The 206,359-nt window shown below is 67.6% G+C and carries 201 protein-coding genes and 4 tRNA genes (1 of these 205 only partly in view); 100 read left to right on the top strand and 105 right to left on the bottom strand.

Annotated elements, in window-relative coordinates:
• A partial coding sequence (locus RIE31_01535) for a recombinase family protein (GenBank protein ID MEQ8639285.1) occupies positions 1 to 1,594 on the top strand: 1,594 nt, incomplete at its 5' end.
• Positions 1,595 to 1,865: 271 nt separating this feature from the next.
• The gene (locus RIE31_01530; GenBank protein ID MEQ8639284.1) at positions 1,866 to 2,657 is read left to right on the top strand and encodes a hypothetical protein; all 792 of its coding nucleotides are present in this window, start codon (positions 1,866 to 1,868) and stop codon (positions 2,655 to 2,657) included.
• A gap of 336 nt (positions 2,658 to 2,993) precedes the next feature.
• Here the strand turns inward: RIE31_01530 and RIE31_01525 are convergent.
• Positions 2,994 to 3,082 (bottom strand) — tRNA-Ser (locus tag RIE31_01525).
• A 338-nt stretch (positions 3,083 to 3,420) separates the two neighbouring features.
• Here RIE31_01525 and rplU point away from each other — a divergent pair.
• From rplU to RIE31_01470, 11 genes are all read left to right on the top strand, one after another.
• Entirely contained in the window at positions 3,421 to 3,750 is a 330-nt protein-coding gene (rplU, locus tag RIE31_01520; protein ID MEQ8639283.1) for a 50S ribosomal protein L21, read from the top strand.
• A 13-nt stretch (positions 3,751 to 3,763) separates the two neighbouring features.
• Positions 3,764 to 4,018 carry a 50S ribosomal protein L27 gene (rpmA, locus tag RIE31_01515; protein MEQ8639282.1) on the top strand — a complete coding sequence of 85 codons (255 nt, stop codon included), beginning with the start codon at positions 3,764 to 3,766 and terminating at the stop codon, positions 4,016 to 4,018.
• Positions 4,019 to 4,220: 202 nt separating this feature from the next.
• On the top strand, positions 4,221 to 5,402 hold the full coding sequence (gene obgE / locus RIE31_01510) for a GTPase ObgE (GenBank protein ID MEQ8639281.1): 1,182 nt from the start codon (positions 4,221 to 4,223) through the stop codon (positions 5,400 to 5,402).
• On the top strand, positions 5,399 to 6,553 hold the full coding sequence (gene proB / locus RIE31_01505) for a glutamate 5-kinase (protein ID MEQ8639280.1): 1,155 nt from the start codon (positions 5,399 to 5,401) through the stop codon (positions 6,551 to 6,553). The genes obgE and proB overlap by 4 nt, the downstream gene beginning before the upstream one ends.
• Before the next feature lie 59 nt (positions 6,554 to 6,612).
• Complete coding sequence (locus RIE31_01500) at positions 6,613 to 7,854, top strand: glutamate-5-semialdehyde dehydrogenase (protein ID MEQ8639279.1); 1,242 nt, start codon at positions 6,613 to 6,615, stop codon at positions 7,852 to 7,854.
• Between the two features lie 47 nt (positions 7,855 to 7,901).
• Positions 7,902 to 8,513 (top strand): nicotinate-nucleotide adenylyltransferase, encoded by a 612-nt coding sequence (locus RIE31_01495; GenBank protein ID MEQ8639278.1) that lies wholly within the window; start codon positions 7,902 to 7,904, stop codon positions 8,511 to 8,513.
• A 208-nt stretch (positions 8,514 to 8,721) separates the two neighbouring features.
• The gene (gene rsfS, locus RIE31_01490) at positions 8,722 to 9,129 is read left to right on the top strand and encodes a ribosome silencing factor (protein ID MEQ8639277.1); all 408 of its coding nucleotides are present in this window, start codon (positions 8,722 to 8,724) and stop codon (positions 9,127 to 9,129) included.
• 78 nt (positions 9,130 to 9,207) lie between these two features.
• Entirely contained in the window at positions 9,208 to 10,437 is a 1,230-nt protein-coding gene (locus tag RIE31_01485) for a peptidoglycan DD-metalloendopeptidase family protein (protein MEQ8639276.1), read from the top strand.
• Positions 10,437 to 11,714: a S41 family peptidase gene (locus RIE31_01480; protein ID MEQ8639275.1), complete on the top strand. Its 1,278-nt coding sequence runs from the start codon at positions 10,437 to 10,439 to the stop codon at positions 11,712 to 11,714. The genes RIE31_01485 and RIE31_01480 overlap by 1 nt, the downstream gene beginning before the upstream one ends.
• Before the next feature lie 42 nt (positions 11,715 to 11,756).
• The gene (locus tag RIE31_01475) at positions 11,757 to 13,118 is read left to right on the top strand and encodes a divergent polysaccharide deacetylase family protein (GenBank protein MEQ8639274.1); all 1,362 of its coding nucleotides are present in this window, start codon (positions 11,757 to 11,759) and stop codon (positions 13,116 to 13,118) included.
• Between the two features lie 10 nt (positions 13,119 to 13,128).
• Positions 13,129 to 13,635 carry an RNA pyrophosphohydrolase gene (locus tag RIE31_01470; GenBank protein ID MEQ8639273.1) on the top strand — a complete coding sequence of 169 codons (507 nt, stop codon included), beginning with the start codon at positions 13,129 to 13,131 and terminating at the stop codon, positions 13,633 to 13,635.
• Between the two features lie 42 nt (positions 13,636 to 13,677).
• Here RIE31_01470 and RIE31_01465 read toward each other — a convergent pair whose 3' ends face one another.
• The 7 genes from RIE31_01465 to RIE31_01435 all read right to left on the bottom strand — a co-directional run bounded on the left by RIE31_01465 (position 13,678) and on the right by RIE31_01435 (position 22,262).
• Positions 13,678 to 14,523: a ferritin-like domain-containing protein gene (locus RIE31_01465; protein ID MEQ8639272.1), complete on the bottom strand. Its 846-nt coding sequence runs from the start codon at positions 14,521 to 14,523 to the stop codon at positions 13,678 to 13,680.
• Positions 14,524 to 14,688: 165 nt separating this feature from the next.
• Positions 14,689 to 15,099 (bottom strand): F0F1 ATP synthase subunit epsilon, encoded by a 411-nt coding sequence (locus RIE31_01460; GenBank protein MEQ8639271.1) that lies wholly within the window; start codon positions 15,097 to 15,099, stop codon positions 14,689 to 14,691.
• A 53-nt stretch (positions 15,100 to 15,152) separates the two neighbouring features.
• Positions 15,153 to 16,577 (bottom strand): F0F1 ATP synthase subunit beta, encoded by a 1,425-nt coding sequence (atpD, locus tag RIE31_01455; protein MEQ8639270.1) that lies wholly within the window; start codon positions 16,575 to 16,577, stop codon positions 15,153 to 15,155.
• A 30-nt stretch (positions 16,578 to 16,607) separates the two neighbouring features.
• Complete coding sequence (locus tag RIE31_01450; protein MEQ8639269.1) at positions 16,608 to 17,522, bottom strand: F0F1 ATP synthase subunit gamma; 915 nt, start codon at positions 17,520 to 17,522, stop codon at positions 16,608 to 16,610.
• Between the two features lie 56 nt (positions 17,523 to 17,578).
• Positions 17,579 to 19,108: a F0F1 ATP synthase subunit alpha gene (gene atpA / locus RIE31_01445; GenBank protein MEQ8639268.1), complete on the bottom strand. Its 1,530-nt coding sequence runs from the start codon at positions 19,106 to 19,108 to the stop codon at positions 17,579 to 17,581.
• Positions 19,109 to 19,195: 87 nt separating this feature from the next.
• Positions 19,196 to 19,765, bottom strand: a complete 570-nt coding sequence (locus RIE31_01440; protein ID MEQ8639267.1) for a F0F1 ATP synthase subunit delta — start codon at positions 19,763 to 19,765, stop codon at positions 19,196 to 19,198.
• Between the two features lie 259 nt (positions 19,766 to 20,024).
• Positions 20,025 to 22,262, bottom strand: coding sequence for a primosomal protein N' (locus tag RIE31_01435; protein MEQ8639266.1), 2,238 nt, complete (start codon positions 22,260 to 22,262; stop codon positions 20,025 to 20,027).
• Between the two features lie 125 nt (positions 22,263 to 22,387).
• Here RIE31_01435 and RIE31_01430 point away from each other — a divergent pair, with 125 nt between their 5' ends.
• Genes RIE31_01430 through RIE31_01420 form a run of 3 tightly spaced genes read left to right on the top strand, consistent with a single transcriptional unit; the run spans position 22,388 to position 24,239 of the window.
• Positions 22,388 to 22,510, top strand: coding sequence for a hypothetical protein (locus RIE31_01430; GenBank protein ID MEQ8639265.1), 123 nt, complete (start codon positions 22,388 to 22,390; stop codon positions 22,508 to 22,510).
• A gap of 5 nt (positions 22,511 to 22,515) precedes the next feature.
• A complete protein-coding gene (locus tag RIE31_01425) occupies positions 22,516 to 23,283 on the top strand; it encodes a DUF484 family protein (GenBank protein ID MEQ8639264.1) in 768 nt (255 codons plus the stop codon).
• Positions 23,262 to 24,239, top strand: coding sequence for a tyrosine recombinase XerC (locus RIE31_01420; protein MEQ8639263.1), 978 nt, complete (start codon positions 23,262 to 23,264; stop codon positions 24,237 to 24,239). Before RIE31_01425 ends, RIE31_01420 begins: the two co-directional genes overlap by 22 nt.
• A gap of 31 nt (positions 24,240 to 24,270) precedes the next feature.
• Here the strand turns inward: RIE31_01420 and RIE31_01415 are convergent, their stop codons facing one another.
• The 10 genes from RIE31_01415 to RIE31_01370 form a co-directional block, all read right to left on the bottom strand.
• Positions 24,271 to 25,044, bottom strand: coding sequence for an FkbM family methyltransferase (locus RIE31_01415; protein ID MEQ8639262.1), 774 nt, complete (start codon positions 25,042 to 25,044; stop codon positions 24,271 to 24,273).
• A 32-nt stretch (positions 25,045 to 25,076) separates the two neighbouring features.
• A complete protein-coding gene (locus RIE31_01410) occupies positions 25,077 to 25,445 on the bottom strand; it encodes a hypothetical protein (protein ID MEQ8639261.1) in 369 nt (122 codons plus the stop codon).
• A gap of 11 nt (positions 25,446 to 25,456) precedes the next feature.
• Positions 25,457 to 26,869, bottom strand: coding sequence for a dihydrolipoyl dehydrogenase (lpdA, locus tag RIE31_01405; GenBank protein ID MEQ8639260.1), 1,413 nt, complete (start codon positions 26,867 to 26,869; stop codon positions 25,457 to 25,459).
• A gap of 76 nt (positions 26,870 to 26,945) precedes the next feature.
• Complete coding sequence (odhB, locus tag RIE31_01400) at positions 26,946 to 28,304, bottom strand: 2-oxoglutarate dehydrogenase complex dihydrolipoyllysine-residue succinyltransferase (protein MEQ8639259.1); 1,359 nt, start codon at positions 28,302 to 28,304, stop codon at positions 26,946 to 26,948.
• Positions 28,305 to 28,379: 75 nt separating this feature from the next.
• A complete protein-coding gene (locus RIE31_01395) occupies positions 28,380 to 31,295 on the bottom strand; it encodes a 2-oxoglutarate dehydrogenase E1 component (GenBank protein ID MEQ8639258.1) in 2,916 nt (971 codons plus the stop codon).
• Between the two features lie 20 nt (positions 31,296 to 31,315).
• Positions 31,316 to 32,209 carry a succinate--CoA ligase subunit alpha gene (sucD, locus tag RIE31_01390; GenBank protein ID MEQ8639257.1) on the bottom strand — a complete coding sequence of 298 codons (894 nt, stop codon included), beginning with the start codon at positions 32,207 to 32,209 and terminating at the stop codon, positions 31,316 to 31,318.
• Positions 32,209 to 33,381, bottom strand: a complete 1,173-nt coding sequence (sucC, locus tag RIE31_01385; protein ID MEQ8639256.1) for an ADP-forming succinate--CoA ligase subunit beta — start codon at positions 33,379 to 33,381, stop codon at positions 32,209 to 32,211. The genes sucD and sucC overlap by 1 nt, the downstream gene beginning before the upstream one ends.
• 294 nt (positions 33,382 to 33,675) lie before the next feature.
• On the bottom strand, positions 33,676 to 34,653 hold the full coding sequence (gene mdh, locus RIE31_01380; GenBank protein MEQ8639255.1) for a malate dehydrogenase: 978 nt from the start codon (positions 34,651 to 34,653) through the stop codon (positions 33,676 to 33,678).
• A gap of 117 nt (positions 34,654 to 34,770) precedes the next feature.
• Positions 34,771 to 36,096, bottom strand: coding sequence for an MFS transporter (locus RIE31_01375; protein ID MEQ8639254.1), 1,326 nt, complete (start codon positions 36,094 to 36,096; stop codon positions 34,771 to 34,773).
• A gap of 87 nt (positions 36,097 to 36,183) precedes the next feature.
• A complete protein-coding gene (locus tag RIE31_01370) occupies positions 36,184 to 37,461 on the bottom strand; it encodes an MFS transporter (GenBank protein MEQ8639253.1) in 1,278 nt (425 codons plus the stop codon).
• A 171-nt stretch (positions 37,462 to 37,632) separates the two neighbouring features.
• On the opposite strand from RIE31_01370, the gene RIE31_01365 reads away from it, so the two are divergent.
• Positions 37,633 to 37,839 carry a DUF6494 family protein gene (locus RIE31_01365; protein MEQ8639252.1) on the top strand — a complete coding sequence of 69 codons (207 nt, stop codon included), beginning with the start codon at positions 37,633 to 37,635 and terminating at the stop codon, positions 37,837 to 37,839.
• Positions 37,840 to 37,882: 43 nt separating this feature from the next.
• Here the strand turns inward: RIE31_01365 and RIE31_01360 are convergent, their stop codons facing one another.
• The 13 genes from RIE31_01360 to ffh all read right to left on the bottom strand — a co-directional run bounded on the left by RIE31_01360 (position 37,883) and on the right by ffh (position 49,534).
• On the bottom strand, positions 37,883 to 38,662 hold the full coding sequence (locus RIE31_01360) for a succinate dehydrogenase iron-sulfur subunit (GenBank protein MEQ8639251.1): 780 nt from the start codon (positions 38,660 to 38,662) through the stop codon (positions 37,883 to 37,885).
• A 16-nt stretch (positions 38,663 to 38,678) separates the two neighbouring features.
• A complete protein-coding gene (sdhA, locus tag RIE31_01355; protein MEQ8639250.1) occupies positions 38,679 to 40,484 on the bottom strand; it encodes a succinate dehydrogenase flavoprotein subunit in 1,806 nt (601 codons plus the stop codon).
• Positions 40,485 to 40,883, bottom strand: a complete 399-nt coding sequence (sdhD, locus tag RIE31_01350; GenBank protein MEQ8639249.1) for a succinate dehydrogenase, hydrophobic membrane anchor protein — start codon at positions 40,881 to 40,883, stop codon at positions 40,485 to 40,487.
• Positions 40,880 to 41,311: a succinate dehydrogenase, cytochrome b556 subunit gene (gene sdhC / locus RIE31_01345; protein MEQ8639248.1), complete on the bottom strand. Its 432-nt coding sequence runs from the start codon at positions 41,309 to 41,311 to the stop codon at positions 40,880 to 40,882. Before sdhC ends, sdhD begins: the two co-directional genes overlap by 4 nt.
• Positions 41,312 to 41,425: 114 nt before the next feature.
• Entirely contained in the window at positions 41,426 to 42,451 is a 1,026-nt protein-coding gene (locus RIE31_01340; protein MEQ8639247.1) for an aspartate-semialdehyde dehydrogenase, read from the bottom strand.
• Between the two features lie 62 nt (positions 42,452 to 42,513).
• Positions 42,514 to 43,623 (bottom strand): 3-isopropylmalate dehydrogenase, encoded by a 1,110-nt coding sequence (leuB, locus tag RIE31_01335; protein MEQ8639246.1) that lies wholly within the window; start codon positions 43,621 to 43,623, stop codon positions 42,514 to 42,516.
• Between the two features lie 4 nt (positions 43,624 to 43,627).
• A complete protein-coding gene (leuD, locus tag RIE31_01330; protein MEQ8639245.1) occupies positions 43,628 to 44,245 on the bottom strand; it encodes a 3-isopropylmalate dehydratase small subunit in 618 nt (205 codons plus the stop codon).
• Positions 44,246 to 44,272: 27 nt separating this feature from the next.
• On the bottom strand, positions 44,273 to 45,679 hold the full coding sequence (gene leuC / locus RIE31_01325; protein ID MEQ8639244.1) for a 3-isopropylmalate dehydratase large subunit: 1,407 nt from the start codon (positions 45,677 to 45,679) through the stop codon (positions 44,273 to 44,275).
• A gap of 8 nt (positions 45,680 to 45,687) precedes the next feature.
• Entirely contained in the window at positions 45,688 to 46,101 is a 414-nt protein-coding gene (gene rplS, locus RIE31_01320; protein MEQ8639243.1) for a 50S ribosomal protein L19, read from the bottom strand.
• The gene (gene trmD / locus RIE31_01315; GenBank protein ID MEQ8639242.1) at positions 46,098 to 46,829 is read right to left on the bottom strand and encodes a tRNA (guanosine(37)-N1)-methyltransferase TrmD; all 732 of its coding nucleotides are present in this window, start codon (positions 46,827 to 46,829) and stop codon (positions 46,098 to 46,100) included. The genes rplS and trmD overlap by 4 nt, the downstream gene beginning before the upstream one ends.
• 22 nt (positions 46,830 to 46,851) lie before the next feature.
• Entirely contained in the window at positions 46,852 to 47,535 is a 684-nt protein-coding gene (rimM, locus tag RIE31_01310; protein ID MEQ8639241.1) for a ribosome maturation factor RimM, read from the bottom strand.
• Between the two features lie 13 nt (positions 47,536 to 47,548).
• Positions 47,549 to 48,082 carry a 30S ribosomal protein S16 gene (rpsP, locus tag RIE31_01305; GenBank protein MEQ8639240.1) on the bottom strand — a complete coding sequence of 178 codons (534 nt, stop codon included), beginning with the start codon at positions 48,080 to 48,082 and terminating at the stop codon, positions 47,549 to 47,551.
• A 93-nt stretch (positions 48,083 to 48,175) separates the two neighbouring features.
• Positions 48,176 to 49,534, bottom strand: a complete 1,359-nt coding sequence (gene ffh / locus RIE31_01300; protein ID MEQ8639239.1) for a signal recognition particle protein — start codon at positions 49,532 to 49,534, stop codon at positions 48,176 to 48,178.
• A gap of 279 nt (positions 49,535 to 49,813) precedes the next feature.
• Here ffh and dapF point away from each other — a divergent pair, with 279 nt between their 5' ends.
• The 5 genes from dapF to RIE31_01275 are packed head-to-tail and all read left to right on the top strand — an operon-like array spanning position 49,814 to position 54,641.
• A complete protein-coding gene (gene dapF, locus RIE31_01295) occupies positions 49,814 to 50,728 on the top strand; it encodes a diaminopimelate epimerase (GenBank protein ID MEQ8639238.1) in 915 nt (304 codons plus the stop codon).
• The gene (gene mtaB, locus RIE31_01290) at positions 50,725 to 52,104 is read left to right on the top strand and encodes a tRNA (N(6)-L-threonylcarbamoyladenosine(37)-C(2))-methylthiotransferase MtaB (GenBank protein ID MEQ8639237.1); all 1,380 of its coding nucleotides are present in this window, start codon (positions 50,725 to 50,727) and stop codon (positions 52,102 to 52,104) included. The genes dapF and mtaB overlap by 4 nt, the downstream gene beginning before the upstream one ends.
• The gene (gene ftsY, locus RIE31_01285; GenBank protein MEQ8639236.1) at positions 52,101 to 53,120 is read left to right on the top strand and encodes a signal recognition particle-docking protein FtsY; all 1,020 of its coding nucleotides are present in this window, start codon (positions 52,101 to 52,103) and stop codon (positions 53,118 to 53,120) included. The genes mtaB and ftsY overlap by 4 nt, the downstream gene beginning before the upstream one ends.
• Positions 53,121 to 53,169: 49 nt before the next feature.
• Positions 53,170 to 54,024, top strand: coding sequence for a DMT family transporter (locus RIE31_01280; GenBank protein ID MEQ8639235.1), 855 nt, complete (start codon positions 53,170 to 53,172; stop codon positions 54,022 to 54,024).
• Positions 54,021 to 54,641 carry a septation protein A gene (locus tag RIE31_01275; GenBank protein ID MEQ8639234.1) on the top strand — a complete coding sequence of 207 codons (621 nt, stop codon included), beginning with the start codon at positions 54,021 to 54,023 and terminating at the stop codon, positions 54,639 to 54,641. Before RIE31_01280 ends, RIE31_01275 begins: the two co-directional genes overlap by 4 nt.
• Before the next feature lie 13 nt (positions 54,642 to 54,654).
• Here the strand turns inward: RIE31_01275 and RIE31_01270 are convergent, their stop codons facing one another.
• Entirely contained in the window at positions 54,655 to 54,942 is a 288-nt protein-coding gene (locus tag RIE31_01270) for a hypothetical protein (GenBank protein MEQ8639233.1), read from the bottom strand.
• A 64-nt stretch (positions 54,943 to 55,006) separates the two neighbouring features.
• Positions 55,007 to 56,344 (bottom strand): PQQ-dependent sugar dehydrogenase, encoded by a 1,338-nt coding sequence (locus tag RIE31_01265; GenBank protein ID MEQ8639232.1) that lies wholly within the window; start codon positions 56,342 to 56,344, stop codon positions 55,007 to 55,009.
• 228 nt (positions 56,345 to 56,572) lie between these two features.
• Between RIE31_01265 and RIE31_01260 the strand changes: the two genes are divergently transcribed.
• Complete coding sequence (locus RIE31_01260) at positions 56,573 to 57,841, top strand: DUF2336 domain-containing protein (GenBank protein ID MEQ8639231.1); 1,269 nt, start codon at positions 56,573 to 56,575, stop codon at positions 57,839 to 57,841.
• A 105-nt stretch (positions 57,842 to 57,946) separates the two neighbouring features.
• Complete coding sequence (locus RIE31_01255; GenBank protein MEQ8639230.1) at positions 57,947 to 59,941, top strand: ATP-binding protein; 1,995 nt, start codon at positions 57,947 to 57,949, stop codon at positions 59,939 to 59,941.
• Here the strand turns inward: RIE31_01255 and RIE31_01250 are convergent.
• Entirely contained in the window at positions 59,938 to 61,152 is a 1,215-nt protein-coding gene (locus RIE31_01250) for a phosphoglycerate kinase (GenBank protein MEQ8639229.1), read from the bottom strand. The two genes, RIE31_01255 and RIE31_01250, sit on opposite strands and share 4 nt — an antisense overlap.
• A gap of 315 nt (positions 61,153 to 61,467) precedes the next feature.
• On the opposite strand from RIE31_01250, the gene hutU (RIE31_01245) reads away from it, so the two are divergent.
• The 3 genes from hutU (RIE31_01245) to hutG are packed head-to-tail and all read left to right on the top strand — an operon-like array spanning position 61,468 to position 65,552.
• Positions 61,468 to 63,144, top strand: coding sequence for a urocanate hydratase (gene hutU / locus RIE31_01245; protein MEQ8639228.1), 1,677 nt, complete (start codon positions 61,468 to 61,470; stop codon positions 63,142 to 63,144).
• A gap of 21 nt (positions 63,145 to 63,165) precedes the next feature.
• On the top strand, positions 63,166 to 64,719 hold the full coding sequence (gene hutH / locus RIE31_01240; protein MEQ8639227.1) for a histidine ammonia-lyase: 1,554 nt from the start codon (positions 63,166 to 63,168) through the stop codon (positions 64,717 to 64,719).
• Positions 64,720 to 64,751: 32 nt separating this feature from the next.
• Positions 64,752 to 65,552, top strand: a complete 801-nt coding sequence (hutG, locus tag RIE31_01235; protein MEQ8639226.1) for an N-formylglutamate deformylase — start codon at positions 64,752 to 64,754, stop codon at positions 65,550 to 65,552.
• A gap of 40 nt (positions 65,553 to 65,592) precedes the next feature.
• Here hutG and RIE31_01230 read toward each other — a convergent pair whose 3' ends face one another.
• The 3 genes from RIE31_01230 to hutI are packed head-to-tail and all read right to left on the bottom strand — an operon-like array spanning position 65,593 to position 67,984.
• Positions 65,593 to 66,060, bottom strand: coding sequence for a GFA family protein (locus tag RIE31_01230; GenBank protein MEQ8639225.1), 468 nt, complete (start codon positions 66,058 to 66,060; stop codon positions 65,593 to 65,595).
• A 28-nt stretch (positions 66,061 to 66,088) separates the two neighbouring features.
• Complete coding sequence (locus tag RIE31_01225; GenBank protein MEQ8639224.1) at positions 66,089 to 66,733, bottom strand: DM13 domain-containing protein; 645 nt, start codon at positions 66,731 to 66,733, stop codon at positions 66,089 to 66,091.
• A 3-nt stretch (positions 66,734 to 66,736) separates the two neighbouring features.
• Positions 66,737 to 67,984 carry an imidazolonepropionase gene (gene hutI, locus RIE31_01220; protein ID MEQ8639223.1) on the bottom strand — a complete coding sequence of 416 codons (1,248 nt, stop codon included), beginning with the start codon at positions 67,982 to 67,984 and terminating at the stop codon, positions 66,737 to 66,739.
• Between the two features lie 266 nt (positions 67,985 to 68,250).
• Between hutI and RIE31_01215 the strand changes: the two genes are divergently transcribed.
• From RIE31_01215 to RIE31_01205, 3 genes are read left to right on the top strand one after another with little or no spacing between them, the layout of a single operon-like run.
• Positions 68,251 to 69,630 (top strand): formimidoylglutamate deiminase, encoded by a 1,380-nt coding sequence (locus tag RIE31_01215; GenBank protein MEQ8639222.1) that lies wholly within the window; start codon positions 68,251 to 68,253, stop codon positions 69,628 to 69,630.
• A gap of 17 nt (positions 69,631 to 69,647) precedes the next feature.
• Complete coding sequence (locus RIE31_01210; protein ID MEQ8639221.1) at positions 69,648 to 70,181, top strand: GNAT family N-acetyltransferase; 534 nt, start codon at positions 69,648 to 69,650, stop codon at positions 70,179 to 70,181.
• On the top strand, positions 70,178 to 70,729 hold the full coding sequence (locus RIE31_01205) for a GNAT family N-acetyltransferase (protein ID MEQ8639220.1): 552 nt from the start codon (positions 70,178 to 70,180) through the stop codon (positions 70,727 to 70,729). Before RIE31_01210 ends, RIE31_01205 begins: the two co-directional genes overlap by 4 nt.
• Here RIE31_01205 and RIE31_01200 read toward each other — a convergent pair.
• From RIE31_01200 to RIE31_01190, 3 genes are all read right to left on the bottom strand, one after another.
• Positions 70,704 to 71,645, bottom strand: a complete 942-nt coding sequence (locus RIE31_01200) for a fatty acid desaturase (protein MEQ8639219.1) — start codon at positions 71,643 to 71,645, stop codon at positions 70,704 to 70,706. The genes RIE31_01205 and RIE31_01200 overlap by 26 nt on opposite strands.
• 61 nt (positions 71,646 to 71,706) lie before the next feature.
• A complete protein-coding gene (locus RIE31_01195) occupies positions 71,707 to 72,726 on the bottom strand; it encodes a DUF427 domain-containing protein (GenBank protein ID MEQ8639218.1) in 1,020 nt (339 codons plus the stop codon).
• Between the two features lie 5 nt (positions 72,727 to 72,731).
• Complete coding sequence (locus RIE31_01190) at positions 72,732 to 73,652, bottom strand: fatty acid desaturase (GenBank protein MEQ8639217.1); 921 nt, start codon at positions 73,650 to 73,652, stop codon at positions 72,732 to 72,734.
• A gap of 140 nt (positions 73,653 to 73,792) precedes the next feature.
• Between RIE31_01190 and RIE31_01185 the strand changes: the two genes are divergently transcribed.
• Positions 73,793 to 74,002, top strand: coding sequence for a nucleotidyltransferase family protein (locus RIE31_01185; GenBank protein ID MEQ8639216.1), 210 nt, complete (start codon positions 73,793 to 73,795; stop codon positions 74,000 to 74,002).
• Here the strand turns inward: RIE31_01185 and RIE31_01180 are convergent.
• From RIE31_01180 to RIE31_01135, 10 genes are all read right to left on the bottom strand, one after another.
• The gene (locus RIE31_01180) at positions 73,999 to 75,204 is read right to left on the bottom strand and encodes a CaiB/BaiF CoA-transferase family protein (GenBank protein ID MEQ8639215.1); all 1,206 of its coding nucleotides are present in this window, start codon (positions 75,202 to 75,204) and stop codon (positions 73,999 to 74,001) included. The two genes, RIE31_01185 and RIE31_01180, sit on opposite strands and share 4 nt — an antisense overlap.
• A 199-nt stretch (positions 75,205 to 75,403) precedes the next feature.
• A complete protein-coding gene (locus RIE31_01175; protein MEQ8639214.1) occupies positions 75,404 to 76,768 on the bottom strand; it encodes an MATE family efflux transporter in 1,365 nt (454 codons plus the stop codon).
• Between the two features lie 162 nt (positions 76,769 to 76,930).
• Positions 76,931 to 77,278, bottom strand: a complete 348-nt coding sequence (locus RIE31_01170) for an iron-sulfur cluster assembly accessory protein (GenBank protein ID MEQ8639213.1) — start codon at positions 77,276 to 77,278, stop codon at positions 76,931 to 76,933.
• A gap of 66 nt (positions 77,279 to 77,344) precedes the next feature.
• Positions 77,345 to 77,641 carry an SUF system Fe-S cluster assembly protein gene (locus RIE31_01165; protein MEQ8639212.1) on the bottom strand — a complete coding sequence of 99 codons (297 nt, stop codon included), beginning with the start codon at positions 77,639 to 77,641 and terminating at the stop codon, positions 77,345 to 77,347.
• Between the two features lie 154 nt (positions 77,642 to 77,795).
• Entirely contained in the window at positions 77,796 to 78,251 is a 456-nt protein-coding gene (locus tag RIE31_01160) for an SUF system NifU family Fe-S cluster assembly protein (GenBank protein ID MEQ8639211.1), read from the bottom strand.
• A complete protein-coding gene (locus tag RIE31_01155) occupies positions 78,248 to 79,501 on the bottom strand; it encodes a cysteine desulfurase (GenBank protein MEQ8639210.1) in 1,254 nt (417 codons plus the stop codon). Before RIE31_01155 ends, RIE31_01160 begins: the two co-directional genes overlap by 4 nt.
• Positions 79,498 to 80,841: a Fe-S cluster assembly protein SufD gene (gene sufD, locus RIE31_01150; protein ID MEQ8639209.1), complete on the bottom strand. Its 1,344-nt coding sequence runs from the start codon at positions 80,839 to 80,841 to the stop codon at positions 79,498 to 79,500. The genes RIE31_01155 and sufD overlap by 4 nt, the downstream gene beginning before the upstream one ends.
• Before the next feature lie 13 nt (positions 80,842 to 80,854).
• Complete coding sequence (gene sufC, locus RIE31_01145; GenBank protein MEQ8639208.1) at positions 80,855 to 81,616, bottom strand: Fe-S cluster assembly ATPase SufC; 762 nt, start codon at positions 81,614 to 81,616, stop codon at positions 80,855 to 80,857.
• A gap of 50 nt (positions 81,617 to 81,666) precedes the next feature.
• Complete coding sequence (gene sufB / locus RIE31_01140; protein ID MEQ8639207.1) at positions 81,667 to 83,178, bottom strand: Fe-S cluster assembly protein SufB; 1,512 nt, start codon at positions 83,176 to 83,178, stop codon at positions 81,667 to 81,669.
• 35 nt (positions 83,179 to 83,213) lie between these two features.
• Positions 83,214 to 83,723, bottom strand: coding sequence for an Rrf2 family transcriptional regulator (locus RIE31_01135; protein ID MEQ8639206.1), 510 nt, complete (start codon positions 83,721 to 83,723; stop codon positions 83,214 to 83,216).
• A gap of 186 nt (positions 83,724 to 83,909) precedes the next feature.
• Between RIE31_01135 and RIE31_01130 the strand changes: the two genes are divergently transcribed.
• Complete coding sequence (locus RIE31_01130) at positions 83,910 to 84,533, top strand: HutD family protein (protein MEQ8639205.1); 624 nt, start codon at positions 83,910 to 83,912, stop codon at positions 84,531 to 84,533.
• A 100-nt stretch (positions 84,534 to 84,633) separates the two neighbouring features.
• Here RIE31_01130 and RIE31_01125 read toward each other — a convergent pair whose 3' ends face one another.
• From RIE31_01125 to RIE31_01115, 3 genes are all read right to left on the bottom strand, one after another.
• The gene (locus RIE31_01125) at positions 84,634 to 86,043 is read right to left on the bottom strand and encodes a calcium-binding protein (protein MEQ8639204.1); all 1,410 of its coding nucleotides are present in this window, start codon (positions 86,041 to 86,043) and stop codon (positions 84,634 to 84,636) included.
• Positions 86,044 to 86,168: 125 nt separating this feature from the next.
• Entirely contained in the window at positions 86,169 to 86,762 is a 594-nt protein-coding gene (locus RIE31_01120; GenBank protein ID MEQ8639203.1) for a glutathione S-transferase N-terminal domain-containing protein, read from the bottom strand.
• Positions 86,763 to 86,820: 58 nt separating this feature from the next.
• Positions 86,821 to 87,429, bottom strand: a complete 609-nt coding sequence (locus RIE31_01115) for a glutathione S-transferase (GenBank protein ID MEQ8639202.1) — start codon at positions 87,427 to 87,429, stop codon at positions 86,821 to 86,823.
• Positions 87,430 to 87,600: 171 nt separating this feature from the next.
• On the opposite strand from RIE31_01115, the gene RIE31_01110 reads away from it, so the two are divergent.
• The 4 genes from RIE31_01110 to RIE31_01095 all read left to right on the top strand — a co-directional run bounded on the left by RIE31_01110 (position 87,601) and on the right by RIE31_01095 (position 93,439).
• Positions 87,601 to 89,667: a PhoX family phosphatase gene (locus tag RIE31_01110; protein ID MEQ8639201.1), complete on the top strand. Its 2,067-nt coding sequence runs from the start codon at positions 87,601 to 87,603 to the stop codon at positions 89,665 to 89,667.
• Positions 89,668 to 89,832: 165 nt separating this feature from the next.
• Positions 89,833 to 91,512, top strand: coding sequence for a urocanate hydratase (hutU, locus tag RIE31_01105; protein MEQ8639200.1), 1,680 nt, complete (start codon positions 89,833 to 89,835; stop codon positions 91,510 to 91,512).
• Positions 91,513 to 91,669: 157 nt separating this feature from the next.
• A complete protein-coding gene (locus tag RIE31_01100; protein MEQ8639199.1) occupies positions 91,670 to 92,695 on the top strand; it encodes an ornithine cyclodeaminase family protein in 1,026 nt (341 codons plus the stop codon).
• Positions 92,696 to 92,830: 135 nt separating this feature from the next.
• Positions 92,831 to 93,439: an NADPH-dependent FMN reductase gene (locus RIE31_01095; protein MEQ8639198.1), complete on the top strand. Its 609-nt coding sequence runs from the start codon at positions 92,831 to 92,833 to the stop codon at positions 93,437 to 93,439.
• 30 nt (positions 93,440 to 93,469) lie between these two features.
• Here RIE31_01095 and RIE31_01090 read toward each other — a convergent pair whose 3' ends face one another.
• From RIE31_01090 to pip, 4 genes are all read right to left on the bottom strand, one after another.
• Positions 93,470 to 93,988: a GreA/GreB family elongation factor gene (locus tag RIE31_01090; GenBank protein ID MEQ8639197.1), complete on the bottom strand. Its 519-nt coding sequence runs from the start codon at positions 93,986 to 93,988 to the stop codon at positions 93,470 to 93,472.
• 206 nt (positions 93,989 to 94,194) lie between these two features.
• Positions 94,195 to 94,271, bottom strand: a tRNA-Arg gene (locus RIE31_01085).
• Between the two features lie 108 nt (positions 94,272 to 94,379).
• The gene (locus RIE31_01080; protein MEQ8639196.1) at positions 94,380 to 94,934 is read right to left on the bottom strand and encodes an acyloxyacyl hydrolase; all 555 of its coding nucleotides are present in this window, start codon (positions 94,932 to 94,934) and stop codon (positions 94,380 to 94,382) included.
• 144 nt (positions 94,935 to 95,078) lie between these two features.
• Positions 95,079 to 96,047 carry a prolyl aminopeptidase gene (pip, locus tag RIE31_01075; GenBank protein MEQ8639195.1) on the bottom strand — a complete coding sequence of 323 codons (969 nt, stop codon included), beginning with the start codon at positions 96,045 to 96,047 and terminating at the stop codon, positions 95,079 to 95,081.
• Positions 96,048 to 96,127: 80 nt separating this feature from the next.
• On the opposite strand from pip, the gene RIE31_01070 reads away from it, so the two are divergent.
• The 3 genes from RIE31_01070 (at position 96,128) to RIE31_01060 (ending at position 100,541) form a co-directional block, all read left to right on the top strand.
• A complete protein-coding gene (locus RIE31_01070; protein ID MEQ8639194.1) occupies positions 96,128 to 96,967 on the top strand; it encodes a thermonuclease family protein in 840 nt (279 codons plus the stop codon).
• Positions 96,968 to 97,059: 92 nt separating this feature from the next.
• On the top strand, positions 97,060 to 98,544 hold the full coding sequence (locus tag RIE31_01065; GenBank protein MEQ8639193.1) for a M48 family metalloprotease: 1,485 nt from the start codon (positions 97,060 to 97,062) through the stop codon (positions 98,542 to 98,544).
• Entirely contained in the window at positions 98,541 to 100,541 is a 2,001-nt protein-coding gene (locus RIE31_01060) for an adenylate/guanylate cyclase domain-containing protein (GenBank protein ID MEQ8639192.1), read from the top strand. Before RIE31_01065 ends, RIE31_01060 begins: the two co-directional genes overlap by 4 nt.
• A gap of 68 nt (positions 100,542 to 100,609) precedes the next feature.
• On the opposite strand, the gene RIE31_01055 is transcribed toward RIE31_01060, so the two are convergent.
• Positions 100,610 to 101,215 carry a CarD family transcriptional regulator gene (locus RIE31_01055; GenBank protein ID MEQ8639191.1) on the bottom strand — a complete coding sequence of 202 codons (606 nt, stop codon included), beginning with the start codon at positions 101,213 to 101,215 and terminating at the stop codon, positions 100,610 to 100,612.
• Between the two features lie 178 nt (positions 101,216 to 101,393).
• On the opposite strand from RIE31_01055, the gene RIE31_01050 reads away from it, so the two are divergent.
• Positions 101,394 to 101,858 (top strand): hypothetical protein, encoded by a 465-nt coding sequence (locus RIE31_01050; protein ID MEQ8639190.1) that lies wholly within the window; start codon positions 101,394 to 101,396, stop codon positions 101,856 to 101,858.
• A gap of 109 nt (positions 101,859 to 101,967) precedes the next feature.
• On the opposite strand, the gene RIE31_01045 is transcribed toward RIE31_01050, so the two are convergent.
• The 6 genes from RIE31_01045 to acnA all read right to left on the bottom strand — a co-directional run bounded on the left by RIE31_01045 (position 101,968) and on the right by acnA (position 109,471).
• Complete coding sequence (locus tag RIE31_01045) at positions 101,968 to 102,309, bottom strand: ferredoxin family protein (GenBank protein ID MEQ8639189.1); 342 nt, start codon at positions 102,307 to 102,309, stop codon at positions 101,968 to 101,970.
• Positions 102,310 to 102,361: 52 nt separating this feature from the next.
• Positions 102,362 to 102,850: a TerB family tellurite resistance protein gene (locus RIE31_01040; protein ID MEQ8639188.1), complete on the bottom strand. Its 489-nt coding sequence runs from the start codon at positions 102,848 to 102,850 to the stop codon at positions 102,362 to 102,364.
• Positions 102,847 to 103,245, bottom strand: a complete 399-nt coding sequence (locus RIE31_01035) for an RNA-binding S4 domain-containing protein (protein MEQ8639187.1) — start codon at positions 103,243 to 103,245, stop codon at positions 102,847 to 102,849. The genes RIE31_01040 and RIE31_01035 overlap by 4 nt, the downstream gene beginning before the upstream one ends.
• Before the next feature lie 20 nt (positions 103,246 to 103,265).
• Positions 103,266 to 105,782 (bottom strand): helicase-related protein, encoded by a 2,517-nt coding sequence (locus RIE31_01030; protein MEQ8639186.1) that lies wholly within the window; start codon positions 105,780 to 105,782, stop codon positions 103,266 to 103,268.
• A 67-nt stretch (positions 105,783 to 105,849) separates the two neighbouring features.
• On the bottom strand, positions 105,850 to 106,608 hold the full coding sequence (locus RIE31_01025) for a DUF1223 domain-containing protein (GenBank protein MEQ8639185.1): 759 nt from the start codon (positions 106,606 to 106,608) through the stop codon (positions 105,850 to 105,852).
• 73 nt (positions 106,609 to 106,681) lie between these two features.
• The gene (gene acnA / locus RIE31_01020; GenBank protein MEQ8639184.1) at positions 106,682 to 109,471 is read right to left on the bottom strand and encodes an aconitate hydratase AcnA; all 2,790 of its coding nucleotides are present in this window, start codon (positions 109,469 to 109,471) and stop codon (positions 106,682 to 106,684) included.
• Positions 109,472 to 109,666: 195 nt separating this feature from the next.
• Between acnA and RIE31_01015 the strand changes: the two genes are divergently transcribed.
• The 14 genes from RIE31_01015 (at position 109,667) to RIE31_00950 (ending at position 121,609) form a co-directional block, all read left to right on the top strand.
• A complete protein-coding gene (locus RIE31_01015; protein ID MEQ8639183.1) occupies positions 109,667 to 110,911 on the top strand; it encodes a Xaa-Pro peptidase family protein in 1,245 nt (414 codons plus the stop codon).
• Between the two features lie 103 nt (positions 110,912 to 111,014).
• A complete protein-coding gene (locus RIE31_01010) occupies positions 111,015 to 111,476 on the top strand; it encodes a GNAT family N-acetyltransferase (protein ID MEQ8639182.1) in 462 nt (153 codons plus the stop codon).
• A 14-nt stretch (positions 111,477 to 111,490) separates the two neighbouring features.
• The gene (locus tag RIE31_01005) at positions 111,491 to 112,267 is read left to right on the top strand and encodes a 2OG-Fe(II) oxygenase (protein MEQ8639181.1); all 777 of its coding nucleotides are present in this window, start codon (positions 111,491 to 111,493) and stop codon (positions 112,265 to 112,267) included.
• A 326-nt stretch (positions 112,268 to 112,593) separates the two neighbouring features.
• Positions 112,594 to 113,343, top strand: a complete 750-nt coding sequence (gene ccmA / locus RIE31_01000; protein ID MEQ8639180.1) for a heme ABC exporter ATP-binding protein CcmA — start codon at positions 112,594 to 112,596, stop codon at positions 113,341 to 113,343.
• Positions 113,340 to 114,044, top strand: coding sequence for a heme exporter protein CcmB (ccmB, locus tag RIE31_00995; protein MEQ8639179.1), 705 nt, complete (start codon positions 113,340 to 113,342; stop codon positions 114,042 to 114,044). The genes ccmA and ccmB overlap by 4 nt, the downstream gene beginning before the upstream one ends.
• 210 nt (positions 114,045 to 114,254) lie before the next feature.
• Positions 114,255 to 114,986, top strand: a complete 732-nt coding sequence (locus RIE31_00990) for a heme ABC transporter permease (GenBank protein MEQ8639178.1) — start codon at positions 114,255 to 114,257, stop codon at positions 114,984 to 114,986.
• Between the two features lie 9 nt (positions 114,987 to 114,995).
• Positions 114,996 to 115,181 (top strand): heme exporter protein CcmD, encoded by a 186-nt coding sequence (ccmD, locus tag RIE31_00985; protein MEQ8639177.1) that lies wholly within the window; start codon positions 114,996 to 114,998, stop codon positions 115,179 to 115,181.
• Positions 115,178 to 115,651 carry a cytochrome c maturation protein CcmE gene (gene ccmE / locus RIE31_00980; protein ID MEQ8639176.1) on the top strand — a complete coding sequence of 158 codons (474 nt, stop codon included), beginning with the start codon at positions 115,178 to 115,180 and terminating at the stop codon, positions 115,649 to 115,651. The genes ccmD and ccmE overlap by 4 nt, the downstream gene beginning before the upstream one ends.
• Before the next feature lie 16 nt (positions 115,652 to 115,667).
• Positions 115,668 to 117,677 carry a heme lyase CcmF/NrfE family subunit gene (locus RIE31_00975; protein ID MEQ8639175.1) on the top strand — a complete coding sequence of 670 codons (2,010 nt, stop codon included), beginning with the start codon at positions 115,668 to 115,670 and terminating at the stop codon, positions 117,675 to 117,677.
• A gap of 3 nt (positions 117,678 to 117,680) precedes the next feature.
• Positions 117,681 to 118,280: a DsbE family thiol:disulfide interchange protein gene (locus RIE31_00970; protein ID MEQ8639174.1), complete on the top strand. Its 600-nt coding sequence runs from the start codon at positions 117,681 to 117,683 to the stop codon at positions 118,278 to 118,280.
• A complete protein-coding gene (locus RIE31_00965; protein MEQ8639173.1) occupies positions 118,277 to 118,780 on the top strand; it encodes a cytochrome c-type biogenesis protein CcmH in 504 nt (167 codons plus the stop codon). The genes RIE31_00970 and RIE31_00965 overlap by 4 nt, the downstream gene beginning before the upstream one ends.
• Positions 118,777 to 119,697 (top strand): c-type cytochrome biogenesis protein CcmI, encoded by a 921-nt coding sequence (gene ccmI, locus RIE31_00960; protein MEQ8639172.1) that lies wholly within the window; start codon positions 118,777 to 118,779, stop codon positions 119,695 to 119,697. Before RIE31_00965 ends, ccmI begins: the two co-directional genes overlap by 4 nt.
• A gap of 88 nt (positions 119,698 to 119,785) precedes the next feature.
• Positions 119,786 to 120,946: a TauD/TfdA family dioxygenase gene (locus RIE31_00955; GenBank protein MEQ8639171.1), complete on the top strand. Its 1,161-nt coding sequence runs from the start codon at positions 119,786 to 119,788 to the stop codon at positions 120,944 to 120,946.
• A gap of 315 nt (positions 120,947 to 121,261) precedes the next feature.
• Entirely contained in the window at positions 121,262 to 121,609 is a 348-nt protein-coding gene (locus RIE31_00950; GenBank protein ID MEQ8639170.1) for a hypothetical protein, read from the top strand.
• 40 nt (positions 121,610 to 121,649) lie between these two features.
• Here the strand turns inward: RIE31_00950 and RIE31_00945 are convergent, their stop codons facing one another.
• Positions 121,650 to 121,967, bottom strand: coding sequence for an NIPSNAP family protein (locus RIE31_00945; protein ID MEQ8639169.1), 318 nt, complete (start codon positions 121,965 to 121,967; stop codon positions 121,650 to 121,652).
• 83 nt (positions 121,968 to 122,050) lie between these two features.
• Positions 122,051 to 122,818, bottom strand: coding sequence for an SDR family oxidoreductase (locus RIE31_00940; GenBank protein MEQ8639168.1), 768 nt, complete (start codon positions 122,816 to 122,818; stop codon positions 122,051 to 122,053).
• A 516-nt stretch (positions 122,819 to 123,334) separates the two neighbouring features.
• Between RIE31_00940 and RIE31_00935 the strand changes: the two genes are divergently transcribed.
• From RIE31_00935 to RIE31_00900, 8 genes are all read left to right on the top strand, one after another.
• The gene (locus tag RIE31_00935; protein MEQ8639167.1) at positions 123,335 to 123,832 is read left to right on the top strand and encodes a pseudoazurin; all 498 of its coding nucleotides are present in this window, start codon (positions 123,335 to 123,337) and stop codon (positions 123,830 to 123,832) included.
• Positions 123,833 to 124,113: 281 nt separating this feature from the next.
• The gene (locus RIE31_00930) at positions 124,114 to 124,773 is read left to right on the top strand and encodes a peroxiredoxin (protein MEQ8639166.1); all 660 of its coding nucleotides are present in this window, start codon (positions 124,114 to 124,116) and stop codon (positions 124,771 to 124,773) included.
• Between the two features lie 203 nt (positions 124,774 to 124,976).
• A complete protein-coding gene (locus tag RIE31_00925; protein ID MEQ8639165.1) occupies positions 124,977 to 126,176 on the top strand; it encodes a cation:proton antiporter in 1,200 nt (399 codons plus the stop codon).
• Positions 126,177 to 126,290: 114 nt separating this feature from the next.
• Entirely contained in the window at positions 126,291 to 126,830 is a 540-nt protein-coding gene (locus RIE31_00920; protein MEQ8639164.1) for a polymer-forming cytoskeletal protein, read from the top strand.
• A 109-nt stretch (positions 126,831 to 126,939) separates the two neighbouring features.
• Positions 126,940 to 127,770, top strand: coding sequence for a 2OG-Fe(II) oxygenase (locus RIE31_00915; GenBank protein ID MEQ8639163.1), 831 nt, complete (start codon positions 126,940 to 126,942; stop codon positions 127,768 to 127,770).
• 184 nt (positions 127,771 to 127,954) lie between these two features.
• Positions 127,955 to 129,199: a pentapeptide repeat-containing protein gene (locus RIE31_00910; protein MEQ8639162.1), complete on the top strand. Its 1,245-nt coding sequence runs from the start codon at positions 127,955 to 127,957 to the stop codon at positions 129,197 to 129,199.
• Between the two features lie 162 nt (positions 129,200 to 129,361).
• Positions 129,362 to 129,952: a LemA family protein gene (locus RIE31_00905; protein MEQ8639161.1), complete on the top strand. Its 591-nt coding sequence runs from the start codon at positions 129,362 to 129,364 to the stop codon at positions 129,950 to 129,952.
• Between the two features lie 31 nt (positions 129,953 to 129,983).
• Positions 129,984 to 131,081 carry a M48 family metallopeptidase gene (locus RIE31_00900; protein MEQ8639160.1) on the top strand — a complete coding sequence of 366 codons (1,098 nt, stop codon included), beginning with the start codon at positions 129,984 to 129,986 and terminating at the stop codon, positions 131,079 to 131,081.
• A 59-nt stretch (positions 131,082 to 131,140) separates the two neighbouring features.
• Here RIE31_00900 and RIE31_00895 read toward each other — a convergent pair.
• A tRNA-Ala gene (locus RIE31_00895) sits at positions 131,141 to 131,216 on the bottom strand.
• 195 nt (positions 131,217 to 131,411) lie between these two features.
• Here RIE31_00895 and RIE31_00890 point away from each other — a divergent pair.
• Together RIE31_00890 and RIE31_00885 are read left to right on the top strand one after the other, a co-directional pair.
• Positions 131,412 to 131,690: a YggT family protein gene (locus RIE31_00890; GenBank protein ID MEQ8639159.1), complete on the top strand. Its 279-nt coding sequence runs from the start codon at positions 131,412 to 131,414 to the stop codon at positions 131,688 to 131,690.
• Between the two features lie 36 nt (positions 131,691 to 131,726).
• A complete protein-coding gene (locus RIE31_00885) occupies positions 131,727 to 132,425 on the top strand; it encodes an NnrU family protein (protein ID MEQ8639158.1) in 699 nt (232 codons plus the stop codon).
• On the opposite strand, the gene RIE31_00880 is transcribed toward RIE31_00885, so the two are convergent.
• Positions 132,422 to 132,949 carry an EamA family transporter gene (locus RIE31_00880; GenBank protein MEQ8639157.1) on the bottom strand — a complete coding sequence of 176 codons (528 nt, stop codon included), beginning with the start codon at positions 132,947 to 132,949 and terminating at the stop codon, positions 132,422 to 132,424. The genes RIE31_00885 and RIE31_00880 overlap by 4 nt on opposite strands.
• A 21-nt stretch (positions 132,950 to 132,970) precedes the next feature.
• Positions 132,971 to 134,182 carry an argininosuccinate synthase gene (locus tag RIE31_00875; GenBank protein MEQ8639156.1) on the bottom strand — a complete coding sequence of 404 codons (1,212 nt, stop codon included), beginning with the start codon at positions 134,180 to 134,182 and terminating at the stop codon, positions 132,971 to 132,973.
• Between the two features lie 244 nt (positions 134,183 to 134,426).
• Here RIE31_00875 and RIE31_00870 point away from each other — a divergent pair, with 244 nt between their 5' ends.
• Together RIE31_00870 and RIE31_00865 are read left to right on the top strand one after the other, a co-directional pair.
• Positions 134,427 to 135,401, top strand: coding sequence for an SPFH domain-containing protein (locus RIE31_00870; protein ID MEQ8639155.1), 975 nt, complete (start codon positions 134,427 to 134,429; stop codon positions 135,399 to 135,401).
• Between the two features lie 12 nt (positions 135,402 to 135,413).
• On the top strand, positions 135,414 to 135,878 hold the full coding sequence (locus tag RIE31_00865; protein ID MEQ8639154.1) for an NfeD family protein: 465 nt from the start codon (positions 135,414 to 135,416) through the stop codon (positions 135,876 to 135,878).
• A 657-nt stretch (positions 135,879 to 136,535) separates the two neighbouring features.
• Here RIE31_00865 and RIE31_00860 read toward each other — a convergent pair.
• The 7 genes from RIE31_00860 to RIE31_00830 all read right to left on the bottom strand — a co-directional run bounded on the left by RIE31_00860 (position 136,536) and on the right by RIE31_00830 (position 144,023).
• Entirely contained in the window at positions 136,536 to 139,298 is a 2,763-nt protein-coding gene (locus tag RIE31_00860; protein ID MEQ8639153.1) for a CHASE2 domain-containing protein, read from the bottom strand.
• A 151-nt stretch (positions 139,299 to 139,449) separates the two neighbouring features.
• Complete coding sequence (locus tag RIE31_00855) at positions 139,450 to 140,463, bottom strand: FecR domain-containing protein (protein ID MEQ8639152.1); 1,014 nt, start codon at positions 140,461 to 140,463, stop codon at positions 139,450 to 139,452.
• Between the two features lie 585 nt (positions 140,464 to 141,048).
• Entirely contained in the window at positions 141,049 to 141,330 is a 282-nt protein-coding gene (locus RIE31_00850; GenBank protein ID MEQ8639151.1) for a hypothetical protein, read from the bottom strand.
• Positions 141,327 to 141,521, bottom strand: coding sequence for a hypothetical protein (locus tag RIE31_00845; protein MEQ8639150.1), 195 nt, complete (start codon positions 141,519 to 141,521; stop codon positions 141,327 to 141,329). Before RIE31_00845 ends, RIE31_00850 begins: the two co-directional genes overlap by 4 nt.
• A 22-nt stretch (positions 141,522 to 141,543) precedes the next feature.
• Complete coding sequence (gene rlmN / locus RIE31_00840) at positions 141,544 to 142,698, bottom strand: 23S rRNA (adenine(2503)-C(2))-methyltransferase RlmN (protein ID MEQ8639149.1); 1,155 nt, start codon at positions 142,696 to 142,698, stop codon at positions 141,544 to 141,546.
• 61 nt (positions 142,699 to 142,759) lie between these two features.
• The gene (locus tag RIE31_00835) at positions 142,760 to 143,302 is read right to left on the bottom strand and encodes an invasion associated locus B family protein (protein MEQ8639148.1); all 543 of its coding nucleotides are present in this window, start codon (positions 143,300 to 143,302) and stop codon (positions 142,760 to 142,762) included.
• A gap of 73 nt (positions 143,303 to 143,375) precedes the next feature.
• Positions 143,376 to 144,023: a TrmH family RNA methyltransferase gene (locus tag RIE31_00830; GenBank protein ID MEQ8639147.1), complete on the bottom strand. Its 648-nt coding sequence runs from the start codon at positions 144,021 to 144,023 to the stop codon at positions 143,376 to 143,378.
• Here RIE31_00830 and RIE31_00825 point away from each other — a divergent pair.
• Positions 144,022 to 145,083, top strand: coding sequence for an asparaginase (locus RIE31_00825; protein ID MEQ8639146.1), 1,062 nt, complete (start codon positions 144,022 to 144,024; stop codon positions 145,081 to 145,083). The two genes, RIE31_00830 and RIE31_00825, sit on opposite strands and share 2 nt — an antisense overlap.
• Positions 145,084 to 145,123: 40 nt before the next feature.
• On the opposite strand, the gene RIE31_00820 is transcribed toward RIE31_00825, so the two are convergent.
• Positions 145,124 to 145,873 (bottom strand): DUF1684 domain-containing protein, encoded by a 750-nt coding sequence (locus RIE31_00820; GenBank protein MEQ8639145.1) that lies wholly within the window; start codon positions 145,871 to 145,873, stop codon positions 145,124 to 145,126.
• Positions 145,874 to 146,009: 136 nt separating this feature from the next.
• Between RIE31_00820 and RIE31_00815 the strand changes: the two genes are divergently transcribed.
• Entirely contained in the window at positions 146,010 to 146,945 is a 936-nt protein-coding gene (locus RIE31_00815) for a transcriptional regulator GcvA (protein MEQ8639144.1), read from the top strand.
• Positions 146,946 to 147,028: 83 nt separating this feature from the next.
• On the opposite strand, the gene RIE31_00810 is transcribed toward RIE31_00815, so the two are convergent.
• A complete protein-coding gene (locus RIE31_00810; protein ID MEQ8639143.1) occupies positions 147,029 to 148,237 on the bottom strand; it encodes a pyridoxal phosphate-dependent aminotransferase in 1,209 nt (402 codons plus the stop codon).
• 241 nt (positions 148,238 to 148,478) lie between these two features.
• On the opposite strand from RIE31_00810, the gene RIE31_00805 reads away from it, so the two are divergent.
• From RIE31_00805 to RIE31_00795, 3 genes are all read left to right on the top strand, one after another.
• Positions 148,479 to 149,405 (top strand): DMT family transporter, encoded by a 927-nt coding sequence (locus tag RIE31_00805; GenBank protein MEQ8639142.1) that lies wholly within the window; start codon positions 148,479 to 148,481, stop codon positions 149,403 to 149,405.
• 156 nt (positions 149,406 to 149,561) lie between these two features.
• Entirely contained in the window at positions 149,562 to 150,593 is a 1,032-nt protein-coding gene (locus RIE31_00800) for a DMT family transporter (GenBank protein MEQ8639141.1), read from the top strand.
• Positions 150,590 to 151,534, top strand: a complete 945-nt coding sequence (locus RIE31_00795; protein MEQ8639140.1) for a DMT family transporter — start codon at positions 150,590 to 150,592, stop codon at positions 151,532 to 151,534. Before RIE31_00800 ends, RIE31_00795 begins: the two co-directional genes overlap by 4 nt.
• Positions 151,535 to 151,568: 34 nt before the next feature.
• Here RIE31_00795 and RIE31_00790 read toward each other — a convergent pair whose 3' ends face one another.
• Complete coding sequence (locus RIE31_00790) at positions 151,569 to 151,853, bottom strand: chorismate mutase (GenBank protein ID MEQ8639139.1); 285 nt, start codon at positions 151,851 to 151,853, stop codon at positions 151,569 to 151,571.
• A gap of 171 nt (positions 151,854 to 152,024) precedes the next feature.
• Here RIE31_00790 and RIE31_00785 point away from each other — a divergent pair, with 171 nt between their 5' ends.
• From RIE31_00785 to RIE31_00765, 5 genes are read left to right on the top strand one after another with little or no spacing between them, the layout of a single operon-like run.
• Positions 152,025 to 152,993 (top strand): DMT family transporter, encoded by a 969-nt coding sequence (locus tag RIE31_00785; GenBank protein ID MEQ8639138.1) that lies wholly within the window; start codon positions 152,025 to 152,027, stop codon positions 152,991 to 152,993.
• A complete protein-coding gene (locus RIE31_00780; GenBank protein MEQ8639137.1) occupies positions 152,990 to 154,048 on the top strand; it encodes a DMT family transporter in 1,059 nt (352 codons plus the stop codon). The genes RIE31_00785 and RIE31_00780 overlap by 4 nt, the downstream gene beginning before the upstream one ends.
• A gap of 41 nt (positions 154,049 to 154,089) precedes the next feature.
• The gene (locus RIE31_00775; GenBank protein MEQ8639136.1) at positions 154,090 to 155,082 is read left to right on the top strand and encodes a DMT family transporter; all 993 of its coding nucleotides are present in this window, start codon (positions 154,090 to 154,092) and stop codon (positions 155,080 to 155,082) included.
• The gene (locus tag RIE31_00770; protein ID MEQ8639135.1) at positions 155,079 to 156,041 is read left to right on the top strand and encodes a DMT family transporter; all 963 of its coding nucleotides are present in this window, start codon (positions 155,079 to 155,081) and stop codon (positions 156,039 to 156,041) included. Before RIE31_00775 ends, RIE31_00770 begins: the two co-directional genes overlap by 4 nt.
• A gap of 12 nt (positions 156,042 to 156,053) precedes the next feature.
• Positions 156,054 to 156,953 (top strand): DMT family transporter, encoded by a 900-nt coding sequence (locus RIE31_00765; GenBank protein ID MEQ8639134.1) that lies wholly within the window; start codon positions 156,054 to 156,056, stop codon positions 156,951 to 156,953.
• Here RIE31_00765 and RIE31_00760 read toward each other — a convergent pair.
• Positions 156,950 to 157,246, bottom strand: coding sequence for a YciI family protein (locus RIE31_00760; GenBank protein MEQ8639133.1), 297 nt, complete (start codon positions 157,244 to 157,246; stop codon positions 156,950 to 156,952). The genes RIE31_00765 and RIE31_00760 overlap by 4 nt on opposite strands.
• Before the next feature lie 35 nt (positions 157,247 to 157,281).
• Positions 157,282 to 157,611, bottom strand: a complete 330-nt coding sequence (locus RIE31_00755; protein ID MEQ8639132.1) for a 4a-hydroxytetrahydrobiopterin dehydratase — start codon at positions 157,609 to 157,611, stop codon at positions 157,282 to 157,284.
• Positions 157,612 to 157,791: 180 nt separating this feature from the next.
• Here RIE31_00755 and RIE31_00750 point away from each other — a divergent pair, with 180 nt between their 5' ends.
• Positions 157,792 to 158,205: a metallopeptidase family protein gene (locus RIE31_00750; GenBank protein ID MEQ8639131.1), complete on the top strand. Its 414-nt coding sequence runs from the start codon at positions 157,792 to 157,794 to the stop codon at positions 158,203 to 158,205.
• Between the two features lie 14 nt (positions 158,206 to 158,219).
• Here the strand turns inward: RIE31_00750 and RIE31_00745 are convergent, their stop codons facing one another.
• Entirely contained in the window at positions 158,220 to 159,098 is an 879-nt protein-coding gene (locus tag RIE31_00745) for a phytanoyl-CoA dioxygenase family protein (GenBank protein MEQ8639130.1), read from the bottom strand.
• Between the two features lie 22 nt (positions 159,099 to 159,120).
• Positions 159,121 to 159,957 carry a 2OG-Fe(II) oxygenase gene (locus RIE31_00740; GenBank protein ID MEQ8639129.1) on the bottom strand — a complete coding sequence of 279 codons (837 nt, stop codon included), beginning with the start codon at positions 159,955 to 159,957 and terminating at the stop codon, positions 159,121 to 159,123.
• 149 nt (positions 159,958 to 160,106) lie between these two features.
• Between RIE31_00740 and RIE31_00735 the strand changes: the two genes are divergently transcribed.
• Complete coding sequence (locus RIE31_00735) at positions 160,107 to 161,336, top strand: MFS transporter (GenBank protein MEQ8639128.1); 1,230 nt, start codon at positions 160,107 to 160,109, stop codon at positions 161,334 to 161,336.
• Here the strand turns inward: RIE31_00735 and RIE31_00730 are convergent.
• Positions 161,333 to 161,968, bottom strand: a complete 636-nt coding sequence (locus tag RIE31_00730) for a uracil-DNA glycosylase family protein (protein MEQ8639127.1) — start codon at positions 161,966 to 161,968, stop codon at positions 161,333 to 161,335. The genes RIE31_00735 and RIE31_00730 overlap by 4 nt on opposite strands.
• Before the next feature lie 94 nt (positions 161,969 to 162,062).
• Between RIE31_00730 and RIE31_00725 the strand changes: the two genes are divergently transcribed.
• The 3 genes from RIE31_00725 to RIE31_00715 are packed head-to-tail and all read left to right on the top strand — an operon-like array spanning position 162,063 to position 164,950.
• The gene (locus tag RIE31_00725) at positions 162,063 to 163,055 is read left to right on the top strand and encodes a DMT family transporter (protein MEQ8639126.1); all 993 of its coding nucleotides are present in this window, start codon (positions 162,063 to 162,065) and stop codon (positions 163,053 to 163,055) included.
• Positions 163,056 to 163,080: 25 nt separating this feature from the next.
• Positions 163,081 to 164,049: a DMT family transporter gene (locus tag RIE31_00720; protein ID MEQ8639125.1), complete on the top strand. Its 969-nt coding sequence runs from the start codon at positions 163,081 to 163,083 to the stop codon at positions 164,047 to 164,049.
• A 10-nt stretch (positions 164,050 to 164,059) separates the two neighbouring features.
• Positions 164,060 to 164,950, top strand: a complete 891-nt coding sequence (locus RIE31_00715) for a DMT family transporter (GenBank protein MEQ8639124.1) — start codon at positions 164,060 to 164,062, stop codon at positions 164,948 to 164,950.
• Positions 164,951 to 164,971: 21 nt separating this feature from the next.
• Here RIE31_00715 and RIE31_00710 read toward each other — a convergent pair whose 3' ends face one another.
• The 3 genes from RIE31_00710 to RIE31_00700 form a co-directional block, all read right to left on the bottom strand.
• Positions 164,972 to 165,955, bottom strand: coding sequence for a threonine/serine dehydratase (locus tag RIE31_00710; protein ID MEQ8639123.1), 984 nt, complete (start codon positions 165,953 to 165,955; stop codon positions 164,972 to 164,974).
• 28 nt (positions 165,956 to 165,983) lie between these two features.
• Positions 165,984 to 166,517 carry an RNA 2',3'-cyclic phosphodiesterase gene (gene thpR / locus RIE31_00705; protein ID MEQ8639122.1) on the bottom strand — a complete coding sequence of 178 codons (534 nt, stop codon included), beginning with the start codon at positions 166,515 to 166,517 and terminating at the stop codon, positions 165,984 to 165,986.
• 77 nt (positions 166,518 to 166,594) lie between these two features.
• The gene (locus tag RIE31_00700; GenBank protein ID MEQ8639121.1) at positions 166,595 to 167,449 is read right to left on the bottom strand and encodes an arylesterase; all 855 of its coding nucleotides are present in this window, start codon (positions 167,447 to 167,449) and stop codon (positions 166,595 to 166,597) included.
• A 209-nt stretch (positions 167,450 to 167,658) separates the two neighbouring features.
• Here RIE31_00700 and RIE31_00695 point away from each other — a divergent pair, with 209 nt between their 5' ends.
• The 5 genes from RIE31_00695 (at position 167,659) to RIE31_00675 (ending at position 173,831) form a co-directional block, all read left to right on the top strand.
• Entirely contained in the window at positions 167,659 to 168,336 is a 678-nt protein-coding gene (locus RIE31_00695) for an ABC transporter ATP-binding protein (protein MEQ8639120.1), read from the top strand.
• Positions 168,299 to 171,001, top strand: coding sequence for an FtsX-like permease family protein (locus RIE31_00690; GenBank protein MEQ8639119.1), 2,703 nt, complete (start codon positions 168,299 to 168,301; stop codon positions 170,999 to 171,001). The genes RIE31_00695 and RIE31_00690 overlap by 38 nt, the downstream gene beginning before the upstream one ends.
• A 150-nt stretch (positions 171,002 to 171,151) precedes the next feature.
• Positions 171,152 to 171,916, top strand: coding sequence for a Bax inhibitor-1/YccA family protein (locus RIE31_00685; GenBank protein ID MEQ8639118.1), 765 nt, complete (start codon positions 171,152 to 171,154; stop codon positions 171,914 to 171,916).
• 186 nt (positions 171,917 to 172,102) lie between these two features.
• Entirely contained in the window at positions 172,103 to 172,885 is a 783-nt protein-coding gene (locus tag RIE31_00680) for a hypothetical protein (protein ID MEQ8639117.1), read from the top strand.
• Between the two features lie 10 nt (positions 172,886 to 172,895).
• A complete protein-coding gene (locus RIE31_00675) occupies positions 172,896 to 173,831 on the top strand; it encodes a cytochrome c (GenBank protein ID MEQ8639116.1) in 936 nt (311 codons plus the stop codon).
• 23 nt (positions 173,832 to 173,854) lie between these two features.
• Here RIE31_00675 and RIE31_00670 read toward each other — a convergent pair whose 3' ends face one another.
• Together RIE31_00670 and RIE31_00665 are read right to left on the bottom strand one after the other, a co-directional pair.
• Complete coding sequence (locus tag RIE31_00670; GenBank protein ID MEQ8639115.1) at positions 173,855 to 174,352, bottom strand: copper chaperone PCu(A)C; 498 nt, start codon at positions 174,350 to 174,352, stop codon at positions 173,855 to 173,857.
• A gap of 90 nt (positions 174,353 to 174,442) precedes the next feature.
• Positions 174,443 to 175,618 (bottom strand): pyridoxal phosphate-dependent aminotransferase, encoded by a 1,176-nt coding sequence (locus tag RIE31_00665; GenBank protein MEQ8639114.1) that lies wholly within the window; start codon positions 175,616 to 175,618, stop codon positions 174,443 to 174,445.
• A gap of 113 nt (positions 175,619 to 175,731) precedes the next feature.
• Here RIE31_00665 and RIE31_00660 point away from each other — a divergent pair, with 113 nt between their 5' ends.
• Together RIE31_00660 and RIE31_00655 are read left to right on the top strand one after the other, a co-directional pair.
• The gene (locus tag RIE31_00660; protein MEQ8639113.1) at positions 175,732 to 176,979 is read left to right on the top strand and encodes a glycine C-acetyltransferase; all 1,248 of its coding nucleotides are present in this window, start codon (positions 175,732 to 175,734) and stop codon (positions 176,977 to 176,979) included.
• Positions 176,980 to 176,982: 3 nt separating this feature from the next.
• Complete coding sequence (locus RIE31_00655) at positions 176,983 to 177,522, top strand: isoprenylcysteine carboxylmethyltransferase family protein (GenBank protein MEQ8639112.1); 540 nt, start codon at positions 176,983 to 176,985, stop codon at positions 177,520 to 177,522.
• Positions 177,523 to 177,538: 16 nt separating this feature from the next.
• Here RIE31_00655 and RIE31_00650 read toward each other — a convergent pair whose 3' ends face one another.
• From RIE31_00650 to RIE31_00640, 3 genes are all read right to left on the bottom strand, one after another.
• Complete coding sequence (locus RIE31_00650; GenBank protein ID MEQ8639111.1) at positions 177,539 to 178,219, bottom strand: SDR family oxidoreductase; 681 nt, start codon at positions 178,217 to 178,219, stop codon at positions 177,539 to 177,541.
• 61 nt (positions 178,220 to 178,280) lie between these two features.
• Positions 178,281 to 179,621 carry an MFS transporter gene (locus RIE31_00645; GenBank protein MEQ8639110.1) on the bottom strand — a complete coding sequence of 447 codons (1,341 nt, stop codon included), beginning with the start codon at positions 179,619 to 179,621 and terminating at the stop codon, positions 178,281 to 178,283.
• A 13-nt stretch (positions 179,622 to 179,634) separates the two neighbouring features.
• A complete protein-coding gene (locus tag RIE31_00640) occupies positions 179,635 to 180,909 on the bottom strand; it encodes an MFS transporter (protein MEQ8639109.1) in 1,275 nt (424 codons plus the stop codon).
• A gap of 209 nt (positions 180,910 to 181,118) precedes the next feature.
• Here RIE31_00640 and RIE31_00635 point away from each other — a divergent pair, with 209 nt between their 5' ends.
• From RIE31_00635 to bmt, 3 genes are all read left to right on the top strand, one after another.
• Positions 181,119 to 181,853, top strand: a complete 735-nt coding sequence (locus RIE31_00635; GenBank protein ID MEQ8639108.1) for a tetratricopeptide repeat protein — start codon at positions 181,119 to 181,121, stop codon at positions 181,851 to 181,853.
• 127 nt (positions 181,854 to 181,980) lie between these two features.
• Positions 181,981 to 183,441 (top strand): hypothetical protein, encoded by a 1,461-nt coding sequence (locus RIE31_00630; protein MEQ8639107.1) that lies wholly within the window; start codon positions 181,981 to 181,983, stop codon positions 183,439 to 183,441.
• A gap of 86 nt (positions 183,442 to 183,527) precedes the next feature.
• Positions 183,528 to 184,613 (top strand): betaine--homocysteine S-methyltransferase, encoded by a 1,086-nt coding sequence (gene bmt / locus RIE31_00625; protein MEQ8639106.1) that lies wholly within the window; start codon positions 183,528 to 183,530, stop codon positions 184,611 to 184,613.
• A 24-nt stretch (positions 184,614 to 184,637) separates the two neighbouring features.
• On the opposite strand, the gene RIE31_00620 is transcribed toward bmt, so the two are convergent.
• Complete coding sequence (locus RIE31_00620) at positions 184,638 to 185,204, bottom strand: cytochrome b/b6 domain-containing protein (GenBank protein MEQ8639105.1); 567 nt, start codon at positions 185,202 to 185,204, stop codon at positions 184,638 to 184,640.
• 146 nt (positions 185,205 to 185,350) lie between these two features.
• Positions 185,351 to 186,247 carry an alpha/beta hydrolase gene (locus tag RIE31_00615; GenBank protein ID MEQ8639104.1) on the bottom strand — a complete coding sequence of 299 codons (897 nt, stop codon included), beginning with the start codon at positions 186,245 to 186,247 and terminating at the stop codon, positions 185,351 to 185,353.
• Between the two features lie 71 nt (positions 186,248 to 186,318).
• Between RIE31_00615 and RIE31_00610 the strand changes: the two genes are divergently transcribed.
• Together RIE31_00610 and RIE31_00605 are read left to right on the top strand one after the other, a co-directional pair.
• Positions 186,319 to 187,755 carry an FAD-dependent oxidoreductase gene (locus RIE31_00610; GenBank protein ID MEQ8639103.1) on the top strand — a complete coding sequence of 479 codons (1,437 nt, stop codon included), beginning with the start codon at positions 186,319 to 186,321 and terminating at the stop codon, positions 187,753 to 187,755.
• Positions 187,756 to 187,914: 159 nt separating this feature from the next.
• Entirely contained in the window at positions 187,915 to 188,166 is a 252-nt protein-coding gene (locus tag RIE31_00605) for a hypothetical protein (GenBank protein ID MEQ8639102.1), read from the top strand.
• A 15-nt stretch (positions 188,167 to 188,181) separates the two neighbouring features.
• On the opposite strand, the gene RIE31_00600 is transcribed toward RIE31_00605, so the two are convergent.
• From RIE31_00600 to hemC, 6 genes are all read right to left on the bottom strand, one after another.
• The gene (locus RIE31_00600) at positions 188,182 to 189,126 is read right to left on the bottom strand and encodes a DUF427 domain-containing protein (GenBank protein ID MEQ8639101.1); all 945 of its coding nucleotides are present in this window, start codon (positions 189,124 to 189,126) and stop codon (positions 188,182 to 188,184) included.
• A 365-nt stretch (positions 189,127 to 189,491) separates the two neighbouring features.
• Positions 189,492 to 189,564 (bottom strand) — tRNA-Thr (locus tag RIE31_00595).
• Positions 189,565 to 189,631: 67 nt separating this feature from the next.
• Positions 189,632 to 191,269, bottom strand: coding sequence for a heme biosynthesis HemY N-terminal domain-containing protein (locus RIE31_00590; GenBank protein MEQ8639100.1), 1,638 nt, complete (start codon positions 191,267 to 191,269; stop codon positions 189,632 to 189,634).
• Positions 191,269 to 192,633, bottom strand: coding sequence for a hypothetical protein (locus RIE31_00585; GenBank protein MEQ8639099.1), 1,365 nt, complete (start codon positions 192,631 to 192,633; stop codon positions 191,269 to 191,271). The genes RIE31_00590 and RIE31_00585 overlap by 1 nt, the downstream gene beginning before the upstream one ends.
• Positions 192,630 to 193,391, bottom strand: a complete 762-nt coding sequence (locus tag RIE31_00580; GenBank protein ID MEQ8639098.1) for a uroporphyrinogen-III synthase — start codon at positions 193,389 to 193,391, stop codon at positions 192,630 to 192,632. The genes RIE31_00585 and RIE31_00580 overlap by 4 nt, the downstream gene beginning before the upstream one ends.
• 8 nt (positions 193,392 to 193,399) lie before the next feature.
• Positions 193,400 to 194,338, bottom strand: a complete 939-nt coding sequence (gene hemC / locus RIE31_00575; GenBank protein MEQ8639097.1) for a hydroxymethylbilane synthase — start codon at positions 194,336 to 194,338, stop codon at positions 193,400 to 193,402.
• A 94-nt stretch (positions 194,339 to 194,432) separates the two neighbouring features.
• Here hemC and RIE31_00570 point away from each other — a divergent pair, with 94 nt between their 5' ends.
• A complete protein-coding gene (locus tag RIE31_00570; GenBank protein ID MEQ8639096.1) occupies positions 194,433 to 194,864 on the top strand; it encodes a TfoX/Sxy family protein in 432 nt (143 codons plus the stop codon).
• Positions 194,865 to 194,904: 40 nt separating this feature from the next.
• Entirely contained in the window at positions 194,905 to 196,023 is a 1,119-nt protein-coding gene (tsaD, locus tag RIE31_00565) for a tRNA (adenosine(37)-N6)-threonylcarbamoyltransferase complex transferase subunit TsaD (protein ID MEQ8639095.1), read from the top strand.
• Between the two features lie 51 nt (positions 196,024 to 196,074).
• On the opposite strand, the gene RIE31_00560 is transcribed toward tsaD, so the two are convergent.
• The gene (locus RIE31_00560) at positions 196,075 to 196,821 is read right to left on the bottom strand and encodes a creatininase family protein (protein ID MEQ8639094.1); all 747 of its coding nucleotides are present in this window, start codon (positions 196,819 to 196,821) and stop codon (positions 196,075 to 196,077) included.
• A gap of 139 nt (positions 196,822 to 196,960) precedes the next feature.
• On the opposite strand from RIE31_00560, the gene acs reads away from it, so the two are divergent.
• Positions 196,961 to 198,913, top strand: coding sequence for an acetate--CoA ligase (acs, locus tag RIE31_00555; GenBank protein ID MEQ8639093.1), 1,953 nt, complete (start codon positions 196,961 to 196,963; stop codon positions 198,911 to 198,913).
• Between the two features lie 5 nt (positions 198,914 to 198,918).
• Positions 198,919 to 199,464 (top strand): NUDIX domain-containing protein, encoded by a 546-nt coding sequence (locus RIE31_00550; protein MEQ8639092.1) that lies wholly within the window; start codon positions 198,919 to 198,921, stop codon positions 199,462 to 199,464.
• Between the two features lie 9 nt (positions 199,465 to 199,473).
• Here the strand turns inward: RIE31_00550 and RIE31_00545 are convergent, their stop codons facing one another.
• Both RIE31_00545 and RIE31_00540 read right to left on the bottom strand, forming a co-directional pair.
• Entirely contained in the window at positions 199,474 to 200,031 is a 558-nt protein-coding gene (locus tag RIE31_00545) for a thermonuclease family protein (GenBank protein ID MEQ8639091.1), read from the bottom strand.
• A gap of 114 nt (positions 200,032 to 200,145) precedes the next feature.
• Positions 200,146 to 200,331 carry a DUF1674 domain-containing protein gene (locus tag RIE31_00540; protein MEQ8639090.1) on the bottom strand — a complete coding sequence of 62 codons (186 nt, stop codon included), beginning with the start codon at positions 200,329 to 200,331 and terminating at the stop codon, positions 200,146 to 200,148.
• 167 nt (positions 200,332 to 200,498) lie between these two features.
• Here RIE31_00540 and RIE31_00535 point away from each other — a divergent pair, with 167 nt between their 5' ends.
• Genes RIE31_00535 through RIE31_00525 form a run of 3 tightly spaced genes read left to right on the top strand, consistent with a single transcriptional unit; the run spans position 200,499 to position 204,502 of the window.
• Complete coding sequence (locus RIE31_00535) at positions 200,499 to 201,848, top strand: transcription antitermination factor NusB (GenBank protein MEQ8639089.1); 1,350 nt, start codon at positions 200,499 to 200,501, stop codon at positions 201,846 to 201,848.
• Positions 201,849 to 201,905: 57 nt separating this feature from the next.
• On the top strand, positions 201,906 to 202,598 hold the full coding sequence (rpe, locus tag RIE31_00530; GenBank protein ID MEQ8639088.1) for a ribulose-phosphate 3-epimerase: 693 nt from the start codon (positions 201,906 to 201,908) through the stop codon (positions 202,596 to 202,598).
• Complete coding sequence (locus tag RIE31_00525) at positions 202,595 to 204,502, top strand: heparinase II/III family protein (protein MEQ8639087.1); 1,908 nt, start codon at positions 202,595 to 202,597, stop codon at positions 204,500 to 204,502. The genes rpe and RIE31_00525 overlap by 4 nt, the downstream gene beginning before the upstream one ends.
• Positions 204,503 to 204,511: 9 nt before the next feature.
• On the opposite strand, the gene RIE31_00520 is transcribed toward RIE31_00525, so the two are convergent.
• Complete coding sequence (locus tag RIE31_00520; protein ID MEQ8639086.1) at positions 204,512 to 205,018, bottom strand: GNAT family N-acetyltransferase; 507 nt, start codon at positions 205,016 to 205,018, stop codon at positions 204,512 to 204,514.
• On the bottom strand, positions 205,006 to 206,359 hold the 3' portion of the coding sequence (locus RIE31_00515) for a nucleotide sugar dehydrogenase (protein ID MEQ8639085.1). Its footprint extends 89 nt past the window's final position; the window shows 1,354 of its 1,443 coding nt (coding positions 90-1,443); the start codon falls outside the window, past its right edge; its stop codon occupies positions 205,006 to 205,008. Before RIE31_00515 ends, RIE31_00520 begins: the two co-directional genes overlap by 13 nt.

Below are 206,359 nucleotides of genomic sequence, written 5' to 3'. Positions count from 1 at the left end.
GTCCTCCGAAGAGGGGCTGGAGCAGGACTTCAACTCCCTGGACGCCCAGCGCGAGGCCTGCGCGGCCTATATCAGGAGCCAGGCGGGCGAAGGCTGGAAACCCGTTCCCACAGGTTACGACGATGGCGGGGTCTCCGGCGGTACCATGGAGCGACCTGGTCTGCAGCAGCTGCTCACTGACATCCGGGCCCGCAGGATCGATACCGTGGTCGTCTACAAGGTGGACCGCCTGACCCGATCTCTCTCTGATTTCGCCCGAATCGTCGATGTGTTCGACGCCCACAGCGTCTCATTCGTCTCGGTCACCCAACAGTTCAATACCACCACCTCCATGGGCCGACTGACCCTCAACATGCTGCTGTCATTCGCCCAGTTCGAGCGCGAGGTGACGGGCGAGCGCATCCGCGACAAGATCGCCGCCTCAAAGGCCAAGGGCATGTGGATGGGCGGCTTCGTGCCCCTCGGCTACGAGCCCGACGGGCGCACGCTCACCATCAACGAGACGGAGGCCGAGACGGTGCGCACCGTGTTCCGGCTCTATCTCGAGCATGGCAACGTGCGGCGTGTGAAGGAAGAGGCCGACCGGCTGGGCCTGACCACCAAGCGCCGCGGCGGCACGGGCGGACGGATGTGCGGTGGCCGGCCACTCAGCCGCGGCCACATCTACAAGATGCTGGGCAACCCACTCTACGCCGGCCGTATCGCCCACAAGGGGAAGGTCTATGACGGCCAGCATCAGCCAATCATCGACACTGAGACCTGGGAGGCGGTGCAGGCGATGCTGGCCGGCAACACCCGTACAACATCATCGACTGCCCGCTCCACCGATTCCAGCCCGCTCATGGGAAAGTTGTTCGACGAAACAGGCACGCCGCTGACGCCGAGCCATGCCATCAAATCGGGCAGACGCTATCGCTATTACGTGTCCAAGCGGCTGATTGACGGGACGGTCGCCGAGAGCAGGGACCAAAGCAGTTGGCGACTGCCCGCCCGCGAGATCGAGCGGATCGTGGCGGAATCCGTCCGGGGTCTGCTCGCCGATCAGGCAGCCCTGACGCGGGCCGCACGGGACAGCGGAATGGCGGCGAACCGGATCTCGGGGCTGCTCGATGCGACCGCGCGATGGAAGGGTAACCACCTAGACTTGGTCGAACGTGTCGACCTCGCGCCCGACCGGCTGGCCTTCAGCCTGAATCTTTCCCCGATCTCGAACGAACGAGACATGGTCGTTCGCCATGCAGTGCCAACGCGGATCAGGCGTCGCGGCGTGGAGATGAAGCTTGTTCTTGAAGGCAATAGCGATGCCGCTACAACACCTGACCCGGCATTGATCAAGGCAATCGCCCGGGCTCACAGGTGGTTCGACGATCTCGTGTCTGGTCGCGCCCGGTCCCTCGGTGAGATTTCCGAAAAAGACGGCGTCAGCGACCGCTATGTCATGCGGATGATACCACTGGCGTTCCTCGCGCCGAGGATCGTCGAAGCGATCCTCACCGGCATCCAGCCCACGCACCTCACTGTCGAGATACTGACCAAGCGTACCGATCTGCCGCTGAGTTGGCCGGCACAGACAGCATTACTTCAATTCGATTGATGCTTTCTAAAGTGCAGGAAATGCATTGGTCCGGAACACAACAACCGTTAGCAATATGCAATAATAATGATGGTTGCACCATCAGACAAAGAAGTAAATTTGCAGATCACGCTAGTCCAGTATGATCCCATTGCCCGCGTTTGACCCTGAGCGGGCACTCTATAGAACTGAATTCAAGGCTAGCGCCCAGTGTTCATAGGTGTAGGCGGCAGTCCTCACAGCTCTTGGTTCGAGTCCACGTCGATCACACTCCATATGCTAGGATATTGATATGCCGTCTGGGACCACGCTACCTACTGACCACCCCATTGATGAAGATGGCGCACGGGAACTAATAGCCGGCGCCTATGGTGACACGTGTCGCCAATTCATCCAGGGCTGCTGCGTGCCGCTCTATTGGTGGCGAGTGGACACGGCGGAGCAAAAAATAGTCTCCAATGGAACGGTGACCTTTGTCGAGACGCCTCAGATGCTGCTAGGTATCACTGCCGCGCACGTCATACGAGGATACGAAACAGCGGCGGCCGATGGAGCGATCCGGTTGCAGCTTGGCGACGCGATAATCGATGATCTCACGGAACGGCTCATCCAAATCAACGACGCTCTAGATCTCGCCACCTTTGCACTCGATCAGAGCGTCACGACTCGAATTGGTCACGCGGTGGCTCCGATCTCGTTGTGGCCTCCCATGCGCCCGCAGGAAGGCTGCGGCATCATGCTGGGTGGCTTCCCCGGCCAAGAGCGCAACGTATGTCAGCCCTTGAACGTGAACTTTGGCCTCTTCACCGCCCTAGGCATCGCAAGAACGGTCTCTGCTGACCAAATTACTTGGAGAGTTGAAAGGGATTTCGAGGTGGACGGAGCGAGCGTCCCTTCAATGCCAACGCACTACGATCTCGGTGGCATTAGCGGAGGTCCACTAATCACGGCAATTGAGAATCCGACAAATTTCGTGACATTTCGGCTAGGCGGCATCATCAGCCAAGCTAGTGCCGAGTTCGAGTATGTGGTCGCCAAATGCGGCGACTTGATTGAGTCTGATGGAGGGATTTCTCGGCCGTAGAGTCGTGGTCTCTGCCAGCAACACCGGTCAAGCGGCAACGTCCACTCCTGACACATGTCAGACGTCCAATGATCGTCTCGTAGAATTTCATAATCGTCCTAATCAAAGTGTCAACAACGCACAAGCAGTCCAAATCTGTGACAATCTCAGATATAGGAACCCGAACCGACTGAACCGCCTGTAGAGAGAATCGGCGATCAGAGAACGAAAATACCCGAATGCCGGATGTCTCCGGTTCGGTTCGTCGCAGGCGCGGGCTTGAAGCCCCGCAGAATGTGGGCAACCGTCCCGCCGGTTCGACTCTCTTTTGTAGAATGAACGAAGAAAAGGACTTAATGGCGGAGGGGGTGGGATTCGAACCCACGGTGCCCATAGGGCACAACGGTTTTCGAGACCGCCCCATTCGACCACTCTGGCACCCCTCCGCCGGGGTGCCGCCGCCCGGGCGGGGGCCGGAGCCCTGGGCCGGATCGGCGGTGCGGCGGCACTTAATCAGCGCACGCCCCCACTGGCAAGGCCGTTGGTCCGCCATCTGGCCGACGGCCGCGCCTGGCCTCACCTTTCCTCTGCCTGGCCCCCGCCCGGGCCCGCCATCCGCCCCGGCCGCTGCCGCGCCCGGTTGCGGCCCCACCGGGCAATTGACAGGGCCGGCCGGGCGGCTATAGTCCGCCCCTCTCCCGCCGGCCTCGGCCGGGCGGGTTTTTGGCCTGTTTTCGTGACCCCCGTGTTCGTCAAAGGGGCCACCGCTCATCAGAGGTTCAGGATGTACGCAGTCATCCGCACCGGCGGCAAACAGTACCGCATCGCCCCCGGCGACGTTATCCGGGTGGAGCGCCTGGCCGGAGAGGCCGGAGCAACGCTCACCCTGGACGATGTGCTGATGGTTGGCGGCGACGGCGCCGCACCCCGGCTCGGCGCACCGGTCCTTGCCGGGGCGTCGGTCAAGGCGACGGTGCTGGAGCAGGACCGCAACGACAAGATCATCGTCTTCAAGAAGCAGCGGCGGCAGAACCATCGCCGCAAACGCGGCCACCGTCAGCAGGTGACGGTCCTGCGCATTACTGACATCGTCGCCAAGGGCGGCGCCGCCTAGGGAGCCCACAGCCATGGCCCACAAGAAATCCGCCGGTAGCTCACGCAACGGTCGCGACAGCGCCGGTCGTCGTCTCGGCGTCAAGAAGTTCGGCGGCGAGGCCGTCATCGCCGGCAACATCATCATCCGCCAGCGCGGCACCAAAGTGCATCCCGGCGTCAATGTGGGCATGGGCCGCGATCACACCCTGTTCGCCAAGGCCGACGGCGCGGTTGCCTTCCGCCGCTCCGGCAGCCGCATGTTCGTTTCCGTGGTGCCGCCCGCATAGGCCACCCTCCATTGCGCCAGCCGCAAAAGGGGGGATGGTCAGCCATTCCCCCTTTTTTCGTTATGGCGCCCGGATCGCGCGGCCTTGCTTCGTCCCGCCATCGCCTCATTGCTGAACCCACCGCCCGCTACCTCGACCACCCCGTCCCCACCCGCGTCCTTCCCGGGGTTCCCCCGGGGCCCCTTCCGCCGGACATGAGCGCATGAAGTTCCTCGACGAAGCCAAAATCTTTCTGCGCAGCGGTGGCGGCGGCAATGGCTGTGTCGGCTTCCGACGTGAGAAGTATGTGGAGTTCGGCGGCCCCGACGGCGGCGACGGCGGCCGTGGCGGCTCCGTCATCCTGCAGGCGGTTGGCGGCCTCAATACCCTGATCGACTATCGCTATCGTCAACACTTCCGGGCGGAACGTGGCGAGGACGGCAAGGGCAGCCAGCGCAGCGGCCGCAGCGGCCAGGACCTGGTGCTGCAGGTGCCGGTCGGCACCCAGATTCTGGATGAAGAGCGCGAGCGGATCCTGGCCGACCTCACCCACGTCGGCCAGACCGTGCGGCTGCTGGCCGGCGGCAAGGGCGGGCTTGGCAACCAGCATTTCAAATCGTCAACCAACCAGGCGCCGCGTCGCGCCACCCCCGGCGGCGACTCGCAGGAGCTGTGGGTCTGGCTGCGCCTCAAGCTGATCGCCGATGCCGGCCTTATCGGCCTGCCCAATGCCGGCAAGTCCACCTTCCTGGCCACCGTCACCCACGCCCATCCGAAGATCGCCAACTACCCCTTTACCACCCTCCATCCCCATCTGGGCGTGGCGGCGGTGGGCGAAATGACCATGGTGCTGGCCGATCTGCCGGGTCTCATCGAAGGGGCGGCGGAGGGTCGCGGCCTCGGCACGCGCTTCCTCGGCCATGTGGAGCGTTGCGGCGCTCTGCTCCACCTGGTGGATGCAGCGGCTGACGATTGCGTCGCCGCCTGGCGCACCGTGCGCGGCGAGCTGGAACACTATGGCGCGGGTCTTGCCGACAAGCCGGAGGTGCTGGCTCTGTCGCGCTGCGATGTGGTGGAAGAGTCCCACATCCGGGAAAAGCAGGCGGCGCTCGCCGCCGCCGCCGGCCGGCCTGTCCATCTCCTGTCGTCGGCCGCGCGACGCGGCCTCGACGATGTGCTGCGCGCCATTGCCGAACCGGTCGCCGCCGCGCGCGCCGCAGCCGCTGCCGCTGCCCGTGACGACACCTATGGTGACATCGGCGACAGCGCCGTCGCGGCAGACCCGGACGTGCTGGACCCGGACGTGCTGGACCAGAACACCGCCGCCGCCTCTGATATGACTGACGAGACCGCTGCCGTCGCCTGGTCACCACTGCCGGTCGACAAACGCCGGCGGCGGCCATGACCGGGCCCGCCGCGAAAAAGGCCCGCGCCACCGCGCGCACCGATCTGGCCAGTGCCCGTCGCCTGGTCATCAAGATCGGCTCCGCCCTGCTGACCGACGAGGCGAGCGGGGCGGTGCGCAGCGCCTGGCTGGAGGCACTGGCTGAAGACATCGCCGCCGCCCGCGGTCGCGGCCAGGAGGTTCTGATTGTCTCGTCCGGCGCCATCGCCATCGGCCGCCGCCACCTCAAGCTGGACCTGGACCGCCGGCTCAAGCTGGAGGAGAAGCAAGCCGCCGCTGCCACCGGTCAGATCCGCCTTGCCCATGCCTGGCAGGCAGCGCTGGCCAAGCACGACCTGACCGTCGCCCAGGTTCTCCTGACGCTGGATGACAGCGAGAACCGGCGGCGCTATCTCAACGCCCGCTCGACCATCGCCACCCTGTTGCGGCTTGGCGCCATACCGGTGATCAACGAAAACGACACCGTGGCCACGGAGGAAATCCGCTTCGGTGACAATGACCGGCTGGCCGCGCGCGTTGCCGAGATGATGGCCGCCGACACCTGTATCCTGCTGTCGGACATAGACGGGCTCTACACCGCCGATCCGCGCCGCGACGCCGCCGCCAGCCATGTGCCGGTGGTCAGCGCCCTGACGCCGGAGCTGGAGGCGATGGCCGCACCCGCGCCCGCCGGCTATAGCTCCGGCGGCATGGTGACCAAGCTCGCCGCCGCTGGCATCGCCATGGCGGCGGGCTGCCGCATGGTCATTGCCGATGGCCGCGCACGTCATCCCCTGGCGGCGCTCACCGCCGGCGGTCGCGCCACCTGGTTCCTGCCGTCACAGACTCCGCGCTCGGCCCGCAAGAGCTGGATCGCCGGCTCCCTCAAGCCCACCGGGTCGCTGCAGGTGGATGCCGGCGCGCTCAAGGCGCTGTTGGCTGGCCGCAGCCTGCTACCGGCCGGCGTCACCGCGGTCAGCGGCCGCTTTGAGCGGGGCGACGCCGTACGCGTTCTGGGCCCCGACGGCAGCGAGACGGCGCGCGGCCTCATTGCCTATGGGCGAGCCGATGCCGCCGCCATTGCCGGTCATAAAAGCCATGAGATCGCGGCCATCCTGGGCTATCATGGCCGTGACGAAATGATTCATCGCGACGATCTGGTGCTGTTGTGAGCGACGTTCTGGCCCGGTCCGGCCACGCCCGGCCGGCGGACACTAGCGATATACCGTCCATGATGACGGCCATGGGGGCGGCCGCGCGCGCCGCCGCGCAGGTCCTTGCCGGCACACCCGGCACCACCCGTGACCAGGCCCTGCGTCAGGCGGCGGCGGCCGTACGCCGGCAGGCCAGCGACATCCTCGCCGCCAATCACAAGGACATGGCGGCGGCTCGTGACTCCGGCCTGTCCGCCGCCTTGCTCGATCGGCTGGAACTCAATCCCGCCAGGGTTGAGGCCATCGCCGTCGCGCTGGAGGGCATAGCCGAACAGGCCGATCCCGTAGGCCGCGAACTGGCCCGCTGGACCCGCCCCAATGGTCTCGACATCGCCCGTGTTTCGGTGCCGCTCGGCGTTATTGCGGTGATTTATGAGTCGCGGCCCAACGTCACCGCCGATGCCGGCGGCCTGTGTCTCAAATCCGGCAACGCAGTGATCCTGCGCGGCGGCAGCGAAAGCCGTCTGTCGTCCGCCGCCATCCACGCCTGCCTCGCCGAGGGTCTGCGCCAGGTGGGCCTGCCCGAGGCGGCCATCCAGTTGGTGGCCACCGCCGACCGCGCCGCCGTCGGTGCGCTGCTGGCCATGGCCGGCGTCATCGATGTGGTGATCCCCCGCGGCGGCCGTGGCCTGATCGAACGCATCGTCGCCGAGAGTCGCGTTCCGGTCATCAAGCATCTGGATGGCAATTGCCATGTCTATGTGGACGGCGCCGCCGATCTGGCGAAGGCGCGGGCCATCGTCGTCAATTCCAAGATGCGCCGCACCGGCATCTGCGGTGCGGCCGAAACCCTGCTGGTGGACCGGCGCGGTGTCGACACCCATTTGACTCCCATTCTCGACGACTTGATCGCCGCCGGCTGTGCCATTCGCGGCGACGAGACCGTGCAGCGCATGGACAGCCGCGTCACACCGGCGAGCGAGACGGACTGGCAGACGGAATATCTCGACGCCATTCTGGCGGTGCGGGTGGTTGACGGCGTTGCCGGCGCCATCGCCCATATCAATCGCTGGTCATCACACCACACCGAATCCATCGTCACCGAAGATCCGGCCGCCGCCGAGGCCTTCGTCACTGGCATCGACAGCGGTATCCTTCTGGTCAACGCCTCGACTCAGTTTGCCGACGGCGGCGAATTCGGCATGGGGGCGGAAATAGGCATTTCGACGGACAAGCTGCACGCACGCGGGCCGGTGGGGGCTGAACAGCTCACCAGCTATAAGTATGTGGTGCGCGGCAGCGGCCAGGTGCGCCCCTGACCCGGATCCCTGGCCGCCGCTCCCGCCCGGCCGCCGCGGGACCCTGCCTGCCGCGTACCGGACGAACCCGTGGCCGCCGCCGCATCGGCCTCCTGGGCGGCAGCTTCAATCCAGCCCATGACGGCCATCGCCATATCAGCGTCGAGGCACTGCGCCGTCTCGCCCTCGACGAGGTGTGGTGGCTGGTGTCGCCGCAGAACCCGCTAAAGCCCATGGCCGGCATGGCCCCCTTCAACCAGCGGCTGGCCGCGGCGCAACAGATGGCTGGTGATCGTCGTATCCGGGTCAGCGACCTGGAAATGACTTTCCGTACGCGCTTTACCGTGGATACGCTCGCCGCGCTCAGGCGGCGCTATCCCGATTGCCGCTTTGTCTGGCTCATGGGGGCTGACAATCTGACTCAATTGCCGCGCTGGCGCCGCTGGCGCCATCTGGTGCGGACCACCGCTATCGCCGTCTTCGCCCGACCGGGCCACACCCTGCCTGCGCTGTGCGGTCCCGTGGCGCGGCGGCTGGCGCCGTGGCGCCTGGCGGGCGGCCAGGCGGCCAGCCTTGCCGGCCGCCGGCCGCCGGCGTGGATCTTTCTTGCGGTCCGCCCCAACCCGGCCTCGGCCAGCGCCATACGGGCCGCCGCCGCGCCCGGCGCGGTGGCCGAATAATGCGAGCTGCCGCCATTCGGCTGTTGCCTTCACCGTTGCCCTGTGGCGCTGTCCGTTCAACACCGCCCCTGCGCCTTGCCATCCATCACCCCACCCATCACCCCCCATCCATTACTGGAGGACACGCCTGGATGATCGCCTCATGACCGCTACCGCCAGACCCGCCAGAAGGCCGTCGCGCAAAGCCGTTCCTCCCGCACCGGAGGCTGTGCGTGACCTGGTTCTGGCCATCCTCGACGACGATCAGGCTATCGATGTCAGGCTGGTCGACATGCGTAGCCGCAGTGGTTTCGCTGACTACATGATTATCGCCAGTGGCCGCGCCCTGCGCCATGTGGCGGCCATGGCCGATCATCTAAGCCAGAAGCTGAAGGCGGCCGGGTTGCGCGGGCTGGCGGTGGAGGGGCTGCGCCAGGGCGACTGGGTTCTGATCGACGCCGGTGACGTGGTCATTCATCTCTTTCGTCCGGAGGTGCGTGCCTATTACGATCTGGAGCGATTGTGGGAATCGGACCCACCCGCCGACAGCGCTCAGCACACCACACCAGCGGCGCCGTCCTCGGCCGCGGTCAATGCCGACGACGACCCCCGCCTGGCCGACGGCTCCGACGATTGAGTCCTGCGTTGTGACCCTATCCGTGCTGACCCGATGAAACAGTCCTGCGCCACAATCTTACTGCGCGCGGGGGCGGCCATGGTCCTGGTCCTGGCGCTGATGACGCTTGCCGCCGGCGACGGCCGCGCCCAGTCCGGCCAGACGCAATTAGAGGATGTGGAGAGGGCCATCGAGCAGGAGCAGGCGGAAGCGGATGCGCTGGCTGACGAAGCGGCGCGGCAGGCCGCGGCGATTGAAGACCTGCGCGCGCAGATGATCGTCGCCGCCCGTGCCATCCAGCAGCACGAGACCAGGGTCGCCAGCCTGAGCGCCGAAATCGAGGTCCTTGATCAGGCGCGGCAGGAGACCGCCGCCGGTCTGCTCAGCCGTCGCGGGGAACTGGCGGCGACACTCGCCGCGCTGCAGCGTGTGGCCCTGGTGCCGCCAGCCGCACTACTGGCCCAGCCACTGACGGTTGCCGGCAAAACGCCCGGCGGCGGCGATGGGGGAATCCACAGGGATGCAGGTGCCCGCCAGATGGTGCGCGGTGCCATCGTTCTTGCTGCCCTGCTCCGCCAGGTGGATGCCCGCGCCGATGCGTTGCGCCGGGATCTTGACCGGATGGCCACCCTGCGCCAGGACCTGGCCGCCAGCCGCGCCAGCCTGGCCGTGGCCGGCGCCGCCCTGCAAACCGAACGCAACACCCTGCAAGGGCTGGTGAGTGAGCGCCGCGCCGCCCTCAACCAGACCGAGGCGGAGCGCCGCGACACCTCCCGCCGTCTGGCCGAACTGGCCGAGCAGGCCACCAGCCTGCGGCAGTTGCTGGACGCCGCCACAGCCCTCACCCCGCCGGCGATTGTCACCCGGCCCGATACGGCGGCGGCAGGGCTCACCTCCGCGCCTGTTTTCCCGCCGATTGCCGGAGCGCGCGGCCGTCTTTTCGTGCCGGTGACCGGTACCATTCATACACGTTTCGGTGACAGCGACATCAATGGCGGCGTTTCACGCGGCCTAACACTCGCCGCCTCGCCGGCGGCGACCGTGGTTTCGCCCTATTCCGGCACCATAGTCTTTGCCGGGCCTTTTCGTAGTTACGGGCAATTATTGATCATCGAGCACGGCGACGGATACCATAGTCTGCTTGCCGGCCTGTCCCGGATTGATGGCGCCGTGGGGCAATGGGTCGCCGCCGGCGAACCGGTGGGCGCCATGGCCCCGCTATCGGTGGGCGGGCCAAGCCTGTATGTAGAACTGCGCCATAATGGCGAGCCGGTGGACCCCTTGCCCTGGCTGGCCGCGACCGTCACACCGCAAGAAGGACAGGGCTGATGCGCTACGCCATTTCCGCTGCTTTCGTCGCCATTCTATTGCTGGTCGGCACCGGCGGCCCCCGCGCCCAAAGTCAGGATAATCCCGACACTTACCAGCTTCTCAGCCTGTTCGGCGACGTGTTCGAGCGCATCCGCACACAGTATGTGGAAGACATCAGCGACGAGGAACTTATCGAAGCGGCCATCAGCGGCATGCTCACCTCGCTCGACCCGCATTCGGGCTATATGGACCCCGAGACGTTCCGCGATATGCAGGTAGATACCCGCGGCGAGTTCGGCGGCCTCGGCATCCAGGTGCAGATGGAAGACGGTCTGGTACGGGTAGTCTCTCCCATGCGCGGCACGCCGGCGGAAGCGGTCGGCATAGAGCCCAACGATTTGATCACCCACATCGACGGCGCGCCGGTGCGCGGCCTCACCCTTGAAGATGCCGTCGACCTGATGCGCGGACCGGTCGGCTCCGACATCGTGCTGACAGTCGTCCGCGAGGGCACGGAGCCGTTTGACGTGACCATTACCCGCGCCATCATTACCGTGCCGTCCACCAGCCACCGCCTCTTTGGCGATGTCGGCTACATTGCGATCAACAGCTTCACCGATCAGACCGTACCGGGCGTTGAGGCCGCCATGCGCCAGTTCCAGCGCGAGGCCGGCGACGAGCTTGCCGGTATTGTCCTTGACCTGCGGCGCAATCCGGGCGGACTGCTGGATCAGGCGGTCGGCGTCAGTGACGCCTTTCTGGAGCAGGGTGAAATCGTCTCCACTCGGCAACGCGATCCGGCCGACGGAGTACGGTTCAACGCCAGCCCCGGCGACCTGTCCGGTGGCCTGCCCCTGGTCGTACTGATTGATGGCGGGTCCGCCTCCGCCTCAGAGATCGTCGCCGGCGCCCTGCAGGACCACCGCCGGGCGGTGATCATGGGCACCACATCGTTTGGCAAGGGATCGGTCCAGTCGATCATGCCGCTTAGCAATGACGGGGCCATGCGGCTGACCACGGCCAAATACTACACGCCGTCGGGCCGGTCGATTCAGCAGACCGGCATCGTGCCCGACATCTTCGTCCCGCGCGGCACCTTCGAGGCAAGCGAGTCGCCACGTCGCCTGACTCGCGAATCCGACCTGCACGGATCGCTCAACAATGACGGCTTAAGCGATGGCGAGGACGGGTCCGGTGCGGCGGCGGATGCCCCGCCCGACGACAATCAGTTGGTGCGCGCGGTAGAGCTGGTCCGTGGCATCTCGCTCTACAGTGCCCGCGTCCAGGCCGACTGACCGCCGGCACGGCCGGCACCCGTCAGGCGCCTGAAGCCACCCATGGCCCGCGCCGGCACACCGCAGGCGACCGCACCCCGGCGTCCGGGGCTGGGTCTGGCTCTGGCGACGCTGGCCGTCATTGTCGGGTTGGGCGGCCTGCTGGCCTGGCTGAGCCTGGCCTCGGCGCCCGGCACCGGCGGACCGGCCGTCGTGTCGCCGGCTGACTACACCGCCCCTGCGATCAGCCTGACCCTGCCACCACCGGTGCCACAGGTTCCGGCTGGCCCGTCCGAATCGCCGGGCACCGCACAGCCAACATCGACTCAAGCGGACCAGACCGACGGGCTTGCCGCCGCCGCACCGGCCGCCACCGCCACCACCGCCGCCGGCACAGCGGAAGGTGGCGACGCGGCGGGTCAATCGACGAGCCAGGACCCGGCCCCGTCCGCTTCGTCCACAATAACAGAGGCCACAGCGGCGGCGGCCGGCGCAGACCCCGAAAAGACGACAGACCCGGCCACGGTGGAGGTCGCCTCCGCCGCGCCGGCGGTTGAGCCCGCTCCGACCGCCCCCACGGCGGCGCCGGCGGTCGGGGCGGATCGGCCGGCGCCGCCGGACCCGGCCCTGACGGAGCCCGGCCCGACCGGCCCGCTGCCCCGAATCGGCGATGACGGGCGCACCCCATGGCGCGCCTATGCCAGACCCTTCGACCCCAGCGAGCGACGACCGCGCATTGCGGTCATCGTCAGTTGGCTTGGCCTGTCCCGCGCCGCTACCGAAACGGCTATCCAGAACCTGCCGGCCGGGGTGACTCTGGCTTTCTCACCCTATGCCGATGATCTGGACACCTGGCTGGCCCGGGCCCGTGCGGCAGGCCACGAGACCCTGCTCAACCTGCCCATGGAACCCGTCGGCTATCCGGTGCAGGACCCCGGCCCCAACACCCTGCTGACCGGTCTTCCCGCCGACGAGAACCGGGCGCGCCTGCAATGGCTTCTGAGCCGGGTATCGGGCTATGTGGGCGTGATCAACCATATGGGATCACGCTTTACGACGACGCCGGATTCCCTGCGTCCGGTCCTGGACGAGGTGCGCGTTCGCGGTCTTCTGTTTGTTGACAGCCGTGCCGCCGCCGACAGCGCCGTCGGCCAGGTCTCTCGCGTCATCGGTCTGCCCTATGTGGTCAACGACCGTAACATTGACCATCAGGCGACCCGCGACGCTATCGACGCTCAACTGGCGGAGATCGAACAGATCGCCGCGCGCACCGGCCAGGCGGTTGCGGTTGGGCTGCACTTCCCGGTCACTCTGGAGCGGCTGGCTCTGTGGCTGCCAACACTGGAAGCCAAGGGCTTTGTCCTGGCGCCGGTCAGCACCATGCTGGAGAACCCCGAGGTGGCCAGCGCGGCGCCCGCACCATGACTGACACACCATGACCGACGCGCCGAAGCGACGCCTGGACGTGGCGCGGCCCTATCGTCGCGGCGTCGGTATCCTGCTGTTCAACCGGGCCGGCCTGGTCTTCGTCGGCCAGCGCCACGACATGACCGGCAGCGCATGGCAGATGCCGCAGGGTGGCATTGACGACGGCGAGGAAGCGGCGGCAGCGGCCTGTCGGGAACTCAATGAAGAAACGGGCGTACCGCCTGATCTGGCGGAAATCGTCGGTCAGACTGGGTGGATTCGTTATGACCTGCCGGAAGGTCTGTCGCAAACCGCCTGGCAGGGGCGCTTTCGTGGTCAGGAGCAGATCTGGTTCGCCATGCGCTTTCTTGGCGAAGACAAGGACGTGGACCTTGATGCCGATGGCCATGCGGCGGAGTTCCGTACCTGGCGCTGGGTAGCGCCGGCCCGCCTGCCGGGACTGGTGGTTTCCTTCAAGCGAGGCGCCTATCGCCGCGTCCTGGCCGAACTCGGACGACTCGTCCGACCGGCCTGACACAACCATACGCCAGCCAGATCCGGGTGACGCCCGGCCGGTTCAGGCGACTCGCATACCCATGATGTAGTCATCGCCCGCGGCGCCCGGCCCATGTCGCGCCTTGCGCCGCATCATCCAATAGGCCATCCGGGCCAGGGGCCGGTTGAGCCGACCCCAGGGCTGGAACCCTGCCGCTTTGAGCGCCATGGCGACGCCGCGCTCCACATGGCGCGGCCGATACAGACGCGCCGCCCGGTTGAGATAGGCCTTGCTCCAGCGCCGGCGGGAATAGGGCGCGTCGCCGCCATTGGCGGCATAGTAGGCATAGGCCAGTTCGTCATCCTCGGTTTCGGTGATGCGCCGCGCCGCCACCATAAAGCGCCGCAGACGGCTGATCTTCTCCTGCTTCAGATAGCGCCGCAGATGGCTGTAGAACAGCTTGTAGTGGCGCAGTTCGTCAGCCGCGATATTCTGGCATATCTCCCTCAAGACCGGCTCATCGCTGGCTTCAGCCAGCGCGGAGTAGTACGAGCTGGTCCCCACCTCAACGATGCAGCGTGACAGCAGCTCCGCCGCGCGCGAGCCGCGAATGGACTCGGTTGCGTCAAGCGTCAGGCTGAAGCCGTCGCGGAAGCGCTGAAAACAGGTATCGAAATCAAAATCGGGGTCGGCCAGCCCGGCCCAGCGAGCAAGCGCCCGGCCGTGCTGCACCTCTTCATGGGCCCAGGTCAGCGCCGCCTGCTGAAACGCAGGATCATCGTGAAACACATTGCACAGATAGCGGCCATAGTCGGCGCCGTTGTGCTCCACATTGGCGGCCGCCTTGACGATGCGCAGGACTTCCGGATTCACCCGCAGAGGGTCGAACCGGTCCCAGCGAATGTCCTCCAGACTCCAGCCCTTCATCGCCACACCCCGTCGCTTTGACCCCCGGCCTGTGTTCGCCAGGATAAACAGGGAACGCCCGAAGTATAGGCCGGGTGGCCGCAGATTTGGAGTCCGCTCCGGCACAACGGCTGAACGGGGCCGCGACCCCAGAGGGCTATCGGGAAGACATTCCCGGAACGCCGCCTAGGTGGCGGAATCGAGCACCGCCAGGCGGGCCTCAGCGGCGGCGATGGCGGCGGTGGCGGCGCGCATCTCGCGCTCGTCCGTGCTGTCCGCCAGATCCTCGCGCAACTCTTTCAGGCGCTGCTCGATAACGCCGCGATCCAGGTCTTCCAGTGAATCGGCTTCCTGGGCCAGAACCGTCAACCGATTGTCCGACACCTCGGCGAATCCGCCGGAGACAAACAGCCGACGGCTGACCTGGCCGCCGTCATAGACCGCGATCAGGCCCGGACGCATGGCGGAAATCACCGGCGCATGGCCCGGCAGGACGCCAAAATCCCCCTCCTCGCCGGGCACCACCACCATCTCCACCTGTTCCGACAACAACAACCGGTCAGGCGACACCAGTTCGAAGGTGAATGTATCGGCCATTATCTCTGTCCTGCTCTCGCCTGCGCCAGGCAGGCGTTCCGCGTCATCCGGCTCTAGGCCGCGTCAGCCGCCATCTGGCGCGCCTTGTCGACGGCCTCTTCGATGGTGCCCACCATGTAAAAGGCGCCCTCCGGCATATCGTCATACTCGCCGGCCACCAGGCCCTTGAAGCCGCGGATCGTATCCTCCAGCGCCACCAGCTTGCCCGGCGATCCGGTAAACACCTCGGCAACGAAGAAGGGCTGCGACAGGAAGCGCTGTATCTTGCGCGCCCGCGCTACCGTCAGCCGGTCTTCTTCCGAAAGCTCGTCCATACCGAGAATGGCGATGATGTCCTGCAGATTCTTATAGGTCTGCAGAACGCGCTGCACCTCTCTGGCCACCTGATAATGCTCCTCACCCACCACCCGCGGGTCGAGAATACGCGAGGTGGAGTCCAGCGGGTCCACCGCCGGGTAAATGCCAAGCTCTGCGATCTGGCGGCTGAGCACCGTGGTGGCATCCAGGTGAGAGAATGACGTGGCCGGCGCCGGGTCGGTCAGATCGTCGGCCGGCACATAGATCGCCTGCACCGAGGTGATGGACCCCTTGTTGGTGGTGGTGATCCGTTCCTGCAGCGCACCCATGTCGGTACCCAGTGTCGGCTGATAACCAACAGCCGACGGGATGCGCCCCAGCAGAGCCGAAACCTCGGAGCCCGCCTGGGTGAAGCGGAAGATATTGTCGACGAAGAACAGGACATCCTGCCCCTCCTCGTCACGGAAATACTCGGCCAGCGTCAGGCCGGTCAGACCGACCCGCGCACGCGCGCCCGGCGGCTCATTCATCTGGCCATAGACCAGGGCCGCCTTGGACTCGTCGCTGTCCAGCTTGATGACGCCCGATTCGATCATCTCATGGTAGAGATCATTGCCCTCGCGGGTCCGCTCGCCGACCCCGGCGAAGACGGAATAGCCGCCATGGGCGCGGGCTACATTGTTGATAAGCTCCTGGATCAGCACGGTCTTGCCGACACCGGCGCCACCAAACAGGCCGACCTTGCCGCCGCGGGCATAGGGCGCCAGCAGATCAACAACCTTGATGCCGGTCACCAGGATTTCGACCTCCGTGGACTGATCCACCAGCGGCGGCGCCTCACGGTGAATCGGCATGCGGGTCTTGGTCTCAATGGCCCCTCGTTCATCGATCGGCTGGCCAATGACGTTGACGATGCGGCCCAGCATCTCCGGCCCGACCGGCACGGTGATGGCGTCGCCCGTATCCACCACTTCCTGACCGCGCACCAGGCCTTCGGTGGCGTCCATGGCGATGGTCCGCACGGTCTTTTCACCCAGATGCTGCGCCACCTCAAGAACCAGGGTCTGGCCCTGGTTCTGCACTTGAAGGGCGTTCAGAATCGCCGGCAAGTCGCCTTCGAACTGGACGTCAACCACCGCGCCTGTCACCTGGCTCACGCGGCCAACGAGGTTCCGTGCCATGTCAGTCTTCCTCCGTGTCTCGCCGCGGGCCTAGATGGCTTCCGCGCCGGAAATGATCTCGATAAGTTCGGTTGTAATGGCGGCCTGCCGGGTCCGGTTATAGACCAGCGCCAGCCGGTCGATCATCTCGCCGGCATTGCGAGTCGCATTGTCCATTGCCGTCATGCGTGCGCCGTGTTCGCTGGCGGCGCTTTCCAGCAGTCCGCGATAGACCTGAACCGCCATATTGTCGGGCAGAAGGGCGGCCAGGATATCTTCCTCCGCCGGCTCAAACTCATACACCGCACCGGACGCGGTCTGCGCGCCACCCTCGCTGCCGTCCGCGGTGTCGTCGCTCTCTTCCGCCTCCGGTGGGGTGAACGGAATCAACTGCTGGTGGGTGACGATCTGGCTGATGGCGGAGCGGAACCGGTTATAGACCACGCTCGCCACGTCAAAGGCGCCTTCTTCGAACAGTTCCATGATGCGCTGCGCCACGCCATCGGCCTTCGCGAAATCGAGCGCCGGACGCTGCAGGTCCTGAAAGGTCTCAACGATCTTGTCGCCATGGTCGCGGCGCAGGGCGTCGCGCGCCTTGCGACCGACACACAGCAGCTTGACCGTCTTGCCCTCGGCTTCCAGGCGGCGAATATCACGCTGGGTGGCGCGGATAATGGCGCTGTTGAAGCTGCCGCACAGGCCGCGATCGGCGGTGATCGGGATCAGCAGATGAACCTGGTCCCGCCCGGTGCCGGACAGCAGCGGCGATACCCCTTCGCGACCGCGCGTGCTGGCGGCCAGCGCCCCGACCATGCGTTCCATGCGTTCGGCATAGGGACGCGCCGCTTCCGCCTGTTCCTGGGCACGCCGCAGCTTGCTCGCCGCCACCATCTTCATGGCGGAGGTGATTTTCTGAGTCGAACGCACACTCTGGATGCGTCGGCGCAGTATCTTGAGATTGGCCATGGGCGGTCTGGCGTTCGGTCAGAGGATAGGCGGGTTCAGCGCTGGTTCTGCGGCGATCAGGCGAATGACCGGGCGAAGGCACCGGCCATCTCGGCCAGCGACTTCTCCGTTTCATCCGTCAGTTCACCGGACGACCGTATGGACGTAAGGATATCCTTGCCCTTGTCGCGCACCTGATCGAGAAAGGCCTGTTCGAAACGGCTCACATCGTCCACCGGCACATTATCCAGGTGGCCACGCACACCGAGGAAGATGGATACCACCTGCTCCTCCACCGGCATGGGCGAATACTGCGCCTGTTTCAGCAATTCCGTCAGACGGGCGCCACGGTCGAGCTGTCGACGGGTAGCGGCATCCAGGTCGGAGGCAAACTGGGCGAAGGACGCCATTTCGCGATACTGCGCCAGCTCCAGCTTGATGCGCCCGGCCACTTGCTTCATGGCCTTGATCTGCGCCGCGGAGCCCACCCGGCTGACTGAAATGCCAACATTAATGGCCGGCCGGATGCCCTGATAGAACAGCTCCGTCTCCAGGAAAATCTGACCATCGGTGATGGAGATGACGTTGGTGGGAATATAGGCCGACACGTCACCCGCCTGGGTTTCGATGATCGGCAGCGCGGTCAGCGAGCCGCCGCCATTCTCGTCGTTCATCTTCGCCGCCCGCTCCAGCAGCCGCGAGTGCAGATAGAACACGTCACCCGGATAGGCTTCGCGTCCCGGTGGCCGACGCAGCAACAGGCTCATCTGGCGATAGGCCGTGGCCTGCTTTGACAGATCGTCATAGATGATCAGGGCGTGCATCCCGTTGTCGCGGAAGTACTCACCCATGGCCGTCGCCGTATAGGGCGCCAGGAACTGCATGGGCGCCGGGTCGGACGCGGTGGCGGCCACCACGATGGTGTAGTCGAAGGCGCCGAAGTCCTGCAGCGTCTTGACCGTCTGCGCCACGGTGGAACGCTTCTGACCGACCGAGCAGTAGATGCAATAGAGCTTCTTCGATTCGTCTCCGCCGGCGTTGGCGGTGCGTTGGTTGATGATGGCGTCAATGGCCACCGCTGTCTTGCCGGTCTGGCGGTCGCCGATGATCAGTTCCCGCTGGCCGCGGCCGACCGGCACCAGGCTGTCGATGGCCTTGAGGCCCGTTTGCACCGGCTCGTGCACACTGCGTCGGGGGATGATGCCCGGGGCCTTGACGTCCACCCGGCGGCGTTCGCTGAACGCCACATCACCCTTGCCGTCGATGGGGTTGCCCAAACCGTCAACCACCCGGCCCAGCAAAGCCTTGCCAACGCCCGTATCCACAATGGCGCCGGTCCGCTTGACCGTGTCGCCTTCCTTGATGCCCCGGTCGATGCCGAAAATAACGACGCCCACATTGTCCACTTCCAGGTTCAGCGCCATACCGCGAATGCCACCCGGAAACTCCACCAGCTCGCCGGCCTGCACCTGATCCAGACCATAGACGCGGGCAACGCCGTCACCGACGCTGAGCACCGTGCCGACCTCGGAAACATCGGCTCCGGTGTCAAAACTGGCGATCTCCTGGCGCAGGATGGCCGAAATTTCTGCGGCACGAATATCCATGGCTCTGCCCTCTACCCTTTCTCTGGCGACGCCCGTTTTCGGGCGACGTCTCTTGAATCACAACGGTGCGCGCCTGGCGGCGCGGTCTCAGGCGGTCTGGCGACTGCTGCGCAGGCGATGGCGCAGACGCTCCAGCTTCGATTTCAGTGAACTGTCGATCATGCGTGAGCCGATGCGAATGACGAGGCCGCCGAGAATCTCCGGCTCCACCCGTCGCGTCATACCAATTCGTTCGCCCAGAGCGCGACGCAACGCTGCATCCAGCGCCCGAACTTCGTCATCGTCCAGATCGCGGGCGCTGACCACTTCGGCCTGCACCTCACCGCGGCGGCGGGCCAGCTCGGCGAGAAAGGCGGCAATGATGTCGCCCAGGGCGAACAGCCGGCGATGGCGGGCCACAACGGCGGCAAAGCGGCGGGTCAGGGGATCGGCCCCGGCATCCGCCAGCACCCGGTCCAGCGCCCGTTCCTGCTCGGCCCGGCCGAACAGCGGACTGCGCACCAGATGGCGCAGGTCGTCATGACTGCGCAGGGCCTGGGCCAGCGCCGACAGATCGGCGGCGACAGTGTCCAGCGCCCCTCCGTCCTCGGCCAGGCCATACAGGGCCGCCGCATAGCGACGGGCCAGTCCGCTCGTCCCGCTGCTTCCCGCTGCCAAGGGTGGGCCTCCGCCGCCTCCCCACGGGAGGCCTCAAACTATTGATATCACGAGGAAAAACTTATCCCCGCCGGAGCCGGAACAGGGTCCCGGCCGGCATTCGGCTGTCTAGCACGAGGTTGCCCGGGCCGCAACCAAGCCCGGCCTCCGATCCTCGCTGCCGACGCCTTACCGGGCGCCGCCCGGGGTTCGCCACAGTCCGCGCCCGGGCCCGATCAAACCGGCTCCCACGCGCCGGCCTCGCATGGTGCCGGGCCGGTCAGACAAAGCTGTAGGGATCCATATCTATCTGCAGGCGCACCGCTGCCGGCAGACGCACTGCCCCCGTCCAGCGGGCGAGCACGGCGGAAAGGTCCGTGCTGCGGGACGCCCGCACCAGCAGACGGTGACGATGACGGCCACGCAGCAGAGCCAGCGGCGCCGGCGCCGGTCCCATCACCGTCAGCCCGTCAGGCGCGCGGCGGGCCAGCGTCGCCGCCACCGCGGTCACCTGCTGCAAATCGCGACCGGAGATGATCAGGGCCGCCAGGCGGCTGAACGGCGGCCAGCCCTGCTCACGACGAATGGCCGCCTCCGCCGCCAGGAAGCGGTCGCGATCGCCGGCCGCCAGCGCCGCCATCACCGGATGCTCCGGCATATAGGTCTGCAGGAAGACGCGTCCTGGCCGTTCGGCCCGGCCGGCCCGGCCGGCCACCTGATGCAGCAACTGCCACGACCGTTCCGCCGCCCGGAGGTCACCGCCGGCCAGGCCCAGGTCGGCATCGACGACACCGACCAGGGTGAGCAAAGGGAAGTGATGACCCTTGGCCACAAGCTGGGTGCCGATCAGCAGATCCACCTCATGGGCCGCCACCTGGGCAATGAGACTTTCGGCGGCGGCCGGTCCCGACAATGTGTCGCTGGCCATCACCGCGATACGGGCGGTGGGCGCCAGACGCGCTGCCTCCTCCGCCAGCCGTTCGACGCCGGGGCCGCAGGCGGCGAAATTATCCTCTGCACCACACGCCGGGCAGACCGTCGGCCGATCAGCCGTATGGCCGCAATGGTGGCATTGCAGGATGCCGGCCAGGCGATGCTCCACCAGCCAGGCCGAGCAGTGCGGGCAGGCCAGCCGGTGGCCACAGCCGCGGCACAGGGTCAGTGGCGCATAGCCGCGACGATTGAGGAACAGCAGGACCTGCTCGCCCTGCGCCAGTGTCGCCGTCAGCGCCGCCTCCATCGGCGGCGCGATCCAGCGACCGCGCGGCGGCGGCGTTCGCCGCAGATCAATCACCTCAACGGCCGGTACGGCCGCCCCGCCGTGGCGATCCGGCAGGACCAGATGGCCATAGCGACCGCGCTGCACGTTTGTCAGGCTCTCCAGTGACGGGGTGGCGCTGGCCAGGATGACCGGAATGCCTTCGATATGGCCGCGCACCACGGCCATGTCCCGGGCGTGATAGGCAACGCCGTCGCCCTGTTTGAAGGCAGCATCATGTTCCTCGTCGACGACGATCAGACCCAGCTCCGCCAGCGGCAGGAACAGGGCGGACCTGGCGCCGGCGACAACCCGTGCCTCGCCCATGGCCACCGCGCGCCAGGCGTGACGCCGGCCGGCCTGACCAAGATCAGAGTGCCAGGCTACGGCGGCGCCGCCGAATCGCGCCTCGAAACGGGCGAACCACTGGGCCGTCAACGCAATCTCCGGCAACAGCACCAGCACCTGGCGACCGCGGCGCAACGCCTCAGCCACCGCCTCGAAATAGACTTCCGTCTTGCCGCTGCCGGTAACCCCGTCAAGCAGCGTGACCGAATAGCCGGCGTCCGTCTGACACGCGGCCACCAATGCGGCGGCGGCGGCGGCCTGATCGGCGCTGAGGTCGGGACCGGCACTGTCCGGGTCCGGCGGTGGCAAAGACCGGCGGGCCGGCAGCGCCACCTCGTGCAGGATACCGGCCGTGGCCAGACCCTTGACCACGCCGGCACTGACGCCGGCCTCGCGGGCGATGTCGCTGGCGGTGCGCGGCGGCCCGTCGGCCAGCAGGTCCAGCACCCGCTGGCGGGCGGGCGTCAAACGCACATTGGCCGCCTTGCGGCTGCGACCATAGGCCCGCACCGGCAGCGCCGGTGTCAAGGCGGCCGGCACGCTCATGGCCATCCGTAGCACCGCGCCGGGAGCTTGTACGGTGTAGGCCGCTACCCACTCAACGAAACGCCGCATGGCCACGGGCATGGCCGGTGCATCCAGCACAGCCGCAACATCGCGCAACCGTGACTCGGCGATGGCCGCATCTCCGGAATCGCCGCACGGCCCATCCCAGACGACACCGACCACCTGGCGTCGGCCAAGCGGCACCAGAACGAAAGCGCCGGCTGTCACCTCCTGCTCGGCGCGATAGACGTATGTCCCACCCAGCGGCAACGGTAACAACACATGAACGCGCTGCGTCGCAACGATCGGCGGCGCATCGGTCACCGGCGGATCATCCGCTGCTGTGCTGGCGCGTTTGGCGGGCATGGCCTACACTCTATCGGCGTTGCGCGGCAGGTCCAGATTGCTCCGCCGGCGCATTGCTGCAAGAGAAGCCGGTCGCAGGCCTTTGGCCGGCCCAAATGTTTGCGGCGCTGTTTTCGGAGCTGTGGATGAAGGTCTTTATGGACAGTATGTCGATTGATGAAGTCAGGGCTGTGCGTTCCGTCGCCTGCAACACGGCCGGTCAGATCATCCTGCCGGATGCGGCGAATACGCCGCGCCGGCACGCCTGACCGTCATGGCCATCAAGCCTGACCCCCATGCCAGCCTGCCGGCCAGCGCGACGGCGGAAGAGGAAGAGGCCTGGGTTGTCACCTGGCTGGCGGCGCACCCGGAGGCGCTGGCCCGTCATGGTGATCGCCTGGCCGACCTGCTGCGGCAGGTGTTGCCGCTCGACCGCTGGCCTGATGACGGCAATGTGGCCGACCTGCAGACCATGCGTCTCGCCCGCCAGAGTGATGAGATCCAGCGACTACGCAGCCAGCGCAGCCGCCTGCTGGCCACCAGCCGGGCCAACCTGAAGGCGCAGGCCCGCGTGCAGGCTGCCGCCCGCAGCCTGATTGGCGCCGCCAGCCTGCATCAGTTTCTCGACATGATCGCCACTGATCTGCCCCATCACCTGGGTCTCGATACGGCGACACTGTGCATAGAAGGAGACGCCCGCCGTCTTGCCAGCGCCATCGGCGCCAATAGCAGCGGTCCGGACGGCGGCGCCCTGCGTCTGCTGGCCCCCGGATCGGTTGACCGGATTCTCGGGCCCGGTCAGGACATTCAACTCCTGGCCGACAAAGCCGGCGATGAAGCGCTGTTCGGTGAACTGGCCGGCCTGGTCCGTTCGCGGGCCGTGCTCCGTCTTACGCTTGGCCCCACAACGCCGGCCGGTGTTCTTGCCCTGGGGTCGCGACGGGCCGGCCTGTTTGCTCCCGATCAGGGCTCTGACCTCCTGCGTTTTCTCGCCGGTCTGATCGAACGCGGTCTCATGGCATGGCTGCGCGGGATCGTCTGAACCGCGCCGCGCCCGACCCGGAGCTGAGCCAGGCGCTTGGCGGCTGGTGTGACTGGCTGACCCACGAGCGCCGCATGAGTCCCGCCACCCTCGACGCCTATCAGCGGGATGTGGCGCAGTGTCTGGAGTTTCTCACCGACCATCATGGCGAGACGCCAACCCTCGACCGGTTGAGCGGCCTCACCCCCGGCGATATCCGTGCCTGGCTGGCCTGGCGCGTCGGCCGCAACACCAGCCACGCCGCCAATGGCCGGGCCCTGTCCAGCCTCAAGAGCCTGGCTCGCTGGCTCAGCCGCAATAGCCGTGCGCGGCTGGACGCGCTGGCCGCCATCCGCACCCCCAGGCGCCGTGAAAGCCTGCCGCGCGCCCTGTCACCCACGGAAGCGGTGCGGGTCACGGCCCTGGCCGGCAATCCAGGGACAGCGGCCAGCCAGGGCGACACGCCACCATGGGTCGATGCCCGGGATCAGGCGGTGTTGCTTCTGCTCTATGGCTGTGGCCTGCGCATTGGCGAAGCACTGGGCCTGGCGCGACGGATCGCGCCGCTTGGCGACAGTCTTGCGGTCACCGGCAAGGGCGGCAAGGATCGCCTGGTGCCGGTCCTGCCGGTGGTGGCCGAGGCGGTGGCGCACTATCTGCGGCAGTGTCCGTGGCCGCTGCCGCCCGATGGACCGCTCTTTGTGGGCCTGCGTGGCCACCGGCTGCAGGCCGCCGTTATTCAAAAACTCATGCGGTCCCTGCGCTCGGACCTGGGCCTACCCGGCAACGCCACTCCTCACGCCCTGCGCCACAGCTTCGCCACTCACCTGCTGGCATCGGGCGGCGACCTGCGCACTATTCAGGAGCTGCTGGGCCACGCTTCGCTCTCCACCACCCAGCGCTACACCGCGCTCGACACCGGCAAGCTTCTGGAAATCTACCGCAAGACGCATCCGTCGGCCCGCGCCGGGTCGTGAAAACCGCGGCGGCGGTGGCCATCCCGGCCCACTAGGTGGCGGCGCCATCCATGGCCGTGCCAGCCGTGTGGGCACCGCCTGCATCACTGGCCGTCCTGAAGAAGACGCCGTCGAACTGCACCATGCGGCCCAGACGACGATCATAATAGCCGGGGATCACCTGGCACAGGCGAAAGCCGGCCGCCGCCAGATGGTCGGCGATCTGACGCCACGGCGCCTCACCCTCATAAAGCGGCGTTAGGGATAACTCTATCTGCCAGCCGGCGATCCGCTCCATGACGGCCGCCGCCCCGTCCAGCGCCGCCGCCTCGCCGCCCTGCACGTCCAGCTTGACGAATACCCGTTCGCCGGGCCTGACCCAGCGCTCCCACTCATGGGCCAGGGTGGTCACCGCCACACGCTCCTGCCGCTCTACGGCGCTGCTCGGCGAACGGCGGGCGAAATCCGACCGCTGCGCCAGCAATGAGCTCATGTCCGATTCCGCCGACACATACAACGTGCTGTCGCCAGCGCCAGACCCCAGCGCCAGCGGCGGCGCCACGTCCCATAGCCGGTCACCGGCGGCGCGACGGCACAGCACCGCATGGGCTGTCGGCAACGGCTCGACCGAGAGAATCCGGCCATCATAGCCAGCGCGCCGCAACGTCGCCGCATACTGGCCGGTGTTGGCCCCGCCATCGATCACCAGTGTCACACGCGCCCGCCGCAACTGGTCCACCAGTTCGGCCCACCCGGCGGCCCCCACCGGCCATCCCCGGATGTCGAAGCCAAGTCCGTGCGACAGCAGGCGTAGGCGGCGTGCCATCCGACGCCACCGACGACCGGCCGCGTACAGACTCACGATCCGTCGCCCGCTTTGCGGTCGACAGCACCCCGCTCGGTCAGGCCGTTGAAGCGCCGCCCAATGCGCCGGGCCGTATGGGTGGCCTGGTCGATCGCCTTGTCCATACGCCCGGACAGGCTGGGATAGCGGTGCCGCAGGCGTTCCTGCCAGCGGGCGGCGCGTGGCGACACTGTGGCCAGCAGGGCCAGCCCCACCAGCAGGAAGAACACCCCTTGCAGGATCGGCAGCACCAGCCCGGCCACGCCCAGCAACAGAAAGCCCCAGGCCGCCGCCACTGTCGACACATAGCGCAACTGCGACATGCGTCGGATGCGCAGGCGTGTCGCCCGCTCCCGTGCGCCGTTGCGTCGCTGGCGGGCCACGGCCCGGCGGCTCAGATGTGAATGGCCCGCCCGGCCACGGCGAGAGCGGCTTCCTTCACCGACTCGTTCAGCGTCGGGTGGGCGTGGAAGGCACGCGCCACGTCCTCGGCGCTACCGTCGAACTCCATGGCCATGACCGCCTCGTGTATCAGGGTGCCGGCATCGGGACCGACGATGTGACAGCCGAGGATGCGATCACTCTTCGCATCGGCCAGAATCTTGACCAGCCCCTCGCTCTCGCCGACCGCACGGGCACGACTCGATGCGGTGAAGGGAAACTTCCCTACAGTATAGGCGATGCCTGCCTCTTTCAGGGCCTCTTCGCTGCGACCGACGGTGGCCGCCTCGGGGTGGGTGTAAACCACGCCCGGCACGGTGGCGTAGTTCACATGGCCGGGCAGACCGGCCAGCCGTTCGGCCAGTGCCACCCCTTCCTCCTCGGCCTTGTGCGCCAGCATGGGTCCACCGATAACGTCGCCAATGGCATAGACATCGTCGGCTGACGTGCGAAAGCCGTCACTGACCGTAATGAAACCGCGCCCATCGGTTTCCACGCCAGCCGCCTCCAGCCCAAGGCCATCGCTGACCGGCTTGCGGCCCACGGCCACCAGTACGCCATCCACTGCCAGCGTGTCCGGCCCGTCCGCCTTCGCCCCTGTGCCGCCGTCACCGGCCGCCGCCAGCGACAGGCGCAGGCCGCCGCGCCCCGCCTTCGCCTCACTCACGCGGGTCGCCAGCCGGAAGGTCACACCCTGCTTTTCGAGAGCCCGGCGCATGACCCTCGCCACCTCACGGTCCATACCCGGTAGAATCCCATCCAGCATTTCGATGACCGTCACCTGGGCGCCAAGCCGGCGCCATACGGATCCCATCTCCAGACCGATATAACCGCCGCCGATCACCGCCAGATGCTTCGGCACTTTTTCCAGGGAAAGCGCGCCGGTGGACGACAGGATGCGTTTCTCGTCGAACGCCAGACCGGGCAGCGCCACCGGCGTCGAGCCCGTGGCGATAGCGATGCTGTCCGCCTGCAGGGTCGGCCCGCCCTCGATGGCCACCCGACCCTTGCCGGCCAGATGGGCGACCCCGTCATAGCGCGTCACCTTGTTCTTCTTGAACAGGCCCTCGACACCGCGCGCCAGGCTGTCCACCACCCGCTCCTTGCGCGCCATCATGGCAGCGAGGTCCAGCTTCGCCGTGGCGGTGATACCGTGCTCGGACAAGCCGTCACGGATCTCCGCATAGAGGCGCGAGGAATGAAGCAAGGCCTTGGACGGGATGCAGCCTACATTGAGGCAAACGCCGCCAAGGTTCGGCGTCTTCTCAACACAGGCGACGTCCAGCCCCAGCTGGGCGGCACGAATGGCACAGACATAGCCGCCCGGCCCGCCGCCGATAATGACCAGATCGTGGGACTGCGCCATGTCACGTCCTTTCGCCGGCGACGGCACAGGGATGGTCCCCGCTGCCGGAATGTTGAGCCCCGTGGCCCGTCTGACCTTACATGGCGATCAGCAGGCGCTCCGGGTCTTCGATCATGTCCTTGATGCGCACCAGGAAGGTCACCGCCTCCCGGCCATCGACAATGCGGTGGTCATAGCTCATCGCCAGATACATCATCGGCCGGACCACCACCTGGCCATCGACGACGATCGGCCGCTCCTGGATCTTGTGCATGCCAAGAATGCCCGACTGCGGCGGATTGAGGATAGGCGTACTCAGCAGCGAACCGAAGACGCCGCCATTGGTGATGGTGAAGGTGCCGCCGGACAGCTCGTCCAGCTTCAGCTTTCCATCGCGGGCGCGGCGGGCATAGTCGCCGATGGTCTTTTCGATATCGGCGAAGCTCATCTGGTCGGCATCGCGCAGCACCGGCACCACCAGGCCATTGTCGGTGGAAACCGCAACACCAATGTCATAGTGGTTCTTGTAGACGATGTCCTCGCCGTCAATCTCGGCATTGACCGCCGGCAGCTCGCGCAGAGCCTCCACCGCCGCTTTCACGAAAATGCTCATGAAGCCAAGGCGCACGCCGTGGCGCTTCTCAAAGCTGTCGCGGAAGCGCGCGCGCATGGCCATCACCGCTGACATGTCCGCCTCGTTAAAGGTGGACAACATGGCGGCGGTGTTCTGCGCTTCCTTCAGGCGTTCGGCGACGCGTTTGCGCAGGCGGGTCATGGGCACCCGCTCTTCGCGCTCGGCGGCCGGCCGGGCCGACGTGGCCGGTGCGCGGGCTTGGGCCGATGGGGCGGCCGGTGGGGCGGATACGCCGGCAGCGGGCCCGGCCGTCTTTTCCGTATCCGGCGCCTTGCTGCCGGCCTTCGCCGTCTCCAGATAAGTCAGCACGTCGCCCTTGGTCAGACGACCGTCCTTGCCGCTGGCGGTAATGGTCGCGGGGTCCAGGTGATGCTCGTCGATCAGCCGGCGGACCGACGGCGCCAGTGGCAGATCTGCCGGTGAGCCGGACGGCGCGGCGGGCTGCGCCGCTTTGGCTTCCGCCGGACGGTCCTTTGCCCCATCCGTCGCCGCTGCCGCCGGTTTGCTCCGGGTCGGCGCAACGCTGGCATCGCCATTGGGCACGGCCCCGGCCGGTTTGCTATCGCCCGCTGCGGCGGACGCCGCCCCGTCGCCAAGCCGCCCCAGCAGGCTGCCGACCTCCACTGTCGTTCCCTCGTCGGCGACAATCTCCTGCAGAACGCCAGCCTGCGCCGCCGGCACTTCCACCGTCACCTTGTCGGTTTCCAGCTCCACCAGGGGTTCGTCCTGGCCGACCGCGTCGCCAACTGCCTTGAGCCACTTGGCAATGGTCGCCTCGGTCACCGATTCACCGAGGGCGGGAACCTTGATGTCGACGGTCATGATGCCGTCTCCCTTGTGTGGCTGGAGGAATGGAGGTCACGAACCAGACGATGGGCACTCATGACAGGGCCTCACTCATGACAGGGCCTCGCTGACCAGCGTGGCCTGCTCCTTGTTATGGCGTGACAGCAGGCCGGTGGCCGGTGCGGCGGCGGCGGCACGACCCACATAACGTGGCCGGGGCATAGTGTGATCGACCGCCAGCGCCGTCTCCTCGATCAACGGGGCAACGAATGTCCAGGCGCCCATGTTGCGTGGCTCCTCCTGGCACCAGATGATTTCTGCCTTGCTGCACTTGGCAAACACGTCACGCAACACATCATCGGGGAACGGATAGAGCTGTTCCAGACGCAGGATAAGAATGTCCCCGGTCTCACGTTTTTCCTGTTCCGCCAGCAGATCATAATAGACCTTGCCGCTGCACAACACGACGCGCCGGGTTTTCTCGTTGCCGGGTGTGTCCTCGGATGTTCCGCCGAAGAGAACACGATGAAACGTGCTGTCCGGACCCATGTCGTCGAGTGTGGAAACGGCGCGGCGGTGACGCAATAGCGACTTTGGCGTCATGACAATCAGCGGCTTGCGGAAGTCACGGTGCATCTGTCGCCGCAGCACATGGAAGAAGTTGGCCGGCGTGGTGCAGTTGACCACCTGCATATTGTCTTCGGCGCACAACTGCAGAAAGCGCTCCAGTCGGGCTGAGGAATGCTCCGGCCCCTGGCCTTCATAGCCGTGCGGAAGCAGCATCACCAGTCCGCTCATGCGCAGCCACTTGGCTTCGCCGGCGCTGATGAACTGGTCAATGATGACCTGAGCGCCATTGGCAAAATCGCCGAACTGCGCCTCCCACAGCACCAGGGCGCCGGGGTCGGCCAGGGTGAAGCCGTACTCGAACCCCAGTACGCCGGCCTCCGACAGCGGGCTGTCCACCACCTCGAAAACGCCAGTGGCGCCCTGCAGGTTGTTCAAAGGAACGAATTTCTCTTCGGTCTCCTGATCCACCAGCACCGAATGACGGTGGCTGAATGTACCGCGCCCGCTGTCCTGACCCGACAGACGGACCGTCACGCCCTCTCGCACCAGAGTGCCGAAGGCCAGCGCCTCGCCCAACGCCCAGTCAATAGGCGCGCCTTCATCGATGGCCCGGTGCTTGGCGTCGAGCTGGCGGCGGATGTTGCGGTGAACATTCAGCCGATGCGGCGGGGTGGTGAGTTGGCGGCCAATGGCCCGCAATTCGCTGATGTCAACGCCGGTGCGGCCGCGCCGTGGCCCGTCCGCCGGCGGCTTCATCTTGGACCATGCGCCTTCCAGCCAGTCCGCCCGGTTGGGCCGGTAGTTTACCGCGGCGTCAAAGGCCTGGTTGAGGCGGTCCTCAAATGCGGAGACAAGACCCTCAAGATCGCTTTCGGCGACCAGGCCTTCGGCCACCAGCCGCTGACCATAAACTTTCGTCACCGGCTTGTGCGTGGCGATTTGCTTATACATCAGCGGCTGCGTAAAGGTCGGTTCATCGCCCTCATTGTGGCCATGGCGGCGATAACAGAACATGTCGATGACCACATCGCTGCCAAAGCGCTGACGGTATTCCACCGCCATCCGGCAGACGTGCACCACCGCTTCCGGATCATCTCCATTGACGTGGAAAATCGGCGCCTGCACACCCTTCGCCACGTCCGAACAATAAGGTGAGGACCGCTGTTGCTTCGGCGCGGTGGTAAAGCCGATCTGGTTGTTGATGATGAAGTGGATGGTGCCGCCCACCTCATAGCCCTTGAGACCGGACAGATCGAGAGTTTCGGCCACCAGGCCCTGACCGGCGAAGGCCGCGTCGCCATGAATGACAATCCCCATGACCTTGGCCCGCTCAGAGTCTTTCCACTGCGCCTGCTTAGCCCGCACCTTGCCCAGCACCACCGGGTCCACCGCCTCCAGGTGCGATGGATTGGCCGATAGCGAAATGTGCAGTTTCTTGCCGTCAAACTCACGGTCGGTCGAGGTGCCCAGGTGATACTTCACGTCGCCTGAACCCTGGACGTCGCCGGCATAGTGGGCGCCGCCCTGAAACTCAGAGAATATCAGCTCATAAGGCTTGTGCAGAACATTGGCCAGGACGTTGAGCCGGCCACGGTGGCTCATGCCAATGACCACTTCGCCGACGCCCACCTCCGTACCGGCGCGCAGAATGGCGGTCAGGCCAGCGACCATGGCTTCGCCGCCGTCAAGACCGAAACGCTTGGTGCCCACATATTTCCGGTCAAGGAAGCGCTCAAAGGTCTCGGCCTCGATCAGGCGCTCCAGGACGCGGCGTTTCTGAGTCTCGTTGAGGTAGGTCTTGTTGCGGCTGGCTTCGGCCCGCTGCTCGACCCAGCGCCGCTTGTCCAGATCCTGAATGTGCATGTACTCGACACCGATAGTGCCGCAGTAAGTCTCGCGCAGAACCTCCAGCACCTGCCGCAGGGTTGCCGTCTCCAGCCCCATGACGCCCGCCAGATAGACTGGCTTGTCGAGATCGGCTTCACTCAGTCCATAGGTCTGATAGCGCAGGTCCGGATGGTCCTCGCGTTCCGCCATCTGCAACGGGTCGAGATCGGCTTCCAGATGACCGCGCACGCGATAACTGCGGATCAACCAGATGGCGGCCAGGGTGCGGTCCAGCGCCGCCTTGATCTCGGGGTTGGCCAGCGCTTCGGCAAACGAGCGCGGCGTCGCCATGACACCGGAAACGGACGGCGACAGGGGTGGCGCGGTGGCGGACGGGCGCGCTGCCAGCTCGCCATTGGCCGGCCGGTACTGCGCCATATGCGGAGGCGTCCAGCTTGCGCCGGAGAGTTCGCGCAGCAAAGTATGGGAATCGTCCTTCAGGTCAGCGAAGAACGCCGCCCAGCTATCGTCCACTCCGGCCGGATCATCCAGCCAGCGGGCATAGAGTCCGGCGATGAACTCGGCATTGACGCCGGACAGAATGGTGGCTTCATCGCTGCTGTGGGCCATGACGTCGCCGGTCCGCCCGATTATCCCTGGCCGCCCAGGACTTCAAGCATCGTGCCGCCAAGGGCGGCGGGCGATTCCGCCACAACGATACCCGCATGGCGCATGGCTTCGATCTTTTCCTCGGCGCCGCCGCGACCACCGGAGATAATCGCCCCCGCATGGCCCATGCGGCGGCCAGGCGGCGCTGTGCGGCCGGCGATAAAGCCGACCACCGGCTTCTTGACGGCGCTGCGTGACAGAAATGCCGCCGCCTCTTCCTCCGCCGTGCCGCCGATCTCGCCGATCATGACGATGCCTTCGGTTTCAGGGTCGCCGAGAAAAAGATCCAGCGCATCGATGAAGTTCATGCCGGCGACGGGATCGCCGCCGATACCGATACATGTGGACTGGCCGAGACCGGCGGCGGTGGTCTGCGCCACTGCCTCATAGGTCAGTGTGCCGGATCGTGAAACAATGCCGACCCGGCCGCGTTTATGAATATGACCCGGCATAATGCCGATTTTGCAGCCACCGTCCGGCCCCGTCGGCGTTATGACGCCCGGACAGTTGGGACCGATCAGGCGACTGCCGGAACCGGCCAGCACCCGCTTCACCCGGACCATGTCCATCACCGGAATACCCTCGGTAATGCACACGATCAGCGCAACGCGGGCGTCCACCGCCTCCAGAATTGCATCGGCGGCAAAGGGCGGCGGCACATAGATCACGCTGGCCGTCGCCTCGGTCCGGGCCACCGCCTCGGCCACTGTATCGAAGACCGGCAGGTCCAGATGGCTGCTGCCACCCTTGCCCGGCGTCACGCCGCCGACCATGCGGGTGCCATAGGCGATCGCCTGCTCGGAATGAAATGTCCCCTGCGAGCCGGTGAAGCCCTGGCAGATGACCCGTGTTGTACCGTTAATCAGAACCGCCATCAGGCCGTCTCCCCGTCAACCGCCGCCACGGCCTTGCGCGCCGCGTCGTCCAGGTCGCTGGCATTAATGATCGGCAGGCCCGACTCGGCCAGGATCTTCTGCCCTTTGTCCACATTTGTGCCGGCCAGGCGGACCACCAGCGGCACCGCCAGGTCCACTTCGCGGGCCGCTGCCACCACTCCTTCGGCGATGACATCGCAGCGCATGATGCCGCCGAAAATATTCACCAGAATGCCGCGCACACCGTCATCGGCTAACAGAATCTTGAACGCCTGGGTGACCCGCTCGGTGGTTGCGCCACCGCCCACATCAAGAAAGTTGGCCGGCGCACCGCCATACAGCTTGATGATGTCCATGGTAGCCATGGCCAGGCCCGCGCCGTTGACCATGCAGCCGATGGAGCCGTCCAGCTTGATATAGTTCAGGTCGTGCTTGCTGGCTTCCACCTCGGCCGGATCTTCTTCCTCCGGATCGCGCAGGTCGGCCACGTCCTTGTGGCGGAACAGGGCGTTGTCGTCGAAGTTCGTCTTGGCGTCGAGGGCGATCAGCGCGCCGTCGCCGGTGACCACCAGCGGGTTGATCTCGATGATGGAGGCATCCAGCTCGACAAACGCCCGGTAGAGATTGGCGAAAAGCTTCACCGCCGCGCCGACCTGCTTGCCTTCCAGTCCCAGCCCGAAAGCGAGACGGCGGCCCTGAAACGGCATGAAGCCGGCGGCCGGATCGATGCTCAGCCGCTGGATTTTCTCCGGGGTGTCATGAGCCACCTGCTCGATGTCCATGCCGCCTTCGGTCGACGCCATGAAGGTGACGCGGCTGGTCGCACGGTCCAGCAGCAGACCCACATAGAGCTCGCGGGCGATGTCACAGCCCTGCTCCACATAAACCAGCCGCACCGGCCGGCCGTGCTCGCCGGTCTGATGGGTCTTGAGCGTCTGGCCGATCAGGCTGTCGGTGACACTGGCCACCTCAGCGACAGAGCGGGCCAGCTTGATGCCGCCAGCCTTGCCGCGGCCGCCCGCATGGATCTGGGCCTTGACCGCCCACACGGCACCGCCCATGGCTTCCGCCGCCTGTCGCGCGGCGGCGCCGTCGGTGGCGACGGCTCCCTGCAGCAGGCCGATGCCGTAGCCGCCAAGAAGCGCCTTGGCCTGGTATTCGTGAACGTTCATGCCTGCTCCGTATTGCTATCCGGGCACTACACCCGGCCGTGTTCGTGATCTGGCCCCGTGGCACCGAACGCCGTGGCCCCGAACCCCGTAACCCGGCACCGTGACCGGACCGTGACCGGCGTGGCCACAGCCCCGCTCTCGTCCCGGTTCAGCCCGGCAATCAGCCACCACCCACTCTGGTGTTAACCATTTATTGTTAAGGAAACCCTAGCACAGCGGCGATAGCCGGACACCCGTCACCATGAACCACCGTCCGGCAGGGCCACCGGTTGCGGTCGGCCGGACGGCTGGACGCTAGGTCTTGCGCGCCTCGAGGCCCTTGACCGCGCGCATCAGGCCACGCACCGCGGCAACCGAGCTTTTGAAAGCCCTTTTCTCCGCCGCCAGCAAGGGGACTTCCACCACCCGCTCGGCGCCGCCGGCGCCGATGACCACCGGCACGCCTACATACATGTCGCGCACGCCATACTGGCCGGTCAGCCAGACAGCGCAGGGCAGAATCCGACGTTTGTCACGCAGATAGGATTCCGCCATCTCGATGGCCGCGGCGGCCGGGGCGAAGTAGGCCGAGCCGGTCTTCAGCAGACTGACGATCTCCGCCCCGCCGTCGCGCGTCCGCTGAACGATCTCGTCCAGCCGTTTCTGGCTGAGCCACTTCATCTTGACCAGATCGGTCAGGGGTACGCCGGCGACCGTGGCATAGCGGGTCAGCGGCACCATGGAATCGCCATGGCCGCCGAGAACGAAGGCGCTGACATCCTCGACCGAGACCTTCATTTCCTCTGCCAGAAAATAGCGAAAGCGCGCGCTGTCCAGTACGCCGGCCATGCCCACCACGCGGGCCGGTGGCAGACCGCAGGCTTCGCGCAGAACCCACACCATCACATCCAGAGGATTCGTGATGCAGATGACAAAGGCGTTCCTGGCATAGCGCTTGATACCGGCGCCTACCGCCTTCATCACTCCCATATTGATGCCCAGCAGGTCATCGCGGCTCATGCCCGGCCGCCGCGCCACACCGGCGGTGACGATGATCACGTCCGCGCCCTTGAGGGCCGCATAGGTCGTGGGCCGCTTGCCGCTGCGGCCGCCAATCGCCGCATCGAAGCCCAGCACCGGGCTGGACTGGGCAATATCCAGGGCCTTGCCCTGGGGAATACCGTCGGCCACATCCACCAGCACCACATCGCCCAGCTCACGCAGTCCGGCAAGCAGGGCAAGCTGGCCGCCGATATTGCCGGCGCCGACAAGGGCGATTTTGCTGCGGGCCATGGTCTCTCTCCCGGTTGCGCACAGGCCTGAATGGGTAGACCCATTCGGCCGTGGCAGCAAGCGTCGGGCCGCGCCAGTCCGGGCCGGGCCAGAGAGGGCGGGCCAGTCCGGACGAAACTAGGGCGCCGTTTCGTCGTGCCGCGGCAAACCTCGGGTCACCGGCGGCGCCAGGCCGTGTGGCGGCTCAGCCCCGTCGCCGGCCGCCGCCGGCGGCGCTTCCTCCACAACCGGCTCGACGATATTGGCGGCGCCGGCCGGGGCCATCTGCGGCGTCGGCGCCAGGGGAGATTCGCTGATCGGCGGCGCGCTGCGGACCGAGCGGCGGTGCAGGGTATAGAGCGCACCGCAGGCGGCCACCGCGGCGACGAACCAGAACAGCCCTGCCGGTCCGGCCAGCTCCATCATCTCGCTGGCGCCCAGCGGGCCGAGAATGGCCCCCACCGACCACAGCAGAAGGAACCCGGCGCTGGCGCCGATACGCTGGGACTCATCGAGATAGTCGTTGAGATAGGCCGCCGCCTGGGGATAGACCGTGGCGCTGGCGCCACTGGTCAGAGCCACCAGGACCAGCAACAGAGTCACCGACAAGCCGCCCAGAGCGATGGTCACCAGAGCGAAGCTGCCGGTTGCCGCATAGGTGGCGAACAGCACCCAGCGCCGGCTGGTCAGGTCCGACAGGCGGCCCACCGGATATTGCGCCAGGACGCCGCCCGTGATGAAGCAGGCCATGAACAGGCCGACGCCACCGATAAGATTGTCCCGCGACAGGGCGAAGACCGGCATCAGGCCCCACATGGCGTTCTGCATCAGGCCGCTGACCACGGCGCTGACCCCGGCCAGCGGCGACACCTTCAGCAGGCCAAGCGGACTCATGCGCTTCGGCGCCACCGCCGGCGGCATGCGCCGCCGGTTCATCAGCATGGGAACCGACGACACCGTCACCAGCACCACCGCGAACAGGAACGGCGTCACCGTTTGCGGCTTGAACACATCCACCAGCAGATTGCCGCCGACTGATCCGATTGAGCCGAGGATCATGTACAGGCTCATGACCCGGCCGCGGGTGACGTTGGTCGACAGGGCCTGCAGCCAGCTTTCGATCACTACGACGGAGCCGAAAGACGCCATGCCGATACCGAAGGCGATCATGTACCAGGCCAGCGCCGGCGGCAGCATCCAGTAGAGGATGGCGCCGACGCTCATCACCCCGGCGAACAACGCGTAGGCGTTGGAGTGCCGGTAACGGTTGATGATGGCGTGGCAGAAGAAGCTGCCGACAATGAGCCCGGCCGTCCCGGCCATGGTCAGCAACGCCACCGGGCGCGGGCCGAACCCGAGCAGGGTCAGATTGAGCACCAGGATCGTGCTGAGCGGCGCAAAGGCCAGGCTGCGGACCATGTTGCAGGTCAGCACCGGTATGGTGGCAGCGGGAATCAGGGCCATGGCGCGCGACCGGAATCAGGGTTGCGATTCGGCCCTTCACTCCGCCCGGCCACCGGCCGTCGGCAAGGACGCCGTATGGCTGTCTCCCTACCGCTTGTCGGCCTCCGAAACAAACGGTTTTTCATCCGCCGTCGCCACGGCTGGCGGCCGGTCCGGCAGGCCATAGGTCGACGGACGCGCCTGTGGCGTGACCACCGCCGGCATGAACTCCGCCTCGTGGCGCGGCGGCGCCGGGCGGCGGGTCATGCGCCACAGGGTGTAGAGCGCCGCCAGTACGGAAATGACGCTGATGTAGTGGTAGAGGCCGGTCGGCCCGGCCATGTCCATGACCTGGGCGGCCGGCAGGGGCCCCGCCAGCAGGCCTATGGAAAAAGCCAGCATCAGGCCGGAATTGGCCGACACGCGCTGATCGTCGCTCAGGAAGTCGTTGACGTAGCTGGTCGCCAGCGGGTAGGTGGCCGCCGCCAGCCCGCCCACCACCGCGGCCATGACCAGCAGCCACCAGCGCTGATCGGCGGCCAGCGTCAGGCCAACCGCCGCCACCGCCAGGGCTACAAACACGCCCAGCATGACTCGCCGCCGGTCGATGCGGTCCGACAGCCAGCCGACCGGGTACATGGTCACCATGCCGCCCACCAGCACCGCCGCCATATAGGTGCCGGGGCCGAAGAACCCGTCGCCGCGCGACAGGGCAAAGACCGCCGACAGGCCGAACTGGGAGCCCATGACGATGCCGCTGACAAAGGTGGCGACAATGCCCAGCGGCGACACCCGATACAGCGCCGCCAGGGACAGGCGTCTTGGCCGCCGCACCGACGGCATGTGATGTCGCGCCGCCAGCATGGGCAGGGGTGAGATGATCATCAGACCGGCGAAGAACAGAAACGGGGCGGCGGTCAAGGCATCGAACCAGTCAACCACCAGCAGGCCGATGGCGCCCGCCGCCTGGCCGATGATCATGTAGAAGCTCATGATCTGGCCGCGCCGCTCATTGCCTGCCAGATGCTGCAGCCAGCTCTCCACTACTACCGTGATGCCGAAGCTCGACGCGCCCATGACAAAGGCGATGGCGAACCACGGCACTGGTGGCGGCAGCGCCGAATAGAGGATCGCACAGCCGCCCACGGCGCCGGCGAACAGGCCATAGGCGCGGACATGGCGCAGCCGGTTGATCAGCCGGTAGGCGAAGAACGAGCCGATGATGAGGCCGGTCATGGATGAGGTCTGGACCAGCGCCGCGACCCGCGCATCGAAACCCAGATCGGTCAGCCGGACGATGACCAGCGTGAAGATTGGGCCAAAGGCGAGCTGGGTGAAGAAGCGGCCGCCCAGAACAGGGATCACCGCCAGAGGCAGCCTGGACATTGAACCTCAGTGTGTTGCTGGAAAATCGTACCGGCGCCCGAACCGTCACTGGCGCCACGGGCCCGCCATCGCCGGCCGGGCACCCTGCGCTACTGGGCGGGTGCTGTAAAGACGCGGACGGCGGCGCTACACTGGCGAGTTGACCGTGCTCACTCCAACAGGAGACCCGCCATGGACGAAGACCGCTTCAATATGAGTGTGCGCAAGTTCCTCAAGGTCGTCGGTGTCACCTCTCAGCGCGAGATTGAGATGGCCGTCCGTCAGGCGCTCGACAGTGGCAAGCTCGCCGGCGGCGAAACCCTGCCGGTGCAGATGACGTTGCGGCTCGGCGCGGTTGGCCTGGACCATGAGATCAAGGGCGAAATCAGCCTGGACTGACGGTCCGCGTCCCGCCGGCCAGCGGATCAGCGGTGCGGCCGGCTCAGCGCCGGGCCACCATCATCTTCTTGATCTCGCCGATGGCCTTGGCCGGGTTCAGGCCCTTGGGACAGGCCTGGGTGCAGTTCATGATGGTGTGACAGCGATACAACTTGAACGGATCTTCCAGCGCGTCCAGCCGCTCGCCGGTGGCCTCGTCGCGCGAATCCGCCAGCCAGCGGTATGACTGCAGCAGCACCGCCGGCCCCAGATAGCGTTCCGGATTCCACCAATAGCTGGGGCACGACGTCTGGCAGCAGAAGCACAGAACGCATTCCCACAGCCCGTCCAGCTTGCGCCGCTCACCGGGCGACTGCAGGCGCTCGCGGTCCGGCTCCTCCGGTGAGTCGGCCTTAAGCCACGGTTCCACCGAGGCAAGCTGGGCATAGACCCCGGTCAGGTCCGGCACCAGATCCTTGACCACCGGCATATGCGGCAACGGCAGCACACGCACGTCGCCCTTCACGTCCTCGATGGGCTTGGTGCAGGCCAGCGTGTTCTCGCCATTGATGTTCATGGCGCACGACCCGCACACCCCCTCGCGGCACGAGCGGCGGAAGGTCAGGGTCGAATCCACCTCGTTCTTGATCTTGATGAGAGCGTCGAGAACCATCGGCCCGGTGTCGTCCAGGTCCAGCGTGAAGGTATCGAGCTGCGGATTGCCACCTTCGTCGGGGCTCCAGCGATACACTACAAAGCGGCGCGGATCGCTGGCGCCGGCCGGCGCTTCATGGCTGGCGCCGGCAACGGGGCGCGAGGCGCGGGGCAGGGTCAGTTCGGCCATGAAGCGGATTCCCGGTTCAGTAAACGCGTTTCTTGGGCGGTACGCTCTTCACCCGGTCGGTCAGCGGCGCCAGATGGACCGGGCGATAGTCCAGACGGACGCCATAGTCGCCGTCCACCCAGGCCAGCGAGTGTTTCATCCAGTCCTGGTCGTCGCGCTCGGGAAAGTCCTCGCGGGCGTGGGCGCCACGGCTCTCGGTGCGCGCCGCCGCTGAGTGCAGGGTGGCCAGGGCCTGTCCCATCAGGTTCTCCAGTTCCAGCGTCTCCACCAGATCGGAGTTCCAGATCATGCTGCGGTCGCCGACGCGGATGTCGCTCATGCCGGAGGCCACCTCAGCCAGCTTGCGTTTGCCTTCCTCCAGCACGTCCTCGACGCGAAAGACGGCGCAATACTCCTGCATGGTCCGCTGCATGGCCAGGCGCAGCTCTGCCGTCGGTGTGCCGCCGCTGGCATGGCGCAAACGATCCAGCCGATCAAAGCTGGCCTCGCCCGCTCCCGCCGGCAGGTCCGGCACCGGCGTATCGCCATCCAGCGTGCGCGCCACCTGGTGGGCGCAGGCGCGGCCGAAGACCACCAGATCAAGCAGTGAATTGGTGCCCAGCCGATTGGCGCCATGGACACTGACACACGCGGTCTCACCGGCCGCCATCAGGCCGGGACACACCGTGTCGCTGGCACCCTCGGCGGAACGGATGGCATCGCCATGAATGGTCGTGGGAATGCCGCCCATGTTGTAATGGACCGTCGGCAGGACCGGGATCGGCGCCTTCGCCGCATCGACGCCGGAGAAGATGCGCGCCGTTTCGGTGATGCCCGGCAGACGCTCATGCAGCACGTCGGCGCCCAGATGCTCGATATGCAGGTCCACATAATCACCGCGCGGGCCACAGCCGCGGCCTTCGCGCATTTCCACCGTGATGGCGCGGCTCACCACATCCCGTGAGGCAAGGTCGCGGGCGTGGGGTGCATAGCGCTCCATGAAGCGCTCGCCCTCGGAATTGGTCAGATAGCCGCCCTCGCCGCGCGCCCCTTCGCTGATCAGCGCGCCGGCGCCATAGATGCCGGTCGGGTGGAACTGCACGAACTCCATGTCCTGCAACGGCAGACCGGCGCGCAGCACCATGCCATTGCCGTCGCCGGTGCAGGTGTGCGCCCCGGTACACGAGAAATAGGCCCGGCCATAGCCGCCGGTGGCCAGGATCACGGTCTTGGCGGCGAAGCGGTGCAGGCTTCCGTCATCCAGATTCCACGCGGTGACGCCGCGGCACGTGCCGTCCTCGTCCATGATCAGGTCGAGGGCGAAATACTCCACGAAGAACCGTGTGCGGTGCTTCAGCGATTGCTGATAGAGCGTATGCAGCAGGGCATGACCGGTACGGTCGGCGGCGGCACAGGCGCGCAGCGCCGCGTCGCCCTCGCCATAGTCCTGCATATGGCCACCGAAGGGACGTTGGTAGATACGGCCGTCACCGGTGCGACTGAACGGCATGCCGAAATGCTCCAGTTCCACCACCGCTTCCGGCGCGCTGGCGCACATGAACTCGATGGCATCCTGGTCGCCCAGCCAGTCCGATCCCTTGACCGTGTCATACATATGCCAGCGCCAGTCATCCGGCCCCTGATTGCCAAGAGCGGCGGAAATGCCGCCCTGGGCAGAGACGGTGTGGCTGCGGGTGGGAAACACCTTGGTGATGCAGGCCGCCGACAGACCGGCCTGGCTGATGCCCAGCGCCGCGCGCAGGCCGGCGCCGCCGGCGCCGACCACCACGACGTCATAGGCATGATCGTGGATGGCATAGGCGCGGCCTGTCACATTCGCCATTCAGCCCACCCGTCCGAGAGCCATGAGCAGCACCGTCAGGATGCCGAGCAGGGCAAGGAAAATGGCCGCGCCCTTGATCAGGACGATGGCCGCGATCTTGATCCATGGCGTGTGCAGATAGTCCTCAACGATCACCTGCAGGCCGAGCTGGGCATGATGGAACAGCGCCACCAGCGTGGCCACCAGCAACACCGCCACCAGCGGCGATGCGGCCCAGTCCACCACCTCCGCCCGGCTGGCGCCGATCTTGCCGACCAGAGACGCCACCAGCCACAGGCTGAGCGGCGCCAGAGCGACCGCGGTCAGACGCTGCGCCCACCAGTGGCCGACGCCCTCGCCGGCGGCACCCAGGCCACGCGCCCGACCAAGGGCGGAGCGTTGCTCGTCACGCGCCATCATGCTCCCCGCAGAAGATAGCCCGCGCCCCAGGTGGCGAGTGTCAGGAGCAGGGTGGCGAACAGGGTCAGCCAGGCGGTGAGCCGGGCTCGCGGCAACTCAAAGCCCCAGCCGGCGTCCCACGCCAGATGCCGGATGCCGTTGGCCAGGTGGTAGAACAGCGCCAGGCTGAAGCCGAACAGAATGACGCGGCCAGCCACCGACGCCAGCAAGCCATGGGTGAAATCATAATAGGCGGCGCCCACCGCCGCCGAGGACAGCCACCAGACGAAAGCCACGGCCCCCACCGCCAGGGCGACGCCGCTCAGCCGGTGCAGAATTGACAGTGCCATGAGCAGCGTCCAGCGATAGATCTGGACGTGCGGCGACAGCGGGCGCGGATGCAACGGCGCTGCTGGGGTGGACCGGTCGGAGTGTGGCGAAGTGGACACGAGGCGGATATGGCCCTGTTGGTGCGCCGGGCGAGCCATTGTTTACGGCCCGGATGACCGTCAAGTCAACGCGATGGACTGTTCCTTTTCCGTTAAGGCGCCCGAACCAGCCGTTCAGGCGGCCTTCTTCAGGTGACGGCGAATCATGTGCTCGGCGATCTGCACCGCGTTCAGCGCGGCTCCCTTGCGTAGATTGTCCGAGACGATCCACAGCGATATGCCGCTGTCCACCGTCGGATCCATGCGCAGGCGACTGACGAACACCGCGTCCTCACCAGCCGCTTCCTGCGGCGTCACATAACCCTCGTCGGCCCGATGGTCTATCAAGATCACGCCCGGCGCGGCCTTCAGGGCGCGACGGATCGCCGCCTCGCTGGCGTCTTTCTCGAACTCCACATTGACCGCTTCGCTGTGGCCGATGAAGACGGGCACCCGGACACAGGTCGCCTGCACCCGGATGGCGGGATCGAGGATCTTCTTGGTCTCAACCGCCATCTTCCACTCTTCGTGGGTCTGGCCGCCGTCGAGAAAATTGCCAATGTGGGGAATCGCATTGAAGGCGATCTGCTTGGTGAACTGTTCGCGGGTCACGGCCGCGTTCATGAAAATAGCGCGCGTCTGGTCGAACAGCTCGTCCATCGCTTCCTTGCCGGCGCCGGAAACCGCCTGATAAGTGTCCACAACGATGCGACGGATGGTGAACAGGTCGTGCAGCGGCTTCAGCGCCACAACCATCTGGATGGTCGAGCAGTTGGGATTGGCGATGATGTTCTTCACTCCATAGCCGTCCATCGCCTGCGGATTCACTTCCGGCACCACCAGCGGCACGTCCGGGTCCATGCGGAACTGCGATGTATTGTCGATGACCACGGTGCCGGCCTTGCCGGCGCGCGGCGCGTGTATCGCCGATACCGCGGAGCCCGGCGAGAATAGCGCGATGTCGGTGCCGGCGAAATCATAGGTCTCAAGATCCCGCACCTTGAGGGTGCCGGACTCGCCGAACGACACCTCGCTGCCGGCCGAGCGAGCCGACGCCAGGGCCACCACCTCATCCGCCGGGAACTCCCGCTCGGCCAGGGTCTTCAGCATTTCCTTGCCAACGGCGCCGGTGGCGCCAACCACAGCCACTTTGTAGCCCATGTCTCCTGTCCCTTTGTGCCGCGCCGCGTCATGCGGCGCGCTTTCACTTGTGCCGCGCCGCCTTATGCGGCGCGCCGGTCAAGCGCACTGACGACGGCCCGTCCCATCTCCGCCGTCGAGACGATGGTGCTGTCGGGGCCGGCGATATCGCGGGTGCGAATACCCGCCGCCAGCACGTCCTGCACCGCCTGCTCCAGCAGGTCTGCGTCATCGCCCTGGTCGAAAGAATAACGCAAGGCCATGGCAAAACTCAAAATCGTCGCCAGCGGATTGGCAAAGCCCTTGCCGGCGATGTCCGGCGCCGACCCATGCACCGGCTCATACATGGCGCGGCGGTGGCCGGTCTCGTCGGCTGGTCCCAGAGACGCTGACGGCAGCATGCCAAGCGAACCGGTAAGCATGGCGGCGCAGTCCGACAGGATATCGCCGAACAGATTGTCGGTGACGATAACGTCGAACTGGGCCGGATTGCGCACAAGCTGCATGGCGCAATTGTCGGCATACATGTGGTCGAGCGCGATGTCGGCATAGTCGGCATCGTGCAGGGCCTGCACCACGCGCCGCCACAACACGCCCGACTCCATCACATTGGCCTTCTCCACCGACATGACCCGTTTGTCCCGCAGGCGCGCCAGCTCAAAGCCGACCCGCGCAATGCGCTCGATCTCCGGCGTCGTATAGACCTGGGTATCAACGCCACGCTCGCTGCCGTCGACCAGGGTCTCGATACCCCGCGGCTGACCGAAATAGACACCACCCGTCAGCTCGCGCAGAATCAGAATGTCGAGCCCCCTGACCACTTCCGGCTTCAGGGTCGAGGCGTCCACCAGGGCGTCGAAGACAATGGCCGGCCGCAAATTGGCGAACAGGTCCATGGCCTTGCGGATACCCAGCAGCGCCGCCTCCGGTCGCAGATGACGTTTGACATTGTCCCACTGCGGCCCGCCGACGGCGCCCAACAGCACCGCATCCACATCCATCGCGTCGGCCAGGGTCTTGTCGGTGAGCGGCTGGCCATGGGCCTCATAGGCCGCGCCACCGACCAGATCTTCCTTGATGTCGAAACCGACGGCGCGCTTCTTCGCCAGCCAGTCGGTGACACGGCGCACCTCGCCTACTACTTCCGGGCCGATGCCGTCACCCGGCAGAAACAACATGCTGCGATTGGCCATGGGGCTATTCCGCCGCGGCGTAGAGCCAGGGCTGATTCTGACGCCCTGCCGCCTCATAGGCGTCAATCGCCTTCGCCTTTTCCAGGGTCAGGCCGATATCATCCAGACCGTTGAGCAGACAATGCTTGCGAAACGCATCCACCTCGAACGTCACCACGGCGCCGTCAGGGCGGGTGATCTCCTGCTTCTCCAGATCGACCGTAAAGGTGGCGTTGGCGCCGCGCGCGGCATCCTCCATGAGCTCGTCAACCCTCGCCTGCGGCAGCACGATGGGCAGAATGCCGTTCTTGAAGCAGTTGTTATAGAAAATATCGGCGTAGCTCGGCGCGATGATGCAGCGGATGCCGGCATCCAGCAGGGCCCACGGCGCATGCTCACGGCTGGAGCCGCAGCCGAAATTGGCGCCCGCCACCAGCACTTTCGCATGTCTATAGGCCGGATCGTCCAGCACGAACGACTGCGCGGTGCCGTCGGCCTTGAAGCGCAGCTCATAGAACAGGCCCTTCTTCAGGCCGGTCCGCTGGATGGTCTTGAGGAACTGCTTGGGGATGATCATGTCGGTATCGACATTGGCCATCGGCAGCGGTGCTGCAACGCCAGTCAGGGTGGTGAACGCATCCACGGATTCGGCTCCTTTGTCGCCACGCCGTCAGGCGAGATCACGCACGTCGGTCAGGTGGCCGGCGATCGCCGCCGCCGCGGCCATGGCCGGGCTCATCAAGTGGGTGCGGCCGCCGCGGCCTTGGCGGCCCTCAAAGTTGCGGTTGGAAGTAGAGGCGCAGCGCTCGCCCGGCTCCAGCCGGTCGGCGTTCATCGCCAGGCACATGGAGCAACCGGGCTCGCGCCAGTCGAAGCCGGCCTCTTTCAGCACCTTGTCCAGGCCCTCGGCTTCGGCCGCCGTCTTCACCAGGCCGGAGCCCGGCACCACCATGGCATGAACGCCGTCCGCTACCTTGCGGCCTTTGGCGATCGCCGCCACGGCGCGCAGGTCCTCGATGCGGCCGTTGGTGCACGAGCCGATGAAGGCGCGGTCGATCTTGACGCCCGCCAGATTCGCGCCGGCCTGAAGCCCCATATAGTCCAGCGCCCGGACCAGCCGGTCACGGCGGCCGGCATCGCTTTCAGCCGCCGGGTCAGGCACGACGCCGGTGATCGGCGCCACGTCCTCGGGGCTGGTGCCCCACGTCACCTGCGGCGCGATGTCGGCCACATTCAGCCGCACGTCCTTGTCGTAGGACGCGCCCTCGTCTGACGGCAGCGTCCGCCACCAGGCAACGGCCTGGTCCCACGCCGCACCGGCCGGCGCCATGGGGCGGCCCTTGAGATAGGCGAAGGTGGTCTCGTCCGGTGCCACCATGCCGGCGCGAGCACCGGCCTCGATGCTCATGTTGCACACGGTCATGCGGCCGGCCATGGACAGGTCGCGCACCGCCTTGCCCGCATATTCAATCACATGGCCGGTGCCGCCGGCGGTGCCGATCATGCCGATGATGGCCAGCACCATGTCCTTGGCGGTGACTCCCAGCGGCAGGTCGCCGTCCACCGTGATGCGCATGTTCTGCGCCGGTCGCTGGATCAGCGTCTGGGTCGCCAGCACATGTTCCACTTCGCTGGTGCCGATGCCGAAGGCCAGCGCACCAAAGGCGCCATGGGTCGAGGTGTGGCTGTCGCCGCAGACGATGGTCATGCCCGGCAGGGTGAACCCCTGCTCCGGCCCGATGATATGGACGATGCCCTGGCGATGGTCGTCCATGCCGAAATAGGCAATGTCGAAGTCGGCGCAGTTCCGGGCCAGGGTTTCCACCTGTATGCGCGATTCCTCGTCGGCAATTCCGGAACTGCGATCCGTCGTCGGCACGTTGTGATCGGCCACCGCCAGGGTGGCGTCGGGCCGGCGCACCTGCCGTCTGGCCAGACGCAGGCCCTCGAAGGCCTGCGGGCTGGTCACCTCATGGACCAGATGACGGTCCACATACAGCAGGCAGGTGCCATCGTCCTGCTGCTGGACCAGGTGTGACTGCCAGATCTTGTCGAAAAGCGTACGCGGCGCGGTCATGATGGAAATCAGCGCTTGCGCGAGCTGACCTCGGCATCGGCCCGGCCATCGGTCATCCCACGGCCGGTGGTGCGCTCGGCAATGCGCGCCTTGCGGCCGGTCCGTCCACGCAGATAGTACAGCTTGGCCCGGCGCACATCGCCGCGGCGCACCAGATCAACCGAATCAAGCCTGGGGCCATACAGCGGAAAGACGCGCTCGACGCCTTCGCCATAGGACAGCTTGCGAACGGTGAAGCTGGAGTTCAGGCCGTCATTCTTGCGGGCGATGCACACGCCCTCGAAGGCCTGGACACGCTCGCGCGTTCCTTCCACCACCCGGACATTGACCCGCACGGTATCGCCGGGGCTGAACTCCGGCATGGTCTTGCCTTCGCTCAGACGGGCCATTTCACGTTGTTCCAGTTCCTGCACGATATTCATGACTCTTCCGCCTTGTCCGTCCGCCGCGCGCGGGCCCGCCACAGGTCGGGCCGCCGCTGGCGGGTGATTGTCTCCGCCTCTGCCTGACGCCATCGGCGGATCGCCGCGTGGTCGCCCGACACCAGAATATCCGGCACGGCGCGCTCGACGCCGTTGCCATCGGTCCACACCCGGGGACGGGTGTAGTGCGGGTATTCCAGCAACCCGCTCTCGAAACTCTCTTCACTGACCGAGTCCGCCGCACCCAACACCCCGGGCAACAAGCGGACACAGGCATCGACCAGGGCAATCGCCGCCGGCTCGCCACCGGACAGGACATAGTCTCCAAGGCTGATTTCTTCCAGCCCGTGCGCCTCGATCACCCGCTGATCAACGCCCTCGAAACGGCCGCACAGCAAAACCACCCCCGGCCCCCGCGCCAGCGCCTTGACCCGCGCCTGGGTCAACGGCGCACCACGTGGCGACAGCACGATCGCCGGACGCGGGGTCCCAAGTCCCGCACGGGCGGCGGCCAAGGCCCGATCCACCACGTCCGGCCGCAGAACCATACCGGCCCCGCCGCCATACGGCTCGTCATCGACGGAGCGGTGTTTATCGCGCGCAAAGTCGCGGATGTCCACCGTTTCAAGCGCCCACAGGCCGTTTTCCAGCGCCTTGCCGGCCAGCGAATGGGCCAGCGGGCCCGGCAGCATCTCTGGAAACAAGGTGACCACCCGGGCGGTCCACATAACCGGCCGCCGCCAGCCGCGCTCAGCCGCGGCGCGGCGCGACGACGGGCCTGCCTGCCGTGCCGCCGGCCGCTCTGCCGGGCCCGGCACCGGGCAGTGTCTCGTCGCCCACCGGCTCCAGCAGACCTGGCGGCGGATCGACCACCAGCCGGCCGGCCGGAAGGTCCACCTGCGGCACCACGGCGCGGGTGAAAGGCACCATCACCGACGCCCCTTGCGGCGGCGCAACCTCCAGGATCGGCCCGGCGCCAAAGTCATGCACGGCCTTGATCCGGCCAAGCGGCTTGCCGTCGGGCCGCTCGGCCCTCAGACCGATCAGATCCACGTGGTAATACTCCTCCTCCTCCGCCGGCGCCGGCAACGCCGCACGCTCCGCATAGAGTTGTACGCCGCGCAACGTCTCGGCCTGTGTGCGATCGGCCACGCCATCCAGCCGGGCCAACAACTGGCCACGCGCCTCGCCGACCACCCGCAGCACGAAGCGCCGCCGGCCGCCTCTGTCCGACAACGGGCCGTAGCGGGTAATGGCCGCCGGCTCCTCGGTGAAGCTGCGCACCTTGACCGTGCCGCCGATCCCGTGCGGACCGGCAATGACGCCGACGCAGATACGCTCGGCCCCGCCGGACCCGTGATCCGCGCCCACCTCGCCTGTGCCCGTATCGCCCGTGCCCGCGTCGCGCATGGTCCTGTCTTTGACGCCGGTCATGGCCTGGGCCGGGCTAGGCCGCGTCGCCCTTGACCGTATCGTCAGCCGCCGTCCCATCGGCGCCAGCCTCTGCCGGTGTGGTCTCTGTCGGCGCAGCCTCTGCCGGAACCGCCTCCGCTGCGGGCGCGGCTTCCGCCGGGGCGGCTGCAGCGGCGTTGCGTTCCGCCGCGGCGGCGGCTTCGGCGGCGATCGCCGCGTCTGCGGCGGCGGCCGTCTTCGCCTCGGCCTCGCGCGCGCGCTCCTGCGCCTTGGCCTTTGGCAGGTGCTGTTTGCTCTGCTCCGGCCGCGCTGGCATGGGGATGATCTCCGCCTGGCCCAGGAACCGCGCCACGCGATCGGTCGGCAGCGCGCCCTTGCTCAGCCAGTGGCGGATGCGCTCGGCATCAAACCGCAGACGCTCCGGATTATCCTTGGCGACCATGGGATTGTAGTAGCCCAGCCGCTCGACGAAACGGCCGTCGCGCGGCGCCCGTGAATCGGCGACGACGATTCGATAGAACGGACGTTTCTTGGAGCCGCCGCGGGCCAGTCTGATCTTCAATGCCATAGTCTCTGCTTTCTGTTGAACTCGGTTGGGTTGTTGTTGTCGGCGCAGGGATCTGCGCGACGCTGTGGTTGCCTGATTGATGATTGTGTCGTGTCAGTGCGGCAGACCGCCGGAGCCAAGCAGCTCTTCCAGCCCGCCCTTGCCGCCCTTGCCCATCTTCTGCGCCCGCTTCATGAGCTGCTGCATCTGCTGATGCTGCTTCAGCAGTTTGTTGATGTCCTGCACCCGGGTGCCGGAGCCGCTGGCGATACGCTGCTTGCGTGAGGCCTTGATGATGTCCGGCCGGCTGCGCTCCCGCTCGGTCATGGACGAGAGGATCGCCTCCTGCCGCGCCAGTGCGGAATCATCCACCTTTGATTGCTGAAGCTTTTTGCCCATCTGGCCCATGCCCGGCAGCATTTTCAGCACCTGGCCCATGCCGCCCATGCGGCGCATCTGCTTTAGCTGCTTGGCCAGATCGTTGAGATCGAACTTGCCGGCCTGCAGGCGCTTGGCCATGCGTTCGGCATCGGCCTGCTCGATGGTCTCTGCCGCCCGTTCCACCAGGCTGACCACGTCACCCATGCCGAGAATGCGCCCGGCCACGCGGTCGGGATGGAACGCCTCCAGGTCTTCCGGCCGTTCCCCAACGCCAATCAGCTTGATGGGCTTGCCGGTCACCGCGCGCATGGACAGTGCGGCACCACCGCGCGCATCACCATCCACCCGCGTCAGGGCGATTCCCGTCACCGCCAACCGCGCATTGAAGGCCTCCGCCGTGCTCACTGCGTCCTGGCCGGTCATGGCATCGGCCACCAGCAGAATCTCCCGCGGCTTGACGGCGTCGCGCACGGCCGCCGCTTCCGCCATCATCTGGTCGTCGACGGTGACGCGACCGGCGGTATCCAGCACCACCACGTCATAGCCGCCGCGTCTGGCCACATCCATGGCGCGGCTGGCGATGACCAGCGGCTCTTGCCCCTCTTCGATGGGCAAGGTGGCGACGTCCGTCTGCTCGCCCAGCACGCGCAACTGCTCCTGCGCCGCCGGCCGGTAGACGTCCAGCGAGGCGAGAAGCACCTTCTTGCGCTCCTTGCGCGTCAGGTGCAGGCCGATCTTGCCGCTCATGGTGGTCTTGCCGGAACCCTGCAGGCCGACCATCAGGATTACCGCCGGCGGCTCGCCGCCAAGCGTCAGCGCGCTCTCATCGCTGCCCAGCGTGGCGACCAGTTCGTCATGGACGATCTTGACCACCATCTGCGCCGGGTTGACGCCGCGCAGGACTTCCTGGCCGACCGCCTTCTCCCGCACCCGACCGACCAGATCGCGCACCACCGGCAGCGCCACATCCGCCTCCAGCAGGGCCACCCGCACTTCGCGCAGGGCCTCTCCCACCTCGGTTTCGGACAGGTTGCCGCGCCGCGTCAGGCGGTCGAATATTCCGGACAGGCGATCTGTCAGACTGTCGAACATCAGCGATCCATCGGTTACGCCACCCCAGGCCGGACATCGGACAAACACCAACGAAGGCAAACGCCAAAGGACGCCAGCGGATGCAACGCATCGGCTGGCGGACACCACGGACCATACCGGTCTGGCCGGCAGGACTTGGGCGCTTGTCTCGACTTCCCGCTTGGGAAGGGTGGTTTTGGCCCGCCGGCCTTCCGGAGTCAAGGAAAACACCACGTTTGCGGGCTTGTGACCTGGCTTTGCGGTGGACGCTGGCGGCACCGCCGCCCTATATGTCGGGTCATGCAACCGGTCGCCCCCGCCCCGTTTCTCAAGATGCACGGTCTCGGCAATGATTTCGTCGTGCTCGACGGGCGCCGCCACGGCTGGACCGTGACGCCGGCCCTGGCCCGTGCCCTGGCCGACCGCCGCACCGGCATCGGCTGCGACCAGGTCATCCTGCTGACTGCCGGCGCCGAGGCGGCGCTCGACGCCGCCATGGCCATATGGAATGCCGACGGCAGTACCGCCGAGGCCTGCGGCAACGCCGCCCGCTGCCTGGTCGGGCTGCTGCTGGATGAAAGCGGCGCGGACCTGGTTCGGCTCGACACCCCGTCTGGCCCGGTCAGCGGCTGGCGCGCCGCAGCCGATCTCGCCGGGCCGGGCCGAAACGACACCGGCGACTGGATCAGTGTGGATATGGGCCCGGTCCGCACCGACTGGCGGGACATTCCGGTGGCCAGCCCGTGCGATACCCTGCACATGCCGGTTTCCGGCGGGCCGCTGAGCGATCCGGTCGGCGTCAATGTCGGCAATCCCCATGCGGTTTTCTTCGTGCCCGACGCCGAGGTCGTGGACCTCGCCACACTCGGGCCACAGATCGAGCGCGATCCCTTCTTTCCCCGCCGGGTCAATGTGGAGGTCGTCTCCCTGCTGGACACCAGGACCCTGCGCATGCGGGTGTGGGAGCGTGGCGCCGGGATTACGCGGGCCTGCGGCACCGGCGCCTGCGCCGCCCTGGTGGCGGCTCATCGACGCGGCCTGGTGGACCGGCCGGCGGCGCGACTGCGCCTCGATGGCGGCGATCTCCATATCGCCTGGCGCGACGATAATCACGTGGTCATGAGCGGGCCCGCACGCACCGCCTTTCGGGGCACCGTGTCGCCCGCCCTGTTGGCCGCGGCGGCGGACACCGCTGGCCCGGTCGCCGGCGCATGAACGGGCCCGCACCGGCGGCCGGCGCCGGCGAACCGACGGTCCTGACCTTCGGCTGCCGCCTCAACGCGTGGGAAAGCGATGTCATCCGCCGTCACGCCCTGGCCGCCGGCCTGACGGATGCGGCTATCGTCAACACCTGTGCGGTCACCGCAGAGGCCACGCGCCAGGCACGCCAGGCCGTGCGCCGGCTGCACCGGGATGCGCCGAGCCGCCCGCTCATCGTCACCGGCTGCGCCGCCCAGCTTGATCCGGCGGTGTTCGCCGCCATGCCGGGCGTCAGCCACGTACTGGGCAATGCGGAGAAGCTGCGGCCGGCTAGCTGGCGGGCGCTGACCGGCGCGCATGGCCATGCCGCCGACCCTTCGGCTACCGGCGCCCGCACCGCCCGCACTGATGTCGCCGACATTATGACCGACACCACCGTGCCGATGGCGCCCGCTGACGATATGGCCGGTGATGCGGCCGGCGCCTTCGACGGCCGGGCCCGCGCCTTCCTCGCCATTCAGCACGGCTGCGACCACCGCTGCACCTTCTGCATCATCCCCTTTGCCCGCGGACAGAACCGCAGCCTGCCCATGGCCGACATCGTGCGCCGGGCCCGGGACCTGGTGGCCCGGGGTTTCGCCGAGGTTGTGCTGACCGGGGTCGATCTGACCTCGTGGGGCCATGATCTGGCGGGCCGGCCGACCCTCGGCAATGCCGTGGCCGACCTGCTGGAGCGGGTGCCGGAGTTGAACCGTCTGCGCCTGTCCTCGCTTGATCCCGGCGCCATCGACGAGCCGCTGCATCGGGTCTTCGCCAGCGAACCGCGTCTGCTGGCCCATCTCCACCTGTCGGTCCAGGCTGGCGATGACATGGTCCTCAAGCGCATGAAACGTCGCCACCTGCGCCATCACGTGCTGGAGCTGGTGGCGCGCTTGCGCGCGGTGCGGCCGGAGGCCGGGTTTGGCGCCGACCTCATTGCCGGCTTTCCGACCGAGACCGCCCCTATGGCCGACAACAGCCTGGCGCTGGTGCACGAGGCGGGCCTCGCCTTTCTGCATGTTTTTCCCTACTCCGCCCGCCCCGGCACACCGGCCGCGCGCATGCCACAGGTGGCGGTGGCCGAGCGACGGGCCCGCGCCGCCCGTCTGCGGCGCGCCGGCGACCAGGTTCTCGCCGCCTTCCACCGCCAGCGTCTGGGCCGCGCGGCCGAGGTGCTGGTGGAAACCGCCAATGGCGACGGCGGCGGCGATGGCCGCGGCGGCGACGGGGCGATCATTCGCCTGGGTCACGCGCGACCCGATGACGTGGGCCGCGTGGTCCGGGCCCGCATCATCGCCATGGGCGACGGTCGCCTGCTGGCCCGCCGCACCGGCCTGGCCGCCCGATCATGAGCCAGAACGACAGCACAGAACATCCCGACCCGGCCCGCCCGCCGGCAGAGTCAGAAACCCCGGCGGCCCCCCGTCGCAACTGGCTGCAGCGCCTGCGCAACGGTCTCGGCCGCAGCGCCCGCGGTCTCAGCGACGGCATCGCCGGCGTCGTGCGCCGCCGCCGCCTCGACGAGGCGGCACTGGAAGAGCTGGAAGACACGCTCATAGCCAGCGACCTCGGGGTCGCCACCGCCAGCGACCTGTGCAAAAGCCTGGCCCGCGCGCGCTTCGGCCGTGACGTCAGTGATGAAGACGTGCGCCGTCATCTCGCCCATGACATCGCCGCCATCCTGCAACCGGTGGCGGTGCCTCTGACGCTCACGCCTCAGAACGGTCCCCATGTGGTGCTGGTCATGGGCGTCAACGGCAGCGGCAAGACCACAACGCTTGGCAAGCTGGCGCGACAATGGCGCGACAGCGGCCGCTCGGCCCTGCTGGTGGCCGGCGACACCTTCCGCGCCGCCGCCACAGAGCAGCTACAGGTGTGGGGCCGCCGGTCTGACACCACCGTCATGACCGCTCGCCCCGGCGCCGATTCTTCGGGCCTGGCCTATGACGCGCTTGATCGGGCGCGCCGGGACCATATGGACATCCTGGCCATCGACACCGCCGGCCGGCTGCAGAACAAGGCCGATCTCATGGCTGAGCTGGCCAAGGTGGTGCGTGTCCTGAAGAAGCTGGACCCTGCCGCACCCCACACCACCTTGCTGGTGCTGGACGCCACGGTCGGCCAGAACGCCTACCAGCAGGTGCGCTTGTTCAATGAGGCGGCGGCCATCACTGGTCTCATCGTCACCAAACTCGACGGTACCGCCAAGGGCGGCGTGGTGGTTGGTCTGGCGCGGGAGTTCGGTCTGCCAATCCATGCTGTCGGTGTCGGCGAAGGGGTGGAGGATCTGCGGCCGTTCGAAGCTCGCGCCTTCGCCCGTTCGCTGCTCGGCCTGGACCCGGACCCTGACCCGGACGGCGACGATTGACCATAGCGCTGCACCTGCACCCGCGCCTCGCCCCGCCCACTGACAGCCCATGACGCTGGAACCCCTGCTCGTCGGCCTGGTGCTGCTATCGGCCGTCATCCATGCGGTATGGAACGCCATGGTCAAGGCCTCGGGCGACCGTCTGTTGTCGGTCACCTGCCTGATGACGCCGCCGGCGCTGATGGGCCTTGCCATCGCCATCTGGGCGCCGCTGCCGCCGCTGGCGGTCATCCCTTTCCTGCTGTTCTCGGGCCTGTCCTACAGCCTGCACTACGCCGCCCTGCTGGCCGCCTATCGCCATGGCGATCTGAGCCAGGCCTACCCCATCGCCCGCGGTTCGGGCCCGCTGTTCGTCGCCTTGCTGTCGGCGCCCGTGGCGGGAGAGTTTCTCTCGCCGCTGGCCTGGCTTGGCATCCTGGCCATCTGCGGCGGCATTCTGGCGCTGGCCCTGCGCCGACGCGGTGTCGGCGCTCCCCTGCGCGGCATCACCTATGCCTTGCTCGTCGGCCTGACCATCGCCGCCTACAGTTTCTCCGACGCGCTCGGCGCACGCCTGCCACAAGACCCGTTCAGCTATATCGGCTGGATGCTCATGGTCCAGCTTATGCCGCTGTTGACGGCCACTCTGGTGGCCCGCCGCCGGCTGATCGCGCCCTTCCTCAAACGCAATGGCTGGCGCAGCCTGCTGGGTGGCACGCTCGCCGGCTTCGGCTATGCGGTTGTGGTGTGGGCCTACAGCCAGGGCACCATCGCTCCCATCGCCGCCCTGCGCGAGACCAGCGTCATCTTCGCTGCAGTCATCGGCACACTTCTTCTGGGCGAACCGTTCGGCCGCTGGCGTGTGGCCGCCGCCGCTATGGTGGCGGCCGGTATCGTGCTGCTCAATCTGGAGGCTGTGTTTTGAACGACAAGAGCGATCCCGGTCATGACCCCGGCCGCCATACGCCGGCAGACCGGCCGGTGCGGACCGTGTCGTCGGGCCGGCGTCTGGCGCTCGACCTGGGTCCGCTGGCGGTCTTCTTCATCGTCTTTCAGATGTCCGGCCTGTTCGCCGCTACCGCCGCCTTCATGGTCGCCGTCAGCCTGGCCCTGGGGCTGACCTGGCTGGCCACACGACGCATCGCCGTAACGCCTCTTGTCACCGGTATCGTGGTGATCGTCATGGGTGGACTGACCCTGGCGCTGGACAGCGAGGTGTTCATCAAGCTGAAGCCAACCCTGGTCAATCTGGCTTTCGCCATGGTGCTGCTCGGCGGCTATGGGCTTGGCCGCTCACCCATCCGCGTGGTGCTCGACAGCGCGCTCAGCCTGGATGATGCCGGCTGGCGCCATCTGACGCTCCGCTGGGGCCTGTTCTTTCTTTTCCTCGCCGCTCTCAACGAGGCGGTCTGGCGCAGCCAGACCACTGAGATCTGGGTCAGTTTCAAGGTGTTCGGCATGCTGCCCCTGACCCTTGCCTTTGCCGTGGCGCAGGCCCGGCTTGTCATGCGCCACCGCACCGACGGCCGGACACGGCCCTGATCGGACAGGGCGCTCAGGCGAGGATGTTGATGCGCGCGCCGCGCGGCAGGGGACGGGCCGACGCCTCGTCCCGCGCCGAGGCGACGCCCGGCGATGTGGCGGAGCGTGCCCGCATATCATAAGTGGCCGGGGCGGCATCCACCGCCGCGGCCAGTCTTGCGCCGCTGGCGGTTGCCGGCTTCGCCGTGGCGCGCGGCGCGGTTGCGCCGGCGGCGCTGACCGGACTCTGCGGTCCGTGAAAGCGCGATACCGCCTGCAGCAGGGCGGCGGTATGAGATTGGGTGACCGGCGGCAGAGCCATGGCCACCGCTTAAGGCCGCCGTCTTAACAGCCGGTTAACGTCCGCTCCGTCGCAAGCCACTGCCCTAATTGCCGGCCCAGGCGATTCGCCACACAGCACCCGATACATCGTCCGCCACCAGAAGCCCACCTTGCCGGTCCACGGCCAGACCGGCCGGCCGGCCCCAGACGTGGGCCGTGCTGTTGCCGCCGCTCCAGAAGCCGCTGGCGAACACTTCATACCCGCCCGCCGGCTGCGCACCGTCGAACCGCACCCTGACCACCGTGTAGCCGACCGGCCGCGACCGGTTCCACGAGCCGTGCAGCGCAACAAAGGCGTCGCCGCGCATCTCCGCCGGAAATCCGTCACTACCCGCATGGTCATAGAACACCAGACCCAGCGGAGCGGAATGGGCCTCGAACAGCAGCTCCGGCATGCGCGTCCTGGCCACCAGGTCGGGCCGCCGCTCGGCCATGCCCGGCTGAGGCCGGTCGCCCAGCCAGGCATAGGGCCAGCCGTAGAACGCGCCGTCCTCCACCCGCGTCAGATAATCGGGCACCAGCCGGTCGCCCATGCCATCGCGCTCATTGACCACCGTCCACAGGCTGCCATCCGCCGGATGAAAGGCGACGCCTACCGGATTGCGCAGGCCCGACGCCATCGTCCCCAGCGCCGTTCCGTCCGGCCCGAACATCTGGATGGTGGCGCGCGGCGGCGGCTCTTCCGCCAGGTTGCTACGCGACCCCACCGTCACATAAAGGCGACCGGCCGCGGGATGGTTCGCCGGTGCGGCAATCAGGGTGCGGGTCGAATGGCCGCCCGGGCCGGCCAGCGCACCTTCCGGTGTCAGGCGCTCACCGGCTTCGTGGCCGTCGGCCGGCGCACCGCCTGATGGCGCTTCCGGATCATAGGGAAAACGCCACACGCCGTTCACATCGGCCACCAGCACATGGTCGCTGGCGATGACCATGCCGGTGGGAAAGGCCAGGCCGCGGGCAAAGGTCTGCCGCTCATCGGCAACGCCGTCGCCATCGCCGTCGCGCAACAGCGTCACCAGCCCCGCTGACGATTGCGCCAGAAAGACATCGCCATTGGCCGCCACTGCAAGCCAGCGGGGATGGGCCAGACCATCGGCAAAGAGGGTGACCGCGAACCCCTCAGGCACGGCCAGGGTGGCCCCTGCCGGTCGCGCCACACGCACCGGCGGATTGCTGGCGCTGCCGGTGGCGTAGGGCTCCGGCAAATCGTCAGCGGTCACCACAATCCGCGCACCGGGCTGCGGGCCGGCGCCACCCTGGGCGAGAGCCGGCTGGAAAACAGCGAGGACGCTGACCAGGCTCAGCAGACCCCCACCCATCAGACTCACACCAGCGAAACGACGCACCAGAGAGATTAAGAGAGCCGCAGACGAGACAGACTGCATTTTCCGTTGATTCCGTTGATTCGAGCCAGCCGAACGGTGAGCCACGCAAATGGTCTCATTTCTGCCGTCAATACAGCATTAACCTTACCGTGATCATCCTGTTCGCCCAGACTATTCGCCCAGACCGTTCGTCCAGGCCTGCCCCCTTGGAAAACCCGACCATGCTTAAGACATTGGAAAGCCCCGTTCGCCAGACTACGCCCCTCAATACAGAACGGAGTGATTTCTGTGGCACATGGTCACGATCTGGTGGAACCGACAGGGCTTGCCGCCGGCGACGCTGCTGTCAGCGGTCGGCCGGATGCGGTCGTTCTGCGCAATGACAGACGCCGGGCGGAGCGGCTCGACATGGGCGAGATAACATCGGACTCAGGCGAGTTGGATTTCGACAAGCTGTATCAGCTGGCGAGAGAGAAATCGCGTGTTGGCCGTTCGGCCCTGGCGGCGACCTTGGGCGACCTGTTTCTTGGCGGCGAAAAGATCCTGTCGGAGCGTGAACGCGCGCTGATGAGTGAAATTCTGCGGCAGCTTATTCGCGACGTGGAGATGAAGGTTCGGCGCGAGCTTTCGGAAGGATTCGCCAGCCGCAACGACGCCCCGCACGACCTTATCGTGGCCCTGGCCAATGATGAATATGAGGTCGCCCACCCGGTGCTGCTCAACAGCGAGGTGCTGCAGGACATGGAGTTGGTGGAAATCGTCCGCCACCGTACGCAGCAACACCAGCTTGCCATCGCCATGCGTAAGTCGCTGAGCGAAGCGGTCACCGACGCGCTGGTGGAAGCCGGCGACGAGGACGTGGTGCGCACTCTTCTGGAGAACTCCAACGCGCAGATCTCCCAGACCACCATGGAGTATCTGGTGGAGCAGTCCGAACGTCTCGACAGCTATCAGAACCCCTTGCTCGGGCGCAGCGACCTGCCGCCGGATCTGGCCAAACGCATGTATTGGTGGGTGTCTGCGGCGCTGCGCGAACACATCGTCACCCATTTTGCGATTGATGCGACCGAGCTGGACGAGCATCTGGAGCGTACGGCCGACGAACTGCTGCACCATGATGAACCGGTCAGCGACAAATCCATAAAGCTCGCCCGCCAGCTCAATCAGCGCGGCGAGATTGACGCACAGATACTCCTGAAGACCCTGCGCCAGGGTGAGATTTCCCTGTTCGAGGCGATGCTCAGCGAAGTGACCAAGGTGCGGGTGAACCTGATCCGGCGGGTCATCTATGAGCCCGGCGGCGAAGCCCTGGCGATCTGCGCCCGCGCTCTGGACGTGGACAAGCCGACCTTCGCCTCCATTTTTCTGCTCAGCCGGCAGGGTCGTACCGGCGACCGGGTCGTGGACCCCAAAGAGCTGTCCCGCGTGCTCGGCCTGTTTGACCGCATCACTCCGGAGAACGGCCGCAAAATGCTGCGCAACTGGCAACGCGATCCGGGCTATCTCGATGCCGTCCGTCGCGTGCAGCAGCGGCAGGCGGATCGCAAGGCCGGATAGCCTCCCGTGTCGCCCGTGTCGCCGCCGGCGGCAGGCGTCCCGCTCTCGTCCCCGGCCGGGGACGACCGCGCATCAGTCAGCAGCGGGCGTTCCACGCAACCCGTCATGGCCAGCCCCGTCACCGCCGCCGCCATGCGCCACCCGTCGCATGATCGCAAAGCGCTGGTCGCCATGCTCGGCTGGCTTCGCGCCCAGTGGATCGAGCAGGGGTCGCCGGCCTACATGGCCGATCTCAGCGGCGAGCTGATCTATGCCAACGATGCCATGGAGGCACTGCTCGATCTTCCGTTGGAGTACTGGCACGGCGACCATCCGCTTAGCGTCCGCGCGTTCATCGCCGGCGATGTGGTGTCGGAACTGGGTCGCGGCACGGGGCCGTTCACCTGCCGCCTGCGCATAACCACCACTGGCGGAGCCACTGATTTCCGCTCCGCACACCGCTTTCTGTCTGACCCGGACGGCAAGCCCGCCTGTATCGCCGGCCAGTTCGAGCTAACCGATGATCGCCCGTTGGTCCGCCAGGCGGTCGAGCGGTTCGACGACATTGGCCGCCTGGTGGCGGACTGGATCTGGGAAACCGACCGCACCTTCACCATCACCTATGTGACCAACCGGGTGACCCAGGCCCTGGGCCTGCTGCCGGTGGAGCTGCAGGGCCGCAAACTGTTCGATCTCGGCGCGTTCGAGGACTCGGCTGACCGCAAGCTGGCCAGCGACCTTATGAATGGCTCGCGCATGCCGTTCAGGGACCGCTATTTTGTCATGCCGACAAAGTCCGGCCCATGCCGCACTTTTCGTCTGAGCGGTCTGCCGGTCTTCGATACCCGCGACGGCAGCTTTTCCGGCTATCGCGGGACGGCGCTCGATGTCAGCGATGCGCTTGCCGCCGAGACCCGCGCCCGCAGCGCTCAGCAGCGTCTGGAAGACGCCCTGGAAACCATTGTCGCGGGCTTTCTCCTGGTCGACCAGGACGGCCGGGTGGTCCTGGCCAATCACCAGATGGGCACCCTCTATCCGCAGATCGCCGACCAGTTGCTGCCGGGTGCCGCGCCGGGCGCCCTCTTTTCCGGTCTGGCCGCGGCCGGACATATGCGCCTGGAACAAGCGGAAGTGGATGGCGCTACAACCGACGACCGCGGCGCTGTGGTGCAGCCGCCGGGCGGTGACTGGGTCAGTCAGCTTTACATGCCGCCGCCCGCGGACATTCCGCGCTACGAACAGGTCATCGCCCTCAGCGATGGTCGGGTTCTGCGGGTGCGGTCCTTCGCCATGCGCGATGGCGGTGCCGTCTCGATTCACTCCGAGATCACCCGCGAGAGAACGCGCGAAGTGGCGCTGCAAAGCGCCAACGAGTCACTGAAGCTGGCCGATCGGGCGAAATCGGAGTTCCTGGCCAATGTCAGTCACGAACTGCGCACGCCGCTGAACGCCATCATCGGCTTTTCCGACATCATCCATAACCAGAGTTTCGGGCCGGTCGGGCAGGCGCAGTATGTGGACTATGCCGGCAGCATCCTGGCCAGCGGCCGCCATCTGCTGGAGCTGATCAATGATCTGCTGGATACGGCCAAGGCGGAGTCCGGAAAGCTGGAACTGAACGTCACTGAAGTCGACCTGGCGGGTGTATTGAACACGTGCTGCCGCCTGATTCAGGCCCGCGCCCACAACGGCGCCGTGTCCGTGTCCTGTGCACCCTTGGCCAACCCCATCCTGATCAATGGTGACGAGCTGAAGCTGAAGCAGATACTCCTCAACCTGCTGTCCAACGCGGTGAAGTTCACGCCGCAAGGCGGTCGCGTTGACGTGACAGCCGAAGTATCCGATGACGGCGCCTGCCGGATCACCGTCACTGACACCGGGATCGGCATGGCGGAAGAAGACATACCGCGAGCCATGGCGCCCTTCGTACAGATCGACAACAGCCTGACCCGTCATCATGACGGAACGGGTCTCGGCCTGCCGCTGGCCGAGGCCTATGCGGTCTTGCACGATGGCTCGCTGGAAATCACCAGTGAGATCGGGGTCGGCAGCAGCGTTGCCCTGATCCTGCCAGCCTGGCGCGTTGTGAGCGGCCGGACCGCCGACCCGACAGGCGTCTAGCGCGCCGCCGCAGCCAACGCGGCGACGCCCGGCAGGGTTCGTCCTTCGAGCCATTCGAGAAATGCGCCGCCGGCGGTTGAGACATAGCTCAGGTCCGCGCTGACACCAGCCGCGTTGAGCGCCGCCACCGTGTCGCCGCCGCCGGCAACCGACACCAGAGCGCCGTCGCGCGTGCGCTGCGCCACGGCCCGGGCAAAGGCCAGGGTAGCCTGATCGAATGGCCGGTGTTCGAAGGCGCCAAGCGGACCGTTCCACACCAGAGTGCGCCAGTCCGCCAGGCTCGCGCACAGGCGGGCGGCGGACGCCACGCCGAAGTCCAGAATCATGGCCGCCGCCGGCACCTGATCGATTTTGACGGTGGCCGCCGCATTGCCGCGATCCAGCCCCGGCGCCACCACCACGTCGTCCGGCAACAGCAGATCGCCGCCGCCCTCGCGCGCGCGCCGTTCTATGTCCCGGGCCACATCCACCAGATCCGGCTCCGCCAGGGATCGGCCAATGGCGTGACCGCGCGCCAGCAGGAAGGTGTTGGCCATGGCACCGCCGATCACCAGCACCTGTACGCGCTCCACCAGATAACGCAGTACATCGATCTTGCTCGACACCTTGGCGCCGCCGATAACCGCCGCCAGCGGCCTCTCCGGCGTCGCCAGCACCCGGTTCAGCGCCGCCAGCTCCTCGGCCATGAGGCGACCGGCGAAGGCCGGCAGATACGCCGCCAGCCCGGCGGTGGAGCCATGGGCGCGGTGGGCGGCGGAGAAGGCGTCCATAACCCATATCTCGCCGAGACGCGCCAGGGCGGCGGTGAAATCGGTGGCGTTGGCCTCTTCGCCCTTGTGGAAACGCAGATTCTCCAGCAACAGCACGTCGCCGTCGCCGAGCGCCGCTACCGCCGCTTGCGCCGCCGCGCCGATGCAGTCCGCGGCAAAAGCGACCGGCCGGTCGTAACCCGCCGCCCGCAGGCAGCGCTCCAGTGCCGTGGCCACCGGCCGCAAGCTGAGTGCGGGGTCGGCGCCGGCCGGCCGGCCCAGGTGCGACAGGATGATGACGCGTCCGCCGCGGCGCGCCAGATCCAGCACACTCGCCAGACTGCGACGGATGCGGCTGTCGTCGCTGACCTGGCCGTCTTTCAACGGCACATTGAGGTCAAGCCGCAGCAATATGCGCTTGCCGCCCGGGTCCAGGTCATCAAGACCGCGAAAGGATTGCATGGCCGTCTCCCGCCCCCGGCCGCCGCATGGGCGGACCGTCCACAATACAGTCTACAGTGCGTCGTCAAACATCGCGCCGCTGTTTTGCACTTGTCCCCGTTTTCCACAACCCGTCACCCGATGACCGTTGCCATACGGCCGGTGGCTGACCTCCGGTCCGGCCCGGTCACCGCGCCGGCGCGACTCCGCTTGTCCGCCGCGCCGCGCCAACGGTAAGGTCGGCTTCGCCGCGCGGCGCACCGGAACGACATACCCGGACACAAACGCCCGGACAGAGACACCCCGGACAGAGACACTAAAGTGGAGGACCAGACCATGGCGGCCCCCAATCGCTTCGGTAATGCCCGTGAAGTGCGTGCGCCAAAGGGCAGCAAACTGTCCGCCCGGTCGTGGCTGACGGAAGCGCCGCTGCGCATGCTCATGAACAACCTCGACCCTGACGTGGCGGAGAACCCGGACGAGCTGGTGGTCTATGGCGGCATCGGCCGGGCCGCGCGCAACTGGGCGTGCTTCGACGCCATTACCGAGTCCCTGCAGAGCCTGGAAGACGATGAGACGCTGCTGGTCCAGTCCGGCAAGCCGGTCGGTATTTTCCGCACCACGCCGGACAGCCCGCGCGTCCTCATCGCCAATTCCAATCTGGTGCCCGCATGGGCCAACTGGGATCATTTCAACAAGCTCGAACGCGACGGCCTCATGATGTACGGCCAGATGACCGCCGGCTCATGGATCTATATCGGCAGCCAGGGAATCGTTCAGGGCACCTACGAGACCTTCGTTGAGGTCGGTCGCCGTCACTATGATGGCAGCCTCAAGGGCCGCTGGATTCTGACCGGCGGGCTTGGCGGCATGGGCGGCGCCCAGCCGCTGGCCGCGACCATGGCCGGCGCCTCCATGCTGGCCGTGGAATGCCAGCCTTCCCGCATCGAACGGCGGCTGGAGACGGGCTATCTCGACCGCTCTACCGCTTCGCTGGACGAGGCGCTGGAGATTCTCGATGCCGCCAAACGGTCGGGCGAGGCGGTCAGCGTCGGCCTCCTGGGCAATGCGGCGGAGGTCTTTCCGGAACTGGTGCGCCGCGGTGTGCGGCCAGATGCAGTGACCGACCAGACCAGCGCCCATGATCCGCTGAACGGCTATCTGCCGGCCGGCTGGAGCCTGGAGAAGGCGGCCGAAATGCGCGAGAAGGACCCTGCCGCCGTGGTTCATGCCGCCAAGGCGTCCATGGTCATCCATGTCCAGGCCATGCTCGACTTCTATCATCAGGGCATACCGACCCTGGACTATGGCAACAACATCCGCCAGATGGCCAAGGACGAAGGCCTGAGCAACGCGTTCGAGTTTCCGGGTTTCGTCCCGGCCTATATCCGGCCGCTGTTCTGCCGCGGCGTCGGTCCCTTCCGCTGGGCCGCACTCTCCGGCGAGCCAGAGGACATCTACAAGACCGACGCCCGGGTCAAGGAGCTGATACCCGACGACCCTCACCTGCATACCTGGCTCGACATGGCCCGCGAGCGCATTCACTTTCAGGGCATGCCGGCACGCATCTGCTGGGTCGGTCTCGGCAAGCGGGCGCTGCTCGGTCTGGCCTTCAACGAGATGGTGGCCAGAGGGGAGGTCAAGGGACCCATCGTCATCGGCCGCGACCATCTGGATTCCGGTTCCGTCGCCAGCCCCAACCGCGAGACAGAGGCCATGGCCGACGGCAGTGATGCGGTCAGCGACTGGCCCCTGCTCAACGCCCTGCTCAATACCGCGTCCGGCGCCACATGGGTCAGTCTGCATCATGGTGGCGGTGTCGGCATGGGCTATTCCCAGCACGCCGGCATGGTCATCGTCGCCGACGGCACGCCGGAGGCGGCGAAACGTCTGGAGCGGGTACTGACCAATGACCCGGCCACCGGCGTCATGCGTCATGCCGATGCCGGTTACGACATCGCCAAGGACTGCGCCCGTGAGTTCGGCCTCAAATTGCCTATGCTGGATCGCTAGGACGGTCCGCGGTCCAACGCGATGCCTGATACCCTTCGCCTGACTCCCGGCACTCTTACGCTTGACCACTGGCGGCGTATCGCCGGCGGCGACGTGACGCTGGCTCTCGACGAGTCCTGCTGGCCGGTGGTAGATGCCGCCGCCGCGGTGGTCGCCCGCGCCGCCGCCGGCGACGATGCGGTTTACGGCGTCAACACCGGCTTCGGCCTGCTGGCAAAGACCCGCATCCCGCCGGACCAGGTGGCGGAGCTGCAGCGCCGCATCGTCCTGTCGCACGCCGCCGGTACCGGGCCGGACCTGCCCCATGACGCGGTGCGCCTGGTCATGGCGCTGAAAGTCGCCAGCCTGGCGCGCGGTCACTCCGGTGTCCGGCGCAGCGTCATCGAAGCCCTGCTGGCCATGCTCAATGGCGGCGTCCTGCCGGTGATCCCGGCCCAGGGTTCGGTCGGCGCGTCCGGCGATCTGGCGCCGCTGGCCCACATGGCCGCCGCCCTGATCGGTCAGGGCGCCGCCGACTTCGGCGGCGAGCGTATGCCGGCAGCCGATGCGCTGGCCCGCGCCGGCCTGGCGCCGGTGACCCTGTCGGCCAAGGAAGGGCTGGCCCTGCTCAATGGCACCCAGGTCTCCACCGCACTCGGGCTTCTGGCTCTGTATCGCGCCGACCGTCTGTTCGCCATGGCGCTGCTGTGTGGCGCCCTGTCGGTGGATGCCGCCGCCGGTTCCGACACGCCATTTGATCCGCGCATCCATGCGCTGCGCGGCCAGCCTGGCCAGTCGGCGGTGGCCGCCGCACTGGCCCGCCTGCTGGCCGGCTCAGCCATCCGCGCCTCTCACCGCGAGGGCGATGAGCGTGTGCAGGATCCCTATTCCTTGCGCTGCCAGCCCCAGGTCATGGGCGCGGCACTGGACCAGATGCGCCATGTGGCCGATGTGCTGCGGCGCGAGGCCAATGCGGTCACGGACAATCCGCTGGTCTTCGCCGATACGGGAGAGATTCTCTCCGGCGGCAACTTCCATGCCGAACCGGTCGCGCTTGCCGCCGATGCTCTGGCCGTGGCGGTGGCGGAAATCGGCGCCCTCGCTGAGCGGCGCATTGCCCTGCTGATCGACGCCAACTTCTCCGGCCTGCCGGCCTTTCTGGTGGCCAGTCCGGGGCTCAATTCCGGCTTCATGCTGGCCCAGGTCACCGCCGCCGCTCTGGCCAGCGAAAACAAGAGCCTGGCCCATCCGGCCAGCGTCGATTCCCTGCCTACCGCCGCCGGCCAGGAAGACCATGTGAGCATGGCCACCGGCGCCGTGCGCCGTCTGACGCCAATGCTCGACAATGTGGCCGGCATCCTCGCCATCGAACTGCTGGCCGCCGCCCAGGGCATCGACTTCCGCCGGCCGCTCGCCTCGTCGCCGGCCCTGGAACAGGTGCACGCCGCCGTGCGCCAGCAGGTGCGGGGCCTCGACGAGGACCGCTTCTTCCATCCCGACATCGAGGCCGCCCGCCGCATGATCGACACCGGCCACGGACTGCCCGCCGATGTGGCCCTGCCTTCAGCCCTTGAAGCCACCGCCGCGACAGCCTAGCTCTTGCCTGACGCCGCGCACAGGAAACCGTCATGGATCTTTATCGCTACCGCCAGGGCAACAGCCCGCTGCTGGTCTCCATGCCTCATTCGGGACTGCACATTCCCGATGATCTCAAGAGCCGCATGACCGACGCCGGCCGCCTCATGGCCGATACCGACTGGCATGTGGACCGGCTATACGACTTTCTCGATGGGCTGGACGCCACGGTGGTGATCGCCACCCACTCGCGCTACGTCATTGACCTCAACCGGCCGCCGGACGGCTCCAGCCTTTATCCCGGCCAGTCGGTCACCGAGCTGGTGCCCACCAGCACCTTCGACGAAGAGCCGATCTACCTGCCGGGCGAAGGCCCCGACAAGGCCGAAGTGGAGCGGCGGCGCACCACATACTGGCAGCCCTACCACGACCGTCTGGAGCAGGAGCTGACCCGTCTGACCGCGCGCCATGGCCGGGTGGTGCAGTATGATGCCCACTCCATCCGGTCAGAGGTGCCGCGCTTCTTCGATGGCCGGCTGCCGGATTTCAATCTCGGCACCGGTGCTGGCGCGTCGGCTGATGCGGGTCTGGCCAATCGCCTGCTGGCGGTATGCCAGAAGGCGTCGGGCTATAGCGCCATCCTCAACGGCCGCTTCAAGGGCGGCCACATCACCCGTAGCCATGGCCGGCCGGCCGGCGGCGTCCATGCGGTGCAGATGGAGCTGTCGCAGGCCACCTATATGGACGAAGCGCCGCCCTTCACCTTCCGCGACGACCTGGCGGCGAAGGTGCGGCCGCATCTCAAGGCGGTGCTGGAGGAAGCGATAGCGTGGGCCGCCGCGGCGCCGGCCTGATCATTCTCTGTGCAACAGCACCGGCCCGCCAGCGGGCGACTCAGCCGGCGGCGATCATCTCGCGCCAGCGCGTCTTAAGCGCCGCAAAGGCATCCGGCGGCTGCGTCGCATAGGCCAGCGCGCCGGGCGGCACCTCAAAGAACGCCTGCTTCGAGCGCAGCCACACATGGCCCGCAGGCTCCAGCCATGACGGATCGTCCAGTGTGCCGGCCTTGACGTTTATAGTGGCCGCCCCCGTACGATCATGAAACAGCCTGGTGCCGCAGGCCGGACAGAAGGTGCCGCGTCGCACTGTTCCGGCGTCCGATGTCCACGTCACCGCAGCGGTGTCACCGGTCAGGCTGAATCCTTGTGCCGCTACGCGCAGGGACTGGCCGAAGGCGCTGGAGGACTGTCGCTGGCACTCGCGGCAGTGGCAGAGATAGAACACTTCGGGCGTTGTGGCGATGGCATAGCGCACCCGGCCGCACTGACAACCGCCGGCCAGAGGAAGAGGCGGCAGCTTCAAGCGGCAGCCCTGCGGTGACAGCCGGCGCCTAGGATCCGGCCGCCTCGAAGCTGAGCGGTGCGGCGGCGAACAATACGCCGAAGGCGCGGCACCAGATGGCGACAGTCCGGACCTGGCTGATGTCCAGCGCCGGATCGATCTCGTAATTCTGATTACCCACATTGCCCTTCAACGCCGCCAGCGCACTCCACGGCGCGGCGTCTATGGCGGCAGTGTCACGCGGATCGTCTGCCGCGCTCAGGATGACGAACAAATCCGGTCCGTTGGTGACGCGGAAATCCTCCAGCCGCAGGTGCAGACTGCCATCGGCCAGACGATAGATCACCGCCCGGCCTTCGCCTCTGTGCGCGTCGTCCCCATCGCGAAACGTGCCGCGCGCCACTTCGGCTTCGGCCATGTCCATGTCCATGGCGTCGTCCATGGCCGTGTCTGGCATGGCGGCGGCCATGTCCAGAACTTCATCGCGCATGGCCGCCTTCTCCTCGTCGCTCATGGCGGCCAGCTCCTCGGCGCTGGGCATGCTATCCATGGCCATTGGGGCGGTCGCAGAAGGAAAGGGCTCATCCACATGGCGGTCGATGAACAGGGGTGAGCCGAGCCACCAGGCGACAGCCGCTATAGCCACCGCCGCGATAACGGCAAAGGACCAGAAAACCGGACGACGGGATGCCATGGTTCAGAACCTCGCGAGAGAGGCGGCATCCATTACGGCGCCGCCGGAAATTACTGTGACAAGCGGGTCAGCGCCAAACCGATAGGACAGTTCGGCCGGCTCATCAATCCGCCATAGCGCCATGTCCGCCGCCTTACCCACCTCAAGCGTGCCACGCTCCGCCGCCATGCCCAGCGCCTGGGCGGCCACGCGGGTGGTGCCGGCCAGTGCTTCCACCGGCGTCATGCGAAACAGCGTGCAAGCCATGCTCATCATCAGCAACAGGGATGGCGTCGGCGAGGTGCCGGGATTGGCGTCGGTGGCCACCGCCATGGCGACGCCCGCGTCACGAAACGCCTGGATCGGCGGCAACTGCTTTTCACGCAGGAAATAGAAGGCGCCCGGCAGCATCACCGCCACCGTGCCGGCTCTGGCCATGGCCTCGACCGACGCTTGCGATACATATTCCAGGTGGTCCGCCGACAGCGCGCCGTGGCGCGCCGCCAGCGCCGCACCACCCAGATCGCTCAGCTGTTCGGCGTGCAGCTTGACCGGCAGGCCGTGCTTTTCCGCCGCGGCAAAGACCCGTTCGGTCTGGGCAACCGAAAAGGCAATGCCTTCGCAGAAGGCGTCCACCGCATCCGCCAGCCCGTCCCTGACCACAGCCGGCAGCATGGTGTTGACCACCAGGTCCACATAATCGTCTGACCGGTCCTTGTATTCCGGCGGGATGGAGTGAGCGCCGAGAAAAGTGGTGGTGACCGTAATCGGCAGTTGCCGACCCACCTCACGCGCCACCCGCAATTGTTTCAGCTCGCTGTCCAGATCGAGCCCATAGCCCGACTTGATCTCAAGCGTCGTCGCTCCCTCGGCCAATTGCGCCCGCGCGCGCGACAAGGCCGCCGCCAGCAGCCGCTCCTCGCTCCATTCGCGGGTCGCCTTGACGGTGGACAGAATACCGCCGCCGGCGCGACTGATCTCTTCATAGGTGGCGCCCTCCAGCCGCATCTCAAACTCACGCGCACGGCTGCCACCGAAGGCCAGATGGTTGTGGCAATCAATCAGGCCCGGCGTCATCCACAGACCACCCGCATCCTGCACCTGACGCGCCAGGCTGGCCGGGGTGCCCGGCAGATCGGCCATGGTGCCGATCCAGGCAATCCTGCCGTCCGCCACGGCAATGGCCCCGTCACTGATCGCGCCATAGCCGCCATGGCCGGCGTTATCGGCCATGGTGGCCAGATTGACGTTGGTCCACATCCTGTCCCACATAAGGGCCTGTCTCCTTCGTTCTCGTTCTCTATCCATCCGCTGCCGCTAGCGAGGGGGTCGGCCGGCGGCTTGGCGCCACTATATCAAATGGCGCGTCAAATACCGGCGGCAATTCCCGGCGACAAATCCCGACCCGCGCCTGATCTGCCGGATCGTCTTTTCGTCGGTGGCGGCCTTGCCTATTCTGCGCCTGCATCAGGTCCGCCTGCCCATATCCGCCGCCACACCCGCCGGCCAAGTCCCGCACCGGCCAATCGAGGTTCCAGATGACCGATTTGTTCGCCGACTCCGCTCTGCTGCCCGACGGTTGGGCGAAAGACGTCCGCCTCACCATCGGCGTATCCGGCGATATTCAGTCGGTGAAAGTCGGCGCCGACAGTAGCGGCGCACAACGTATCCGCGGCGCTGTCCTGCCGGGCATGCCCAACCTGCACAGCCACGCCTTTCAGCGGGCCATGGCCGGGCAAGCGGAAGTGCGCGGTCCCAATGCCGACGATGACTTCTGGTCCTGGCGCAAGGTCATGTATGACGTGGCCTGTGGCGGGCTGGACCCGGCCGGAATCGAGGCCATCGCCGCCCAGCTTTACCTGGAGATGGTCAAGTCCGGCTATACCCACATTGCGGAGTTCCACTACATCCACCACGATCAGGACGGCAATCGTTATGCCGATCCCTTTGAGCTGTCGCGCCGCGTCATCGCCGCCGCCCGGGCGGTGGGCATCGGCTATACCCATCTGCCGGTGCTCTATTCCGCCGGCGGTTTCGGCCCGAAGCCGCTGGAGCCGCACCAGAAGCGCTTTGCCAATGACGCGGACTATGTCCTCGACTGCACCCGGACCCTGGGCAAGGAACATGCGGGCGATGGCAATCTGGCCTTCGGCATCGCCCCCCATTCGCTGCGCGCCGCCTCGCCGGACCAGCTCCGCATCGCCGTTGACGGTCTGACCGCGCTGGACCCCAAGGCGCCGATCCATATTCACATCGCCGAGCAGACCAGCGAGGTGGATGGTTGCCTCGCCTGGTCCAACCAGCGACCGGTGCAGTGGCTCTACAACAACTATGCGGTGGACCAGCGCTGGTGCCTGATCCATGCCACCCACGTCACGCCGGAAGAGGTTTCGAGCATGGCGAAGAGTGGTGCGGTGGTCGGCCTCTGCCCGACGACGGAAGCCAATCTGGGCGACGGCATCTTTCCCATGGTGGACTATTTCGCCGCCGGCGGCCGCTGGGGCGTCGGCTCCGACAGCCATGTGTCCATCAGCCCTGTCGAGGAGCTACGCTGGCTGGAATATGGCCAGCGTCTGATCCTGCGCAAACGCAATCTTCTGGCCACCGCCGAGGCTGCCCATGTGGGCGCCAATCTGTGGAAGGGCGCCCTCGCCGGCGGCGCGCAGTCTTCCGGCCGCCCCATCGGCAAGCTGGCCACCGGCCATCGCGCCGACCTCATCACGCTCGATACCGACCACCCCAGCCTGACTGGCCGCAGCGGCGACACCCTGCTGGATGCCTTCCTTTTTTGTGGCAACACCACGCCCGTACGCGACGTGATGGTGGGCGGTCGCTGGGTGGTGCGCGACGGCCACCACGAGGCGGAGGAGGCCATCACCCGGCGCTACCGCGACACCCTGCGGCAACTGGCGGCCTGACCGGTGGCGGCCGGCTCATGCGCCTGAGCACCAGCCGCCTGGTCCTGCGCCCGTTTGAGGATCGCGACGCCCGCGCCGTCATCGCCTGGCTGAACGACCCCCAGGTCAGCCGCTGGCTGATCCGCGTGCCGCAGCCCTACCGGCAGAGCGACTTCGACTGGTGGACCGGCCTGGTGAACGCCAGTCATGCGTCCGGCCAGGCGGCTCATTTTGCCATCGCCTATCGTCACACCGGCCAGGTCATCGGCGGCGTCAGCATCGCCGATCCCGGCGCCGGTCGTGACGAATTCGGCTACTGGCTGGCCCGGCCATGGTGGGGGCAGGGGCTGATGGTGGAGGCGGGGCGGGCGGTGCTGGCCCATGGCTTCGCCTATCTCAACGCGCCGGCCATGGTGGCCACCGTCCATCCCGACAACCGGCGCAGCAGCCGGGTGCTGGAAAAGCTCGGCTTCCGCCCGGCGGAAATGCGCCCCCTGCCCCGGCCCAACCGCTATCACCTGCCGCTGGCGCCTGCCTGGAGCCTCGCCCGCCATCAGTGGCGGGCGTCATGAACCTTCTCGAAACGCCGCGACTGCGGCTGAGGCCATGGGCCGACAGCGACCTGCACGATCTGGTACGGCTGATCGGCGACTGGGCGGTCAGCCGCTGGCTCGACGAGCCGCCCTGGCCCTATACCTATGATGACGGTCGCGCCTGGATCGCCCGCAACCAGGCGCGGCAGCGGGACCATCCGCCGGACGCCTGGGCCATTGCTCGCCGCCGCGACGACCGCCTGCTCGGCGCTATCAGCCTGCATGACTGGCGCGGCGAGAATGAGCTCGGCTACTGGCTGGGCCGGCCGTTCTGGCGGCAGGGCCTCATGAGCGAGGCAGTGGCGGCGCTGCTGCCTCTCGCCTTTGCGGAACGTGACCTGCCGGCTATCGTCTCGCGCGCCTTGCCGGACAATGCAGGTTCATGCGGGGTGCTGCACAAGGCCGGGTTCCGGGTGGTAGGCGAGGTGGCGCTGGGTCAGCCGGCGCGCACCGGCGGCGCCAGCTTCCTGCTGCACAGCCTGACGCGTCAGGCGTGGTCGGCTAGTACTTCGGATGGATCGGCCTGAATACCGGCTTGAGCAGCCAGCGCCGCACCTCTTCCAGATAGCCGCCGGGAATCAGAAAGTGGCCATTATGTTCCAGGATGCGGTCGCGGTTCTGCCGGTAGAAGCCCGGAATCTCGTACCACGGCATGGTCGGGTGCAGATGATGCACCGCATGGATGTTGTTCCACAGGAACAGCAGGCTCATGGGCCAGCTCGCCTCCAGGATGGCGGTGCGTTGTTTCGGTCGCTCGCCCCAGCGATGCTCATAGAAGGCACGCAGCAGACCCAGGCTGAATCCCGGATAGGCGATCAGGAAGACATACTCCCACCATGCCATGCCGGCGATCATCGTGACGAAGTACATCAGCCCCGCCACCAGCGGCACATGCCACAGCCATGACGACACGTTGACATAGTCGCGGTTGATAATCCGCGTCCCCTCGCGCCGGGCCAGCTTGTACAGGCGGATCAACGGTCCGATGGCCAGACGGCCGACCAGCGTTTGATTGAACAGATAGACCCCGCGCGATAGCGCGCTCAGCTTCCGCCACTGGTCCTTCGGCACATAATAAGTCTCCGGGTCTTTACCCGGCACCGTGATGTTCATGTTCACGTGATGGATGGAGTGGCTGCGGCGATAGGCCGGGAACGGAAACCACAGCCCCAGCGGCGGCAGGCAAATGGCGTAGCGCAACCATCGCGGCCAGCGACGCAGGGCGTGAATCGCTTCGTGCTGGAACGAGAACTGCCAGGCGATGATATAGGCGCCCAGCGGTATCATCAGCCAGTACGGCACATATTCATGAAACCAGATCAGCAGGAACCAGGCGCCATAGATCGCCGCCGCCATGAAGACGGACGGAATCTCATAGGTCCAGAACCAGGCGGTAGCCCGGCCCCAGGCCGAGGCTGGCGAGGCGATGGCGGCATCGGCCATGGCGATTCTCCTGACTTCGGTGTGACGGATCAGTATAGCACCACACGCCCGCCCGGTGGATTCAGCGCGGACGGCTGCGTGGCTTGAGGTTCAGGGCCCGTGGCCCGCCGGCCGGCTCGTCGTGGCCGGCCATCACCGCATCCGGCGGCCCCTCGGCCCGGCCGTTGGGCCTGGCCGCCGCCTTCTGCCGCTCCTCCGGTGGCAGCCCGGCCATGGCCGGCGGCGCCGGCACGGACCAGAATATCTGGTTGGCGCTCAGCATCTCGCTGCCGGCCTCCGGCCCGGGCCGCCGCACCCGTGCCGGATCGGCCACCCCGTCCACCGTGAAGCTGACCTCCGGCTTCTCCATCCAGAAGCAGATATGGCCGGCGACACGCCGGATGTCCGGTAGTGGGAAACGATAGCTCCAGGCAATGTCGTCGAAGCGCCGGTTGTCCACAACCAGGCTGAAATAGGTGGCCCGGCCCTTATAGGGACACATGGAGTAGGTATCGCTCGGCTGCAGCAGGTCGAGCCGCGTATCGAGAGCCGGAAAATAATAGCGCTCGTACTTGGTGGTCTCGCGCAGCATGACGGCGCGCCGCGAGTCGGCCACCAGCGTGCCATCCACAAAGGCCTGGATGTGCCTGGTCGTAGTCCAGGTCTCCTCCCGCAGATAGGGATCGCGGGCATGAACGAAAATCTGCTCGTCCTCCTCGAACCAGGCGTCCATGCTGTGAAAATCGAACCCCATATAGCCGCGGGTGTCCGGCGACCCCGCTTTTGGCGGGCCATAGGTCCAGGCCGCCGCCGGGGTGCGCCGGTCGCCGGCCACTACGTCGAAATAGGTCGCGGTGCCCTTGTAGGGCGATTGGGTTGTCCAGTTGCTGGCGACCAGACAGGTCTGGTCCACATCCCCCCGCGGAAAATAGTAGATCGGCAGGAAACCGTGCTGGCGCAGCAGAAACATGCGGCGCGAGTCGGCGATCACATGGTCGTTGAACATCACCCGCACCCGGCGCGGGCTGGGCAGCCATTCGCGCCGACGGTCCGGCATCAACGGATCGGCCGATGTATCATGCAGATGGCTGAAGCCCGCCATGCCCCTCACAGCGTCGGATGAACCGGAATGAACACTGGTTTCACCAGCCAGCGCCTGACCATGCCCCAATAGCCGTCGGCGAACAGATAGTTCCCGTTGTCGGCCAGGATGGCCTCGCGATTGTCGCGGTAATAGCGCGGCAGCTCATACCACGGCAGGGTGGGGTGCTGGTGATGGGCCGCATGCAGGGTGTTGAAGAGATAGAGCAGCCCCATGGGCAGGCTGGCCTCGACGATCACCGTGCGCTCCTTCGCGTCGTCGCCCCAGCGATGCTCATAGAAGGCGCGCCACAGGGCCACCGACTGGCCGGGATAGGCGAAGACCAGCAGATACTGCCACCACACCAGACCAAAGACCGATTGCAGCCCCCACAGCATGGCCACCACCAGCGGCACATGCACCGCCCAGGCCAGCGCGTTGGTCATGTCGCCGCGCAAAATGCGCATGGGCTCGCGTTTGATCATCTTCCACAGATACAGCGCCGGGCCGATCAGCAGACGGCCGAGCACCGTCTGGTTGACGATCCAGATTGCACGCCACACCGGCCCCATGGCCCGCCACTGGGCCTTGGTGTGGTAGTAGGACTCAGGGTCCGTGCCCGGCGTCGTCAGATTGGCGTTGACGTGATGGCGCGAGTGGCTGCGGCGGAACGCCGGATAGGGGTTCCAGACAGTCAGCGGCGGCGCCACCAGCAGATATTTGAGCCATACCGGCCAGCGGCGCAGCCCGTGCACCGTCTCGTGCCGCAGCGAGTGGTGCCAGCCCACCACATACCCGGCCAGCGGGATCAGCAGCCACCACGGGATGTAGGCGTGGAAGGCCACCAGCAGAAACCAGGCGCCGTAGATCGCCGCCGCCAGCGCCACCGTCGGCAGCTCATAGCGCCAGACCAGCCTCGTCAGCCGGCCGCTTCCGGCAGTGTTCACGGCGGTTTGGGGGGTGGTCCCGGGAGTGGTTTGCCCGTGCTGTGAATATGTCCCGGTCCGGTCCAAGATGATCCTCATAAGGGCCGACCACATAAGGCCGCGGCCGCGAGCCTTACAGTCTAACAGAGCCTGCGCTGGCCATGGCAAGGGTCCGGCGCGGCGCGGACGGGGCGCTGGAGTTTCTGGCGCCAGTCGGTCTGCATGACCTGTTCGCCATGGTCGTCCGGCCCAACCTGCTGTCGGCCTCGCCCCAAACCCGCGACCGACAATGCGCCCGCTGGGCTACAGTGTGGCCGGACATAGCGGTGATCCCGTGGCCGGTTGCGGCGCAGACCCGGGCGCGTTCCTAGATCGCGCCCTGATCCTTCAACTTCGCCTGCGCCTTGGCATCATAGCCGAGCTCTTTGAGCAGCTCCGCATTGTGCTCGCCCAGCTTTGGCGCCGGGCTGCGAATAGCGCCCGGCGTCGCCGACAGACGCGGTGTCACCGCATGCATCGGCACTGCCTCCATTTCGTCATCGGGATATTCCTCGATGATGCCGCGGCCCTTGATAAAGGGATGGTCCATCAGCTCGGCAATGTCCGATACCGGACCGACCGTTATGCCCTGCTTGTCGAAAAATTCCAGGATCTCGTCGCGTGGCCGCTGGCGCATCCAGTTCTGGATGATGGCGTCCAGCTCGTCGCGGTTCTGCACCCGGTCGGAATTGGTGCGGAAACGCATGTCGTGAATCAGCTCTTCGCGCCCCATGGCCTTGAACAGCTGTTCGCACATGCCCTGCATGGACGCCGACAGAGAGACGAACCCGCCGTCACTGGTCTCATAGACATTGCGCGGGGCAGAGCGCTGCCAGGCGCTGCCCTCACGCGGCGTCACGTCGCCGGTCACCTTATAGTCCGCCGCCTGCGGCCCGAGGATGCCGAGCATGGGGTCGAACAAAGGCAGGTCGATCACCTGCCCCTTACCGCCGTCACGTTCGGCTTCGCGCAGCGCCACCATGGCGGCGAAAGCGCCGGTAATACCGGCGATCATGTCGGCCATGGCCAGCGGCGGCAGAACCGGTGGCCGGTCGCCATAGCCGTTCATGGCGGCGAAGCCGGTCATCGCCTCGACCAGCGTGCCGAAACCGGGCTTGTGCCGGTAGGGCCCGTCCTGACCCCAGCCGGAAACCCGGATGATGATGAGCTTGGGGTTCAGCTTGTGCAGCGCATCCGGGCCATAGCCCATCTTCTCCAGGGTGCCGGGGCGGAAGTTCTCGATCAGCATGTGCGCCGTCTTGACCAGCCGGTCGAAGGCCTCCTTCGCCGCGTCCGTCCGCAGGTTGAGCGCCAGGCTCTTCTTGTTGCGGCAATAGACCTTCCAGAAGGCCTCGATCCCGTCGGTCTTCCAGTTGCGCAGATCGTCACCCTTACCCGGCGTCTCGATCTTGATGACTTCCGCGCCGAAATCGCCAAGCTGCAAGGACAGCATATTGCCGGCGATCAGTCGCGACATGTCGATGACGCGAATGCCGTCCAGCGGGCCCTGTGCTTTTGTCTGATACTGCTTCATCCGTTGCTCCGCGCCTTCACCAGGAAAGGTCCGCGGTCCTTATAAAGTCTGGCGCTGTCTGATCCTGTCGCTGGCCGGTCAGGGCCGTGGACTCCGGTGAATCCGGGGAATCCGGAACCCTACCCTGACGGTGGGCCGCTTGAAAACGCCGTGTCCCGCGCAGCCGGTCGGACGCTGTATCCCGGCTCCGCGCCCGCTGTCAGGCGGTATGCAGCGCGGCCATACGTCGCGACAAAGACCAGAAACGCCACAGCAGCATGACTCCGGCGGCAAACAGGCCGGCGCCCAGGGCCCACAGGACCCCCGCCAGGCCGCTCTCCCCATCGCGCCCGAAGGTCAGGCCCAGCGGCACCGCCACAAGCCACATGCCCGCACCCAACAGCCACATGGACACATTAACATCGCCCATGCCGCGCAGAATGCCCAGCAGTACGCCCTGCATGCCATCGGCGACGATGACGAAGCCGATGATGAACAGGGCGCCGCTTGCCGCCAGAACCAGGGCCCCATCATCTGTATAGATGCGGGCGATTGGGGTGGCGAAGGCGATGACCAGAACCATGGCCAGGCCCATGGCCGCCATGTCGAGCCAGAACCCGGTCCAGCCGATGCGCCGCACCGCCGGCCCGTCACCCTTACCGAAGGCCTCGCCGACAATGACCGAGGTGGCCGACTGCAGGCCGATGCTCGCCATATAGATAAAGGACAATGTGCTCATGGCGATCTGATAGGCCGCCAGCGGCACCGCCCCCAACTGGCTGACCAGGGCGCCCATCACAAAGAAGGTGCCGGTGTCGAACAGGGTGGCAAATGAAATGGGCAGACCAAGCGTCAGAAAACGCCGCATGAAGCGCAACGGCCCGGCGCCGATACGGGCCGATCCCATGGCCCGGGTCAGCGGGCTGCGCAGCACCCAGCCGACAATCAGCCCGACCATGACCCAGCGGGCGATGGTGGTGGCCAGCGTCGCCCCCTCCGCGCCCATCTCGGGAAAGCCCGCATTGCCGTAAATCAACAGCCAGTTGAGCAGGCCGTTGACCAGATTGCCGATGACCACCACCACCATGCCCGGCAGGGCGCGGCCGTTGCCTTCCAGGAACTGGGTGGTCGCCACATAAAGCGCGATGGCCGGCATGCCTGGCGCCAGCAGGATCATGGCCGCACCGCCCGGCGCACGCAGCGGCTCGGCCGTGCCGATCAGACTGAGCAGCGCCGGCCCCAGCAGCAGGACAGATCCCGCCGCACTGCCCATGACCAGGCCGGCGATCAGACCCATGTGCCAGATCGAGCCACAGTCCTCCGACCGCCCGGCGCCGCGCGCCTGGGCGGTCATGATCAGGGTCGCCGCCATCATGCCGACGGTCAGCGCCACCAGCGGCAGGTGCGGCACCGACGCCGCGCCATAAGCGGCCAGCACCCGGATGCCGGCCTGACCGCTCATGGCGTTGTCCACGGTCAGCATGATCAGCAGGCCGGCACGGCTGGCCATGATCGGTGCCGCCAGAAAGACAATGCGCCGTGCCGCCGTAGCCACGTCCGGTCCGAGCAGGATTCTGGAGCGCAAGGCTTGGTCTCCGAACGGCGACAGGGCCGGCAGAGCCGGCCCCGGAGGATGCAGCGGGCTAATCTAGAGAGGGTAGCGACACAGCGCCAGCGGCCCCGAACCCGCGCCCGCGGCGCGCGCGGCTACACCGCAGGGGATGACGGCGGCGTAAGGGCAGGCGCCCTAGACGGAGAAGGACTCGCCGCAGCCGCAGAGGTTGCGGGCATTGGGATTGTTAAAGACGAAGCCTGACTGGAGCGTGTCCTCTACATAGTCGATCTCGGTGCCGAGAATGAACATGGTGGCCAGCGGGTCGATCAGAATCTTCACGCCCCTGTCTTCCGCCACCTCGTCATGGGGCTGCGCCTCGCTTACATACTCCATCTTGTAGGACATGCCGGAGCAGCCCTTGCTGGTGACGCCGAGGCGAAGACCCACCATATTGTCACCGGCCCGCGCCATCAGCGTGCGCACACGCTCCGCCGCCCGCTCCGTCAGGGTGATCATCTTGCTATCGCCGACCGCCAGCATGGTCCGTTTCCTCCGCTCCCGCCTTCGGGGCCCGTCCGGGGCCAACATCCCGCTTATCAGTTAAGCCTACATGAAGCCCAGTTCAAGCTTTGCCGCTTCACTCATCAGGGACGGCTCCCACGGCGGGTCCCACACCACATCCACATGCACGTCCTCGACGCCGTCCGCCCCCATCACCGCATCGCGCACCCATACGGGCATTTCCTCGGCCACCGGACAGCCGGGCGCCGTCAGGGTCATGGTCACCTCCACCGTCCGGTCATCATTGATGATGATGGTGTAGATCAGCCCCAGCTCATAGATATTCACCGGGATTTCCGGGTCGAAGACGGTCTGCAACTGACGGATCACCGCTTCGGTCATGGCCTCGCGGTCAAGCGGCGCTTTCGCCGCCGCCCCGGCGCCTTCAGCCCCTCCGGTGCCCGCGACGCCGGCGGCCAGCGCCCCGTCCGGGCCGGCATGCGGCACGTCCTCCGCCTTCTTGCCGAATCCAAGAAAACTCATGCCCGTCTCCCGCCTATTCCGTTGTGGTCTGGTCTGCGCCATGCAGGGCGGCGTTCATGGTGTGCCACGCCAGAGTGGCGCATTTGATCCGCATGGGATAGTCGCGCACGCCGGCCAGGACGCGCAGCCGGTCGGCTTCCGCACTGTCCTCACCGTCGTCAACGCTGTCGCCGGAAACCATGGCGCGGAAGCGCTCGAACAGCGCTTCGGCCTGCGCCTCGCTCTTGCCCTTGAGGATTTCCGTCATCAGCGAGGCTGACGCCACGGAAATGGCGCAGCCACGGCCCTCGAATCCCACATCCGCCACCACCCCGTCACGAAAGCTGAGCCACACGGTGAGCGTATCGCCGCACAGTGGATTGTTGCCATGCGCCTCACGGTTGGCGTCGGCCGGCCTGGCAAAGTTCCGCGGGTGGCGGCCATGGTCCAGGATCACTTCCTGATAGAGCTCGCGCAGATCATCGCTCATCGGAATATCTCCCGCGCCCGGTCCAGCGCCGCTTCCAGCCGGTCAATATCGGCCACCGTATTGTACAGACCGAAGGAGGCGCGCAGCGTCGCCGCCACGTCAAAGCGCGCCATCAGGGGCTGGGCGCAATGATGACCGGCGCGCACCGCAACCCCTTCCTGATCCAGGATGGTGGCGGCGTCGTGCGGGTGTACGCCGGCCATGACAAAAGAGAGGATCGCCGCCTTCTGCCGCGCGGTGCCGATAAGACGAATGTCGTTGCGCGCGCCAAGCCGTCGTGTGGCCTCGGCCAGCAACTCATGCTCGTGCGCGGCGATGGCCTCAAGCCCAAGCCCCTGCACATAGGCGATGGCCGCGGTCAGACCGGCGGCGCCGGCGATATGCGGGGTGCCGGCCTCGAAGCGATGGGGGATGTCGGCATAGGTGGTCTGCTCGAAACTCACGGTGTGAATCATCTCGCCGCCGCCCTGCCACGGCGGCATGGACTCGAGAACCGCTGCCTTGCCATAGAGTGCGCCGATGCCCGACGGGCCATACAGCTTGTGGCCGGAAAAAACATAGAAGTCCGGGTCCAGCGCCTGAACGTCCACGGCCATATGCGGCACCGCCTGACAACCATCCACCAGCACCGCCGCACCGGCGGCGCGGGCGGGCGCGATGATGTCGGCCAGCGGCACCACCGTGCCCAACGCGTTGGAGACATGGGTGATGGCCACCATGGCCGTCCGTGGCGACAGCAGACGGGCATATTCGGCCATATCCAGCTCGCCGGCGTCATCGACCGGAATGACCCGCAGCACCGCACCGCTGCGCTCGCACAGCAACTTCCAGGGCACGATGTTGGAATGATGCTCCAGGTGGCTGAGGATGATCTCGTCGCCCGCCACCAGCCGCTGCCCCCAACTCTGCGCCACCAGATTGATCGCCTCGGTGGCGCCGCGCACAAAGACGATCTCGCGGCTCTCGCGGGCATTGAGGAGGCGCCGCACACTCTCCCGCGCCGCCTCGAAGTCCGCTGTCGCCTCCGCCGCCAGCCGGTAGACGCCGCGGTGAACATTGGCGTAGCGCGTCTCATAGCTGCGGCTGACCGCGTCGATCACCGTCTGCGGCTTCTGGGCCGAAGCGGCGCTGTCCAGATAGACCAGCGGTTTACCGTTCATTGATCGCTGCAGAATGGGGAAATCAGACCGCGCCGCCATGGCGTCAAAGGCCGGCCGCGTCACAGCAGTCATGGCCTGGGCGGTCGTCATTGTGCCACCTCGCCATAGAGCCGCTGCCGGGCCAGCGCCAGCAAGCCGTCGCGTGCCGCCGTATCCGTCACCACGGTTAGGGCTTCGGCCAGGAAGCCTTCCACCAGCAAGGCCCGGGCCTCGGCCTTGGGAATGGCGCGGGCCAGCAGATAATACATCTGCTCGGGGTCGAGCTGACCGGTCACCGCACCGTGGCTGCAGGCCACGTCATCGGTGAAAATCTCCAGTTCCGGTTTGGTGTCCATCTCCGCCGTCGGCGACAGCAGCAGGGCGCGGCTCAGCATCTGTCCGTCCGCACCACTGGCGCCGCGCGCCACATGGATGCGGCCCTGAAACACGCCGCGGGCGCGATCCGCCAGGGCGGCGCGAAAGTGCTCGGTGCTGCGCGTGTGCGGAGCCTCATGACGCACCACCACACTGGCTTCGCCGTGCTGACGACCGCTCAGAAAGGTCATGCCGGCCAGCGCCGTGCCAGCCGCCTCGGCCAACAGCCGGACCAAACAATCGTCGCGGCTGACACCGCCGCCCAAGGTCGCCAGAAAACTCTCATAGTGTCCGCCCTGACCAACTTCCGCCGCCACCACAGCCAGGTGAAAGGCTTGCTCGGCCAGGCGCTGCACGCGACGATGGCGCAATGTGGCGTCGCGGCCGATGACGATCTCCGATACCGGGCTCGACCAGGCCACGCCGTCACTCAGCGACAGATAGGTTTCCACCAGCTCCGCCCGGCTGGCCGCGCCCAGTTCCACGACCATCCGCGGAAAAGCCGCGGTCGGCGTGTCGGGGGTGCCGCCGCACAGGTGAACCACATGCAGCGGCCGCTCCACGCTTACGCCGTCGGCGATGCGCAGCGCCGCACCGCTGGCCATCCATGCGGTGGCCATGGCCTGAACCGGCCCGCTGTCGGCCGGTGCGACCCGGCCAAGACGGGTCGCCAGCCAGGCCTCGTCCGCCGCCGCCAATTCGGTGAAGACCACGCCGGCCGGCAGGGCGCCACGGTCGGACAGACTCTCCACCAGCCGGCCATTGGCAAAGACCAGACGGGCCAACGGCGGTTCGCCGGCGGTGGCCTGGTCAATCCGCCGGCTGACGGACGCCGGCAGGTCCGCGCCGTCACCAGCCAGAACGAAGGGGTGGCCCGCCAGGCTCTGCAGGTTGGTGTATTTCCACGCCTCGCGCTTGACCGAGGGCAGGCCCTGATCGGCCACCGCCCGGCGCGCCACCTGACGCAGATCCGCCTGCCACGGGGCAAAGGTCGGCAGATCCGCCTGCGCCGCGAAGGCAGAAAGAAAATCAGGGTCAGCCAACCGGCCGCGCTGATGAAGGGTGGAACCCGCCATGCCTGCCGCGCCCCTACGCCGCGGCGCTCTCGTCCGCCGCGCCGAAAGCGGCATAACCTTCCGCCTCCAGCCGACGGACCAGCGCCATATCGCCCGACTCGGCGATACGGCCATCGGCCAGCACATGCACATGATCCGGCGCCACATGGTCCAGCAGGCGCTGGTAGTGGGTGATCAGAAGAATGGCGCGGTCCGGCCGGCGGCTGGCGTTGATGCCGTCGGCGACGGTCTTCAGCGCATCGATGTCCAGGCCGGAATCGGTTTCGTCGAGTACCGCCAGAGTCGGCTCCAGCAATGCCAGTTGCAGAATCTCGTTGCGCTTCTTCTCGCCGCCGGAAAAGCCCACATTGACCGCTCGCCGCAGCATGTCTTCCGGCATGGAGAGCTTTGCCGCTTCCGCCTTGATCAGACGGAGAAACTCGATGGCGTCATATTCCTTCTCGCCGCGCACCCGTCGCACGGCGTTGACCGCCGTCTTGAGAAAAGTTGAAAGGCCAACCCCCGGAATCTCCACCGGATACTGAAAGCCGAGGAACAGCCCCGCCGCTGCCCGCTCTTCCGTCTCCATGGCCAGCAGGTCGCGCCCCATGAAGGTGACGCTGCCGCCGGTCACCTCATAGCCCGGCTTGCCGGCCAGCACATGGCTGAGCGTACTTTTTCCGGAGCCGTTGGGGCCCATGATGGCGTGCACCTCGCCGGCATGGAGCGTCAGGTCGATGCCTTTGAGAATCGCCGTGCCTTCGACGCCTGCGGTCAGGCCGCGCACCTGCAGAATGGGGTTTGTTCCGGCTGTCATGACTGTCTTTCCTGATTGATCCGACCGGCTCAGCCGACCGCGCCCTCAAGGCTGATGCCCACAAGTTTCTGTGCTTCCACGGCAAACTCCATGGGCAGCTTCTGCAGCACTTCGCGGCAGAAGCCGTTGACCACCATGGTTACCGCCTCCTCTTCACCCAGACCACGCTGGCGACAGTAGAAAAGCTTCTCTTCGTCGATCTTCGCGGTGGTCGCTTCGTGTTCCAGTTGGGCCGACGGATTGCGGCTCTCCACATAGGGCACGGTGTGGGCGGCGCAGTCGCCGCCGATCAGCAGTGAATCGCATTGGGTGAAGTTGCGCGCGCCCGCCGCCCCCGGCAGGACCCGCACCAGGCCGCGATAGGTGCTCTCTGAACGGCCGGCGGAAATGCCCTTGGCGATCACCCGCGAGCGGGTGTTCTTGCCGATGTGGATCATCTTGGTGCCGGTATCGGCCTGCTGACGGTTGTTGGTAATGGCGATGGAGTAGAACTCGCCGACCGAGCCGTCGCCCTGCAGGATGCAGCTTGGATACTTCCAGGTGATGGCCGAGCCGGTCTCCACCTGGGTCCAGGAGATGCGCGAATTGCGACCGCGGCAGGCGCCGCGCTTGGTGACGAAATTATAAATGCCGCCGCGCCCTTCGGCGTCGCCCGGATACCAGTTCTGCACCGTCGAATAGCGGATCTCCGCATCGTCCATGGCCACCAGCTCGACCACCGCCGCGTGCAACTGGTTTTCGTCGCGCATGGGCGCGGTGCAGCCTTCCAGATAGCTCACATAACTACCGGCCTCGGCAATCACCAGGGTGCGTTCGAACTGACCGGTCTGCGCCTGGTTGATGCGAAAGTAGGTGGACAGCTCCATCGGGCAGCGCACACCCTTGGGGATGTAGCAGAATGACCCGTCGGTAAAGACGGCGGAGTTGAGGGTCGCGAAGTAATTGTCGGAATAGGGCACCACGCTGCCCAGATACTTGCGCACCAGGTCCGGATGATTGTGCACCGCTTCCGACATGGAACAGAAGATGATGCCGTCCTGCTCCAGCCTGGCGCGGAAGGTGGTGGCCACGCTGACGCTGTCGAATACCGCGTCCACCGCCACGTTGCGCACACCGGCCAGCACTTCCTGTTCTTTCAGGGGAATGCCCAGCTTCTCGTATGTCTCCAGCAGCAGCGGATCCACCTCGTCCATGCTTTCCGGCCGCTTCTTCGGCGCCGAATAATAATAGGAGTCCTGATAGTCGATGGGCGGGTGGCTGATGCGCGCCCACTCCGGCTCTTCCGGTGCAATCTGCTGCCACAGACGGAATGCCTTGAGGCGCCACGCCAACAGCCACTCCGGCTCTTCCTTCTTGGCGGAAATGAAGCGGACGATGTCCTCGCTCAGCCCCTTGGGCGCCATGTCCGATTCGATGTCGGTGGTGAAGCCGTAGCGATAGTCCTTGCCGCCGCCCAATGCGGCGACGGCATCATCCACCGCCCGGTCGGAGGACAGGTCATCTGTGGCCTTGGCCACGCGGGCCGTGGTGGTCTCGCTCATTGCGGGTCTCGTTTCTGGTGCTGGGTGTTTAGGGGTCAGCCCGCGGCGCGGGCGTCGCCATGGACGCCGGCGCGACTTGCGCCACCGACCGCAACCGGTCCGTCGTGGTGCTCGTCATCGGCAGCGGAGCCGGCGGTCACTGGCTCCAGCATGTTGGCTAGGGAGACCGCCTCCAGCGAGCGGCGCACCGCCAGGCTCACCTGCCGCCAGGGCGCGCGCACCTGACACACCGCCTCCAGGTCACACACGCCGGCCGGCCCTTCCAGGCAGTCGGCCAGCAGAATAGGCCCGTCAAGCGCGCTGATGATCTCCGCCACATTGATCTCGGATGGCGGCCGGCCGAGGCCATAACCGCCGGCCGGGCCCCGCACGGAAACCAGCAGACCGGCCTGGGTCAGGCGCTTGGCCACCTGCGATACGGTCGGCTGCGGCAGGCGCGTCGCATGGGCCAGATCAGAGGCCGGCATCGGCGCCATATCGCCCGAACGCGCCAGTGCGGTCATGACCACCACGCCATAGTCCGCCATACGGCTGAATCGGATCATCGTTCCTCACTCCCGACCGGCAACCCGCGCCCGGCGACCGCCCTTTTGGCGGCGGCGAAGGTGCCGCCCTATCCGGATCAATTTCGTCCGGTATAAATGTGCCCCGCGGGCCTTGAGTCAAGGGCGCTATCGCCGCAGGCGGACAGAAGGCTAGGGTTGGCCCGCACGACTGACCTGAGGAGCGTTATGCCGACCGAAGCCCGGATTCTGAAGCCCGCCGATTATCAGTCCATGCCGTGGAAAAACGGCAAGGGGACCACCACCCAGATCACCATTTTCCCGGCCGATGCCGGGCTCGACGGGACGCCGTTCATCTGGCGCCTGTCCATCGCCGATGTGCCTGATTCCGGCGCCTTCTCGCGCTTTCCCGGCTATGACCGCACCATCATGGTGATCGAGGGCGAAGGCATGACGCTCAGCGTCGGCGGCGGCGAGACCCGCCGGATGAACCACCTCTACGAGCCGTTCAGCTTTTCCGGCGATGCGGACACCCAGTGCCAGTTGCTGGGCGGACCGATCCGTGACTTCAATATCATCGTTGACCGGGCCAGGGCCCGCTATACCGCCACCGTGGTCAGGAGCGGCGGGCAGGGGATCGAACACCCCATCACCGGCGACTGCGTTCTGGTCCACTGTCTGGAGGGGCCCATGGTAGTGCGCCTGCTGTCCAGCGGCCGGCGTTTCGACCTGACGGCAGGCGACACCGTGGAAATTGATCGTGAGATGGCCGGCAACCCCCACGATGACCTGCTGATCACCGCGCCCGAACACGGCACCGCTGTGCTAGTGGATCTGTCACTCACCGACTGACAGGGGGGTGACTGACGGGGGCGACTGACAAGGCGCGCGCCGTCCGCTGCGGCACGGCGTCCGCTAAGCGGCTGGTGACCGGTCGCCGTCGGTCGCCGCGTCAGACGAGAATATAGTCGCTGCCGGTCCACTCATAATAGATCGCGCCGCTGTCGCCCCACAGCACCACGTCGGAAATCTCGCTCGACTGAAACCACACCTTACCATCGCCATTGGGCAGGCTGGACACCGGATCAACGAAGGTCAGTGACCACTGGCCGCCGCCATGATCGACGAACGCCACTTCGTTGCTTTCCACATGGTTGCCGGTATAGCCGTCGAACATGGACAGCGCGTTGCCGAACCCGCCGCCGTCGAGAATGGTGTCCGTGCCGTGGCCGCGACCGAAATAGTAGAAGTCGTAGTCGGCGCCGCCTTCCATCTGGTCATTGCCTTCCAGGCCGTACAGGACGTCCTCGCCGGCGCCGCCGCGCACAATGTCATTGCCGGCGCCGGAAAACAGCCAGTCATTGCCGTCGCCGCCCTCGATCACGTCATGGCCGTTGCCATACAGGCTGACCACATCGTCGCCGGCACCGGCGTCCACGGTCAGGCTGGTGTTGCCACCGCCGGTCCAGTCGCCATACAGCGTGTCATCTCCGTCGCCCAGCAACACCGCCTCAAAGCCGCCATTGGTGGTGGCGGCGGGATCGAAGGCGGCGCTGTTGAAATTGATGGTGTCATTGCCGGCGCTACCGACCAGCACGTCGCCGCTGCCGCCCTGGCCCAGGATCACCGTGTCGGCGGCGTCGAAGACGATCGTGTCGTTGCCGCTGCCGCCGCGCAGTTCGTCGGCGCCGGTGCCGCCATCCAGAATGTCGTCACCGCTGCCGCCCCACAGCTTGTCGGCACCGTCACCACCAAAGAGCTGGTCATGGCCGTTCTGGCCGTTCATCTCATCATCGCCGGCCTCGCCATACAGCTTGTCCTGATCGTCGCCGCCCAGCAGCACGTCCGCGTCGTCACCACCCCACAGCGTGTCATCGCCGCTGCCGCCCTCCAGCCGGTCCGCGCCCGCCTCGCCATACAGATCGTCCTGTCCGGCATCGCCATAAAGCCGGTCATTGCCTGTACCGCCAGCCAGGAAGTCGTTGTCGTCGCCACCGCGCAGCATGTCATTGCCGTCGCCGCCCCAGATCAGATCCTCGCCCTCGCCGCCCCACACGCGGTCGGCGCCGGCGCCAGCCAGCACAATGTCATTGCCCTTGCCGCCGTCCAGCCGGTCGTCGCCCTGCCCGCCAATCAGGGTGTCGTTGCCGTCGCCGCCGAAAATGCGGTCATCCCCATCGCCGCCGTCCAGCCAGTCATTGCCATCGCCACCATCCAGCAGATCATTGCCGTCGCCGCCCCACATCCAGTCATTGCCGTCCAGGCCATAGAGCCGGTCATTGCCGCCCAGCCCCCAGATCAGGTCGTCGTCACCGGTGCCGGTGATGGTATTGTTGTTGTTGTCGCCTACCAGAATGGCCATGGCTTCGGCCCCCCGCCTCAATGTCGCGTTGGCCCCAGTATCCGGCCCCGGGCGGAAGAGTCAAAAAAACCGCCGCCGGCCCCAGAAAAGCCAGCGGCCGCGTGTATTCCGCCATATTCCGCGGCCTAGTCGGTGGGTGGATCACTCTCACGGATGGCCGGCAGGGCGCTTACCTGACCGTACCAGGCGGCCAGCGCCTTGTGGGACTTGCGCCAGTCGAACGCCTCATAACGCCGGTCGAGAAACTCCAGCGCGCAGGCAGCCGATACCGCGCCCAGGTCGTCCAGCCCCCGCAATGTCCCGGCGGCGGCCTCCGCCTCCAGCGCGTCGATCGCGCCGGCAATCTTCTGCTCCTGCCGGGCCGCCCACTCCATGGACTTCTCGCCATCGGGCCGGCGCAGCTCGTAATAGCGCGACACCGCCGCCTCCATGATGCCGCTGCCCAGCACTTCGCGGCGCATCACCGCCAGGCGCGCCTTGCCGCCGGCCGGGATCAGCCGGTTGCCACCGGCCACCTCGTTCAGCCAGTCACAAATGGCATGGGAATCGAAGATGGCCTCGCCATCGTCGGTCTTCATGGCGGGTGCCTTCTTCAGTGGATTCCAGGCCATGCCTTCGTCCCAGCTTACCGTTTCCACCTTGCCGGCGAGGCCGAGCACATGGGCCGCCACCATGGCTTTGCGGGCGAAGGGGGAACCGGCGGCGTAGCAGAGTTTCATAGCGTGTCTCGTCCTTGCTTACAGGGTTTGGGGCTTATGGAGGTTTGGGAAATCGCCCTCAGGCGCCCATCGCTTTGGGATCGGTGGCGGCCATGGCCGGACGCTGGCCGTAGGCCTTGAACCAGTCGGCCAGCCTGGCGTGGCTGACGCGCCAGTTCTCAGCGGGAAAACGCAGGTCCAGATAGCCCAGCAGACAGCCGAGCGCGATCGAATCGATGCGCGCGGTTTGCGGATAATCGTCCACCTGCCGCTCCAGCGCGTCCAGCGCCCGCGCCACCTTGATGGCCTGGCGGCGCACCGTCTCCGGCGAGCGTTCGCCCTCCGGCCGGCGGCCTTCATAGACCCGCAGCAGGGCGGCGTCGGTCGCGCCGCTGGCCAGCGCATGACGCCTGAGGCAGGCAAAGCGTTCGTCCCAGCCGGCGGGGATGATGCTGCCGCCGGCCCGGTGATCCAGCCAATCGCAGATCAGCAGGGATTCGAAGATCGCCGTGCCGTCATCAAGAGCGAGCACCGGAATCTTGCCGAGAGGGTTCTCCGGCCCGATCACGCCATCCGGATCACCCTGCACCTGCTCCACCAGCTCAATATCGCCGATCTGGCCGGTCTCATGCGCGACCACCAGGACCTTGCGAACGAAAGGGGAGGCGGGACCGAAACGCAACTTCATGAAGCACCCCTGGCGGCTGGCGACGGCACGATCCATTACACCATGCCGCTGCCTGTCCGCCTATGGGCGGCGCGGCCTGTTCGCAGAACTTGCACTGATCTGTCGCTTGACTGTCACCGGCCAGCCATAGACTTGCGCCCATTCACACACACCCACGGCCGGGAGCCGAAGATGGACAGCCACCCATATGCGCCAGCAAGCTGGATTCCTGACGAGCATGGCGACGAACCGCCGAGCAATCCGTCAGATAACCGTACATTCCGGAGCGTGATGGACTCGCGCATCCAAAGGCGTGACGTCATGCGCGGCGGCCTTTCCGCCGCCATTCTCGCACTCATGGGCAGCGCCGCCCCCAACACCGGTCTGGCCAGCGGACTGCTGGCGGGCAGGGCTGACGCCGCCAGCCCGTTGCTGGACTTCACTGCCGTCGCCACCGGCACCGACGATACCATCGTCGTGCCACCTGGCTATTCCGCCCGGCCGCTCATTCCCTGGGGCACACCCATTACCGGCGCCATGCCGTCCTTCAGCCTCGCCAACAGCGGCGCCGATCAGGCCCAGCAGACCGGCAGCCACCATGACGGCATGCACTTTTTCCCTATCGACGGGCGCTCACCCTGGGACGGCAGCTCCGACGACGGCCTTCTGGTGCTCAACCATGAATATGTAGAGCCGCGCTTCATGCACCGCGCAGCCATCGGCCAGGCACTCGACTCCGACGGCGTTCCCATGGTGGAAGGCCAGCGCGACGCCAATCAGGTCCTGAAAGAAATCAACGGCCATGGCGTCTCAGTAGTCCGCATCCGTCAGGGCCCGGATGGTGGCTGGTCTGTCGTCGCCGATCCGCGCAACCGCCGCATCACCGGTCTGACGCCCATGGAGCTCGCAGGCCCGGTGCGTGGCGCCGAGCTGGTACGAACCAAATACAGCCCCGACGGCACCCGCACCCGCGGCACCCTCAACAACTGTGCCCATGGCGTCACGCCGTGGAACACATACATGACGGCGGAGGAAAACTGGGCCGGCTACTTCCGCAATGGCGACCAGGAAGATCAGAAGCCCAACCTCCCGCGCGAACACGCCCGCTACGGTGTCGCCACAGGTGTCTCGCGCTATGGCTGGGAACTGGCGGAGGGTGCCGACGATGCCTTCCTCCGTTTCGACGCCTCGCGCCGCGGGCCGACCTCTGCCAACGACTACCGCAATGAGCCCAATACCTTCGGCTGGCTGGTGGAGATCGATCCCTTCGACCCGGCCAGCACGCCGGTCAAGCGGACGGCTCTCGGCCGCTTCGCCCATGAAGGCGTGGTCTTCGCGCCGGCGGTCCCCGGCCGGCCGGTGGTCTGCTACTCCGGCGATGATGCGCGTTTCGAGTATATCTACAAGTTCGTCAGCGCCCGGCCCTACGATCCCGCCACGGCGGACGGCAGCCTGCTGGACGAGGGCACTCTCTATGTCGCCCGTTTCCACGACGACGGCTCCGGCGAGTGGCTGCCGCTGGTCTTCGGCCACGGCGGCCTGACGGCGGAGAACGGCTTCGCCAGTCAAGCCGATGTACTGGTCAACACCCGCACAGCGGCGGATTTCGTCGGCGCCACCAGGATGGACCGGCCGGAATGGGGCGCCGTCGATCCGAACAGCGGCGCAGTCTACTTCACGCTCACCAACAACAGCCGCCGCACGGAAGCCCAGGTGGACGCCGCCAACCCGCGCGCCGGCAATCCCTTCGGCCACATCATCCGCTGGATGCCGTCCGACAGCGACCAGGCCAGCCGTACATTCGTGTGGGACATCTTCCTTATCGCCGGCGATGCGAAGAACAGCCGCGATGCAAATGGCAGGGCGCTGGGCGACGACTCCATTCTCGCTTCGCCTGACGGTCTGTGGTTCGACTCCCGCGGCCGTCTGTGGATCCAGACCGACATTGGCGAAAGCAGCCAGAATGAAGGGCCCAACGAGGTATTCGGCAACAACCAGATGCTGGCCGCCGATCCCCGGACCGGAGAGGTCCGTCGCTTCCTCACCGGCCCGGTGGGGCAGGAGATCACCGGCGTCACCATGACGCCGGACCGTCGCACGATGTTCATCAACGTGCAGCATCCCGGTGCCACGACGACAGCGGAGCAGTTCGCCGCCGGGCAGGTCACCAGCACCTGGCCCGACGGTCCCGGTAGAGGCTATCCGCGCTCTTCCACGGTGGTCATCACGCGCGACGACGGCGGTGCCATCGCCGGCTGATTGCGCCGCGTCAGGCAACGGACCGGCCTGGCGAGGCCGTGGCCCGGACCCCTGGTCCGGGCCTTTTCCTTATACCGTCTACGCCGCGCCATCTTTCCGACCACCGCGCCCTCGCTCACACTGTGGCAACACTGCATAACCGGACCCAGCCCGCCGAGGATTGCCATGGCCACCACCCACAACGCCCGTACCGTTCGCGCGCCACGCGGCTCCACCTTGACCTGCCGCGACTGGCAGGCGGAAGCGGCCATGCGCATGCTCATGAACAATCTCGATCCCGATGTGGCGGAGCGGCCGGAAGACCTGGTGGTCTATGGCGGCAAGGGCAAGGCGGCGCGCAACTGGGAGTGTTTCGACGTCATGGTCGAAACCATGAAAAAGCTCGGCCCCGGCGAGACCCTGCTGGTCCAGTCGGGCAAGCCGGTCGGCGTCTTCCGCGCCCTGCCCGGCGCGCCGAAGGTGCTCATCGCCAATGCCAATCTGGTGGGCCGCTGGCAGAGCTGGGAAGTGTTCAACGAGCTCGACCGCAAAGGCCTTATGATGTACGGCCAGATGACCGCCGGCTCGTGGATCTATATCGGCAGCCAGGGCATCATCCAGGGTACCTACAACACCTTCGTCGAGGCGGCGCGTCAGCACTATGGCGGCAGCCTGGCCGGGCGCTGGATCTTTACCGGCGGGCTCGGCGGCATGGGCGGGGCGCAACCGCTGGCCGCGACCATGGCCGGCGCGGTCATGCTGGCGGTGGAGTGCCGGCAGAGCCGCATCGAGCGGCGGGTCAAGGAAGGCTTTCTCGACCGCATGACCGACTCGCTGGACGAAGCCCTGGCCCTGGTCAAGGACGCGGTCGCCCGCAAGGCGCCCCTCAGCGTCGGCCTGCTGGGCAATGTGGCGGAGGTGCTGCCGGAGCTGGTGCGGCGCGGCGAGCGCCCCGACCTGCTGACCGACCAGACCAGCGCGCACGATCCCTCCACCGGCTATCTGCCGGCCGGCTGGACAGTGCAGGACTGGGAGGCGCGCCAGCAATCCGACCCGGCCGTCGTCACGGCGGCGGCGAAGAAGAGCATGGCGGTCTACGTGCGGGCCGCCATTGAGCTGGCCAAAGCCGGTGTGCCGACCTTCGAATATGGCAACAACATCCGCCAGATGGCCCAGGATGAAGGGGTCGCTGACGCCTTCTCCTATCCCGGCGCCATCGGCCAGTACATCCGGCCGCTCTTCGCCCGCGGCAAGGGGCCCTTCCGCTGGACCGCCCTGTCAGGCAATCCGGAGGACATCTACAAGACCGACGCCAAGGTCAAGGAACTGATCCCGGACGACGCGGCGCTGCACCGCTGGCTCGACATGGCGGCGGAACGGGTTCGCTTTCAGGGTTTGCCGGCGCGCATCTGCTGGGTCGGCATGGAACGGGCCAGAATCGGCCTCGCCTTCAACGACATGGTGGCCAGCGGCGAGCTGGAGGCGCCGGTGGTCATCGGCCGCGACCAGATGGATGCGGGCAGCGTTGCCAGCCCCAACCGCGAGACCGAGAAAATGCCCGACGGCAGCGATGCGGTGGCCGACTGGCCCATGCTCAACGCGCTGATGAATACGGCGTCCGGTGCCACCTGGGTGTCCATTCAGGCCGGCGGCGGCGTCGGCATCGGCTATTCGCAGCACGCGGGCATGGCCATCGTCTGTGACGGTACGCCGGAAGCGGCCCGCGCCATCGAGCTTTCACTCACCAACGACCCCGGCACCGGGGTCATGCGCCAGGCCGACGCCGGCTATGGCGAGGCGCGGGAAGAGGCGGTGAAGCACAATCTCTGGCTGCCCATGGAAGGAATCGGCGGACCGGCCGGCTGAACCCGTTCCACAGTCGCCCGGATGCCGTGCGGCGCGGCGCCTCGACCGGGGCCGGCGGGCGCAATAGGATTTGCCGTACGCCTTTCACAGACACCCGATCATCCGCCACGCCGGCCGCGCCGGACCGCACACCAGGACATAGAGGAAAGGAACCGCCATGGAGCCGGGCACAAAACCCATCCACTTCACCTATCTCAGCCACCAGGACATGGAGGCGCTGGCCCTGTCGGAAGACGAGGTGTTGCAGGTGGTGGAGGAAAGCCTGGCCTTCCAGGGCCGCGGCGAGACGGTGATCGAGCCGCGCGTCCATCTCTATCCCGACAGCAAGGACCCGTCCGGCCGCTACAACGTGCTGCGCGGCGTCATCAAGCCTTGGGACATCACCGGCATCAAGGTGGTCGCCACCTACCGCCAGAACTACGAGGTGGACCTGCCGTGCGAGATCGCCACCCTGCAGCTCTTCAACCGCCAGACCGGCGAGCCCGTCGCCTTCATGGACGCCACTGAGATGACCTTCATCCGCACCGGAGCGGTGACGGCCATCGGCGCCAAATATCTGGCCCGCAAGAACTCGAAGATTCTGGGGCACATCGGCGCCCGCGGCGTGTCCTACTGGGACGTGCGCCTGCTCGACCACATGTATGATTTCGACGAAATCCGCGTCCACTCGGAGCGTAAGGAAAGCCGCGAGGCTTTCGCCGAGCGTCTGCGTCAGGACCTGGGCAAGGACATCATCGTCACCGACAACTGGCAGGACTGCGTCGAGGGCGCCGACATCGTTGTGGAGGCATCGCGCCTGCGCAAGCCCGAGCCGCTGCTCAATTCCGACTGGATCAAAAAGGGCGCCTTTGTCTGCCCCTTCGGCAGCCAGTCGGCCTGCGACATCCGCCTGCTGGACAAGATGGACAAGGTGGTGGTGGACGATTGGGGCCAGTGCAGGAAGGGCGGCGGCAACGAGCTGGGGGCGCTGCGCGCCCACGTCAATGCCGACATCCTGACCGAAAAGACGCTCTATGCGGAAATGGGCGAGATCGCCGGCGGCGTCAAACCGGGCCGCCAGAGCGACGACGAGACAACACTGTTCTGGCATCGCGGCATCCCCACCTCCGACATCGCCATGGGCTACAAGTATCTGGAGAAGGCGCGGGCGCAAAAGGTCGGCCAGACCCTGCGTTTCTTCTAGGCGTATCCGGTCGCGGCCACACAACCGCGTTACCGCCCGACGCAACCGGCCGGTCGCCCTTGACCGGCCGGCCGGCCGGACCACTTCCCTGCAATGCCGGCGGCGCCATGGCCGCACGCAACAGGGGAAATCCACATGTCCGACACGTCTGTTCCGGGGGCCGCTTCGCGGTCCGGGCCGCTGCACGTACTGGCCTTCGCCGGCAGCCTGCGCCGCGCTTCCTATAACCGCGGCCTGCTGCAGGCGGCGGCGGAAGAGGCGCCGGCCGGCCTCATCGTCACGCTCTACGACCTGACGGCACTGCCCATGTACAACTATGATCTGGAGGCTGGCGGTTTCGCCGCACCGGTCCATGCCTTGCGCGAGGCCGTGCGGGCAGCGGACGCGGTACTCATCGCCTCGCCGGAAAACAACGGCTTCATGAGCGCGGTGGCGAAAAACGCGGTGGACTGGCTGTCACGGCCGCCGGAGCCGCCGGTCGCGGCCAAGCCCGCGGCCATCATGGGGGCGACCAGCGGCCGTGGCGCCACCGCCCGCATGCAGCCGCGCCTGCGCGAGTTCCTCGTCTCCGCCCGCTTCGGCCGGGTCATGGAGACGCCGGTGCTTGGCGTCGCCGGATCGGCCGACAGGTTCGACGACGCCGGCCGCCTGACCGACGACGCGACGCGCACGGACGTGCGCGCCTTCATGGCCGCCTTCGAGCAATGGTTGCGCCAGCCGCCGGCGCAAGAGGCGGCCGACTGATCCCGGCGCCTCTGCGGCGGGTGGCCGGCTCTAGTCCGGATCGCTGTAGCGGATGGCCACGACGGCCAGGCGCGCATCGCCGGACGGCCGCTGCCAGATCACCTGGTCACCCACGGCCGCCCCCTGCAGGGCGCGGGCCAGCGGCGATACCCAGCTCACCAGATGGTTGTCCGGGTCGGCCTCGTCCTCGCCGACGATGCGCCAGGTCTGGTGTGCGCCCTCTTCCGTTGCCACCTCCACTGTGGCGCCGAAGGCCACCTGGTCGTGCGGTTCGCGCGGCAGGTCGGCCGGCAGGGCGCTGTCCAGCCGCGCCGTCACATAGCGCAGGTCGCGCTTCACATGGGCCAGGCGCAGCTTGTCGCCCTCGCTGCGCTCACCTTCCGCCATGGCCTCCAGCCCGTGACGCTCGCCCGCCAGCCGGTCGCGCCATTCACGCAGCAGACGCAGGCCGCGCCGGGTCACATGATTGGGGTGGGGCGAAAGCGGCAGGTCCTCCAGGTCTTCATGGACCTGGTCGCCGTCCTGCTCGCGGACGAATGCGCGGCTCATGGCATGTCTCCCTGCTTATCTCGCGGCGGCGGGCAGGCATCGGCCTGCACTAAAGCGCCGTCGCTCCCGTGCGGCCACAGCGACCACTACAGCGGCCACAACAATGGCTCATCCTGGCCGAAGCCCGGCATGACATAGATCACGAACACCGCGGCGCGCGGCATCGGCGGTATCCGGGCGACGGAGTGCCTGCCTTCGTGAGCGAGTGGCGGCCCCGGCAGGACTCGAACCTGCGACACCCGGTTTAGGAAACCGGTGCTCTATCCGCCTGAGCTACGAGGCCGTGGGCCGCACCATAGCGCAACTCGCCGTGGGATTGTGCCCTGCCGAGTCCGGCGAACGGCTGGCCGGCCGGCTCTCTGCCGGACCGCGGCGGCCGCGGACGGAACCCCTAATACTGGTCGATCAGGCTGGTGAAGGGGATGTGATAGTAGAGTGACAGGATCTCCGTCCCCTGATTTGAATCGTCCAGCCCGGCGTTGGAGATATGGCTGATGGCCAGGCCGATGCGCGAGCGGTCGGCCAGGCGATAGGCCAGCTCGAGCTGGCTGCGGAACTCCACCACATGGCCCAGATCCTTGCCGGAACCGTCGGCGTAGAGGCCGGCGCCGAACTGCGGCGTCACCACCCAGCGATTGCCGAAATAAATGTCGGTCAGCACGCCGGCCACCCCATAGACCGCTGAATCGCTGGTCACCTCCAGCCCGGCCCAGGGCTTGAGAAAGCCCAGCAGCTTCGGCGCGGCGCGGAACTCGAACCGGAGATCAGCCGCATCCTGCGTGTCGTTGATGTCGTAATAGCCAAGACCGACGGAAAAGAAGGCCGGATCGTCGGCCAGGTCGTCGGCCCGCGCCATGCCCGGCCCGGCCATCAGCCAGGCCACCACCAGCAGCCCGCCCAGCACGGCCGGCCAGCGCTCTGCGCCCATCATGTTTGCGACCTGCATGGTCTGTTTCCCGCTCCCCGTTTCACCGCCGCCATCACCATGCCGGCGGCCGGCGGATCATAGGGCAACAGCGCCCCGGCACAAACAAGCAGCCGCATCGACGAAAGGCCGCGCCCCGCGAAACGGCCGCCGCCTGTGTGCCGGCTACTCCGCCGCCTGCCCCGCCGCCAGCGCCCGGAAGCGGTCGGTCGCCCGCACCAGTTCCGACCGGATTCCCGGCTCCATGGCCGAATGGCCGGCGTCCGGCACCACCACATAGTCCGCCTCCGGCCATGCCCGGTGCAGTTCGTCGGCGGTGGTGATCGGGCACACCACGTCATAGCGCCCCTGCACGATCACCGCCGGGATGGCGCGGATGCGGCCTACATTGGCCAGCAGCGAGTCCGCCGGCAGGAAGATGTGATGGGTAAAATAGTGCGCCTCGATACGGGCCAGGCCCAGCGCCATCACCTCGCCTTCGAAATTGGCCACCGTCTCCGGGCTCGGCAGCAGGGTGGAGCAGGCCCCTTCATAGCGGCTCCAGCTCTTGGCCGCCGGCATGTGCACCGCCGGGTCGGCGTCGTTGAGACGGCGTGAATAGGCGGTGAGCAGGTCACCCCGCTCCGCCTCTGGTATAAAGCCGGCGAAGTCTCGCCATGCCTCGGGATAGATATGCTGCATGCCGTAGAGGAACCAGTGAATCTCGCTTGGCCGGCACAGGAAAATGCCGCGCAGCACCAGCGACACCACCCGCGCCGCATGGGCCTGACCATAGGCGATGGCCAGGGTCGAACCCCACGAGCCGCCGAACACGTGCCAGCGGTCGATGGCCAGATGGCTGCGCAGCCGCTCCATGTCGGCGATCAGGTGCGGCGTCGTATTGTTGTGCAGCCCGCCCAGCGGCGCCGACTTGCCGGCGCCGCGCTGGTCGAACAGGACGATGCGATAATGATCGGGATCAAAGAAGCGGCGATGCACCGGCGCCGTGCCGCCGCCCGGACCGCCATGCACGAACACCACCGGCTGGCCCGCCGGGTTGCCCGACGCCTCCCAGTACATGGTGTGGCCATCGCCCACGTCCAGCATACCCTGGTCGTAGGGTTCGATTTCCGGATAGAGACTCTGTTCGGCCATGGTGGTCGCTCCCGTTGCCGTCCGCGGCCCGCTCAGCATAAACACGGCACAAGCGACGATACAGTCGCGGCGGCCCGGCCGTGACCGGGCGTTCCGGCGGCGGCGTGCACCGGCTGGCCACGGCCCTCTTGATGATTCTGGCCACCGGCGTGATCGGCGCGACCAACGCCACCGCCCAGTCGCTGCCCGGCGCGGACCCGGCGGGTCAGGCCCTGACGCCGCTGGCCGGTGGCGTCGTCGTGGCCGTGACCGACGGCGACACGCTTGCGCTGGCCGACGGCCGCGTCGTGCGCCTGGTGGGGATTCAGGCGCCGAAACTGGCGCTCGGCCGCGCCCATCTGAGCGACTGGCCGCTGGCCGGCGCGGCCCGCGATCATCTGGCCGGCCTGGTCCTGGATCGCCCGGTCACCCTCTATGCCGGCGGCGTGGCGGTGGACCGGCACCAGCGGGTGCTGGCGCATGTGGTGCGCGACGACGGTCTGTGGCTACAGGGCGCCATGCTCGCCGCCGGCCTCGCCCGGGTCTACACCTTTGCCGACAATACCACCCTCGCCGCTCACATGCTGGCGTTGGAAAGGGCGGCCCGCAACACGGGCCAGGCCATGTGGCGGCTCGACGCCTACGCCGTTCTGACGCCGCCGGAGACCGGCGACCGCATTGGCGATTTCGCCCTGGTGGAAGGGACCGTGCTGGACGCGGCGGTAGTGCGCGGCCGCGCCTTCCTCAACTTCGGGCCGGACTGGCGCACCGACTTCACCATCACGGTCGGTCCGGCCGAGGTCCGCCGCTTTGCCGCCGCCGGCATCGCCCTCGACAGCCTGGCCGGCCGCCGGGTCCGGGCCCGCGGCTGGCTGGCCTCACGCAATGGCCCGCAACTGGAACTGGACCATGCCGCGGCGCTGGAGATCCTGCCACCCTGAGGCCCCAATCGCCGGCGACGCTGACCGCCCGGCCGGCCTATAGTCACGGTCAGGCCCGAGCGCCCGTCCTGCCCCGTCACCGGAGTCCCGTCATGCAGTGCCTCGCCCGCCGCCGCTTCCTTGGTTATACCGGCGCCGTCCTGACCGCGCCGACGCTGAGCTTCCTCGCCGGCTGCTCGACCAATCCGGCCACCGGCCGCTCCACCTTTACCGGCCTCATGTCCCGCGCCGACGAGGCTGAGATCGGCGCCCAGGAACACCCGCGGATTCTCGACGAGTTCGGCGGCGTTTACAGTGAAGGCGGGCGCGATTTCTATCTGGCCCGCATCGGCGGCACCCTCGGCCGGCAGACCGAAACCCCCGACGCCACCTACACCTTCACCCTGCTCAACTCGCCCATCGTCAACGCCTTCGCCCTGCCCGGTGGCTATGTCTATGCCACCCGCGGGCTGATGGCCCTGGCCGGTGACGAAGCGGAGCTGGCCGGCGTCATCGGCCACGAGCTGGGGCACGTGGTGGCCCGTCACAGCGCCCAGCGCTACAGCCAGGCGGTGCTCGCCGGCGGCCTCGGCGCCGTGCTTGGCATCGTCGTCGGTTCGGCCGAGGTGTCGCGGGCAGCCGATATCGGCGCCGGCGCCTATCTCGCCGGCTTCTCCCGAGAGAACGAGCTGGAAGCCGACATGCTGGGGGTGCGTTATCTGGCCAAGGCCGGCTATGACCCCAACGCCATGAGCAGCTTCCTCGCCAGGCTGGGCGCGCACAGCGCGCTGGAAAGCAAGCTGCTGGGCCAGGATGGCGCTGACGGCTTCGACTTCTTCGCCAGCCACCCGCGCACCCAGGATCGGGTGTCGGCGGCGATTGTCGAGGCGCGGGCCTTCACCGCCGCCCGGCCGACCCGCCACCGGGATGTCTTTCTGGGCCAGATGGACCGCATGCTCTATGGCGATGACCCGGCGGAAGGCGTCGCCCGCGGCCTCACCTTCTCTCACCCGGCGCTGCGCTTCCGCTTCACCGTGCCGCGCGGCTACCGTCTGATTAACGGACGTGACACCGTACAGGCCCTGCATCCTGACGGAGCCCGTCTCATCTTCGATCTGGCGCCCGGACCCTATGACGGGTCCATGGTCAACTATCTGCGCGCCGTGTGGGGGCGGGACATTCCCATGACAGATCTGCAAGGCCTGACCATAGACGGGCTGGACGCCGCGACCGCCGGCGCATCGGCAACTTCCGGTGGCCGCCGGTTCGTCGTCCACCTTGCGGCCATTCGCGGCGCGGCCGACCGCATCTATCGCTTTCTCCATCTTCTGCCGAGCGATAAGGCCCGCGCCATGCAGGCCGGTGCGCGGGACACCGTCACCAGCTTCCGCCGCCTGAGCCAGGCCGAAGCCGCCGCCATCCGCCCCCTGCGCCTGGCGGTCCGCACGGCCGTTGCCGGCGACACGGTGGACCGGCTGGCGGCGGCCATGCCGTTCGACGATTTCACATCTGACCGCTTTCGCACCCTCAACGGTCTCGGCGCCAATCAGACCCTGGTCGCCGGCCAACTCTATAAGACGGTAGTGGAAGCACCATGACCGATGACCCGTCGGCGGCGGCCGAGACCCCCGGGCCATCGTCAGACCGGCTCAGTTGGCGACCGCCCCTGGGTCTGGTCCTGGCCTTGGTCTTTGGATTGCTGGTGGGTGGGGCCACTGGTCTCTCCTTATGGATCACGCTGGACAGTGCGGCTGAAAGCACCCGCGATCTTCTGGCGGACAAGGCCGTGCTGCTGCTCGATTCGGTGAGCCGCCAGACCAATGCCTATCTGGCTCCGGCCCAGGACAGCGCCACCTATATCCGCGACCTGATCGTCAGCGGCGCCGTCGATCCCGTTGGGGACCCGGCGCGTTTTCAGAATGTCCTGGCCGGCAGCCTGGCCGCCGCGCCACAACTGCTGGGGGCCGTCTGGTTTCCGGTCGAGGGCGAGCCCATAGGTGTTTCGCGCACCCGCCAGAACCCGCTGCCCATAGCCCTGCCGCCGGACCAGATCGACCGGCCGAGCGCAGACCTGGCGCTGGCCCAGGTCCGGGCGCGCCAGCAGCGTGATGTCTTCTTCGGATCGGTGGTCTATCTGCCGCAGGTAGACGATGCCGGGGTCAATGCGCGCGCGCCGGTTTGGCGCGATGGCGTTTTTCTCGGCATGGTCGCCGTCGTCGTGCCCACCGCGGCGCTGTCGCGTTTCATGGGCGAAATATCGGGCGAGCTCGGCGGCCGCGCCTTCCTGCTCTACAACCAGGAACGCCTGTTGGCCTATCCGGATTTCTCTAGGGCGCGACCGGAACGCTCGCTGATCCGGCCGGTGCCCTATGTGGCGGACCTCAACGACCAGGCGCTGGCCAATGTGGCCCGCCTGCCGCTGGGACCAGCCCGGGCCGACGGGCCGCCCAATGTGGACAGCCTGCTTGGCCTGCCCGAAAACTACCACGCGCTATTCGTGCCCGGCGAAGGCGGGGTCAATACCATCCTGTTCGTCACCCGTATCGGCGACCTGGGCGGCCAGTCCCTGCACGCCGGCGTCTATTTCCCCGCCACCGTGCAGACCGAGGAAGTCCGCCGCCTGATCGAAAGCGCCATTGGCGGCGGCATCGTCGCCCTGATCGCGATCCTTCTGGCGGTCACCATGTCCCGTGCCGTGACACGGCCGGTCCGCCGGCTGGCCGGCGCCTCGCGATCCCTCAGCGCGCTGGACTTCACCTCCGTAAACCCGCCCGGCCGCAGTTGGTTCCGCGAAACCGACGAGGCCGCCGCCGCCTTCCGCGCCATGCTGCGCGGCCTGACCATGTTTGAAACCTATGTGCCGCGCCGGCTGGTCATGCGGCTGCTCGCCCGCAGCGGCGACGCGCCGGCCCCGTCGGAAGAACGCGAGGTGACGGTCCTGTTCACCGATATTGTCGGTTTTACCAAGCTGGCGGAACAGTTGTCGGCGGACCAGACCGCCGCCCTGCTGAACGATCATTTCACCACCCTCGCCACCTGCATCGACTCCGAAGGCGGCACCATCGACAAGTATATCGGTGATTCGCTGATGGCTTTCTGGGGTGCGCCCGACGACCAGCCCGACCATGTGGTCCGCGCCCTGCGCGCGGCAAAGGCGATCCGCGACAGCGTCGAGGCCGACAACCGTAGCCGCCAACAGCAAGGCGGGACCGCTCTGCGCCTGCGCATCGGCCTGCACAGTGGCCGCGCCGTCGTCGGCAATATCGGCGCGCCCGGCCGCGTCAACTACACCCTGGTCGGCGATACGGTGAACATCGCGCAGCGGCTGGAAGCGCTGGGCCGCGATCACGTGCAGACCAGCGAAGCGGTGGTCGTTCTGGTCAGCCAGGCTGTCGTCACAGCCTGGCGCCACAGCGGCCAGCGGGGGATCAGCTTCAATGCTCTCGGCGCGCAAAGCCTGCGCGGCCGCACCGGCGATGTGGCGGCCTGGCGGCTGGCGGTTGATGAATCGTCAGGCGACAGTCTCGACGCCGTCAGTGATCCCGGCGAGCCCGCGGACAGCGCCGGCAACGGACCGCCTAACCAGACGGTCTGACCGGCGCCGGGGGCCGCCTGGTTTACTTTTCGGTGGCGCCAACGAATGCAGCGCCACCGAATGCGGCGTCAGCCCGACGCCAGCACCTTTTCCAGCTTGATGACCGCCTGCTCCACCTCGATCCGCTCCACCGCCGCCACCTCCCGTGACAGACGCTCCATGGCCGCCTGATACATCTGGCGTTCGCTGTAGGACTGGTCGGGCTGATCGGCGGCGCGCCACAGATCACGCACCACCTCGGCGATGGCGATGGGATCGCCGGAGTTAATCTTGGCGTCATATTCCTGGGCGCGGCGGCTCCACATGGTGCGCTTGGCCCGCGATTTGCCCTTAAGGGTTGTCATGGCGGCGTCCATGATCTTGCGTGAGCTGAGCTTGCGCAGCCCCGCCTGCTCGCCCTTGTCCAGCGGAACGCGGAGCGTCATGCGCTCCCGGTCAAAGAAGATCACATAGAGGTCCAGCGGCTGGCCGGCGATGGTCCGCCGTTCGACCTCCAGCACTTCGCCCACGCCGTGCGTGGGATAGACGACGAAGTCGCCGGCGGCAAAAATCGGTTCCGTCTTTGGCTGAGGCGTAATGAACGGCGCCGGCCGGTTGGCGGCCGAGCGGCTGCCGCCGCGCGAGCTTCCATGACGGCTGGGGGCATGGCGGCCGGGCGCATGGCGGTTCGGCATGACGCCGGCGGGCCGCGACGGTGCGACGCTGGCCGCAGCCGGTGCCGGCGCCGCCTGGGCCGCTGTGGCGGGCGCTGACCCGGCGGCGGACCCGGCGGCCGGCCTGGGGCCAGCCGCGGCCTTGGCGCCGGCCCGCGCCTGCGGCGGGGTCTTGGCCTTGGCCACCGGTTTGCTGCGCGTGGCCGATTTGGCCGCGGTCTTTGTGGTGGATCTGGTGGCCGTCCTGGTGGCGGTTTTCGTCGCTGCCGGCGATCTGGCCGGCGCTTTCTTCGCCACTGCCTTCTTTGGTGTCACCTTCTTTGGTGCGGCCTTCTTTGCCGCCGCCTTCTTTGGTGCGGCCTTCTTTACCGCTGCCTTTTTCGCGGCGGCTTTCTTGACAACGGCCGGCTTGGCGGCGGCTTTTCGCGATGCCGTCTTTTTTGCAGCCGGCCGTGCCGCCGCCTTCTTTGCTGCTGGCTTTACGACCTTCTTAGCTGCCGGCTTCTTGGCTGCCGCCTTCGACGCGGTCCTGGTCCCGGCCTTGGCAGACGCCGTGCGCTTTGCCACCGCGCGGGCCGCTGGCTTGGCCGCCGCCCGGGACTTTGCCGCAGCGCCTGCTCTGGCCGTTGGTTTCGTCTTGCCTGCTGATCGCGTCCGCGACTGAACTTTCCTGGCCATGCCGTATCTATCCTGCCATCAAGAAATAAGAACGGACCGTCGCGGCCGGGCCGCAAACGGGAGGCGATCCTAACACACCTCGCGCTGTGTCGCGGTCAGGTATCACCACCGCCTGGTTTGGCGCTGAAGTACTTGTCGAACTTGCCCGGCACATTGCGCCATTCGGCCTCGTCCACCGGTGGCGGTTTGGCCCGGGTGATATTGGGCCACGTGTCGGAAAATTGCTGATTGTGCTCGACCCAGCGCTCCATGCCGGAATCGGTGTCCGGCTTGATCGCCTCGATCGGGCATTCCGGCTCACACACACCGCAGTCAATGCACTCGGCCGGATTGATGACCAGCATATTCTCGCCTTCGTAGAAGCAGTCCACCGGACAGACCTCCACACAGTCGGTCAGCTTGCACTTGATGCAGACTTCCGTGACCACATAGGTCATTGCACTACTCCCCGTACGTCTTTCGTCGCGCCCTTTGCCGGGCCGCTGCCGGTCACGAGTCGATTTGGCCCAGGAGTGGCCCTGACCCGCCGAGGCGCTTCAGAACGCGCATGCGGGCAGCACCACTGTCCCGGTCGCTGACGTAGATAAGTCCCGCCACCCGGCGGAGCAAGTTGGATTCATACTCGTGCAGAACGCCGTCGGCATACACCACTTCCCACAGCATTTCGATAATGCGCACCCGCTCCGCCGGGCCCAGCTTGTCCTTGATAACCCGGGTAAACCGGTGCAGGTCATGGGATTGCCGCACCGCCTCGTTCGCCGCCTCCATCAGGCTGTCGGTTTCCTCGTCGTTCAGCCCGAATCGTCCGGCCAGAGCCTGCCGCATACCGGCCTGCTCGCGGGCGTGAAAATGCCCGTCCAGCATTGCCGCCTCCACCAGCAGGGCCGCGGCGGCCAGCGACAAGCCGTCGGCGGTTATCTCCGGCAAGGCCGCGCCACCGTCGTTCAGGCGGAACAGGTTGCGTACACGGTTGATCATGGTTGCTCCGGGTAAGGCGTGGGCCGGGCGGTAGCGGCGGCGCACGGTGGCCGGGCCGGCCGCTCCAGCCGGCCCGTGTCCGGCCGGCCCCTATCCAGCAGGTCAGCATACAGGGCCCGCGCCGCCTGGGCCGGGCCGCGCCGCGGCGCCAGGGCCAGCACCCGCACCACGCGCGGCCGGCCGGGTCGCCATGCCCCGCCGCCCCTGACGCCGCCCTGAACGAATGTCACTACATCTCCTGCCCTGACCGGCTGATGGGCGCGTGTGACGGGCTGGCGGTTGAGCCGGATATGGCCGCTCTGACAGGCCAGGCTGGCCTGCCGTCGGCTGGCGAACAGCCGCGCCCGCCACAGCCAGACGTCCAGCCTTTGCGTCCCGGCCGGTGCGCCGGCCACGCCGATCGCAGCGGCGCGGCTCAGAGCCGAACCCCGCCGGGCGCAAGGGCCGCGCCTGCCGGGCCCGGCCGGGCAGTGGCGCGGGTGCGCCTGACGCGCCTGAACTGACGGATGCCGTCCTGCACCTCGCCGCGGTAGCCAAGATCACGCAGCAGGGCTTCGGCGTCACTCAGCGGGCAGCCCAGCAGACCGACCATCTCACCATTGAGGGCAAAGGCCCCGGCTCGTTCAGCCCGCCGCGCCTGGCGGGCGAACCGCTCCGCCATGTCCAACCGCACCAGACGCTGGCCGGCCGGCACATAGCCCAGTTCCACCGCCAGCGACGGGCTGAGGCCGCGCACCGCCGCTTCCTCGGCGCTGAAGGAAACGCGGCCGTCGCGCAACGGCGACGACGGGTCCGTCAGATCTATGCCGGTCGCTGCGGACTGGCCGGCGAAGGCCCGGCGCAGCAGCAATCGCAGACGCAGGGCCACCGGCTTCAATACCGCCGGGACATAAACCGCCAGATGGCCGGTGACCACGCCCAGGCCATGCAGCCGCCGCCGCTCGGCCCCTGTCAGGGCGTCGATCTGCAGCCGTGCCGCCGGCCGGGCCTGCACCCCCAGCCCCTCGATGAGCTGGAAGGCAAGGCCCCGTGCCGCCCCCTGCAGTGGCGCCGCCGCCACCGCCTGCAAGGCCGCCATGTGCTGTGCCAGATAGCCCGCCAGCCAGCGCTCCAGGCGCTCCAGCAGTCGCTGCCCGGCGGCCTCGCTCAACAGCATTCCCTCCAGCAGCGCCAGCCGCGGCGACAGGGCGTCGCGCCCCGCCGTCAGGCGCGCCAGCGCCGCGCCGCGCCACAGCACCTGGCCGTCATCATCGAGGGTGAAAGCCTCGTCACCCTCCCCCAGACAGTCGTCCAGCCGTCCGGCCACGGCGCCGGCCAGGCGTTCGCCCGCCTGCGCCAGCACGGCACGGGCGTCGGCCCGGCCATGGCCCTCCACCTGAAAGCGGAAGCCCTGCAGCCGGCCGAGCCGGTGGCCCAGCACACTGACCGCATCGTCCGCCGCCAGCACCCACGCCGTCGCCAGCCCCCCGGCGGCGGCGTCCGGTTTCACCGCCAGCGCCATGGCCCGACGGTCGATGAACCGCTGGCTCAGACGCTCGTGCAGCACGTCGCTCAGACGATCCTCCAGCGCGCGCGTGTACTCCTGCCAGTGCAGCGGATCACGCAGCCAGTCGGCGCGATGGGCGATGTAGGTCCAGGTGCGGACATGGGCGATGCGGGTCATGACCGTGTCGATATCGCCTTCGCTGCGGTCGAGCCGCCGCACCTGGCTCGCCACCCAGTCCGTCGGCAGGCACGCCGCCGGCCCTGACAGATGATCGAACACCTGGCCGACAAGACGGGCGTGGGCGTCGGTCATCAGCTTGCGATAGTCGGGAATCTGGCAGGCCTGCCACAACAGGGCCGTATCGCCCGGCCCGGCCCGGCTGGCCCGCGTCGTCTTGTCCGCCAGCAGGGCGCGCAATGCCAGATGGTCGTCGCCATCACGGCCGCGCACCAGCACACGCTCGCCCGGCGGTTGTTCCAGGCTGGTCAGCAGGGCCTCGGGACTGCTCATGTCGAGAGCGTCGTTGCGCCAGAAAAAAGTCTTCAGGGTATCGAACTCATGGCCCTCGATGCGCCCGATGGTCTCCGCATCAAGCGGCGCCAGTCCGTCGGTGACGCCGAAGGTGCCGTCATCGGTGTGACGGCCGGCACGGCCGGCTATCTGGCCCATCTCGGCGGCGGTCAGTGGCCGTGACCGGGCGCCGTCAAACTTGGCCAGGCGGGCAAAGGCCACATGGCTCAGATTCAGATTGAGCCCCATGCCGATGGCGTCGGTGGCCACCAGATAGTCCACCTCGCCGGACTCGAAGAGTCCCACCTGGGCGTTGCGGGTGCGGGGACTGAGCGCCCCCAACACCACCGCCGCCCCGCCGCGGCGGCGGCGGATGATGTCAGCCAGTCCATAGACATCGGCGGCGGTGAAGGCCACCACGGCGCTGCGCCGGGGCAGGCGGGTAATGGTCCGCGGGCCGCTCCAGGTCAGGCGGGACAGGCGTGGCCGGCTGTCGAATACGGCCTCCGGCACCAGACGGCGGATCAGCCGTTCCGCGGTTGCCGCGCCGAGAAACATGGTCTCGTCGCGGCCGCGCGCATGCAGCAGACGGTCGGTGAATACACGGCCCCGTTCCGGGTCGGCCGCAAGCTGGATTTCATCCACCGCCAGAAAGCTCACCGGTCGGTCGACCGGCATCGCCTCCACCGTACAGATCAGGTGGCTGGCATCGGCCGGGCCGATCTTTTCCTCGCCGGTGACCAGCGCCACCCGCCGGCGGCCCAGTCGGGCCACCGCGCGCTCATAATTCTCCCGCGCCAACAGGCGCAGCGGAAAGCCGATGGTGCCGCTGTCGTGGGCCAGAAACCGGGTCATGGCGAGATGCGTCTTGCCCGTGTTGGTCGGGCCAAGGACGGCGGTGATCGCCGGTCTGCCGGGCGTGGAGTCAGACGCCATGCTGTTCAGACTCGGTTGCCGGGTCCGGGAAATCAAGCCCGGCGGAACGAACGGGCGGCACCCGCCGTCAGCGCAGGCGCATGGCGCCGACGCCCATGATCTGACCCATGGCCCGTGACTGCACCAGGACCACCACGCCGTCGCCGGGCACCGGCACACCGGCGATCAGGTCACGTGCCTCGCCTCGCCAGTCGCCGATCCGACCGGCCCAGCGCACCACCCGGGCATTGACCAGGTGGCGACCGGCATTCTCCCCGGCGTCAACGGCCGTGGCGTGTTCGTCGTCATAGACGAACAGCCATACGGTGGCCATATCCTCGACCTGCTCGCCGAACGGCGTGTCCGGCAGGCCGATGCGCAGCGAACCCACCCCCTCCGGCACGACCGACACCAGCAGCTTGTTGCGCTGGCGGGCGCGGGCGATAAGCGTCTCCACCTCGCGTCGGTCAAGACCGGTGGCGGCGAACCTGCCGTCAATCACCATTTGCGGCGTATAGACGAAACGGGTGCCGAGGGACTGCTGATAGGCATATTGGCGGCGGCCGGCGTTCTCGATGGAGAAAGGGTCCGTCCAGCCGATATAGTTCCAGTAGTCCACATGCAGGGCGAGCGCGATGAGATCGTCGCGCTTGGCCAGGTCGCCCAGATAGGCGTCGGCCGGCGGACACGACGAACATCCCTGCGAGGTATAGAGCTCCACCACCACCACGGAGGTCTGCACCGTCAGACCGGAACCGGCCGCACCGGCCACCTGGGCAATCGCCGGCAGCGACGACGGCCCGCTCGCCGCCCATAGCAGGGCGACGGCGACAAGCGCACGACTCACATGTGTCCTGACCATGTCTGCAAACTACGTCCTGCCGCCCGGTGGCGGCTAATCACTTCAGGGTGACGCCGGCTCACTCCGCCACAGCGTCATCGCGCAGGCCGGCCAGGCCACGCAGCACATAGGGCAGGATTCCACCGTGCCGGAAATATTCCAGCTCCGTCGGCGTATCGATGCGGCACAGGCAATTCACATGCACATGATAGCCATTGGCCCTGAGAATACGCAGGGCCACCTTTGATCCCGGCCGCAGTTCCGCCTCCGTGATCCCCGAAACGTCAATGACCTCACCGCCATCCAGCTTCAATCCCTCCAGGGTTTCGCCGTCGGGCAACTGGATCGGCAGCACGCCCATACCGATCAGGTTGGAGCGGTGGATGCGCTCGAAGCTTTCGGCCACTACCGCCTTGACCCCCAGCAGGCGGGTGCCCTTGGCCGCCCAGTCGCGCGACGAGCCGGTGCCGTATTCCTTGCCGGCGAAGATGATCAGCGGAACCCCCTCCTCGCGGTAGCGCATGGCCGCGTCATAGATGGTCATGACCTCACCTGACGGCATATGCCGGGTCCAGCCTCCCTCGCGGCCGCCGGCCATGGTGTTGCGCAGACGGATATTGGCCAGGGTGCCGCGCACCATCACCTCGTGATTGCCACGCCGCGAACCATAGGAGTTGAAATCGCCGCGTCGCACCTGATGCTCCAGCAGATACGCACCGGCCGGGCTGTCCGCCGGAATCGATCCGGCCGGCGAGATATGATCGGTGGTCACGCTGTCACCCAGCAGGGCCAGCGGCCGCGCCTTGCGGATGTCGTCCAGCGCCTCGGGCACCGGCGCGATGCCATCGAAAAAGACCGGGTTCTGCACATAGGTGGAGCCCGCCTGCCAGGCATAGGTCATGCCGCCTTCGGCCGGCACCGCCTGCCATTGGGCATCGCCCTTGAACACATCGCCGTAGCGCCGGCGGAACATCTCCGGCGTCACCGACCGGGCCATGGCCTCCTGCACCTCCGCCTGGCTCGGCCAGATGTCGGCCAGCATCACCGGCTTGCCGTCGCTGCCCTCGCCCAGCGGCTCGCGGGTCAGGTCATGCCGCATGGTCCCGGCCAGCGCATAGGCCACCACCAGCGGCGGCGAGGCCAGATAATTGGCTTGGGTCAGCGGATGAACGCGGCCTTCGAAATTGCGATTACCCGACAGCACCGAGGTGACGATCAGATTACCCTTCACGACCGCGTCGTGGATCGGCTCCGCCAGCGGCCCCGAATTGCCGATACAGGTGGTGCAGCCATAGCCCACAAGGTCGAAGCCCAGCGCGTTGAGATCGTCGCTGAGCCCGGCCTTGTCCAGATAATCGGTCACCACCTGGCTGCCGGGGGCCAGGCTGGTCTTGACCCACGGCTTGACGCTCAACCCGTGCTCGCGCGCCTTGCGCGCCACCAGGCCGGCGGCCAGCATCACCGCCGGATTGGAGGTGTTGGTGCAGCTGGTGATCGCCGCCACCACCACCGCGCCGTCGTCCAGCCGGTAGTCGCTTCCCTCCACCGCCACGCTGCGGTCCATCACCGGGACGCTACCGCCGCCTTCCTCCATCATGTCGGCGGCCTGGCCTTCGGTCGGATTGCGGCCGGCGGCGGCGCCGCGAAGCTGCGCTTCGACCGCGCGGTATTCGGCGGCCGCATTCGACAGCGCCACCCGGTCCTGCGGCCGCTTCGGCCCGGCCAGGCTCGGCTCGACACTGGCCAGGTCCAGGTCCAGCACATCAGTAAAGACCGCCTCGACGGCGTCCTCGCGCCACAGGCCCTGCGCCCTGGCATAGGCCTCCACCAGCGCCACAGTCGCATCGTCGCGACCAGAGAAGCGCAGATAGGCCAGGGTTTCGTCATCGGTCGGAAAGAAACCGCAGGTCGCGCCATACTCCGGCGCCATGTTGGCGATGGTGGCGCGATCGGCCAGTGCCAGGCCGGCCAGGCCGGGACCGAAGAACTCCACAAACTTGCCGACCACGCCGCGCTTGCGCAGCATCTGCGTCACCGTCAGCACCAGGTCGGTCGCCGTCGCCCCCTCTTTCAGCTTGCCCGACAGGCGAAAGCCGATCACCTCCGGCACCAGCATGGACACCGGCTGGCCCAGCATGGCCGCCTCCGCCTCGATACCGCCGACGCCCCAGCCGAGAACCGACAGGCCGTTGATCATGGTGGTGTGGCTGTCGGTGCCCACCAGGCTGTCGGGATAGGCCAGACGGCGGCCGCCGTCGTCGCGGCTCCATACGGTGCGCGCCAGATACTCAAGATTGACCTGGTGGCAGATGCCGGTGCCCGGCGGCACGACGCGCAGATCGTCGAAGGCCATCTGACCCCAGCGCAGAAAGGCATAGCGCTCGGCGTTGCGCTCATACTCCCGCGCCACATTGGCGGCGAAGGCCTTCGGGTTGCCGTACTGGTCGACGATCACCGAATGGTCGATGACCAGGTCCACCGGCACCAGCGGATTGATCCGGCGCGGGTCACCGCCCAGCGCCGACATGGCCTCGCGCATGGCGGCCAGGTCCACCACCGCCGGCACCCCGGTAAAGTCCTGCATCAGTACGCGCGCCGGCCGGAAGGCGATCTCCGTGCCGCCCTTCGCCGTATCGGCCCAGCCGGCCACCGCCGCGATATCCGTCGCCGTGACGGTCACGCCGTCCTCGTGACGCAGCAGGTTTTCCAGAAGCACCTTCATGCACATGGGCAGGCGCGACAGGTCGCCCAGGCTCTCCGCCGCCGCCGGCAGGCTGAAATAATCATAGTCGATGCCGCCGGCGGTCAGGCTGCGGCGGACGTCGAGGGTGCGCGCCGAAGCGTCACGTGCAGTGCCGTTGGCCGGCATGGGCGTCTCCTGATGGCTGGCAGTTCGGGCCGTTCCTCACAATACCGGACCGGCTTTCCCCACGCCAACCGTCGCCGGCCGCCGCCGGTGATCACGCCCCCTGCTGCACCGGGGCCGGACATTGCCCCTTGCTGCCGGCGGTCCGGTGTCGTGCAATCAGCCAGTCTGCACCAGACCGGTTAAGGAGGTACGACCATGTCCGGCACAGCCGACCTGCACGATATGGCCAGGAATACGCCCGGCGGCGGTATCAAGGACTATGAAGGTCAGATCGACATGGTGGCGCTGCGCGCCTGGCGCCTGGGCCGGGTCCAGGCCGAACTGAAGCGGCGCGACCTGGCCGGCATCGTCCTCAGCGACTTTATTAACATCCGCTACGCCACCGGCGCCCGCAACTGGGGGGTGTGGAGCGCCCGGCTGGGCGGTCGCTACGCCTGGATCCCGGCGGAAGGCAAGGCCACCCTGTTCGAGGTCGGCCGGGTGTGGGCCGCCGATGGGCTGGAAAGCATCGGTGAAGTGCGTCAGGCCACCAACTGGATTTTCTGGATGGCCGGTCCCGACCAGCAGAGCAAGGCCGACGCCTGGGCGGCGGAACTGGCCGACCTGATTAGCGCCGGCGGCGCCAACCGACGGGTCGCCTTTGACCGGCTGGACCCGATGGGACTGGCGGCGGTGCACAAGGCCGGACTGGAATATCTTCCTGGCGAGGAACTGATGGCCCGCGCCCGCCTCATCAAGGGACCGCAGGAAATACAGTGCATGAACATCTCGCTCGCCGTCTGCGATATCGGCATCGCCCGCATGAAGGCGGCATTGAAGCCCGGCATCACCGAGAACGCGCTGTGGTCACACCTGCATCAGGCCAATATTGAACATGGCGGCGAGTGGATCGAGGCGCGCCTGCTGGCCTCCGGCGGCCGCACCAATCCGTGGGGCATGGAATGTGGCGACCGCATGATCCGGCCCGGCGATCTGGTGGCCTTTGATACCGACATGATCGGCCCCTTCGGCTATTGCGCCGATGTCAGCCGCACCTTCTTCTGCGGCCCCGGCAAGCCCAGTGACGAACAAAAGACCATGTATCGCCTGGCCCATGAACAGATTTACACCAACCTGGAGCTGATGCGGGCCGGCCTGACCTTCCGCGAAGTGTCCGAACGAAGCTGGCGGGCGCCCAACCAGTACGCCGCCAACGCCATGTTCGTCCTGCACGGCGTCGGCCTGGAAGACGAATATCCAAGCATTCCCACCTGGAACAATGTGGACCGCCTGCCCGAGCCTGAGGCCAGGCTCGAGTCCGGCATGACGCTGTGCCTGGAAGCCTATATCGGGGCCGAACACGGCGCCGAGGGAATCAAGCTGGAAGAGCAGATTCTGATCACCGACAGCGGCCCGCAGATCCTCTCGCTCTATCCCTTCGAAGACGAGCTTATGAGCTAGGCCCGGACATGACCACGGATGACAAGGGCACGGTTGCCCGCTTCAGCCGGTTGGACACCTGCACGCTGTCCGACGCCCCTGACCCGCCGCAAGCACGCGATCCATGACCGGCCAGGCGACAGAGATCAGGCCGCTGGCCGCCGATGACGAGGCCCCGTGGCGTGGTCTGTGGACCGCCTATCTCGACTTCTATGACACCAGAGTTGACGAGCAGGTCTATCGCACCACCTTCGCCCGGCTGCTGGCCGGCAATGGCGGGGCGGCGGGGGAGTTTCAGGGCCGGCTGGCGCTGCTCGGCGGGCAGCCGGTCGGCCTCACCCACTTCCTTTTCCATCGTCACGGCTGGCAAGTGGCCGATGTCTGCTATCTGCAGGATCTCTATGTGGCGCCGGACCAGCGCGGCAAAGGCATCGGCCGCGCCCTCATTCAGGCGGTCTATGAGGCGGCCGATGCCGCCGGTGTCACCAATGTCTGGTGGCTGACCCAGGACTTCAACGCCGATGCGCGGGCCCTTTACGACAAGGTGGCCAAACTGACTCCCTTTATCAAATACACTCGTCTTTGAAGGCGGAACCACCAATGCCAAAACCCATGTCGGGGCCCATGCAGGCGGTAGTCAGTTTCGCACGCTATCCCATCGGCGATCTGCAAGCGCCGGCCGCGCGCGACGTCATCGCCGCCGCACGGCGCCAACTGGACACCACCGGCCTGTGCATGCTGCCGAACTTCATCACCGGCGATGCGCTGGCGACCATGCGGACGGAGGCGCTGGCCGCCCTGCCACTGGCTGTGCGCCACGCAGCGCCACTCGCCCAGAATCTCGACCTGGGCATAACGCCCATGCGCATTCAGTCGGCGCTCAGCTACGACCTGTTCGGCCCGCAATCGCCGCTGCGGCAGCTCTATGAATGGGATGGGCTGGCCGCTCTCTGCCGCGCCATCCTGAACGAGCCTCACTTCTATACCTGCGAGGATCCCCACGTTTCGTGTTTCGTGACCAGCTTCGCTAACGGCGACGAGTTGGGCTGGCACTACGACACCATGGATACGGCCGTCACCATGGTCTTACAGGACTCGGACAGTGGTGGCGTGTTTGAGTTCGCCCGTAACAGCCGCGAGGCGGGGCCGGCCACGGAGCGCGAGGTTGCGGCCGGTCGTAATGGCCATGTGCGGCAGGTGCGCATTCCTCCGGGCGCCCTTACCTTCTTCCATGGCCGCCATTCCCTGCACCGGGTGACGCCGGTCGGTCCCGGCCGGCCACGTCTGACGCTGACCATGTGTTTTCATGGCACACCGGGAAAACAGTTCGACCTGGCGGCGCGGCGGGTCTATGCCGGCGACCGCGCCACCATTTGAGCCGGCGGTGGCCCGGGAATAAGTGGCGGCGGCGTCAGGCCGTGTCCGGGCAGCAGATGTCTCATTTCCGCCATGTTCTCGTCCTTCACGCGCCACATGAAGCGGCACAATGGGTTCGGCAAACGGAGGACATGCATACCTCCTGACCCCAGACCGTTTGCGCATTGGTCGGTCGTTCCCCTGCGACCCGGCCCCCAGGCGGCTCCGAACTCCCCTTCGGAGCCGCCGTTTTTTTGTGCCCCATACCGCTGGCCGTGGCCCGCCTGCAAGCAGCAGGGATACGTTCCCCCTCGCGCCGTCCGGCCATACGTTTTAAGACACCGGCCATGAGCCTGCTGGAAACCCGTACCCTCACCTGCCGGCGCGGCGGCCGTCTGGTCCTTGACCGCGTCTCTTTCGCCCTCGACGGTGGCGAGGCCCTGCTGCTGAGCGGCGCCAACGGCAGCGGCAAGTCCACCTTGCTGCGCTGCCTGGCTGGTCTGCTGCCGCCCGCCGGCGGAACCATCCTGTGGCAGGGTCGCGATATCAGCCAGGCGCCGGACGCCCACCGCGCCCGCCTCGCCTGGCTTGGTCATCACGATGGCCTGACCCAGGCCCTGACCACCGTTGAAACCCTGCGCTACGCCAGCGGCCTCGATGGTCTCGCCGCGGCGCCGGCGGCACGGCGCATCGAACGCGCGCTGAACGCCTTCGCCATAGCGCCATTGGCCGATGTTCCGGTGCGCCTGCTGTCCGCCGGCCAGCGCCGGCGGGTGGCCCTGGCCCGTCTGCTGGTATCACCGGCGCCGCTGTGGCTGCTGGACGAGCCGACCACCGGTCTCGACGGGGATTCCACCGCGGCGCTGGAACTGGCGCTGGCTCGCCACCGCGCCGGCGGCGGGCTGGTTGTGGTCGCCAGCCATCTGGCTCTCGATCTGCCGGCGCCGCGTGAGCTGGCCCTGGATGAGCCTGACTATCCCCCGGACACCCTGCCGCCGGACATTCTGCCCTCCGACCCGTCGGATCGACCGACAGGCACGGCAACCATACCTGGCGACCAGAGCGGCGCGACTGACCAGAACGGGCCCGTCCCATGACAGACCATGACCGGCCGCCGCGTCTGATTCATGAAGTGCGCGGCTTCCGCGCCCTGGTTCTGCGCGAGTTGCGGAGTGCCCTGCGTGAGCGGTCTGATTCCCTGACGGTGATCGTCTTCTTCGCTCTGGCGGTGACGCTCTTTCCCCTGGCCGTCGGGCCGGACCGTGAACTGCTGGCGATCATGGCGCCTGGCATCCTCTGGGTGCTGGCCCTGCTCGCCGCCCTTCTCTCGCTGGAGCGTCTGTTCGAACGCGACCACGCGGACGGCGGCCTCGATCAACTGGCCCTTGCGCCGCTGCCGCTGGGCGCCGCCGTGCTGGCCAAGGTGGCGGTTCACTGGCTGACCACCGGCCTGCCGCTGGCGCTGGCCGCGCCCCTTCTCGCCTTCACCCTGTCCATGCCGCCCCAGGCCTATGGCGCGCTGATCCTGTCGCTGCTGCTCGGCACGCCGACGCTCAGCCTGGTCGGCGCCGTCGGCGCGGCCCTGGCGCTGGGGGCCAGGCGGGCCGGCATCCTGCTCAGTCTGCTGGTCCTGCCGCTCTATGTGCCGGTGCTGATCTTCGCCATGACCGGTGTCGCCCGGGCGCTGGGCGGAGAGAGCATGGTGCCATCGCTGATGATCCTTGGCGGCCTGCTGCTGGGCAGTCTGGTGCTGGCGCCATGGGCCGGCGGCGCCGCCCTGCGCCAGGCGCTGGAATAGTCGTGCTGCCCGCCGCCCGTCCTGACGTGCCGCGTGGCGCAGCGTGTGGCGCCCCGTGTGACGCAGCGTCGCAGGCTCTCGCCTCCCGCCACCGTGATCCCATGTCACCACCGGGCCATGGCGCACCGGGCCTGAGTCAGGCTAGACCCGTGCTGCCAGACGCGCGCACCGGATTCGCACGGCTGGCCTTGCACCGACCGGGAACCGGCCATGACTGAACGCCAGAGCCTGCATCGCTTCGCCCGCCCCGCCGTCGCCCGTCGGCTGGCGGTAGGCCTCCTGCCGTGGACCGCCGGCGCCGCTGCGATCCTGCTGACGATCGGTCTCGGCCTGGCTCTGATTGTCTCGCCGCCCGACTATCAGCAGGGCGAATCGGTGCGCATCATGTATATCCACGTGCCGGCCGCCTGGACCGCGCTGATGGCCTATGTGGGGGTCGCCCTGGCCTCTGCCGTGGCGCTGGTCTGGCGCCACCCGGTGGCGCATCTCTTCGCTCGCGCCTCTGCCCCGATCGGCGCCATCTTCACCGTCTTGACCCTGGCGACCGGTGCACTATGGGGCAAGCCAAGCTGGGGCACATGGTGGGTATGGGACGCGCGCCTTACGTCGGTTCTGGTGCTGCTCTTCCTCTATCTCGGCTTCATCGCCCTGCAGGACGCCTTCGATCAGCCAGAGCGAGGCCAGCGCGCCGCCGCCATCCTGGCGGTGGTCGGCGTCATCAACGTGCCGATCATCAAGTTCTCGGTGGACTGGTGGAACACACTGCATCAGCCGGCCAGCGTCTTTCGCTTCGACGGGCCGACCATCCATCCCACCATGCTGTGGCCGCTGCTGATCATGGCCGCCGGCTATATGGCTCTCTACCTGACCGCCACCCTGATGCGCCTGCGGGCTGAGCTGGCCCGCCGTCGCCTCGCCGCGCTGGCCATGGCGGCGGGTTAGGGGCTGGCCGTGGACAGCCTGACCACCTGGGTCGCCATGGGCGGTCATGCGGCCTATGTCTGGCCGGCCTATGGCCTGGCCCTGTTCCTGCTCGCCGGCAGCGTCCTCGCCGCATGGCGCGCCATGCGCCGCTATGAACGGGCGCTGAGCGCCGCCGAGGCCGAGCGCGCCGCCTCTGTGCGCCGACGATCATGAGCCGCAAGCGTCGCCGACTGGCCATTCTGCTGGCCGCCATGAGCGTCCTTGGCGCCGCGGCCCTGTTGGTTCTCAACGCCTTCGAGGACAGCCTGGTCTTTTTCTACAGCCCCAGCGACCTGGCGTCGGGCGCGGCCTCGGGCGACCGGGTGATCCGCCTTGGCGGTCTGGTCGCCGACGGCAGCGTCGAGCAACTGAGCGAATCCGGTGGCGTCCGTTTTGTCGTCACCGACACCCAGACATCCCTGCCGGTGGTCTATATCGGTGTGCTGCCCGATCTGTTCCGCGAAGGTCAGGGCATCGTCGCGCAGGGACGACTGGACCCGACCGGGGTGTTCCGGGCCGATGAAGTCCTGGCCAAGCATGACGAGACCTATCTACCGCCGGAGGTGGCGGACGCCCTGCGCCGCGCCGGCCACGTAGCCGATGGCGAAGCGCCCCGCGCCGTCACTCTCGAGCCCGCTCCCTAGGGCCGGGCCGGTGTCCATGCTGCCCCTCAACGAGATCGGCCATTTCGCCCTGGCCCTGGCCCTGGCGGTGGCCCTGGCCCAGTCGCTGGTGCCGCTGATCGGCGCCGCTCGCGGCGACGACCGGCTGATGGCGGTGGGACGGCCGGCGGCGCTGGCCCAGTTCGCCCTCATTGCCCTTGCCTTTGTCATCCTGACCCGCGCCTTCGTCGCCAGCGACTTTTCCCTCGCGGTAGTTGTAGAGAATTCGCACACCCTCAAACCGCTGCTCTACAAAGTGTCGGGCGTGTGGGGCAATCACGAAGGCTCCATGCTGCTGTGGGTTCTTATCCTGGCCCTCTATGGCGGGCTGGTGGCGCTGTTCAGTCGTCAGGCCGGCGAGCGGCTGGTGGCCCGCGCCCTGGCCGTGCAGGGCATGGTGGCCAGCGGCTTTCTCGCCTTCATCCTGCTTACCTCCAATCCCTTCCGCCGCCTGGTGCCGGCGCCGGTCGATGGCGGCGACCTCAATCCGCTGCTGCAGGATCCGGGCCTCGCCTTCCATCCGCCCCTGCTCTATCTCGGCTATGTGGGCCTCTCCATGACCTTCGCCTTTGCCGTCGCCGGTCTGATCGAAGGCCGGGTCGACCAGGCCTGGGCCCGCGCCATGCGACCATGGGCGTTGCTCGCCTGGTCGTCACTGACGCTGGGCATCGCGCTCGGCTCGTGGTGGGCCTATTACGAGCTGGGCTGGGGTGGCTGGTGGTTCTGGGACCCGGTGGAGAATGCCAGCTTCATGCCCTGGCTGTTCGCCACCGCCCTGCTCCATTCGGTCGCCGTCACCGCCACCCGCGACGCGCTCAAGAGCTGGACCGTGCTGCTGGCCGTGCTTGCCTTCGGCCTCGCTCTGGTCGGCACCTTCCTGGTGCGCTCCGGCGTCCTCTCCAGCGTCCATGCCTTTGCCAGCGACCCCGGTCGCGGCCTCTTCATTCTGGGTCTCATCGCCGCCGCGGTGGGCGGTGCGCTGGTCCTGTTCGCTGTGCGCGGACCGGCCCTGCGGGCGCGGAGCGCGTTTGATCCGGTCAGTCGCGAAGGCGCGCTGGTCCTCAATAACCTGCTGCTGGCGGTGGGCGCTCTCACCGTCTTCGTCGGCACCCTGTGGCCGCTGCTGATGGACGCGGTCGGCGGGCCCAAGGTCAGTGTTGGCGCGCCCTATTTCAACGCCACCTTCGTGCCGCTGATGGTGCCGCTGCTGATCGCCTTGCCCTTCGGCCCGCTGCTGGCCTGGCGGCGCGGTGACCTGCTGCGCGCCGCCAGCCGCCTGCGTCTCGCCTTCGCCGCGGCAATCGCCGCCGCCGCGCTCAGCCTGTGGCTGGCCGGTCTCAATCCCTGGCCGGTAATCGGCATGACGCTGGCCGTCTGGCTCGCCGCTGGCGTGCTGAGTGAGCTTGGCGAACGCACCGCTCTCGGACGCCTGCCCCTGGCCCAGTCCCTGGCCCGCGCCCGCGGCCTGCCGGGCCGCGCCTGGGGCATGAGCCTGGCCCACTTTGGCCTGGCCCTGTTCGTTGCCGGCGTCACCGCATCAAGCGCCTGGGAAAGCGAGTCCATTCAGGTCATGCGCCCCGGCGAGTCCGTGGTTGTGGCCGGCTACACCTTCCGCTTCGATGGCGCGCGTCAGGTTCCCGGACCCAATTATGTGGCCGAGCGCGGCACCATCACCGTGCTGCGCGATGGCCAGCCCTATGCCCGCATGGCGCCCGAACGCCGCTTCTATCCGGTGGCCCGCGATACCACCACCGAAGCCGCCATCCACACCACCTGGTTGGCCGATCTCTACGCGGTCATTGGCGAATCCGACGGTGCCGGGGGCCATACCATCCGCCTGCATCACAATCCGCTGGTGCCGTGGATCTGGCTCGGCACATCGGTCATGGCGCTGGGCGGCATGGTCTCCCTGGCCAGCCGGCGCCGCCAACCGCAACCCCGGACACAACCGCACACACAACCGCAGGCGCCGGCCACTGCCGTCGCGCCACGGACAGCCAACACCTGAGCCATGCCCACCCTCCGCCGTCTTCTCTATCTTCTGCTGCCGCTGGCTTTCGCCGCCCTGGCGGTCCTCTTCCTGACACGGCTGGGCGAAAACCCGCATGACCTGCCGTCGGTCATGATCGGCCAGCCGCTGCCGGCCTTCGATCTGCCGGCCATTGCTGGCGGTGGCGGTATAGATGCCGCCGCCGACACGGCGGCAGATGAAGCGGCGGCGGGCGGCCTGTCCGCCACTGTCCTGCGCCAGACGGCGGCGGCCGGCCAGCCGGTTCTCGTGAACTTCTTCGCCAGTTGGTGTGCGCCGTGCCGGGCCGAGCACCCGCTGGTCACCCGCATCGCCGCCGACTGGCCGGTCTATGGCATCAACTACAAAGACAGCGCCGGGGACGCCACTGCCTGGCTGACCGAGCTGGGTAATCCCTACCGCGCCATCGGCGCCGACCTGGAGGGTCGCACCGGCATCGAGTTCGGCGTCTATGGCATGCCAGAGACCTACGTCATTGATGGCAACGGAATCATCCGCTACCGCCTGGCCGGCCCGCTCAGTGATGCGGAGTGGAACCACACACTGTTGCCTCTGCTGCAAAGTCTGGTGGCAACTCCATGACCCGCCTCGCCGCCACCCTCGCCGCACTGCTCGTGTCCTTTCTGCTGCTGGCCGCGCCGACGCTGGCCGTACAGCCCGATGAAGTGCTGGCCGACCCGGCGCTGGAAGCGCGCGCCCGGGCGTTGAGCGCCGACATTCGCTGCCTGGTTTGCCAGAACCAGTCGATCGACGATTCCAACGCGCCCCTGGCCCGCGACCTGCGTCTTCTGGTGCGCGAACGGCTCGTCGCCGGCGACAATGACGATCAGGTGCTGGACTTCCTGGTGGCGCGCTATGGTGAGTTCGTCCTGCTGCGGCCGCGTTTCACCCTGGCCAATCTGGTGTTGTGGATCACGCCGGCGCTGGCCCTGCTGATTGCCGTGGGCGCTCTCTGGCTGTGGCTCGGTCGTCGTGACCACCGGCCCGGCGACGCCGCACCCTCCGGTGATTCACTCACCCCGGCCGAGGAGGCGCGCCTCGCCGCCATGCTGGCGGCGGTCAACACGCCGGAGAGCCGGTGACTCTCTGGCTCGTCGCCGGCCTGCTGAGCCTCGTCACCGTCGGCATGATCGCCCTGCCACTGTTGCGCCGGCCAGGCGCCAGCACCGGCGATGGCGGCGGACCCGGTGTGGTGCCGGCCGATGAACTGGCCTCGGCTCGCCACACCCTGGCCGATATTGAGGCGCGCCGCACAGCCGGCATGTTGAGCGATGACGAGGCGCAGCGCCTGCGCGCGACAGAAGCACGGCGGCTGTTCACCCTGACCGACCGCCGCCGCCGGGGCCTCAATCCGGCCCGCCGGGTGCTGCTGGCCGGTGTTCTGGCTGTCACCCTGCCGCTGCTCGCCTGGGCCACCTACAGCCAGCACGGTGTCCCCGGCCTGCCGGACCTGCCCATGGCCGGCCGCGCCATCGGCCCCGGCCCAGCCGGCGGTGCCCCCCTGTTGTCAGCGGAGCAGCGCACCGCCTTCGACGCCATGAGCGCGGAAGAACAGGACGCCGCCATCGGCCAGATGGTGGACGGGCTCGCTGCCCGCCTGGCCACCGCACCCGATGATGTGGAAGGGTGGCTGCGCCTTGGCCGCGCCCGCCTGGTCCAGGGCCGCATCGCCGATGGCCAGGCCGCCTTTGCCGAGGCGGCGCAGCGTGCGCCGGACAGCATCGCGGTGCAGCTCGCCTATGCGGATTCCCTGCTGGCCGACCAACCGGCGGACGGCGCCATTCCACCGGCGCTGATCACCGTCATGGAGCGGGTCCTGGCGCTCGACGGCAGCAACCCCAATGCCCTTTATGTGCTGGGTCTGGCGGCGGCGCGGGGCGAACGCTGGGTCGCGGCCGAAGCGCACTGGTCGCGGCTGGCCGGTCTGTTGCCGCCAGACTCGGCCGAGCGCGCCGCCCTCGAAGACGCGCTGGCCCGCATCCGCCAGGAACTGCCCTGATATCCGCCGCGACGCTTGACCGCCGGCCGGGCCCGGCCGCACCCTTGGCCCGGCCGCACCTCTGGCCCGTCATGCAGGAGCCCGCCCCATGAGCCCACAGTCGATGATCGCGCTCCATGCCGTTGAGGGTCCCTCTGCCTGGAGCGGTGCGGACATGGCCCGGCGCGACCACTGGAAGCGACGCCTGACACCGCCGCAGATCGCCGAACTCGACGCCGCTCTCGCCGCCGTCGAGGCGCGGGGGCTTGGCCTGCTGGATATCCGTCGCGAGGATTTCCCCTTGCCCGCCCTGCGGCCGCTACTCGACGAAATCGGCGAGGAGCTGGAATCCGGCTGCGGCGTCATTCGCCTGTCCGGCCTGCCGGTGGAGCGGTGGAGCGAAGACCAGGCCTGGATCGTCTTCTGGGGCCTGTCGCGCCATCTCGGTCTGCCGGTCCACCAGAACCCGGTCGGCCGGCTCATCGGCTGGGTGCGCGACGAGTCGGCCAGCGGCGCCAGCTATGTGGGACAGCGCAACACCCTGGCCAGTGACGGCGGCGGCACACTGACCAACCAGGCGCGGGTTTCATCGTCGGGACCGCTGCGCTTCCACACCGACCTGTGTGACGTGGTCGGCCTGCTGTGCCTGCGCCCGGCGGCCGAGGGCGGCGCCAGCCGTATCGCCAGCAGCCAGGCGATCTTCAACGCCATGCTGCGCCAGCGGCCGGACCTGGCGGCGGTGCTGTCGGAACCCCTGCCTTTCTGCCGGCCGGAAGGCCATGCGGATGCTGACGGTAATCGTATCTATTACCAGCCCGTCTGGGGCCTCGCCGATGGCCGCTTCGCCAGCGCCTATTCGCCGGTGCGCGTAGAGATGGCGCAGGATGCCCCGGGCGTGCCGCGTCTTACCGCACTGCAGAAAGAAGCACTCCAAATGCTGCATCGCCTGCAGGATGAAATGAGCTTCGCCATGGATTTCGCCGCCGGCGACATTCAGTTCCTCAACAGCCATGTGACCTATCATGGCCGCACCGCCTTCCGCGATGATCCGGCGGCCGGCGGCCGCTTGCTCTATCGCCTGTGGCTGGCGACACCGGACCGCTCGCGGCCCCTGCCCCCGGGCTTCGCCGTGGAGTGGGGCGAAACCGCCGCCGGCGCGCTGCGCGGCGGCATCCGCCGCCGCCATCTGCCGGCCGACCTGGCGTCTCTGGTGTCGCCGGCGTGGCAGGCCGCCGTGGCCCGCCTGCGCGGCCAGCCGGACATGCCCTGAAGAGACCATCCGCTGCCGCCGTTATCCCGCCGGGGCTGACCGGTTGGGGCTGACCGGGTTGCGCCGCCTGACATGGTCGCCTACAGGGACATGGCGTGAGCGGGCGACCGACCGGGCCCCGGTGAACAAACAGGGCACCCACATCGGTCCGCTCGCCATCCCCATCGTCACAGTCGGAAAGCGTTTGCGGCCATGCCGAAACTGTCTCTTGCCATTCTGCCGGTTCTCTGCGGCCGCCGACCCGGCGCGACGATACCTCCCCTTAAGCCGCCGGCGCGCTAGGATCGGCCTCCCACGACCATTCGGACACCCGCCATGGCACCACGCACCAACCCGCTCAAGCTGAACCCGTTGCAGCTCCGCACGCTGACCCTGTTCCAGGCGGTGGCGCAACTGCCCGACGCCACCCGGCCCGGCAGCGCGGAGGGCAGTGTGCGGCTGCTGCACTTGCCGCACGCCCATGGCGACCATTTTCATCTGGGCGATGCGGTGGTCAGCGCGAAGGATGCCACCGGTCTCGCCAACCCGTCCGTGTGGCAGGCGCTCACGCGCAAGGGCTTGATCGCGGAGGCCACATTCCCGCGCGGTCTGGAACTGACCGCCGCCGGCCTCGCCTATGACACCGGTCTCGGCGACACCCTGCTGTATCACGCGCCGCACTGACCCGCCGGCACCGCCGTTCACACCGCCTGGCTGGCGCCGTTCAGTCGTCGAGAAAGGGCGCGCGAACCAGGATCCTGTTTTCCTGGCGCACCAGATAGCCGGCTTCGTTGCTCGCCTTCAGATAGGCCTGCCAATCGGGGTCCGCCTGCATGGCGGCGCGCTTGGCCGTGCGGTCCGCCGCACTGTCATAGGCCCAGATGTGCACAAAGGAATTGACGTCGCCCACATCGGTGAAACCGTGCACGACCGGCTGTCCCAGATGGCGCACCTGCACTTTGAACCCCAGCCTGGCATAGAGCGCCAGATGCAACGGCATGGTGCCGGGACGGCAGGTATAGGTGCGGTGGTCATAGATCATGGACGTCTCCGTTCTCAACTCAGATGGGGTCTCAACTCTGGTGGATTGTCGGTGGTGGCGTGTGTGCCCGATGGTCGTGGAGCCTATAGGGTCAAGCCGGTAGCACCGCCATCCAGCACGATGTTCTGGCCGGTGATGAAACCGGCGCCGGCGCTGCACAGAAAGGCGCAGGCCTGGCCCAGTTCTTCCGGCCGGCCGATACGACCGCTTGGATTGGCCTGGCCGCTGCGCGTGATCGCCGCCTCGATCTCCGCTTGCGACGTCAGGCCCTGGCGCAGGCGGTCCGTATCGAACGGGCCCGGCAGCAGGCCGTTAATGGTGACGTTGTGGCGCACGGTCTGCCGCGCCAGGCCGGCGACAAAGCCGGTCAGCCCGGCGCGGGCACCGTTGGACAGACCAAGATCGCGGATCGGCGCCTTCACCGAATAGGACGTGATATTGACGATGCGGCCGAAACCGCGGGCGATCATGCCGTCCACCACAGACTGAATGAGGTAGATCGGCGTCAGCATGTTGGCGCGCAGCGCCGCCATCCACACGCCCTCATCCCAGTCGCGGAAATCACCGCGTGGCGGCCCGCCGGCATTATTGACCAGAATATCCGGCGCCGGACAGGCAGCCAGCGCGGTGGCGCGCCCCTCCTCGCTGGCGATGTCGCCGGTCACGGTAGTCACGGTGACATCCGGCGCGGCGGCGCGGATGTCTTGCGCTGTCGCCTCAAGGACCGATGGAGTGCGCGCGGTAATCGTGACGTGCACACCCTCCGCCGCCAGCGCCATGGCGCACGCCCGGCCCAGCCCCTTGCTGGCGGCGCACACCAGAGCCGTCTTGCCGGTCAATCCGAGATCCATGCCCGCCTCCCTCATCCGCTCGAACGGACTCTAGCCGATTGTGCCGCCGCCGCCAGCGCTGCCGCACACGCAATCGTCAGCCGGGCCCGGCGACCTTCACGCCAACACGATTTTCCCGTAAGCGGCAGACCGCAGGACGCTGAACAAACTCAGTTGGCCGAATCGGCAGACGGCGTCGTGTGTTGGCCGGCCGGACCGACCCCCGTGGGAGAAACCGGGATGCGCAGGCTGTGCCATATCCGGATAATTGCCGCCGCCGGCATCACCGTCTTGTTCCAGCGTGAAGCTGGCTATGACCAGACACCGACAACTGGTTCCGGGCGCGATACGATTCCGCCGGCGCCGTCTTCACCTACCAAATCGGCATGCGCATTGCCGGCCGCGTCGCCACAGGCATGGATACCGGCTGCATTGCCTGCCACACTGCCGCCCCCGGGCGGCGACTTCGCCTTCGCCCATGACCGCCTGTTACCGCCTGGCCAATACCGACTGACCGGCAACGGAGACCAGCACACCATGGGAACGATCCTCACGCCCGACCCGCTGCGGCGCCGGCTGCTTGGCGCGGTGCCGTTGCTCGCGGCCTCGGCCCTGCTGCTGCCGGTGCCGGCGGCGCTGGCCGCTGACCACCGGATTGAGATGCGCAATATCGGCGCCGACAACCGCCAGTTCGTGTTCAGCCCCGACCTGCTGTTCATCCAGCCGGGCGACCAGGTGCGGTTCGTGCCGGTTGATCAGGGCCACAACAGCATTTCGGTGGATGGCATGGTGCCGCCCGGCGGCGAAACCTGGCGGGGCGCTATCGGCCAGCCGGTCAGCGCCACCCTGACAAGCGAAGGGGTATATGGCTATCGCTGTGTGCCCCATTCGGCGGCCGGCATGGTCGGGCTTGTTGTGGTCGGCGACGCCAGGGTCAATCTGTCGGCCGCTCGCGCCGTCACCCATCGCGGCCGGGCCGGCCAGGCCTTCGCTGCTCTGTTCGACCGGCTTGACGCCCATCTGGCTGAAGGCTGACCCGCCCGGCTTTGGCCGCCGCCGCAGGCGGCGACGCCGGAACAGGCGCGGGGCCGGCTCGCGGCGCCCGCGACCCTAGCTCAAGTCATGGTCCGCATGACTGAAACTGCGGATAGTCTTCGCCCCGCCGCCGGGTTTAGCATCGTCGCGCCTTCCGCGGTCCTGCTGGGCCCTTGGCCTGTCCTGCACCGCCGATCCTGCGCCGCCGCTTGCGGCCATTGCCAAGTGCCGCTTGCCGGCGTTTCCGAATAAAGCCATCCCCCCACTAACGAGGCCGTTCCATGACACTTCGCATCAATGACATCGCACCGGACTTCACCGCCGATACCACCGAGGGCCCGATAAAGTTTCATGACTGGATCGGCGACGGCTGGGCCATCCTCTTTTCCCACCCCAAAGACTTCACGCCGGTGTGCACCACGGAGCTTGGCTATCTTGCCGGCCTCAAGGATGAGTTCGCCAAACGCCATTGCAAGATCATCGGTCTCAGCGTCGATCCCGTGGCCGACCACAAGCGATGGGTCGGCGACATCGCAGAGACCCAGGGCCACGCGGTCAACTATCCGCTGATCGGCGATTCCGATCTCAAGGTCGCACGGCTCTATGACATGCTGCCGGCCGATGCCGGCGAGTCGTCTGACGGCCGCACCGCCGCCAACAACGCCACCGTGCGCTCGGTCTTTCTGGTCGGGCCGGACAAGAAGATCAAGCTGGTCCTCACCTACCCAATGACCACCGGGCGCAATTTCGACGAAGTGCTGCGGGTTCTCGATTCAATCCAGTTGACGGCGCGCCATCAGGTGGCCACACCGGTCAACTGGCAGCCCGGTGAGGAGGTGATCATCGTCCCCACCGTGTCGGACGAGGACGCCAGGAAGAAGTTTCCGGGCGGCTGGAAAACCCTGAAGCCCTATCTGCGGCTGGTCGCTCAACCCAAATAGTCAGCCCGCATAGCGAGCCCGCACAGAGCACCACGGTCATCGGGCCTGGCCGCGCTGCCCGCCTGATACCGCATGGGGCGCCGCCCATGGCCAGCCCCGGCCGTCTCTGCGGCCGCGGCTGTGCTATGGGGTTTGCGGAGTCCGCTGAGGCCAGGGTCGCCCGCCCGATCCACTACGACGCCTGATCTTCTATAGTGACAGTCATGATCGCCTTACCGGACATCGGTTCCGCCACGGCCGTCCTGCTGATCATGGGCGCCATCCTGGCGATCTCGATCGGCGCTGATACGCTGTGCCGGCGGCTTGGCCTGCCGCGCATCTCGGCCCTGGTTCTGTTGGGCGTGGCCATCGCCCTGGTGCGTGACTGGGGCGGCCTCGGCGGCCTGACCCCTGGCGTCACCCTGCTGGGGCCGCTGGAGGAGCCGCTCGTCACCGTCGCCCTGGTCATGGTCGCCTTCCTGCTGGGCGGCGACCTGCAGGTATCGCGCCTGCGCAAGACCGGTGGCCGGGTCCTGATTCTGTCGCTTGCCGTGGCCATTGGCAGCACCCTCATCGTCGGCGCCGGCATGTTGATGGTCGGGGCTTCGGTCACCGTCGCTCTGGCGCTGGGCGCCATGGCCGCCGCAACCGATCCGGCGGCGGTGCGCGAGGTGGTCCGTGATGGTGCCGCAAAATCCACCCTCGGCCGGCTGCTTCTGGATGTGGTGGCCATTGATGATGCCTGGGGCATCATCCTGTTCGGCCTGGCGCTCGCCCTCGCCGGCTGGCTGGTCACCGCCGACGGTGTGGTGGCGCTGGCCCATGCCGGGTGGGAACTGGGCGGCGCCCTGATGCTGGGGGCGGCCATCGGCGGACCGGCCGCCTATATGACCGGTCGCCTGCGCAGCGGTCAGCCGACCCAGACCGAGGCCATCGCCGTCGTGCTGCTGGTCGCCGGTTTGTCCACCTGGCTGGAGGTCTCGCCCCTGCTGGCGGCGATGACCACCGGCGCCGTCATCGCCAATCTGGCGCCCCACCACACCCAGTCCTTCCGCGAGATCGAGCAGGTGGACTGGCCGTTCCTCGTCTTCTTCTTCGTTCTCGCCGGCGCCAAGCTGGATATGGCCCGGGCCCTGGATGTCGCCGGGCTGACCGCCGCGTTCATCGCGTTCCGCCTGCTGGGCCGCGTCCTAGGTGGCTGGGCCGGGGCCCGTCTTGGCCGGGCCCGGCCGGCCGATGTGACACCGGCGGTAGGACTGGCCCTGACGCCACAGGCCGGCGTTGCGCTGGGCATGGCCTTGCTGGCCGGCGAGCGCTTTCCGGACGCCGCCGCCATCCTCATCACCGTCGCCATTACCTCCACCGTGATCTTTGAGATTGGTGGACCGATTCTGACCAGCCGTCTGCTGCGCCGCGCCACCTGATGGTCCGGCGGCGCCACGCCGCTCGCACACCGCCTTATTTTTCCCAAACTTGGGTGGCGACTATAGCCCCCTGCAGGCCCACTGCGCCTGCCTCCCGTGCCACAGGAGGCTGTCATGTCCCGTTCCGATTCCCTGCCGCCGCGACGACCCAGCCTTGGTCTGCCCACTACTTACGGTATGCCGCCCCGGGTCATCGCCCCCTATGGCCGCAACGAGGAAGAGTCGGCCGGTCAGGCCAATAGCCGCACCCTGGTGGTCGGCCGCGACATCCATGTGGCGGCGGAGATCGACCACTGTGACACCCTGGTGGTGGAGGGCTTTGTGGAGACGCGGCTGTCCGGATGCCGTCATATGGACGTTCACCCCGATGGCGCGTTCAGTGGCATGGCGGACCTGGACAGTGCCGACATCGCGGGTGCTTTCGATGGCAGCCTGACCGTCCGCGACCGCCTGATTCTGCGCCGTTCGGCGCGGCTTACCGGCACCATCCGCTATGGCCGGATCGAGATCGAGAACGGCGCCGACATCGAGGGCGAGATCGCGCCGCTGCGTCCGGCGGGGGACGCCCGTCCGGCCGGCCGCCCACCCGCCGGCTCGCCCGGCCACCCGCCAGCCCTGAGCGCCACCCCGCCGCCGGTCCGTCCGCGGGACTGACCGGCACCGAAAGCCCTTGCGCGCAGGCCCGGACTTGGCACACGCTCCGCCCGCTAATTTACGTTTCCCGGGGGAGGGCTCGATGCCGGTGACCTGCAATGCGATGGCGATGGGACTCGTCGATACCGAGCGCTATCCGATTCACGACCTGACGTCACCGGCCGGCCAGGCCCTGGTTGCCCAGTGCCGCCGCGATCTGGCGGAGCATGCGCTGTGCAGCCTGCCGGGCTTTCTGCGGCCCGAAGCGATCCGGCAGATGCTCGACGAGGCGCAGCCGCTGATGCCTGATGCGGTCTATACCGACACCCGGCGCAATCTCTTCTTTCAACCGGCCGGCGACGACTCCCTGCCGCCTGATCATCCGCGCAACGTGATTTTCCCCAACCGGTTCGCACGCATCATCAATCACTGCTTTCCTAACGAAGGGCCGAGCCGGACGCTGTTCCTGTGGCCTGCGCTGACCGAGTTTGTCCGCCAGGTCTTCGGCGCCGAGACCATGTATCCCAGCCAGTGCCCGCACCTGGCCATGACCATGAAGATCGAAGGGGAAGGCGACACGGACGGCTGGCACTATGATGGCAATGACGGGGTGATTTCACTTCTGCTGCAAAAGCCGGACGAGGGCGGAGAGTTCGAATACGCCCCCTATATCCGCACCCTGGAAGACGAGCGCCTCGACGATGTGGCGAAGGTGCTGCACGACCCGGACCGTCACGCCAAACGGCCACCGCTGGAACCCGGTACCTTCGTGTTCTTCAACGGCAATCTGTCGCTGCACCGCGTGGCGCCGGTAGGCAAGACGGTCAAGCCGCGCATGATTTTGCTGTACAGCTTCGACCGCAGTCCCAACTTCGTCTTCCCTGACCGGGCAGCGGAGAATTTGCGCAGCCTGCCACGGCTCAGGGATCTGACCCGCGAGCGTGAGCGCTTTATCGCCTGACGAACACTGTCCGTCGCGACGGTAGCTGACGGAGGCCGGCCGCGCCGGCCGGCGCGCCGGACCCGGCAACACGCGCGGCCATAGTGTCACACGTGCCATAGTGTCACGCGGCCGGGCGTTCGGCACATTCCGCTTCCTGTGGCGGCAACCACGGCGTTAGGCTGTGGCAGGAGACGCCCCCACCATGATCCCGCCGGACCTTGCCGCTCTGCTGACCAGCCATGCTCGTTTCCTGAGCGGCCGTCCGGGCGGGCGGCGCGCCGACCTCAAGCGCCGGGATCTGCGGGGCATGGACCTGTCCGGGTGCAATCTCGAACAGGCCTCCATGTCCCTGGCCAACCTCAATGGCAGCAGCCTCTGTAACGCCCGGCTCAACTCCTGCGACCTGTTCGCCGCCGCCCTTGATGACTGTGATTTTTCCAACGCCGACCTGTCCAACGCCGACCTGCGCGGTGCCGTCGTGCGGCGCGCCAACTTCTCAGGCGCCAACCTGCAGGGCGCGGACCTGCGGCCCGGCGTGGTCTTTGACGAAGAAATGCAGATTCGCTCGCCCGCATATCCCAACAGCGACGCGTCGGGCGGCAATTTTTCCCAGGCCAACCTAGCTCACGCCAATCTGGAAATGGCCTGGCTCGCGGGGAGCGATTTCAGCGAAGCCAATCTGTTCCGCACCAACCTCTCGGGAGCGAATCTCAGCCATTCCGATCTCAGGAACGCCCGCATGACAGAGGTCGACCTGACCGGCGCCAACATGACCGACGCCAATGTGGAGGGGGCCCACATGCGCGGCGCGAACCTGCGTGGCGCCATACTGGACGGGGTTGATCTGAGCCGCGCCGATTCCCGCGACACGGATACGGACGCTTCCGTCGCCAATGTGCCTGAGGACATCAGGGAGGTGGTGCTGCGCCACCAGACGTGGATCACGACAAATGGCCAAAGGGGCGCGCGCGCCGAACTGGCGGGACATGACCTGCAAAAGGCGGACCTTAGAAACCTGGATCTCAGCGCCGTTGACCTTACGTCCGCCAACCTGGCCGGGTCCAGGCTGACCGGTTCGACCCTGAAGCTGGCATCCTGCCGCAACGCCAATCTGGAGGGCGCGGACCTGTCCCGTTGCGATATCTCCGGCGCCGACTTCTCCGGGTGCAATCTGGGCGGCGCGCGACTGCGCGGCGTTCAGTCCCGCCCTGTTGCCATGCGCGATGCTGGCGGCGACCTGACCGGGCGCACTGTGGCTACGCGTTTTTCCGGCGCCAATGCGGAGAAAACCGACTTCGCCAGCGCCCATCTCAATGGTGCGGATTTCTCTGACTGCAACCTGCTTGGCGCCAGGTTCGCCCGGGCCATTGTCACCGACTGCAAACTGGACGGCGCCCGCTTCGATAAAGAACTGCGAACCCTTTTGCGGACGCGCGCCACACCATAGGCAAGCGGACGGCCATCGGCCGATGCGGCGACCTCAGACCCGTGCAAATCCCGGCGGGGGGAACGCGCGAGCGAAAGCGCGGCTGATTAAGCCTATGCCCGCGTCAATGCCGGTTGCTACAGTGCCTGACAGACAGGTTCTGCTCAGCTACAGGTCGTCCCCATGGAACTTCTGATCATTGGACTGGTCGCCGTCGCCGTCGTCGCATTGGGCATCGGCCTCTACAACCGCCTGATCCGGTTGCGGAACGCCATTGTCAATGCCTTCGCCCAGATTGACGTGCAGCTAAAGCGTCGCCACGACCTGATCCCGCAGCTGGTGGAGACGGTAAAGGGCTATATGGCGCACGAGCGCGAGACTCTGGAGGCGGTGATCAAAGCCCGTGATCATGCGGAACAGTCGCGCGCCCGGCTCAGCGGGACGGCAGGCGACGCTGCGGCCATGCTCCAGCTCGGCCAGGCGGAAGGCCTGCTGGGCAGCGCGCTCGGTCGCCTGTTCGCCTTGTCGGAAGCCTATCCCGACCTCAAGGCGTCGGCCAACTTCATGCAGTTCCAGGAAGAGCTGTCCTCCACGGAAAACCGCGTGGCCTATGCCCGCCAGGCCTATAACGACGCGGCCATGAGCTACAACAACGCGGTCGAGACCGTGCCCTCGAACCTGATCGCGCGGCAGTTTGGCTTCACCACCGTCGGCATGCTGGAATTCGCCGACCGGGAAGCGATCGGCAAGGCCCCTGACGTCTCCTTCCGCTGAGTGAGCGGTCGCAACGCCAGGGAACAGGGCCATGTCCGGTTTTGATTTCCGCGCCGCCCAGCAAAGGGCGCGGCGGGCGTCGGCCCTGCTGGTGCTGGGTTTCACGGTCCTGGTGGTGGTCATCGGCGGCGCCCTTGGACTACTGGCATCGGTGTTGCTGCACATGCGGGGCGGCGACGAAACGCTGACTTTTTCCCTCCACCTCCCGACGGTGCTGGTCACCGCCGGGCTGATCATCGGCGCGATTTCTCTTGTGGCCTTGATCCGTGTCGCCACCCTCGGCGGCGATGGCGCCACGGTGGCGCGGGCTCTGGGTGGCGAGGAAGTGACGGAGCAGGCGACGAACCCGTATCAGCGGCGCTACCTGAATGTGGTTCAGGAAATGGCCATCGCCGCCGGCCTGCCGCCGCCCCGCGCCTTCGTCGTCAGGAACGAAGCAGGCATCAACGCCTTCGCCGCCGGCGGCGATCCGTCACGCGCGGCTATCGGTGTCACCCATGGGGCGCTCGCCCGGCTCAATCGCGCGGAACTGTCCGGGGTCATCGGCCACGAGATGGCCCACATCGCCCACTACGACACGCGCCTGAATACACGGCTCATGGGCATGGTGTTCGGCCTGGTGATACTGCACTGGATCGGCCGCTCCATGTTGCGCGCAAGCCGGTTCCGCGGCGGGGGGCGGGGCGGCGGCAAGGGCATGGCGCTGATCGCGGTGCTGGCGATCAGCCTGTTCATCCTGTCACTGGTGGGGGTCCTGGCCGGGCGCATTCTGCAAAGCGCGGTGTCGCGCCGTCGTGAATCCCTGGCGGACGCCGGTGGCGTGCAGTTCACCCGCAATCCCCAGGGTCTGGCGCAGGCTCTGAAAAAGATCGGCGCCTCCAGCGCCGGCAGCCGCATGGCCAACCCTCATGCGGAAGAAGCGCGGCACATGTTCTTTGCCGAAGCCGCCGGCGGCTTCGCCGGTCTGTTCGCCACCCACCCACCGCTTCTCGCGCGCATTCGCGCGCTGGAGCCGGACTTTGATCCCGAACGCGATCCCGTCTGGCGGATGGACGACAGGGCCATGCTGAAAGATGCGCGCCTGGCGTTGCGCAGCCCTTCGCTGATACCGGACTCAGGAGCCGATTGACGGCCCACCAAAGAAGCGACCGAGCGGAGGGGGCCGGCCAGGGACGACCCATAGAGCGGTGGTGGAGCCGAGGGGAATCGAACCCCTGACCTTCGCATTGCGAACGCGACGCTCTCCCATCTGAGCTACGGCCCCGCACCACGCCGGACCGGCCGATCCGGGCCCGCGATACATGAAAGAGCCGCGCCCGCCTGTCAAGGATGCGGGAGGGGCGGCCCGCGGCCGGCCGGCTTGCTTGCGCCGATTCGGCCCCTTGGCTAGGGTCCGGGACTGGAGTTTCCCTGATCTGGGCCCCCGCCGGTCCAGCGCACCCGCCCGGAAAGGCCCATCATGGTCGCCCTCTTCAACCTGATCAGCACCGTCATCACCGTCTACATCTGGATGCTGATTGCCTCGGCCATTCTGTCCTGGCTGGTCGCCTTCGGGGTCATCAACACGACCAACCGGTTTGTCTATATGGTCGGTGACTTCCTCCACCGCATTACCGATCCGGCGCTGCGGCCGATCCGCCGCATCCTGCCCAATCTGGGCGGCATCGACCTGTCGCCGGTGGTGCTGATCCTGGGCCTGTTCTTCCTGCGCGACCTGCTGGCCGAGGTTCTTTTCTAGCAGGACCGGCCCGCCACGGATAACGGAACCAGACCTGTGAGTGAAAGCCTGTCCACCCTGCTTCTGGCCGTCGCTGTTTTCGTCGGCGGTCATTTCCTGCTGTCGTCGCTGACCGTGCGCCGGCCGCTCATCCGCCTCGTCGGCGAGGGTGGCTTCCGCACCGGCTATAGTCTGTTTGCCGCGGCCGCTCTCATCTGGTCGGCCATGGCCTATAGCGTGGCGACGGCCCAGCCGGTGTGGAGCGGGCCGGCCTGGCTCGCCTGGCTACCGCTGCTGGTCATGCCGCCGGCCCTGCTGCTGGTGGTCGGCGGGCTCAGTGTGCGCTCGGTTACCGCCGTCGGCGGCGAGGCCGCGGCCCAGACCACAAAGGACCCGGCGCCCGGCATGTTGCGTGTCACCCGCCATCCCATGCTGTGGGGCATTGGTCTGTGGGCACTCAGCCACATGGCGGCCAATGGCGACGGCGCCTCGCTCATCTTCTTCGGCGGCTTTGCCGTGCTGGCCTTCGGCGGCATGGCGCATATTGACTATCGTCGGCGCCAGACTCTGGGTGGCGCCTGGGGGCCGGTGGCGCTGACCACCTCGGTCCTGCCCTTCGCCGCCATTGCGGCCGGACGGACGCGCTTCGACCGGGCCGCCATAAGTCCCGCCCGCCTCGCCGTCACGGCTGTGCTTTATGGCCTGCTGCTGACGGTCCACCCGTTCCTGTTCGCCGCCTCGCCGCTGCCGGTCTAGGCGCCAGCGTCGCGTGAGCCGGCCGGCGGCGCAGCGGCTGGTTCCGGCGTCGCCCCCTCCACCGGCCCCGACACCAGCAGCAGGATGCCGGCCAGCGCCAGCACCAGCCCCGACCACTGCACCCAGGTCAGGCGCTCGCCCAGGAACAGCACCGACAGCAACACCGCCACCACCGGATAGAGCGCCGTCAGCGGCACGATCACCGCCGCCTTGCCCAGCTCCAGGGCCAGATAGAACAGCAGCAGCCCCAGCGCCAGGCCGAGGCCCGACAGCACCCCCCAGACGTTGAAGCTGGCCCGCCACGGTGCGGCGCCCGGGCCGAAGCTGCCGGCCCCCAGATGGCCGCCCACCAGGAACCAGGCGGTCAGAGCCAGCGCCAGCAACGCGCCCACCGCCACCTCGGCCATGAACACCGACGATCCGGCTATGCCGCGATTGATTGCCAGCTTGCCGAAGAAGCCCCACAGGCCCCACAGCACGATGGTGCCAAGCGACAGGACAACCACGGCCAATCCGGCCTTCATGACAAGCGCGCTCCCAACCGGTTAATTGCGGCCACGCCGGGCGGCGAGGCGCAGGCGCAGCGCCTGCAGCCGGATGAAGCCGGCGGCGTCACGCTGGTCATAGACACTGTCTTCTTCAAAGGTCACATGGCCCAGACTATAGAGCGTGCGCTCCGACTTGCGGCCGACCACGCTGACACTGCCCTTGTACAGCTTAAGCCGCACCGTCCCGCTGACCTCCGCCTGACTGGCGTCGATGGCCGCCTGCAACATCAGGCGTTCGGGCGAGAACCAGAAGCCGTTATAGATCAGCTCCGCATAGCGCGGCATCAGCTCGTCCTTGAGGTGCGCCGCACCACGATCCAGCGTCAGGCTCTCAATGCCGCGATGGGCCGCCAGCAGGATCGTGCCGCCTGGCGTCTCATAGACGCCGCGCGACTTCATGCCGACGAATCGGTTCTCCACCAGGTCCAGCCGGCCGATGGCATTGGCCCCGCCCAACGTGTTGAGTCGGGTCAGCAGGCTGGCCGGCGACAGGCGTTCGCCGTCCACCGCCACCGCATCGCCGCGCGCGAAATCGATTTCCACATAGGTCGGCCGGTCGGGCGCCTCTTCCGGCGACACGCTGCGTGAATAGACGTGCTCTTCCGGCTCGATCCACGGGTCTTCCAGCGCCTTGCCCTCGGCCGAGATGTGCAGCAGGTTGGCGTCCACACTGAACGGCGCTTCGCCACGCTTGTCGCGCGGGATGGGGATCTGCCGGCTCTCCGCATACTCGATCAGCTTGCTGCGGCTGGTCAGGTCCCATTCGCGCCACGGCGAAATCACCCGGATGTCCGGATCGAGGGCGTAGTAGCCAAGCTCGAACCGAACCTGGTCATTGCCCTTGCCGGTGGCGCCGTGGGCCACCGCGTCGGCGCCGGTCTGGTGGGCGATCTCGATCTGTCGCTTGGCGATCAGCGGACGGGCGATGGAGGTGCCCAGAAGATAGACCCCCTCATAGACCGCATTGGCGCGGAACATGGGAAAGACATAGTCGCGGACGAACTCTTCGCGCAGATCCTCGACGAAGATCTCCTTGATGCCCAGCATCTCGGCCTTGCGCCGCGCCGGCTCCAGCTCTTCGCCCTGGCCCAGATCGGCGGTGAAGGTCACCACCTCGGCCTTATAGACGTCCTGCAGCCAGCGCAGGATGACGCTGGTGTCCAGCCCGCCGGAATAGGCCAGTACCACCTTGCGCACCTGATCCGCCATCACCCGCGTCTCCCATACAAGCCGGCATAAAGGCCGGCATAAGGGCCGGGCCGCAGGCTGGCTGCCAGCGACCGCCTGCCTGCCGTGCGGCCGTCTGCCCGTATGCGGCGCAGTATAGGCGCGACCCCCCGCCCGGCAAGCCCGCGCCCACGCGCCGCGCCCGCTGTCCGGGGCGGCCACCCGCGCTGGCATCCGGTCGCCGCACAGCCTAGACTTCTTGCCGGGTCACAGAGGGGCAGCATTCATGGAACCGTTCATTCCCGGCGCATTCACCCTATTCGTTCTCGTTGTTCTGGCGGGGGCCATCATCATCCTGTGGAGCGCGGTCAAGACCGTGCCGCAGGCGGAGGAATGGACGGTGGAGCGGTTCGGACGCTACACCCGCACCCTCGATCCCGGACTGCATCTGCTGACTCCCTTCGTTGATCGCGTCGGCTTCAAGATCTCCATGCGCGAAACCGTGCTGGACGTGCCACCGCAGGACGTCATCACCTTTGACAACGCCACCGTGCGCTGCGACGCGGTGGTCTTCTATCAGGTGGTCATGGCCCGCCAGGCGGCCTATGAGGTCAGCGACCTGGAACGGGCCATGTCCAACCTGTCCATGACCAATATCCGCTCGGTCATCGGCTCCATGGCGCTGGACGACGTGCTGTCCAATCGCGACAGCATCAATGAGCGTCTGCTACTGGTCATCGATCAGGCGACCAACCCCTGGGGCATCAAGGTCACCCGCATCGAGATCAAGGATCTGACGCCGCCGGCCGACCTGGTCGCGGCCATGGGCGGCCAGATGAAGGCGGAGCGCGAAAAGCGGGCCGAGATTCTCCAGGCCGAAGGCGAGAAACAGTCCGCCATCCTGCGCTCGGAAGGCGAAAAGCAGGCCGCCATCCTGCAGGCCGAGGGCCGCCGCGAGGCCGCGTTCCGCGATGCCGAAGCGCGCGAGCGCGAGGCCGAGGCCGAGGGCCGCGCCACCACCATGATTTCCGAGGCCATCGCCAACGGCACCGTGCAGGCGGTCAATTTCGCCGTCGCCCAGCGCTATACAGAGGCGCTGGAGAAGATCGCCAGCGCGCCCAACCAGAAGCTGATCCTGATGCCGCTGGAGGCCTCCGGCGTCATCGGCGCGCTGGCCGGCGTGGCGGAGCTGGCCAGGGAAGCGCTGGCCGACGGCCGGTCCCAGTCTGGCGCCCGCGACGCGGCCCGTGACGGCGTCTGACGGAGCCCGGCCATGACCATCGCCGACTGGCTAGGCACTATCTCGTTCTGGGCGTGGTGGGCCTTCGCCATCGCCCTGGTGGCGATCGAGGTCTTCGTGCCGTCCAGCCTGCTGCTGGGGCCGGCCTTCGCCGCTCTGGTGGTCGGCCTCGTCCTGTTGCTGGCGCCGGACTTTGCCTGGCAGTTCCAGCTTCTGGCCTTTGCCGGACTGTCGATTCCCGCCACCTTTGTGGCGCGCCGCATCTGGCGGCCGCGCAGCACCCCCGGCGAAGCGCCGCTCAACCGCCGTGGCGACCGCCTGCGCGGCCGCCACGTGACGCTGGACGCGGCCATGACCGACGGCCACGGCCGGCTCCATGTGGATGGCGAATCCTGGCTGGCCGAAAGCGCCGACGGCGTGACACTTGCCGCCGGCACGACTGTGGAGGTGGTGGGCCTCGACGGCGCCACCCTGAAGGTGCGGCCGGTCAGCCACTAGGCGCGTGGCGCTTGGCGGCTATGTGCCGGCTGGCCAGGCGAAGCCCTCGGTGCCGGCCCTGGAACAAACGCAACACAGCCTTGCGATGCGCGAAGAGCGGTACGCACGGCGATACGATCAGTATGACGAGTCCACCCAGAACTGCGGATAAACTCGGCCTTATACGGAAACTGATAAAAAAATACGATGTTCGGCAGAAACCATGCCCCCGCAACCACCTTTACCGAACTCCGGTACATTTCAGGAACAAAGCTCTCCGCCTTGGCGGGGAGCTCTATCATTTTTTGGCAATGTCTCCAATGAGTTCGATCTCGAACCCGTCCTCTACAGGACGCAGGTCAGGGGCCATGTCACGGTTCTGGGACATCAAGACGCTGCAAAAATTCGCTTCCGTTCATGCCTCAATCCACAACCCCTTCAACCTTGAACGCCATCTGATTCGCCGCGAAACTTTCAAGAGGAGTCGCGTAAAGCAGCAGTAGTTGAGTGGTGCCAGCTGGTCGCCTCACGCTGCCAGATCTTACAAAATCGGAGACCAGTTCATTTCAGACGGACAGCACTCTAGGAGAGCCCACTGGTCAACCGAAGACCGTTGGTCTGACAATTCCGCGCTTTCCGTCACCCGTGCTACGTCGAGGCGGTAAGCTTCGGCAGTAGCTAGGCCGTCGCCAAGCTGCCGTTGGCAGCTGGTGCAATATTGTCTGCACCGCTCGGAGCTAGGACCCGGCCGGCCGGCAGAACGACAGTGACCGTTGTCCCTTCACCAAGTGCGCTTTCAATCGTGACCGCCGCTTCATGCTGGTCGAGGATGCCCTTTACGATACTCAATCCCAAACCGGCACCCTCATGGCTACGCGAGAAAGCAGAGTCCACCTGCGTGAATGGCTTCAGGATAATGTTTAAGTGCTCCGCTGCGATTCCGCATCCGGTGTCGGTAATCCGGATTGCCAGGTCGCCAGTTGACCGAACGTCCGCCGACAGGCGGACCTTTCCGCCATCCGATGTAAACTTCACCCCGTTCGACAGGATGTTGATCAGAACCCGCTTGAAAGCCGCCCTGTCGACAACAATATCCGGCAATGCCGACAAATCATCTATCTCGAGCGCCACATGTGCCTCATGCGCTTTCGATTGAATCATCCGCTCTGCCGCCGCCACAAGAGAGGATAGGTCGCCCGACTCATCGTTCAGGACAAATAGCCCCGCCTCGATCTTCGACAGGTCGAGTATTTCATTAATGAGTTCAAGAAGGTGCGCGCCGCTGTTGTGAATGTCGACCGTATATTCGCGATAGGAATCGGCGCCAAGTGGTCCGAACACTTCCTTCTGCATGAGTTCAGAGAAGCCAAGGATGGCATTGAGCGGTGTTCGCAACTCGTGGCTCATATTAGCAAGGAATTCTGATTTTGTTTGGTTTGCCCGCTCCGCATCATCTCGAGCCGCCAGCACTTCGGCTTCCCGTGATTTCAGCGGCGTAATGTCAGCGAAGATAGCGGCGATCCGGTCGCGGTCCGCGGGGGCGACGGTGACCAGATACCAGGTTCCGTCTGCCAACGGCATTTCGAACCTGTCTTGCCCGCGACGGAACGCAGCTTTACGCATGTCGAGCCATATCTCAAGTTCATCGTCATGTATCGCCAAACGTTTTAGGGAGCCAAGCTTGCTGAGCATCAACCCGTAGTTGTTCTCCGTTGAGGTGCTCCTTTCGGCAGTACCAAAGACCGTCTGCCACATCTTGTTCGACAGCGTCAACGCGCCGGAGCGCTCGAACAAGGCAAACCCGCCTTCTAGGGTATTGATTGCGGTGCGCAGGCGGCGATCAGCTTCACGAATTTCTTGCTCCGCCTTGATGCGCTCGCTCACATCGCGAACTGTCACGATTGAAACATGCTCGTCACGAAGGTTCATCGTTCCAATACTGACTTCCACATCAAAACGTCGTCCGACGGCGGAACGTCCAATACCCGGCCGTAGGGAGCCGTGCCGACCGAATACCTTTGGCTGCGGCAGGCGATCAGCGTCCTGCAAGTCATCGGGCCCTTCAGACAGTTCGACAACCTCGCCAATTCCGCACCCGAGTAAGGCAGAGGCAGGTTGATCAAACATGGCCTCCGCCGCCACATTCGCGGAGCGAATGCGGTCGTTGTTATCAATTGTCAAGATCGCGTCCGAGCTGTTGTCTACGATCAGGCGCATATAGCCAGACCGCTTCAATAGTGCCAGGTTCTGCATGATGACGCGTATATCCAGAGCATCGATACGCCGAAACAGAACCGCAATGAACCCCAAGACAAGCGACAATGACGGGGCTGCCGCACCAAACTGTAATGAGGTCATGAGACCGGTCAGGACGGCAACGCCAAGTACGCTTGCGACGGCAGTCGTTGTCAGCAACGCGCCGACGCGCCAACTGAAGACCTGAAGAACGAGGACACTGACGAGGACAAGGCCGAGCGACGTAGTCAGCACCATGCTTGTAGGTGCGGGGCGGAGCATACGGTCCTGGACAATGGATTCCGCTGCTAGGGCCTGAACGACTACACCGGGAAGTGATTGCCAGACCGGAACCGGTAGCATATCACCGAGTTCGACAGCAATTGCCCCGACAATGACGGATTTTCCATCGACCTGTTCGGCGTTTACCGCCCCGTTCAGCAAATCGACATACGAGACATAGGGCAGCGAGCTTGGCCGGATGCCATAGTCAATCGAAAAAGTGTCTATGTCGTTGTGGGCGGCCGACTGCGGAGCGAGAAGCCGCAACATCGTTGGAAGGCGCTGATCGACTATTTCTGCGGATGTCGCTGCGCTGCGAACCAGCCCGTCTCCGCTTTGGATTACGTTGACCGACGCCAGCCTTGCGCCAGCCTGCAACTCAGGCAGCGGTGCTGTGACATAGATCCCGTATTCTGCGTCAGGTCCGGTACCTGACTGCAGAAACACCGGTAGTACGACGGTCGGTCCGGCAGCTTGAACTGATCGGGCGAGGGCGCCATCCGCCTCCGGCGTGGAGCGGGATGAAAAGTCGATGTCTAGGGCGATTGTCCGAGCGCCTAGGTCAACCAGACGATCCAAGACTTCAGCATGGGTGTTGCGTCGCCAGGGCCAGACACCAATTTCCTGGAGACTGCGCGGATCGATTCCGATAACAACGATATCGCCCGACGCCGTTCGGTCGCTCAGTCCAAATCGAAGGTCACTGACCGCGTTGTCCAGCGGATTGAGCCACCCGGAGAACACCAGGCCCGTGATGATGGTCGCCAGGGCTAACCAGGTCTTGGCAAGGCCCCTGAACGACCGACGACTCCCGGATGCACCATGATTATCGGCGACAGTGTGGCTCGTCGAGAATGGCGCGAACGCGCCTGGAAATCGGACGCCACTTGACGTGCGGTTAGTCTGATCTATGCCCGTGTCCATGGCGATACTGCCTATTGGCCGTTCAGATCGGCGAGGCTGCTGGGGGCAGTATGCCGCCCTTCAGTCCCGGAAGACTCGCGCAGACTAGGCGATAGAAAAATCAGATTTCATTAACGGCACTGGGCAGGCGTACTACCAGAATTGCTAGTACCTAGCCTTTCTTGCCGCCGGAATTGCCGTTGCCGCCCGAGCTGGCATTGCCGCCGGAATTGCCGTTGCTGCCGGAGTTGCCGTTGCTGCCCGAGCTGGCATTGCCGCCCGAGCTGGCATTGCCGCCGGAGTTACCGTTGCTACCGGAGTTACCGTTGCCGCCGGAATTGCCGTTGCTACCGGAATTGCCGTTGCTACCGGAGTTACCGTTACTACCGGAGTTACCGTTGCTACCGGAGTTACCGTTGCCGCCGGAGTTACCGTTGCCGCCGGAGTTACCGTTGCCGCCGGAGTTACCGTTGCCGCCGGAATTGCCATTGCTTTCGCTGGTGGACTCTTCATCGTCATCTGTCGTAGCCGCCAACGCCACACTACCGGAGGTGCTCCCGGACTGAGAGCGGATGACCTCCACTTCGTTGGCGCCGGCGTGCACACGCGCCACAAATCCGGCCGTCACATCGACGGAGTGCTCTCTGGCATTGATGGGATTCACACCCACGACGCCCTCGGTAACCTCGACCGAACCGCCATCGTCAGTGACCGAGACCCGGAACTGCGTCCCTTTCACGACGGCAACAAGATGTGGGGACCCAACTCGAAAGCGGCCTGACGACCGCTTGCCGACTTCGAAGAATGCGCTGCCCACGGTCTGCCGGATATCAGTCTGCGAATCCTGGCTCGACATCGGCATAAAGACGGTCTCGCTATCTCCAGACACCGTCACCCGATCCTCGCCGCGAACAAGAACGGCCCGACCGTCAGATGCTGTCCGTATACTCACGGACTGTACCGCGTCGCCTACAAGCAGAGGGCGCCGCTGCGAATCACTGCTGGTCTGGACAGTCACAGTTCCCGAAACTTCGGCGACCGTCCAAAGATCCTGGGCCAAACTCGGCGAGCTCGTCAGCGCCAGGCTCACCAGAAGCAGCCCCACGCACCAACGCGTTACGCGCACTAATGCACCAGGTCGGTTTTCGGCTGGGACATTCTTCTTGAATTGGGCTGACGTACACATGGTTCGCCACATTTGCTGGGGTTTTGTGAACTAAGAGGCCATACAATCCTGCCCCGTCAGCGCAAATAGTACCCATAATCAGATTTAATCAAAGAAGTTTCGTTTCCAATTTGCTTTGTATTTGTCTGTATTCTTAATTTTATTTGACTAGTATTTGAGAAAAATTTGCAGAAAATTTTATCAATCCGTCCTTTGCCTCGCGGGCCGTCGATCATAAGGGTGAGCTGCTGGAGGTCTTTGCCTCCAAGCGCCGGGATCGCCAGGCGGTTCTTGCGTTTTTCAAGCGGTTTGTGAAGCGGTATGACCAGCCCAAGACCATCGCGATTGACCGTCTTAGATCCTACGGGCAGTGTTGAAGATGATCGACTGTCCGGAGTGCTAAGAATTGGGTGGCTAGCTTAAGAGCAGAGCTGAAAACTTGCGCTAGATGCTGATTTCATAACAGTTCGGTATAGGTTGGTGCGTGCCCACGCCTTGACCATCTGGACAAAAGCGACAATGCGCGGATCGCGGTCTTCGCCGACTGGCCTTTCGGTGGACTGCGAATCGGTCGGTGGCGATGCACCGGTCATTTCAAATGCCGCCCTATTTGTCGCGCCGAACGACGCTGCCCTCTATGACCGGGCCGCCGCCCGGCGGCGGCGCTCCCGGCGCCCTGCGGTCCCCGCCGCCGCTCTCCGGCCCGTCCACCGCCGGCCAGCGGACAAAGGCAAAAACCCACACGCCGACCACGCCCAGCGGCGGCACCAGCGTCAACAACGCCCACCAGCCGCTTAGTCCTGCTTTTTGCAGAATGCGCACACCGATCCACAGCGCCAGCGCGAAAAGCGCCAGCCCCAGCAAACCCGCGAAGAGACCTTCGATCATGGCACACTGTCCCTGCGCTCTGCCGGCCAGTCGGCGAAAGCCAGAAGCAGCATGAGAATCAGCAGCCCCAGCCCCGGCAACAGCAGAAGCAACGTCAGCCACGGCGAAAAGCCGGCCCGCTGCAAAATGCGCCAGACCGGATAGAACAGTATGAGAAGCCCAAGAAACGGTCCCACTCCCAGATCCATCATGTGACAGCCTCCCTTCTGCGTCCTACGCCGCCGGTCGCCGCGCCCGCTCCGACAGGGTGCGCAACTGGCCGCAGGCGGCCAGAATATCGCGACCGCGCGGCTGGCGCACCGGCGCCGACAGGCCCGCCTCCGACACAATGTCGGCAAAGCGGCGGATGGTGTTCGGCGTGGAGCAGGTGAAGTCGCTGCCCGGCCACTCGTTGAACGGAATCAGATTGACCTTGGCCGGAATGTCCTTCAGCAGCCGCACCAACGCCCGCGCTTCGGCCAGCCCGTCGTTCACGCCCCGCAGCATGACATATTCAAAGATCATACGCCGTGCATTGCTCAGGCCCGGATAGGCGCGGCACGCCGCCAGCAATTCAGCGATCGGATACTTGCGGTTCAATGGCACCAGCCGGTCGCGCACATCGTCACTCACCGCGTGCAGCGACACCGCCAGGGTCACCCCCAGCTCCGCACCGCAACGGCGGATCATCGGCACCACGCCGGCGGTGGATAGCGTAATGCGCCGGCGCGACAGGCCGAACCCCTCGCCGTCCATGGCAATACGCAGCGCTGTCGCCACCGCGTCATAGTTCAGCAGCGGCTCGCCCATGCCCATCATCACCAGCGTCGCCACCCGCCTGAGCGGCCGCACCCGGCGCGGCCGCGGACCGGTGAGCCCGAACGGCGTCCAGTCGCCCAGCGCGTCGCGCGCATGGGCCGCCTGGCCGATGATCTCGGCCGCGCTCAGATTGCGCACCAGCGCCTGGGTGCCGGTGTGGCAGAAACGACAGTTGAGGGTGCAGCCCACCTGGCTGGACAGGCACAGCGCACCGCGCGTCAGGGCGGCGGCATTGCCGGCCACGCCGGTCGCCGCCGCAACGTCATACGGGCCCTCGTCCGGTATGTGCACGGTTTCGACCGCCGCGCCGCGCGCCAGGTCGAACAGCCACTTGCGCGTGCCGTCGTCCGACTGGCGATCTACCGCCACCGCCGGCCGGCGAAGCACGAAGCGACCGGCCAGACGACGACGCAGCGCCGCCGGCAGGCGCGGGTCATCCATATCACGAAAGCCGTGCCGCCAGATGGCCCGCCACAGCACGGCCGCGCCGGAGGCAGTGATGCCGGCGCTGGCCAGGGCGTCGCCGAACGCGGCGCGGTCCAGCCCGCCCAACTCACACAAATCATCCATCGGCCGCGGCTCACGCTGCACGGCGCCGGCTGTCACCGCGCTGGCCGACACAACAATTCTTCTAGCCCCGGCAGGCGTCGATGGTGGCGCGGGTCGCCGCCGTGAAGCCGGACAGGGAGTAGGTGTCGGTGGTGTCGGTGCCGCGCGCGGAGCGGCCGCGCACGACCATGCGGCTGCCGGCCTGCATGGCGGCGATCATGGCTGCATCGTCGTCGTCGCTGCGGGTCCAGGCGGTCTCTTTCGTGCGGTCGTCGCGAAACAACTGAAACGAGCGGCCGTCAATCTCCACCGTGACGTCACGGCCTTCCTCCAGCGGATAGCCCATCTCGATCCGCACCTGGCCGCCGATGCTCTCGCTCGGGATGTAGGTCACCACCACATAGATATCGCCGCGCCGCACATTGTCCGGCAGGGTCTGGCCGGGCTCGCCATAGGTCAGACAGGCGCGCAGGCCCTGCCGCTCCTCCAGCACCACCCAGTCCGTGTGGCGGCTGACGATCTCCGGTGCGGCAATCGCCGGCGCCAGGCTCGCCAGGCCAAGCATCAATGCCGCCAGTGCGCCGGCGAATACGGTGCGAAAGAGTATGGCTCGACTGTCCGTCATGTGTCTCATTCCCTTGGGCCCTTGAGTCTGTAGTCCACTGTGTCCGTAGTCCACCGAACCCCGTCCTTATACCCTATCCGTCGCCCGGCCGGTCGCCCCGAAATACCGGCTGGCCGAACACATGGTCCGGCACCGGTTCGGCCGGCCCGCCGGCCACCACCGGCCGCCGCGCGAAGCGGCCCAGGCTGTAGAGCCGGTCATACAGGACGATGGCGCCGGCCACCGCCAGATTGACCGAGAAGCGCATGGGAATGCGCACCACATGATCGGCCGCCGCCAGGGTCGCCGGGCTCAGGCCATAGCGTTCGCTACCCAGCACATAGGCTGCCTGCCGGGGATGGCGAAAACTTGGCAGGTCAATGGCCTCGTCCGCCAGTTCCACCGCCACCAGGCGACAGCCGCGCGGCAGGGCCATGTCATGGGCGCCGGCCCAGCCATAGGTCGGTACGCTGGCCGGCGTGTCGGCGGTGTCGCTGGCCCGCACATCACGCGGCAGGTCCGCCCCCAGGGTAAAGACGAAGCTGGCGCCGAAGGCATTGGCCACCCGCAAGACACTGCCGAGATTGACCGGCTTGCTGATTCCCTCGACGCCGAGGCCGAAGTAGCCCCGCAACCGCCCGTCCGGCTTTCGCCCGTCCGGCATCATCCCGGCCTTGTCGTCCGCAGCATTCATGGCCGCAGAGGTTGCACCGGCGGCGAGCGCGAGACAAGTTGTCGCCATGAGTGAGTCTCATCACGCTACGCCCGGAGCCAGTCCGCTGCTGGTGGACCCGCTGCTGGTGGAGGTCAGCCGCGGCCCGGCGGTGGAGAGCGCTCATCGCGTGGCGCTGGCGGTGGTGGACACCGACGGCCGCGTCCTCCTCGCCGCCGGCGACTATGAGCGGCCGGTCTATCCCCGTTCCGCCATCAAGCCCTTGCAGGCCATTCCTCTGGTGGAAAGCGGCGCGGCGGACAGCGCCGGGCGCGAGCCGGCGGACATCGCTCTCGCCTGCGCCTCCCATGCAGGCATGGCCATGCACACCACGCGGGCCGGGCGCTGGCTGGTCGACCTTGGCCTGTCGCCGGACGATCTGGTCTGCCATGCCCACTGGCCGAACGACGAGGCGACGGCGCACGCCCTGGTCCGTGCCGGTGCGGCCCCCAGCCGTCTGCACAACAATTGCTCGGGCAAGCACACCGCCATGCTGGCAACCGCCCGCCATCTGGGCGAGGCCGTCGCCGGCTATGACCGGCCCGGCCACCCGGTGCAGCAGCGCATCCTCGGCCTGCTGGAACAGATGGGCGGGCACGATCTGGAAGGGGCCGCGCGCGCCATCGACGGCTGCGGCCTGCCGGTCATCGCCATGCCGCTGGGGGCCATGGCCCTGGCCTGGGCCCGCTTCGCCGACCCGGCCGGGCTAGCGGACAGGCGCGCCACGGCCATTGGTCGTATCCACCGCGCCATGGCTGACCATGGCGACCTGCTGGCCGGCCCCGGCCGCTTCGATAGCGTGCTCAACAGCGTGTGTGGTGGTGCTGTCCTGACCAAGGGCGGGGCCGAGGGCGTGGCCTGCGCGGCCATTGCGCCGACCGTCAATACGCCGGGCCTCGGCATCGCCCTCAAGGTGGCGGACGGCGCCGGCCGCGCCGCGCCGGTTGCCCTCATGGCGGTGCTGGATCGTCTGGCGGTCCTCAGCGATCAGGCATCGACGGCGCTGCAGCCGTGGCGCACGACGCCCCTGACCAACTGGGCCGGCGTCGTCGTCGGCGAAATCCGGCCCGTGGCCAAGCCGGCGTTCTGACGCCGGCAGGTTGTTTTGTCAGCCCGCCGGCAACCCCGTCCTAGATCAATACCTCCGCGGCCATCAGCGCCGTATGCGGTGCCGTCGCCGGCGCGTCCCATCGCTCGCCGGCCATGATCGGTACATTCAGCCGGTTGGCGTCCGGCGCCAGCGGGCACACCCACAGGTCCGACCACACGCACGACGGGTTATAGGCGAAGTTGAAGTCAAACACCGTCCGCCCGTCATCATCGCGGCCAAGATCGGCACTCTTGATGGTATCCAGCAGATAACGGCCGCCGCCATAGGTGTGCTGCCCGGCGCTGGCGTCGCGGAACGGCAAGAAGACGCCGCCGCCATAACCGCCGATCCAGTACAACGTCAGCTCCCGGCCAAGCCGCCCGGCAAGTCCCTGGCTGCGGGCAAAGGGCGTCAGGCGCACAACCCCGTCCTGACCGGCGTCGATGCGCTCTTCACGACCGTCGGCGATGGTCTCCAGCGTCGCCGTCAGTCGCCATGCGGGGTCATAAGGGAAGTAGGTAAGACCGGCGAAGACGCGCCGTTGCGCCGCCGGCACCGGCGATTGGGCATGGCCGGCAAACAGCCGGTCCCTGACCGCCCGCCAGTGCAGCCAGGCGGCGCGTCCTTCCTCGTGGCGGGCCAGCGCCCGCACCTCGTGATAGAGGTCCGCCACCTGACGGCGATAGTCCCAAAGCCCGCTCACCGCGCCCTCGCCGGGCGTGCCCTCGCCAGGCGCGCCCTCGCCGGGGCGCGCCTCCAGCCCCATCGGTGAACCCGAATCCGGTCCCATGGCCTGTTCTCCCTGCCCAAACTGGAATTATCACGAATGGATCGTGTGGCTGAAAATGTCTTGCCTTTTGGCGGATGACAAACGAGTCTTTCTGCACCTCATCATTAGTTTTTCTTGCCACAACCCAGCCCCTGCCATGAGCCGCGACCTGCTTCCCCTTAACGCCCTGCGCGCCTTCGAGGCGGCCGGTCGCCATCTCAGCTTCACCCGCGCCGCCAGGGAGCTGGGCGTCACCCAGGCCGCCGTCAGCCACCAGGTGAAGGGGCTGGAGGATCGCCTCGGCGTCAGCCTATTCACCCGCACCAACCGCGCCCTGGTGCTGACCGAGGCGGGCGACAATTTTCTGCCGGTGCTGTCCGCCGCCTTCGATTCGATCGATGCGGGGCTGCGCCGCATCGGCCGCGAAAGCCGCCAGGACATTCTCACGGTCACGGCCATGCCGAGCTTCACCGTGCGCTGGCTGATTCCCCGTCTCTATATGTTTCGCGAGAAGCATCCGGGCATCGACGTGCGCATCTCGACCGAGGACCGCCCCGCGGACTTCGTTAATGAAGATTTCGATCTGGGAATCCGTTACGGCCCTGGCGGCTGGCCCGGGCTGGAGGCGGTGCCCTTCCTGACGGAGGACATCTTCCCAGTGTGCAGCCCGTCACTGCTCAAGGGCCGCCACGCGCTCAGGCGACCGTCGGACCTGCGCCACCACCAACTGGTCCATGACAATTTCTCCATCACCTGGCGCATGTGGCTGATGGCCGCCGGCATCGGCGATCTGGACTATATGCGGGGACCGAGCTTCACCGACTCTTCCATGGCTCTGGAATATGCCGCCGAAGGCCGCGGCGTGGCGCTGGGCCGTACCCACATCGTTCGCGCCGAACTGGAATCCGGTCGCCTGGTCAAGCCGTTCGACATCTCCATGCCGACCAATTTCCGCTACTACATCATCTATCCGCCGGCCAATGCCGCCCTGCCCAGGGTGCAGGCCTTCCGTGACTGGCTGCTGGAGGCGGCCCGGGCGGAGGAACAGGATCTGGCCGCGGCCGAAGCCGGTAGCGCGGTCAATGCCGCCTAGGCGCCCCACAAACGCGCCGTGTAAAGGCGCGACCTAAAGCGCCGTGTAAAGGCGCGACCCAAAGCCCCCCTAGAGAGAGCGCCCTAAAGCCTGGCCAGGGCCGGCGCCAGCCGGTCCATAGCCTGGTTCAGGCGGTCGGGCGCATTGGCGAAGCAGATTCTCAAATGCCCTTCGCCGCCGGCGCCGAAAGCCACGCCGGGGGCCAGGCCGACCCCGGTCTCCGTCAGCAGGCTCTTGGCCGCCGCCAGGCTGTCGGTCAACCCGTCCACCTTAAGGAACGCATAGAGGGCCGCCTGCGGCCGGGCCAGGGTGATTCGGTTCATACCGTGCAGACGGTCATGGACGATGTCGCGACCCACGCGGCAATGGTCGCGCATGCGTTCGGCGAACCCTTCGCCGGCCTCGACCGCGGCCAGCGCCCCGTATTGCAGAAAGGTCGCCGTGCCGCTGCTGTTGTACTGGACTACATCGGCCAGCAGTTTCTCCAGGGACGGTGGCGCCACCATCCAGCCCATGCGCCAGCCGGTCATCGCCCATGTCTTGGAAAAGGTGTTGACGACGATCAGGCGATCCTCGTCATCGGCGATCTCCAGGAATGACGGCGCCACCGGCCGGTCATAGATCATCCGCGCATAGACCTCGTCGGCGATCAGCCACAGGCCGCGCGCGCGGCAGAAGTCAAGCACCGCCTGCTGCTGGTCATGCTCCATGATCCAGCCCGTGGGATTGCCCGGCGTCGCGATATAGAGCGCCCGGGTGCGCGGGCCGACGGCGGCGAACAGCCGGTCCAGGTCCAGCGACCAGCCGTCGGAATGCTGCACCATCGGGACTTCGCTGTATTCGGCCCCCAGGATGCGACACACGCCAAAGGCGTTGGGCCACAGCGGCGTGACGATGACCATGTGGTCGCCGGCCGACAGCACCGTTTGCAGCGCCATCATGATGGCGCTCATGCCGCCGGAGGCGACCGTGATGCGGCGGCTGTCAAAATCGCGTCCATAAAGCCCGGCCATATAGGTGGCCAGCGCCTGGCGCAGCGGCGGAATACCGTTCTGGTGGGTGTAGTGGGTCTCGCCGCGGGCCAGCGCCGCCATGGCCGCGTCCTTGGCCACGTCCGGCGTGTCCAGGTCCGACTCGCCGAACCACAGCGCAATGACGTCCGGCGCATCGCGCGCCATCTCCACCACCTGGACGATCAGCTGCTTTTCCAGCATCGCCATCTGCCGCGACACATGGTCGAGCGCCGTGCCGGAAGGCGTGGCGGGAACAAAACGCTGATCGGAACGAGCCATGGTCAAAACACCGCGGGCGACGGGAAGGGGCTGCCGGCCGTCTTTAGCCCGAAGCCCCGCCCGGCGCCAGCCCTGCGACCTGACGACGCCCGGCCGTCGCCGGCGGCGGACGTCATAGCCATCCCTGGGCTATGGTGAAAATCCGCCGCTGCGCCGTTGCGGCAAACCCCTGCCGCTTCCCGGCTGCTTGTGTGCCTCTGCCGTCGGCACCCAGGTGCCGCCGCTCTACCGGAACCGTTCCATGGCCCTGTTGCCTGCCCCCGCCCACCGCCTGTGGCATCGCCTGTCGCGCCCGACCCAGGCCGCCCTGCTGGTCACGTCGGGGGTTTTCTTCTTCGCCCTGATGACCGGCCTGGCGCGTCATGCCTCAAGCGAACTGCATCCGTTTCAGGTGACTTTCTTCCGGGCCATCTTTGGCGCGCTGTTCCTCGCCCCCTGGCTGATCCGCGCCGGCCTGTCCCGCGCCCGCACAAAGCGCCTGCCACTGCACCTGCTGCGTGGCGCAATCGGCGCCACCGCTATGATCCTGTGGTTTACCGCCGTCTCGCTGCTGCCTATCGCCGAAGCCACCGCGCTCAGTTTCACAGCCCCGCTCTATGCCACCCTGCTGGCCCCCTTCATGCTCGGCGAACGCGTCGGCATCCGCCGCCTTGGCGCCACGCTGGTGGGCTTCGCCGGCGCCCTGGTTATCCTGCGGCCCGGACTCTCCGCCTTCGATCCCAACGCCTTGATCGTCGTTGTCGGCGCGGCACTGGTCGGCATAGAGATCATGCTCATCAAGAAACTCGCCCGCACCGACTCCCCCGACGCCATTGTCCTCTATCTGGTTCTGGTGATGATCCCGGTGAGCTTCGTCATGGCCCTCACCCAGTGGCAGTGGCCGAGCTGGTCCATGCTAGGCGTCACCCTGGCCATCGGCTTCTGCGCTACCTCCGCCCACCAGCTCATGACCCGTGGTTTCGCCCGTGGTGACGCCTCCTTCGTGGTCATGTTCCACTACACCATGCTGCCCATGACCGCGGTGATCGGCTGGTTTGCCTTTGGTCAGGCCACCGATCTGCTGACCTGGGTGGGGGCCGCCATCATCGCCCTGGCCGCCATCTACATCGCCCGCCGTGAATCCCGCGCCGCCACCGTCGCCCGGAAACCGCAGGCGGCTGGCGAATAGTCCGCCATGATCCGGCTTTACAGACGGCCCCGCCCGGGCCGATAGAAGAGACATGATCCCGGATCCATCATCACCGCCGGCCTCGCGACGGGCCGCCCTGCCGGCGGCGGCGCCTGTGGCGACGGCCCCCGCCTTCGCACGGCCCGTGTTGCGATCATGACGGCGGCCGCGGCCCTGGCCACCTGGCGCGGCTGGCCGGCGCCGCTGCGCGCCGCGCTCATCATGCTGGTGGCATCACTGCTGTTCGCCATCCTGATCGGCCTGCAGCGGGAAACCTCGCGCGGCGTTCATCCTTTCGAGGTTGCTTTTCTGCGGGTCCTCTTCGGTTTCGCCTTCACCCTGCCATGGGTGTGGCGGTCGCTGCCCCAGGCGGTGCGCATCGACCGGCCGAGCCTCAGGCTCTATCTCTGCCGCGCCGCCATCGGCGTGGTCGGCGGGCTGGCCTGGTTCTTCGCCATCGCCACCGTGCCCATCGCCCAGGCCGCGGCGCTGGGCTTCACCGCCCCCCTCTTCGCCACCGTGCTGGCGCCCTTCGTGTTGAAGGAAGTAGTCGGGCCGCGCCGCCGCATGGCGGTCATCGTCGGCTTCGTCGGCGCCCTCATCATCGTTCGCCCGGGACTGTCCGCCTTCGATCCGCTGGCCCTGCTGGTGGTGCTGTCGGCCGCCACCTTCGCCGTGGAAATGATGATCATCAAGAAACTGTCGGCGCGGCAGCCGGCCGACGCCATCGTTCTGTGGATGGGCATCACCATGACGCCGCTGTTTCTCGTTCCGGCGCTCTTCGTCTGGACCTGGCCGGACGCCTGGACCTGGGCCATGGCTATTGCCATGGGCTTTGTGGGCACCGCGGCGCATCAGGTGTTCACCCGTGGCTTTGCCCTGGCCGACGCGTCCTACGTGGCGCTGTTCGACTATGCAAAGCTGCCTTTCGTGGCGCTGATCGGCTGGGTGTTCTATGCGGAGTCGGTGGACTCCCTGACCTGGGTCGGCGCCGCCATCATCGCTGCCGCCGGCGCCTATGTGGCGCACCGGGAGAGCCGGCTGGCGCGGCACCCGATCATCCTGCCGCGCTCGCCCGATGCGGCCGACGCCATCGCCGCGCCGCCGGCCGCACCCTCGGCCGCCGCGCCGCCGACATCGCTCCCGCCCACATCGCTCCCGCAGGGCGGCAACGGCCGGCCCTCATGAAAGCCTACTGGTCCGGTCTCACCCCCACCGTGCGGGCCACCGTCTTGATGCTCGGCGCGGCGCTGTTCTTTTCGGGCATGAGCACCGGTATCCGCTATGCCGCCGATGCCGGCATGCACGCCTTTCAGATTGCCTTCTTCCGCAACGTATTCGGCCTGGTCTTCCTGCTGCCCTGGCTGATGCGGGCGGGGCTGGCGGGGCTGCGCACCAGCCGCCTCCGCCTGCACGGCCTGCGCGCCTTCTTCAACGTGTTCAGCATGATGGGCACCTTCTACGCCATCACCGTTCTGCCGCTGGCCCAGGTGACGGCGCTCAACTTCACGGTGCCGCTGTTCGCCACCTTGCTGGCGCCGTTCATCCTCAAGGAAGTGGTGGGCCCGCGCCGTCTGATGGCCACCCTGATCGGCTTCGCCGGGGCGCTGGTCATCGTCCGGCCTGGGGCCGAGACCATGGACCCGACCAGCCTCATCGTGCTGGGCAGCGCCCTGCTGTCGGGCATGAACATCATGATCGTCAAGATTCTGGCGCGGACCGAGAATCCAGAGGCCATTGCCGTCTATATGGTGCTGTTGCTGATCCCGCTGTCGCTGCTGCCGGCGCTGTTCGTCTGGCAGTGGCCGTCTCTTGAGGCATTGCTGGCGGTGGTTGTGGTGGGCGGTCTCGGCACGGCCGGACACATCCTGTTCAACCGCGGCTTCGCTCTCGCCGACGCCTCCTACCTGATTGGCTTCGACTATACCAAGCTGCCGTTTGTCGCCTTGTTCGCCTGGCTGTTTTTCGCGCAGTCCACAAGCCTGTGGACCTGGGCCGGGGCGGCGATCATCGCCGGCGCCGGCTTCTATATTGCGCGGCGCGAGGCCCTGCTCGCCAAAGACAAGACGCGGCCGTCGCTCAGCCCGACCACGGTGCCGACACCGGGTCGCGTCGGCCAGGGACAGTAATAGCTCCGGATAGTCCGGCCACCCGACCCGATGGTCAGTCGCCCACCCCCATGGCGCGGTGGTCTTCCACAACCCGCGCCCGCACCAGGCGCATGACCGCCACCGCCAGATCCCCATCGATGCCGACGGCGGCGGCCTGACGACGGATGCGGGCGTCCTGCGCCGCCTCGCGCGCCGGGTCCACGGCCTTGTGACCATTGGCCTTCTTCAGCGCGCCGACCCGTCGCGTCACCCCAAAGCGCTCACCCAGCAGGCGCATCATCTCTTCGTCGATGGTGTCCAGTTCGGCGCGCAGAGAATCGATATCAGAGGAGGACATGGCATCGGGACCGGAGGATGTGGCGGCGGCAGGGTGCAGGTGGCACTGCTGGCAGTTGCTGCATGCCAAGCGTAAGCTGCCGCCGGTCCGGGTGAAAGACCCGGCGTTTCACCGCCTGCCGTCCCGCCCCCCTGGTTTCCCAGCCCGTTCCCCCGCTCCGGTTCCACACAGATGCCGTCCCGCGCCCGCCTCGCCGCCTGGTTTGCCGGCCTGCCACCACCGCTGCGCACTGCCGTGCTGATGCTCGGGGCCAATCTCGCCTTCGCCGCCATGGCCGGACTGATTCGCCTGGCGACGGACTATATGCATCCCTTCGAGGTTGCCTTCTTCCGCAACCTGTTCGGCCTCGTCTTCATGCTGCCATGGCTGGCCAGGGTCGGCTTCGGCGCGTTGCGGACACAGAAACTGCCGCTCCACTTCCTGCGCGGTGCGGTGGCCCTGTCGGCCATGCTCACCTTCTTCTACGGCATTTCCAAACTGCCGCTGTCGGACGTGACGGCGATCAACTACACGACGCCGCTGTTCGCCACCCTGCTGGCGCCCTTCTTTCTGGGAGAGCAGATCGGCTGGCACCGCCGTATCGCCCTGGCGGTCGGTTTCGCCGGCGCGCTCATCGTCATCCGGCCGGGCCTGTCCGCCTTCGACCCGGTGGCGCTGATCGTACTCGGCTCCGCCTTTCTCATCGGCGTCGCCACGATCATCATCAAGACTCTGTCGCGCACCGAAGCGCCCGACGCCATCGTCATCTATCTGGTGCTGATCGTCACGCCGGCGGCGCTGGTGCCGGCGGCGTTCGTCTGGACCTGGCCCGGCCCCCTGGCCTGGCTCATCGTCATCGCCATCGGCGGCTTCGGCACTCTGGCCCAGAAGTTGATGGCGCGCGGCTTCGCCAGCGCCGATGCCTCCTATGTTGTGCTGTTCGACTTCACACGCCTGCCGTTTGCCGCCGCCATCGGCTGGTTCGCCTTCAGCCAGACAACCGATATCTGGACATGGGTCGGCGCCGGGGTCATTGCCGCCGCCGGTTTCTATGTTGTGCGCCGCGAAAATCTGCGGTCCGGGCTGCGGCCGGCCGCTGCCGCCATGGTGCCACCGGAGCCGGCCGCGCCGCTCCGCGCCCGCTCCCGCGCCGGCCGATGATTCCGGCCCGACTCACCGCCCGCTGGAACGCCCTCAGCGCCAGCCTGCGGGCCTCGCTCATGGTTCTGGCGGCGATAGCGCTTTATGCGGTCAATGCCGGGCTGATCCGCGTGCTGGTGGACCGTCTGCCGGTCATCCAGGGGGTGTTTCTCCTGTCGGCCGCCGTGTTGCTGGCGCTCACGCCCTGGCTGTGGCGGCGGCGTCTGTCCGCGCTGCGCACCCGGCGTCTCGGCCTGCATGCGGCGCGCGGTGTTCTGTTGCTGCTGTCGACCATCGGCTGGTTTATGGCGACGCGCTTCATGGCCATCGCCGACGTCACCGCTGTCAGCTTCATGACGCCGCTGTTCATGACCGTTCTGGCCGCCCTCATTCTGGGCGAGACCGTGGGACCGCGCCGCATCGTCGCGCTGGTGGTCGGCTTCACTGGCGCACTCATCATCCTGCGGCCGGGGCTCGATGCGTTTCAGTGGCCGGCGTTGTGGGTCGTCGGCCATTCGCTGAGTGGCGCGCTGGCCCTGCTGGCAGTCAAGCGGCTGGCCACCAGTGAACGGCCGCAGGTGACCGTCATCTATGGCAATCTGATCGTCCTGCCGGCCATCGCGGTGCCGGCAATCATGCTGTGGCAGCCGCCCGACGCCGTGGCCTGGGCGGCGACCGCCCTGCTCGGCATCCTCGGCTCCACGGCCATCATCCTGCAGATCCGCGCCTTCGCCCTGGCTGACGTCTCGTTCATGGCGCTGTTTGAATATGCTCGACTGCCATTCGTCGCCATCATCGGCCTGGTCGCCTTCGGCGAATGGTCCGACCGCTGGACCTGGATCGGCGCCGGTATCATCGCCGTCAGCGCCGGCTATATCGCACGGCGTGAAGCCGCCGCCGCCGAGACCCGCGGACTCGACGTGCAGTCAGCGCTGCCGCCGGGACCACCGGGCCTGCCGGCGGAGGCCGCACCGGTTCTGCCGCTCGGCTCACCGGGCCTGCCGTCAGCCGACGCCGCCCCGCCATCCGCCGCGACGCCAGGTGCGGCGCCAGCCGGGAAAGGGCCGGGCGGCTAGTCTGGTTCCGCTTTCCGCATCGCCCCTAAGATGGCCGCTTCATGACAGACTCCTCAGCTTCCCGTCTTGCCAGCACCTGGCGCGCCCTGCCGCCGACGATTCGGGGCACCATTCTGGCGCTGGTGGCCATGGCGGTATTTCCCGCCGTACACAGCGCTGTCCGCTTCCTCTCCGGCAGTATTCACCCGCTGGAGATTGCCTTCTTCCGCAATCTTTTCGGCCTTCTGTTCATGGCGCCCTGGTTCTGGCGCGCCGGACTCAAGGGGCTCAAGACCGATAAGCCGCACCTGCACCTGATCCGCGCCATAACCGGCACCAGCGCCATTACCGCCTGGTTCTGGGGCCTGGCCCTGATGCCGGTGGCCGACGCCACCGCGCTCAGCTTTACCGCCCCTTTCTTCATTACTGTCGCCGCCGTCCTGGTGCTCGGCGAGAAGGTCGGCTGGCGACGGGCGGCGGCGATCGGTGTCGGCTTCGTCGGCGCCATGGTCATTATCCGCCCGGGCTTTCAGGGCTTCAACGGCGGCGCCCTGGTGGTGCTGAGTTCCAGCGTCTTCGCCGCCGGCTCCATCACCCTGATGAAGCTGATGTCGCGCACCCACTCCAGTGAAGCCATCGTCGCCTGGATGTTTCTGCTGATGACGCCCTTGTCGTTCGTGCCGGCGTTGTTCGTCTGGACCTGGCCGAGCCTGACGGAGCTGAGCCTGCTGCTGTTCATCGGCGGCGGCGCAACCGTCGCCCACCTGGTCTGGGTCAAGGCCTTGAGCATTGCCGATGCCAGCTATCTGACCAATTTCGAGTACTCCCGACTGCCCTATGCCGCCCTGTTCGGGCTGCTTCTGTTCAACGAATGGCCCGACCTGCTGACCTGGGTCGGCGCGGCCATCATCATCAGCGCCGCTGTCTTTGTCGCCCGGCGCGAGATCGCCGCCGCCCGCGCCCACGGCCGTGCCGACGCCCACGGCGACGCGCCGGTCGGGTTGGCGAGCGCTCCCGACGCGCCGCCGCTCAAGACCCCCGACACCAGCCCATGAATGACGCCATCCGCCCGCCCGCCCGCCCATCCGCCAGCAAGACAGGGCTCGCGGCGTGGCGGCGCGAGGCGTGGCGGGTCATGCCCGCACCTCTGCGCGGCGCCCTGCTGGCACTGGTGGCCATGGCCATCTTCCCGGCCGTTCATGTGATTGTCCGCCACGTCTCGGGCGAGCTGCACACCTTTGAAGTGGTCTTCTTCCGTAATCTCATGGGGTTGGCCGCCATGTCCCCGTGGTTCCTGCGCAACGGTCTGCGCGGTCTGCGCACCAATCATCTGCGCCTGCACGGTCTGCGCGCCGCCACCGGTCTCTGCGCCATGACCGCCTGGTTCTATGGCCTGGCGGTGCTGCCTCTGGCCACCGCCACGGCGCTGAGCTTCACCTCGCCGCTGTTCGTTACCCTGCTGGCGCCGTTCATTCTGTCGGAAGTGGTGGGCTGGCGGCGTGTCGCCGCGGTGCTTATGGGCTTCCTTGGCGCCCTCATCATCCTGCGGCCGGATGCCACGGCCATAGAGATCGGTGCGGTCATCGTCATCGGTTCGGCCTTCTTCGCCGCCTCGTCACAGATGCTGGTGAAAAAGCTGTCGCGCACCGAAAAGCCCGACACCATCGTCGCCTGGATGCTGGTGATCCTGACCCCGGTTTCGCTCATCCCGGCGCTGTTCGTCTGGACCTGGCCAAGCCTTGAGACCCTGGTCTGGATGGCTTGCATCGGCATCGGCACCACCGCCGCTCACATGGTTCTGGTGCGCGCCATCACCCAGGCCGATGCCAGTTTCGTGACCCATTTCCAGTACGCCCGCCTGCCCTTTGCGGCACTGTTCGGCTTCTTCCTCTTCGCCGAGGTGCCGGGGGCCGCCACATGGATCGGCGCCGCGGTCATTGTCGCCTCCGCCGTCTACATCACCACCCGCGAGACACGCCGACCGGCCGGCCCCGTGCCGCCGGCGGAGAGCTGAGCGGGGCCGTCCATGAGGATCCTCGCTCCGCCGGTCAAAGGCGCGCTGTTTGCGCTTTCCGCGGCCGCCGTGTTCGTTACGGTGCATGCTGCGGTATCGCAGGTGGGACGCGACCTGCATCCGTTCGAAGCCACCTTTTTCCGCAACTTCTTCGGTCTCATCGCGCTGACCCCGTGGATGGCCATGCGCGGCACCTTCCGCCGCATGGCGACCAGCCACATGCCGCGCCACTTGCTTCGCGTCACCACCAATTTCGCCTCATCGGCCTGCTGGTTCTGGGGCCTGTCCATCCTGCCCCTGGCTACCGCCACGGCGCTCAGCTTCACCGCGCCGCTGTTTGTCACCATGATGGCGCCCTTTGCCCTTGGCGAACGGGTCGGCTGGCGGCGCATCGGCGCTGTGTTGTTCGGCTTTGCCGGCGCCATGGTGATCCTGCGTCCCGGCGTCATTCCCCTTGAACTCGGCAGCGTGCTGGTTCTGGTATCGGCGATCATCGGCGCCATTTCGGTGCTCTACATGAAAAAGCTGGCCGGCACCGAAAACCCCGATGCCATGGTCGCCTGGCTGTTGCTGCTCAGCCTGCCCCTGTCGCTGGCGCTCAGCCTGCCGTTCTGGGTCTGGCCCAGCACCGAACTGTGGCTGCTGGGCGGCTTCATCGGCCTCGGCGCCACCACCGCGCACCTGCTGATCGTGCGCGGCTTTGCTTTGGCCGACGCCAGCTTTCTGCAGCCCTTCGACTATGCCCGGCTGCCTTTTGCCGCCCTGCTGGGGCTGATCTTCTTTGCCCAGCGGCCCGATGTGTGGACCGCCGTCGGCGGCGTCATGATCGTCGGCGCCGCGCTCTATATCACGCGGCGCGAGGCACGCATGAAAAAGCGCACCACGGCACCGGCGGCCGAACGCGTCACCTAAGGCTTGCCGGCGCCGAACACGGTCTGCACCTCCAGCACCGTCACATCGCGCCACACATCGCCGGTGGTGTAGGGGTCGCTCGCCAGCCAGGCATCCAGGGCCGGCCGGTCGGCGAAATCCATCAGCAGATAGGATCCGGCCATGCGACCCTCCTCCAGGATCGGCCCGCCGGACAACACACGGCCATCGGCGTCATAGCGCTTGAGGTTCTCCAGATGGGCCGGCCGCGCGGCGAGCCGGCGCTCGGGTGCAGCTGAATCTCTTCCGTCGTGAGCAATCACCAGATAGGGCATGGGCGGTCCTCTTTGTGGTCCGGGTCTTGTCTGTTTCAGTCGTTCGCCGGCGCCAGCGGCCGGGCAAAATCCTCGATCCACCGCGCCAGCCTGTCGTCCAGGTCGCTCAGGCCCCCTGCGCCGCCGTCATCGGGGGTGTGGGTAGTCAGCACGATAGTGACCCGGCCATAGACATTCGACCATTCCGGATGGTGGTCGAGTGCCTCCGCCGCCAGCGCCACCCGGCTCATGAAGCTCCAGGCCTGGCTGAACGAGCGGAAGCGCAGCCGCCGCTCCATGGCATCGCGGCCGGCCACCGCCCGCCAGTGCGGCAGGTCAGCAAACAGCGTCAGGCGTTCGTCATCGGTCAGGCGGCGGCGGGGCATGGCAAATGCGGTGAGCGGAGGATTGACCATCACACGGTGGCCGCCACGGCCATACCCGTCAAGCCGGGCCCGGCCAGCCTGACCCGTCCAGCCTGACCGGTCAGGTCATATTCGTCAGACCGGGCCTTCAAACCGGGGCCGGCGGTTCAACCGGCCGCGCGCCCGCACTAGGCTTGGGCCATGGCCCGCGTCTATCGCGCCGACAAGTTCGGCACCGCACCCGATCTGGATGACCTTGCCGCCATCGGCGATGCGGCGCTCGGTACCCTGCCCGGCCGTCTGCGCCAGCACATGAAGGGTGTTGTGTTGCGGGTAGAGGACTTTCCCGACGACGAGACCTGCGCCGAGATGGACCTGGAATCGCCCTTCGATCTGCTGGGTCTCTATCGCGGCGTTGCCATGACGGAAAAGTCAGGCTTCGACCTGCCGGGCGAGCCGGACATGGTGTTCCTCTACCGCCGGCCCATCCTCGACTATTGGTGTGATTCCGGCGAGGACCTGGAGCGGCTGGTGCGCCATGTGCTGATCCATGAGATCGGTCACCATTTCGGCTTTTCCGATTCCGACATGGAGACGCTGGAGGCCCAGGCCTGACCTACGGGCCTGATCTATGGGCCCGAGGACGGCGCCGGAGCGGCCGGTCGCCGCGGCGGCCAGACCACCGGAAACCAGTCCTCGCGCATGGGCGCGCCATCGCTCAGGCCGATGTCCGGGAAGGGCGGCGAGGTCTCGCCGGCTCGTTCGCAAAAACGCACATCATCGCCGATCCAGCGGGCGGAGAAAGCGCGCCGGCCGCCGGCCGTCAGGTTGGGCCTGGCGCTGTGTAACGTCAGAAAGCTGAACAGCAGCGCATCACCCGGCGCCACATCCCATGACAGGATACGATAGTCGTCGCGCGCCGCCTCAACGTCCGGCACCGGTGTGAACCCGTCGCCATAGTCGAACGCCGCATCATCGCGAAACCGTCGCGGCGCGAACAGCTTGCCCCAGCGGTGCGAGCCGGCGACGAACTCCATGCCGGCGGCGCGCGGCACCGCATCCGGTGACAGCCACATGGAGACGGTCTTGTGGCCACTCACATTGTAATAAGGCAGGTCGTGGTGCCACGGCGTCGGCGTCCGGGTGCCGGCGTCCTTGACCAGAACATGCTCGTGATAGAACTGTACGCGCCGCGACCCGGTCAGCCGGGCGGCGATGGCCGCCGCCGGCGACTGCAATACGAAATCGCGGAACTCCGCTATCCGCTGCCAGTTGCAATAGTCCTGAAAGAACCGCCCCGGATCATCCGGCCGGGCGCTGTTCTTGCCATAGGGGCCGGGTGCGGCTTCGTTGGCGGCAATGCCGGCGGCCAGGCGGTCCACCCAGTCCGTGAAGACCCCGCGCAGCACAATGGCGCCATCCGCCCGGAAGGCGGCGACATCCTCATCGCTCACCAGCGCCACAGCGGCGTCCGCCGTCCCGACCGGCGGTTCAGCCGGGGCGGCCATAACCGGTCTGCCGACCGGCGGTTCAGCCGGGGCGGCCATAAAACGTCCTGCGCGCATGTTCCAGCAGCATTCGCCCCGGCTGCGGATCATAGCTCAGGATCGCCACGTTGCGCGTGGTGGCGCCTTCGATGGTCGTCACCCGATGGATCGAGTGATGGCCGCGGAACAGCACAAGGGTGCCGCCTTTCTGTTCCAGAACACGCACACCCGCACGGTCGCCATCGAGCAGCCGCCCCACCCGGTCATAGGCCATGTCCATCTCGCTGCGGATGAACGGCACATATTCATAGGCGCCACCGGTGGCGGCCGGTTGCAGCATGATGGTGGTGGTGAACTCGGCCGCATCCAAATGCCAGCTCAGTTGGGCGCCGGGCCGGCCCACATTGAAGTTGATGCTGGCCAGCGGATCGTCATAGGGGTACAGCCTCTCCACCCCGATGACCGCCGCCAGAAAACCCCGCAGGCCGGACCACCCATAGATCGGCCGGATCAGCGAGTCCGCCGGAATGTCATCATCGGCAATGGTCGCCACGTCGGTGCGCAGCAGGCGATTGCGCGGATGATCCGCCGGCAGGTCCGGATCCTGGTCCATCAGATAGGCATTGTGCGACTTGGGCTTGAAGAAGGCCTTGGGCTCCGCCGCGCGGGCATCGGCGCGAATCGCCTCCAGCGCCGGCGCCGTCAGGAAACCGTCCAGCACCATCACTCCCTCCGCCGCCATGGCGGCGCGGCCCCGTTCCACCAGCGTCCGCCATTCGGCACTGGCCGGACGGTCCAGCGGATAACGCCGAAGATCGATCAGCTCGCGCATATCGGGCGACTCCGCCACCGGCGCACGGGCGCCGTCCGCTCTCGCCATGGTCATCTCCATGCCTTGCTCCGCCCCTAACCTTCCCTCACCCGGCCACCGCCCGCAACCACGCACCACTCTGCCAAGCGAAGGCTGACTCACCGGCGTCCCTCTGATAGCGTCCGCCGCCCGTCACACCTTTCATCCGCAGGATCGCCATGGCCGGCTCCGCCCTTTCCGTCCGACTGTCCGTCGCTGTCCTGCTGGCCGGCACCGCCGTGCTGCTGCTGGGCAACGGGTTGCTCATGACCCTGCTGCCGATCCGCGCCGAGGGTCTTGGCTTCTCCGCCGGCGAGATCGGCCTCATGGGCACCGGTCACTTTCTCGGATTCGCCCTCGGCTGCCTGCTCGGGCCACGGCTGGTGGGGCCGGTCGGCCATGTCCGTGCCTTCGCCGCCTTCGCTGCGCTGGCCGCGGTTCTGGCCCTGGCCTTCCCGCTGGTGCCGGCGGTGCTTACCTGGATCGCGCTGCGTGCCGGCATCGGCTTCGCCTTCGCCCTGCTGTTTCTGGTGATCGAGAGCTGGCTCAACGGCGAGGCCGACAATGCCGCCCGCGGCGGCATCCTGTCGGTCTACCTCATCGTCTCCAATCTGGCCGGCATGGGCGGTCAGCTTTCCCTCAATCTGGCCGATCCGTCGGGACCGGTCCTGTTCTCCGTCGCCGCCATGATGATCGCCGCGTCGCTGGTGCCGGTGGCGCTGACCAGCGTCTCTGCCCCGGCCGCGCTGCACGCGGTCAGGCCACGTCTGCTGCGCCTGTTCCGCCTGTCACCGGCGGGGGCGGCCGGTTGCCTGCTGCTGGGCCTGATGGAAGGCGCCTTCTGGTCGCTGGTGCCGCTCTATGCCCGCCAGCGCGGGCTGGAGCTGTTCGATCTGACGCTCTTCCTCGCCGCGCCGGTGTTCGGCGCCACCCTGTCACAGTGGTTTATCGGCCGTCTGTCCGACCGCGTGGACCGCCGCCTGGTGATGCTCGGCTGCGCTGTGCTGGCCGCGGTCTTCGCCCTCGCCATTCTGGCGCCAGTCGGCGCCGCCGGCCTGCTGGTGCTGGCCGCCCTGCACGGCGCCTTCGCCCTGCCGCTCTATGGCCTGGCCGTGGCCCACGCCAATGACTGGACGCCGCGGGCGGAGGTGGTGGAGACTGGCGGCGGCCTGCTGCTGCTCTATGCCGCCGGCGCCGTCGTCGGGCCGGCGGTGGCCGGCAGCCTCATGGGCCTGGCCGGCCCCGCATCGCTGCTGCTGTTCGTTGCCGCTGTCCTGGCATCGCTGGCCCTCTTTGTGCTGTGGCGACTGGTTGTGGGGCGCCAGGCTCCCGCCGCCACCCATCACGACTTCCGGCCGGTCAGCCGCACCACCCAGGAAAGCTTCTGGCTGGACGATCAGGCCGACTAGGTCCCATCCTCCGGGCCGGCCAGCACCGCCCGCACCCGCCGCCGCACCTCCGGCAGCAGTTCGGCGGCGAACCACGGATTGCGCTTTTCCCAGCCGGTGGTGCGCCAGCTCGGATGAGGCAAGGGAATGATCTGCGGCAGGGTATCCCGCCACGCCGCCACCGTTGCCGTCACGCTCGCCCGCGGCCCTGTCCTGGACCGTCCGGCCAGCAGACGCGCCTGGGCATGGCCGCCGACCGCCAGGGTCAGTCGTATGCCGGTCATGGCGGCGAACAACGGCGGATGCCACAACGGCGCACACTCCGGCCGCGGTGGCGCATCACCGCCGCGCGGCAGACGGCCGGGATAGCAAAATCCGGTGGGCACAAGGGCGATTTTCGTTTCGTCGTAAAACACCTCGGGCGCCAGCCCCAGCCAGTCACGCAGCCGCGCACCAGAGGCATCGTCCCACGGCACCCCGGACTCATGGACCCTGGTCCCTGGCGCCTGACCGACGATAACCAACTGTGCCGCCGGGCTGGCCTGCAACACCGGGCGCGGCCCCAGCGGCAGGTGCGCCGCGCAGACCCGGCACGCCCGCACCTGCCGCAGAAGGGCGGCAAAATCCCGTGCACCCTGGGCTTTCTTCACCATGCCCAACCATAGCGCCGGCCCGGCCGCTTGCGCCATGCGACGCAAGCCTCAATGATCGCGGGCTGCACACCGCCACCAACGGCCAGGCGCCGCCATGCCCTCATCTCAGCAATCCGCGGCCCGGCAACCAGCGGATGCGATCCCGCCAACCGCCGCCATCGCCCCGCACGACGCCGCTGCCGCGCCCGGCGGGCTGATCGCGGCCAATGGTCTGCACGTGCGTCCCGTCGCCGGCATGGTCTACATGCTGCTCATGGTCTCGCTGCTGTCGGTCAATGACGCCGCCGCCAAGTGGCTGACCGCTGCCTATCCGGTAGTCATGATCATGTTCGCGCGCTCGGCCTTCGGCGTCCTGCCGGCGCTGTGGCTGGCCCGCCGCGACGGCGGCCTCGCTACCCTGCGCACCGACCGGCCCTTCGCCCACCTCCTGCGCTCGGCCCTGATGCTGGCGGCATGGGCCTGCTTCATCCTGGCCATCGCCCGCCTGTCCCTGACCCAGGCTTTTACCATCGGCTATGCGGCGCCGCTCATCATGACCGCGCTAAGCGGCCCCATGCTCGGCGAGAAGGTGGGGGCCTGGCGCTGGGGCGCCGTCATTGTCGGATTCCTCGGCGTCGTCGTCGCCGTCCAGCCGGGCCGTGACGGCATCAACGATGGTGCGCTCTACGGTATTGCCGCGGCCTTCCTCTATGCCCTGGCCATGAACCTCTCACGTCGCATGTCCGCGACCGAACGATCCAGCACCATCTTCTTCTATTACACCCTGACCGGTCTGGTGGTGACGGCGGCGATCCTGCCCTTCGTCTGGGTGCCGCTTGATGCGGCCGATCTCTGGCTGTTCGGCGTGGTCGCCGTCTTCGGCAGCGCGGCGCACTATTTCATGGCCCAGGCCTTCCGCTTCGGCGAGGTCAGCCTGCTGGCGCCGCTGGAATATACCGGCCTGGTGTGGGCCGCCCTGCTCGGCTGGATCGTCTGGCGCGACGTGCCCGACACGGCGACCCTGGCGGGTGCCGCCATCATCATCGCCTCGGGGCTGGTCATCGTGCGGCGCGAGGCGCGCCTGCGGCGGCGGGCCGCGCCATCATGACCGGCGCTGCCCTGTCCGGCGTTTCATGACCACGCCCGGCGCCCCGCCCGACGCCGCACCGTCACCGCCGCCGGGACCGGGGCCCGGTGCGGTCGCCGTACTGGCCAATGTGCCCATGCGCGCAATTGCCTACTACGCCGGCGCCATCACTCTGTTCGCGTTTCAGGATGCGATGACCAAATGGGTGGCGGCGCTCTATCCCGTCACCCAGGTCATGTTTCTGCGCAGCATCTTTTCGCTGGTGCCCCTGGCCCTGCTGATCTGGGCGCTGGGCGGAATCGGCACCATACGCTTCGCCCGCCTGCCGCTGCACATGGCGCGCAGCGCCGTCCTGCTGGCCTCCATCGTCCTCTGGTTCTATGCCCTGAAACTGCTGCCGCTGGCCACCGCCATGACCATCGGCTATGCCGGCGCCCTGTTCATGACAGCGCTCAGCGTGCCCATGCTCGGCGAAAAAGTCGGACCGCGCCGCTGGGCGGCCCTGCTGGTGGGCTTCGCCGGCGTGATCATCGCCGTGCGTCCGTTCAGCACCGACCTGTCGGCGGCGGGTGTGACCCTCGGCGGTCTCATCGCCGTCGGCTCGGCGGCCACCTTTGCTCTCGCCATGATCCTCACCCGCCGTCTGTCGGCAACCAATTCCACCTCGTCCATCATGCTGTTCCAGACCGGCGCTACTCTGCTGCTCACCGCCATCACCCTGCCCTTTATCTGGCAGGCGGTGGTCGCCTTCGATCTGTGGATTCTGGTGGCCATGGGCATCAGCGGCGTGGTGGCGCAGTTCTGCATCGTTCAGGCCTTCCGCTATGGCGAGGTCTCTATTCTGGCGCCAATCGAGTATTCGGGCCTGGTCTGGGGCGTCCTTCTTGGCTGGCTGATCTGGAGCGACATTCCGGCCGCGCCGGTCTTTGCCGGCGGCGGCATCATCATTCTCTCATGCCTGTATATCGCGCGGCGGGCGGCACGCCGGCAGGCCGCACTCAAGCCGCGGCCCTAGGCGCGCAGTCATGAGTGCGCTGCCCCACCACCCGGTGCGCGCTGCCCTGCTCTATGTGCTGGCGGTGGCGCTGTTCACCGCCCAGGACGCCGCCAGCAAATGGTTGATCGCCGACTATGGCGCGTTGCAGATCGTCGCGCTTACCAAACTGCTGACCCTGCCCTTGCTGTTCGTCGTGCTGCCGCGTCTGGGTGGCCTGCGGGCGCTGCGGCCACGCAATCTCGGGCTGCTGGTGCTCCGCGCGCTGGTGGTGTTCGTCTCGCTCACCTTGTTCATCTGGGCGCTGGCCGGGCTCAGCCTGCCGAAAGCCACCACCCTTTTCTTTGTCACGCCGTTCTTCGTGCTGATCCTGTCGGGGCGGTTTCTCGGTGAGACGGTCAGCGCCTGGCGCTATGGCGCGGTGCTCATCGGTTTCGTCGGCGTCATCATCGCCCTGCGCCCCGACCGCACCGCCGGCGACGGCCTGTTCGGTCTCGACCTGCACGGCCTGGCGGTCATCGCCGCCGCCTTCCTGGCCGGGGTCGAGGCGATCATCACCCGCCGCGCCACGGCAACCGACAGCACGCCGGCCATCATGCTGGTTTCAACCCTGGTTATGGTGGTGCTCGCCGGCGGGCCGGCGCTGGTCCTGTTCTGGCATCCGGTGGCCCTGACCGACTGGCCCGTCTTCCTGCTGGCCGCGGCCACCAACATCGCGGCCCTCTATGCGCTGATCGAGGCCTTCCGCGCCGGCCAGGCCAGCTACCTGGCGGCCTTTGACTATTCCGGCCTGGCTTTCGCCAGCCTGTGGAGCGTGCTGGTTTTCGCCGAGCTGCCCGACCGGGCGACTCTGGCCGGCGCCGCCCTTATCGTCGCCGCCGGCCTCATGGTGGTGCGCGGCGAACGCCGCCCCGTCACCTGATTCGCACCACCTGATTGGCGTCTACGGCGACCGCGCCAGAGCGTCCAGCCGGGCCATGGTCTCGTGGGTCAGATTGCCGCCGCTGACGATGGCCACCGTCCGGCCTAGCGGGCCGGCCGCCGCTTCCGCCTTGCCCGACAGCCAGCCGGCGGTGGCGACGGCGCCGGCCGGCTCCGCCACCAGCTTGGCGCGGTCGCGCAGGACCCCATAGGCGCGGCCGATATCGCCCTCGCTGATCAGAACGATCCGCTCCAGATATTCCTGCAGGTGGCGGAAGGGCAGGGCCCCCGGATAGCGCGCCGACAGACCGTCGGCGATGGAATTCCAGTGGCTGATGGTCACCGGCTCGCCCGCCGCCAATGACAGGAAGGCCGCATTGGCGTGGTCGGGCTGTATGCCGATCACCCGCACTTCAGGCCGCGTCAGGCGCACCGCCGCCGCCACCCCGGCGGCCAGGCCGCCTGAAGACACCGGCACCAGCACTGTCTGCACATCCGGTCGCTGCTCGACGATTTCCAGACCGATAGTGCCATGGCCGGCGATGATCCGCCGGTCGCTCCACGAATCCACGGCGACCGCGCCCCGTTCGCCGGCGATGCGATCCACCGCCGTGGCCCGCTCCAGCGGGTCGTCAATCAGCGCCACCTCCGCGCCGTGGCTGCGCGTCTGCTCCACCTTGGTGGGGCTGGTGGTGCGCAGCATGACCACCGTCACCGGCACCGCCATCAGACGCCCGGCAAAGGCAAAGGCCTGGGCGAAATTACCGGACGATTGCAGCACCACGCCGCGGCGGCGCTGATCGGCGTCGAGACTGTCCAGATAGGTAAAGGCGGCGCGCAGCTTGTAGGCGCCCGTGGTCTGCAGATTCTCCGCCTTGAGAAACAGGGACTCATCGCCGATTTCACCGGCGTCCCTGGCCAGCGGCAGGAGCGGCGTGCGCCGCACCACGTCCGGCAGGCGCGCTGCCGCCGCCTGTATCTCCTGCAAGGTCACCAGCGCTGTCATGATGTCTCCGTTTCGCCGCACAGGCGCGTCAGAAATGATAGTCCGCTTCCACTTGATAGTCGCGGCCGCCGTCACCCGGCCAGCTTGAATACAGGCGGAACCCGTCGACCCGGAACGGCGGCAGGCGCAGCGGGCTGTGCCCGGCGATATAGGCGGCGACCCGATCCAGCGGCGCATCACGCAGATAGGCCAGGGTCACATGGGGCCTGAACTTACGCTTCTCGAAGGTAAAGCCGGATCGCGCCAGGCTGCGCTCGATGCTTCTCTGCAGGTCCAGCAGCGGCGGCGTCCTCTCCGCGCCGACCCACAGGGTGTGCGGCAAGCCGCCCCGGCTGAACAGATCCAGCCCGCACAGGGCCAGATTGAACAGGCCGCCGCGCGCATCGCTCAAGGCCTCGTCCAGATCATCCAGCCGTGCCGGTGGCACATCACCGAGAAACGCCAGCGTCAGATGAAAGTTCTCGCGACTCACCCAGCGCGCGCCCGGCATCGCCGTCTGCACCGCCTGCAATCTGTCCTGCACCGGCACCGGCAGGGCAAGCGCCACAAATAGTCTGGTCATCTCGTCTCCGTCATGGCCAGCCGGTCATGGGCCCCGGACCAGGGTGCCCGGACCAGATCACCCGGACCGGGGCCAGTTCAGCGCGGGGAATGACGTTCACGCCCCGCTGCCGCCACCATCAAACCCGCCGTAAGCGGTCCCGCCGACGCTGCGCCTCCGGCTGCCGGCGGTAGGCGGAATCGGGCGGCGCTGTCGCCCTGGACGTCCAGCAACGGCTCCAGCAGCGGCAGCAGCCGGCGCACGATCTCGGCCACGCCGTCAGCATTGGGGTGAATGCCGTCCGCCTGGTTGAGCGCCGGTTGTGCCGCCACTCCCTCCAGAAAGAAGGGATAGAAGACCGTGCCATAAGTCTCTGCCAGGCGTGGGAACACGGCGTTGAACTCCTCGCCGTATGAGCGACCGAGATTGGGCGGCGCCCGCATACCGGTCAGCAGCATCGGTACGCCCGCCCGCCGCAGCCGGCGCATCACCCGGTCAAGGTTGGTGTAGGTCTGGGCCGGCTCCAGGCCCCGCAGGCCGTCATTGCCGCCGAACTCGATGATCGCCACGTCCGGCGGGTCCTGCAGAATCCAGTCCAGCCGGGCCACCGCCCCGGCGCTGGTGTCGCCCGATACGCCGCCATTGATGACCACCACATCATGGCCGCGCCCGGATAGCGCCTGCTGCAACTGGGCGACAAAACCGTCCTCCGGCGCCAGGCCGAAACCGGCCACCAGCGAATCGCCAAACGCCAGTATCTTCAGGGGTTCCGCGCGCGCCACGGATGCGCCGGCCATAGCGGCGACCATGCCGGCCATCATCGCGACCGCTACCATCGCCAGCCGCGCCAGCCGCCCCGCGCGCGCCAACTCCGTCACGCCGCCCGCGGTCTTTGCACCAAGAGCCTTCACACGGAAGTGAGACAGCATCATCCCGCCGGTCTCCATCATCATCCGCTCTGTGTCCGCGCCACCGGCGCTGGCGGTTCCGCCGCGGCCCGCCGCCGGCACGGAACGCGGGCTTTATCCCGTCGCATGGCATATCGTGCCGGACGCGCCATTGCCAGAGCCGCCATGCGGTGCATATTCCCTCCCTTCAGCCGCTGCCCGCATACGGCGCGCCACAACACCGCGCGCCGGCAAACAGCCTGCCAGGAAACACCATGATCGACGTTGACGCCTTGCACCTGACCCTGACCGGCGCGGCCGGACCGGTCAATGTGCTGAACGGGGTCAGTTTCACCGTCAAGGATGGCGACAGCGTGGCGCTGCTCGGGCCTTCGGGCTCCGGCAAGACCTCGCTTCTCATGCTGATCGCCGGTCTGGAGCGGGCGAGCGCGGGCCATGTGCGCGTCGCCGGGCAGGATCTGAGCACCATGAGCGAGGATGCGCTGGCCCGCTTCCGCGCCCGCCACGTGGGCATCGTCTTTCAGTCCTTTCATCTGGTGCCGACCATGACCGCTGTGGAGAATGTGGCCATTCCGCTGGAGCTGGCCGGCCGCGCCGACGCCTTCGAGCGCGCCCGCGCCGGTCTCGACCAGGTCGGTCTTGGCGGCCGCCTGAACCACTATCCGGGCGAATTGTCCGGCGGCGAGCAGCAGCGGGTTGCGCTGGCCCGCGCCATCGCCCCGGGACCGCGCCTGCTGCTGGCTGACGAGCCTACCGGCAATCTGGATGGCGCCACCGGCGAGACGGTCATCCGCCTGCTGTTCGATCTGGCCCGCGACACCGGTGCCACGCTGCTGCTGGTGACCCATGACGAGGCGCTGGCCGGTCGCTGCGGCCGACTGCTGCGCCTGGCCGATGGCCGCATCGCCGGCGACAGCCGTCAAGCCGCATGACCAGCGCCGCTGTCCCGGCATGACCCCGGCCGATCCCGCCGCCGTGGCGGGCCACACCCCATCCGGCGGCGGCCTGGCCATCGCCTGGCGTTTTGCCTGGCGCGAGCTGCGCGCCGGCTGGCGCGCCGGACTCAGCGGGTTTCGCGTGTTCCTGGCGGTCCTGGCGCTGGGTGTCGCGGCCATTGCCGCCGTCGGCTCGCTGTCCGCCGCGTTACAGCAGGGCGTGGCCGATGACGCCCGCGCCCTGTTGGGCGGCGATGTGGCATTCCTGCTGGTGCATCGTCCGGCCGATGCGGCCGAGCGCGCCTTCCTCGCCAGCCAGGGTCGGCTCAGCGCCATTGCCGAAATGCGGGCCATGGCCGAAAGCCCGGCCACCGGCCAGCGGCGACTGGTTGAACTCAAGGCGGTGGATTCCGCCTGGCCGCTCTACGGCGAAGCGCGGCTCGCGCCGGCCACCGATCTGGCGACGGTGCTGGCGCCACGGCCCGCCGCCGCCACCGATGACGCCACAGACGCCGGTGCGGCCGGCGTCATCTGGGGCGCGGCGGTGGAAGCCAATCTGCTGCCGGCCCTCGGCCTGCAGCCGGAACAGATCACCGCCGGCCCGCCACCGCGCATCCAGGTCGGCGACGCGCTGTTTGAGATTCGCGCCACCATCGCCTATGAGCCTGATCGCGGCGCGCAACTCTTCACGCTGGGGCCACGCCTGCTGGTCTCCGACCAGGCGCTGGCCGCAACCGGCCTGGTGCAGCCCGGCAGCCTGGTGCGCTACGCCTATCGCCTGGCCAGCACAGACTCCGCCGCGGCGATCACCGCGCGGGCCACGGATCGTTTCCCCGACGCCGGCTGGCGCAGCCGCACCACCGCCGACGCCGGCGACGGCATTTCCCGTTTCATGGGACGGCTGGCGCTGTTTCTCACGCTTGTCGGTCTCGCCGCCCTGCTCACCGGCGGGGTCGGTGTGTCCAACGCGGTCGCCGCCTATATGGACAGCCGCCGTCCGACCATTGCCGCGCTCAAGTGTCTCGGCGCTTCGACCCGCCTGATCTTCCAGGTCTATATGGTGCAGGTGTTGGCGCTGGCCACCCTGGCGACGCTGATCGGCGTGGCCCTGGGCGCGCTGGCGCCACTGGCGGTAGGCGGGCTGCTCAGCGGCTTCGCCGGGGTCGACCTGGCGAGTGGACCGTTCTGGCGGCCGCTGGCTCTGGCCGGGCTGTTCGGACTGCTGGTGGCCGTAACCTTTTCATGGCTGCCCCTGGCCCGCGCCCGGCGGGTGCCGGCGGCACACCTCTTCCGTCCCGGCCTGTCCGCCGCCGAGCGCCGGCTGCGGCCGGCCGAACTGGCGACCACCGGCGCCCTCGCCCTGGCCCTTGGCGGGCTCGCCATCGTCACGGCGGAGCGGCCCGACTTCGCCCTGTGGTTCACACTCGGTGCGGCCGTGACCCTGGCCGTCTTTCGCCTGGTGGCCGAGGGCGTCAGCCGGCTGGCCCGACGCCTGGCGCGACAGGTCGGCGGCGGCCGCGCCCTGCTGCGTCTGGCCCTGGCCAATCTCGGCCGGCCGGCGGCGCCGGCGATTCCGGTCATCGTCTCGCTGGGCCTTGGCCTCACCCTGCTGGTGACGGTCGGCCAGATTCGCACCAGCCTGACGGCGGAGCTCGGTCAGCGCATGGCGGCCGATGCGCCGGCCTATTTCTTCATCGACATCCAGCCCGGTCAGGTGGCCGCCTTCGACACCACCGTCCGCGCCACGCCGGGACTCATCTCCTTCAACCGGGTGCCCAGCCTGCGCGGCACCATCACCGCCATCAATGATGTGGCGGTGGCCGACATGACCATTCCGCCCGATGTGGCCTGGGCCTTTCGCGGCGACCGCGGGCTGACCTGGTCGGCCGTTCCCGTCGCCGGCGGCACGCTGGTGGCCGGTCAGTGGTGGCCGGCCGATTATGCCGGGCCACCGCTGGTCTCGCTCGACGCCAATATCGCGCGGGGCGTAGGCCTGGCCCCCGGCGACGCCATTACGCTCAACGTGCTGGGGCGGCCGCTGACCGCCACTGTCGCCAACCTGCGCCAGATCGACTGGGAGAGTTTCGGCCTGAACTTCACCTTCGTCTTTGCGCCAGGGGCGCTTGATGGCGCACCGCAGACGCACATCGCCACCGTGGATCTGGCGCCGGAGTCGGAGCCGGCGCTGGAACGCGCCGTGGCCGCCGCCTTTCCCAACGTCTCCAGCGTGCGGGTGCGCGACACTCTGAACGACGTGCGCCGCCTGCTGTCCAATCTGGGGCTGGCCATTGCCCTGGCCGCCGGCGCCACCCTGGTCGCCGGCACCCTGGTGCTGGCCGGCGCCATCGCCGCCGGTCACCGGCGGCGGGTCTATGACGCGGTGGTGCTCAAGGTTCTGGGCGCCACCCGCGGCCGCCTGCTGGCCGCCTATCTTCTGGAATATGGACTGCTCGGTCTGATGACCGCCGGGCTCGCCGCGGCCATCGGCCTGCTCGCCGCCTGGGCCGTGGTGCGCTTTGTCATGACCCTGGCCTTCCGCCCCGACCCGGCGGCGCTCGGCCTGACTATTGTCATCGCCACCCTGGTGGTGCTGGCGGCCGGATTTGCCGGCACCTTCCGCGCCCTGTCGGCGCCGGCCGCGCCGGAACTGCGCAACGACTGAGTCTCACCGGAAATAGCCGACCGGACCCACGCATTTGTCAGAAATACAGGCGCAAAAACGCCGTTTCCGCGCTTGATTTCCTCCCTCCGCCTGCCCAGATTAAGGGCGCCCGGCGAATTGCCGGGGGCAGATCTGGGAGAGACGAAGACCATGGCCATCGGACCCGAAACCCGCACCATCACCAATGTCCGCGCCGGCGGCGCCGCCCGATCCGACATTGATGAGGGCCTCAGGCAGTACATGCTGCGGGTCTACAACTACATGACCGCCGGTCTCGCCATCACCGGCCTGACCGCCTTCGTCATCGCCCAGATGTCCATTGTCACCAACCAGGCCGGCGATATCGTGGCCCTGACCAGTCTCGGCGCGACGCTGTTCAACACGCCGCTCAAGTGGGTGGTCATGCTGGCGCCGCTCGGCATGGTCATTTTCCTCAGCGCCCGGCTCCACCGCATGAGCCTGTCCACCGCCCAGATCGCCTTCTGGTCTTTTGCCGCCCTCATGGGGGTGTCGCTGGCCACCATCTTCATCGCCTTTACCGGCGCCAGCGTCGCCCGCGTCTTCTTCATCACCGCCGGCACCTTCGCCGCCATGAGCCTTTACGGCTACACCACCAAGCGTGACCTCATGCGGCTGGGCTCGTTTCTGTTCATGGGCCTGATCGGCATCATCATCGCCATGGTGGTGAACTTGTTCGTGCAGAGCAGCGCTCTGCACTTCGCCATCAGCGCCATCGGTGTGCTGGTCTTCGTTGGCCTCACCGCCTATGACACCCAGCGCATCAAAGAGGAATATTGGGAAGGCGACGATCATTCGACCGCCGGTCGCAAGGCCATTTCCGGCGCGCTTCGCCTCTATCTGGACTTCATCAACCTGTTCGTCATGCTGATGCAGTTGCTGGGCGCCCGCCGCTAGGCACACCGCACTCCATAGAAACCGTTGGCGAGCCGGGGATTTCCCCGGCTCGCTGTCTTTTGGGGGGCGGCCTGGTGATCGCCTGGCCGGCCCCGTCACAAGCCTGTGATTGCGGCCGGGCCGGCTGATTGCCTAGACTTGGCCCCAGGGGGCGGTCCACCTGAACTGCCGCAACATCAGGGTCTCATGAGCGCCACACTCGACGACGCCGCGCCGGTTGGTGCAGATGATGCTGCACAGGCTGGTGCAGATGAAAGCGCCCGGCTGGCTCTGATCGCCGGGCTCAACCGTCACCGCCACCGGGTTCTCGGCCTGATGGCCGGCGGCTTTGCCTTTGCCGGGCTTGCCGCGCTGGCGGTGGAGATCCTGATGCCGGCGCACGGTGGCGTCATCACCATTCTCGGACCGCTGGTCTTCGCCATCATTGCCGCCGGTCTGTTGCGCTTCCTCGATCTCAAGGAGGCGCGCATCCTGTTCTGGCTGTTCGGCGCGGTCATCGGTCTCGCCTTCTCCACCATCTTCCAGTTGCTGGCCGACGCACCGGTGGCGCCGGTGTTCCTGTCTGCCGCCGTCGCGCTCGGCGTGGTCTGGCTGTTCGGCGCCCGCGACCGTTCGTCCGACATCGGCACCTGGGTCAATTATCTGTTGGTGTGGGGCCTCGGCCTGGGCCTGGTCATGGGCTGGTTCGCGTTGCAGGAAACGGCCCTGTTCTGGTTTTACCTGGTCTTCTATCTGGTGACCGGCCTGGTGGTGATGACCACCGGCCTCGGCGCCTTCCGCCGGCTCGACTATTGGTATATCGGCCACGCCACGCCGGACCTGGCCCGCACCCGCGCGCTGGCCGCGGCGCTGCGTTTGTGGGTGGAGATGGTGGTCGCCTTTTACATCTGCGCCTTCGCCATGACCCGGCCGTCACGGCTGATGACCGATGGCGTAATGAACGCCCACCGTCTGCGCACCATGCGCTGAGCGCACCGGCGTGCGCCGTTTTCTCTTGCGTCTGGCTATTGGCTTCGCGGCCGCCGGTCTCGTTCTGCTGGCGGCGGCGCTGCTGATCCCGCCGCCGACCGCCGACCGCATAGTGGACGATGCGACCATCGCCGCCGGCGACAAGGCCCGTGGCGCCTATGTGGCGGCGGCGGCCGGCTGCGCCAGTTGCCACACCGACGCCAGGGCGGATCTGCCGGCCCTGTCCGGCGGCGCGGCGCTCCGCTCCCCCTTCGGCGATTTTTATCCGCCCAACATTACGCCCGACAGGGCCACCGGTATCGGCGCCTGGCGCGGCGCGGACTTCGTCCGGGCCATGACCGATGGTCTGTCACCGGCCGGCGCTCACTATTACCCGGCCTTTCCCTACACCCACTACGCCGCCATGAGCGATTCGGACCTGGCGGATCTGTGGGCCTGGCTGCGGGACGTGCCGCCGGTGACGCGGCGGACGCCGCCGCACGATCTCTCCTTTCCCTTTTCCGTGCGTCCGCTGCTGGCCCTGTGGAAGCATCTCTCCGGCCGGCCCCCCACGCCGCCGGCCCCCCAACTGGCTGATGCCGCCGCCGACCGGCCCGCCACTACCGACGCGTCGGACGCGGTCCTGCTCGCCCGCGGCCGCTATCTGGGTGAGGTGCTGGGCCACTGCGCCGCCTGCCACACGCCGCGCGGCCTGCTCGGCGGCTATGGCGGCACGGCGCTGGCCGGCACCCGCAACGGACCCGGCGGCGACCCGGTGCCGGCCATCACGGCGGCGGCGCTGGCTGACTGGTCGCAAGGTGATTTGCTGTTCTTCTTCGATACCGGCCTGCAGCCGGACGGCGATGCGGCCGGCGGCGACATGGCGCTGGTCATCCGCAACACCCTGAGCCGTCTGAGTGATGGCGACCAGCGGGCGCTGGCCGTCTGGCTCAAGACCGGCAACTGACCGGCGATCACTTTCGCGACAGCCTAGTGGCCGTGGCCGGTGCCGCTTGTGGTGCCGCTTGCCTCGTCCGCCGTCAGCACCGGCAGCGTGATGGTGATGGCCGGTCCCACATCGAACTGTAGCGCCAGACGCAGCTGGTCGCCTGCTGTCGGCGCCGCCGTCAGCCCGCTGATCAACACATGATTCCCGCCGGGCTCCAGCACCAGCGTGGACTCAGCAGCGATCTCCATGTGCTCGACCACTTGCGTGACGTCGGCTTCCGCGCTCGTCGTCCGCAATTGAGCCGCGCCACCATCCACCGCCACCACCGACACAAGAACACCGGTGGCCGCACCGTGGTTATGAATCAGGAAATAGGCGGCCACCCCGCCATCGGCCGCACCCGCCCGGACCTGGCTCACATGCATGTCACCTACCTGCCACTCATTCGCCCAGTCCTGGGCGACGGCCGGCGGCGTTATCACAATCATGGACGCCATCAAGGTCACGATGAGCCCGGTCAGTTTCGGCAGGGCTTTCATAGGTGCGCTCCGTGTTGGTCGAGAGCGCGCCACCCTAAACAAGCCAAAGACCGCCGGGAATCACACTGTCGTGGGTCGAGTGGAGTCAGATCAGCGCAACAGATCGCCCATGCGCGCCAGCGCCGTCTCGATGGCCTCCACGGAGTTGGCATAGCTGAAGCGGATATAGCCCTCGCCATCGGCGCCAAAGCTGGTGCCGGCAATGGTCGCGATACCGGCTTCTTCCAACAGGCGGGTCTGAAGCTGGTTGGAGGTCATGCCGGTGCCGGTGATATTGGGAAAGCAATAGAAAGCACCGGCGGACTCCTGGCAGGTGACGCCCGGCAACTGGTTGAGCCCGGCGGTCAGCACTCGCCGCCGCTGATCGAAGGCGCGCAGCATGATGTCCACCGACTCCTGCGGACCGTTCAGCGCGGCGATGCCCGCGAACTGGGTCGCCGCATTAACGCAGGAGTGGGAATTGACCGCCAGATTGACCGCATGTTCCATCAGGCTTGCCGGCCACACGCCATAGCCCAGACGCCAGCCGGTCATGGCGTAGGTCTTCGACCAGCCGTCCAGCACGATCAGCCGGTCGCGCAGCGACTCATAGCCAAGCAGGCTCACGTGCTGACGACCGTCATACAGCAGGCGGCTGTATATCTCGTCCGACAGCACCGCCACCTTCGGCCATGCCGCCAGCCCCTCGACCAGCCGGTCCATCTCCGCCTTGGGAGTCACGCCGGAGGTGGGATTTGCCGGGCTGTTGATGATCAGCAACCGGGTCCGGTCATTGATCTGGCGCAGCACTTCTTCGGCCGAAAAGGCGAAGCCGTTCTCTTCACGCAGCCGCATGGGCACGGCCTCAGCCCCGGTGTAGTGGATCATCGACTCATAGATGGGAAAACCCGGATTGGGCGTAATGATCTCGACGCCGGGCCGGCCGAACATGAGGATGGCGAAGAACATGGTGACCTTGCCGCCGGGCACCACCAGGATATGGCCCGGGTCCACCTCCACGCCGCGCCGCTGGCGGATGTCCGCCGCCACCGCCTCACGCAAGGGCAGGATGCCCTCGGTCGCCGTATAGCCGTGCTGGCCGTCGCGCAGGGCCTTCACCGCCGCGTCCACAATGTGCTCCGGCGTCTTGAAGTCCGGCTGGCCGATGCCGAGATTGATTACCTCCTTGCCCTGGCGGGCCAGGGCCTGGGCGCGGGCCAGAACCGCGAAGGCGCTCTCATTCTCGAGGCGGGTGATGGCGGGGGCGATGTCGAGGGCGGCGGCCATGGGGCTGGTCTCTGTGGTTGATGGCACAACGGCGCCAGACTAGCGCCGGATGCTGTGTCCGCCTACGGTCGGCCCGCACACCTGCCCACTCCAGCCCTTTTCCGGAGCCCGCCATGTCCCGCGCCCTGCTCGACCATCTCGCCGCCGAAACCGCTGGCCTGGAGGCGCAGGGCCTGTTCAAGGCGGAGCGTGTCCTGACCGGCCGCCAGGGTGCCGACATTGCCATCGCCGCCGGCGCCGCCGACGCCACCGGCGCGGACGACCATGGCCAGAGCACGGCCGAGCGCCATGTTCTCAACTTCTGCGCCAACAATTATCTGGGTCTGGCGGGCCACCCGGCCCTGGTGGCCACCGGCCAGGCGGCGCTCGACCGCTGGGGCTTTGGCCTGTCCAGCGTGCGCTTTATCTGCGGCACCCAGGACGTCCACAAGACGCTTGAGTCACGCCTGTCGCGCTTCCTCGGCACCCAGGACACCATCCTCTATTCATCCTGTTTCGACGCCAATACCGGCCTGTTCGAAACCATCCTCGGCGAACAGGACGCGGTCATCTCCGACCAGCTCAATCATGCCTCCATCATCGATGGCATCCGCCTGTGCAAGGCGCGCCGTCTGCGCTACGCCAACAACAACATGGCCGACCTGGAGGCGCAGTTGCAGGCGGCGGCCGACTGCCGCTTTCGACTGATCGCCACCGACGGGGTCTTCTCCATGGACGGCATTCTCGCCAACCTGCCGGCGATCTGCGATCTGGCGGAACGCTATGACGCCCTGGTCATGGTCGATGACTCTCATGCCACCGGCTTCATGGGACCGGGCGGCCGCGGCACCCCGGCCCACCATGGCGTAGCCGGGCGGGTGGATATCATCACCTCGACCCTTGGCAAGGCACTGGGCGGCGCCTCGGGCGGGTTCACCAGCGGCCGCCAGCCGATCATTGACTGGCTGCGCCAGCGCTCACGCCCCTATCTCTTCTCCAACACCCTGGCGCCGGTCATCGCCGCCACCACCCTGCACGTACTCCACATGCTGGAATCGGCCGACACCGGCGACGCCCTGCGCCACCGCCTGTTTGATAACGCCCAGCGCTTTCGCACCGCCATGAACAAGCATGGCTTTACGCTGGTGCCCGGCGAGCACCCGATCATTCCGGTCATGCTGGGCGATGCCCGGGTGGCGGCGGAAATGGCGCGGCGCATGTTGGACGAAGGCATTTATGTGATCGGCTTCGCCTATCCGGTGGTGCCCGAGGGCCAGGCCCGCATCCGCACCCAGATGAGCGCGGCCCATGAGCCCGCGCACATTGACCAGGCGGTCGCCGCCTTTGCCCGTGTCGGCCGCGCCATGGGGGTGATCGGCTAGTCCGTGCTGGCTCTTCGCGCAACCCTCTCGGCTCTGCTGCTGCCGGCCAACGCCCTGCTCACGGTGCCGGCCTTGCTGCTGTGGGCGACGGCGGGAGACTCCGGCGGGCTGGCGGGCTGGCTGAGCTGGCGCTGGCCGGCCGTGCTGTCGTGGAACAGCCTCATGGGCGGCCTGCTGCTGGGGCTCGGCCTCGGCCTGCTGGGCTGGACCGTCAGCCTGTTTTTCCGCCGTGGTCAGGGCACCCTGGCGCCGTGGGATCCGCCGCGCCATCTGGTCACCGCCGGACCCTACGCCCACATGCGCCACCCCATGATCAGCGGCGTCGGGCTCGCCCTCCTGGGTCAGGTGGTGCTCACCGCGTCGCCTGCTTTGCTGGCCTGGCTGGCGGTCTTCGGGCTGGCCAACGGCCTCTATCTGCCGCTGGTGGAGGAACCGCGTCTGGCCCGCCGCTTCGGCGACCACTGGCGCGACTATGCGGCGCATGTGCCACGCTGGCTGCCGGGCACCGGTGGCGGATCGAGCGATCCCGACGACCGGCTTTAGGCCACCGACGGGCCCGCTACCAGGGAATGGTGCCGCCGTCGTAGCGCTGGAAGGTGCCGCTCATGGCCGGCGTCATGGCCTCGATCACCGCCCGCATACCGGCCACGCTGTCGGCCACTTTGACCGGGGCGCCCTTGCGCGTCTCTGTCGCCACCGACCCGGGATGCAGGGCAACACTCATGACACCCTGCGCCGCCAGGTCACAGGCAATTCCCTTTACCGCCATGTTGAGCGCCGTCTTGCTCATACGATAGTCATAGTGGCCGCCTGACGTATTGTCGTCGATCGAGGCGGAACGCGTCGACAGGAAGGCCATCACCTTGTGCTCGCCCTTGGCCACGTGCGGCGCAAAGGCGCGCGCCACCAACAGCGGCGCCACCGCATTGACGTGCAGCACACGCAGGAAATCTTCCGTCGTCGGCAGGTCAAACAGACCACCCTGACCACGGGCGAAAGTGGCCGCATTATTGATCAGCACGTCCACCGGCTCGTCGCTCAGGCGCTGCGCCAGCGCCTGCACCCCCGCTTCATCGGTGACGTCCAGCCTGTGCACGTGCGTGTCACCAACGCCACCGAGCCGCGCCTGGCTGCTGGCCTGCAGGCACACCGCATGTACCCGCCAGCCATCCACCGCATAGGCGCGCGCGAACTCATAGCCGATTCCATAGTCGCAGCCGGTGATGACAACCGTCGCCATAGTGTCGTCTCGCTGATGGTTGGATGGGCCGGTGTGAATACTGCCGACGCATCCTGCGGACTCAGCGAGTGGGGTCAACCCCGCCCGTCTCGCCGCCGTCACGGGACGCGGCGGCGTCTGACGCGCCGGCGGCCGCCAGCGTGGCCGCCGCCGTGGTGGTCGGCAACACCGGGTCTACCGTGCCGGCGTGAACAGCCGGTTCCCGTTGCATCATGCGCCATAGCGCATAAAGCCCGACGAGACCGAACAGCACCGCCTGCGACAGAAAGAACCCGGCCGGTCCGACCTGCTTCATGGCCAGGGAAATCACCGTCGGCCCCATCATGCCGCCAACCCCGTACAGCAACAGCAGGGTGCCGGCGGCGGCGACCCGCTCGTCCGGCTGCAACCGGTCATTGGCGGTCGCCACCAGCACCGCATAGAGCGGATAGATGGCGCCGCCGAAGAGGAACGAGATGGCCGGCAAGGCCCAGGTTGCGGCGAGCCCGGCGCTGCCGAGGGCTACCGCCGCGACCGCCAGCCCGGCCGCGATCAATGACGCCACTGCCAGCACGACGCGCCGGTCCACCCCGTCGGACAGACGGCCCACCGGCCACTGAAACACCAGCGCGCCGATGATCGCGAAGGACAGGAAGCGGGCGATGGCCTCGACGCTGAGACCCATGGCCTGGCCATACAACGCCCCCAGATTGCCATAGCTGCCCTGGCCGATACCGACCAGCAGCACGCCGACCACCGCCATCGGCGCGCGACCCAGCAGCAGCAGCGGCCCCATCCGCGCGCGCGGCCGGATCTCCGGCGCCGCCTGCCGGGTCAGCAGGATCGGCAGGACGCCGACGCCCAGCAGGATGGAGGCCAGGATAAACAGTTCGAAACCGCGCACGTCCGCCGCCGTAATCAGATACTGGCCGATGGCCACGCCGGCGAACTGACACATCAGATAAAGACTGAGAAGCTGACCGCGTGTCTTGTTGGTCGCCTTGTCGTTGATCCAGCTCTCGGCAACGATATACAGGCCCGCATAGCAGATGCCGGTCAGCAGCCGCATGGCGAACCAAGTCACCGGCTCGACCACCACCGCCTGCACCAGAATGGTGGTGGAAGCCAGCGCCGCGCAGGCGGCGAACACCCGGATATGGCCGACCACCGGCACCGCCCGCGGCACAAGAATGCTGCCCACCAGAAAGCCGATGAAATAGGCCGACATGATGCGGCCGATGACGTCAACGGGAATACCTTCGGCGCTGCCGCGCAGTTGCAGCAGCGGATATTGCAGGCCATGGCCGACCAGAAAGATGAACATGGCCAGAAGAAGGGCCCATGCGCCCAGCGCCACTTTCAACATGCTGACACTCGCCTCCCGGCCCGCGCCCGTCAGGCCATGGCCATAGGCCCTTGCCACGCTGCCTGCAAGGTCAGTCCCGGCCGGGCCGGGTGCCGTCCTCCGCCGTCTCGTCGAGGGTCGACGCTTCTTCGGTCGCCACCGCCACGGCCAGGGCGGTGGCGGACGGCGACATCATGGCCGCGTGACTGTCCATGTCGGCTGCCGCACGGCGCGTCGTCCGCCACAGGGCATAGACGCCTAGACCGGCCATCACCGCGGCCAGAGCCAGAAAGAATCCGCCGGGCCCGGCGACGGCCATGGCCAACGACAGGACAAGCGGCCCGCTCATGGCGCCGATGCCATACAACAGCATCAGGCTGGCGCTGGCGCCGACCATCTGGGATTTGTTGAGACGGTCATTGGCGTGCGCGACGACCACTGAATAGAGCGGATAGAGGGCACCGCCGAAGACCACCGCCAGCGCCAGAAAGACGGCGCCGCCGCGCCAGGCGATGGGCAGTGCCAGGAAGGCCAGCGCCGCCGCCGCGGATACCATGCCGAGACCGGCAATGGTCATGCGCCGGTCCACCCGGTCGGCGATCCAGCCCACACCCCATTGCATGGCCATGCCGCCAGCCACCGTGGCCGCGATAAAGGCGGCGATGGCTTCGACACTGAGCCCGCTCTGCTCGCCATAGACCGCGGCCAGGCTGCCGAAACCGCCCTGGCTGGCGCCCACCAGCACCACCCCCACCACCGCCAGCGGCGATACCCGCAACAGGGCCATCGGCCCCAGCCGCACCGGCGTCTCGATCACTGGCGCCGGGCTGCGGGTCAGAAGGATAGGCACCACGCCCAGGCTCACCGCGACGGAGCCGATGATGAACAGGGTCGCCTCCTGCACATCGGCGACCGTCAGCAGCGCCTGGCCCAGGGCGATGCTGGCGAACTGCACCGCCATATAGAGGCCCAGCAAACGACCGCGGGTCTCATTGGTGGCCCGGTCGTTCAGCCAGCTCTCGGCGACGATGTACAGCCCCGCATAACAAAAGCCGGTGACCACCCGCATGGCGAACCATGTGGTCGGCTCGATGACCACCGCATGAATCAGCACCGCCGCCGAGGCGATGGAGGCAAGCGCGCCGAACGCCCGCACATGACCGACCCGGCCGACCATGCCCGGCGCGATCGCCGAGCCGGCAAGGAATCCGGCATAATATCCGGCCATGACGACGCCGATGGTTGTCGTCGCGAATCCTTCGGCCGAGCCGCGCAGGCCCAACAGCGACGTTTGCAGGCCATAGCCCAGCAGCAGGAAGGCGACCCCCAGAAGCAGGGCCCAGGCGCCCAGCGCAATATCCCGCATGGCGGTGCCTCCCTATCGTCTGTCTGGCGCTCAAACCCGTGGCAATGCCCCACGGCACGCCACGCCGCCAGCGATAGCGGCCCGGCCGGCCGGCCGTCAACGGTGCCGACCCTCTATGATCTCCGTCATGCTCCCGCCATCGGCGATGTGACACACTGGTCCGTGCGGTCACCAGGGAGAGATCGCCCGGGAGCCCAGGAGAATTGACCATGTTCGGACGCCGCTTCATGCGCATGCTTGCCGCTGTCATGGCCCTTGGCGTCGCTCTGGCCGGGGCTGCCCCGGCGGCGCGCGCCGACGCCCTGTCCGCCTGGCAGGCCTATGGCGAGAAACGCTATGCCGCCGCCCTGGCCGAGTTGCGGCCGCTGGCCCGGGCCGGCGACGCTGCCGCCCAGTTCTACCTGGGAACCGCCTATGCGGACGGGCTGGCCGTGCCGCGCAACTATGCGCTTGCCGCCCGCTGGTATGAGTCCGCGGCGCTGGGCGGCAATGCCGACGCCGCCTTTGCTCTCGGCTTTCTCTATCTCAATGGTCCCGGCACGGCGGCGGAGTATGCCCTCGCCGCCGACCCTGAACAGGCGGCCCTGTGGCTTGCCCGCGCCGCCGATGCGGGTCACGCCTGGGCGCGAACTCTCCTGGCCCAGCTATATCGCGACGGCCGCGGCGTGCCGGCGGACTCTGATCGCGCCCGTAGCCTGTTCCTTGCCGCCGCCGCCCAGGGTATTGCCGAGGCGCAGTTCTCCGCCGGCCTCATCCTGGCGGGTGACGACGCCACACCCGGCCATCTGATGGACGCCTATGTGTGGTTTCGCCTTGCCGCCCTCGCCGGCTATCCGGCCGCGGCAGACAATCTGCATCGTCTTGCCGCCACCTTCAGCGACGCGGAAGTCGCCGCCGCGGAAGCCCGCGTCCGCGCCTTTGTCCCGCTGCCGGTCAGCCCCTGACACCTCACCGCCCCAGGGCCCTGACAGCGACCCTGACAGCGGGCCTCACGTCAGGCCGGCTGGCCTGTGCTAGGCTCCTGACTTCGCCCGGGCCCGCCTCGGACATGCTGACCATCGGGAGCCAGACATGCGCCGTCTGACGATCTTCTTCTCCGCCCTCGCTTTGTTTGGGCTGGTGTCGCCACCACCGGCATCGGCGTCGGAGGCCGGCATCGCGCGGGTCACCCAGGCCCTGCACATCGCGTCCGGCGGCCTGCTGACCGATTCCGCCAATATCAGCACCGGCGCCGCGCCGGATGTCTATGTCATCAGCTTCGCTGACGTGCGGCATTTCTTCAACGATGGCGCCGGCATAGAGCTTGGTCCGGTCACCGGCGAGGCGCGGATCATCGACGATCACACCATCACCATCCGCATCGACCTGCCGCAGCGTATTCTGTTCTATGACGGAGTCACGGCCGAGCCGGATGTGATCACGGCGCAGCGAGCGCGGCTGGAGTTCAGTTTCGATGAAGATCTGGGCCTGGCCCGCTCCATGCGGCTGGCCGTCAATGGGATGGATCTTGAGTTCGCTCCCTTCCAGATAGCTGTCGCCGATCTGACCTACACCTATGACCTGCAACCGGTCCGCAATGGCAGCGGCCGGGAGGATATGCGATTCGCCATCCGTGGCGTGCAGGCGCGGGCGCCCGACGCCGGCGCGACGTTCAGCCTGGCCGCTATGGAAACCTCTTACCAGGCGGACGCGGTGCCACTGGCGAAAATGGCGACCATGCAGGCGGCGCTGGCCGATGCCGAACGGCGCAGCAGGGCCAGCGGGCATCCGGCCGGTCTGGCGGACAGTGCGCAGGCGCGCGCCGCGGTCGCTGCCTATGTGGCGGCCATTGGCGAGCACCTGGACAACGGCCAGTGGGAATTCAGCCTGCAGGGTCTGCGCTACGCCGACAGCAGCACCGGAGAGGCCTATAGCAGTGACCGCACACGGCTCTCCGGCGCCGTGCACAATGGCCAGAGCGAGTCGCCGGTGTTGTCGTTCACCCTGCTTGATCTCTCCCGCTACGTGCCGGGTGATGGCGCCGGCGGTCCCGGCGCCGCGCTGCCACAGGGCCTGAACGCACCGCGCACGGACGTGGCACTCACGCTGCAGCCTTTCCCGCTGCGGGACTGGACCCGCATCATTGCCGACACACTGTCCGCCAGTCCTGATCCTGTGTTTGACGCCATGGCGCTCAGAGAGATGGGGCCTCTGCTCACCGCCAGCCTTGTCGGGGCCGGCAGCCAACTGAGCTTTGATCGCGCATCCATCACCGCTGGTCCGCTGGCCACCTCTCTCGCCGGCGCACTCACCGTCTCCGGCAGCGGCGAGATGGGTCTGGTCGGCGAGCTGGTCTGGCGCACCACCGGCGCGGTGCAGGCGCTGCAGGCCCTGACCGCCCTGCCTGGCCACGATCAGGTGTCCGGCGGCCTGGCTCTTGGCCTGCAACAGATCATTGCCGCCGGACGGCCGGACAGCGGCGGTCACGCCTTCACCATCACCTTGCCACCGGTCGGCCCGCCTACTTTCGATCCGCCGCTGCTCGGCGACTAAGGCCGCGTTAACCAAACTGTGGCAATAGGGATGCCGCTTCGCTATAAGCGCGCCTCCGGCTGACCCCAGAATGAAAGCGAGCCGCCATGACCGGCGCCCCCTCCGATTCCTCCAGGCCCACGCTTTGGTCCCTGCTGGCCACGCGTGACTGCCTGATCGCCGACGGCGCCATGGGCACCAATCTCTTCGCCCGCGGGCTGGAGGCCGGACACGCACCGGAGCTGTGGAACGAGGAACATCCCGACCGCGTGCGCAGCGTGCATCAGGAAATGGTGGACGCCGGTTGCGACATCATCCTGACAAACTCATTCGGCGCCAACAGCTATCGCCTGAAACTGCACGATCGTGAGCACGACGCTTTCGCCCTGTCGCGGCTGTCGGCGACGCTGGCCCGTCAGGTGGCGGATGCGGCCGGCCGGCCGGTGCTGGTGGCCGGCTCCATTGGGCCGACGGGTGAGCTGTTTCAGCCGGTGGGCCCGCTTACCCTGGCCGATGGCACCGCCGCCTTCGCCGATCAGGCGCGCGGCCTTGCCGCCGGCGGCGCCGATCTGCTGTGGCTGGAAACCATGAGCTCGACGGAAGAGGTGGAGGCGGCGCTGGCCGGGGCACGGGCCACTGGCCTGCCGGTGGTCTCCACCATGACCTTCGATACCGCCGGCCATACCATGATGGGCGTGGCGCCGGAGACCGCCGTCGCTTTCTACGGCACGCTGGACCATCCGCCCGCCGCCATGGGCGCCAATTGCGGCCTCGGCCCCACCGAGAACCTGCTGTCCATCACCGGCATGGCGCGTGGCGCGGCGACACTGGCCGCCGCCGGCAAAGTCGCGCCGGTGCTGGTGGCCAAAGCCAATTGCGGAGTGCCGGTATTTCATCACGGCCACTTCCACTACACCGGTACGCCGGAGCTGATGGCCGCCTATGCCCGCCTGGCCAGGGACGCGGGCGCCCGGATCATCGGCGGCTGCTGCGGCTCCGATGGCACCATCATGAAGGCGATCATCGAATCCCTGCGCGACTATGCGCCGGGCAGTCCGCCAGAGCGCGATGCCATCATCGCGGCGCTGGGGCCCATCACCACCCAAACCGACGACATCGCCAGCGAGCATGACGAGGTGCTGGCCCAGGCCCGCGCCCGGCGCAGCGAACGCCGCCGCCGCCAGGCCGGTTAGGCCGCCGGGCCGCACGGCAACAGGCTAGGACCGGCGCCGGCCGGTCCACATGACACGCACCAGATTGCGCCTCTGGCCGATGCTCGCCAGCAGGACGCTGGCCACATGGACAAACACCAGAATCAGCGCCAGATTCGCGACGGTTTCATGGATGTCTTTCCAGAGTCCGTCGCCGGATGGCTCCGCCAGCGCCGTGGTGGCCGCGTCGCCGGCCAGCGGCTGCAGGATCGCCAGCGGACCCCGTCCCCACGCTTCGCCGTAGAACGCCATTCCCGACGCCACCACCAGGGCGATTACCGCCAGCAGCGCCACCACCATGGCGCCGCCAGCCGGCCCGTGGCCGTGGTGCGGCTTTGACCGCAGGGTCAGGGTCTGCCGCAAATCGGTCCATATGGCGCCCGGGCCACGCACGAAATTGCTGAAGCGTGCCGTCCGCGTCCCGACCACACCCCAGAACAGCCGGCCCAGCAGCAACGCGCCGACGCCATAGCCGGCCCACACATGCACCAACAGAATATCCTCGCTGAACCACGCAACGAAGAACAGCAGAGCGAGGGTCCAGTGAAAAAAAACCGGACGAAAGGATCCCACACCAGAACCAGCGTCTCCGCCGACGGCGACCGCTCGCGGGCCATGGGGATTTCTCCTGAACGGAAATCGAGCCTGCATCACAAGTGACAGGTCGTGCTGCCGGGCGCGTTGATCTGCGTCATGCGCCGGCCGCCTGCCTCCGGCCGTCAGCCGGCGGCGATGCCCTGCCGCGCCAGCCAGGCCTCCATGGTGTCCAGCAGGGTGGTCATGGCCGGACTGTCGCCGATCCAGCCCAGATGGCCGACGCCGTCGAGCATGAGAAGCTGGCGCGGTCCCGGATAGCGGGCGTGGAAGGACAGGGATTCCTGCGGCGGGTGCAATGCGTTCTCCGCGCCATGGACAATCAGCGCCGGCACCGCCGCCAGATGTGACAGATCGCCCTCGCCATCCACGCTCAGCAAGGAATCGGCAAAGCACAGCGCCTGGTCCGGTCCCCAGCCGGGCGGCTCGTACATCTTTTCGTACACATCCTTGGCCGTCACCGGGTCCAGCGGATAGATCTCGAAGGGATGGATACCCTTGGCCTCGCCGCCCCGCGCCAGCCTGGCCCGCTCCTCATCGAGCCAGTCGAGCCAACGGGCGAAGTCCGCCTCGCCCTTCACCGACCGCAGCCAGCGCCGGCCGTTATAGAATCCGTTCATGGGCATGAAGGCGGCAACCTGCCGCGACAGCTTCAGGGCCTGCACCGCCACCGGCGAACTCATGGCCCAGGTGGCCAGTACCAGCGGCCGCTTCTCGGCGCTGGCCCGGTCATGGGCGATGACCAGCGCGCTGGCCATGTCCCGCGCCTGATCGTCCAGCAGGGTGTCGCCCGGCGTGCCGCCCGACAGGCCAAAGCCGCGATAGTCGAACGAGAACACCGGATAGCCCAGCGGGCAGGCGACCTCCGCGAATATCTTCGGCAAACGGTCCAGCATGCCGCAGAAGCCGCTGGTCACCACCAGCGCCGGCCGGTCGGCCCGTGCCGCCGCCGGCTCCGGCAGGTACCACACCCCGGCCATGTCCAGCCCGTCACAGCGAAACGTCAGCCCTTCCGTACGCATTGCCACCCCCTGACAGGACCATCTTGGCCAACTCTAGACCCAGGCTTAGTCTCCGGGGCAGGGGGCACGCCATGAACACCGCACTGACAGGCTACTGGCTGAAGCAGGCGATGCAGGCCGAGGCCGATCCGGCCACATCAGGCGACGGCGGCCTTGCCGTGACGCCGCTGACCGGCGAGGCGCGGGCCGACATCGCCATCATCGGCGGCGGTTTTACCGGGCTGTGGACGGCGCTGCACATCAAGGCGCTGGAACCGGCGGCCGACATCGCCATCATCGACAAGAGCCTGTGCGGCGGCGGCGCCAGCGGTCGCAATGGCGGCTTCTGCATGACCTGGTCGTCGAAGGCCCTGCCGCTGATCGCCGCCTGCGGCCGGCAGGAAGCGCTGCGCCTGATCCGCGCCTCGGAGGAATCGGTGCGGGCCATCGGCCGCTTCTGCGCCGACCACGCCATTGACGCCCAGTTCCGCCACGACGGCTGGTTGTGGACTGCCAGCAATCCCTCGCAGGTGGACGCCTGGCAGCCGACGCTAGAGGCCCTTGCGGCACTGGGCGCGCCCACCTTCGAAACTCTGACGCCCGCCCAGGTGGCGGCGCGCAGCGGCACGCCGGTCACCACCGCCGGCGTCTACGATCCCCATGTGGCGACGGTGCAACCGGCCCTGCTGGCGCGCGGCATGGCCCGCGTCGCCCGCCAGCAAGGGGTGCGCCTCTATGAACACTCACCGGTGGTCCGTCTGCGGCGCGGCAATCCGGTGGTGATCGACACCGCCGGCCCGGCCGGGGCCGGCCGCCTCACCGCCGGCCGCGCGGTCCTGGCGCTCAATGCCTGGGCGGCGGAGCTGCCGGAGTTCCGCACCACCTTCGTTCCCGTCGGTGTCGACATGATCATCACCGAGCCGGTGCCGGACCTGCTGGCCGGCACGGGCCTGGCCGGCGGCCTGGCGGTCTCCGACGTTCGCGTTTTCGTCAACTTCCTGCGCTCCACGCCGGACGGTCGCATCGCCATGGGCAAGGGCGGCAGCCAGTTCTTCTGGGCCGGCCGCGTCGGTCAGCGGGCCGATGGGGCGGCGCGCGACGGCGCGGCGCTGACCGCCAGCTTTCGCCGCTTCTTCGGGCACAAGGGCCCGATCGCAATCGCCGATACCTGGCACGGTCCGGTCACCCGCACTCTCAATGGCCTGCCGCACTTCGGCCGCCTCGCCGGCCATCCCAACATCGCCTACGGCCACGGTTATTGCGGCAATGGCGTCGGCCCGTCCTGGACCGGCGGCCGTATCCTCGCCTCGCTGGCGCTTGGCCGGCGCGATGAATGGACCGACAGCCCGCTGGTCAACGCCCGCCAGGCCCGCCGCCTGCCGCCGGAGCCGCTGCGCTATGTGGGCTCACGTCTGGTCAGCGCCGCCGCCGGCCGGGTCGAGGCGGCACAGGATCGGGGGCGGCCCGGCCGCCGCCTCGACCGGGCGCTAGCCCGTCTGGCGCCGCCCGGCCTGGCGCCGATCCGCTGATCACCCGCCGACCGGCGCAACCGAACCGGAGCACCACATGAATCTTGGAAACTTTTCGCTCAGCGCCTGGCGGTCAAAGACCTCGCCGCGTCGCGCGCCTTCTATGAAACCCTGGGCTTTACCGCCTTCGCCGGCGATGCGGCGCAGGGCTGGCTCATCATGCGCTCGCCGTCATGCGCCATCGGCCTGTTTCACCGCATGTTGGAAAAGAACACCCTGACCTTCAATCCGGGCTGGGACAGCGCGGGTCGGGCGCTCGACACCTTCACCGATGTGCGCGACATACAGAAGACGCTCAAGGCCGCCGGCATCACCATGCTCAGCGAGGCCGACGAAGACTCAGAAGGCCCCGCCAGTTGCATGGTGCTGGACCCGGACGGCAATCCGGTGCTGATCGATCAGCACGTATGACCGGCGACAGCCGGCTCAGGTGACGCCGGCCCTGGCCCGGGCCAGCCTGTCGGCATTGGGGTTGGCCCGCATCCGCCGGTCGGTGGCCGCCGCCTGCTGGTCCGGCACGTCCGGCCGGCCGTCCAGGGTGGTCTCCAGCATGGTGGTGAAGAAGCCGTGGTGGCCGCGGATCCGGGCGAAGCAGTCCGCATAGTCGGTCCACGGTTGGGGATAGTCCCAGAAGGCGTTCTCCCACACGCGGTCGCCAATCTTCAGGTGGTGATACCGCGCCTCGCCCTTATAGGCGCATACCGTCACCCGGTCGCTTGGCACCAGCAGGTCCATGGCGATATCCGCTTCGGGCACATAATAGCGGTCCTGATAGTCGCTCTCGGTCAGGCGCAGCGCAGCCCGGCTGTCCACCACCACCTGGCCGCCGACGCCGGCCACCAGATGCCGGCCGAGCGGCGTCACCGTGAAGACCGTCCGCGGGTCGCGCACATGGGCCCGCTCGTGGCGCCCGTCAATCACATAGCGGTCCAGCCCGTGGAAGGCGAAGGTGAGACGTCCGGCCAGCTCCGGCCGCGCCGGCACGCCCGTGCCGTCACCGCCGCCGCTACTGCCGACCCCGCCAAAGTCATAGCTCCAGGCGCCGAACGGCACATGCCCGCCATCGGCCGCCGGCACGTGCCAGAAGCGGATGCCGGCACAGTCGGCATAGGGCGCCACCTCGTCCGGCCGCGCCTCCTGCAACAGGTCCATGCGCACATCGGCGAAGGGCACAAAAATGTGGGCGAAATAGTCCCGGTGCAGCAGCAGGACACAGCGCCGCGACTCGGCCACCACCAGCGCGCCGCCGCCGGCCTCGGCCACCACATGGCCCGGATGGTTCGCCATCACCTGCGCTTCGGCCAGCCGCGCCGCCGGCATGGGCACCGCCCGACTGGAGATGGGGTAAGTGGTGGGGGTGGGGAACAGCATCACCGGTCAAAGCTATTGGTGGTCTGTGCTCGAAGATCGACGGTGGTCAGATAACTTCTCTCTTGTCACATGGGGCGACAGTTCAAGTAAGTAATGGCCCGCTTGCCGACCGTGTGCTGTCGCTTCCAATTCATCTAACTCACAAACAACGTATCGAAAGGCCGCAAACTCTCCAACACCGGAGGTTTTATCACTAGAACGAATGGTTTCGTTCGGACCGGACAGCCGCCGGGCCGTCCTTAGACCAAGCTCTGCGTCACACCATGGAAGCGGCACGGTATCAACCATTTTACCTGCTTGCCCTAGGCTAGAACCATCCTTGATGAACCATACCTTTGCCATGCCTCCCTCTCGCTAGATCACGGTGCCGCATGCCGGACTCGAACCAGCGACCCTCGCATTACGAATGCGATGCTCTACCAACTGAGCTAATGCGGCGAACCGTGGCGGGACCATATGGCGGCGGCGTTTCGGGCGCAAGTTTCGGCCGGCCGCCGGCCACGGCCTAGCGTTCGCCGCGCCGGGCCACCCCTTCCACATCCTCACCTGCCCCGTCGCCACCCGCACTGTCCTCGCTGGCGTCGCCCGCGGCGGCGGCGGTGATCGCCGTTCCCGTTGCGGCCAGCCGCCGGCTTGCCACAGACGCACTGCCACCCCCCAGCGCCAGCGGCGCCACCGCCGCATCCAGCCGGCCGGCCCTGGCCGATACCGGCCGCCGCCAGGTGAGGCTGTCGAAAGCGGCGCAACCGCCGCACACCGCCTGCCAGTGGTCATGGCCGCGGCCGCAGTGGCGGCAGAGCCAGGCCGCTTCCGGCGGCGCCACCGCCGCCTGCGCCCGCCACTGTGCCGCCCGTGCCCGCGCCGCCTCCGCCGCTTCGCCTGTCTCCGCGGCCCGCGCCGCGGCTTCCGCCACCGCCGCCTGCAGCAGCGCCTGCAGCCGGTCGGGCCCACCCGTTGCGCCGGTGGCGGCCTGCTGCATCGCCAGCGCCGTTTCGCCGTGACGCCGGGCCACGCCGGTCAGCCCGGCGGCCAGCGCCGCCTCGGCCAGGGCATAGTGTGCGGCCAGCACCGTCTGCGCCTTCGCCTCGCCGGCCGCCGCGTCCGCCACCGTCTCCGGCCGCATGAGCCGGGCCAGCGCCTGCCATGCGCCGAGCCGCCGCGCCGCGTCCCCCTCCTCTCCGTCGCTGCCGACCGGCGCCGCCTCCATGGCCAGCAGCGCCGGAAAGATCTGCCGCGCCACCGCCGCGCCGTCCGCGCCGCGCCACGCCGCCGCCAGCAGGCCGCGGGCCCGTCGCCGGTGGCCCGCTTCCGCCTCCAGCCGGGCCAGACGCAAGCTGGCCACCGCCAGCTCCGGGGCCAGACGGTGTGCCTCGCGGGCCAGCTCCAGCCGGCGGTCCAGCTCGCTGCCAAGCGCCTCCTCACGGTGGCCCAGCTCGTGCAGCACACAGGCCAGCCGCCGTCGCCCCTCCGCGTCATTCCAGGTGCCGGCGGCCATGGCTCGCGCCAGGGTCGCCCGCGCCTCCGGCCACTGACCAAGCCTGGCCTCCGCCTCGAACCGCGCCCGCAGCACCCACGCCGTGCCCGGTGCGGCGTCATCCGCCTCCGTCATCGCCTGCAACGACGCCTGGTCATCGCCGGCCCTGGCCGCCAGACGGGCCAACCCGGCCAGACCCAGCAGTCGCGTTGCCCCGTCGCCGCGCAGCGCCTCGAACTGATGGGCCGCCGCCTCTGTATCACCGGCTGCTTCCGCCGCCTCCGCCGCCAGCAAAGCGGCCAGCGCCGGCCGCTCCAGCAATCGCCCCACCTGACGCGCCGCCTGGCGGGTGGCCGCCACGTCGCCGGCCGCCGCGTGGGTCAGACCGTCCAGCAGCGCCGCCGTGCCGTCCTCCAGCCGATGCAGCCGCCGCCGGTCACGCCAGTGGCCCGGCACCGCGCGCAGCCGTCGCCAGCCGTGAAACAGCACCGCCGCAACCGCGGCGAAACCGGCCATGGCGATGACCAGGCCGGCGAAACTCGTATCAATCAGCCACGGCCCCGCCGCAATCGACACGCGACCGGGATGGTCCGCCACCCATGCCGCGCCGGCCACCACCACCGCCAGCCACAGCAGGGTCCATGCCAGACGCAGCCAGCGGCGCACCATCACGGGGCCTGTTGCTGACCGACGGGGGGCGCGGGCAGGCCGCCGGCCAGCGCCGCCGCGGCAAGTGCCGCCAGGGCCGCACGGTCAAGCCGGTCGGCCGCGGCCAGGGCGTCGGCACGGGCTCCGGCGCGGGCCAGCCAATCGGCCGCCGCGCCGGTCTGCGCACCGCCCGCCGCCCGGTGCAGCCGCTCCACCGCCGTAATCGCCGCCGCCAGGTCACCGTTGCGCAAACCCTCTTCCGCCGCCGCCAGCAGGGCTTCCGGCGGCGCCCCCTCGGCGATGCCGCTGGCATCCGGCGGGCCGTCCTGACGGCGGATACTGACCAGGCCGCGCAGCCTGGCCCACACCCGCGCAAGGACTCCGTCCGCATTGGCACCACGGGCCGCCGCCAGCATATCGCGGGCCATGGCGTTCAGATCGTTCGACAGTTCCGCCGCATCCGGCGCGCCACTGGCCGCCGTGCGCTCCAGCACCGCCAGCGCCGCCAGGCTGTCGCCCATGGCTGTCGGCGGCGCACCGCCGCCAGTGCCCGTCACGCCGGCCGCCCCGGTCACACCGCCTGTGCCGGCCGCGATGTCGCCGCCCGCCGCCATGGCCAGCGCCAGGTCACGCGCCGTCCGCCACGCCTCGTCATAGGGACGCCCGTCACGCACCGCCCGCTCCAGCCGCGCCGTCGCCACGGCAAATGCGGCGCGCAATGCCAGCGGCCCATTGGCCGGCGGCACCCTGTTGTTCTGGGTCTCCGCAAGAGTGGCCAGCCGTTGTCGGGACTCCGCCGTGGCCGCCTCCAGCCTGTCGGCAAGAGCCGTCGTCCGGCCCTCCAGGGCGGCCACCCGTTCGCTCCGCGCCGTGCGCTCGCCCAGCACCGTCAGGCGTTGTTCCATGTCGGCCAGACGCCGGGCCAGTGCGTCGTCCGGCCCGGCGGTGGCGTCCGCCTGCCCGCCTGCCTGTATGGCCGCCACCTGCGCTTCCAGTTGGGCCAGCCGCGCCGCCGTATCGCCGCTTGCCCCTGTTGGATCGCCGGCCGGCGACGCATGCGCCGCCAGATCGGCCACCTGCGATTCCACCACCTCCAGCCGCCCGTCCAGCGCCGCCACACGGCGCGCCAGTTCCACCGCCGCCGGCTCCGCGCCGAGCACATCCGGCAGCGTGCCCGCCAGCCGGTCGCGCAGGAACCAGCCGGTGCCCGCCGCCGCGGCCAGCAGCAGCAAGGTGAAGACGAACAAGCCAAAGCGACCGCGCCGTCGCGGCGCGCCGGCCGGCCGGCCGGCGCTGTCATCTCCGCCCCCGGCGCCGTTCCCGGTGCCGTTTCCGGCATTCTGGTCCGCCTTGTCTTTCGTGTGGCCTGTTCCGGGCTCTGTCATGGGCCTCCCCGTCGGTCCCTGTCGGTGTGTTGATCTGACTGCCTGCGCCAGATCGCCAGATCGGCCAGCAACGAATCCTCCTCCGGCCTTGCCGCAACCTGCACACCCGCCCACACCGGGGCTGCGTCCAGCGCCGCGCGGGCCACGCGCTCCGACAGGCAGAACGCCGTAAGGCGGGCGGGCGCGGCATGGTCCGCCGCCAGTGTAGCAAAGGCGGCCGCCGACCGGCCGGAGAAAAACAGCACCGCCACCGGCCCGTCGCCGGCCAACGCTTCACGCGCCGCCACCGGCAGGACTGTCGCCGTACGCGCGCTATAGACCACCCAGCGCCGCGCGCTGAATCCGCCGCTGGCGAGACCGGCATCGAGGCCGCCGGCCACATCCTCGCCGGCCGCATGCAGCAGCCAGCCTGCCGCGGGCGACAGCCGCGCCGCCACCGCCCGCGCCAGCGCCGCGCCATCGCCGGCCGCCGTCGCCGCTACCGTATATCCCGCCGCCTCTGCCGCCGCCGCCGTGGCCGGACCGACGCACCACACCGGCAGCCCCCGCAGCGACGCCTGTTCAGCCGCCGGCCGCGCCGCCAGACCAACCAGCCCATTGGCGCTGGTCAGCAGCAGCGCCGCCGCCCCGTCCAGCGCCGGCATGGGGTCGCCGCGCGGCCGGATCGTCAGCATCGGCGCCACCACCGGCCGCAACCCCAGCGCCTGCACCCGCCCGGCGAGCGCCGATGCCGCCGGCTCAAGCCGGGTGATGATCACCGCCAGGCTCAAAGCACGTCGCGCAGCAGGTCCGCTCCCGCTGCCTCGCGCAGCATTGCGCCGACTGTCAGGCCAAGCTGTCTGGCCTCTGCCCGCGGACCGCTCGCTTGCGCCCGCGCCAAGCGCTCACTCGCCGGATCGGCCAGAATGGCGCGCAGGTGCAACCGGTCGCCATCGCCCGCCGCCGGCTGTGCATGAACCGCGATGGGTGTGTGGCACGACGCGCCCAGATGCTCCAGCACGGCGCGTTCCGCGGTGATCCGCGCCAGGGTGGCCTGGTGGGTGACCCGGCCGCATAGGCCTGTCATCATCTCGTCGCCGGCGCGACAGACAAGCGCGATCACCCCTTGCCCCACCGCCGGCAGCATCTCATCCGGGGTCATGATCCGCATGGCCGGTGTCAGCAGGCCCAGGCGCTTCAGCCCGGCCGCCGCCAGGATGGTTGCGTCCACCTCGCCGCGGGCCAGCTTGTCCAGGCGGGTTGGCACATTGCCGCGGAAGTTGACCACGGCAATCTGTGGATTGAGCGCCCGCGCCAGGGCGCGGCGACGCGGCGCGCTGGTGCCGAGCCTGGCCCCGACCGGCAGAGCGTCCAGCGACGGCGCCAGCGGCGAGATGAACACGTCACGCGGATCCTCGCCCTCCAGCACACCGGCCAGCGTCACGTCGGAGCCGAACAGGGTCGGCACGTCCTTCAATGAATGCACCGCCAGATCGATGCGGCGGTCGGCCAGCGCCTGATCCAGCTCGCGGGTGAACAATCCCTTGCCGCCATAGTCGGCCAGCGGCCGCACCTTGTCGACGTCGCCGGCCACCTGCAGGGGCACAATCTCCACCGCGTCCTCTGCGGCCAGCGTGGCGTCGGCCCCACCAAGCGCCTGGCGCACCGCATCCGCCTGCCAAAGCGCCAGGCGGCTGCCACGGGTGCCGAGTCGAAGAGGGGCCATGGGGCGTCCCGAAAGTTGCGCTGTCGGGCGGAGTCCGCGTCTTAGCCGATTTGCCGCTTGCGCCGCCAGACGCTCCGGCGGCACCTTACCACTCATGACCCGCCGCCCGACCCTGCCCGCCGTTTCCCGCAACGACGATGCCAGCCTGTGGATCGAGGATCTGTTCCGGCCGCATCTGGCCATCTCCCTGCGCCGCATGTTCGGCGGCACCGGCGTCTTCACCGGCGACGGGCCGGACCGTCGCATGGTGGCGCTCGAGGCCGATGGCGAGCTGTGGTTCAAATGCGACGACCAGACCGCGCCCCAGTGGGAGGCCGCCGGCGCGGAACCCTTCCGCTATGCCAAGGCCGATGGCGTGGCCAGCGTCATGTCCTACCGCCGCCTGCCGGAAGAGGCCCTGGACGATACCGAGGTCTTCGCCCGCTGGGTAAAGCTGGCCGATGCCGCCAGCCGCCGCGCCGCCCGCACGAAAGCGCGGCCGCGGACGAAGGGTAAGACCACGGCAAAGATCCGCCCGCACGCCTGAACATCTGGCCTTTTGCGCGGCCGGACGCTATGTCGGCCCCATGATCGCCCAATCCCAGTCCGCTGCCGGTCGCCACCTCATCCTCGGCATAGAGACCAGTTGCGACGAGACCGCCGCGGCCATCGTCGACATGGCGGCACCGCCGGGCGAGCGCATCCTGGCCAGTCGCATCCTGTCGCAGCACGCGGCCCACCGCCCGCACGGCGGCATCGTGCCGGAGATCGCCGCCCGCGCCCATCTCGACCACACCGACCGGCTGGTGGCTGAGGCCATGGCCGAGGCCGGCGCCACCTTCACCGATCTGGCCGGTGTGGCGGCCACCGCCGGACCCGGTCTGGTCGGCGGCCTGATCGTTGGCCTGATGACCGGCAAGGCGGTGGCGCTGGCCCACGACCTGCCCTTCGCCGCGGTCAATCATCTGGAAGCGCACGGGCTGACCGCGCGCCTCACCGACGATGTGGCCTTTCCCTACCTGCTGCTGCTGGTTTCCGGCGGCCACACCCAGTTCCTGGCGGTAGAGGGCGTCGGCCGCCACCATCAGCTCGGCACCACCCTGGACGATGCCGCCGGCGAGGCCTTCGACAAGGCCGCCGCCCTGCTGAATCTCGGCTGGCCCGGTGGCCCGGCCATCGAACAGGCGGCGCGGCGCGGCAACGCCACCCGCTTTCCCCTGCCGCGGCCACTGGCCGGCCGGCCCGGCGCCGACCTCTCCTTCTCCGGCCTCAAGACGGCCCTGCGCCAGACGGTGGAGGGGCTGGACCCGCTGTCGGCGGCGAGTGTGGCTGACCTGGCCGCCGCCATGCAGGCGGCCATCGTCGGCCATCTGGCGGCGCGGGCGGGTCATGCGGTGGCGCTGTTCCGCGAACGTCATGGCCCGGGCCGCCCGCTGGTGGCGGCCGGCGGCGTCGCCGCCAACAGTGCGCTGGCCGCGGCTCTGGGCCAGGTGGCCGAAACCGGCGGCATGACCATGCTGCGTCTGCCGCCGGCGCTGTGCACCGACAACGCGGCCATGGTGGCGTGGGCCGGCGGCGAGCGTCTGGCCATGGGCCTCTGTGATGGGCTGGACGCGGCGCCCAGACCGCGCTGGCCGCTGGACCACTCGGCGGCCAGCCCGCGGCCACCCCGCCAGACGATCCCCGGCGGCGGCAACACCGCCTGAGCCGCCTCGTCCGTCTGCGCCCGGTCGTCCGGCGCTTGTGTTTGCTGCGGCCTAGGGCTCCTGCACGAAGCCCTGCCACAGCCGGGTCATGTCCTGCACCGCCAGATCGAACAGGTCCTTGCCGTCCTGTGGATTGGCCATGCCCGAATGACTGCCCATGCGGCCATCGGGGAAGGTGGCGCGGAACGCCTCCGGCTCCATGGGCGCGCGGGTCACCGGCGGAATATCCGCCAGGTCGCCGCTCTTGATGTGCTCGGGAAAGGCGTGCTGCATCAGGGCGATCTCCGACGGCGTGGCATGCATGCCCTCCTTGTCGCCATACAGCTTGTCGCGCAGCGCTTTCACCTGGGCCCCGTTGAACCAGTTCTGCAGACTGAGGCGCAGCTCGCCGGGCTTGACCCAGCTGTCCCGGTGGGCGGTAGCCAGGATTTCGGGAAAGGCGGCATTGATGGTGGAAATATTGCCGCCATGACCGTTGAGAAACATAAAACGGCGAAAGCCGTGGCGGGTCAGGCCCAGCACATACTCCTTCATTACCTGGATCAGGGTCGACGGCATCAGGGTCATGGAGCCGGGAAAGGCCATGTGGTGATTGGCCATGCCCACATGGATGGTCGGCGCCACCATGACCCCGGCCGCCTCGCCAACGCCCCTGGCCACCACCTCCGCGCACAGCGCATCGGTGCCCATATGGCCGATGGGGCCGTGCTGCTCGGTCGAGCCGATGGGCATGATGATGCCGTTGTTGGTCTTGAGATAGGTTTCCACCTCCGGCCAGGTGCACATCTGTAAAAGCATGGTTCCTCGCCTGCGCTTCGCTCCGCTGCCGCCATGCTAGGCCCCCGGCCGGGGCGCGGCCACCCCGCCCTTCCTTGTGTCCGATGGCGCGATGCACAATCATGGCGATCCCCGATCCCGCCCCATCAAGAGCCGCGCCATGACCGACGCCCATCCCGACATCTTCCCCGTGCCGCCGGCGATCGCCGCAGGCGCCCATGTGGACGAGGCGGCCTATCACCGGCTCTACAAGGAATCGGTGGAGGATCCCGAAGGCTTCTGGCGCCGCGAGGGACAGCGTCTCGACTGGATGCGGCCCTACACCCGGGTCAAGGACACCAGCTTCTCCGGCGACGTGCATATCCGCTGGTACGAGGACGGTCAGCTCAACGCCTCGGCCAACTGCCTCGACCGTCATCTGGCGGCGCGCGGCGACGCCACCGCCATCATCTGGGAGCCGGACGACCCCAAGGGCGCGGCGCGCCACATCACCTATGCCCAGGCCCATACCGAAGTGTCGAAGCTGGCCAATGTGCTGAAGGCCCAGGGCGTCGCCAAGGGCGACCGCGTCACCATCTACATGCCGATGATTCCCGAAACCGCCTTCGCCATGCTGGCCTGCGCCCGCATCGGCGCGGTCCATTCGGTGGTCTTCGGCGGCTTTTCCGCCGACAGCCTGGCCGGCCGCATCCGCGACTGCGATTCGCGCTTCGTCATCACCGCCGACGAAGGCCGGCGCGGTGGCCGCACCGTGCCGCTGAAGGCCAATACCGACAAGGCCCTGGACTCCTGTCCCGACGTCAGCGGCGTACTGGTGGTGCGCTGTACCGGCGGCGCCACCGGCTGGGTCGCCGGCCGCGACATCTGGTATCACGAGGCCATGGCCGCGGCGTCGGACGACTGCCCGCCGGAGGCGATGGATGCGGAAGACCCGCTCTTCATCCTCTACACCTCCGGCTCCACCGGCAAACCCAAAGGCGTACTGCACACCACCGGCGGCTATCTGGTCTTTGCCGCCATGACCCACCAGATCGTCTTCGACTACAAACCGGGTGAGGTCTATTGGTGCGCCGCCGATGTGGGCTGGGTCACCGGCCACTCCTATATCGTCTATGGTCCGCTGGCCAATGGCGCCACCACTGTCATGTTCGAAGGCGTGCCCAACTGGCCCGACGCCTCGCGCCACTGGCAGGTGGTGGACCGTCACAAGGTGGCCATCTACTACACCGCGCCGACCGTGCTGCGCGCCCTGCTGCGAGAGGGCGACGGACCGGTCAAGTCCACCAGCCGCAAGTCCCTGCGTATCCTCGGCAGCGTCGGCGAGCCGATCAATGCGCCGGCCTGGCTGTGGTATCACCACGTTGTGGGCGAGGGGCGCTGCCCGATCATGGATACCTGGTGGCAGACAGAGACCGGCGGCCACCTCATCACCCCCCTGCCCGGCGCCACACCCCTGAAGCCCGGCTTCGCCGCCTGGCCTTTCTTCGGCGTTCAGCCGGTCCTTATGGATGGCGACGGCAAGCCCATCGCCGGTGAAGGCTCCGGCGTGCTGTGCTTCGCCGATTCCTGGCCCGGCCAGATGCGCACCATCTATGGCGACCACAAGCGCTTCGTCGAAACCTACTTCTCCACCTATCCCGGCACCTACTTCTCCGGCGATGGCTGCCTGCGCGATGGCGACGGCTACTACCGCATCACCGGCCGCGTCGACGACGTGCTCAACGTCTCCGGCCATCGTCTCGGCACGGCGGAGATCGAGACGGCGCTCAACGAGCATGCCCACGTGGCGGAATCCGCTGTCGTCGGCTACCCTCACGACATCAAGGGCACCGGCATCTACGCTTATGTCACGCTCAACCGCGACACCGAGCCGAGCGAGACCATCCGCAAGGAGCTGGTGCGCCATGTGCGCGAAGAGATCGGCCCCATCGCCACGCCGGACCTGATCCAGTTTGCGCCGGCCCTGCCCAAGACCCGGTCCGGCAAGATCATGCGCCGCATCCTGCGCAAGATCGCCGAGAACGACTATGGCAGCCTCGGCGACACCTCCACCCTGGCCGAGCCGCAGGTGGTGGACGATCTGGTGGCCAACCGCATGAACCGGCCGGACTGATCCGCATGCCGGGCCGCGCGAATGGCGGTGCCGAGCGCGGGGGCGAACGCGGAGGCGGACATGATCCCACGCCGCCGCCGGATGCCTTCCCTGCCACCCCGATCGTCTCGACCATCGCCGTCTGTGTAGTGTTGCGCGGCAGCGGCGCGGCCACGCGCACCCTGCTGCTCCACCGCACCGGCCCCTTCCTGAAAGGGGCGTGGACCTATGCGGCCGGCCGGCTGGAGGCCGGTGAAAGCGCCGAAGCGGCGGCACGACGAGAGCTCAGTGAGGAAACCGGCCTCACCCCGCTGTCGTTCTGGAATGGCGATACGCTGGAGACGTTCTATGAGTTGGCCACGCCGCGCCTTCAGATCGCACCGGTGTTCGTCGCCCGCGTCCATGACGACGCGGTGGTGCGCCTCAACTATGAGCATGATGACCATCGCTGGCTTGATCTGGAGCAGGCGCTTGCCACCGTCTCCTTCAACCAGCAGCGGCGCGTACTGACGGAGGTATGGGACTCTTTCGTCCGTCGTACGCCAGCGGACTATCTGAAACTGGACCCCTAGCGCAGGGCTCTAGGGCGCGGCCGACACCAGGCTGTCACACCAGCCGCCGCGCGCGCCGCCGTCATAGGCCCGCGCCAGGCCGGCGGCCATAAGGGCCGTGCCGGCATCGCCGTTCGCCGTCTCCATCCGGGCCACCACCCGGCCGGCGAACTTGCCACTGGCCACACCGTGCAGCAGGACCTGTCCGTCACCGATCAATGCCGTCAGGAAGTCCCGCGCCTGTTCGGCCAGCGCCCGCTCCTGGTCGCACTTGCCGCGCAGCTCCGGCGTGTCCACGCCGTCGAGGCGCACCAGCGAGTCGGCGGTCAGGCCGACCCAGACGCGAGCGCGCACTGCCACCGTGTCGCCATCCACCACGCGCACCACTTCCGCCGCTACCGGCCCGGCGACGGAGTCCGGCAGCGTCGTGCTGCCGGCCATGGCCGGCACCGCCATCGCGACGGCTATAAGAGAAGCGAGGAAGGCGCCAGGAAGGATCCGGGTCGCCGCCGCCCGGCGCAACACCCCGAAGGGCGCGGACCAGGTGGCGGCGCGGGGGGGCCGGCCGACAAGGCGATAGGGAGGCATGGCGGAATATTACACGGTGTAGTTGCAAAAGGCCATACACCGAGCTTGCGGCCACAGACTTGCCAATTCGTTAAGATGCAGGGCGCCAGGGGCGCAAAGGCTTGGGCCTGCTCTTCAGAAGTCCACCGCCCGGCCCTTCACCGTCCAGTCGCCGTAGCGGGTATAATCCTCGGCCACCGGGTCCGCCGGTGATTCAACTTTTGGTTGTGTTTCGTGGTTCTGCGCCGATCCCCCGGCGGCGGCCTCGGCCACCGGGCCGCCGGCGCCGGCCTTTGCCGGCTTCACCGTCTTTTTCGCCATGACCGGTCTCCCGTCTGGTGCGTCACGCGCGCGCCTGTGCCAAACCCCTTATAAGTCCCCCGACCATGACACACTCCGCGCCATGACACACGCCGCGCCATGACACTCCCGCCCACCGTCCTGCGTATCGCCCTGGCCGCCGCCCGGTCTTCCGGCCGCCGCCGGCGATGACCGACGCCGCAGCACCGTCCGGTCTCGCCGCCCGCCGTGCGGCCCTCACTCTTCTGGTCCGTCAGGAGCGCGCCCGTCCGCCGCTCGACCAGATGCTGGAGCGGGCCGAAAGCGACGGCGGCGCTCTTGCCGGCCTGCCACCGGCGGAGCGTGCCTTCGCACGCCGCCTGGTGCTCACCGTGCTGCGCCGCTATGGCGAGATCAACTTCCTGCTGCGGCGCTTCATGGAACGGCCCCTGCCGGGCGAGGCCGCCGAGGTGCGCGCCGCCCTCCGTCTCGGCCTGGCCCAGCTTCTGTTTCTGGAAGTGCCGCCCCATGCGGCAGTGGACACCAGCGTTCGTCTGATCCGCACCGGCCCTGCCGCCGGCCAGCGTTTCGCCGGCCTGGTCAACGCCATACTGCGCCGCGCCGGCCGTGAGGGCGCGTCCCTGCTGACGCCGGCAACCGCCGCTCGCCGCAACACCCCACCCTGGTTATGGCAGAGCTGGGCGGCCCGTTGGGACGAGGCCACCGCCACGTCAATCGCCGCCGCCCATCTGGTGGAACCGCCGCTCGACCTGACGCCGCGTGACGCCGCCGCCACACCGACCCTGGCCACGCAACTCGCTGCCACCATCCTGCCCACCGGCAGCCTGCGCCTGATGCGGCCTGGCGCTATCGGCGCCCTGCCGGGCTATGACACCGGCCAGTGGTGGGTGCAGGACGCCGCCGCCGCCCTGCCGGCCCGCCTGCTGGGCGATGTGGCCGGCCAGCGCATCGCCGACCTCTGCGCCGCGCCCGGCGGCAAGACCCTGCAGCTCGCCGCCGCCGGCGGCCGCGTCACCGCCGTGGACCGCGACCGCGGCCGCCTCGACCGTCTCGCCGCCAATCTGGCGCGCACCGGCCTCGCCGCCCGGCTGGTCACCGCCGACCTCCTCACCACAGACACGGCCGCCTGGGCGCCGCGCCAGGGTTTCGATAGCGTGTTGCTGGACGCGCCATGCACCGCCACCGGCACCCTGCGCCGCCACCCGGACATCGCCGGCCGTCGCAGCGCCGCCGATGTGGCCGAGCGCACCGTTTTGCAGGCAGAGCTTCTGCGCGCCGCCGCGCGCCTGGTGCGGCCCGGCGGGCGGCTGGTCTATACGGTCTGTTCCTTGCAGGCCGAGGAGGGGCCGGACGTCATCAGCGCCTTTCTGCGGGCCGATCGCGCCTTTGCCCGGCGGCCCATCGGGTCGGCCGAGGTGGGCGGCGAAGCGGCGTTCATCTCGCCCCAGGGGGATCTCACCACTCTACCCTGCCACTGGTCGGCACTGGGTGGGCTCGACGGCTTCTATGCGGCGCGCCTGGTTCGCACGGCGGCGTGAGTCGTCGCCGCACCGCCCATCGCTTGCCGCGATTCCGCTGACCTGATACCAAGACTCATGGTCCCTCCCGTGCTGATTGCTCCTTCCATTCTGGCGGCCGACTTCGCCCGGTTGGGAGACGAGGCGCGCGCCGTCCAGGCGGCCGGCGCCGACTGGCTGCACATCGATGTGATGGACGGCCATTTCGTGCCCAACCTGACCTTTGGCCCGGCCGTGGTACGGGCCCTGCAGCCGCTGACGGCGCTGCCGCTGGACGTTCACCTGATGGTCCAGCCGGCCGATCCCTGGATCGCCCCCTTCGCCGAGGCGGGCGCCACCACCCTGACGGTCCATCCCGAAGCCGGTCCCCATCTGCACCGCACCCTGCAGGCGATCCGCGCCCATAACTGCAAGGCCGGGGTGGCGCTCAACCCGGCGACCCCGGCGGCGGCGATCCGGCCGGTGCTCGACCTGGTGGATCTGGTGCTGGTGATGACCGTCAATCCGGGCTTTGGCGGCCAGGCCTTTCTCGATTCCCAGTTGGCCAAGATCGCCGCCGTCCGCGCCATCCTGGACGACGCCGGCAGCAGCGCCGCCCTGCAGGTGGATGGCGGCATCACCGCCGCGACCGCGCCCCTGGCCATCGCCGCCGGCGCCACCGTGCTGGTCGCCGGCTCCGCTGTCTTCAGCGGCGCTTCACCGGGCGCTGTGTCCGGCGCCGCTGACTACACCGCCGCCATCGCTGCCCTGCGGGGCGCCAGCCGATCATGAGCCTGGCAGAGAAACGCACCTTCAGCGGGGCCGGCGCGCCACAGCGCAACAGCCGGCCGGCGGTGCGCGATGTGGTGCGGCCGGTCAATCCCCGCGACGGTCAGCGCGCCACCTCCGGACTCGCCACCCGTCTGCTGAACGGCGCGGCGGAGCTGCTCTATCAGACGCCGCTGTGGCGGCTCAGCCTCGGCGGCCGCCGCCTGCATCGCGCCACTGCCGGGCCGACCGATCTGTGGCCGGGCGATGGCGAGCGCGGCCGCGCCGTGCTCGCCGGCATGCTCATCGCCGGGCCCATCGCCGCCCCGCTGCCCATGGGGCCGCAGCCGGCTAACCTCGCCGCCGCCGGCGATAACGACCCGGCCGCACCCTGGGCCATCGCGACGCGACCCGATGACTGGATCGCGGCGCTGCACGGCTTCCGCTGGCTGCGTGACCTGCGCGCCGTCGGCGGCAATGAAGCGCGCCAGCGGGCGCGTGACCTCACCACCCTGTGGCTCGACCGCTATGACCGCTATGACCGGTTGGCCTGGCGCACCGACATCCTGGCCGAACGACTGGCCGCCTGGCTTGGCCTGTGGGGCTTCTTCGCCGAATCCGCCGATGACGCCTTTCAGCGACGGCTGGCTGCCGCGGCCGGGCGTCAGGCGGTCCACCTGCGCCGCGCCGCCGGCCTGATGCCGTCCGGCACGGGCCGCATCCATGCCCTCAAGGCGCTGGTCCTGGCCAGCGCCACGCTCACCCGCGCCGACCGCTGCCGGGCCCGCGCCCTGGCCCTGCTGGGCGGCGAGCTGGAGCGTCAGGTGCTGGCCGATGGCGGCCACGCCAGCCGCGCGCCGTCAGCCGGGCTGACCATCTTCCGTGACCTCATCGACATCCGCGCCGCCCTGCTGGCCAGTCCCGATGCGCCGCTGCAGCGGAGCGAAGGCCTGCCGTCGCCGGTGCCGGACGTATTGCAGCGCACCCTCGACCGCATGGCGCCGGCGCTGCGGCTGCTGCGCCACGGCGACGGGGCACTGGCCCTGTTCCATGGCGGCCAGAGCGACCTCGCCTGGCAGGTGGACCTGGCCCTGACCCAGGCCGACGCCCGTGGCCGCACGCCGCAGAACCTGCCGTATAGCGGCTATCGTCGGGTGCATACCGGGCGCAGCCTGCTGTTGTTCGATGCCGGCGCGCCGCCGCCGCCTGGCTTCGACGGGCGCGGTCATGCGGGCACCCTGGCTTTCGAGTTCTCCGTTGGCCGTGACCGTCTGCTCACCAACTGCGGGGCGCCGGCGGCCAATGACACGCGCTGGGCCTTTGCGCTGCGCGCCACTGCTGCCCACAACACGGTGACCCTGGGCGATACCAATACCTGCGAGATTCGTCCCGACGGCGCGCTCGGCCGCCGCCCCGACAGCGTTATCGCCACCCGCGAGGAACGCGACGGCGAGACCTGGCTGGAGGCCAGCCATGACGGCTATGGCCGCGCCTTCGGGCTGGTCCATCGCCGCCGCTTGTGGCTGGCCGCGGATGGCGGGGACTTGCGCGGCGAGGACAGCTTCGAGCCGGTGCTCACCGCCCGCGGCCGGCCGGCCGGCCGGCGCGGCGATGGTGTGCCGGCGGTGGCCCGCTTCCACCTTCACCCGGCCATCAAGGCATCGCTGGTGCAGGGCGGACGCCAGGTGCTTGTGCGCCTGCCATCGGGCGAGGGCTGGCAGTTCCGCGCCGGCAGCGGCGAGCTGGCGCTGACCGAATCGGTCTATATGGGCGACGGCGAAAGCCAGCGCCGTAGCCAGCAGATCACCGTGTCGTGGACCATAGCGCCAGAGGTGGCGGCGGCGTCCGCCCGCGCCGTGTTGCAGGCCGGCGGCGTCCATCCCTCGGCCAGCTTGCGCTGGTCCCTGCGCCGCCTCGAAAAGAGCTAGGCGCAACGGTCAGAGTGTCTTGTCCATTTCCATGACCGGCGTGGCGGCGCCATCGTCTGTATCGCTGGCAGGACCGCGTCGCACATAGCCGAGTCGCTCATAAAAGCCGACCGCCCACATGACGGACTCAAGACGCATGTGACGGGCGCCCTGGCCGGCCATGACCTGTTCCGCCCGTTCCAGCAGCGCCCGGCCGATGCCACGCCGCCAGTACCGCGGATGAATATAGATCGCGTCTACATAGCCGGCCGGGCCCGCCGGCGAGGTGAGGCAGAAGCCGGCGAGTACCTCATCGCTTAGAGCAACCGCATAGTCATCGCGCCGTGTCGCGGCACGTACCATACGCTGTGTGATGACCGGGACTACCGCGTCAGGGGTTCGTCGCCAGGCGCGCATCTGGTGCGGGCTGGCGCGACCGGCACAGGCCGCACGAATGGCTTCATCACGCAGCCGCGCCAGCGCCGGCGCATCCTCCGCCCGGGCCGGACGGAGGACCAGCGTCGCTACAGAGTCCACCGGCCATAGCCATCGGCCAGGGTCACCTCGCGCCACATACCCTTGATGTCGGCCACCAGCCCACCGCGCCGTACCAGGCGGGTCAGATCCTCGGCGGTAAAGCGGCGATAGGTCTGGTGCGCCACCGCGCCGACCACCAGATCGAAGCCGCCCGGCGGCCGCTGGCCGCCGACGATGCGGAGGCCGTATTCCCGTTCGGCCTCGCCGGGGTCGGCCAGCGGATCGTGCACCACCACGTCGAAGCCGCGGCCGGCCAGGCCGCCGATCAGGTCCGCCACCCGGCTGTTGCGCAGGTCCGGCACGTCCTCCTTGAACGTCAGGCCCAGCACCAGCGCCCGTCGGGCTGGTCCGCCGCCGTCCGCCGCCGCGCTCGCCGCCGTCGCCTCATCACCGGTGACAGCGCCCGCAAAGGCATCGGCGATTTGCCCGGCCAGGAAGGTGCCCATGGCGTCGTTGATGCGGCGACCGGCCAGGATGACTTCCGCCTCATGGCCCAGACCGGCGGCGAACTCCGCCAGATAATAGGGATCAACGCCGATGCAGTGGCCGCCCACCAGGCCCGGCTGAAACGGCAGGAAGTTCCACTTGGTGCCCGCCGCCGCCAGCACGTCGTGCACCGGAATGCCGGCCTTGGCGAAGATCATCGCCACTTCATTGACAAAGGCGATGTTGATATCGCGCTGGGCGTTCTCGATGACCTTGGCGGCCTCGGCGGTGCGAATGCTGCGCGCGGCAAAGACCCGCCCGCCGTTGATCCGGCCATAAAGTCGCATCAGCCGGCGCAGCGTTGCCGCGTCCTCGCCGGCCACCACCTTCTGGATACGCTCCACCGTATGCTCGCGATCACCGGGGTTCATGCGTTCGGGCGAATAGCCAAGGACGAAGCCCGTGCCGCGCGGTCGGCCCGACGTCTCGGCCAGAATCGCCCCGCAAATGTCTTCGGTGACGCCGGGATAGACCGTGCTTTCCAGAACCACCATGGGCGGGGCGGGGGGTGTCTCGCCGGCGGCGGCTGGTGAGGCGGCAAGCGCCCGGCCAACCATCCCCATGGCGCTGCGCACCGCTGTCAGGTCCGGCCGCCGGTCGCCATCGATCGGCGTCGGCACCGTGACGATATAGGCATCGTGCCCGGCCAGGTCGGCCGCATCCGCCGACAGCCTCAGCCCGCTCTCCAGCAGGTCCGCCGCCGCCACCTCGCCGGTGCGGTCATGGCCGCGGCCAAGCGCCGTGATGCGCTCGTGATCAATATCAAAGCCGGTGACCGGCCCGTACCGGGCCAGCGCCACCGCCAGCGGCAGCCCCACATAGCCAAGGCCGATGACCGCAATGGCGCCCACCGGC

Source organism: Alphaproteobacteria bacterium (assembly GCA_040218575.1).
Lineage (GTDB): Bacteria > Pseudomonadota > Alphaproteobacteria > JAVJRE01 > JAVJRE01 > JAVJRE01.
The sequence above is the reverse complement of the archived record's forward strand: the minus strand, read 5'-3'. Positions and strand labels throughout refer to the sequence as shown.

Excerpts from the sequence above, each read along its gene's own strand:
- RIE31_01530 (MEQ8639284.1), top strand. The coding sequence starts at position 1,866 with ATGCCGTCTGGGACCACGCTACCTACTGACCACCCCATTGATGAAGAT.
- rplU (MEQ8639283.1), top strand. The coding sequence starts at position 3,421 with ATGTACGCAGTCATCCGCACCGGCGGCAAACAGTACCGCATCGCCCCC.
- rpmA (MEQ8639282.1), top strand. The coding sequence starts at position 3,764 with ATGGCCCACAAGAAATCCGCCGGTAGCTCACGCAACGGTCGCGACAGC.
- obgE (MEQ8639281.1), top strand. The coding sequence starts at position 4,221 with ATGAAGTTCCTCGACGAAGCCAAAATCTTTCTGCGCAGCGGTGGCGGC.
- proB (MEQ8639280.1), top strand. The coding sequence starts at position 5,399 with ATGACCGGGCCCGCCGCGAAAAAGGCCCGCGCCACCGCGCGCACCGAT.
- RIE31_01500 (MEQ8639279.1), top strand. The coding sequence starts at position 6,613 with ATGATGACGGCCATGGGGGCGGCCGCGCGCGCCGCCGCGCAGGTCCTT.
- RIE31_01485 (MEQ8639276.1), top strand. The coding sequence starts at position 9,208 with ATGGTCCTGGTCCTGGCGCTGATGACGCTTGCCGCCGGCGACGGCCGC.
- RIE31_01480 (MEQ8639275.1), top strand. The coding sequence starts at position 10,437 with ATGCGCTACGCCATTTCCGCTGCTTTCGTCGCCATTCTATTGCTGGTC.
- RIE31_01475 (MEQ8639274.1), top strand. The coding sequence starts at position 11,757 with ATGGCCCGCGCCGGCACACCGCAGGCGACCGCACCCCGGCGTCCGGGG.
- RIE31_01470 (MEQ8639273.1), top strand. The coding sequence starts at position 13,129 with ATGACCGACGCGCCGAAGCGACGCCTGGACGTGGCGCGGCCCTATCGT.
- RIE31_01465 (MEQ8639272.1), bottom strand. The coding sequence starts at position 14,523 with ATGAAGGGCTGGAGTCTGGAGGACATTCGCTGGGACCGGTTCGACCCT.
- RIE31_01460 (MEQ8639271.1), bottom strand. The coding sequence starts at position 15,099 with ATGGCCGATACATTCACCTTCGAACTGGTGTCGCCTGACCGGTTGTTG.
- atpD (MEQ8639270.1), bottom strand. The coding sequence starts at position 16,577 with ATGGCACGGAACCTCGTTGGCCGCGTGAGCCAGGTGACAGGCGCGGTG.
- RIE31_01450 (MEQ8639269.1), bottom strand. The coding sequence starts at position 17,522 with ATGGCCAATCTCAAGATACTGCGCCGACGCATCCAGAGTGTGCGTTCG.
- atpA (MEQ8639268.1), bottom strand. The coding sequence starts at position 19,108 with ATGGATATTCGTGCCGCAGAAATTTCGGCCATCCTGCGCCAGGAGATC.
- RIE31_01435 (MEQ8639266.1), bottom strand. The coding sequence starts at position 22,262 with ATGCCCGCCAAACGCGCCAGCACAGCAGCGGATGATCCGCCGGTGACC.
- RIE31_01430 (MEQ8639265.1), top strand. The coding sequence starts at position 22,388 with ATGAAGGTCTTTATGGACAGTATGTCGATTGATGAAGTCAGGGCTGTG.
- RIE31_01425 (MEQ8639264.1), top strand. The coding sequence starts at position 22,516 with ATGGCCATCAAGCCTGACCCCCATGCCAGCCTGCCGGCCAGCGCGACG.
- RIE31_01420 (MEQ8639263.1), top strand. The coding sequence starts at position 23,262 with ATGGCTGCGCGGGATCGTCTGAACCGCGCCGCGCCCGACCCGGAGCTG.
- RIE31_01415 (MEQ8639262.1), bottom strand. The coding sequence starts at position 25,044 with ATGGCACGCCGCCTACGCCTGCTGTCGCACGGACTTGGCTTCGACATC.
- lpdA (MEQ8639260.1), bottom strand. The coding sequence starts at position 26,869 with ATGGCGCAGTCCCACGATCTGGTCATTATCGGCGGCGGGCCGGGCGGC.
- odhB (MEQ8639259.1), bottom strand. The coding sequence starts at position 28,304 with ATGACCGTCGACATCAAGGTTCCCGCCCTCGGTGAATCGGTGACCGAG.
- RIE31_01395 (MEQ8639258.1), bottom strand. The coding sequence starts at position 31,295 with ATGGCCCACAGCAGCGATGAAGCCACCATTCTGTCCGGCGTCAATGCC.
- sucD (MEQ8639257.1), bottom strand. The coding sequence starts at position 32,209 with ATGGCGGTTCTGATTAACGGTACAACACGGGTCATCTGCCAGGGCTTC.
- sucC (MEQ8639256.1), bottom strand. The coding sequence starts at position 33,381 with ATGAACGTTCACGAATACCAGGCCAAGGCGCTTCTTGGCGGCTACGGC.
- mdh (MEQ8639255.1), bottom strand. The coding sequence starts at position 34,653 with ATGGCCCGCAGCAAAATCGCCCTTGTCGGCGCCGGCAATATCGGCGGC.
- RIE31_01375 (MEQ8639254.1), bottom strand. The coding sequence starts at position 36,096 with ATGGCCCTGATTCCCGCTGCCACCATACCGGTGCTGACCTGCAACATG.
- RIE31_01370 (MEQ8639253.1), bottom strand. The coding sequence starts at position 37,461 with ATGTCCAGGCTGCCTCTGGCGGTGATCCCTGTTCTGGGCGGCCGCTTC.
- RIE31_01365 (MEQ8639252.1), top strand. The coding sequence starts at position 37,633 with ATGGACGAAGACCGCTTCAATATGAGTGTGCGCAAGTTCCTCAAGGTC.
- RIE31_01360 (MEQ8639251.1), bottom strand. The coding sequence starts at position 38,662 with ATGGCCGAACTGACCCTGCCCCGCGCCTCGCGCCCCGTTGCCGGCGCC.
- sdhA (MEQ8639250.1), bottom strand. The coding sequence starts at position 40,484 with ATGGCGAATGTGACAGGCCGCGCCTATGCCATCCACGATCATGCCTAT.
- sdhD (MEQ8639249.1), bottom strand. The coding sequence starts at position 40,883 with ATGATGGCGCGTGACGAGCAACGCTCCGCCCTTGGTCGGGCGCGTGGC.
- RIE31_01340 (MEQ8639247.1), bottom strand. The coding sequence starts at position 42,451 with ATGGGCTACAAAGTGGCTGTGGTTGGCGCCACCGGCGCCGTTGGCAAG.
- leuB (MEQ8639246.1), bottom strand. The coding sequence starts at position 43,623 with ATGGCCAATCGCAGCATGTTGTTTCTGCCGGGTGACGGCATCGGCCCG.
- leuC (MEQ8639244.1), bottom strand. The coding sequence starts at position 45,679 with ATGACCGCGCCGCGTACGCTTTTCGACAAGATCTGGCAGTCACACCTG.
- rplS (MEQ8639243.1), bottom strand. The coding sequence starts at position 46,101 with ATGAATATCGTGCAGGAACTGGAACAACGTGAAATGGCCCGTCTGAGC.
- trmD (MEQ8639242.1), bottom strand. The coding sequence starts at position 46,829 with ATGTGGACCGCCCGGGTGGTCACCTTGTTTCCAGAGATGCTGCCGGGC.
- rimM (MEQ8639241.1), bottom strand. The coding sequence starts at position 47,535 with ATGACCGGCGTCAAAGACAGGACCATGCGCGACGCGGGCACGGGCGAT.
- rpsP (MEQ8639240.1), bottom strand. The coding sequence starts at position 48,082 with ATGGCATTGAAGATCAGACTGGCCCGCGGCGGCTCCAAGAAACGTCCG.
- ffh (MEQ8639239.1), bottom strand. The coding sequence starts at position 49,534 with ATGTTCGACAGTCTGACAGATCGCCTGTCCGGAATATTCGACCGCCTG.
- dapF (MEQ8639238.1), top strand. The coding sequence starts at position 49,814 with ATGCAACCGGTCGCCCCCGCCCCGTTTCTCAAGATGCACGGTCTCGGC.
- mtaB (MEQ8639237.1), top strand. The coding sequence starts at position 50,725 with ATGAACGGGCCCGCACCGGCGGCCGGCGCCGGCGAACCGACGGTCCTG.
- ftsY (MEQ8639236.1), top strand. The coding sequence starts at position 52,101 with ATGAGCCAGAACGACAGCACAGAACATCCCGACCCGGCCCGCCCGCCG.
- RIE31_01280 (MEQ8639235.1), top strand. The coding sequence starts at position 53,170 with ATGACGCTGGAACCCCTGCTCGTCGGCCTGGTGCTGCTATCGGCCGTC.
- RIE31_01270 (MEQ8639233.1), bottom strand. The coding sequence starts at position 54,942 with ATGGCTCTGCCGCCGGTCACCCAATCTCATACCGCCGCCCTGCTGCAG.
- RIE31_01265 (MEQ8639232.1), bottom strand. The coding sequence starts at position 56,344 with ATGCAGTCTGTCTCGTCTGCGGCTCTCTTAATCTCTCTGGTGCGTCGT.
- RIE31_01255 (MEQ8639230.1), top strand. The coding sequence starts at position 57,947 with ATGGCCAGCCCCGTCACCGCCGCCGCCATGCGCCACCCGTCGCATGAT.
- RIE31_01250 (MEQ8639229.1), bottom strand. The coding sequence starts at position 61,152 with ATGCAATCCTTTCGCGGTCTTGATGACCTGGACCCGGGCGGCAAGCGC.
- hutU (MEQ8639228.1), top strand. The coding sequence starts at position 61,468 with ATGGCGGCCCCCAATCGCTTCGGTAATGCCCGTGAAGTGCGTGCGCCA.
- hutH (MEQ8639227.1), top strand. The coding sequence starts at position 63,166 with ATGCCTGATACCCTTCGCCTGACTCCCGGCACTCTTACGCTTGACCAC.
- hutG (MEQ8639226.1), top strand. The coding sequence starts at position 64,752 with ATGGATCTTTATCGCTACCGCCAGGGCAACAGCCCGCTGCTGGTCTCC.
- RIE31_01225 (MEQ8639224.1), bottom strand. The coding sequence starts at position 66,733 with ATGGCATCCCGTCGTCCGGTTTTCTGGTCCTTTGCCGTTATCGCGGCG.
- hutI (MEQ8639223.1), bottom strand. The coding sequence starts at position 67,984 with ATGTGGGACAGGATGTGGACCAACGTCAATCTGGCCACCATGGCCGAT.
- RIE31_01215 (MEQ8639222.1), top strand. The coding sequence starts at position 68,251 with ATGACCGATTTGTTCGCCGACTCCGCTCTGCTGCCCGACGGTTGGGCG.
- RIE31_01210 (MEQ8639221.1), top strand. The coding sequence starts at position 69,648 with ATGCGCCTGAGCACCAGCCGCCTGGTCCTGCGCCCGTTTGAGGATCGC.
- RIE31_01205 (MEQ8639220.1), top strand. The coding sequence starts at position 70,178 with ATGAACCTTCTCGAAACGCCGCGACTGCGGCTGAGGCCATGGGCCGAC.
- RIE31_01200 (MEQ8639219.1), bottom strand. The coding sequence starts at position 71,645 with ATGGCCGATGCCGCCATCGCCTCGCCAGCCTCGGCCTGGGGCCGGGCT.
- RIE31_01195 (MEQ8639218.1), bottom strand. The coding sequence starts at position 72,726 with ATGGCGGGCTTCAGCCATCTGCATGATACATCGGCCGATCCGTTGATG.
- RIE31_01185 (MEQ8639216.1), top strand. The coding sequence starts at position 73,793 with ATGGCAAGGGTCCGGCGCGGCGCGGACGGGGCGCTGGAGTTTCTGGCG.
- RIE31_01180 (MEQ8639215.1), bottom strand. The coding sequence starts at position 75,204 with ATGAAGCAGTATCAGACAAAAGCACAGGGCCCGCTGGACGGCATTCGC.
- RIE31_01170 (MEQ8639213.1), bottom strand. The coding sequence starts at position 77,278 with ATGCTGGCGGTCGGCGATAGCAAGATGATCACCCTGACGGAGCGGGCG.
- RIE31_01165 (MEQ8639212.1), bottom strand. The coding sequence starts at position 77,641 with ATGACCGAAGCGGTGATCCGTCAGTTGCAGACCGTCTTCGACCCGGAA.
- RIE31_01160 (MEQ8639211.1), bottom strand. The coding sequence starts at position 78,251 with ATGAGCGATGATCTGCGCGAGCTCTATCAGGAAGTGATCCTGGACCAT.
- RIE31_01155 (MEQ8639210.1), bottom strand. The coding sequence starts at position 79,501 with ATGACGACCGCCCAGGCCATGACTGCTGTGACGCGGCCGGCCTTTGAC.
- sufD (MEQ8639209.1), bottom strand. The coding sequence starts at position 80,841 with ATGGCGGGTTCCACCCTTCATCAGCGCGGCCGGTTGGCTGACCCTGAT.
- sufB (MEQ8639207.1), bottom strand. The coding sequence starts at position 83,178 with ATGAGCGAGACCACCACGGCCCGCGTGGCCAAGGCCACAGATGACCTG.
- RIE31_01135 (MEQ8639206.1), bottom strand. The coding sequence starts at position 83,723 with ATGATCCGATTCAGCCGTATGGCGGACTATGGCGTGGTGGTCATGACC.
- RIE31_01130 (MEQ8639205.1), top strand. The coding sequence starts at position 83,910 with ATGCCGACCGAAGCCCGGATTCTGAAGCCCGCCGATTATCAGTCCATG.
- RIE31_01125 (MEQ8639204.1), bottom strand. The coding sequence starts at position 86,043 with ATGGCCATTCTGGTAGGCGACAACAACAACAATACCATCACCGGCACC.
- RIE31_01120 (MEQ8639203.1), bottom strand. The coding sequence starts at position 86,762 with ATGAAACTCTGCTACGCCGCCGGTTCCCCCTTCGCCCGCAAAGCCATG.
- RIE31_01115 (MEQ8639202.1), bottom strand. The coding sequence starts at position 87,429 with ATGAAGTTGCGTTTCGGTCCCGCCTCCCCTTTCGTTCGCAAGGTCCTG.
- RIE31_01110 (MEQ8639201.1), top strand. The coding sequence starts at position 87,601 with ATGGACAGCCACCCATATGCGCCAGCAAGCTGGATTCCTGACGAGCAT.
- hutU (MEQ8639200.1), top strand. The coding sequence starts at position 89,833 with ATGGCCACCACCCACAACGCCCGTACCGTTCGCGCGCCACGCGGCTCC.
- RIE31_01100 (MEQ8639199.1), top strand. The coding sequence starts at position 91,670 with ATGGAGCCGGGCACAAAACCCATCCACTTCACCTATCTCAGCCACCAG.
- RIE31_01095 (MEQ8639198.1), top strand. The coding sequence starts at position 92,831 with ATGTCCGACACGTCTGTTCCGGGGGCCGCTTCGCGGTCCGGGCCGCTG.
- RIE31_01090 (MEQ8639197.1), bottom strand. The coding sequence starts at position 93,988 with ATGAGCCGCGCATTCGTCCGCGAGCAGGACGGCGACCAGGTCCATGAA.
- RIE31_01080 (MEQ8639196.1), bottom strand. The coding sequence starts at position 94,934 with ATGCAGGTCGCAAACATGATGGGCGCAGAGCGCTGGCCGGCCGTGCTG.
- pip (MEQ8639195.1), bottom strand. The coding sequence starts at position 96,047 with ATGGCCGAACAGAGTCTCTATCCGGAAATCGAACCCTACGACCAGGGT.
- RIE31_01065 (MEQ8639193.1), top strand. The coding sequence starts at position 97,060 with ATGCAGTGCCTCGCCCGCCGCCGCTTCCTTGGTTATACCGGCGCCGTC.
- RIE31_01060 (MEQ8639192.1), top strand. The coding sequence starts at position 98,541 with ATGACCGATGACCCGTCGGCGGCGGCCGAGACCCCCGGGCCATCGTCA.
- RIE31_01055 (MEQ8639191.1), bottom strand. The coding sequence starts at position 101,215 with ATGCCGAACCGCCATGCGCCCGGCCGCCATGCCCCCAGCCGTCATGGA.
- RIE31_01045 (MEQ8639189.1), bottom strand. The coding sequence starts at position 102,309 with ATGACCTATGTGGTCACGGAAGTCTGCATCAAGTGCAAGCTGACCGAC.
- RIE31_01040 (MEQ8639188.1), bottom strand. The coding sequence starts at position 102,850 with ATGATCAACCGTGTACGCAACCTGTTCCGCCTGAACGACGGTGGCGCG.
- RIE31_01030 (MEQ8639186.1), bottom strand. The coding sequence starts at position 105,782 with ATGGCGTCTGACTCCACGCCCGGCAGACCGGCGATCACCGCCGTCCTT.
- acnA (MEQ8639184.1), bottom strand. The coding sequence starts at position 109,471 with ATGCCGGCCAACGGCACTGCACGTGACGCTTCGGCGCGCACCCTCGAC.
- RIE31_01015 (MEQ8639183.1), top strand. The coding sequence starts at position 109,667 with ATGTCCGGCACAGCCGACCTGCACGATATGGCCAGGAATACGCCCGGC.
- RIE31_01010 (MEQ8639182.1), top strand. The coding sequence starts at position 111,015 with ATGACCGGCCAGGCGACAGAGATCAGGCCGCTGGCCGCCGATGACGAG.
- RIE31_01005 (MEQ8639181.1), top strand. The coding sequence starts at position 111,491 with ATGCCAAAACCCATGTCGGGGCCCATGCAGGCGGTAGTCAGTTTCGCA.
- ccmA (MEQ8639180.1), top strand. The coding sequence starts at position 112,594 with ATGAGCCTGCTGGAAACCCGTACCCTCACCTGCCGGCGCGGCGGCCGT.
- ccmB (MEQ8639179.1), top strand. The coding sequence starts at position 113,340 with ATGACAGACCATGACCGGCCGCCGCGTCTGATTCATGAAGTGCGCGGC.
- RIE31_00990 (MEQ8639178.1), top strand. The coding sequence starts at position 114,255 with ATGACTGAACGCCAGAGCCTGCATCGCTTCGCCCGCCCCGCCGTCGCC.
- ccmE (MEQ8639176.1), top strand. The coding sequence starts at position 115,178 with ATGAGCCGCAAGCGTCGCCGACTGGCCATTCTGCTGGCCGCCATGAGC.
- RIE31_00975 (MEQ8639175.1), top strand. The coding sequence starts at position 115,668 with ATGCTGCCCCTCAACGAGATCGGCCATTTCGCCCTGGCCCTGGCCCTG.
- RIE31_00970 (MEQ8639174.1), top strand. The coding sequence starts at position 117,681 with ATGCCCACCCTCCGCCGTCTTCTCTATCTTCTGCTGCCGCTGGCTTTC.
- RIE31_00965 (MEQ8639173.1), top strand. The coding sequence starts at position 118,277 with ATGACCCGCCTCGCCGCCACCCTCGCCGCACTGCTCGTGTCCTTTCTG.
- RIE31_00955 (MEQ8639171.1), top strand. The coding sequence starts at position 119,786 with ATGAGCCCACAGTCGATGATCGCGCTCCATGCCGTTGAGGGTCCCTCT.
- RIE31_00950 (MEQ8639170.1), top strand. The coding sequence starts at position 121,262 with ATGGCACCACGCACCAACCCGCTCAAGCTGAACCCGTTGCAGCTCCGC.
- RIE31_00945 (MEQ8639169.1), bottom strand. The coding sequence starts at position 121,967 with ATGATCTATGACCACCGCACCTATACCTGCCGTCCCGGCACCATGCCG.
- RIE31_00940 (MEQ8639168.1), bottom strand. The coding sequence starts at position 122,818 with ATGGATCTCGGATTGACCGGCAAGACGGCTCTGGTGTGCGCCGCCAGC.
- RIE31_00935 (MEQ8639167.1), top strand. The coding sequence starts at position 123,335 with ATGGGAACGATCCTCACGCCCGACCCGCTGCGGCGCCGGCTGCTTGGC.
- RIE31_00930 (MEQ8639166.1), top strand. The coding sequence starts at position 124,114 with ATGACACTTCGCATCAATGACATCGCACCGGACTTCACCGCCGATACC.
- RIE31_00925 (MEQ8639165.1), top strand. The coding sequence starts at position 124,977 with ATGATCGCCTTACCGGACATCGGTTCCGCCACGGCCGTCCTGCTGATC.
- RIE31_00920 (MEQ8639164.1), top strand. The coding sequence starts at position 126,291 with ATGTCCCGTTCCGATTCCCTGCCGCCGCGACGACCCAGCCTTGGTCTG.
- RIE31_00915 (MEQ8639163.1), top strand. The coding sequence starts at position 126,940 with ATGGGACTCGTCGATACCGAGCGCTATCCGATTCACGACCTGACGTCA.
- RIE31_00910 (MEQ8639162.1), top strand. The coding sequence starts at position 127,955 with ATGATCCCGCCGGACCTTGCCGCTCTGCTGACCAGCCATGCTCGTTTC.
- RIE31_00905 (MEQ8639161.1), top strand. The coding sequence starts at position 129,362 with ATGGAACTTCTGATCATTGGACTGGTCGCCGTCGCCGTCGTCGCATTG.
- RIE31_00900 (MEQ8639160.1), top strand. The coding sequence starts at position 129,984 with ATGTCCGGTTTTGATTTCCGCGCCGCCCAGCAAAGGGCGCGGCGGGCG.
- RIE31_00890 (MEQ8639159.1), top strand. The coding sequence starts at position 131,412 with ATGGTCGCCCTCTTCAACCTGATCAGCACCGTCATCACCGTCTACATC.
- RIE31_00880 (MEQ8639157.1), bottom strand. The coding sequence starts at position 132,949 with ATGAAGGCCGGATTGGCCGTGGTTGTCCTGTCGCTTGGCACCATCGTG.
- RIE31_00875 (MEQ8639156.1), bottom strand. The coding sequence starts at position 134,182 with ATGGCGGATCAGGTGCGCAAGGTGGTACTGGCCTATTCCGGCGGGCTG.
- RIE31_00870 (MEQ8639155.1), top strand. The coding sequence starts at position 134,427 with ATGGAACCGTTCATTCCCGGCGCATTCACCCTATTCGTTCTCGTTGTT.
- RIE31_00865 (MEQ8639154.1), top strand. The coding sequence starts at position 135,414 with ATGACCATCGCCGACTGGCTAGGCACTATCTCGTTCTGGGCGTGGTGG.
- RIE31_00860 (MEQ8639153.1), bottom strand. The coding sequence starts at position 139,298 with ATGGACACGGGCATAGATCAGACTAACCGCACGTCAAGTGGCGTCCGA.
- RIE31_00855 (MEQ8639152.1), bottom strand. The coding sequence starts at position 140,463 with ATGTGTACGTCAGCCCAATTCAAGAAGAATGTCCCAGCCGAAAACCGA.
- RIE31_00850 (MEQ8639151.1), bottom strand. The coding sequence starts at position 141,330 with ATGATCGAAGGTCTCTTCGCGGGTTTGCTGGGGCTGGCGCTTTTCGCG.
- RIE31_00845 (MEQ8639150.1), bottom strand. The coding sequence starts at position 141,521 with ATGATGGATCTGGGAGTGGGACCGTTTCTTGGGCTTCTCATACTGTTC.
- rlmN (MEQ8639149.1), bottom strand. The coding sequence starts at position 142,698 with ATGGATGATTTGTGTGAGTTGGGCGGGCTGGACCGCGCCGCGTTCGGC.
- RIE31_00835 (MEQ8639148.1), bottom strand. The coding sequence starts at position 143,302 with ATGACGGACAGTCGAGCCATACTCTTTCGCACCGTATTCGCCGGCGCA.
- RIE31_00825 (MEQ8639146.1), top strand. The coding sequence starts at position 144,022 with ATGAGTGAGTCTCATCACGCTACGCCCGGAGCCAGTCCGCTGCTGGTG.
- RIE31_00830 (MEQ8639147.1), bottom strand. The coding sequence starts at position 144,023 with ATGGCGACAACTTGTCTCGCGCTCGCCGCCGGTGCAACCTCTGCGGCC.
- RIE31_00820 (MEQ8639145.1), bottom strand. The coding sequence starts at position 145,873 with ATGGGACCGGATTCGGGTTCACCGATGGGGCTGGAGGCGCGCCCCGGC.
- RIE31_00815 (MEQ8639144.1), top strand. The coding sequence starts at position 146,010 with ATGAGCCGCGACCTGCTTCCCCTTAACGCCCTGCGCGCCTTCGAGGCG.
- RIE31_00810 (MEQ8639143.1), bottom strand. The coding sequence starts at position 148,237 with ATGGCTCGTTCCGATCAGCGTTTTGTTCCCGCCACGCCTTCCGGCACG.
- RIE31_00805 (MEQ8639142.1), top strand. The coding sequence starts at position 148,479 with ATGGCCCTGTTGCCTGCCCCCGCCCACCGCCTGTGGCATCGCCTGTCG.
- RIE31_00800 (MEQ8639141.1), top strand. The coding sequence starts at position 149,562 with ATGACGGCGGCCGCGGCCCTGGCCACCTGGCGCGGCTGGCCGGCGCCG.
- RIE31_00795 (MEQ8639140.1), top strand. The coding sequence starts at position 150,590 with ATGAAAGCCTACTGGTCCGGTCTCACCCCCACCGTGCGGGCCACCGTC.
- RIE31_00790 (MEQ8639139.1), bottom strand. The coding sequence starts at position 151,853 with ATGTCCTCCTCTGATATCGATTCTCTGCGCGCCGAACTGGACACCATC.
- RIE31_00785 (MEQ8639138.1), top strand. The coding sequence starts at position 152,025 with ATGCCGTCCCGCGCCCGCCTCGCCGCCTGGTTTGCCGGCCTGCCACCA.
- RIE31_00780 (MEQ8639137.1), top strand. The coding sequence starts at position 152,990 with ATGATTCCGGCCCGACTCACCGCCCGCTGGAACGCCCTCAGCGCCAGC.
- RIE31_00775 (MEQ8639136.1), top strand. The coding sequence starts at position 154,090 with ATGACAGACTCCTCAGCTTCCCGTCTTGCCAGCACCTGGCGCGCCCTG.
- RIE31_00770 (MEQ8639135.1), top strand. The coding sequence starts at position 155,079 with ATGAATGACGCCATCCGCCCGCCCGCCCGCCCATCCGCCAGCAAGACA.
- RIE31_00765 (MEQ8639134.1), top strand. The coding sequence starts at position 156,054 with ATGAGGATCCTCGCTCCGCCGGTCAAAGGCGCGCTGTTTGCGCTTTCC.
- RIE31_00760 (MEQ8639133.1), bottom strand. The coding sequence starts at position 157,246 with ATGCCCTATCTGGTGATTGCTCACGACGGAAGAGATTCAGCTGCACCC.
- RIE31_00755 (MEQ8639132.1), bottom strand. The coding sequence starts at position 157,611 with ATGCCCCGCCGCCGCCTGACCGATGACGAACGCCTGACGCTGTTTGCT.
- RIE31_00750 (MEQ8639131.1), top strand. The coding sequence starts at position 157,792 with ATGGCCCGCGTCTATCGCGCCGACAAGTTCGGCACCGCACCCGATCTG.
- RIE31_00745 (MEQ8639130.1), bottom strand. The coding sequence starts at position 159,098 with ATGGCCGCCCCGGCTGAACCGCCGGTCGGGACGGCGGACGCCGCTGTG.
- RIE31_00740 (MEQ8639129.1), bottom strand. The coding sequence starts at position 159,957 with ATGGCGAGAGCGGACGGCGCCCGTGCGCCGGTGGCGGAGTCGCCCGAT.
- RIE31_00735 (MEQ8639128.1), top strand. The coding sequence starts at position 160,107 with ATGGCCGGCTCCGCCCTTTCCGTCCGACTGTCCGTCGCTGTCCTGCTG.
- RIE31_00730 (MEQ8639127.1), bottom strand. The coding sequence starts at position 161,968 with ATGGTGAAGAAAGCCCAGGGTGCACGGGATTTTGCCGCCCTTCTGCGG.
- RIE31_00725 (MEQ8639126.1), top strand. The coding sequence starts at position 162,063 with ATGCCCTCATCTCAGCAATCCGCGGCCCGGCAACCAGCGGATGCGATC.
- RIE31_00720 (MEQ8639125.1), top strand. The coding sequence starts at position 163,081 with ATGACCACGCCCGGCGCCCCGCCCGACGCCGCACCGTCACCGCCGCCG.
- RIE31_00715 (MEQ8639124.1), top strand. The coding sequence starts at position 164,060 with ATGAGTGCGCTGCCCCACCACCCGGTGCGCGCTGCCCTGCTCTATGTG.
- RIE31_00710 (MEQ8639123.1), bottom strand. The coding sequence starts at position 165,955 with ATGACAGCGCTGGTGACCTTGCAGGAGATACAGGCGGCGGCAGCGCGC.
- thpR (MEQ8639122.1), bottom strand. The coding sequence starts at position 166,517 with ATGACCAGACTATTTGTGGCGCTTGCCCTGCCGGTGCCGGTGCAGGAC.
- RIE31_00700 (MEQ8639121.1), bottom strand. The coding sequence starts at position 167,449 with ATGATGATGGAGACCGGCGGGATGATGCTGTCTCACTTCCGTGTGAAG.
- RIE31_00695 (MEQ8639120.1), top strand. The coding sequence starts at position 167,659 with ATGATCGACGTTGACGCCTTGCACCTGACCCTGACCGGCGCGGCCGGA.
- RIE31_00690 (MEQ8639119.1), top strand. The coding sequence starts at position 168,299 with ATGGCCGCATCGCCGGCGACAGCCGTCAAGCCGCATGACCAGCGCCGC.
- RIE31_00685 (MEQ8639118.1), top strand. The coding sequence starts at position 171,152 with ATGGCCATCGGACCCGAAACCCGCACCATCACCAATGTCCGCGCCGGC.
- RIE31_00680 (MEQ8639117.1), top strand. The coding sequence starts at position 172,103 with ATGAGCGCCACACTCGACGACGCCGCGCCGGTTGGTGCAGATGATGCT.
- RIE31_00670 (MEQ8639115.1), bottom strand. The coding sequence starts at position 174,352 with ATGAAAGCCCTGCCGAAACTGACCGGGCTCATCGTGACCTTGATGGCG.
- RIE31_00665 (MEQ8639114.1), bottom strand. The coding sequence starts at position 175,618 with ATGGCCGCCGCCCTCGACATCGCCCCCGCCATCACCCGCCTCGAGAAT.
- RIE31_00660 (MEQ8639113.1), top strand. The coding sequence starts at position 175,732 with ATGTCCCGCGCCCTGCTCGACCATCTCGCCGCCGAAACCGCTGGCCTG.
- RIE31_00650 (MEQ8639111.1), bottom strand. The coding sequence starts at position 178,219 with ATGGCGACGGTTGTCATCACCGGCTGCGACTATGGAATCGGCTATGAG.
- RIE31_00640 (MEQ8639109.1), bottom strand. The coding sequence starts at position 180,909 with ATGCGGGATATTGCGCTGGGCGCCTGGGCCCTGCTTCTGGGGGTCGCC.
- RIE31_00635 (MEQ8639108.1), top strand. The coding sequence starts at position 181,119 with ATGTTCGGACGCCGCTTCATGCGCATGCTTGCCGCTGTCATGGCCCTT.
- RIE31_00630 (MEQ8639107.1), top strand. The coding sequence starts at position 181,981 with ATGCGCCGTCTGACGATCTTCTTCTCCGCCCTCGCTTTGTTTGGGCTG.
- bmt (MEQ8639106.1), top strand. The coding sequence starts at position 183,528 with ATGACCGGCGCCCCCTCCGATTCCTCCAGGCCCACGCTTTGGTCCCTG.
- RIE31_00615 (MEQ8639104.1), bottom strand. The coding sequence starts at position 186,247 with ATGCGTACGGAAGGGCTGACGTTTCGCTGTGACGGGCTGGACATGGCC.
- RIE31_00610 (MEQ8639103.1), top strand. The coding sequence starts at position 186,319 with ATGAACACCGCACTGACAGGCTACTGGCTGAAGCAGGCGATGCAGGCC.
- RIE31_00605 (MEQ8639102.1), top strand. The coding sequence starts at position 187,915 with ATGCGCTCGCCGTCATGCGCCATCGGCCTGTTTCACCGCATGTTGGAA.
- RIE31_00600 (MEQ8639101.1), bottom strand. The coding sequence starts at position 189,126 with ATGCTGTTCCCCACCCCCACCACTTACCCCATCTCCAGTCGGGCGGTG.
- RIE31_00590 (MEQ8639100.1), bottom strand. The coding sequence starts at position 191,269 with ATGGTGCGCCGCTGGCTGCGTCTGGCATGGACCCTGCTGTGGCTGGCG.
- RIE31_00585 (MEQ8639099.1), bottom strand. The coding sequence starts at position 192,633 with ATGACAGAGCCCGGAACAGGCCACACGAAAGACAAGGCGGACCAGAAT.
- hemC (MEQ8639097.1), bottom strand. The coding sequence starts at position 194,338 with ATGGCCCCTCTTCGACTCGGCACCCGTGGCAGCCGCCTGGCGCTTTGG.
- RIE31_00570 (MEQ8639096.1), top strand. The coding sequence starts at position 194,433 with ATGACCCGCCGCCCGACCCTGCCCGCCGTTTCCCGCAACGACGATGCC.
- tsaD (MEQ8639095.1), top strand. The coding sequence starts at position 194,905 with ATGATCGCCCAATCCCAGTCCGCTGCCGGTCGCCACCTCATCCTCGGC.
- RIE31_00560 (MEQ8639094.1), bottom strand. The coding sequence starts at position 196,821 with ATGCTTTTACAGATGTGCACCTGGCCGGAGGTGGAAACCTATCTCAAG.
- acs (MEQ8639093.1), top strand. The coding sequence starts at position 196,961 with ATGACCGACGCCCATCCCGACATCTTCCCCGTGCCGCCGGCGATCGCC.
- RIE31_00550 (MEQ8639092.1), top strand. The coding sequence starts at position 198,919 with ATGCCGGGCCGCGCGAATGGCGGTGCCGAGCGCGGGGGCGAACGCGGA.
- RIE31_00545 (MEQ8639091.1), bottom strand. The coding sequence starts at position 200,031 with ATGCCTCCCTATCGCCTTGTCGGCCGGCCCCCCCGCGCCGCCACCTGG.
- RIE31_00540 (MEQ8639090.1), bottom strand. The coding sequence starts at position 200,331 with ATGGCGAAAAAGACGGTGAAGCCGGCAAAGGCCGGCGCCGGCGGCCCG.
- RIE31_00535 (MEQ8639089.1), top strand. The coding sequence starts at position 200,499 with ATGACCGACGCCGCAGCACCGTCCGGTCTCGCCGCCCGCCGTGCGGCC.
- rpe (MEQ8639088.1), top strand. The coding sequence starts at position 201,906 with ATGGTCCCTCCCGTGCTGATTGCTCCTTCCATTCTGGCGGCCGACTTC.
- RIE31_00525 (MEQ8639087.1), top strand. The coding sequence starts at position 202,595 with ATGAGCCTGGCAGAGAAACGCACCTTCAGCGGGGCCGGCGCGCCACAG.